This is a genomic window from Roseivirga thermotolerans, assembly GCF_014653175.1.
Taxonomy (GTDB): domain Bacteria; phylum Bacteroidota; class Bacteroidia; order Cytophagales; family Cyclobacteriaceae; genus Roseivirga; species Roseivirga thermotolerans.
Window position 1 is genome coordinate 115,344 of sequence record NZ_BNAG01000003.1, and the last position, 230,686, is coordinate 346,029.

At 43.2% G+C, this 230,686-nt stretch carries 227 protein-coding genes and 5 tRNA genes (2 of these 232 only partly in view); 136 read left to right on the forward strand and 96 right to left on the reverse strand.

The genetic code is table 11. The features are described 5' to 3' along the window. The 10 genes from murD to IE164_RS10485 all read left to right on the forward strand — a co-directional run. Positions 1-306, forward strand: partial view of a UDP-N-acetylmuramoyl-L-alanine--D-glutamate ligase gene (gene murD / locus IE164_RS10440; RefSeq protein ID WP_189630185.1) — the 3' portion only. It extends 1,032 nt beyond the left edge of the window; only the last 306 of its 1,338 coding nucleotides appear in the window; the start codon falls outside the window, past its left edge; it ends in the stop codon at positions 304-306. Positions 307-355: 49 nt separating this feature from the next. After that, positions 356-706, forward strand: coding sequence for a four helix bundle protein (locus IE164_RS10445; RefSeq protein WP_189630186.1), 351 nt, complete (start codon positions 356-358; stop codon positions 704-706). Between the two features lie 16 nt (positions 707-722). Further along, a complete protein-coding gene (locus IE164_RS10450; RefSeq protein WP_189630187.1) occupies positions 723-1,880 on the forward strand; it encodes an FtsW/RodA/SpoVE family cell cycle protein in 1,158 nt (385 codons plus the stop codon). Position 1,881: 1 nt separating this feature from the next. Further along, positions 1,882-2,994: an undecaprenyldiphospho-muramoylpentapeptide beta-N-acetylglucosaminyltransferase gene (gene murG / locus IE164_RS10455; protein ID WP_189630801.1), complete on the forward strand. Its 1,113-nt coding sequence runs from the start codon at positions 1,882-1,884 to the stop codon at positions 2,992-2,994. Continuing rightward, positions 2,991-4,364, forward strand: a complete 1,374-nt coding sequence (gene murC, locus IE164_RS10460) for a UDP-N-acetylmuramate--L-alanine ligase (RefSeq protein WP_189630188.1) — start codon at positions 2,991-2,993, stop codon at positions 4,362-4,364. Before murG ends, murC begins: the two co-directional genes overlap by 4 nt. Then, positions 4,361-5,128, forward strand: a complete 768-nt coding sequence (locus IE164_RS10465) for a cell division protein FtsQ/DivIB (RefSeq protein WP_189630189.1) — start codon at positions 4,361-4,363, stop codon at positions 5,126-5,128. The genes murC and IE164_RS10465 overlap by 4 nt, the downstream gene beginning before the upstream one ends. 8 nt (positions 5,129-5,136) lie before the next feature. Beyond that, positions 5,137-6,444: a cell division protein FtsA gene (ftsA, locus tag IE164_RS10470; protein ID WP_189630190.1), complete on the forward strand. Its 1,308-nt coding sequence runs from the start codon at positions 5,137-5,139 to the stop codon at positions 6,442-6,444. A gap of 68 nt (positions 6,445-6,512) precedes the next feature. Further along, a complete protein-coding gene (locus IE164_RS10475; protein WP_189630191.1) occupies positions 6,513-6,866 on the forward strand; it encodes a four helix bundle protein in 354 nt (117 codons plus the stop codon). A 54-nt stretch (positions 6,867-6,920) separates the two neighbouring features. Further along, positions 6,921-8,489, forward strand: a complete 1,569-nt coding sequence (ftsZ, locus tag IE164_RS10480) for a cell division protein FtsZ (RefSeq protein ID WP_189630192.1) — start codon at positions 6,921-6,923, stop codon at positions 8,487-8,489. A gap of 161 nt (positions 8,490-8,650) precedes the next feature. Beyond that, entirely contained in the window at positions 8,651-9,850 is a 1,200-nt protein-coding gene (locus IE164_RS10485) for a LamG domain-containing protein (RefSeq protein ID WP_189630193.1), read from the forward strand. 148 nt (positions 9,851-9,998) lie between these two features. Here the strand turns inward: IE164_RS10485 and IE164_RS10490 are convergent, their stop codons facing one another. Beyond that, a complete protein-coding gene (locus IE164_RS10490; RefSeq protein WP_189630194.1) occupies positions 9,999-10,526 on the reverse strand; it encodes an NADPH-dependent FMN reductase in 528 nt (175 codons plus the stop codon). Between the two features lie 236 nt (positions 10,527-10,762). Between IE164_RS10490 and IE164_RS10495 the strand changes: the two genes are divergently transcribed. Beyond that, positions 10,763-11,581 carry a purine-nucleoside phosphorylase gene (locus IE164_RS10495; protein WP_189630195.1) on the forward strand — a complete coding sequence of 273 codons (819 nt, stop codon included), beginning with the start codon at positions 10,763-10,765 and terminating at the stop codon, positions 11,579-11,581. 95 nt (positions 11,582-11,676) lie between these two features. Here the strand turns inward: IE164_RS10495 and IE164_RS10500 are convergent, their stop codons facing one another. The 10 genes from IE164_RS10500 to IE164_RS10545 form a co-directional block, all read right to left on the reverse strand. Further along, the gene (locus tag IE164_RS10500) at positions 11,677-12,597 is read right to left on the reverse strand and encodes a DUF6607 family protein (protein ID WP_189630196.1); all 921 of its coding nucleotides are present in this window, start codon (positions 12,595-12,597) and stop codon (positions 11,677-11,679) included. Next, positions 12,594-13,070 carry a DoxX family protein gene (locus IE164_RS10505; protein WP_189630197.1) on the reverse strand — a complete coding sequence of 159 codons (477 nt, stop codon included), beginning with the start codon at positions 13,068-13,070 and terminating at the stop codon, positions 12,594-12,596. The genes IE164_RS10500 and IE164_RS10505 overlap by 4 nt, the downstream gene beginning before the upstream one ends. 4 nt (positions 13,071-13,074) lie before the next feature. Beyond that, positions 13,075-14,163, reverse strand: coding sequence for an HmuY family protein (locus IE164_RS10510; protein ID WP_189630198.1), 1,089 nt, complete (start codon positions 14,161-14,163; stop codon positions 13,075-13,077). Next, on the reverse strand, positions 14,160-16,418 hold the full coding sequence (locus IE164_RS10515; RefSeq protein WP_189630199.1) for a TonB-dependent receptor plug domain-containing protein: 2,259 nt from the start codon (positions 16,416-16,418) through the stop codon (positions 14,160-14,162). The genes IE164_RS10510 and IE164_RS10515 overlap by 4 nt, the downstream gene beginning before the upstream one ends. A 320-nt stretch (positions 16,419-16,738) precedes the next feature. After that, a complete protein-coding gene (locus IE164_RS10520) occupies positions 16,739-17,362 on the reverse strand; it encodes a helix-turn-helix transcriptional regulator (protein WP_189630200.1) in 624 nt (207 codons plus the stop codon). A 162-nt stretch (positions 17,363-17,524) separates the two neighbouring features. After that, positions 17,525-19,573: a PepSY-associated TM helix domain-containing protein gene (locus IE164_RS10525; RefSeq protein ID WP_189630201.1), complete on the reverse strand. Its 2,049-nt coding sequence runs from the start codon at positions 19,571-19,573 to the stop codon at positions 17,525-17,527. Between the two features lie 13 nt (positions 19,574-19,586). Next, positions 19,587-19,862, reverse strand: a complete 276-nt coding sequence (locus IE164_RS10530; protein ID WP_189630202.1) for a hypothetical protein — start codon at positions 19,860-19,862, stop codon at positions 19,587-19,589. Beyond that, a complete protein-coding gene (locus IE164_RS10535; RefSeq protein ID WP_189630203.1) occupies positions 19,862-20,179 on the reverse strand; it encodes a hypothetical protein in 318 nt (105 codons plus the stop codon). Before IE164_RS10535 ends, IE164_RS10530 begins: the two co-directional genes overlap by 1 nt. A gap of 72 nt (positions 20,180-20,251) precedes the next feature. Then, entirely contained in the window at positions 20,252-22,660 is a 2,409-nt protein-coding gene (locus IE164_RS10540) for a TonB-dependent receptor (protein WP_189630204.1), read from the reverse strand. A 166-nt stretch (positions 22,661-22,826) separates the two neighbouring features. Continuing rightward, complete coding sequence (locus IE164_RS10545; protein ID WP_189630205.1) at positions 22,827-23,390, reverse strand: hypothetical protein; 564 nt, start codon at positions 23,388-23,390, stop codon at positions 22,827-22,829. A 221-nt stretch (positions 23,391-23,611) separates the two neighbouring features. Here IE164_RS10545 and IE164_RS10550 point away from each other — a divergent pair, with 221 nt between their 5' ends. Beyond that, on the forward strand, positions 23,612-24,301 hold the full coding sequence (locus IE164_RS10550) for an SDR family oxidoreductase (RefSeq protein WP_189630206.1): 690 nt from the start codon (positions 23,612-23,614) through the stop codon (positions 24,299-24,301). A 242-nt stretch (positions 24,302-24,543) separates the two neighbouring features. Here IE164_RS10550 and IE164_RS10555 read toward each other — a convergent pair whose 3' ends face one another. Further along, complete coding sequence (locus tag IE164_RS10555; protein WP_229838637.1) at positions 24,544-25,665, reverse strand: serine hydrolase domain-containing protein; 1,122 nt, start codon at positions 25,663-25,665, stop codon at positions 24,544-24,546. A 761-nt stretch (positions 25,666-26,426) separates the two neighbouring features. Here IE164_RS10555 and gldA point away from each other — a divergent pair. Both gldA and gldG read left to right on the forward strand, forming a co-directional pair. Continuing rightward, positions 26,427-27,329, forward strand: a complete 903-nt coding sequence (gene gldA / locus IE164_RS10560) for a gliding motility-associated ABC transporter ATP-binding subunit GldA (RefSeq protein WP_189630208.1) — start codon at positions 26,427-26,429, stop codon at positions 27,327-27,329. Further along, positions 27,326-29,737 (forward strand): gliding motility-associated ABC transporter substrate-binding protein GldG, encoded by a 2,412-nt coding sequence (gene gldG / locus IE164_RS10565; protein WP_189630209.1) that lies wholly within the window; start codon positions 27,326-27,328, stop codon positions 29,735-29,737. Before gldA ends, gldG begins: the two co-directional genes overlap by 4 nt. 85 nt (positions 29,738-29,822) lie before the next feature. Here the strand turns inward: gldG and IE164_RS10570 are convergent, their stop codons facing one another. From IE164_RS10570 to IE164_RS10585, 4 genes are read right to left on the reverse strand one after another with little or no spacing between them, the layout of a single operon-like run. After that, positions 29,823-30,140: a rhodanese-like domain-containing protein gene (locus IE164_RS10570; protein WP_189630210.1), complete on the reverse strand. Its 318-nt coding sequence runs from the start codon at positions 30,138-30,140 to the stop codon at positions 29,823-29,825. Next, positions 30,121-30,735 carry a precorrin-2 dehydrogenase/sirohydrochlorin ferrochelatase family protein gene (locus tag IE164_RS10575; RefSeq protein ID WP_189630211.1) on the reverse strand — a complete coding sequence of 205 codons (615 nt, stop codon included), beginning with the start codon at positions 30,733-30,735 and terminating at the stop codon, positions 30,121-30,123. The genes IE164_RS10570 and IE164_RS10575 overlap by 20 nt, the downstream gene beginning before the upstream one ends. 1 nt (position 30,736) lies before the next feature. Next, positions 30,737-31,495, reverse strand: coding sequence for a uroporphyrinogen-III C-methyltransferase (gene cobA, locus IE164_RS10580; RefSeq protein WP_189630212.1), 759 nt, complete (start codon positions 31,493-31,495; stop codon positions 30,737-30,739). A 1-nt stretch (position 31,496) separates the two neighbouring features. Next, positions 31,497-33,623 carry a nitrite/sulfite reductase gene (locus IE164_RS10585; RefSeq protein ID WP_189630213.1) on the reverse strand — a complete coding sequence of 709 codons (2,127 nt, stop codon included), beginning with the start codon at positions 33,621-33,623 and terminating at the stop codon, positions 31,497-31,499. A 257-nt stretch (positions 33,624-33,880) separates the two neighbouring features. On the opposite strand from IE164_RS10585, the gene dnaN reads away from it, so the two are divergent. The 4 genes from dnaN (at position 33,881) to IE164_RS10605 (ending at position 36,620) form a co-directional block, all read left to right on the forward strand. After that, positions 33,881-35,002, forward strand: a complete 1,122-nt coding sequence (gene dnaN, locus IE164_RS10590; protein WP_189630214.1) for a DNA polymerase III subunit beta — start codon at positions 33,881-33,883, stop codon at positions 35,000-35,002. A gap of 77 nt (positions 35,003-35,079) precedes the next feature. Further along, positions 35,080-35,496, forward strand: coding sequence for an RrF2 family transcriptional regulator (locus IE164_RS10595; RefSeq protein WP_189630215.1), 417 nt, complete (start codon positions 35,080-35,082; stop codon positions 35,494-35,496). 177 nt (positions 35,497-35,673) lie between these two features. Next, on the forward strand, positions 35,674-35,919 hold the full coding sequence (locus IE164_RS10600; protein ID WP_189630216.1) for a DUF2061 domain-containing protein: 246 nt from the start codon (positions 35,674-35,676) through the stop codon (positions 35,917-35,919). Continuing rightward, complete coding sequence (locus tag IE164_RS10605; RefSeq protein ID WP_189630217.1) at positions 35,916-36,620, forward strand: phosphoadenylyl-sulfate reductase; 705 nt, start codon at positions 35,916-35,918, stop codon at positions 36,618-36,620. Before IE164_RS10600 ends, IE164_RS10605 begins: the two co-directional genes overlap by 4 nt. 21 nt (positions 36,621-36,641) lie before the next feature. Here IE164_RS10605 and IE164_RS10610 read toward each other — a convergent pair whose 3' ends face one another. Next, positions 36,642-36,986 carry a DUF983 domain-containing protein gene (locus tag IE164_RS10610; RefSeq protein ID WP_189630218.1) on the reverse strand — a complete coding sequence of 115 codons (345 nt, stop codon included), beginning with the start codon at positions 36,984-36,986 and terminating at the stop codon, positions 36,642-36,644. Between the two features lie 92 nt (positions 36,987-37,078). Here IE164_RS10610 and IE164_RS10615 point away from each other — a divergent pair, with 92 nt between their 5' ends. Continuing rightward, positions 37,079-37,963: an AraC family transcriptional regulator gene (locus IE164_RS10615; RefSeq protein ID WP_189630219.1), complete on the forward strand. Its 885-nt coding sequence runs from the start codon at positions 37,079-37,081 to the stop codon at positions 37,961-37,963. Between the two features lie 2 nt (positions 37,964-37,965). On the opposite strand, the gene IE164_RS10620 is transcribed toward IE164_RS10615, so the two are convergent. The 8 genes from IE164_RS10620 to IE164_RS10655 form a co-directional block, all read right to left on the reverse strand. Beyond that, positions 37,966-38,670 (reverse strand): hypothetical protein, encoded by a 705-nt coding sequence (locus tag IE164_RS10620; RefSeq protein ID WP_189630220.1) that lies wholly within the window; start codon positions 38,668-38,670, stop codon positions 37,966-37,968. Between the two features lie 45 nt (positions 38,671-38,715). Continuing rightward, on the reverse strand, positions 38,716-39,450 hold the full coding sequence (locus tag IE164_RS10625) for a VIT1/CCC1 transporter family protein (protein WP_189630221.1): 735 nt from the start codon (positions 39,448-39,450) through the stop codon (positions 38,716-38,718). Between the two features lie 101 nt (positions 39,451-39,551). Further along, positions 39,552-40,859: a UDP-N-acetylglucosamine 1-carboxyvinyltransferase gene (gene murA / locus IE164_RS10630; protein ID WP_189630222.1), complete on the reverse strand. Its 1,308-nt coding sequence runs from the start codon at positions 40,857-40,859 to the stop codon at positions 39,552-39,554. Continuing rightward, entirely contained in the window at positions 40,860-41,504 is a 645-nt protein-coding gene (locus IE164_RS10635; RefSeq protein ID WP_189630223.1) for a DUF4290 domain-containing protein, read from the reverse strand. 59 nt (positions 41,505-41,563) lie between these two features. Then, positions 41,564-43,828: an ATP-dependent helicase gene (locus IE164_RS10640; RefSeq protein ID WP_189630224.1), complete on the reverse strand. Its 2,265-nt coding sequence runs from the start codon at positions 43,826-43,828 to the stop codon at positions 41,564-41,566. 247 nt (positions 43,829-44,075) lie between these two features. Then, positions 44,076-46,247 carry a peptidase domain-containing ABC transporter gene (locus tag IE164_RS10645; protein WP_189630225.1) on the reverse strand — a complete coding sequence of 724 codons (2,172 nt, stop codon included), beginning with the start codon at positions 46,245-46,247 and terminating at the stop codon, positions 44,076-44,078. Between the two features lie 8 nt (positions 46,248-46,255). Next, positions 46,256-47,140 carry a hypothetical protein gene (locus IE164_RS10650; protein WP_189630226.1) on the reverse strand — a complete coding sequence of 295 codons (885 nt, stop codon included), beginning with the start codon at positions 47,138-47,140 and terminating at the stop codon, positions 46,256-46,258. 1,733 nt (positions 47,141-48,873) lie between these two features. After that, the gene (locus IE164_RS10655) at positions 48,874-49,962 is read right to left on the reverse strand and encodes a glycosyltransferase family 4 protein (RefSeq protein ID WP_189630227.1); all 1,089 of its coding nucleotides are present in this window, start codon (positions 49,960-49,962) and stop codon (positions 48,874-48,876) included. A 114-nt stretch (positions 49,963-50,076) separates the two neighbouring features. On the opposite strand from IE164_RS10655, the gene IE164_RS10660 reads away from it, so the two are divergent. The 8 genes from IE164_RS10660 (at position 50,077) to IE164_RS10695 (ending at position 58,550) form a co-directional block, all read left to right on the forward strand. Then, positions 50,077-50,679, forward strand: coding sequence for a sigma-70 family RNA polymerase sigma factor (locus IE164_RS10660; RefSeq protein WP_189630228.1), 603 nt, complete (start codon positions 50,077-50,079; stop codon positions 50,677-50,679). A gap of 9 nt (positions 50,680-50,688) precedes the next feature. After that, on the forward strand, positions 50,689-50,982 hold the full coding sequence (locus IE164_RS10665; protein ID WP_189630229.1) for a hypothetical protein: 294 nt from the start codon (positions 50,689-50,691) through the stop codon (positions 50,980-50,982). Next, the gene (gene gmk / locus IE164_RS10670) at positions 50,982-51,554 is read left to right on the forward strand and encodes a guanylate kinase (RefSeq protein WP_189630230.1); all 573 of its coding nucleotides are present in this window, start codon (positions 50,982-50,984) and stop codon (positions 51,552-51,554) included. Before IE164_RS10665 ends, gmk begins: the two co-directional genes overlap by 1 nt. Positions 51,555-51,557: 3 nt before the next feature. After that, the gene (gene nadD, locus IE164_RS10675) at positions 51,558-52,133 is read left to right on the forward strand and encodes a nicotinate (nicotinamide) nucleotide adenylyltransferase (protein WP_189630231.1); all 576 of its coding nucleotides are present in this window, start codon (positions 51,558-51,560) and stop codon (positions 52,131-52,133) included. 128 nt (positions 52,134-52,261) lie between these two features. Beyond that, positions 52,262-54,859, forward strand: a complete 2,598-nt coding sequence (locus tag IE164_RS10680; protein WP_189630232.1) for a DUF5686 and carboxypeptidase regulatory-like domain-containing protein — start codon at positions 52,262-52,264, stop codon at positions 54,857-54,859. Between the two features lie 106 nt (positions 54,860-54,965). Further along, complete coding sequence (locus tag IE164_RS10685) at positions 54,966-55,619, forward strand: ExbD/TolR family protein (RefSeq protein WP_189630233.1); 654 nt, start codon at positions 54,966-54,968, stop codon at positions 55,617-55,619. 81 nt (positions 55,620-55,700) lie between these two features. Then, entirely contained in the window at positions 55,701-56,315 is a 615-nt protein-coding gene (locus IE164_RS10690; protein ID WP_189630234.1) for a thiol:disulfide interchange protein DsbA/DsbL, read from the forward strand. A 69-nt stretch (positions 56,316-56,384) separates the two neighbouring features. After that, a complete protein-coding gene (locus IE164_RS10695) occupies positions 56,385-58,550 on the forward strand; it encodes an acylase (RefSeq protein ID WP_189630235.1) in 2,166 nt (721 codons plus the stop codon). Positions 58,551-58,611: 61 nt separating this feature from the next. Here IE164_RS10695 and IE164_RS10700 read toward each other — a convergent pair whose 3' ends face one another. The 12 genes from IE164_RS10700 to IE164_RS10755 form a co-directional block, all read right to left on the reverse strand. Beyond that, positions 58,612-61,278 carry an ABC transporter permease gene (locus IE164_RS10700; RefSeq protein WP_189630236.1) on the reverse strand — a complete coding sequence of 889 codons (2,667 nt, stop codon included), beginning with the start codon at positions 61,276-61,278 and terminating at the stop codon, positions 58,612-58,614. Next, positions 61,268-61,609: a PadR family transcriptional regulator gene (locus IE164_RS10705; protein ID WP_189630237.1), complete on the reverse strand. Its 342-nt coding sequence runs from the start codon at positions 61,607-61,609 to the stop codon at positions 61,268-61,270. The genes IE164_RS10700 and IE164_RS10705 overlap by 11 nt, the downstream gene beginning before the upstream one ends. A 306-nt stretch (positions 61,610-61,915) precedes the next feature. Then, positions 61,916-64,513: an ABC transporter permease gene (locus tag IE164_RS10710; protein ID WP_189630238.1), complete on the reverse strand. Its 2,598-nt coding sequence runs from the start codon at positions 64,511-64,513 to the stop codon at positions 61,916-61,918. Next, a complete protein-coding gene (locus tag IE164_RS10715) occupies positions 64,506-67,118 on the reverse strand; it encodes an FtsX-like permease family protein (protein WP_189630239.1) in 2,613 nt (870 codons plus the stop codon). The genes IE164_RS10710 and IE164_RS10715 overlap by 8 nt, the downstream gene beginning before the upstream one ends. Further along, a complete protein-coding gene (locus IE164_RS10720) occupies positions 67,118-67,456 on the reverse strand; it encodes a PadR family transcriptional regulator (RefSeq protein ID WP_189630240.1) in 339 nt (112 codons plus the stop codon). Before IE164_RS10720 ends, IE164_RS10715 begins: the two co-directional genes overlap by 1 nt. Before the next feature lie 203 nt (positions 67,457-67,659). Then, the gene (locus tag IE164_RS10725; protein ID WP_189630241.1) at positions 67,660-70,344 is read right to left on the reverse strand and encodes an ABC transporter permease; all 2,685 of its coding nucleotides are present in this window, start codon (positions 70,342-70,344) and stop codon (positions 67,660-67,662) included. A gap of 4 nt (positions 70,345-70,348) precedes the next feature. Beyond that, positions 70,349-70,690 (reverse strand): PadR family transcriptional regulator, encoded by a 342-nt coding sequence (locus tag IE164_RS10730; protein ID WP_189630242.1) that lies wholly within the window; start codon positions 70,688-70,690, stop codon positions 70,349-70,351. A gap of 252 nt (positions 70,691-70,942) precedes the next feature. After that, positions 70,943-73,561, reverse strand: coding sequence for an ABC transporter permease (locus IE164_RS10735; protein ID WP_189630243.1), 2,619 nt, complete (start codon positions 73,559-73,561; stop codon positions 70,943-70,945). After that, the gene (locus tag IE164_RS10740; protein ID WP_189630244.1) at positions 73,558-73,890 is read right to left on the reverse strand and encodes a PadR family transcriptional regulator; all 333 of its coding nucleotides are present in this window, start codon (positions 73,888-73,890) and stop codon (positions 73,558-73,560) included. Before IE164_RS10740 ends, IE164_RS10735 begins: the two co-directional genes overlap by 4 nt. Before the next feature lie 255 nt (positions 73,891-74,145). Next, on the reverse strand, positions 74,146-74,706 hold the full coding sequence (gene frr / locus IE164_RS10745) for a ribosome recycling factor (protein WP_189630245.1): 561 nt from the start codon (positions 74,704-74,706) through the stop codon (positions 74,146-74,148). An 8-nt stretch (positions 74,707-74,714) separates the two neighbouring features. Next, positions 74,715-75,422 (reverse strand): UMP kinase, encoded by a 708-nt coding sequence (pyrH, locus tag IE164_RS10750; RefSeq protein WP_189630246.1) that lies wholly within the window; start codon positions 75,420-75,422, stop codon positions 74,715-74,717. Between the two features lie 9 nt (positions 75,423-75,431). Then, positions 75,432-75,929: an acyl-CoA carboxylase biotin carboxyl carrier protein subunit gene (locus IE164_RS10755; protein WP_189630247.1), complete on the reverse strand. Its 498-nt coding sequence runs from the start codon at positions 75,927-75,929 to the stop codon at positions 75,432-75,434. Between the two features lie 304 nt (positions 75,930-76,233). Here IE164_RS10755 and IE164_RS10760 point away from each other — a divergent pair. The 51 genes from IE164_RS10760 (at position 76,234) to IE164_RS11010 (ending at position 111,823) form a co-directional block, all read left to right on the forward strand. Next, positions 76,234-76,316 (forward strand) — tRNA-Tyr (locus tag IE164_RS10760). Positions 76,317-76,401: 85 nt separating this feature from the next. Next, positions 76,402-76,474 (forward strand) — tRNA-Gly (locus IE164_RS10765). Between the two features lie 190 nt (positions 76,475-76,664). Next, positions 76,665-76,736: transfer RNA gene (locus tag IE164_RS10770), tRNA-Thr, on the forward strand. Positions 76,737-76,815: 79 nt separating this feature from the next. After that, a complete protein-coding gene (gene tuf / locus IE164_RS10775; protein WP_189630248.1) occupies positions 76,816-78,003 on the forward strand; it encodes an elongation factor Tu in 1,188 nt (395 codons plus the stop codon). A 302-nt stretch (positions 78,004-78,305) separates the two neighbouring features. Further along, positions 78,306-78,378: transfer RNA gene (locus tag IE164_RS10780), tRNA-Trp, on the forward strand. Positions 78,379-78,399: 21 nt separating this feature from the next. Next, positions 78,400-78,594 (forward strand): preprotein translocase subunit SecE, encoded by a 195-nt coding sequence (gene secE / locus IE164_RS10785; protein WP_189630249.1) that lies wholly within the window; start codon positions 78,400-78,402, stop codon positions 78,592-78,594. Positions 78,595-78,605: 11 nt separating this feature from the next. Further along, on the forward strand, positions 78,606-79,163 hold the full coding sequence (nusG, locus tag IE164_RS10790; protein ID WP_189630250.1) for a transcription termination/antitermination protein NusG: 558 nt from the start codon (positions 78,606-78,608) through the stop codon (positions 79,161-79,163). Between the two features lies 1 nt (position 79,164). After that, entirely contained in the window at positions 79,165-79,608 is a 444-nt protein-coding gene (gene rplK / locus IE164_RS10795; protein ID WP_189630251.1) for a 50S ribosomal protein L11, read from the forward strand. An 11-nt stretch (positions 79,609-79,619) separates the two neighbouring features. Next, positions 79,620-80,318 carry a 50S ribosomal protein L1 gene (rplA, locus tag IE164_RS10800; RefSeq protein WP_189630252.1) on the forward strand — a complete coding sequence of 233 codons (699 nt, stop codon included), beginning with the start codon at positions 79,620-79,622 and terminating at the stop codon, positions 80,316-80,318. Positions 80,319-80,320: 2 nt separating this feature from the next. Continuing rightward, a complete protein-coding gene (gene rplJ, locus IE164_RS10805) occupies positions 80,321-80,854 on the forward strand; it encodes a 50S ribosomal protein L10 (RefSeq protein ID WP_189630253.1) in 534 nt (177 codons plus the stop codon). Positions 80,855-80,894: 40 nt separating this feature from the next. Continuing rightward, positions 80,895-81,278 carry a 50S ribosomal protein L7/L12 gene (gene rplL, locus IE164_RS10810; protein WP_189630254.1) on the forward strand — a complete coding sequence of 128 codons (384 nt, stop codon included), beginning with the start codon at positions 80,895-80,897 and terminating at the stop codon, positions 81,276-81,278. Between the two features lie 170 nt (positions 81,279-81,448). Next, on the forward strand, positions 81,449-85,324 hold the full coding sequence (gene rpoB, locus IE164_RS10815; protein WP_229838639.1) for a DNA-directed RNA polymerase subunit beta: 3,876 nt from the start codon (positions 81,449-81,451) through the stop codon (positions 85,322-85,324). Between the two features lie 44 nt (positions 85,325-85,368). Next, a complete protein-coding gene (gene rpoC, locus IE164_RS10820) occupies positions 85,369-89,676 on the forward strand; it encodes a DNA-directed RNA polymerase subunit beta' (RefSeq protein ID WP_189630255.1) in 4,308 nt (1,435 codons plus the stop codon). A gap of 16 nt (positions 89,677-89,692) precedes the next feature. After that, on the forward strand, positions 89,693-90,013 hold the full coding sequence (locus IE164_RS10825; RefSeq protein WP_189630256.1) for a DUF3467 domain-containing protein: 321 nt from the start codon (positions 89,693-89,695) through the stop codon (positions 90,011-90,013). Between the two features lie 190 nt (positions 90,014-90,203). After that, positions 90,204-90,584: a 30S ribosomal protein S12 gene (rpsL, locus tag IE164_RS10830; protein ID WP_068221218.1), complete on the forward strand. Its 381-nt coding sequence runs from the start codon at positions 90,204-90,206 to the stop codon at positions 90,582-90,584. A 14-nt stretch (positions 90,585-90,598) separates the two neighbouring features. Next, positions 90,599-91,066: a 30S ribosomal protein S7 gene (gene rpsG, locus IE164_RS10835; protein WP_189630257.1), complete on the forward strand. Its 468-nt coding sequence runs from the start codon at positions 90,599-90,601 to the stop codon at positions 91,064-91,066. Between the two features lie 15 nt (positions 91,067-91,081). Then, positions 91,082-93,181: an elongation factor G gene (fusA, locus tag IE164_RS10840; RefSeq protein WP_189630258.1), complete on the forward strand. Its 2,100-nt coding sequence runs from the start codon at positions 91,082-91,084 to the stop codon at positions 93,179-93,181. Positions 93,182-93,199: 18 nt separating this feature from the next. After that, positions 93,200-93,505 carry a 30S ribosomal protein S10 gene (gene rpsJ / locus IE164_RS10845; protein WP_068221223.1) on the forward strand — a complete coding sequence of 102 codons (306 nt, stop codon included), beginning with the start codon at positions 93,200-93,202 and terminating at the stop codon, positions 93,503-93,505. 211 nt (positions 93,506-93,716) lie between these two features. Next, the gene (gene rplC, locus IE164_RS10850) at positions 93,717-94,349 is read left to right on the forward strand and encodes a 50S ribosomal protein L3 (RefSeq protein WP_189630259.1); all 633 of its coding nucleotides are present in this window, start codon (positions 93,717-93,719) and stop codon (positions 94,347-94,349) included. Positions 94,350-94,353: 4 nt separating this feature from the next. Next, positions 94,354-94,980 carry a 50S ribosomal protein L4 gene (gene rplD, locus IE164_RS10855; RefSeq protein ID WP_189630260.1) on the forward strand — a complete coding sequence of 209 codons (627 nt, stop codon included), beginning with the start codon at positions 94,354-94,356 and terminating at the stop codon, positions 94,978-94,980. Between the two features lie 7 nt (positions 94,981-94,987). Beyond that, positions 94,988-95,275, forward strand: coding sequence for a 50S ribosomal protein L23 (gene rplW / locus IE164_RS10860; RefSeq protein WP_189630261.1), 288 nt, complete (start codon positions 94,988-94,990; stop codon positions 95,273-95,275). A gap of 10 nt (positions 95,276-95,285) precedes the next feature. Next, positions 95,286-96,107 carry a 50S ribosomal protein L2 gene (gene rplB, locus IE164_RS10865; protein ID WP_189630262.1) on the forward strand — a complete coding sequence of 274 codons (822 nt, stop codon included), beginning with the start codon at positions 95,286-95,288 and terminating at the stop codon, positions 96,105-96,107. A 6-nt stretch (positions 96,108-96,113) separates the two neighbouring features. Next, positions 96,114-96,389, forward strand: coding sequence for a 30S ribosomal protein S19 (rpsS, locus tag IE164_RS10870; protein ID WP_189630263.1), 276 nt, complete (start codon positions 96,114-96,116; stop codon positions 96,387-96,389). Further along, positions 96,389-96,781, forward strand: a complete 393-nt coding sequence (gene rplV / locus IE164_RS10875; RefSeq protein ID WP_189630264.1) for a 50S ribosomal protein L22 — start codon at positions 96,389-96,391, stop codon at positions 96,779-96,781. Before rpsS ends, rplV begins: the two co-directional genes overlap by 1 nt. Before the next feature lie 6 nt (positions 96,782-96,787). After that, positions 96,788-97,510 carry a 30S ribosomal protein S3 gene (gene rpsC, locus IE164_RS10880; protein ID WP_189630265.1) on the forward strand — a complete coding sequence of 241 codons (723 nt, stop codon included), beginning with the start codon at positions 96,788-96,790 and terminating at the stop codon, positions 97,508-97,510. A 23-nt stretch (positions 97,511-97,533) separates the two neighbouring features. After that, positions 97,534-97,953, forward strand: coding sequence for a 50S ribosomal protein L16 (gene rplP, locus IE164_RS10885; RefSeq protein ID WP_189630266.1), 420 nt, complete (start codon positions 97,534-97,536; stop codon positions 97,951-97,953). A 2-nt stretch (positions 97,954-97,955) separates the two neighbouring features. Continuing rightward, positions 97,956-98,150: a 50S ribosomal protein L29 gene (gene rpmC, locus IE164_RS10890; RefSeq protein ID WP_189630267.1), complete on the forward strand. Its 195-nt coding sequence runs from the start codon at positions 97,956-97,958 to the stop codon at positions 98,148-98,150. Between the two features lie 8 nt (positions 98,151-98,158). Further along, positions 98,159-98,416: a 30S ribosomal protein S17 gene (gene rpsQ, locus IE164_RS10895; RefSeq protein WP_189630268.1), complete on the forward strand. Its 258-nt coding sequence runs from the start codon at positions 98,159-98,161 to the stop codon at positions 98,414-98,416. 2 nt (positions 98,417-98,418) lie between these two features. Beyond that, positions 98,419-98,787 (forward strand): 50S ribosomal protein L14, encoded by a 369-nt coding sequence (rplN, locus tag IE164_RS10900; RefSeq protein WP_189630269.1) that lies wholly within the window; start codon positions 98,419-98,421, stop codon positions 98,785-98,787. 2 nt (positions 98,788-98,789) lie between these two features. Then, positions 98,790-99,137: a 50S ribosomal protein L24 gene (rplX, locus tag IE164_RS10905; RefSeq protein WP_189630270.1), complete on the forward strand. Its 348-nt coding sequence runs from the start codon at positions 98,790-98,792 to the stop codon at positions 99,135-99,137. Further along, positions 99,130-99,684 (forward strand): 50S ribosomal protein L5, encoded by a 555-nt coding sequence (gene rplE, locus IE164_RS10910; protein WP_189630271.1) that lies wholly within the window; start codon positions 99,130-99,132, stop codon positions 99,682-99,684. Before rplX ends, rplE begins: the two co-directional genes overlap by 8 nt. Positions 99,685-99,691: 7 nt before the next feature. Further along, positions 99,692-99,961: a 30S ribosomal protein S14 gene (gene rpsN / locus IE164_RS10915; protein WP_189630272.1), complete on the forward strand. Its 270-nt coding sequence runs from the start codon at positions 99,692-99,694 to the stop codon at positions 99,959-99,961. 139 nt (positions 99,962-100,100) lie between these two features. After that, positions 100,101-100,496, forward strand: coding sequence for a 30S ribosomal protein S8 (gene rpsH / locus IE164_RS10920; protein ID WP_189630273.1), 396 nt, complete (start codon positions 100,101-100,103; stop codon positions 100,494-100,496). 11 nt (positions 100,497-100,507) lie between these two features. Next, positions 100,508-101,059, forward strand: coding sequence for a 50S ribosomal protein L6 (gene rplF, locus IE164_RS10925; RefSeq protein ID WP_189630274.1), 552 nt, complete (start codon positions 100,508-100,510; stop codon positions 101,057-101,059). A gap of 8 nt (positions 101,060-101,067) precedes the next feature. Continuing rightward, positions 101,068-101,412: a 50S ribosomal protein L18 gene (rplR, locus tag IE164_RS10930; protein ID WP_189630275.1), complete on the forward strand. Its 345-nt coding sequence runs from the start codon at positions 101,068-101,070 to the stop codon at positions 101,410-101,412. A gap of 18 nt (positions 101,413-101,430) precedes the next feature. Next, entirely contained in the window at positions 101,431-101,934 is a 504-nt protein-coding gene (gene rpsE, locus IE164_RS10935; protein ID WP_373298996.1) for a 30S ribosomal protein S5, read from the forward strand. Between the two features lie 6 nt (positions 101,935-101,940). Next, a complete protein-coding gene (gene rpmD / locus IE164_RS10940) occupies positions 101,941-102,120 on the forward strand; it encodes a 50S ribosomal protein L30 (RefSeq protein WP_189630277.1) in 180 nt (59 codons plus the stop codon). A gap of 1 nt (position 102,121) precedes the next feature. Next, positions 102,122-102,568: a 50S ribosomal protein L15 gene (gene rplO / locus IE164_RS10945; protein WP_189630278.1), complete on the forward strand. Its 447-nt coding sequence runs from the start codon at positions 102,122-102,124 to the stop codon at positions 102,566-102,568. Between the two features lie 4 nt (positions 102,569-102,572). Beyond that, entirely contained in the window at positions 102,573-103,901 is a 1,329-nt protein-coding gene (secY, locus tag IE164_RS10950; RefSeq protein ID WP_189630279.1) for a preprotein translocase subunit SecY, read from the forward strand. A gap of 2 nt (positions 103,902-103,903) precedes the next feature. Next, on the forward strand, positions 103,904-104,677 hold the full coding sequence (gene map, locus IE164_RS10955) for a type I methionyl aminopeptidase (RefSeq protein ID WP_189630280.1): 774 nt from the start codon (positions 103,904-103,906) through the stop codon (positions 104,675-104,677). 1 nt (position 104,678) lies between these two features. Then, positions 104,679-104,897 carry a translation initiation factor IF-1 gene (gene infA / locus IE164_RS10960; RefSeq protein WP_189630281.1) on the forward strand — a complete coding sequence of 73 codons (219 nt, stop codon included), beginning with the start codon at positions 104,679-104,681 and terminating at the stop codon, positions 104,895-104,897. A gap of 6 nt (positions 104,898-104,903) precedes the next feature. Continuing rightward, positions 104,904-105,020 carry a type B 50S ribosomal protein L36 gene (ykgO, locus tag IE164_RS10965; protein WP_084375668.1) on the forward strand — a complete coding sequence of 39 codons (117 nt, stop codon included), beginning with the start codon at positions 104,904-104,906 and terminating at the stop codon, positions 105,018-105,020. A 2-nt stretch (positions 105,021-105,022) separates the two neighbouring features. Next, positions 105,023-105,400 (forward strand): 30S ribosomal protein S13, encoded by a 378-nt coding sequence (gene rpsM / locus IE164_RS10970; RefSeq protein ID WP_189630282.1) that lies wholly within the window; start codon positions 105,023-105,025, stop codon positions 105,398-105,400. Between the two features lie 36 nt (positions 105,401-105,436). Beyond that, positions 105,437-105,829 (forward strand): 30S ribosomal protein S11, encoded by a 393-nt coding sequence (gene rpsK / locus IE164_RS10975; RefSeq protein ID WP_189630283.1) that lies wholly within the window; start codon positions 105,437-105,439, stop codon positions 105,827-105,829. An 18-nt stretch (positions 105,830-105,847) separates the two neighbouring features. Then, positions 105,848-106,453, forward strand: a complete 606-nt coding sequence (gene rpsD, locus IE164_RS10980) for a 30S ribosomal protein S4 (RefSeq protein WP_189630284.1) — start codon at positions 105,848-105,850, stop codon at positions 106,451-106,453. A gap of 30 nt (positions 106,454-106,483) precedes the next feature. Then, positions 106,484-107,473, forward strand: coding sequence for a DNA-directed RNA polymerase subunit alpha (locus tag IE164_RS10985; RefSeq protein ID WP_189630285.1), 990 nt, complete (start codon positions 106,484-106,486; stop codon positions 107,471-107,473). 3 nt (positions 107,474-107,476) lie between these two features. Continuing rightward, positions 107,477-108,061 (forward strand): 50S ribosomal protein L17, encoded by a 585-nt coding sequence (gene rplQ, locus IE164_RS10990; protein WP_189630286.1) that lies wholly within the window; start codon positions 107,477-107,479, stop codon positions 108,059-108,061. A 125-nt stretch (positions 108,062-108,186) separates the two neighbouring features. Continuing rightward, on the forward strand, positions 108,187-109,299 hold the full coding sequence (gene carA / locus IE164_RS10995) for a glutamine-hydrolyzing carbamoyl-phosphate synthase small subunit (protein WP_189630287.1): 1,113 nt from the start codon (positions 108,187-108,189) through the stop codon (positions 109,297-109,299). Between the two features lie 12 nt (positions 109,300-109,311). Next, on the forward strand, positions 109,312-110,601 hold the full coding sequence (eno, locus tag IE164_RS11000; protein WP_189630288.1) for a phosphopyruvate hydratase: 1,290 nt from the start codon (positions 109,312-109,314) through the stop codon (positions 110,599-110,601). Between the two features lie 317 nt (positions 110,602-110,918). After that, entirely contained in the window at positions 110,919-111,218 is a 300-nt protein-coding gene (locus tag IE164_RS11005; protein WP_189630289.1) for an FtsB family cell division protein, read from the forward strand. 32 nt (positions 111,219-111,250) lie between these two features. Then, complete coding sequence (locus tag IE164_RS11010) at positions 111,251-111,823, forward strand: hypothetical protein (RefSeq protein ID WP_229838640.1); 573 nt, start codon at positions 111,251-111,253, stop codon at positions 111,821-111,823. A gap of 119 nt (positions 111,824-111,942) precedes the next feature. Here the strand turns inward: IE164_RS11010 and IE164_RS11015 are convergent, their stop codons facing one another. Both IE164_RS11015 and IE164_RS11020 read right to left on the reverse strand, forming a co-directional pair. Continuing rightward, on the reverse strand, positions 111,943-113,016 hold the full coding sequence (locus IE164_RS11015; RefSeq protein WP_189630290.1) for an Ldh family oxidoreductase: 1,074 nt from the start codon (positions 113,014-113,016) through the stop codon (positions 111,943-111,945). Between the two features lie 10 nt (positions 113,017-113,026). Beyond that, positions 113,027-113,965, reverse strand: coding sequence for a Ppx/GppA phosphatase family protein (locus IE164_RS11020; RefSeq protein WP_189630291.1), 939 nt, complete (start codon positions 113,963-113,965; stop codon positions 113,027-113,029). 137 nt (positions 113,966-114,102) lie between these two features. Here IE164_RS11020 and IE164_RS11025 point away from each other — a divergent pair, with 137 nt between their 5' ends. The 3 genes from IE164_RS11025 (at position 114,103) to IE164_RS11035 (ending at position 117,654) form a co-directional block, all read left to right on the forward strand. Beyond that, on the forward strand, positions 114,103-115,689 hold the full coding sequence (locus IE164_RS11025; protein WP_189630804.1) for an acyl-CoA carboxylase subunit beta: 1,587 nt from the start codon (positions 114,103-114,105) through the stop codon (positions 115,687-115,689). Between the two features lie 26 nt (positions 115,690-115,715). Beyond that, positions 115,716-116,780 (forward strand): M42 family metallopeptidase, encoded by a 1,065-nt coding sequence (locus IE164_RS11030; protein WP_189630292.1) that lies wholly within the window; start codon positions 115,716-115,718, stop codon positions 116,778-116,780. A gap of 106 nt (positions 116,781-116,886) precedes the next feature. Beyond that, positions 116,887-117,654 (forward strand): helical backbone metal receptor, encoded by a 768-nt coding sequence (locus tag IE164_RS11035; protein ID WP_189630293.1) that lies wholly within the window; start codon positions 116,887-116,889, stop codon positions 117,652-117,654. Between the two features lie 129 nt (positions 117,655-117,783). Here the strand turns inward: IE164_RS11035 and IE164_RS11040 are convergent, their stop codons facing one another. The 3 genes from IE164_RS11040 to IE164_RS11050 all read right to left on the reverse strand — a co-directional run bounded on the left by IE164_RS11040 (position 117,784) and on the right by IE164_RS11050 (position 120,884). Then, complete coding sequence (locus IE164_RS11040) at positions 117,784-118,299, reverse strand: hypothetical protein (protein WP_189630294.1); 516 nt, start codon at positions 118,297-118,299, stop codon at positions 117,784-117,786. Between the two features lie 170 nt (positions 118,300-118,469). Further along, positions 118,470-119,120, reverse strand: a complete 651-nt coding sequence (locus IE164_RS11045) for a GDSL-type esterase/lipase family protein (protein WP_189630295.1) — start codon at positions 119,118-119,120, stop codon at positions 118,470-118,472. A 12-nt stretch (positions 119,121-119,132) separates the two neighbouring features. Beyond that, positions 119,133-120,884 carry an ABC transporter ATP-binding protein gene (locus IE164_RS11050; protein ID WP_189630296.1) on the reverse strand — a complete coding sequence of 584 codons (1,752 nt, stop codon included), beginning with the start codon at positions 120,882-120,884 and terminating at the stop codon, positions 119,133-119,135. Between the two features lie 116 nt (positions 120,885-121,000). On the opposite strand from IE164_RS11050, the gene IE164_RS11055 reads away from it, so the two are divergent. Together IE164_RS11055 and IE164_RS11060 are read left to right on the forward strand one after the other, a co-directional pair. Then, positions 121,001-122,020, forward strand: coding sequence for a 6-bladed beta-propeller (locus IE164_RS11055; protein WP_189630297.1), 1,020 nt, complete (start codon positions 121,001-121,003; stop codon positions 122,018-122,020). 1 nt (position 122,021) lies between these two features. Beyond that, complete coding sequence (locus IE164_RS11060) at positions 122,022-122,558, forward strand: hypothetical protein (RefSeq protein WP_189630298.1); 537 nt, start codon at positions 122,022-122,024, stop codon at positions 122,556-122,558. A gap of 300 nt (positions 122,559-122,858) precedes the next feature. Here IE164_RS11060 and IE164_RS11065 read toward each other — a convergent pair whose 3' ends face one another. The 5 genes from IE164_RS11065 to IE164_RS11085 form a co-directional block, all read right to left on the reverse strand. After that, entirely contained in the window at positions 122,859-124,076 is a 1,218-nt protein-coding gene (locus tag IE164_RS11065) for a 3-phosphoshikimate 1-carboxyvinyltransferase (protein ID WP_189630299.1), read from the reverse strand. A gap of 5 nt (positions 124,077-124,081) precedes the next feature. After that, positions 124,082-125,107 carry a 3-dehydroquinate synthase gene (gene aroB / locus IE164_RS11070; RefSeq protein WP_189630300.1) on the reverse strand — a complete coding sequence of 342 codons (1,026 nt, stop codon included), beginning with the start codon at positions 125,105-125,107 and terminating at the stop codon, positions 124,082-124,084. After that, the gene (locus tag IE164_RS11075) at positions 125,104-126,198 is read right to left on the reverse strand and encodes a bifunctional 3-deoxy-7-phosphoheptulonate synthase/chorismate mutase type II (protein WP_189630301.1); all 1,095 of its coding nucleotides are present in this window, start codon (positions 126,196-126,198) and stop codon (positions 125,104-125,106) included. The genes aroB and IE164_RS11075 overlap by 4 nt, the downstream gene beginning before the upstream one ends. A gap of 207 nt (positions 126,199-126,405) precedes the next feature. Continuing rightward, positions 126,406-126,945: a prephenate dehydratase domain-containing protein gene (locus IE164_RS11080; RefSeq protein ID WP_189630302.1), complete on the reverse strand. Its 540-nt coding sequence runs from the start codon at positions 126,943-126,945 to the stop codon at positions 126,406-126,408. After that, complete coding sequence (locus IE164_RS11085; protein WP_189630303.1) at positions 126,938-128,038, reverse strand: chorismate mutase; 1,101 nt, start codon at positions 128,036-128,038, stop codon at positions 126,938-126,940. Before IE164_RS11085 ends, IE164_RS11080 begins: the two co-directional genes overlap by 8 nt. A 79-nt stretch (positions 128,039-128,117) precedes the next feature. Between IE164_RS11085 and IE164_RS11090 the strand changes: the two genes are divergently transcribed. Together IE164_RS11090 and lysS are read left to right on the forward strand one after the other, a co-directional pair. Beyond that, positions 128,118-129,329, forward strand: coding sequence for a proline dehydrogenase family protein (locus IE164_RS11090; RefSeq protein ID WP_189630304.1), 1,212 nt, complete (start codon positions 128,118-128,120; stop codon positions 129,327-129,329). Between the two features lie 68 nt (positions 129,330-129,397). Next, positions 129,398-131,107, forward strand: coding sequence for a lysine--tRNA ligase (lysS, locus tag IE164_RS11095; protein WP_189630305.1), 1,710 nt, complete (start codon positions 129,398-129,400; stop codon positions 131,105-131,107). Positions 131,108-131,209: 102 nt separating this feature from the next. Here the strand turns inward: lysS and IE164_RS11100 are convergent, their stop codons facing one another. Continuing rightward, positions 131,210-134,035, reverse strand: a complete 2,826-nt coding sequence (locus tag IE164_RS11100; RefSeq protein ID WP_189630306.1) for a putative LPS assembly protein LptD — start codon at positions 134,033-134,035, stop codon at positions 131,210-131,212. On the opposite strand from IE164_RS11100, the gene IE164_RS11105 reads away from it, so the two are divergent. From IE164_RS11105 to IE164_RS11120, 4 genes are all read left to right on the forward strand, one after another. Then, positions 134,028-134,831 carry an N-acetylmuramoyl-L-alanine amidase family protein gene (locus IE164_RS11105; RefSeq protein ID WP_189630307.1) on the forward strand — a complete coding sequence of 268 codons (804 nt, stop codon included), beginning with the start codon at positions 134,028-134,030 and terminating at the stop codon, positions 134,829-134,831. The two genes, IE164_RS11100 and IE164_RS11105, sit on opposite strands and share 8 nt — an antisense overlap. After that, a complete protein-coding gene (locus tag IE164_RS11110; protein ID WP_189630308.1) occupies positions 134,831-135,790 on the forward strand; it encodes an MlaD family protein in 960 nt (319 codons plus the stop codon). Before IE164_RS11105 ends, IE164_RS11110 begins: the two co-directional genes overlap by 1 nt. Positions 135,791-135,891: 101 nt before the next feature. After that, on the forward strand, positions 135,892-137,520 hold the full coding sequence (locus tag IE164_RS11115; RefSeq protein ID WP_189630309.1) for an acyl-CoA carboxylase subunit beta: 1,629 nt from the start codon (positions 135,892-135,894) through the stop codon (positions 137,518-137,520). Positions 137,521-137,522: 2 nt separating this feature from the next. Beyond that, the gene (locus IE164_RS11120) at positions 137,523-138,389 is read left to right on the forward strand and encodes a transglutaminase-like domain-containing protein (RefSeq protein WP_189630310.1); all 867 of its coding nucleotides are present in this window, start codon (positions 137,523-137,525) and stop codon (positions 138,387-138,389) included. On the opposite strand, the gene IE164_RS11125 is transcribed toward IE164_RS11120, so the two are convergent. Beyond that, a complete protein-coding gene (locus IE164_RS11125; protein WP_189630311.1) occupies positions 138,383-139,003 on the reverse strand; it encodes a 4'-phosphopantetheinyl transferase family protein in 621 nt (206 codons plus the stop codon). The genes IE164_RS11120 and IE164_RS11125 overlap by 7 nt on opposite strands. A 65-nt stretch (positions 139,004-139,068) precedes the next feature. Between IE164_RS11125 and IE164_RS11130 the strand changes: the two genes are divergently transcribed. The 6 genes from IE164_RS11130 (at position 139,069) to IE164_RS11155 (ending at position 145,941) form a co-directional block, all read left to right on the forward strand. Then, positions 139,069-139,995 carry a WD40 repeat domain-containing protein gene (locus IE164_RS11130; RefSeq protein ID WP_189630312.1) on the forward strand — a complete coding sequence of 309 codons (927 nt, stop codon included), beginning with the start codon at positions 139,069-139,071 and terminating at the stop codon, positions 139,993-139,995. Further along, a complete protein-coding gene (locus IE164_RS11135; RefSeq protein ID WP_189630313.1) occupies positions 139,992-140,831 on the forward strand; it encodes a DivIVA domain-containing protein in 840 nt (279 codons plus the stop codon). The genes IE164_RS11130 and IE164_RS11135 overlap by 4 nt, the downstream gene beginning before the upstream one ends. Positions 140,832-140,914: 83 nt before the next feature. Continuing rightward, complete coding sequence (gene folB, locus IE164_RS11140; protein ID WP_189630314.1) at positions 140,915-141,280, forward strand: dihydroneopterin aldolase; 366 nt, start codon at positions 140,915-140,917, stop codon at positions 141,278-141,280. Positions 141,281-141,682: 402 nt separating this feature from the next. After that, complete coding sequence (locus IE164_RS11145) at positions 141,683-143,566, forward strand: IGHMBP2 family helicase (RefSeq protein WP_189630315.1); 1,884 nt, start codon at positions 141,683-141,685, stop codon at positions 143,564-143,566. A gap of 706 nt (positions 143,567-144,272) precedes the next feature. Beyond that, complete coding sequence (locus IE164_RS11150; RefSeq protein WP_189630316.1) at positions 144,273-145,487, forward strand: DUF4221 family protein; 1,215 nt, start codon at positions 144,273-144,275, stop codon at positions 145,485-145,487. Continuing rightward, the gene (locus IE164_RS11155; RefSeq protein WP_189630317.1) at positions 145,480-145,941 is read left to right on the forward strand and encodes a hypothetical protein; all 462 of its coding nucleotides are present in this window, start codon (positions 145,480-145,482) and stop codon (positions 145,939-145,941) included. The genes IE164_RS11150 and IE164_RS11155 overlap by 8 nt, the downstream gene beginning before the upstream one ends. A 201-nt stretch (positions 145,942-146,142) precedes the next feature. On the opposite strand, the gene IE164_RS11160 is transcribed toward IE164_RS11155, so the two are convergent. The 6 genes from IE164_RS11160 to IE164_RS11185 all read right to left on the reverse strand — a co-directional run bounded on the left by IE164_RS11160 (position 146,143) and on the right by IE164_RS11185 (position 152,677). Continuing rightward, positions 146,143-146,991 (reverse strand): hypothetical protein, encoded by an 849-nt coding sequence (locus IE164_RS11160; protein WP_189630318.1) that lies wholly within the window; start codon positions 146,989-146,991, stop codon positions 146,143-146,145. A gap of 136 nt (positions 146,992-147,127) precedes the next feature. Then, positions 147,128-148,168 (reverse strand): 6-bladed beta-propeller, encoded by a 1,041-nt coding sequence (locus IE164_RS11165; protein WP_189630319.1) that lies wholly within the window; start codon positions 148,166-148,168, stop codon positions 147,128-147,130. A gap of 574 nt (positions 148,169-148,742) precedes the next feature. Next, positions 148,743-149,636, reverse strand: a complete 894-nt coding sequence (locus IE164_RS11170; RefSeq protein WP_189630320.1) for an NAD(P)/FAD-dependent oxidoreductase — start codon at positions 149,634-149,636, stop codon at positions 148,743-148,745. Between the two features lie 60 nt (positions 149,637-149,696). Then, a complete protein-coding gene (locus tag IE164_RS11175; RefSeq protein ID WP_189630321.1) occupies positions 149,697-150,617 on the reverse strand; it encodes an ATP-grasp domain-containing protein in 921 nt (306 codons plus the stop codon). A 16-nt stretch (positions 150,618-150,633) separates the two neighbouring features. After that, entirely contained in the window at positions 150,634-152,322 is a 1,689-nt protein-coding gene (locus IE164_RS11180; RefSeq protein WP_189630322.1) for a carbamoyltransferase family protein, read from the reverse strand. Between the two features lie 28 nt (positions 152,323-152,350). Then, entirely contained in the window at positions 152,351-152,677 is a 327-nt protein-coding gene (locus tag IE164_RS11185; RefSeq protein ID WP_189630323.1) for a HesB/IscA family protein, read from the reverse strand. A gap of 82 nt (positions 152,678-152,759) precedes the next feature. Here IE164_RS11185 and IE164_RS11190 point away from each other — a divergent pair, with 82 nt between their 5' ends. Genes IE164_RS11190 through IE164_RS11210 form a run of 5 tightly spaced genes read left to right on the forward strand, consistent with a single transcriptional unit; the run spans position 152,760 to position 155,293 of the window. Next, positions 152,760-153,281 carry a DUF7935 family protein gene (locus IE164_RS11190; RefSeq protein ID WP_189630324.1) on the forward strand — a complete coding sequence of 174 codons (522 nt, stop codon included), beginning with the start codon at positions 152,760-152,762 and terminating at the stop codon, positions 153,279-153,281. Between the two features lie 3 nt (positions 153,282-153,284). Then, on the forward strand, positions 153,285-153,704 hold the full coding sequence (locus tag IE164_RS11195; RefSeq protein ID WP_189630325.1) for a YkvA family protein: 420 nt from the start codon (positions 153,285-153,287) through the stop codon (positions 153,702-153,704). Positions 153,705-153,741: 37 nt separating this feature from the next. Beyond that, positions 153,742-154,371 (forward strand): thioredoxin family protein, encoded by a 630-nt coding sequence (locus tag IE164_RS11200; protein ID WP_189630326.1) that lies wholly within the window; start codon positions 153,742-153,744, stop codon positions 154,369-154,371. Further along, positions 154,329-154,979 (forward strand): oxidoreductase, encoded by a 651-nt coding sequence (locus tag IE164_RS11205; protein ID WP_189630327.1) that lies wholly within the window; start codon positions 154,329-154,331, stop codon positions 154,977-154,979. Before IE164_RS11200 ends, IE164_RS11205 begins: the two co-directional genes overlap by 43 nt. Before the next feature lie 32 nt (positions 154,980-155,011). Further along, positions 155,012-155,293, forward strand: a complete 282-nt coding sequence (locus tag IE164_RS11210; RefSeq protein ID WP_189630328.1) for a hypothetical protein — start codon at positions 155,012-155,014, stop codon at positions 155,291-155,293. A 139-nt stretch (positions 155,294-155,432) separates the two neighbouring features. Here IE164_RS11210 and IE164_RS11215 read toward each other — a convergent pair whose 3' ends face one another. The 6 genes from IE164_RS11215 to IE164_RS11240 all read right to left on the reverse strand — a co-directional run bounded on the left by IE164_RS11215 (position 155,433) and on the right by IE164_RS11240 (position 161,120). Further along, positions 155,433-157,253 carry a Xaa-Pro dipeptidyl-peptidase gene (locus tag IE164_RS11215; RefSeq protein ID WP_189630329.1) on the reverse strand — a complete coding sequence of 607 codons (1,821 nt, stop codon included), beginning with the start codon at positions 157,251-157,253 and terminating at the stop codon, positions 155,433-155,435. Between the two features lie 190 nt (positions 157,254-157,443). Continuing rightward, a complete protein-coding gene (locus tag IE164_RS11220) occupies positions 157,444-157,920 on the reverse strand; it encodes a YHS domain-containing (seleno)protein (protein WP_189630330.1) in 477 nt (158 codons plus the stop codon). Between the two features lie 11 nt (positions 157,921-157,931). After that, complete coding sequence (locus IE164_RS11225) at positions 157,932-158,300, reverse strand: SPW repeat domain-containing protein (RefSeq protein ID WP_189630331.1); 369 nt, start codon at positions 158,298-158,300, stop codon at positions 157,932-157,934. Between the two features lie 2 nt (positions 158,301-158,302). Beyond that, a complete protein-coding gene (locus IE164_RS11230; protein ID WP_189630332.1) occupies positions 158,303-158,662 on the reverse strand; it encodes a hypothetical protein in 360 nt (119 codons plus the stop codon). 72 nt (positions 158,663-158,734) lie between these two features. After that, positions 158,735-159,790: an AraC family transcriptional regulator gene (locus IE164_RS11235; RefSeq protein ID WP_229838642.1), complete on the reverse strand. Its 1,056-nt coding sequence runs from the start codon at positions 159,788-159,790 to the stop codon at positions 158,735-158,737. Positions 159,791-159,956: 166 nt separating this feature from the next. Further along, entirely contained in the window at positions 159,957-161,120 is a 1,164-nt protein-coding gene (locus IE164_RS11240) for a hypothetical protein (RefSeq protein WP_189630333.1), read from the reverse strand. A gap of 396 nt (positions 161,121-161,516) precedes the next feature. Here IE164_RS11240 and dtd point away from each other — a divergent pair, with 396 nt between their 5' ends. The 4 genes from dtd (at position 161,517) to IE164_RS11260 (ending at position 164,060) form a co-directional block, all read left to right on the forward strand. After that, positions 161,517-161,969: a D-aminoacyl-tRNA deacylase gene (gene dtd, locus IE164_RS11245; protein ID WP_189630334.1), complete on the forward strand. Its 453-nt coding sequence runs from the start codon at positions 161,517-161,519 to the stop codon at positions 161,967-161,969. Then, positions 161,969-162,313, forward strand: coding sequence for a nucleotide pyrophosphohydrolase (locus IE164_RS11250; RefSeq protein WP_189630335.1), 345 nt, complete (start codon positions 161,969-161,971; stop codon positions 162,311-162,313). Before dtd ends, IE164_RS11250 begins: the two co-directional genes overlap by 1 nt. 34 nt (positions 162,314-162,347) lie before the next feature. After that, on the forward strand, positions 162,348-163,205 hold the full coding sequence (locus IE164_RS11255; protein WP_189630336.1) for a DUF6263 family protein: 858 nt from the start codon (positions 162,348-162,350) through the stop codon (positions 163,203-163,205). Between the two features lie 78 nt (positions 163,206-163,283). Further along, entirely contained in the window at positions 163,284-164,060 is a 777-nt protein-coding gene (locus tag IE164_RS11260) for an aspartyl/asparaginyl beta-hydroxylase domain-containing protein (RefSeq protein ID WP_189630337.1), read from the forward strand. A gap of 402 nt (positions 164,061-164,462) precedes the next feature. Here IE164_RS11260 and IE164_RS11265 read toward each other — a convergent pair whose 3' ends face one another. Both IE164_RS11265 and gcvT read right to left on the reverse strand, forming a co-directional pair. Then, positions 164,463-165,161, reverse strand: a complete 699-nt coding sequence (locus tag IE164_RS11265) for a 2-phosphosulfolactate phosphatase (protein ID WP_189630338.1) — start codon at positions 165,159-165,161, stop codon at positions 164,463-164,465. A gap of 153 nt (positions 165,162-165,314) precedes the next feature. After that, the gene (gene gcvT / locus IE164_RS11270; protein WP_189630339.1) at positions 165,315-166,403 is read right to left on the reverse strand and encodes a glycine cleavage system aminomethyltransferase GcvT; all 1,089 of its coding nucleotides are present in this window, start codon (positions 166,401-166,403) and stop codon (positions 165,315-165,317) included. Between the two features lie 287 nt (positions 166,404-166,690). On the opposite strand from gcvT, the gene IE164_RS11275 reads away from it, so the two are divergent. Further along, entirely contained in the window at positions 166,691-169,072 is a 2,382-nt protein-coding gene (locus tag IE164_RS11275; protein WP_189630340.1) for an ABC transporter permease, read from the forward strand. Between the two features lie 178 nt (positions 169,073-169,250). Next, entirely contained in the window at positions 169,251-169,715 is a 465-nt protein-coding gene (locus IE164_RS11280; protein ID WP_189630341.1) for a nuclear transport factor 2 family protein, read from the forward strand. Between the two features lie 56 nt (positions 169,716-169,771). Here the strand turns inward: IE164_RS11280 and rnhB are convergent, their stop codons facing one another. Beyond that, positions 169,772-170,368, reverse strand: a complete 597-nt coding sequence (gene rnhB / locus IE164_RS11285) for a ribonuclease HII (protein WP_189630342.1) — start codon at positions 170,366-170,368, stop codon at positions 169,772-169,774. Positions 170,369-170,427: 59 nt separating this feature from the next. Between rnhB and IE164_RS11290 the strand changes: the two genes are divergently transcribed. Genes IE164_RS11290 through IE164_RS11300 form a run of 3 tightly spaced genes read left to right on the forward strand, consistent with a single transcriptional unit; the run spans position 170,428 to position 173,083 of the window. Continuing rightward, the gene (locus tag IE164_RS11290; RefSeq protein ID WP_189630343.1) at positions 170,428-170,976 is read left to right on the forward strand and encodes an NUDIX domain-containing protein; all 549 of its coding nucleotides are present in this window, start codon (positions 170,428-170,430) and stop codon (positions 170,974-170,976) included. Further along, on the forward strand, positions 170,976-172,325 hold the full coding sequence (locus IE164_RS11295) for an MATE family efflux transporter (RefSeq protein WP_229838643.1): 1,350 nt from the start codon (positions 170,976-170,978) through the stop codon (positions 172,323-172,325). The genes IE164_RS11290 and IE164_RS11295 overlap by 1 nt, the downstream gene beginning before the upstream one ends. A gap of 56 nt (positions 172,326-172,381) precedes the next feature. Then, positions 172,382-173,083 (forward strand): head GIN domain-containing protein, encoded by a 702-nt coding sequence (locus IE164_RS11300; protein WP_189630344.1) that lies wholly within the window; start codon positions 172,382-172,384, stop codon positions 173,081-173,083. On the opposite strand, the gene IE164_RS11305 is transcribed toward IE164_RS11300, so the two are convergent. The 14 genes from IE164_RS11305 to IE164_RS11370 form a co-directional block, all read right to left on the reverse strand. Next, positions 173,080-173,766: a lysoplasmalogenase gene (locus IE164_RS11305; RefSeq protein WP_189630345.1), complete on the reverse strand. Its 687-nt coding sequence runs from the start codon at positions 173,764-173,766 to the stop codon at positions 173,080-173,082. The genes IE164_RS11300 and IE164_RS11305 overlap by 4 nt on opposite strands. Further along, a complete protein-coding gene (locus IE164_RS11310; protein WP_189630346.1) occupies positions 173,756-174,955 on the reverse strand; it encodes an MFS transporter in 1,200 nt (399 codons plus the stop codon). The genes IE164_RS11305 and IE164_RS11310 overlap by 11 nt, the downstream gene beginning before the upstream one ends. 3 nt (positions 174,956-174,958) lie before the next feature. Then, positions 174,959-176,036 (reverse strand): peptide chain release factor 2 gene (gene prfB, locus IE164_RS11315; RefSeq protein ID WP_189630347.1). Its coding sequence is split into 2 segments (ribosomal slippage): positions 174,959-175,975 and positions 175,977-176,036, totalling 1,077 coding nucleotides; the frame shifts between segments, so codons are not numbered across the junction. A gap of 89 nt (positions 176,037-176,125) precedes the next feature. Continuing rightward, the gene (locus tag IE164_RS11320; protein ID WP_189630348.1) at positions 176,126-176,731 is read right to left on the reverse strand and encodes a Pr6Pr family membrane protein; all 606 of its coding nucleotides are present in this window, start codon (positions 176,729-176,731) and stop codon (positions 176,126-176,128) included. 58 nt (positions 176,732-176,789) lie between these two features. Beyond that, positions 176,790-177,293, reverse strand: coding sequence for a hypothetical protein (locus IE164_RS11325; protein WP_189630349.1), 504 nt, complete (start codon positions 177,291-177,293; stop codon positions 176,790-176,792). Between the two features lie 38 nt (positions 177,294-177,331). After that, a complete protein-coding gene (locus IE164_RS11330) occupies positions 177,332-178,396 on the reverse strand; it encodes a branched-chain amino acid aminotransferase (RefSeq protein WP_189630350.1) in 1,065 nt (354 codons plus the stop codon). A gap of 190 nt (positions 178,397-178,586) precedes the next feature. Then, positions 178,587-179,138 (reverse strand): cob(I)yrinic acid a,c-diamide adenosyltransferase, encoded by a 552-nt coding sequence (locus tag IE164_RS11335; RefSeq protein ID WP_189630351.1) that lies wholly within the window; start codon positions 179,136-179,138, stop codon positions 178,587-178,589. A gap of 67 nt (positions 179,139-179,205) precedes the next feature. Beyond that, positions 179,206-179,949 carry an ABC transporter ATP-binding protein gene (locus tag IE164_RS11340; protein WP_189630352.1) on the reverse strand — a complete coding sequence of 248 codons (744 nt, stop codon included), beginning with the start codon at positions 179,947-179,949 and terminating at the stop codon, positions 179,206-179,208. A 291-nt stretch (positions 179,950-180,240) separates the two neighbouring features. Further along, positions 180,241-182,796: a tetratricopeptide repeat protein gene (locus IE164_RS11345; RefSeq protein WP_189630353.1), complete on the reverse strand. Its 2,556-nt coding sequence runs from the start codon at positions 182,794-182,796 to the stop codon at positions 180,241-180,243. Positions 182,797-182,837: 41 nt separating this feature from the next. Then, positions 182,838-183,134 carry an Asp-tRNA(Asn)/Glu-tRNA(Gln) amidotransferase subunit GatC gene (gatC, locus tag IE164_RS11350; protein WP_189630354.1) on the reverse strand — a complete coding sequence of 99 codons (297 nt, stop codon included), beginning with the start codon at positions 183,132-183,134 and terminating at the stop codon, positions 182,838-182,840. Then, entirely contained in the window at positions 183,121-183,858 is a 738-nt protein-coding gene (locus IE164_RS11355; protein ID WP_189630355.1) for a lysophospholipid acyltransferase family protein, read from the reverse strand. Before IE164_RS11355 ends, gatC begins: the two co-directional genes overlap by 14 nt. 39 nt (positions 183,859-183,897) lie before the next feature. Then, positions 183,898-184,269, reverse strand: a complete 372-nt coding sequence (locus tag IE164_RS11360; protein WP_189630356.1) for a globin domain-containing protein — start codon at positions 184,267-184,269, stop codon at positions 183,898-183,900. Positions 184,270-184,343: 74 nt separating this feature from the next. Next, on the reverse strand, positions 184,344-185,582 hold the full coding sequence (locus IE164_RS11365) for a trans-sulfuration enzyme family protein (protein ID WP_189630357.1): 1,239 nt from the start codon (positions 185,580-185,582) through the stop codon (positions 184,344-184,346). Beyond that, on the reverse strand, positions 185,579-186,961 hold the full coding sequence (locus IE164_RS11370; RefSeq protein WP_373299013.1) for an NfeD family protein: 1,383 nt from the start codon (positions 186,959-186,961) through the stop codon (positions 185,579-185,581). Before IE164_RS11370 ends, IE164_RS11365 begins: the two co-directional genes overlap by 4 nt. 48 nt (positions 186,962-187,009) lie before the next feature. On the opposite strand from IE164_RS11370, the gene IE164_RS11375 reads away from it, so the two are divergent. From IE164_RS11375 to IE164_RS11385, 3 genes are read left to right on the forward strand one after another with little or no spacing between them, the layout of a single operon-like run. Further along, positions 187,010-187,780: a DUF4905 domain-containing protein gene (locus IE164_RS11375; protein WP_189630358.1), complete on the forward strand. Its 771-nt coding sequence runs from the start codon at positions 187,010-187,012 to the stop codon at positions 187,778-187,780. Then, entirely contained in the window at positions 187,767-188,663 is an 897-nt protein-coding gene (locus IE164_RS11380) for a LysM peptidoglycan-binding domain-containing protein (RefSeq protein ID WP_189630359.1), read from the forward strand. The genes IE164_RS11375 and IE164_RS11380 overlap by 14 nt, the downstream gene beginning before the upstream one ends. Next, complete coding sequence (locus IE164_RS11385) at positions 188,664-189,443, forward strand: TIGR02757 family protein (protein WP_189630360.1); 780 nt, start codon at positions 188,664-188,666, stop codon at positions 189,441-189,443. Positions 189,444-189,512: 69 nt separating this feature from the next. On the opposite strand, the gene pyrE is transcribed toward IE164_RS11385, so the two are convergent. Further along, positions 189,513-190,163 carry an orotate phosphoribosyltransferase gene (pyrE, locus tag IE164_RS11390; RefSeq protein ID WP_189630361.1) on the reverse strand — a complete coding sequence of 217 codons (651 nt, stop codon included), beginning with the start codon at positions 190,161-190,163 and terminating at the stop codon, positions 189,513-189,515. A gap of 98 nt (positions 190,164-190,261) precedes the next feature. Between pyrE and IE164_RS11395 the strand changes: the two genes are divergently transcribed. Next, positions 190,262-190,945 (forward strand): NUDIX hydrolase, encoded by a 684-nt coding sequence (locus IE164_RS11395; RefSeq protein WP_189630362.1) that lies wholly within the window; start codon positions 190,262-190,264, stop codon positions 190,943-190,945. Here the strand turns inward: IE164_RS11395 and coaD are convergent. The 4 genes from coaD to IE164_RS11415 form a co-directional block, all read right to left on the reverse strand. Continuing rightward, positions 190,933-191,388 carry a pantetheine-phosphate adenylyltransferase gene (coaD, locus tag IE164_RS11400; protein ID WP_189630363.1) on the reverse strand — a complete coding sequence of 152 codons (456 nt, stop codon included), beginning with the start codon at positions 191,386-191,388 and terminating at the stop codon, positions 190,933-190,935. The two genes, IE164_RS11395 and coaD, sit on opposite strands and share 13 nt — an antisense overlap. A 99-nt stretch (positions 191,389-191,487) precedes the next feature. Beyond that, positions 191,488-192,351, reverse strand: coding sequence for a DUF3822 family protein (locus IE164_RS11405; protein WP_189630364.1), 864 nt, complete (start codon positions 192,349-192,351; stop codon positions 191,488-191,490). A 3-nt stretch (positions 192,352-192,354) separates the two neighbouring features. Further along, positions 192,355-192,933: a hypothetical protein gene (locus IE164_RS11410; protein WP_189630365.1), complete on the reverse strand. Its 579-nt coding sequence runs from the start codon at positions 192,931-192,933 to the stop codon at positions 192,355-192,357. Between the two features lie 77 nt (positions 192,934-193,010). After that, positions 193,011-193,502 (reverse strand): NUDIX domain-containing protein, encoded by a 492-nt coding sequence (locus IE164_RS11415; RefSeq protein ID WP_189630366.1) that lies wholly within the window; start codon positions 193,500-193,502, stop codon positions 193,011-193,013. Positions 193,503-193,550: 48 nt separating this feature from the next. Here IE164_RS11415 and IE164_RS11420 point away from each other — a divergent pair, with 48 nt between their 5' ends. Then, positions 193,551-194,006 carry a PaaI family thioesterase gene (locus IE164_RS11420; RefSeq protein WP_189630367.1) on the forward strand — a complete coding sequence of 152 codons (456 nt, stop codon included), beginning with the start codon at positions 193,551-193,553 and terminating at the stop codon, positions 194,004-194,006. A 2-nt stretch (positions 194,007-194,008) separates the two neighbouring features. Next, positions 194,009-195,409 carry an ATP-dependent DNA helicase gene (locus IE164_RS11425; RefSeq protein ID WP_189630368.1) on the forward strand — a complete coding sequence of 467 codons (1,401 nt, stop codon included), beginning with the start codon at positions 194,009-194,011 and terminating at the stop codon, positions 195,407-195,409. 42 nt (positions 195,410-195,451) lie between these two features. On the opposite strand, the gene IE164_RS11430 is transcribed toward IE164_RS11425, so the two are convergent. After that, positions 195,452-195,829, reverse strand: coding sequence for a DUF423 domain-containing protein (locus tag IE164_RS11430; RefSeq protein ID WP_189630369.1), 378 nt, complete (start codon positions 195,827-195,829; stop codon positions 195,452-195,454). 32 nt (positions 195,830-195,861) lie between these two features. Further along, complete coding sequence (locus IE164_RS11435) at positions 195,862-196,536, reverse strand: YggS family pyridoxal phosphate-dependent enzyme (protein ID WP_189630370.1); 675 nt, start codon at positions 196,534-196,536, stop codon at positions 195,862-195,864. A 119-nt stretch (positions 196,537-196,655) separates the two neighbouring features. Between IE164_RS11435 and IE164_RS11440 the strand changes: the two genes are divergently transcribed. Beyond that, positions 196,656-198,197, forward strand: a complete 1,542-nt coding sequence (locus tag IE164_RS11440) for a GH3 family acyl-acid amido synthetase (RefSeq protein WP_189630371.1) — start codon at positions 196,656-196,658, stop codon at positions 198,195-198,197. Positions 198,198-198,207: 10 nt separating this feature from the next. After that, on the forward strand, positions 198,208-198,843 hold the full coding sequence (locus IE164_RS11445; RefSeq protein WP_189630372.1) for a LysE family translocator: 636 nt from the start codon (positions 198,208-198,210) through the stop codon (positions 198,841-198,843). Between the two features lie 29 nt (positions 198,844-198,872). Here the strand turns inward: IE164_RS11445 and IE164_RS11450 are convergent, their stop codons facing one another. Genes IE164_RS11450 through IE164_RS11460 form a run of 3 tightly spaced genes read right to left on the reverse strand, consistent with a single transcriptional unit; the run spans position 198,873 to position 201,679 of the window. Further along, positions 198,873-199,922 (reverse strand): vWA domain-containing protein, encoded by a 1,050-nt coding sequence (locus tag IE164_RS11450; RefSeq protein ID WP_189630373.1) that lies wholly within the window; start codon positions 199,920-199,922, stop codon positions 198,873-198,875. Then, positions 199,915-200,808, reverse strand: coding sequence for a LapA family protein (locus IE164_RS11455; protein WP_189630374.1), 894 nt, complete (start codon positions 200,806-200,808; stop codon positions 199,915-199,917). The genes IE164_RS11450 and IE164_RS11455 overlap by 8 nt, the downstream gene beginning before the upstream one ends. Next, positions 200,801-201,679 carry a DUF58 domain-containing protein gene (locus IE164_RS11460; protein WP_189630375.1) on the reverse strand — a complete coding sequence of 293 codons (879 nt, stop codon included), beginning with the start codon at positions 201,677-201,679 and terminating at the stop codon, positions 200,801-200,803. The genes IE164_RS11455 and IE164_RS11460 overlap by 8 nt, the downstream gene beginning before the upstream one ends. Positions 201,680-201,822: 143 nt before the next feature. On the opposite strand from IE164_RS11460, the gene IE164_RS11465 reads away from it, so the two are divergent. Further along, entirely contained in the window at positions 201,823-202,173 is a 351-nt protein-coding gene (locus tag IE164_RS11465) for a DUF4296 domain-containing protein (RefSeq protein ID WP_189630376.1), read from the forward strand. Then, a complete protein-coding gene (locus tag IE164_RS11470) occupies positions 202,174-204,546 on the forward strand; it encodes an endonuclease MutS2 (protein WP_189630377.1) in 2,373 nt (790 codons plus the stop codon). 26 nt (positions 204,547-204,572) lie between these two features. Here the strand turns inward: IE164_RS11470 and cdaA are convergent, their stop codons facing one another. Then, the gene (gene cdaA, locus IE164_RS11475) at positions 204,573-205,424 is read right to left on the reverse strand and encodes a diadenylate cyclase CdaA (protein WP_189630378.1); all 852 of its coding nucleotides are present in this window, start codon (positions 205,422-205,424) and stop codon (positions 204,573-204,575) included. Continuing rightward, on the reverse strand, positions 205,421-206,278 hold the full coding sequence (gene folP, locus IE164_RS11480; protein ID WP_229838645.1) for a dihydropteroate synthase: 858 nt from the start codon (positions 206,276-206,278) through the stop codon (positions 205,421-205,423). Before folP ends, cdaA begins: the two co-directional genes overlap by 4 nt. A gap of 30 nt (positions 206,279-206,308) precedes the next feature. Here folP and IE164_RS11485 point away from each other — a divergent pair, with 30 nt between their 5' ends. From IE164_RS11485 to IE164_RS11495, 3 genes are read left to right on the forward strand one after another with little or no spacing between them, the layout of a single operon-like run. Further along, complete coding sequence (locus tag IE164_RS11485) at positions 206,309-206,857, forward strand: DUF1599 domain-containing protein (RefSeq protein WP_189630379.1); 549 nt, start codon at positions 206,309-206,311, stop codon at positions 206,855-206,857. After that, positions 206,854-207,849: a DoxX family protein gene (locus IE164_RS11490; protein ID WP_189630380.1), complete on the forward strand. Its 996-nt coding sequence runs from the start codon at positions 206,854-206,856 to the stop codon at positions 207,847-207,849. Before IE164_RS11485 ends, IE164_RS11490 begins: the two co-directional genes overlap by 4 nt. Beyond that, a complete protein-coding gene (locus tag IE164_RS11495) occupies positions 207,849-208,367 on the forward strand; it encodes a shikimate kinase (RefSeq protein ID WP_189630381.1) in 519 nt (172 codons plus the stop codon). Before IE164_RS11490 ends, IE164_RS11495 begins: the two co-directional genes overlap by 1 nt. 13 nt (positions 208,368-208,380) lie before the next feature. Here IE164_RS11495 and IE164_RS11500 read toward each other — a convergent pair whose 3' ends face one another. Both IE164_RS11500 and IE164_RS11505 read right to left on the reverse strand, forming a co-directional pair. After that, entirely contained in the window at positions 208,381-209,910 is a 1,530-nt protein-coding gene (locus tag IE164_RS11500) for an OmpP1/FadL family transporter (RefSeq protein WP_189630382.1), read from the reverse strand. Positions 209,911-209,932: 22 nt separating this feature from the next. Next, entirely contained in the window at positions 209,933-211,456 is a 1,524-nt protein-coding gene (locus IE164_RS11505; protein ID WP_189630383.1) for a hypothetical protein, read from the reverse strand. A gap of 128 nt (positions 211,457-211,584) precedes the next feature. Here IE164_RS11505 and proS point away from each other — a divergent pair, with 128 nt between their 5' ends. The 3 genes from proS to floA are packed head-to-tail and all read left to right on the forward strand — an operon-like array spanning position 211,585 to position 214,601. Further along, positions 211,585-213,063, forward strand: coding sequence for a proline--tRNA ligase (proS, locus tag IE164_RS11510; protein WP_189630384.1), 1,479 nt, complete (start codon positions 211,585-211,587; stop codon positions 213,061-213,063). Positions 213,064-213,111: 48 nt separating this feature from the next. Beyond that, positions 213,112-213,588, forward strand: a complete 477-nt coding sequence (locus IE164_RS11515; RefSeq protein ID WP_189630385.1) for an NfeD family protein — start codon at positions 213,112-213,114, stop codon at positions 213,586-213,588. Further along, positions 213,588-214,601, forward strand: coding sequence for a flotillin-like protein FloA (gene floA / locus IE164_RS11520; RefSeq protein WP_189630386.1), 1,014 nt, complete (start codon positions 213,588-213,590; stop codon positions 214,599-214,601). Before IE164_RS11515 ends, floA begins: the two co-directional genes overlap by 1 nt. A 370-nt stretch (positions 214,602-214,971) precedes the next feature. Here floA and IE164_RS11525 read toward each other — a convergent pair whose 3' ends face one another. After that, positions 214,972-217,182, reverse strand: coding sequence for a WG repeat-containing protein (locus IE164_RS11525; protein ID WP_189630387.1), 2,211 nt, complete (start codon positions 217,180-217,182; stop codon positions 214,972-214,974). Between the two features lie 70 nt (positions 217,183-217,252). Next, positions 217,253-218,515 (reverse strand): glutamyl-tRNA reductase, encoded by a 1,263-nt coding sequence (gene hemA, locus IE164_RS11530; protein ID WP_189630388.1) that lies wholly within the window; start codon positions 218,513-218,515, stop codon positions 217,253-217,255. A 182-nt stretch (positions 218,516-218,697) separates the two neighbouring features. Between hemA and IE164_RS11535 the strand changes: the two genes are divergently transcribed. The 3 genes from IE164_RS11535 to IE164_RS11545 all read left to right on the forward strand — a co-directional run bounded on the left by IE164_RS11535 (position 218,698) and on the right by IE164_RS11545 (position 221,564). After that, the gene (locus IE164_RS11535; protein WP_189630389.1) at positions 218,698-219,630 is read left to right on the forward strand and encodes a ComEA family DNA-binding protein; all 933 of its coding nucleotides are present in this window, start codon (positions 218,698-218,700) and stop codon (positions 219,628-219,630) included. Beyond that, positions 219,630-221,111, forward strand: a complete 1,482-nt coding sequence (locus IE164_RS11540) for an NAD(P)H-hydrate dehydratase (RefSeq protein WP_189630390.1) — start codon at positions 219,630-219,632, stop codon at positions 221,109-221,111. The genes IE164_RS11535 and IE164_RS11540 overlap by 1 nt, the downstream gene beginning before the upstream one ends. 72 nt (positions 221,112-221,183) lie before the next feature. Beyond that, entirely contained in the window at positions 221,184-221,564 is a 381-nt protein-coding gene (locus IE164_RS11545) for a T9SS type A sorting domain-containing protein (RefSeq protein WP_189630391.1), read from the forward strand. Positions 221,565-221,637: 73 nt separating this feature from the next. Here IE164_RS11545 and asnS read toward each other — a convergent pair whose 3' ends face one another. Continuing rightward, positions 221,638-223,086: an asparagine--tRNA ligase gene (gene asnS / locus IE164_RS11550; RefSeq protein ID WP_229838646.1), complete on the reverse strand. Its 1,449-nt coding sequence runs from the start codon at positions 223,084-223,086 to the stop codon at positions 221,638-221,640. A 254-nt stretch (positions 223,087-223,340) separates the two neighbouring features. Between asnS and rpoN the strand changes: the two genes are divergently transcribed. The 3 genes from rpoN to IE164_RS11565 are packed head-to-tail and all read left to right on the forward strand — an operon-like array spanning position 223,341 to position 226,212. After that, positions 223,341-224,810 carry an RNA polymerase factor sigma-54 gene (gene rpoN, locus IE164_RS11555; protein WP_189630393.1) on the forward strand — a complete coding sequence of 490 codons (1,470 nt, stop codon included), beginning with the start codon at positions 223,341-223,343 and terminating at the stop codon, positions 224,808-224,810. A 49-nt stretch (positions 224,811-224,859) separates the two neighbouring features. Further along, on the forward strand, positions 224,860-225,429 hold the full coding sequence (locus tag IE164_RS11560) for a phosphatase PAP2 family protein (RefSeq protein ID WP_189630394.1): 570 nt from the start codon (positions 224,860-224,862) through the stop codon (positions 225,427-225,429). Between the two features lie 3 nt (positions 225,430-225,432). Further along, complete coding sequence (locus tag IE164_RS11565) at positions 225,433-226,212, forward strand: enoyl-CoA hydratase-related protein (protein ID WP_189630395.1); 780 nt, start codon at positions 225,433-225,435, stop codon at positions 226,210-226,212. A gap of 56 nt (positions 226,213-226,268) precedes the next feature. Here the strand turns inward: IE164_RS11565 and IE164_RS11570 are convergent, their stop codons facing one another. Continuing rightward, the gene (locus tag IE164_RS11570) at positions 226,269-226,976 is read right to left on the reverse strand and encodes a porin family protein (RefSeq protein ID WP_189630396.1); all 708 of its coding nucleotides are present in this window, start codon (positions 226,974-226,976) and stop codon (positions 226,269-226,271) included. A 129-nt stretch (positions 226,977-227,105) separates the two neighbouring features. Here IE164_RS11570 and IE164_RS11575 point away from each other — a divergent pair. The 5 genes from IE164_RS11575 to IE164_RS11595 all read left to right on the forward strand — a co-directional run. Continuing rightward, positions 227,106-227,182, forward strand: a tRNA-Arg gene (locus IE164_RS11575). A 242-nt stretch (positions 227,183-227,424) separates the two neighbouring features. Further along, positions 227,425-228,378 (forward strand): helix-turn-helix domain-containing protein, encoded by a 954-nt coding sequence (locus IE164_RS11580; protein ID WP_189630397.1) that lies wholly within the window; start codon positions 227,425-227,427, stop codon positions 228,376-228,378. 222 nt (positions 228,379-228,600) lie between these two features. Beyond that, on the forward strand, positions 228,601-228,936 hold the full coding sequence (locus IE164_RS11585; RefSeq protein WP_189630398.1) for an arsenosugar biosynthesis-associated peroxidase-like protein: 336 nt from the start codon (positions 228,601-228,603) through the stop codon (positions 228,934-228,936). A gap of 3 nt (positions 228,937-228,939) precedes the next feature. Beyond that, entirely contained in the window at positions 228,940-229,992 is a 1,053-nt protein-coding gene (gene arsS / locus IE164_RS11590; RefSeq protein ID WP_189630399.1) for an arsenosugar biosynthesis radical SAM (seleno)protein ArsS, read from the forward strand. Positions 229,993-230,173: 181 nt separating this feature from the next. Further along, on the forward strand, positions 230,174-230,686 hold the beginning of the coding sequence (locus IE164_RS11595) for a hypothetical protein (RefSeq protein WP_189630400.1). Its footprint extends 930 nt past the window's final position; only the first 513 of its 1,443 coding nucleotides appear in the window; the start codon lies at positions 230,174-230,176; its stop codon lies off the right edge, out of view.

Sequence of the window (230,686 nt, forward strand, 5' to 3'; positions counted from 1 at the left end):
ATTGTGTGGATTGCCGGAGGAATTGATAAGGGCAATGAATATAACCTGGTAAACCAACTGGTGCAGGACAAAGTGAAGGCGCTGATCTGCCTGGGAAAAGATAATTCCAAGCTCATTACGTCTTTCGAGAATTTGGTGCCGGTAGTAAGGTCTACTGACGATTTGATCCAGGCTGTGCGCTGGGCCAAAGAACTTGCCAAACCGGGAGACATTGTGTTGCTGTCTCCGGCTTGCTCCAGTTTCGATCTGTTCCAGAATTATGTGGACAGAGGAAACCAGTTTAAGAGTGCCGTTAGGGCACTATGATTTTGGATTTATGAATGTTGAATGACGATTGAGCTTCAGTAGACACGATATGATCAAACGCCAAAGGCAATATGTACTCAGCAGTTTGAGAATGATTGAGGAATTGCCAAATGGATATACCTATGGTGTAACTGGTCGGCAACTGACTAGATGTAGTACCTCGGTAGGGGCTAATTATCGTGCTGCCTGTAGAGCAAAATCATCAGCAGACTTCATTAACAAACTGAAGATAGTCGAAGAAGAGGCCGATGAGTGCTTATACTTCATGGATTTATTAACCGAACTAAATGGAACGAATCTTCAATTGCTAAAAGAATTGATGAAAGAAGGAGATGAGATTTTGGCCATAGTGGTGGCTTCGATCAAAACTGCTTCTGCGAACAGAAATATCAAAAATTAAAAATCAAAGATCTGAAATGAACAAGATCAAAGAATGGGCTGACAAGAATATTCAGGGTGACCCCGTCATCTGGTTGGTGGTTATTTGCCTGTCTGTTTTTGGTATTCTGGTAGTGTATAGTGCCACGGGTTCATTGGCCTATAGGGCAGGAGTAAACACCGAGAAATTTTTGATTCGCCACACCATTATGGTGGGCTTGTCATTATTTGTTATGTGGGTGGCTCATAAGATAGACTATAGGTATTATGCAAAGCTCACTCATTTTGCACTGCTACTTTCGGTGCCCCTGTTGCTTTATGCGTGGCAGTGGGGGTCTCAGGTAAACGGTGCCAATCGATGGATTGTACTTCCGTTTGTTGGGCTGCAGTTTCAGCCTTCAGATCTGGCAAAATTGGCTCTTATTGCTGCCTTGGCTACAATGTTGGCCAAACGTCAGCAAAAAATAGATGACTTTAAAGAATCTTTAATTCCAATGTTGGCCTGGTGTGGGGGCATTTGTGCCCTCATCGCCATGACCAACATTTCAACAGCCGTCATGCTGTTTGCTACCTGTATGCTACTGCTCTTCATAGGCCGTGTACCGGTAAAGTATTTGGCCATGCTTCTGGTAGTTGGTGCCTTTGCAGGCTTCGTAGCTATGAAGGTGGGGCAACGAGGCGAAACAGCTATGAACAGAGTTCGGTCGTTCCTCAATCCAACCGAAGTGCCTTATCAGGCTCAGGTGGCTAACATGGCCATTGCTACAGGCGGAATTTTAGGTAATGGGCCTGGCGAAAGTATTCAGCGAAATTTTTTACCGGAAGCATACTCAGACTTTGCCTATGCAATCATCATTGAAGAGTATGGCTTGGTTGGCGGTGTTATGGTGCTCTTTCTCTACCTGGTATTGCTGTATAGAGGCATGCGGGTAGTAGCCAATAGCGATAGGGCTTTTGGAGGCCTGCTTTCGGCAGGGCTAACTTTTGCCATAGTCATTCAGGCACTGGTAAATATTGGGGTTGTAGTGGGGCTCGGGCCGGTAACAGGCCAGACCCTTCCGCTCATAAGTATGGGAGGTACCTCCCTGCTATTCACCGGACTATCACTGGGAATTATCCTCAGCGTGAGCCGAGGTGAGCAAGAAGACTTTTCCGCCATCAGTGGCGACATGAAGAATAAATTAAGAACTGCATAACATCGAAAAGAAAGAACCATATCGATTAATTATTAGCGGTGGAGGCACCGGAGGGCATGTGTATCCGGCCATAGCCATAGCCAACGCGTTCAAAACTCGCTTTCCTGAAGCAGAGATTTTGTTCGTTGGTGCCAAGGGCAAAATGGAGATGCAAAAAGTGCCTGAAGCGGGCTATACCATTAAGGGGCTTTGGATCAGTGGGCTTCAGCGCAAGCTCACGCTCGATAATCTTTCTTTTCCCCTCAAAGTGGTCGATAGCCTGCTAAAGAGTAAGAAGATCATAAAACGGTTTAAGCCACATGCGGCAGTAGGAGTTGGAGGTTACGCCTCCGGTCCGTTGTTGAGAATGGCAGTTAAGCATAAGATTCCTGCCATTGTGCAAGAGCAAAACTCTTATGCAGGTTTAACCAATAAAATGTTGGCCAGGAAGGTACAGAAGATATGCGTGGCGTATCCGCAAATGGATCGCTTCTTTCCGGCCGAGAAGGTGGTACTCACGGGCAACCCGGTGAGAAAGGACATTACCGAACTGACCAATAAAAGGGATACTGGTCTCAGCCATTTTGGGCTGCGGGCCGATAGACCTGTATTATTGGTTTTAGGTGGCAGCTTGGGAGCAAGAACTCTAAACGACAGCATGATTCTGAATATTCAGAAGCTAATTAATGCACAAGTGCAGGTGCTTTGGCAGTGTGGTAAATTCTACCATGCAGAAATGCAGAACAAGCTATCGCAAGTGCCTCAAAACGATCTGGTGAAGCTTTTTGAATTCCTGAAAGAGATGGACCTGGCCTATGCCGTAGCCGATGTGGTGATTAGCAGAGCAGGAGCTCTCTCAGTATCGGAGTTGAGTATTGCAGGTAAGCCCACCATTTTCGTGCCTTCGCCCAATGTGGCAGAAGACCATCAAACCAAGAATGCCCAGGCCATGGTAGAAAACAAGGCTGCGGTATTGGTAAAAGACGTTGAGGCAAGAGAGGTGCTCATTGATAGAGCCATCGAACTGCTGAAAGATGAAGAGAAAAAAGCTCAGCTGAGCAAGAATATAAAGGCTATGGCCAAGCCCAATGCGGCCAATGAAATTGTAGATGAAATAGTGAAACTCATCGCATGAAGTTAGAAAAGATACATAGCGTCTATTTTGTCGGTATCGGTGGTATTGGCATGAGTGCTTTGGCCCGTTGGTTCAAGCACAACGGAAAGCGTGTGTCTGGCTACGATCGCACCTCAACGGAGTTGACCACCAGGTTAATTCAGGAAGGAATCGAGATTCACTTTGATGATAATATTGACCTGATCGATGCAGAGGTAAAGGCAAACCCCGAAGGTAGCTTGATTATCTACACTCCGGCTATACCCAAAGACCATTCAGAATTAAACTGGCTGAAGGGTAACGGATTTGAAGTGCTCAAGAGATCACAGGTGCTGGGAATCATTACCCAAAACATGCGCAGTGTGGCAGTGGCCGGAACCCACGGCAAAACCACTACTTCATCGATGGTTGTGCACCTGTTAAAAGAGTCAGGGTTCGATGTGGCCGGTTTTCTTGGAGGAATAAGTGCCAACTACGATACCAATATGATCCTCAACGAAACCAGTGAGGCCATTGCTGTGATTGAGGCCGATGAGTTCGATAGATCATTCCTCACTTTACATCCCGAATGGGCTGTAGTGACTTCGGCCGATGCTGATCACCTGGATATTTATGGCCATAAGGATGTGTTGAAAGACTCGTTTAGGGACTTTATAAAAAGAATAAAGCAAGAAGGGAAACTCTTTGTGAAAAATGAGTTGGCCACTGAGCTTGTTTCAGGTCATGAGCTTAACCATGAAGGCTATGCGCTTTCAGAGGCTTCCATTACTGCCGAAAACATTCGCTTTGAAGAGGCCTCTTTTATTTTCGATTATAAGAATGGAGAGAAAACCATTGAAGGTATACGACTCAATGTTCCCGGCTATCACAATGTGGAAAATATGCTTGCAGCCATATCTGTTAGCAGGCATTTAGGGGCTAAAGACGAATCCATTAAAAAAGCTGTAGAGAGCTATCGTGGAGTCAAACGCAGGTTTGAATTCATTATCAAGCGAGATGATCTGGTGTTCATAGACGACTATGCTCATCACCCTGTAGAGATTGCTGCTCTGCTCAAATCGGTAAAAGATCTGTTTGCAGGCAAAAAGATTACGGTTGTTTTTCAGCCACATCTTTTCAGCCGTACCAGAGACTTCGCTCAAGAGTTTTCTGAGAGTTTGTCTTTGGCCGATGAAGTGATCTTGCTGGATATATACCCTGCCAGGGAACTTCCTATGGAAGGAGTGAATTCAGGAATGCTCATAGATGGTATTTCTGCCGAAAAGAAGATGGTATCAAGTAAAGAAAGCTTGATAGATCATATAAAAGCCTGGCAACCCCAAGTGCTTTTAACTGTGGGGGCAGGCGATATAGATAAGTTAGTTCAACCCTTAAAACGTGCATTGTCATGAAAACAAAAGAGAATGTATTGAGAGTGCTGGGGATTATAGCCGGATGTGCCTTATTGGTTATTCTAGCCAGTTCGGTAGAGAAACGAGACTTTGGATATAGAGTAGAAGAAATAAATGTAGAGATAGAAAATGCCTTTGAGAACTTCTTTGTCGATGAAAGCGATGTAATGGAACTCATAATGCAAAACGAAAACGACTCCATTCTGGGAGACGGCTTTACTCCTGTGAGCTTAAAAGAAGTAGAGGAGCGAATTGAGTCACACAGTTTTGTAAAAGAGGCAGAGGTATACAGAGACCTAAAAGGCCATTTGGTAGTAAAGGCGAGGCAAAACAAACCTGTTGCCCGGCTAATGGGAACACAGGGCAAAAATGCCTACATCGCAGAAACGGGGGAGCTGTTGCCGGTATCTTCCAAATACACTGCTCGCGTACCTGTGATTACCGGACGCTACACCGAAAAACTTATGGCCATTAAGTCGGTGAAAGAAGAAGAGTATGCCCAAAAGATTTACACACTCATCAATTTCATTAACAACCACAAGTTCTGGTCTATGCAAATAGGTCAGATCGATATCAACAGTAAAGGATATGTGGTTATGTATCCCCAGGTGGGAGATCAACGATTGGAATTCGGCTATGCCGAAGACATAGAGAAGAAGTTCAAGAAGCTTGAGATTTTCTTCAAGCAAATAATGCCAACCAAAGGTTGGAACACTTACTCAAAGGTGAATGTAGAATATAAGGATCAGATAATTTGTGACTAACCAATGCCATGCAACACGACAAAATAGTAGTAGGACTCGACATCGGTACAACTAAGATTTGTGCCATAGTTGGAACCAAGAATGAATACGGAAAACTTGAGGTTCTGGGAATGGGTAAAGCCGTTTCAGACGGAGTGATCCGTGGAATAGTAACCAATATTGATAAAACCATTATTGCCATTGAAAAGGCGATTGCGGAGGCGAGTGAGCAATCGGGCATTGAAATCAATGTAGTCAATGTGGGAATAGCCGGTCAACACATTAAAAGCTCAATCCACCATGGAAGCATTACACGCGACCGGGTAGACGATGAAATTACCGTAGAAGATATCAATCGGCTCACCAACGACATTCACAAAATTGTAATGCCTCCCGGTTGCGAGATTATTCATGTTATGCCGCAAGACTACATTGTGGATTATGAAGATGGCATTAAAGATCCGGTAGGTATGTCTGGTGTAAAACTGGAAGCCGACTTCCATGTAATTACAGCACAGACCAATGCCATAAGAAATATAAACAAATGTGTTAAGCGGGCAGGGCTGGAAATCGAAAACCTCATTTTAGAGCCGTTGGCCTCCAGCATGTCGGTGTTGAGCGATGAAGAAAAAGAAGCAGGTGTTTGTTTGGTCGATATAGGAGGTGGTACTACGGATATTGCCATTTTCCATGATAGCATAATTCGCCATACCGCGGTCATTCCTTTCGGTGGCAATATTATTACAACCGACATTAAGGAGGGGCTCAAGGTAATGCAAAACCAGGCTGAGTTGTTAAAGACCAAGTTTGGCAAGGCCATAGCAGAAGAAGCCAATCCAAATGAAATTGTCTCGATTCCGGGCCTTAGAAACAGGCCTCCAAAAGAAATTTCTATTCGAAATCTGGCCCATATTATAGAAGCCAGAATGGAGGAAATAATTGAGTTGGTGCACGCAGAAATAATTACTTCGGGTTATGCCAATAAGCTGGCCGGAGGTATTGTGATAACCGGTGGCGGATCGCAACTGGCTTATGTGCAGCAACTGTTTGAATACATGACGGGCATGGATGCAAGAATTGGTTACCCCAATGAGCATTTGGGTAAATCTAAGATCGAAGCCATTAAGAGCCCAATGTATGCCACCACAGTTGGTTTGGTACTTTCAGGGTTCCGTGCCATAGATGAGCGCGAAAACCGCTACAATGAAAACAGAAACCATAGTGGAGTGAAAAAGGAAGTCAGAGGGCAAAAGAAAGGAGCAGAGTTTTTTAGCAAGCTTATTGACAAAACCAAAGGCCTTTTGATGGACGACTTTCATGATAAAGGGGAGTACTAGCTTAGAGCTAGGAGCATGAAGCGGGAAGCAAACGGCTTCCTGGAAACTGAAATTAAATCACACACAAAATGAGCTTTAGGTTTGAACGGATGAAAATTTGGATTGAAGCAATGGACTTGGGTGAAGAGATTAATGCTCTTTCATACAAATTTCCGGATAGGGAGAAGTTCAATCTTTCCAGTCAGATTACGAGAGCGATTGATTCTGTTGCCTTGAATATTTCAGAAGGATCAATTGGTCAGTCAGACTCAGAGTTCAGAAGGTTTTTAGGTTACTCTGTGAGATCAATCGCAGAGGTTGTGACTTGCCTTTACAAAGCGAGGAACAGGAATTATTTAGGGGAAGAAGAATTTAAAGTCAATTATCAGCGATGCTTCAACCTCTTGAATATGATAGTAGCATTTAGGAAAAAATTGAAATAACCGCTGTGGGCTTCAAGCTTCAAGCTTCTCGCTCCCAGCTCAAAATAAAACGACATGGCAGACTCATATATGTTTGAACTTCCAAAGCACCACAAATCAATCATAAAGGTGATTGGTGTTGGTGGTGGCGGTAGTAACGCAGTAAACCACATGTATAATCAAGGCATTAAAGATGTGGAATTTGTAGTATGTAATACCGATGCCCAGGCACTTAAAAGCAGTCCTGTACCCAACAGGCTTCAGCTTGGTGTTGGGCTCACCGAAGGGCTTGGGGCTGGCGCCAACCCTGATATTGGTAAAAATGCCGCTATTGAAAGCAAGGAAGAAATTCGCACCATGCTTTCGGACGATACCAAAATGGTATTTATAACGGCCGGAATGGGCGGTGGCACTGGTACAGGAGCTGCTCCTGTAATTGCCAAAATTGCCAGAGACATGGATCTGCTCACAGTAGGTATAGTTACTGCTCCATTTAGCTTTGAAGGCAAAAAGAAAATGGAAGCGGCCAATAAAGGTATTGCTGAGCTCAAAGAGAACTGCGATACAGTTTTGGTAATACTTAACGATAAACTTCGTGAAGTGCACGGTAACCTGCCCATCAGCAAAGCCTTTGGAGAGGCCGATAATGTGTTGACTACAGCAGCCAAAGGTATTGCAGAAATTATTACCGTACCGGGCTATGTCAATGTAGACTTCATGGATGTTCAAACCGTAATGAAAGGTGCCGGAGCAGCCGTAATGGGCTCTGCTACAGCCGATGGAGAAGGCAGAGCATTGCGCGCAGCCGAAATGGCCATATCTTCTCCATTGCTAAACAGCAAAGACATTCATGGAGCAACCAAAATTCTCCTTTCCATTATTTCCGGAGAAGAGGCAGAGTTGCAAATGGACGAACTTACTGAAATCACAGAATACATTCAGGAAAAAGCTGGCGATGATGCAGAGGTTATCTTCGGGCATGGCATTGATCCTAATCATGGCCAAAACATCAGCGTAACAGTTATTGCTACAGGTTTTGAGGCTCCGGAACTGAAGACTCAAATGAGCGAATCGAGAAAAAAAGTTATCGATCTGGAGAGCAATCGAGAGATCGATTTGAGAGATGAAGACTCTCTTTCACCTAAGCACTCGCAAACTTCCCTTTTCGATCGTTCGGCTGAAGCTCCAAAGGCGGAGCCCCAACCTGAAGCTACCGGCAAGTCGCAAGACGATGACGATGATGAAGACGCCAATCCTTCGGGCTACTCCTTCCTGGCCAGACTTGCCAGAAAGTACGAGATAGAAGAATACCCTTCAGCTCCCTATGAGGAAGAAAATGAGGTACGAAACAGGTCGTTAGATAATGATTTCTACGAAGAGCGAAACAAAAACTTTTTGGAAATGAAGCGTGCTAAACTTATGGAGCAGGCTCGTTTGCGAGAAGAACGACTAAGAGGCTCTTCTAATCATGGAATGAACAACGATGACTTTAAAGAGCGTTTGGAAATACCCGCTTACCAGCGAAGACAAGTTCGGTTGAGTGAAAACTCACCGTCATCTGAGCGTAATATTTCGAGATATAATCTCAATGATGATGACGAAATCATGGGAGACAATAAGTTTCTGCATGACAACGTGGACTAAAACCAATTTTTAACTTAATCAACGGTTAAAAGTTGAGACATGTGAATAAGACAGCCTACTGCCATGGGCTGTCTTTTTTATATTTAGCAGTAATAAAGGTAGATACCTTAGTTGGTTTCCTTTTTTCTATATTTAGCTTATTAACAATAAATGCATAAACAATGAAAAAGGTATTTGTCTTCGTTTTAATGTTTGTTTGCTCGATATCCTTTGGCCAGGTTGATCTTTGGAACGGTCTTCAACTTTACTTGCCATTTAATGGAACAGGGATAGATTTGACAGGTAATCATTCTCTAAGTGTGGCTGGAACAGCCCCTTCCTTAACCTCCGATAAGGATGGTAATCTGAATTCGGCCTTTGAATTTAATGGGCAAAGTGATTCATTCTACATTCAAGATACATCGGCTTTTGACTTTGGTAATCAGGATTTTACGATAGCGTTTTGGGTTAAGAAATTATCAACGACTAGTGCCTGGGATAATATTCAAGGTATCTCAAAATGGAATACTGGTGCTTCACCTGGTACTAATGAATGGGCTTTAGGGATTGGAGGAGGAGCTGGTAAGGATTCTAATATTCCGAGTTTCTCAATAGAAATCGGTAACACTTATTACACTGCAAAGCCTGCAATTAACGAAGTAGGTGTTGGTGTATGGAATCACCTGGTTGGTATGAGAGAGGGGACGAACATTAAATTCTATCTAAATGGTGTCTTAGAAGCAGTTACAAATGTGGGGGGAGGTGATATTAATAATGTTGGTCGTTATTTTAGAATAGCAAGAGGATTGGAAAGCACCGCAAATAGGGTAGCTAATGCTGTTTATGATGAAGTAGTTGTGTATAATCGAGCACTAAGTAATGAGGAGGTTACAGCACTTTTTACAGACGGTATTCCTGAAGAACCGACTCAGAACACTTCCTATGGTGTTTGGAAGATACAGCCAGATAGCAATATTTATTACGATAAAGGTAAGGTGAGCATAGGTATAAGTTATAGTAATGTCGAATACTCTTTGGCAGTAAAGGGAAAAATATTGTCCGAGGGTGTTAAAGTACAGTCATTAACTAATTGGCCTGATTATGTGTTTTCACCTAGCTTTTCATTAATGTCATTAGTTGAGCTTGAGGCCTTTATCAATGCAAATAAACACCTACCTGACGTTCCTTCTGCTAAAGAAGTCGAAAAGGATGGAGTAGACTTAGGTCAAATGGATGCCACCCTTCTTAAAAAGATCGAAGAGTTAACACTTTATACAATTCAGCAGGAGAAGAAGATTCAGATTCAGGAGGCAGAAAATACTGTACTAAAAGAATTGGTGAAAGAACTTACTGAAAGAATTGAGAAGTTGGAAAAGAAATAAAGGTATATGCAATAACTGAATAAGACAGCCTACTGCCATGGGCTGTCTTTTTTTATTCCCGTCACCTTCAATTTGCTTTAGTTTTTTAAGAAGAAGGCTCAAACGAACCTGTCAGTTGGTAAATGGGTTCAGCGGCATGAAAAACGAATTAGAATGTCACCAACTTCTCCGCATGCTGGTGCAAAAGGGTGTTGTATAAGTCGTTGGTGATTCTGGTGCCATCCCAGTGCTTTTCTATTCCGGCCAGCTTAGGTTTAATGGCCAAAACGTGCATACCCAGGTAGTTGAAAATGTCAGTAAGGTGTGCCATAGCCAATACACCCCCCTGAACTCCAGAAGAAACACCTATTAAAGCTCCTTTCTTATCACGAATGCCCTCTGGGTATTTTAGTCCGTCAATAAAAGCCTTTAATACACCCGGGAAAGAACCATTATACTCCGGCACCACAAATACAATTTTATCAGAAGCCTGGACTCGCTCCCTAATAGCGTTGAACTTGCTGTTTTTACCATTGTTGTCATAAAGCGCAGTGCCTACAAAGTCGCCCGGTAGTTCGGCTAAATCTACTATTTGAGTGGGGCCGCTAAACTTGCTCTTCAGTATATCTTGGTAGTAATGAGCTACTTTGCCGCTCATTGAGTTTTTTCTGTTTGTTCCTACTACTATGGTGATCATGTTAAAGGCTTTGCAGCGCAAACTTAAAGTCATTCACCAAAAATGCCGACCTCTGTTTGCATTATTTCAAAGTATGTATGTACAGCAAATTGATATTTTATGTAAAAGGTTCAATGGACAGTGTATTGATTGGCAACGGCTCGATGGAATTTTAGGAATTGTACCAGCCAATTGAAAATATCCGTTTAATTTCGACCCGGACAATCCTTCTTGTCTTTCACTGTAAATCATTAGCTATGACCTATTCAGAAAAAGTAAGGGAAACCACCACATATATACAATCCAAGACAAAAGTGAGGCCTCAGTTTGGGATTATTCTGGGTACGGGATTGGGTGCTTTGGTCAACGAGATATCAATTGTTGATGAAATTTCTTACGATAGTATTCCTCATTTTCCGGTGTCTACGGTAGAGAGCCATCAGGGTAAACTGATTTTTGGTGAGCTGGCCGGAAAAAGTGTAGTGGCTATGCAGGGGCGTTTTCATTACTACGAAGGGTACAATATGAAAGAGGTTACTTTTCCTGTTCGGGTAATGAAGATGCTGGGTATAGAGAAGCTCTTCATTTCTAATGCAGCCGGAGGTGTGAACCTGAGCTTTCAGGTAGCAGATTTAATGATTATCGAAGATCACATCGATCTCACCAAAGAAAATCCACTTACCGGGCCTAACCTCGATGAATTTGGAGGGCGCTTTCCGGATATGAGCCAACCTTATGAACGAAAGATGATTGACGAAGCTATGGAGATAGCCCGTGCAAATGGTATCCGTTGTCATGAGGGTGTTTATGCAGGGGTGAGTGGACCTAACCTGGAGACACGAGCTGAATACAGGTTCATTGCCCGTATTGGAGGCGATGCAGTGGGTATGTCTACCATTCCGGAAGTCATTGTGGCCCGACATATGGATTTGCCTGTTTTTGCCATATCGGCTATCACCGATCGCTGCGACCCTGACCATCTGGAAAAAGTAGAGATTTCGAAAATACTGGCTGCGGCAGCACAAGCCGAGAAGGGAATGACTCGAATTATCCGCGAGCTCATTGCCAGGCAATAGTTAGGGAGGGCATGTAAAAATGAGGCTACCTCAACCCACCTAAGCTCTGCGAAGTTTAGGGTATGAGATAGCCTCTCAAGTAAACCAATGATTCGCTATTGGCCCTCACTTTTGTGAGAAGATATCAGGCTTTTGACTTGGGCTCTGATTTCTTGAATATTGAATGTGTCTTGTTCCATTACCTGGTCGCCAAGCGCAAAAATCTTTTCAAAGAGCAGCCCATCGTTTTGCCTGGTGGCAATTGTGAGAACAGGGTTTTCAGCATATACCTCTTCCCACACGGCACGCACTTCTTTCCAGTAGAGTTGGTTTTTAGCCCACCATTGCCGGGCGGCTATGCACTTTTCATCAGCAACCTTTTGGTAAGTATTCCATCCTTTCTCCTGCGCTAAAAGCTTGTCGCCTTCTGCAGACCTTAAAATTTTGTCGTTGTCTTGCTCATGTATCCATCCATTGCCGGTCAATTCATGCCGGTTTACTCTCAACATCACGTTATAGTCGTTTCTTTTGCTGAACTCTCTTCGGGGCAATGGTGAGTAGCTGCTGGCTTCCCAATAGTGTCTTCCGTCCTGGTGAATCCAGGTGGCAGTTCCTTCGTAACGAGGGCTATCATCTACCTGAAATACTTTCTGAGTCCACTGGCCCTTCACTGCTTTTTTGTCTAGCACTTGTCGTTGCCAGGTGCTATTGCCCATAAAGCTGTATAGTTGGGTGTTTTCGTAGATCCAGTCTTGTCTCCAGTGCTTTACGATTTGACCGTTTCCTACAATTAGGAGGTGCTGCATGGAGATTTTATCCTTTTCATCCTCTACCAGTTCTACCCACTCGAGCGCTCCCGAGCTATAGTTGTCATGAAACTCGTAGTCCGGCAAAGGGCTAAAAGTTTCGGCAAAGTTGAAGCGAACCTCATAGCAACCGCACATGCTTTTAATCGCTTCTCTGTCTTTCTGCTTTTTGCTTTGTGCCCACAATGAGCCGCTAAGAAGGCAAAGGGCAATGATGCTTAACTTTTTCATACTTGTATAATTTTTTGGAATTGATTGTCTGTAGTTAGAAAGGCCACTTTTAGGCGTGGATAACCGTGAACGAGAAGTAGAATGTTGCCGACAAAATAGAGTCCGTGAGTAATTATCTCTCCAACATTGCCTCCCCCAAGGAATACTTCAAAAAGGAAGATGTTTAGTGTCAGAGGAATGAGCATTACCGCTCCCAGAAGTGCCAATACCTGGCTAATGAGTAGCAGACCACAGGTAATTTCGGCTACACCCAGCATGGGCCAGAAAAAGCCTGTTTGCTTGAGCCCTCCAATGTAAGCTCTGATTTTTACAACATTCTCCGGTACTTCGGTTGCCTGGGCTTTAATGGTGGTTTCTTGCGTTGTTTCCGGCTTGGGTGCAGCCGGCTTAAACTTCTGAATACCAGCATAAATAAAGAGTATGCCTAAGGCAAGCCTGATGGCAATAACCAAATAGTGAATAATGTGCTTCATAATGCTATGGGACAAGAAGTTGGTACTGAAACTGTGGGTGGCCGCGCTCACCCGAGACAGGGTCTACAAGTCTCGTGAAGCGCAGTTTGTAGTAGTTGCTCTCCGTATCTTTAATGATGTAGAACACATCTTCCTTTACTCCTGTTTGTTGGTCAGATCCCGGTTGGGCAACAACCCTCCAGCCACTACCAATGGCCGATACTTGCGATTTAAAAGAAACAGTGCTGATTTGTGCGTGCGAGAAGCCCTCATAAGTCACATCTCCTTCCGCTTGCACCTGAGCCACTTCCACTCTTCCGGCATTAGTAAGAATATAGTCTTTGTAAGCATAAGGAATTCGGGTGCTAGCGTCTATGGGAAGCAGGTTGGTAAAGACGGTAAATACCATGTCCCACTCCGTTTTGGAGGGTGCCACGGAGACTATGCCATCCTCAAAACTTACGTACACGAAATCGCTGTCGGCATTTTTCTGAATGGTCAGTTGTTCAAAGCTTTCTGCCCCAATGTTGGCATGCTGAAGTACATAGGCACTGCCGTTTCGTGTAATCTTTACTTTCTTCCATCCCCTTTGGCTACCATCGGGGTTTTTACCTCGGTTGATGATATACACCGGGTTGTCATCGGCATTGGATTTAATAGAAGCAATGGCAGTTGTGGAGAGGTCTCCCGAGGGATCGTCCATCCAGGTGGCTGCTTCAGGTAGCCATTCCGGACGTTGAGGCCCGAAAAGTGTTCCGAATATGGCATCGATATCGAGTCGCGCACCCCATCCGGTGGTGTCTTCTGCACTTACTGCTGTCAAATCTGTTTTGGCCAACTCATCGGCCAGAGCTGATGTGGAATTGTTTAATAGTACCCTGAACTCGGAACCGGTATAGAAGGCCAGATCCCAGTGGTTGCGGGCTACTGAGGTTTGGGTTTCGGTAGAAAGGTCTACAAATACCTGGTTAGGCTGATTGGGGCCTCCTACGGACGGATCCATAACGGCACTTTCGGTAGGGGGAATAGTTACAGGACCATCATCTTCGGTACAACTGAAGAGGCCTGCCGCCAAAAGGGCGGCATAAAATGGAGTTCGTTTTATCTTTATCATTTGAATTGTAGGTTATAGCTAATTTTTATGAAATAAGACCGGCCGTAGGAGAGTGCTACTGAACTGCCTCCGCTGTGGGCACCACCACCTGCTCCTGAATTACTGAGTTGCCGGATGTTAAATAAGTTTCTTGCACCCAGTAGCATTTGCCATCTTTTAGAAATGTGCTGGTTTATCGTGGCTTCAAGCCAGTGATAATCCTCTATGCCGCCAAGTTGAATGGTGTTGTTTTCGCTACCAACAAAGTATGATTGAAGCTTTCCGGTGTATTTGTAATATAGATTCAACCGGCTACCCCAGGCTTTGAAATGGTAGCTTATATGGGCGTTTAGCTCGGGAGAATAGAGGTATTGTTCCAGAGAAGGCGATAGATTTTGAAGCCGGTTGGAGCGCCCAACGTATGCTGCCCCAAGAGCTACACCGAGCTCTCGCCATGTGGCCTGTTTTTGAATATTAATACCCAGTGTTTTGAACTGGTTTATATTGATATAGGTGGCACTTGTAATGTCATTGGGTAGTTGGCCAATGCCAATCTGATCTTCAATTTGATTATAAAACAAGTTGATATCCGTTTGAACAGCTTGCTTGCCCAGGGAGTAGTGGGCCACCAGATTAAGGCCAATGTGATGTGAGGTTTCCGGTTTTAAATTGGGGTTGCCAAATATACGGTGGTTGGAGTCTACAAACTCAAAGTAAAGCTCACGTACCGAGGGAGCCCTAAAGCCCCTGCTATAAGACAGCCGAAGCTGGTTGAGTGAAGAAAGCTCATATTTTACCTGAAGAGCAGGTATAAGCTGTTGACCAAAGCCGCTATTATGAGTAAAGCGAACCCCGGGACGCAGCACAAGTTTTGGATGTATCATCCACTCCGCAGAGCTGTATACCGAATATTCCTCGATTCCCTGACGCCCCTTCGCTATGCGTCCTCCCCCTACTTTTTCGAGCGACAGTTGATAGCCCAACTGAATGGCTGTTTTTGAACCTACTGAAAGTTGAGTGCTTCCTCCGGACTCCCACACCCGATAAGTGCTCAAATCCTGATCTCCCTCTCCGGTTGTTAATCGTTCCTCTCCATTGATAAGGTTTTTAGAAAAGCGTGATTTTTGGCGTTGAAAGTCCGAGAAAGAAAGAAACAGGTTGTATTGTTTGAAAACATCCGAACGACCCTCGGCCTGTAACTGATGGGTATGGCGCTGTGAGGTATATGTTTCATCTATGGCGAAAGGCTGATTTTGCCCGTTGGGCTGAAAGTTATTCTGTGGGCGGCCAAAGTCTTCAATCAGCTCATTCAGGGCCTCACCTCTGTAATAGATACTTTTCTTAGGAGTCTCAAATTTTACGAGCAGGCTACCCAAGAGCTGGTTCTTCGGGTTCCATTCGTGAGTTCTCAATGGGGCGGAGCCTGTAAATCCCTGAAAATCGTTGTGTTGAATATGGCTTAGCAATGACCATTTCTTACTCAGTTTTTTATTTACCTGAAGTGACTGAACGTGCTTACCATTTCGTGGGCCGGCTTCGTTGCCAGCAGTTTCGGATTGCACGAAGGCGCTTACTTCGGTAGATCGCTCAAAGTCTTTTTTGGTAATTAAGTTAACCACGCCAGCCAAAGCATTAGCTCCGTAGTTTATGGCCATTGGGCCTTCCACTATTTCGAGACGTTCAATCTGTTGAAGGTTAATCTGGCTAAGGTCGGCCGCATTGCCATTGCCATTACGATTCACCAGTGGTACCCCATCAATGAGAATCTTTACATTTTGCGCGGAAATACCCTGGAGACTGACCGTAGCATTACCAATGGCCAGATCTTGTGAAATGCGCATGTTCAGTCGATTTTGTAAGGCCTGTTCCAGAGTTATGGCACCCCGGTTTTCAATTTCCTCACGGGTTATAGTGGCTACTCGAAATACGGAGTTTCGCACAGACTGAGGAGCAAATTGCCCCGTAACAATCACATCATTCAGTGCATTGATTTTAGCTTTGAGTCCGTAGGTTTTATTGGTTGCCGAACGCAAGGTGTCTGAAAGTGCCGGATAGTTTATGTGCGATGTTTGCAGGCGAACAGGGTAATTGAGAGCCGGTAAGTTTAGCCTTCCCTGGGCATCGGTAAATAGGTGTAAGGTACGCGCCTGTTCGCTTACAATAACAGTTAAATATGGAATGCCCACCTGCTCTTCTTCATCCATAAAAACCAATTGCTGGGCTTGGGCAGGAATGCAAATGGCAGCTAGTAAGATGATCCGGGCTATTTGATTCATTATTTAGAATGATTCTTAATAGTGACAAAGGTATGGTACCCATGCCTGCCGGGAAATCGCTACTTCTAGTAAAAGAAAATCACTAGTTCTAGTAGTGTAGGAAAATGATGAAGCAACAAGTCAGGGGGGAGGAAAGAGAAGGGAAAAAGGCTGAAGTGTAAAGCTGACAGCTTAGCCTCTAAACCTGGCGAATGGTTTTTAAGCCGGTTAATGATCCATTGACCGGAGGCTTTCTATTTATTTCAGACCGTTTCTTCGAAAGGACAATAGCCTGTGCAAAGGCTTTTAATACCCGATGGTATATACGAAAATAGTCGTGCTTAAATGGACACCCAGCCCTGTTTAACGGCATATACGATTAGCTCGGTAGGAGACTTCAGGCCAAGTTTTTTGAGTACATTTTTGCGGTGAGAGTTTACGGTGTGAATGCTCACATTAAGTTCTGTGGCAATTCTTTCGGAAGAAAGTCCCTTGCCTATGTAGCGAATAACCTGCATTTCCCTGTCTGACAGTTCCATGGCATTGGGAATGTCTTTTTGAGTGATGACTTCTATTATGCGTTGGCAGTAAAACTTGCCGCCACTCATTATGCTGTTTACAGCTTTGGTGAGTTCATGAGTAGAGCATTGTTTGGTTAGAAACCCTTCAATACCCAAACCAAGGTATTGCTTAATCATCAGGGCATCGTCATCATCCGATATAATCAATACACGAGTATCGGGTAACCGCAGTTTTATCCGCTCCAGGGTTTGGGGTTGTATGGTGTGCCTTCCCTTATATTCCAGGGTGAGCAATTGGGGTTCAATTCTATATACCTGATCTTCCAGGTTTTGATCGGTTTTGAGAAGATGTATGTCCTGGGCTTGTGTAACTTTTTCCACTACGGCTTTCATACCCTGCCGGGTAAGGTATTGTGGGTCGTATATGGCTACACTAAATCTCAATTCTTATTTAGACTGAATAAAAACAATGCAAAAATAATAGCTAAATCAATAGCAGGGCACCTTTTTATCAAGTTGTTTTACCTACCATCAATTCATATGGCCATAAGCAGCCTTGGTTGTGGCCAAAACCAAACAGTGGGAAGAAGTGCCCCCAAAACCCTGTTATTCTTCAGGGTTCACTATCAGTTCTTTGTTCCATTCCCGGAAGGCCTTTATCAGAAATACACTAATTACCACCATTACGGCCAGGGCTAGTATTTCCGAGAGGTTAGATGGTTCATACATCAATGCCGTGGCCAGATGATATACATTGAAGAGGCCGTGTAAAATGGCCCAGGTAAAGGCTGTCCAATAGAACCATCGTGCCCGAAGTTCCAGACACAGTACAGAAAGGAGGAAGGCCATACCTTCCAGCCCAACCCGCCATAGGTGGTGTGCCAGAGGCACTTCTCCGGTGGCGTCTTCCATCATCAGACTTTCATGGTAATAGACCCCGTAAAGTCCGTACATACCGTGTAGTATAAAGCCAATGGCGCTGGCTAGCCAGAGTATTGCAATTTTGTATTTCATGGTTTTTTCAGTTTTGGGTAGAGCGGTCAACTCGTTGATAAATTCTTCTTTCTGCATAGCCAGTAGCTCCTCGTGAGAAGGAACCAGCGGCTCTGGTTTTTTTAGTTTGCTTAGGGTAAACAGGGCGGTTGCGCTTAGCGATATCCATACCATATCTACCAGGGCTATTTCTATCTGGTTTTCGGCCAGCATTGTCCAAAACCAGTTGCCTGAAACCATTCCATTGACTAGAGGAATTAGTAAGCCCAATACGGCACCGGCAAGCAGGGAATATCGGGTGGTAAAGTGGTTGTTGCGTTTGAACCGGAAGAACAACACCACAAAAAGCCCAATCACAAAAAAGGCTAGGTAAAGAATGCTTTGACGACTGGCGTCCATTTCGCGCGGAATAAGACGGGCGACAATCATGGCGAAGGCTGTCACCGGGTAGATAGACATGCAAATGGCAATGAATACATGGCCTACTTTCCGGTTGAATAACCGTTGACTCGGAGAGATGCTTTTCTTTTCCCGGGCAGTAAGCCATATTAGCACGCCACTGATAATGACAAAGCAGGTAATTAGTGCCAAAATGAAGTATACTATTTTGAGGGTATACCCACCCCAATCGCCAAAGTGTAAGGCACGAACAACTGTTTCCACACCTTCCAGATAATTCCACTCATCAGGCAATTTTTGAGCAATGAGTTCACGGCTGGCTACATCGTATACGGCCCTACCATGGGCTACAAACTTCTTTTGGTTCATAACCATGCCGTCTACCTGAAAAATCATGTTATCGGCTCCGTAGTTGCGGATGTAAACCTGTACTGGCCTGAAACCTTCCCAACGATTTTGCACCTCTTCCATAAAACCGTTCAGGCTGCCAATGCTCTGTGCCGGGTTTCCCAGGGTATAAGCTTTCATCATCGGGCGAACCTCTTCCATCATTTGAGATTGATTGCCCTTGTACATGAGGTTTGCCGGAGCCAGTACAAAAATGCTCATGCACAAGAAGCAACTCGTGAGGGCAAACACAAATTGAAAGGGTAGACCAATGACGCCCAAAGCCGTGTGGGCATCAGTCCAAACGGTTTTGACTTTGGCTAGTGGCCTGAAAAGATAGAAGTTAGAGACGATCTTTTTCCAGTGGATAATAACACCGCTGACAATGGCAAGCAGAAAGAAGAAGGCCACAAAACCGGCCAGGTATATGCCTACATAGGGGATTTGAGAGAAAAAGTGCAGCCGGTATATAAGTTCACCAATACTATAAAAGGCATAGTAGGCCGAGAGAGTATACTCGTGCGCATCAACATAAAAGTAATATACCTGATCGTCTTTGAAGGTAATGGTGCTGTCTTGCGACTCGCTAAGCTGAAAGTAGATTTCTTGCTTGGCATCGGGTACTAAAATCCTCAAATCGCGCCCATACAAATCATAGTCGGCCACTTTTATGCTGTCTATGGCACGATCATAGTCTATATTGAGGGCTTCTTCCTGAAAAACCCTTTTGCCTTTCTCCCAAGCGGTTATTTCATCTTTTATGAGGGCAAAGGCACCACAAAAGAAAATTATGAACAAAGCAGTGCTGATGACAATGCCCGATACGGTATGTAGATGAAAAAAAACGTGGTAGTTGCGTTTGCCTGAATCTGTCATGTGTTAACTTCGGTTATAGGGTGGAGAGTAACAGCAAGGCGAGCATTATTCCCAGGTAGTAGGCCCAGGCCTTCCAGCCGTTTGTAAACAAATAAGGAACTATGAACAAGAGCATCCAAACCAGGTAAAGACTGTAAATAGAGGTAACTACTACATAAGCAGGATTACCGAGCCATATGCCCAGCACATAGTGCAGAGTGGCGGAGAGCAGGTAGCCTCCCAAAAGGCCGGCACTTAGCTTCGCAAAGCGTTGCTCTGGAGAAGAAAGGTGTTTGGAGTTGGCGGGCATTATATAAATAATTCCAGGGTTAGCGAGAGAATGAACAGCACAGCAAGCGCAGATTTACCAATTATGCGCATAGGGTATAGGGTCACCAGCAAAGAGAGCATGAGCATGCTCAACAAAAGACCATAGGCAATAGCTGCACCCCATCCGTAGCACCAAATGAGCAGGCTAAAGGCCACCAGAAATGTACACCAGCCTATCAGTTTCAGGTATCTTTGAGGCCATACGGCTGTGTTTGCCTGAAGTGCCCTCAGCCTGTTTGAGGCTAAATAAAAGCTGTACCAACCGGCAAGAATTACGAATGCACAAATGCTAATCATAGAAGAAATTAAACAGATAGTGCCGAAGCTAGCCCAAAGGCAAAACTCCGGCATATCTGGCTGACATTACTATTAAAATGAGTACTTAAAGCTGGCCAGGAATGCCCTTGGCTCCTGTGGTGTTATGGTGGTCCAACCTGAGTAGTATTGTTTATTGAACAGGTTATTCACTTTAAGGGCAATTCTAAACTTAGATACCTCGTAGAATACCGATGCATTGGCAATAGTGTATTCAGGAAGTATAAAGTTGCCCGTAGCGGCATAGTTAATGGTAGCTCGTTCGCTGGCACCATTGAAACCGGCTCCAACACCCAAACCTTTGTGTGTTCTGTAACTTGCCCAGAAGCTATACACCTTTTCAGGGCCCGCGCCCAGAGGTCTTCTGCCCGCAATGTTGGCGTTGTCTGTATTGGTGGTTTCGCTATCATTGTCGGCAAAAGTGGCTCTCAGATTTAGACCATCAATAGGGTTGGCATTTACCTCCAGCTCAAAACCACTGCTCACTACTTCTCCTTCCTGAATTCGGTTGAACGGGTCGGAAGGGTCTGTCATTACTACATCGCTAACGGTAATGTCGTAATAGCTAAGTGTGGCATTAAGCCTGTAGTCCAGAAGATTGGCTTTTACCCCAAACTCCAGTTGATTGGCCTGCTCCGGGTCGAATACCTTGAGCGACTGAGGGCCACTGTTAGGGTCGCCCACCAGGGCAGGAGCCACATTGTTAAAGCTGTTTTGGTAGTTGGCAAATATCGAAAGCTTATCGGCTACCGGCTGGTAGAGCAGTCCAAACTTTGGAGAAAGAGTGAACTGATCGTAGCCTCCGACACCTTCCAGATTTCCTTTGTCTTCAAACCGATCGAAACGAAGGCTGGCCATGGCCGAAAATCGAGGGGTAATATTTACCACATCCGAAATATAAGAGCTAAGCACCTCGCGTTTCACCGAAGTAGACCCATGTCCCTGAGCGGCAAGAGCCGCATCTACCGCTGCAGTGGTTAGTGGAAAACTACCGGTTTCTACAGCAGGAGTAAAGGGGTTGTCGGCAATGGCTTCACCATTGGGTCTCACATTGCCGTAAAAGGCATACCCTGAGCTGTTGTCTACATAGCGGGAAGCCAGGTAGTCGAGCCCAATTAGCACTCTGTGGCGCATACCGCCTAACAGAAAGTCACCGGTAAAATTCTGCTGTATGTCGAAGGTGTTAGTTTGTGCATTTTGCTTGCTAATAAAGCGGGTGAAAGTGTTGCCACCTAAAATACCGTAATCGTAGAGGTATGAATAGTAGCCGTCTGTAGTGGTATGGCTGGTAGATACCAGTGTTTGAGAGGTCCAATTGTCGGAAAGTTTGTAGTTGGCCTCTGCCCTAAAGTTGCTCGTAGGGTTAGAAAGCGTTAGGTGGTTGCTGGTAAACGACAGCTCGTTGTTGTAGCCCAACTCTTCCAAAGAACCAGCCTCACTTGGGGCAGCACGGTTTAAGAAAAGCATAGTGGGGTTGGTTTGTGTGGCTTCTGTAATTTCCCCGTAGAAGTTGAAACTCAAACGGTTGTTTACTCTGTAAGAAAGTGAGGGGGCTATAAAAAAAGTTTCGCGAAACCCGGCATCCTGAAAGCTGCCTTTGGTGAGGTATGAAGTGTTTATTCGGAAATAAACATCTTCTTCACTGTCAAGAGCTGTGTTGTAATCGAGCGTTAGCTGATTGAGTCCGAAAGAGCCAGTGGTATAGTTTACGCTACCTCCGCGGCCCACAAAGGGCTTTTTGGTTACCACATTAATAATACCACCATACGAACCTACCGAGTTGCCAAACAAGGTAGCCGAAGGGCCTTTGATCACTTCAATGCGCTCAATGTTGGCCGCATTAATGGTGCCGTTGGTTAAGCCGGGCATACCATTTACCAGCTGAGGCTGTACAGAGAAACCTCTCAGGCTGTAGTAACCTGCACCATCGCCCCCTCTTCCTGTAGACGTCCAAAGTTTGTCCACTCCCGTGGCATTTTTTAGAGCGTCTTCAAAGCTGGTTACCGTTTGCGATTCCAGCAGATCGCTGGTTATGGTGCTATATACCTGGGTGTTTTCCAGGTCTTTAAGCGGAAGTTTGGCTACATAGGCTGTTTGTTCTCTCGAGAAAGCATTTACCCGACTGCCGGTTACCACCACATCTTGAAGTATCTCATTGCCTTCGTATAGAGTAATGTCTTCCAGCAAGGTGGTTTTTTTGGGCTCAATGGTTGTGGTTATTTCCACCGTTTTAAACCCTACAAAAGAGAGGCGCACCACTGCTGTACCGGCCGGTAGGCCTGAAATATTGAATGAGCCGTCAATATCCGTTATTGCTCCTTTCTCGGTACCCACAACCATAACGGTTACTCCAATGAGCGGGTCCTGGCTGTTGTCGAGCACTTTTCCTTTGAGGTGGCCTGTTTGGGCCAAAGCGGGGGCTGCAAAAAGCAGCAAGGTCATTATCTGTAAAATTCTTTTCATCTTATTTAGACTGATTCTTAATAATGACGCAAAAGTATATCAGTCATTCGCCCGCTGCAATCACTAGTTCTAGTGAAAAACGGGGTAGTAGAAGAGAAGTGCCGTGGAGGCCAGGGGCTCAAGAGCCGATGGTCTCCAAGAGTAAGAAGGGTTAGATAAAGTGGTTTTAAGGGCGGTGAATGATTATTTCTTGCACATCGGACGAAACCGGTATGGCTTTTATTACCTTTCCCTCTGTTTGCATAAGTATGTAGTCGGTGTTTTTACCAATCAGGTTCCCCTTAAGCACCCTTTCGTCTGATTGAAAAACAACTTCTACGGTTTTCGGTGAAGATTGAAAACGCTCAAACATTCGGTCGCCATAAAATTTAGAAGCCAGATTGAGATAGGCTATGCTGGACAAAGCAATAATAAACGGCCTGTATTTTTTGAGGGCTTCTATAGACATTCCAAAATTGAATCGCTTGTAGGTTTTGGGCCATCGATCTTGCCAAAATTGATCTATCCGGAAGAAAATGAGCACTAGAATGAGGCTGCCTAAAGCAAATAGAATAAGCTCGAGGTTTTTAACCGGGGCCAGCAAAAAATCCAGTATGTCTGCGTATTCAAAAATGTTAATGGCAAAGTGGCTGTAGTATTTGTAGTCGAACATCATACCAATTACCACTATGGCCAGGTAACCAAGGGTAATGTAAGCCTGGCTGTCTAGTATAGGTTTTTTATTGCTCATAAAGAGGAAAGATAAGCATTGTGGTGTTAAGTGTTTCAACTTAAGCACTCATTCCGAAAAATCTTTGGACAACTCAAAAGGGCCTTACAATTTTCTATGGTATCATTGCTTCTAATTCGGGGATATGGAAATTGTATGGAAACTCTGAAGACTTCTGAGTATAGCACAAAATTTTTCTACCAAACTGCGAACCTTCTTATCGCTCTATTTATTTAATAAGCATGGAATTAAAAGGAAAACTAGCTATTGTAACCGGTGTCAGTAAAGGCATTGGTTTAGAAACAGTGAAAATATTGCTCAATGCCGGCATGGTAGTAGCCGGGTGGGGGCGAACCAATAACAGCATAGAAGATGAAAATTACCACTTCTTTAAAACCGATGTGGCCGACTGGGACAATGTGCAGGCTTCGTCTAAAGCCACTCGCGAAAAACTCGGCAAGGCTTCAGTTCTGGTAAACAATGCAGGTTTTGGAGTACAGGGCCTGATCCATGAAATGGATGTGAACGACTGGAAGGCAATGTTCGATGTAAATGTGCACGGGCTGTTCTATTGCACCAAGCTGGCCGTGCCGGATATGATCGCCATGGAAGAAGGGCATATTGTGAACATTTCTTCCATTGCAGGAACCAATGGAGTGGAAACCATGTCGGGCTATGTGGGTACCAAGCATGCCGTAACGGGTATAGGACATTCCATTTTTAAAGAACTACGCAACCACGGTATTAAGGTAACTACCATTTATCCGGGAAGCACCAATACTCATTTCTTCGACAAGATTGCTTTTGCCAATGCCAATGAGCATATGATGCGCCCGGAAGATATAGCGCAAACCGTTTTGGGTGCTTTGCAAACCCACCCTAACTACCATGTGGTAGATGTGGAAGTGAGGCCTTTAAAGCCGAAGGGGTAAGGTTAAGTGCCAGGTATTAGATTTTAGACTAAACCAGTAGGGCAAGGAACAGAGAGGTGGTGTTTCTTTTCCGAACTAAAAACAAACTATAGAGTAGCCCGACTGCAGAAGTGGTTGGGCATTTTTTATAGGCTTATAATCAGCCTTCCCATTCAGGAGAATCGAGTATAAGGCCGGTGAACTCTCCCCGTAGTTCTCGCGCGAGAGAAGGGCAATCGCTTATGACTAGTGCCGGTAGTTGATTATTTGTTGTCCAAAGTATCGATCAGCGCAAAACACAATTGGTCGATATGTCTCATGTTCGGATTAAAAGCGGAAACATTAGACAGTATTATTATCCCATTTTTATTTTCTAAATCTAAAGCCATGGACGAAGTATAGCCTCCTGTTCCTCCATTGTGCCAAATCAATTCCCTACCATTTTTTCTTTGGAGAATGTGCCACCCAAGCCCTATTTGCATGTTGTCATTAATTTTAAATGTGGGCGCTTGGGTTAAGGCCAGTTCTGTGTTTCTATTATCGAATTGAGCCAAAGCAAATTTTGATAAGTCTTCCGCTGTAGAAAATATTGCTCCAGCACCTGCTAAAGCACCAAAATCCCAGTTTGGAGCTTCTTTGCCGTTGGGCTTCAAGCCTTTTACGAGTTTAGATTCTATGCGCTCCCTTTCGCTTGTGGAGTTGCTCATTTTATATTTCTGGAAGATTTTCTCTTGCAATAGAGATTCATAAGGTGTATTTGTAATGAGGGCCAATTCGAACCCTAAAATTCCAGCGCCAAGATTGGAGTATTCATACTTAACACCGGGCTCTTGACCCAGTTGGATCTCAGTGGTTAGATATTCTTTCAGCTTCTCCTCATCGTAATCTTTGTAAGGATTGTCTCGGTCAGCAAGCATGAGGTTTAGATTTGAAGGTAGCCTTGGTAGTCCGGAAGTATGATTTGCCAACTCTTTGAAGGTTATTCCTTCTTCCAGTTTAATTTTAAAGTCGACATAATCCTGGATGTTACCATCTAATTCCAAGGTCTGGTTGTTGACTAAATCGGATAATAGTGTGGCCGTAAACACCTTGGTTATCGAACCAATTTCAAAGACCTCCCTAAAATTTTCAATTCGCCTAATGGTGTCATCAGTTCTTTTGACCCCAACAAAGTCAACTTCCCCGTTTTTGATAAGAGCAATCGACAACTGTGTGTTGTTTGGAAATGTCTTGGTGTTGTTAAATATTAGTTCAGATTGTTCTTGAGTAATTCCTTTTGTAGTGTTCTGAATACCGTTTATTGCGGTTGTTGTTTGCCCATTCGAACAACCTGAAACTATGACTCCAATTGTTACGGTTAAATATTTTATCATTCGGTTTTTCATAATGAATGCCTTCGTTATTATCCGCTGTATTCAATAAGAAACTATTTCCTAATATACCCAAAGTAGGGGGGGTAGGAACATCCATGAAAGTTAGTCTTTGCCTTGTGTGTTGGTGAAGAGGTGTTGAATATAAAAAAATATAAAAGCTTACACACTTTTAGCCAAACTCCGATGCTGCGAACAACCATAACGGAGAAATGACTGGCGAAAAGAGGCTAAGAAAGTCTGGTGAGCTATTATTAAAAGTGAAGGTCTGATCTGATGAACTGCCCGGTGTGCTAAAATGTGCGGTTGGCTTTTCTTGCGTACCGCACCACATACACTATGCGCCACAATAGTGGTGGATCTATTACTATAGTAGAGTTACTCATTTAGATCGCACTTGTAAGATCCAGTATACTAGCCACAAGCTGTGTCCTCACAGGGTCTTTTAACAGTCACTTGCGAAGACACTAATGGAGGCAAGGTTCAGAAATGCACTTCTTGCAACTTAAGTAAGTAACCCTATCCTGTAGCTTGCTATTTATTCCCCATAGCATACCTTATTGGGTTTCTGAAGGGGATTTTAATGAATATTGAAGATAAAAAAATCGCACAATAGTAATATTAAAAAAGAAGAATTGTGAACCACCCATTTATTTACTGATCTCTGATCTAACTTCTAGCTTGCTCTTCATAAAAACTTCTGCCTTCCACCTTCCGGCTTTCGTCTTCTCCATTATCTTTGACAATTCCAATAAAGAAAAGACGTTCATTGTCCGATGTCTGTAGAAGTTCAGCAACTCACCAAAACATATGGAGCCCAGAGGGCTGTAGATACCATCTCATTTAGGGCTGTTAAGGGGCAGATTCTTGGCTTCCTTGGCCCCAATGGAGCTGGCAAGTCTACTACCATGAAGATTGCTACCTGTTTCATTCCTCCTACTGAGGGCACCGTAAAGGTTTGTGGGCATGATGTGATGCACCAACCTGTAGAGGTGCGAAAGAAAATTGGCTATCTGGCCGAACACAATCCGCTGTACACGGATATGTATGTGCATGAATACTTGCGATTTATGGCCGCTGTGCATGGACTAAAGGGAAAGCAAGGCAGAGAAAGAGTTATGGAAATGGTGGCTCTTTGCGGACTCTCCAAAGAGCAGAACAAGCGAATAGGAACACTTTCGAAAGGCTACCGGCAACGGGTGGGGCTGGCCCAGGCATTGCTTCACGACCCCGAAGTGCTTATTCTGGACGAGCCTACTACTGGCTTAGATCCTAATCAATTGGTGGAAATCAGAAAGCTCATCAAAGAGGTGAGCCGGGACAAAACGGTAATTTTCAGTACACATATAATGCAAGAGGTAAAGGCCCTGTGCGACAGGGTGGTGATAATAAACCAGGGCAAAATTGTGGCAGACGATACGCTCCAAAACCTCATGGGCAATAAGGTGGTATTGAAAGTGGAGTTTGAAGCCCCCGTCAACATTGAAAAGCTCGCGGTGTTGGGCCAGGCAGAAAACAGAGGTGGCAATGAATATGTTATTGCTTGTGAGAAAGGTAAGGACCTTCGTTCAGTTCTGTTTAAAATGGCTAAGGACGAAGACTGGGTTATTTTAAGTATGAGTCAGGAAACCCAAGAGTTGGAAGAAATTTTTCATCGTTTAACACAGTCGAATCAATGATGTGGGCCATATACAGCAAGGAACTTCGGCAGTTTTTAAATTCACTTATCGCCTACGTAGTAATTGGTGTTTTTCTTACCGGAATAGGCTTACTCATGTGGGTTTTCCCGGAAACCAGCGTACTTAACTATGGCTTTGCCGATATGGAAAGCCTCTTTTCTTTGGGGCCGTTCGTTTTCATGTTCCTCATTCCGGCTATAACCATGCGCATGTTGGCCGAAGAAAGAAGAACAGGAACCATAGAACTATTACTCACCAAGCCGCTCACAGAGTGGCAAATTGTAATGGGGAAATACCTGGCCGCTTTTACTCTGGTAGTCTTTTCGGTATTGCCCACGCTAGTCTATTTTTATTCCGTTTATCAGCTCGGAAACCCAATAGGTAATCTGGATGTTCCCGGCATTACGGGTTCATACCTTGGGTTAATTCTTTTGGGAGGGGTGTTTACCGCCATGGGCCTGGCTGCCTCTTCGTTTACCGAAAACCAGATTGTGTCTTTTATTTTGGCTGTTTTTCTCTGCTTCTTCCTTTATACAGGTGTGAGCTCTCTGGCCGATTTATTAAAGGGAGAATGGGCTATTTATCTGGAGGAAATGAGCCTAAGTTATCATTACGATGCGTTGAGCCGGGGCCTTATAGATACTCGCAACGTGGCGTTTTTTGTGTCTACCGTTGTATTTATACTCATTGTTACCCATTGGCGACTCATTGCCAGAAAATTGAGTTATAAGCCTGTGCGTTCTCGCTTGATGAAGCGGGTGATTTTGGCCTTTGTTCTATTATTAGTTTTCAATATTCTGGCCGCTAACTTTTTTTACCGGTATGACCTCACCGAAGATAAAAGGTATACTCTGAAACCGGCAACCAAAGAGTTGCTGCGTCAGCTAGAAGCCCCAATGACCATTGAAGTTTTACTGGCCGGAGATTTGCCAAGCGGTTTTGAACGCTTTAGAAGAGCCATTAAACAAACCATAGAAGAGTTCGATGTGTACAAGCCAGGGGCTATCAACTACTTTTTTGTCGACCCTTCGGCTGCAGAAGACGCTAAAACCAGAAACGAAAACATTGCCTACCTAATGAGTCAGGGTTTTGAGCCAACCCGTGTATTCGATACGCAAGACGGTAAGCAAATCCAGAAGATTATTTTTCCTTATGTAATTGTACGCTATGACGGTCAGGCTGCCGGCATTCTTTTGTTCAAAGGCGCCAAAGGAGGCAATCCAAACGAAACCATCAATATGGCCATAGAAAACATTGAGTTTGAGCTGGCGGTGGGTATTCAACGACTGGCCAATCTCAACCGAAAAAACATAGGTATGGTGAGGGGTCATAATGAACTGGATTCTGTTCATATTGCCGGATTTATGGGTGAGATGGTGCAGTATTTCAATATAAAAGACGTGAGTCTTAACAAGCCCCTTTCACCCGATTCGATTGACGCACTAATTATTGCCCGACCTAAAACCAGCTTTAGCAAGGCCGAAAAATATGTGCTCGATCAATACGTAATGCATGGGGGTGATGTGGTGTTTCTTATGGAATCGCTGGAGGTAAATATGTCTAATGCTGCCGGTATGGGTACTTTGGCCACACCAGTCAATCATGGGTTGGAAGACCTTCTGTTTCGCTATGGCGTACGTTTGAACCAAAACTATGTGCAAGACATTCAAAACTTTGGACGCTATCCGGTAGTGATAGACGATAATAGTAATATCATTAACCTGCCATGGCCTTTTTATGCCTCGGTTACCGATTTTGCCGATCATCCCGCCAGCAAAAACCTCGATGCTGTATACCTGCGGTTTTTTAGTACCATGGATACGGTAAAAGCAGAGGGAGTGAGTAAAACACCCCTTATGTATACTTCTGAATATACCCGAATCTTGCCCGCTCCGGCTCCGGTGGCTTTTGAAGATTATGCTAATCAGCCCGATGTGCAACTCTTTAATGGAGGGCGAAAGGTAGCAGCATATTTATTGGAAGGACAGTTTACCTCACTGTTTAAAAACAGGGTGTTGCCCGATTCTATCGATCAGGCGCTCTTCAAAGACCGTAGCACAGGAGCTAAAATTGTGGTGGTATCTGATGGCGACTTTATAAGAAATGAACTGAACCTTAGAACAAGACAGCCCTACCCATTGGGCTTTAATCCTTTTGTGGAAGAGGGCGAAAAACTTAAGTATGCCAACCGAGACTTCTTATTCAATGTATTGGCCTATATGACCGATGAAGAAGGGCTGATTACTTCGAGAAATAAAGAAATAACTCTGAGGCCATTGAATAGAATTAAAGTTCAGGAAGAAAGAACCTATTGGCAAAGTCTAAACCTGGCAGGACCCTTGGTTATTTTGGTGCTTTTTGGTCTGGCAAGAGGGGTGCTTCGAAAAAGGAAGTATTCCGGATTTTGATACCCTGAGCCGGGCAATAGCCCAATAGATAGAAGTCTATTCGACTATTGCTCCTCAATCAGGCAACCTGTTGTTAAAATCAGCCTCAATACTTCTGCACGCGCTGATCGATTTCATCGGCCCAGGCCAGAATACCACCTTTTAGATTATATAGATTGGTAAAACCGTGGTTAGCCTCCAGCCAGGCAATGGCATCTCCGCTTCTTTTGCCGCTTCTGCAATGCACCACAACCTGCTTATCTTTGGCAAATTTATCAACGTTTTGAGGCACTGTGCCCAAGGGAATAAGCTCGCCTCCAATTGCTGCAATATCGGCTTCGTGTGGCTCCCGAACATCAATGAGTTGAAAATCCGTTCCATTGTCTATCAGCGACTTTAACTCCTTAACTGTTATCTCTTTCATTCTCGTTTTCTTTATGCTTAGTACCATAAACCAGGCTCGAAGTTAGCCGGTTCAACTCTTTTACTTTGTAACCGAAGTTACCCTTTAACTGATTGCGAATTTGCTTCATTCGTAGCAAAAGTTCATCAATTTCCTCAGGCAATGCATCGTCAAGCACTTCTCTTAAGCGTTTGGCTATGGTGGGCGACTGGCCGTTGGTTGAGATGGCAACCTTTAGATGGCCTTTGGTAACGATGCTGCCCAGGTAAAAATCGCACAGTTCGGGGGTGTCGGCCACATTCACCAATATACCCCTGTCTTTGGCTTCCTGCTGAATCTTACGGTTTGTCTCCGGATTTTCAGTAGCTACCAGCACCAGATGCATACCGGTTAGATCTTCGGTAAAATATTCCCGCTCCAAAAGAGTAATCTGAGGGTGCCGGGTTGCCAACTGCCGAATTTCGGACCGAATGGTTTTATCAACCAAAGTTACCCGGGCATCAGGGCTGCTTTTGAGCATAAATGAGAGCTTTTCCAGCCCAACCGAACCTCCCCCAATAATGAGGGTGTCTAGCTGATGGGCTTTTAGAAATATGGGGTAGAGGTTGTTAGACATATTAAAGTGTAGTAGCGTATTCAATTTGCCGTAGGTATGATTTCCCTAGTTTTACTACCTCGCCCACAATAATTATGGCAGGCGAAGAAATGCCATGGGCAAAAGCTTCATCTTCAATAGAATTAATGGTGGCCGTTACTATCTTTTCGCTCGGCAGCGATCCGTTCTGAATAATGGCCACCGGGGCATTGTGGCGGCCATGCTCACGAAAGGTATCGCAAATGGCGGCCAGTTTTTTGGTACCCATTAGTATGACCACCGTAGCAGTAGACTGAGCCGCCAAATGAATGTCGGGAGTAAGAAAGCCTTCTTTGGTGGTGGCCGTTACCACCCAATAGCTTTGGCTATATCCGCGCGATGTCATGGGTATTTCTTGCAAGGCCGGTACCGCGTGAGCGCTGCTAATACCCGGAATTATTTGGCAGGGTATACCAAATTGTCGGGCAAAATCCAGCTCTTCGTATCCCCGGCCAAAAATAAAAGGATCTCCACCTTTGAGTCTGACCACGTGCCCTTTGGTTTGCGCAAAGTGAACGATCAGTTCATTGATGGCCTGCTGGGTATGACTATGTTTGCCCACCCTTTTGCCTACATATATTTTTTCGCCCCCCTTTTTAACATAGCAAAGCAATGCCTTGCTGGCCAAATCGTCATACAACACCACATCGGCTTCGGCCAGAGTTTTAATGGCTTTAACGGTAATAAGCTCGGGGTCTCCCGGGCCGGCACCTACTAGCGAAAGTTTAGGAGTAATGGTCATTCTATGCTTTATAAAAATCGCTGATAACTAGTTTTTCTTTCCCTTCGCTTTGCAGTTGTTTCTGTCTGAAGGTTCTTACCTGCCGGAGAAATGAGTTTGCGGATTGGAAGTATTCATGGGCAAAGTCCTTTTCAGGTTCCTGCGATTTCATTTGCAAAACCAGAGTTTTGAAACTCTTGGCCTGGCCGAAGTCTTCCGTTTGTCCCAAGTGCTCTTCGAAACTTTCCAGTATTCCTATTTGGGTGTTGCACTTAATATCTACACTAAGAAGTAGAGCTTTAGCACCGATTACAAAGGCTGAATAGGCATTGTAAATTGCATCTGCATAGGCTTCTTCTCTAAGCCCATCGCTGGCCCAGTCCAGTCGTTCCTGCGCTTCTTCTATAATAGTTCCAATCACATCGAGCATTACACTGGCACACTCGCCAACACCAATTTCCGGAACAAACTGCTCTTGTTTTCCCCAGTCCATAAACTCGGCACTGGTTAGGTTATCAGTTTCCGCCAATGGTTTTAGCAGATGGTAGAAGTGCATTTTACCAACTCGTTGAAAGTAATCATTGAAGTATTCGCCCTCTTCAGCTTCCTTTTCATAGGCTGTGAGCAGCAAGGCCAGGGCGTTGGGGATGCGCTTGGTGGGCAGCTTTATTACTTTTTCGGCAATAAAGCCCTCTCCGGAAGGAGAAAGTCCTCCGCCTATTACCACCTGCATGGCCGGAACTACCAGCCCTTTATGTTTTATAGAGCTGCCATGGAAGCCAATGTTGGCGGCCATATGTTGCCCACAGGCGTTCATACACCCACTGATTTTAATTTTAATGTTGCGTTCATTAATGAGGTGTTCGAAGTCATTTTCCAGCATCTGTTCCAGGGTAGTGGAAAGGGCTGTGCTGTTGGTTACGGCCAAGTTGCAGGTATCGCTGCCGGGGCATGAAGTAATGTCGTGCGTACTATCAAAGCCGGCTTTGGCAAGCCCAAGAGCGGTAAGTTCCTGGAAGAAAAGGGGGAGCAGGCCGGGCTTGACATACTTAATGAGTAAACCCTGATTGGCAGTAACCCGAATGTCGTGTGCAGCATATTGTTCTACCAGGCCAGCGAGCTTGCGAGCGGTTTCGGCATTTATGTCGCCCAAAGGTACACGTACCCAAATACCCCTAAATTCGGTCTGTTTTTGCACAAAAGTGTTGGTGCGCTTCCAGTTTTCAAAGGCCGTAGGATTACTCACTTCCACCTCGCGGTGTGGAGGGTTGGGCTGTTCTACTCTACCTATAGTTTCGTCTATGGGCCAGTGGTAGCCTTTTAGGGCTTTGCGCTCTTCGTTGACCAGTTTCATGAGTTGTTCCAGCCCCATTTTTTTGAGCAGGAATTTCATGCGCGCCTTACTGCGATTAGCTCGCTCTCCATAGCGATCGAATACGCGAATAACTGCTTCAGAGAAGGGAATAATCTCAGTGGCCGGTAAAAAGCTGTGGGCCGTTTGGGCAAACATGGCTTGTGCCCCGAGGCCACCTCCCAGTACTACTTTGAATCCTTTAATTCCATCTTTAACAAGGGGTATAAAACCAATGTCGTGAAAGTAGGTCATGGCCGAGTCGGTGCTGTCTGATGCAAAAGCAATTTTCACCTTGCGACCCATGTCCTGACAAATGGGGTTTCTTAAAAAGAAATGGGTGAGGGCATGCGCATAGGGAGTTACATCAAAAGGCTCATTGGGGTTGATGCCGGCATCGGGCGAAGCGGTAACATTGCGAACGGTGTTTCCGCAGGCTTCTCGCAGAGTCACATCACTGGCCTCCAGGTCGGCCCAGAGAGCAGGGGAGTCCTTTAGCTTTACAAAATGCAGTTGAATGTCTTGTCGGGTGGTTAAGTGCAGGTTGCCGGTGGCGTACTTATCAGATACATTGGCAATGGTAATGAGCTGCCTAGGCGTAACTTTACCATAGGGTAGTTTAATACGAATCATCTGGACACCCGTTTGCCGTTGGCCATAAACTCCGCGGGTAAGTCTGTATAACTTAAACTTGTCTTCGGCAATCTCTCCTTGCTCAAACTTCTCAATTCGCTTTTGAAGCTCAATAATATCTTTTTGGGCTGCGGGGCTTATGCTTTGGTTTACGGACAGGCTCATAACTTATTAGTCTATAAAAACGATAGGAAATATTCTGCAAGTTTAAATAAAAGAATATAAAGTCTACCAAAATAATAGGGTAATATTTTTAGCTATGTGATAAGTGGTTGGGTGAATGGTGGTCTTTTAAACGACTAGTGCGAGAGATGAGGTGCTTGTTAGTCAATCGGGTTCAAAATGCTTACATTTAATGGGCGATATAGATTTTATTTTTAATTTTATCCGCTTATTAAAACCACTCAAAAAATCGATCTTCTATGAAGTTTATTGTTTCTTCAGCTGAACTTTTAAAGCGCCTGTCTAATATCAATGGCGTTATCACAACCAATCCGGTTGTTCCTATTCTAGAGAATTTCCTTTTTGAAATAAAAGATGGACTTCTGACCATCACTGCGTCAGACTTACAAACCTCTATGATCACCGAGATTGATGTAGAGGCCAAAGAAGATGGAAGCATAGCGGTGCCTGCCAGAATACTGATGGACACCCTGAAGAACCTTCCCGAACAACCGGTTACCTTCAGCATTGACCAGGAAACATACAGTGTAGAGATCAACTCAGACAATGGACGTTACAAACTGGCCGGAGAAAATGCCACGGATTTCCCTAAGGTACCGGAAGTAACCGATGCCTATTCCGTAGATATGTCGACCGATGTTTTGAGCAGTGCGATTAATAACACCATTTTTGCTACTTCCAACGATGAGTTGAGACCAGCCATGACGGGAGTATTTGTGAAGCTGGGCGATACCAACACTACTTTTGTAGCTACTGACGGCCATCGTTTGGTGCGCTATAGAAGAGTGGATGTGGCTACCGACTCCGGAATGTCTATAATTATACCCAGAAAGGCCCTTAACCTTTTGAAGTCTACATTGCCTTCAGAAAATGTGAATGTTGTATTGGAGTACAATGCGTCTAACGCCTACTTCCACTTCAACAATATTCGCATGATCTGCCGCTTGATCGATGAGCGTTTCCCGGATTATGAGAATGTGATTCCTACCGAGAATCCGATTGAAATGACCATTGAGCGCAGCGAGCTGCTAGGCTCTCTAAAGCGTATCAGCATTTACGCCAATAAAACCACCCACCAAATCAGGCTTAAGATTACCGGCAGCGAGCTTACAATTTCTGCCGAAGATTTAGACTTCTCTAATGAAGCTAAAGAAACTTTGGCCTGCGAGCATGAGGGAGAAGATATCGAAATTGGGTTCAATGCTAAGTTTTTGGTTGAAATGCTTGGCAATCTGCACTCGAAATCTATTACACTGCAAATGTCGGCCCCTAACCGTGCCGGCCTCATTATACCTACTGAAAAGGATGACAGTGAGGATATACTCATGCTGGTAATGCCTGTTATGTTGAACAACTATTAATGTTTTATATAATTATCTGAAAAGGGGAGCACAGCTCCCTTTTTTGTTTCACTCTAAAATTTTGCCGATTATTACGCATGCTCTCTAAGAAGACTCAATACGCCTTTCATGCCCTCACTTATTTGGCCGAGAATGTGGAGAAGGGCCCTGTTCTCATTTCTGAGATTTCGCAAGAGCGCAAAATATCTCTCAAGTTTCTGGAAAATATACTTCTTGAGCTGAAAAAGGCCGGAGTGCTGGGAAGTAAAAAAGGGAAAGGTGGTGGCTATTACCTCATAAAGCCCCCCGAAGAAGTAAAACTGGCTAAGGTTATTCGTATGCTCGATGGCCCCATTGCTCTATTGCCCTGCGTGAGCCTTAATTACTATGAGCGTTGCGAAAATTGCGATGAAGCCGTATGCGGGTTGAACCGCGTAATGGCCGAGGTTAGGGATAATACACTTAAGGTGTTGGAGAATAAGACCCTGGCCGATGTATTGCGCAATAAGGAATAGCAGCTCACAGAACTGTATTTTTTTCTGAAAATCTTACCGTGCTTATGAAGAATCCCCTCTTTTGACCTTCTGTTTTTACAGGAGAACGAGAGAGGTGAAAAAAAATTGAAGCAAAAGTCTACTAAAATGGTAGGGAATATATAGATTTGTCCCGTTGATAAGTTTAATGCCCGAAAGATGTTAGTAGATTCACTTGTAAAAGATAAGATTGAAGATGCCAGAAAGGTGGATAGCAATCTTAAAAGCTTACTAAAAACCATTAGCTGGAGAATAGTTGGCACTCTGGACACCATGGTGATTTCGTACATCATTACAGGTAATTTTGCTACGGCATTTTCCATTGGTTCAGTTGAAGTAGTCACCAAAATGATTCTTTATTACCTGCATGAAAGAGTTTGGGCTTCGGTAAAAGTAAGACGATGAAAGAGAGAGTAGAGGAGCTAAGTAACTTAATTGAAGGAAAAACTTTAGAAGAGTCGTTGGCTCTGGTAGCCAATGCTTTTCCCGGAAAGGTTCGCTTTTCTTCGGCTTTTGGCCAGGAAGACCAGGTTATTACGCATGCTATTTTTAAGCATTCGATTGATATTGAGGTGTTTACTCTCGATACCGGTCGGTTATTTCCTGAAACCTATGAGTTAATCGATCGTACCAGAGCCAGGTATAAGCGGCCTATTAGGGTCTACTATCCCAAGGCCGAGCAAGTGGAGGAGCTGGTAACGAAGAAAGGCATGCACAGCTTTTATGAGTCGGTAGAAAACCGTAAGGAGTGCTGCTACATTCGCAAGGTAGAGCCTCTCAAAAGAGCTCTCAGAGACACAGCTGTTTGGGTAACGGGGCTAAGGGCAGACCAATCAGACAATCGTCAGAATTTCAGCCTCATTGAGTGGGATGAACCTAATCAGGTAATCAAATTCAACCCCCTACTGCGATGGTCTTATGATGAAATGCTCGAATACCTGAAGAAACATCAGGTGCCATATAATCCTCTGCACGACAAGGGCTACATAAGTATTGGTTGTGCACCATGTACCCGGGCCATTGAGCCGGGAGAACACCCCAGGGCGGGCAGGTGGTATTGGGAGGCTTCGCAAAAGGAGTGTGGCCTGCATCAGGTGAAACAATAGGACCGGGAAGGTTATACCGGCCTACCGAAACAAGTACATCCAGATTATTCGAGCTAGCCTAAAGTTTAAAAACATAAGGGCTACCAGGAGGACAATGGCCGCATAGATGAAACCACTTAGCGGAAGGCCGGTCAGCTGCCAAAGTAAAAAGAGCCCCCCGAGTTCGGCCAGTGAAAGACCGTAGCTCATATACATGGCTCCAATAAAATAACCCGGTTCTTTTTCGAACTTATGTCCACACACCGGGCAGTTTTCGTTCATGCCGGGCGATTTCATTCGGAGTATATTTCCGTTGGAGTGGAATACAGATCCTTCTTCACAATTAGGACATTTTTGACGAAAAATACTTTTAACCGTTTTAAGCATCTGGATTTAATTTGAGGCAAAATTAAATGATTCAATAGCTCCTGCGTTCTGGTAAAAGTTTCCTTATTTTGTATAAAAGGATCATTTTTTGAGTGAAGAAATTAAATACTCTTGAGCTTCATAGGTTTGAGCAAGATTCACATCGTTTTTATTGCAACACCTTTTCTGCACATGTGCTTAAGCACCATGGTGAAATATTAGTACCGCATAAGCATGATTTTTATCTGGTGGTACTTTTCACCCAGGGTAGCGGGGTGCACGAAATCGATTTTGTGAGGTATGAAATACAGCCCGGAGCGCTTTTTGTTTTGAGTCCCGGACAATCTCACTTTTGGCAGCCTTCGGCAGATGCGGAGGGCTTAATCTTGTTTCACTCGCGCGAGTTTTACGATTTGGCCTTTGCCGATCACTCACTGGCCGATTTTTCGTTCTATAGCTCTCTCACTCGCTCTTCTATGGTGCAGTTGGTAGCGCCATTGTTGGAGGAGGTTTACCAGCTTATGAGTTTGGTGCTTCGGGAGTATTCCGGTCAAGGATTGTGGAGGCACCGTAAAATACAGATGCTTCTGGGGATACTTTACACCAATTTAGCCAGGGTGTGCAGTCCATCGGTTGATTCCGGTTGGCGAATAGGCCGTTATGCTGCGCACCTCACAGAGCTGGAGCGGTTAATTAATGTTCACTACAAAGCGCATAAATCGGCTGGTGTTTATGCCGAAATGCTAAACCTAACGGTGAGACATCTGAACAGAGTGGTTCGCGAGCAACTCAATAAAAGTACTACTGAGTTGATTATGGAAAGAGTGGTGTTAGAAGCTAAGAGGCTTCTGGTCAATTCATTGGATGTTGGGCTCACTGAAGTGGCCGAACAACTGGGCTTTGATGATTATGCCTATTTTTCAAGGATATTCAAGAAGTACACCGGGGTTAGTCCTTCTACTTTTGCACAACAGTATAAGTCGAGCTATTATCGTTAGGGTTACCTGATTTTTCGATCGATGAGCTCTTCCAGGTCTATGGCCATCTCATAAGACTCTACAAACAACTTGTTGAGCGCCTGCTCATTGGCCAGCAGATTAACAACAAGGTTTTTAAACTCTACACTTTTAATTTTCTGGTAAGAAAGTATTTTTTCTTCACCAAAATCTACTTCAGAAACCAGAAAGTCTGAGTAGTACTTTTCTTTCATGCGCACATAGTAGTCTACAATGTCTCTTAACTCCAGGTATTTGCTTTTGAGTGTGATGAGTTCACTTTTTATATCGGCATTGCGGTTGGTGTAATTGGTGTTCAGGTAAAAGTTGATGGCCTCTAGCTGCACAATGGGTTTTATGGTTTTGTTAATGTTAAAGAGATACGTACCAATATGGTCGTCTTCTAAAAGGCCTCCCGAAAAGAGAATACGTGCTAGTTCACGGGTGTCTTCCTCCAACTGCATTCTATCGGCAATGGTGCCGGCAAAGTAGTTCATGTTGGTTTCGTTTTCCCTATATACCTTTAGAATAGCAGCGGTTTCCAGTTGCAATTCTTTTTTGTCTTCATACAAAATATTGAGTTGGTAGGCTACAGTTATTCCAAAGATGATGAGCACCACCTCCATTAGGTAGGTGTAAATGTCTCTTTTCCTTAGGCGTTTGGCCGATGGTGATTTATTCAGTCTTCTGGATGTACCAATTTTAACCATTCCGTTGAATACGCATTAAGGATGGATTAAACGTAAAAAAGATGTCTAAGCTATCATTTTTTCCAGTAAATCTCCGACAAAGTAGGCAAGAACAGCGGCCGAACCGCCTAAAAATAGGGTTTCTAGTATGCTTCTCAGCCGGTTGGCTTTGGTAACGTAGCTTTTCGCAAACCCAATTCCGGCAAAGGTAACAAAAGTGAGTATGGACGAATAAAGAAAAAGGTTATCGCCAAGCGGTTGGCCCGAGTAATCAATTACATATACAATGAGGGGTATAAAGCCCATAAGTATGAATGAAATAAAAGTGACAAAGCCCATCTGAAGAGGAGACTTGGATTCTTCAGTCATTTCCAGCTCTTCTTTCATCATTACATCTACCCAGCGGTCTTTGTCTTCGGTGATTTTATCTACCACTTGCTGTAATAGCTCTCCTTCAAAACCTTTGGCCTGATATATTTCGCGAATTTCCTGACGTTCTTTTTCGGGTAGATTATCTACTTCCCAATATTCTATTTCTTTATGCTTCTGGTAATTCTCCTTTTCCGATTTGGTCGACAGGTAACTGCCAACAGACATGGCAAAACCATCGGCAATAAGATTGGCAAAGCCCAAAATAATAACTACTGAGCTTTCGAGGTGAGCTCCGGCTGCTCCGGCAACTACAGCAAACGTGGTTACAGAACCATCTATACCTCCATATATAAATTCGCCAATGTAATCTTGAAATCGGGAAAACCATTTGTTTTCTCCATGCAGTTGAGGTTCTATGTGTTTAGCCATGTCGAAAATTTTGCCGTGTCACTCCTACGAATATAACCCGAATGGTTGGCTATGCAGAAGTGGGGTGAACAAAAAAGCCTGGCTTTAACCAGGCTCGGTACTTAATCTACTCGCTCAATCTTGGCTCCTAATGCCTTGAGTCGGGTATCAATATGCTGGTATCCCCTGTCAATTTGCTCTACATTGTCTATGATGGAGCGGCCTTCTGCCGAAAGGGCGGCAATGAGCAGGGCTTGTCCCGCCCTGATATCGGGAGATGTCATTCGAATACCTTTGAGCTTTTGTTGTCTGTTTAGTCCTATGACAGTAGCGCGGTGTGGGTCGCACAGAATGATCTGAGCCCCCATGTCTATCAGCTTATCGACAAAGAATAGTCGAGACTCAAACATCTTTTGGTGAACGAGAACGGTGCCTTTGGCCTGAGTAGCTACAACTAGTACAATGCTGAGTAAATCGGGGGTTAACCCCGGCCAAATAGCATCGGCAATAGTCATTATAGAGCCATCGATAAATGTTTCAATTTCGTAGCGCTCCTGGGCGGGTATAAAAATGTCGTCACCTCTAAATTCCATCTGAATGCCCAGCCTTCTGAATGTTTCGGGGATTACCCCCAGTTCAGGTATTTGGCAGTCTTTGATGGTTATTTCTGATTGAGTCATAGCCGCCATTCCAATGAAGGAGCCAATTTCGATCATATCGGGCAACATGGTGTGTTCTGTGCCTTTCAACGACTCTACCCCTTCGATGTGGAGCAGGTTAGAGCCAATGCCTGTGATTTTTGCTCCCATTCGGTTGAGCATTTTGCTCAACTGTTGGAGGTAGGGCTCACAAGCGGCATTGTAAATAGTGGTTTTTCCTTCGGCCATAACAGCAGCCATCAGAATGTTGGCCGTACCGGTAACAGAGGCTTCATCTAAAAGCATGTAGGTGCCTTTCAGCTGGCTGGCATCGATATGGTACATGCCTGTTTCGGCTTCGTATAAGAATCTTGCCCCCAGCTTCTGGAAGCCTATGAAGTGAGTGTCGAGTCTTCTTCGGCCTATTTTGTCTCCCCCCGGCTTGGAAATTTTTCCTTTTCCGAAACGGGCCAGCAGTGGCCCCAGGATCATTATTGAGCCTCTCAATGATGAAGCTTTTTTACGGAAGTCTTCCGTTTCCAAATAGTCGATGTCTACATCTTTTGCGCAAAAACGATAGCTCTCATTGCCAAGATACTTTACCTCTACACCCAATTCGGCCAAAAGCTCTATGAGCTTGTTTACGTCACGGATGTCTGGGATTTTATGTATAGTAACAGGCTCTGCGGTTAGCAGTACGGCACATAGAATTTGTAGTGCTTCGTTTTTGGCACCCTGAGGAATAATCTCTCCGGAAAGGCGGGTGCCACCTTCAATAATGAAAGATGACATTTAGTTTCTGCGTCTTTTTTGGTTTCTTCTTCTGTTATTATTGTTGTTGTCTCGGGAGTTTTTGTTAGAGTAACGGTTTTCCTTAATGTTATTGTTGAAAAGTCCCTGCTCTTTCACCAGTTCAATGTCAATATCGAGTTGGTTGTTCGATAACTCCTTGATTTGCTTTAGGATGATCTCATCATCGATATTGTCTTTGTTCCAGGTGTTGTAGAAGGTTTTCATTAGCCTGCCAATATGTATTACGGCTGCGGCTTTTGACTCCGGGTCTTCCATGGCTATGGCCTGCTCAATCATGATTTCCACATTTCGGCCATAGTGCAGATACTTAATATTGGAGCTTTTGTAGTGTACCTTCTGAGGTTTTTTGCCAATAGCCGAAACATCGGGCATTGGGAAAGGAGCTTCTACATCCAGCTCAAAATTGGAGATGAGATAAAGGTCGTCCCACACCTTTTGGTCATAATCCTGATTACCCTTTATGTTGCTGTTGATTTGCTTCATCAGGTCAGTAAGGGTATGGGCATATGCGCTACGCTTATCTTTATCTTCAATGGTTTTAATGTGGTTGACCAGCTTTTGAATGTTGCGGCCATATTCCATGAGCTTTACTGCAGCTCTTTCGGTATTATATTCTAGTGCCATTATTAATAGTCTTGTTTCAAAATAGTAATTATTGTCGACATGCTTGTCTGATGTATTAGTTATTCTACAATTCTAAGCTTTGCAAAGGTTAGCAGGAGGGTCTTTTCTCCGAAATCTTCAAAGATTACCTTGGCTTTTTTGTTTGCTCCCTCGGTGTCTACTTTGCTTACTTTCCCGAAGCCAAACTTTGGATGCTCTACCTTCATTCCTTCGGCAAGATTGGAGGTGTCGCTTGGTCTAAAGTCGGCCGATGGTTTGTGATACTGTAAAGGCTTTTTGGCCTGTGGTTTTTTAGTAGCCATGAGATTACGGGCAAAGCTGGAAGAGAAGCCCGGAGGTTGCTCACTTCTGCCTAGTTTAGGTTCCCGGCTTCCGTACCGGGTATTCACAAAGATGTAGTTCGGGTCAACCTCTTCTATAAAGCGACTAGGTTCTGAATTGATCAGTCGTCCAAAGCGGTAACGCGAAAGAGCATATGAGAAGTATAAGTTTTCCTGAGCTCTTGTAATGGCTACATAAAACAGCCTTCGTTCCTCTTCCAGATCGGCCCGGCTGCTTAGCATCATTTGCGAAGGAAAAAGGTCTTCTTCCAGACCCACCACAAACACATTTTTAAACTCAAGCCCTTTGGAGGCATGTATGGTCATGAGCGATACAAAATCATTGTCGGTAGGGTCGTCATTGTCCTGGTCGGTTAGCAGAGCCACCTCTTGCAAGAAGGCCGCCAGACTCTTGTCTTCTACCTCGGGCGTCTCCACAAATTCCTTCATGGCATTTAGTAGCTCCTGCACGTTTTCATAACGGTTTAGACCTTCAACCGTTTTGTCGTCATAGAGCTCTTTAAGCAAACCAGAGGTTTTAGCTATGTGGTTAGCTGCTTCGTAGGCGTCTTTCGAGCTTACGTAAATCTGAAAACTCTTAACCAAAGTCACAAAATCGCGAACGGCATTGGCTACGCGTCCGGGAAGGAAGGAGTCTATATTGGTAAGCACCTCCCAAAGTGGAATATCGTGTTCAAAGGCCGCCACCACCATTTTTTCTACTGAAGTAGCCCCAATGCCTCTTTTGGGAAGATTGATAATTCTTCGGAAAGATTGTTCATCGTTGGTGTTGATGGCAAACCTGAGGTAGGCCATCAGGTCTTTAATTTCCTTACGCTGATAGAAGGAAAGCCCTCCGTATATTTTATAAGGAATCCCCGACTTTCTGAGTGCTTCTTCAATGGCCCTGGATTGGCTATTGGTTCTGTAGAGCACTGCAAAATCTTTATTTTCGTATCCGTTTTGTGTTTTTTGCTCAAAGATGGCCGAGGCTACAAAGCGCCCTTCTTCATTGTCCGATACCGATTTTATGAGTTCGATTCGGTTACCTTCTCCGTTGGCCGTCCATACCGATTTTTTTAGCTGCCCTTTGTTGCGAGCGATTAGTGAATTGGCTGCTTCTACAATGTTTTTGGTAGAGCGATAGTTTTGCTCCAGTTTAATGACCTTTAAATCGGGAAAATCTTTCTCGAAGTTCAGAATATTTTCAATGTTAGCTCCGCGGAAGGCATAAATTGATTGGGCGTCATCGCCCACCACTGCTATATTTTGACTTACGGCCGAGAGCTTTTTGGTGATGAGGTACTGGGATACGTTAGTGTCCTGAAACTCATCTACCAGCACATATTTAAAGCGATGTTGGTATTTGTTGAGTACATCGATATGATCTCTGAACAGGATATTGGTATTAAGGAGGAGGTCGTCAAAGTCCATAGCATCGGCCTTGAAACAGCGTTGGCAATAGGTTTTGTAAATACGACCCATCTCGGGTTTCTGAGCTGCGGCATCATCGGCTGCGTAGAGTGGGTTGTTAAGGTATTCTTTCCATTCTACCAGTCGGTTTTTGGCTCCGGAAATTCTGTTCAGCACCACGTTGGGTTTATAGACTTTGTCATCAAGCCCGAACTCCTTCACAATGGATCTGATTAGAGACTTGGAATCGTCCGTATCGTAAATGGTAAAGTTGCTAGGATATCCCAACCGGTCGGCTTCAGCCCTGAGAATTCTGGCGAATACTGAGTGGAAAGTGCCCATCCATAAATTGCGCGCATTCACACCGGCTACTCTCTCAATCCGTTCGCGCATTTCGCGTGCAGCTTTGTTGGTAAATGTGAGTGCAAGAATATTGAATGGGTCTACACCTTTTTCTTTGATGAGGTAAGCAATACGGTAGGTGAGTACACGAGTCTTGCCCGATCCTGCACCGGCAATAATCATGGCAGGGCCTTCGGTGTTTACTACACCTTCGTATTGGGGTTCATTAAGCGTTGAGAGGTAATCCATTCAGCACAAAAAACTTCTGTAAATTTAGACACAAAGACGGGTGTATCAGCTCTAACTTTGGTCTAAATGTCATTCCGAATTTATTTCAGAATCTATTAAAGAGACCCTGAAGCAATCCTGCCTGTCGGCAGACAGGTTCAAGGTGACGATAAGTTTAGGCCGCAAGTTAAGACTTGATTCTAATTTTCAGCAACTAATGAAGGGAAGTATTTGAAGGATTTGGTTTTGTTCTCAATCCATGTTGGGACTAGATAGCACTAACCAAGGCCAGGTTGTTTTCCTGGTAGAATTCACTGAAGAAATTATCACTTTCAAAAAGCTCTGATGGCGTGCCGCATGAGGTGATAGCATTCTCTTCCAGAATGTAGATTTTATCGGCTTTCGCTGCCGTTGTTATTCTATGGGTGACCAGAAGAATAAGCTTGTAGCTCTTCAGCCTGTCCAGAAGGTTTAAGACAAAATGCTCGGTTTTTCTGTCCAAAGCAGAAGTGGCCTCATCAAGCAACAAAATTTCGGGGTTCGACCAAAGGGCCCTGGCCAATCCAACCAACTGCTTCTGGCCACCGGAAATGTTGACACCTTCTTCCCCCAAAATAGTGGCATAGCCTTGTGGGAACTCTTTGAAGTATTGATCGAAACCGAGGGAAACCATGAAATCTTCGAGAGTTTTAATACCGGTAATGGTCTCCCCAAGAAGTATGTTGTCCAGTAAACTCCCATTGAAAATCTTTATCTCCTGAGGGACTACACCAATCTTGGACCTGACGGTTTTTGTATGAATCTCCCTGTAATCATGTCCATCGATTGAAATTTTGCCTTCTTCAGGAAAATAGAACTTCTGTAATATTTGAAGGAAGGTACTTTTTCCACCGCCACTCTCTCCTAAAAGGCAGACCAGTTCTCCTTTATTCAGTTCTAGATTGATGTTTTTAAGAAGTTGTTTTCTACCCGGGAATCTGAAGCTGAGGTTTTCTACTTGAAGTCTTTGAATATTTGACATTTCCTGAACGGTATCATTTTCATTTGTCTCAGGTTCTATCGCAGTGAATTCATACATTCTGTCGAAAGCAATTTTAGCCTCTCTAATCTGAATGTTGGCTCTTGCTACTGCTTCTATTGCAGGGAAGAGTCCGCCTGCCATAGAAAGAAGGGCAACCAATTCACCAAGCTGAAGGGTTTCCTGAATAACCAGGAATGAAGAAAAGGCCAATACACCTGTCATGGCTATTACACCAATGATTTGGGTGTAGACCCCATATTTATTGCCCACCAGGCCAAGGTCGTATACTTTGCTTTGGAAATGGCCATATATGGTCTCGGTTATTTTACTGAAAACAGACTCCTTATTCTGGTTTTTAATGACCTCGATGCCTTGAATAGTATCAACATAATTGCTCTCATTCATGGCGTAGGCCTGCATAACCTCTCTTTGACCGGTTGTAATTGGCTTGGTGTATTTCCATACCAAGAAGATATAAATGGGAACGAATGCCAGTAACAACAAGCCAACCTGCCAGGAATAGGTGAAGACGAAGGCCAAAGAGGTTATTCCCAGGAGCAATTGAATCAGAGTATCTCCTAAAACAAAGCTTATGGTTCTCTGAATTCTGTTGGTATCGTTCATTCGGGCTATTAATTCTCCGGTTTTTCTGGTGTCAAAAAAGCGTTTCGGGAGGTATAGTAGTGCTCCATAGAATTTTTGAATAATCCGATTATTGAAATCTTTCGATTGCCTTAAAATCAATAGGGTCCTTAAATATAAGACTCCGGATCTGGCGAGTAGTAAAATAGTGAGTAATGCCAGACCAAGAATTAGCCTTTCGGAGTCCTGACTTGGAATGATATCATCAATCAACTTTTGAGTGAATATAGCTGTGCTGATACCTAGAATGGAAATTACAATACCTAGAAAAGTGGCAATGCCGAGAATGGGATAATCCTCTCTAACCAAAGAAAGCAGCCATTCCTTTTTCCTGCCCTTTTGTTCCTGAACCCTTTCAAGTCTGTCGGTGGGCTTTACGAGGAGTAGGGCCCTGGATCGCCAGATTTTTGCAAGTTCTTCTTCCGTAATATATTCAATACCCTTGGCTGGGTCGCTGATCAGAAATTTTTGGTTTTCATATCCAAAGACCACTACATAGTGCTGTAGTTTACCTTCTATAATTACATGGAGTATTGCGGGGTGCTCCAGTGTCTTCAAATGTTCAATTTCTGCTTCAAATCCTTCAGCATCCAGGCCAATTTGGTTGGCTGCCTGGTAAAGGCCTAAGAGAGTTGTGCCTTCTTTGGAGGTGCCGCTAAATTCCCGAAGTTTTTCCAGGCTGACCTCGCCCTCGTAATATTTTATAAGGGTATAAAGACAAGTAACCCCACAGTCGGATTGATCTCTTTGCTTGAAGTGCTTAGGTGACCTTGCCATAACGAATTTTAATTAAGAATATCTAAGCCGAAAGAAACATTGACAAATCTCTCCTTTGGAACTAAGCCTTTGATATAATCTGCCATATCAATCCATCTATCCTCATTTATTTTTATCATGGTTTGATAGCCATTACTTGTTTTTTTAATTTCTCCCCGGATATCAATTCGCTCTGCTCCTTTTATTTCTTTAATAAGATGCCCATCTGCATCAACTGGCCCTATCAGTTCAATTCCAACGAAGAAGCCATTATCAGGGAGAATGACTTCGTATTTACTGATATCAATTTCATAGTATTTCTCATTCTCGTCAGAGACGATGAATGTTTCTCCAATTTTGCCTATTTCTTCTCCGGGATTGTTATTGTCTTTACTGGTAAGGTAAAATCTGGGGCGGATTAACAAGTCACTATATTCTATGTCCCTGCGATTAAAAAGAGGGATTCTAAGGGTGCTGACTTTGTGTCCAGAGGAGTATAGTTCCGGAGGCATATACAACACAATTTGCATGTTACGCGCTATGTTAATCGTATAGTTGGTTTTTTTGGTGAGGTTACCTATTGTGCTTTTCCGGCTTTTTTTTGTTGCGCTTTTTACCACAACTGATCCTACATCCAATTCAAGAGACTCTAGGAACAAAGTGTCGGATTGAATAGAGTCTGCATAAAAAACGGAGGGTATATAGGTTACATGCTGAATCCATATTTTTTCGAAGAGTCCTATTTCAAATTCTCCCTTTTCGTCAGTGTAAGTAAAGAAGTTGTTATCCGCCTTTACAGTTGCATAGGTTATTGGCTCTTTAGTTTTTTTATCGGCTAGCACATAACTTTTTGACTGTGCCAATAATTGAATGCTGCCTACAAAGAACAAAGTAAGAACCAATAACCTTGACATTTTCGAAATCTAATTGTCAATCAACTGTTATGCAAAAATCTACATCGAAAGTCTCTTCTGTTTTGGTCCTTATGAAGAGGGCATGATACGTCCTAGTACATTGGCGTCCGCAGTGAAATGCGTCAACCCAAATTACTTCGCCACAATCCCAATCAGTCCATCCAAAGAATTTTGATCCTTCGATTTTTTCCATTGAATTCAAATCTAACTTTCTCATTTTCTGTCTCAATTAAAGTTGATTAATTTCTCTTGCTACAATTTCACAAGGACCGGAATTGTAATCGTAAGCGTCCCGAATAAATAACGTAAAATGTTTTCGGACACAATTCGTCCAGCAAAGTCCGTTATTAACAGTGGATGTGCATGACCAGTCCGACCATCCCCAAAACTTTCCGCCTTGAAGATTCAATAATTGTTCATTTTCTAATTTTCTCATGTGGTTATAAAATTTAGTTAAAAATAATGTCAGATAAACTGAGCAACACTACGAGTAGCAAAAGACTTGAGTAATAAGATAGTATTGTGATTTTCAGGTATTTAATAAATTTGAGTTGGCCATTTTTGAACAGTCTCCATGTTAAAAGGAATATATAGCACAACTGAGTGATGGTGACAAATTTTAAGATATTAAGTAGTACGAGGGGTAAGTTTTGATTTTTGAACAACCATAGGATGGATTGAAAATCGCTGTTTTCTATGTCCATCATTTGAGGTTTCAGTATGAATATCTTGATAACGATCAAAATCAGGTAGCTCAGGGAAAATACTATATGTGCCTCTGCGGCAGACGTCATTATATATTTTATTCTTTTTTCTCCGGATGAGAAAAAAGTGCCAATCCAGATGGTTAATAGAGTGAATAATATGATCCCAGCCATGTATGGCAGAATAAATAGATAATTGAGCCATTCTGTGGATCGATCAAATTGTATTAAGTCACTTAATTCCTGGTCTGTTAGTCTACCATTAAATGACCTGAAATACATTTCATCTGAGTATAGGAAATTAAGCTCTATGAAAACGGCAAGCGCATAGATTGCAACATTTACTAAAATAAGAGAAACGAGCTTTTTTTTCATCAATCATTTGTCTTTAGAGAATTGGTTGATCTTTACTTGTGTTCGGAGGTAACTCGGAGGTTTAAGTTAGAATGTCTTACTGAAATAAAATTGCAGTGAAAAAAAATCTTCGAATTAGTCTAGTTTTATATCGTTCGGCTATGGAACAATATAATTGATGCATAAGCAAGAATAAAGTGTGGAATTAGATCAGGCTCCTGTCGATTCTTTGGTTAAAAGAGTCTTATATAGTAGCTTAATGCAGATTGTGGCTTATTTAGAACTAGCACTGAATTTAGATATTTGATTCTGATCTGGTTTCCGTGAAAACCCATAGGACCACTCTGTCTCATATTCGTAACAATATGAGCCAAGTGAGAGATCAAAGAAAATCGGGGCTCCAAGTTCTTTCATGAGCTCTATTGTATAATAAAGCTGTCTTTCACTAATCTCCAGTTTTCTGGCACATTGTTTAGGAGAACCTGTTGCCTTAAGCCTAATGAGATGATGCAGCCTTTCTATTCTTTGTATTTGTTTGAGCATAGAGATTGGTGTTTATTTTAGCCTTTATGGTATTAGTGATTTATAAATAGAAATGTCACCTTTTGGAGATAAAATTTAACAAAATTTCCTTTTAGAAATTTAGATCATTGGGCATGTAGATTTCGATTGGCTCTAATTTTCTGTCACCAAACTTTGGAAGTATTCTTCGTAGTTCGCAATAGTTCTGTCAATATTGAATTTTTGCAAAGCAGTAATCTTACCATTGGCAATTAGCGTATTTCTCAGACTTTGGTCAGATCTTACTCTTTGAATCAGCTCTGCTATTTTTTCAATGTCTCCATCTTCGAAAAGGAGGCCATTTTCTCTGTCTTCTATGAGATCGAGATTACCAGCATAGGCCGTTGCAATTACCGGCACCTTCAGTGCCATGGCTTCGAGTAACGATTGTGAGAGCCCCTCCATGGTGGAGGCCAGAATTTTGGCATCGAAAAGTTTATAGTAGGGGAGAATGTTGTCACCTTCCACATGGCCTTCGAAAAATACCTGGTGTGCTGCTCTATAACCGGCAATTATCTCTTTCATTTCTTCTGTAGCCTCTATGCCACAGAAGATCATTTTTACCGGCTGTTCCACATGAGCCAGGGCTTTAATAATCTGAATTTGGTTTTTTATGCGCGACACGCAACCCAGCACAAAGTCATTTTCACTAATTGCAAACTTACTTCTCAGAGCCTCTGTTTTGTGCATGTCAATGTGGGCGTATTTTTCTGTGGGCGTACCGTTGTGAATTACTTTAATGTTGGCTTCGTTGAAGCCAAGTTTCACAAGCTCTTCTTTCACCTGCCTACTTACCGCCACAATACCATCCGTCCAATGGTTGTACAAAAAGCGCTGAACAGGCCCTCCTAAACTGAGAGGCATTTGTCTTCTTGTATGTACTATTTTAGTGCCCAGGCCAAAGAATTTATTCGCGAAAATACTGGTGTACCGGTCATGACTCGATTGGGCGTTGATGAGCTCAATGCGGTGTTGGCGGACCACATCGCGTATTTGCTTCCAGTTATTGAGGTCGAATTTGCCTCCAAAACTCATGGGCACCCTCACTACATTGCTATCTTCAACCAGTTGCCACAACAGGCTTTCTTTTCGTATACCCAGATATACCTGATGACCTCGCTTAGCCAGCCCCCTACATAAAAAGGCAATGGAGTTTGTGGAGCCGGCCATATCGCCCTGATACGTTAGAAATAGTATTCTCAAAATGCTTCTGCTGATTCTCGGCCGTAAACTTACAACAAATAGACTTTCATGTTGTATGTTTGCGTTCAGTGCTTCGCGTTGAGGCCCTGCCGTATTATTTCTTAAATTTGGCGTATGTCTGAAGAAACCACTCAGGAGCAATCGGCCCGTAGACAGAATTATTCAGAAAAAGAGAAAACGGAGGTGTTTGATGGTGAATTCATGCCTCATGTAGACTCTATGTACAATTTTGCCTATCGCCTTACATTCGATGAAGATGATGCTAAAGATTTGGTGCAAGACACTTATTTAAAGGCATTTAGGTTCATTAATTCGTTTGAGCGAGGAACTAACGCCAAGGCGTGGTTGTTCCGCATTTTGAAGAACAGCTTCATCAACGAGTATAGAAAAAAGAGTAAGCAACCCAATAAGGTTGACTACAACGAGGTGGAGCAATACTACAACTCTGATGATGTGGATGAGAACATTACCACTGACCTGAGGGTTGAAACCGTGCAACACATGATTGGAGATGAGATCTCCGGAGCATTGAATAATATTCCGGTCGATTTTAGAACGGTAATCATATTGAGCGATTTGGAGGGCTTCACTTATGAAGAAATGTCAAAAATTCTCGATATTCCGATTGGAACAGTGAGATCCAGACTACACAGGGCTAGAAATATGCTGAAAGAGAAGCTAGCCAGTTACGCGAAAGAAATGGGATATAACAAATAGTTTGAAACAATGTCGGAATTTTCAGATTGGTTCAAGGACACGTTTAAGAAATGCTATTGCGAGCATGGCAATTTGATAGATGAGCAGCGGTTTGCGGAAATTGTTCAATTGGTATTGGACAATGAAGCAGATGATGAGTCTCGGTCTATCTTTGAGCAAAAGATTAAGTCATGTGTAAAGTCTAACTTCACTTTCGAGAAGGAGAAGAAGATAAAAGACGAAATCAAAAGAAAACTCTGCGAGCATAAGGCCGAAATGCCAATGAACCTTGTAGAAACCATTCGTAAAAGCGTAGATATCTAATGTCGTCCGGAAAGGCAATTATTTTTACTGCACCCTCCGGTTCAGGAAAAACCACTATTGTAAAGCATTTGCTGGCCAACAACCCACAGTTGGCTTTTTCTATTTCAGCTTCCACCCGTGATAAACGAGGAAGAACCGAAGAAAACGGCAAAGACTATTACTTTCTTACCAAAGAAGAATTTAAGGCCAAGATTGATGCCGATGAGTTTATTGAATGGGAAGAGGTATATACAGGCAACTACTATGGCACCCTAAAATCGGAAGTAGAAAGGCTGTGGAGCCTGGGTAAAACGGTGCTTTTTGATGTTGAAGTAAAGGGAGCCATGAATTTGAAAAAGTATTTTGGCGACAATGCGCTGGCTATTTTTGTGAAGGTACCCAGCATAGAAGAGCTCAAAAAGCGACTCACTGCCCGGGGAACAGAGTCTAGAGAGAGCCTTTCTCAACGACTCTACCGAGCCGAGTTTGAGATGACTTTCGAGAATAAATTTGATGTGACCCTCCTCAATGAAAACCTGGAAGACTCTTACCGAAAGGCTCAGAAACTGGTAGATGACTTCTTAAAACCTTAAACTGTGCGCATCGGCTTATTCTTTGGTTCTTTTAATCCCATTCATATAGGTCATTTGGTTATAGCCGATGTAATGGCCGACCAGACCGATCTTGAACAGGTGTGGTTTGTGGTCAGTCCACTCAATCCGTTTAAGAGCAGTAGCTCGCTGCTTCATGAGTTCGATCGGTTGAAGATGGTGGAGCTTGCCATTGCCGATAACTTTAAGTTCAAAGCTTCCGATGTAGAGTTTAATATGCCTCGACCCAGTTACACGGCCGATACCTTGGCATATCTTTCAGACAAATACCCCCAACACGAGTTTAAGCTCATTATTGGAGAAGACAACCTGCTCCACTTTCATAAATGGAAGAACCATGAGGCCATTCTGGAAAACTTTGGCCTGTATGTGTACCCCAGGCCTCAGGTAGATCAAAGCAAGATCAAGGTAAAACACGCCAACATTAGGTATGTCGATTCGCCAATGCTGGATATTTCGGCCACTTTTATACGCAATTCCATCAGAAAAGAACATTCCGTTCAGTATTTGTTACCACCAGCAGTGATCGATTATATCCGTTTTAAGAAGTTTTATCAGTAGGTAACGAAAATAATTTCTTCTATAAAGCATACCTTTCGCCCGTTTATTGCGTCTATCCACTAATCATTCAGGATTAAACAGAAAAAGTTTTTTGGTCTGTATTTTGCACGAGCGTCAAAAACTCAACCATGTCAAATAAATTAACACTCATACTTTTAGCGAGCCTGCTCCACACAGGTATTCTCGCTCAGGGCATCAAAGGAAATATTAAGGACAACGAGGGTAATGTATTGCCCTTCGCATCCATTTATGTGAAGCAAGCCGGAACAGGCACCAGTTCCAACATGGAAGGCGACTACGAGCTAAGGCTGCCTCGTGGAAACTATGAAGTCACTTTTCAGTTTATGGGCTTTGCCTCTCAAACCCACCAGATAGCCGTGGGGAGTGGGTTCACAACCCTCAATATTGTTTTAAAACCGCAAGTTTACGAGCTCCCTACCTTTGTGGTTTCCGGTAAGGCAGAAGACCCTTCCTATACCATCATGCGTAAAGCCATTGCCAAGGCGAGCTATCACCTCAATCAGGTAGATAGTTTTTCGGCAGAAGTGTATATGAAGGGAACAGGGCAACTTACACAAGTGCCGTGGTTTTTGAGAAAAACACTCGAAAAAGAAGGGGTAGATACCAGCCGTGTTTTCACTTCCGAATCAGTTAGCGAGATTAGATTCAAACGGCCAAATGCCTTTTCAGAAAAAGTGATTTCGGTAAGGGCCTCGGGCCAAGACTTAGACAATGCCAACCCCAATGCCTACATTAATAGCAGTTTTTATTTTCCTAAGGTGGTAGATGCCATTTCGCCACTTCACCCCAGGGCTTTTTCTTATTATAAATTTGAATATCAGGGCAGCTTTAAGGAACGCGGATACGAGATTAACAAAATTAAAGTAACGCCAAGGTCAAAAGGCGATCAGGTGTTTGAAGGCGAAATTTACATACGCGAAGACTTTTGGAATATTCACTCCCTTGACCTGAAAACTTCTCTTTATGGTTTCGAAATACGAATTCAATCCATTTATGCACCTGTTGAAGAAGAGGTATGGATGCCAGTTACTCAACAGCTCGATTTTTATGGGAAAATATTTGGTATAGGTGGCAAGTACACTTATCTGGCTTCTCTCTCCAATTATGCCATTGTTCCCAATCCTGATCTGGATGCCACTGTGGTTCTGGTGGATGAGAAAATACAGCCTGCCCCGGAAGAAATAGAGGCCATCAAGAAGAAAGAGTTAGATCAGGGGATGAAGGAGGTCTTTGAGGAGGAGAAGGAAGTGTCGCGGAAGCAGTTCCGCAAAATGATGAAGGAATATGAAAAGCAAGAGTTAGAGGCCACCAAAGAACCGGATGTAATTTCCAGCTACTCTTATAAAATTGACTCCACAGCAGCAAAAAGAGACTCCCTTTATTGGGAGAGAATACGCCCGGTTCCGCTTACCTCTAAGGAACTGGTAAGCTACCAGAAAGATGACAGCACCTACGTGGCTGAAAAAGAAAAGGCAGAGCAAGATTCGGCCAAAGTAAAGAACGGAGAGCGTTTTGAGCTGGGCAATATACTTGTGGGCGGATATTATAAATTGGGCAAACGTCTTCGATTCGATTTTGAAGGCTTTTTGCCACATACAAACTACAACACCGTAGAGGGGCTTAACTTCACGTTTACAGGCAATTTTCATTGGAGAAACGATACCACCACGCGCCTGCGTATTTACCCATTTGTGCGCTATGGATTTTCCGGTAAGGATTTATATACCAAAGTACATACTGTTTTTGGTGTTGGAGAAAGAGAGCAGCGCAGCACTTTCAGGCTCAATGGCGGTCGATACATAGAACAGTTCAATCCGGGTATAGTAAACCCGTTGATCAATTCATGGGTCACATTGGTCAATAAGGTGAATTACATGCAGCTCTACGAAAAGGACTTTGCAGAACTGAGCTGGGCAAGACGCTTTAATTACCGTCACACAGTAAGCGCTAAGGTGCAATGGGCCAGCCGATCTGATCTCGTCAATACCACTGACTACAGTTTCGTGAAGGATAATGAACGCTTTTTCAGACCCAACAAACCTGTGAATGAAGAAGTGCTTATAGGTAGTTTCAATAATGCCAGAGCTATGGATTTTGAGGTAAACTATAGAGTAAGGCCCTGGTTGAAGTTTAGAAAGTATAACGGGCGTCTGATACCCTTGACACAGAGCGCACCGGAATTCCGGCTATCATATAAAAAGGGGCTAGATGGAATATTAGATAGTGAAGTAGACTATGACCAGTTGGAATTAGGGCTTATAACCCGCTTTAACATGGGGGTTAGGGCATCTGTAGACTTAGAGGTGGAAGCCGGTAAGTTCTTAAACAACAACTCATTAGAGTTTATGGATTTTAAGCACTTTAGAGGTAACCGAATGCTTTTTGTTCCGATGGATGTGACCGGGGGATATCGGTTGCTAGACTATTACCGACACAGCACCCGCGAAGAGTACGTTTCTGTGTTATCGCACATTCGCTTTAGAAAATTATTATTCACCCATATTCCGGCATTAAGACTTACCGGGGTAAAGGAGAACCTATTTGTGAACTACCTGCATACGCCATCGTCAGACAATTACATGGAGGTAGGCTATACTATAGATAATCTTTTGCGCGTGCTTAGGGTCGAATTCATTCAGTCGTTTCAAGGTTGGAAGGCTCGCGAGTTTGGGGTAAGAATTGGAGTATCGTCCCTTTTCCAATAATCAACTAGACTAAAAGTGTTTTTTGCCTCTGGCCGTATTGTGTTAGGCAATGTTTGCTTTAAAACTAATTAATTAGTTAATTAACTATTAACTTAATTTTAAAGCCATGTCATATCAACGAAACCGCCCAGGACAAGAGGTGAGTGCCGGCTCAATGGCCGATATTGCCTTTCTTTTACTTATTTTCTTTTTGGTTACCACGCAAATTCTCAACGATAAGGGTTTGCCTATGGTGTTACCACCGAAGACATTGCCTGTCGATACTCCCATCAATGAGCGCAATATTCTTAAGATTCAGGTCAACTCGCTCGATCGGATTATGGTAGAAGACAAAGAGTTGCATGATATTTCGACTCTCAGAAATATCGTGTACGACTTTGTGCTCAACTTTGGAAGGCCCAACACCAACAAAGTAGTCGATGGCATGAGCGATGTGGAGGTATTCAATAGTCTTCCACCGGCTATGAAACAATACATCAGGCAAAACTTAGAGAGTAAAACCTCATCGGATGGGCCCAGTAAGGCCATTGTATCTATAAAGACAGACAGGGGCAGTAGCTATAGCAAATACATAGAAATAATGGATGAGGTTTTTGCCGCTTATTACCGCATATATGGAGAGCGTGTGGGGCTTAGTGCCGAAGACTACAGAAAGTTGAACAGGAACTATCCGGAGCAGCGCTATTTATACGAGAAAGGCAAGCAAGGAATAAACAAAGCCGTTTCTTTGGCCGATCCCAGTAAACAAGGGGATGGCTGATAGGTTACTCTGGCCACCTTAAAGCTCATTTTTGTCTTTATTAAGTAGCTCAATTACTTTACTTTCGCAAAAAAGAGAAAAATGAGAAAAGCAGCTTTATCCCTCCTTTTTGCCTTTGTAGCACTGGCAGTTCTGGGTCAGAACGATTTTAAAGAAGGGGTACATTACGATATTGTATCAGACAAAAAGTCAGAATCGCCCGTTGTTACCGAGTTTTTCTCTCTCTTCTGTGGCCATTGCTTTCAGTTTGAACCTTTAATTGATACACTGGTAAAGGCATTGCCCAGCAGTGTTAATTTCGAAAAGTCTCATGTAGATTATATTCCACGCGACAATAAGCCGGTGAGTTTTGGCATTGTAAAGGCGTTTATTGTGATGGGAGATTTAGGAAGGCAAAAGGAGTTGTCTGAAAAGTTTTTCACGGCTATACATCTGGGCAAAGAACCTATCGATACAGAGAGTGAAATTAGACAGATTTTTATTGAAAGCGGAGTTTCGGCCGATGAGTTCGACAGACGCTATTCCAGCCAGGAGGTAGTGCAAAGAGCTGAGAAAATGGCTGCCCTATGGGTAGACCGTCAAATATCAAGCGTTCCCACTATTGTGGTGAACGATAAGTATAAAATCAATATGTCGGCCTTGAGTAATATGGAGCAACTTATCGCTCTCACCAAACAACTGCTTAAGAAGCCTTAATCGTCCACTCACAAAATAGCCATTGCAGCTTAGCAATTCTTCATTCAATTTGAGGCAAACCTTAAATTCATGAAGAAGCTATTTTTTCTTTTGCTTATTGCTCTTGCCTTTGCTTGCGAACCGAAGACCTCGGAAGAAGTTGAACGGTGGGAAGAGCAGGCTGCCCGTGTTGAGATTATTCGTGACGACTTTGGAATTCCACACATCTATGGTAAGTCTGATGCAGATGCGGTGTTTGGAATGCTATACGCCCAATGCGAAGATGATTTTCCCAGGGTAGAACGAAATTACTATTGGGCCATTGGTCGTCTTGCTGAAGTTGAAGGTGAGCAAGCCCTATATAGCGATTTGCGTGCCCGTCTATACATGACAATCGATGAAGCCAAAGCTCACTACGAAAGCGCACCCGATTGGCTAAAGGAATTATGCCAGGCCTATGCCGATGGTATTAACTACTATTTACATACTCATCCGGAAGTAAAACCAAAAGTGCTCACCCGCTTCGAACCATGGTTCCCGATGTTTTTCTTTGAAGGGTCAATAGGTGGCGATATCGAAAGCGTGTCTACTCGCAGTATCGCTTCATTTTATGGCGAAAATGAGGCAACGGCTTTAGCCGATTGGGAAGAACCAGCCGGATTTCTCGAAGAGCCAAAGGGTTCTAATGGATTTGCCCTGGCAGGTAATCTGACCGCCTCAGGCAATGCAATGTTGCTTATTAACCCTCACACGAGCTTCTATTTTAGAGGTGAATCTCAGGTGGTTAGTGAAGAAGGGCTCAACGCCTACGGGGCCACTACCTGGGGGCAGTTTTTCATATATCAGGGGTTCAACGAAAAGAATGGTTGGATGCATACTTCTACCCGCGTAGATTTTAAAGACGATTTTTTAGAAACGGTGGAAGAGCGCAATGGCAAGCTTCAATACAAATATGGCGATGAGTGGAGAGACGTTTGGACATCTGAAGTAACCTTAAAGTACAAAGATGGAGACGAAATGAAAGAAAAGACCTTCCCTCTTTATCGTACCCATCATGGCCCTATTACCGGCAAGTCTGGCGATAAGTGGGTGGCTACCGCGCTCAATTGGGAGCCAGTGGATGCACTCATTCAGTCTTTCAACCGAACCAAGACAAACAACCATGAAGAGTTTTGGGAAATGATGAAGATCAGAAGAAATTCTTCGAACAATACGGTATATGCAGATGCAGATGGAAATATAGCCTACTATCATGGGGACTTCATTCCAAAGCGCGATCCGCAATTTGATTATTCTCGTCCGGTTGATGGTTCAGATCCAAGAACAGACTGGCAAGGAATGCATAGCCTGGATGAGATCATTACCATAGTAAATCCGGGCAATGGCTGGATTCAGAACTGTAATTCTACTCCGTTTACGGCAGCGGCAGAGTTTAGCCCTAAACAAGAAGACTATCCATACTACATGGCTCCCGATGAGGAGAATTTCAGAGGAATTCATGCCGTTCGTGTGCTTAGCCAAGCCAAAGATGTGACCCTGGACGGTCTTATTGAGCTGGCCTACGATCCGTATATTCCCGCCTTTGAGAAGGTGATTCCGGCATTGGTAGCTGCTCTGGAACGCAACTCCGCTAAGAAGCAGCAGCACATGGAGGCATATAATATTCTGAAAAACTGGGATTTTGCTACCGGCAAAGAGTCCGTGGCAATGACCCTTGCTCAGTTTTATGGCAATGCCTATTACCGAAGTGGTGAGGTGCCAAGAGAAGGTAATGGTATGGAACGTTTTGAGCACCTGGCCACCGGAGTTTCTGACTCCAAGAAGATTGAAATATTTGAAACTGCCCTGGCAGAAATTGAAAAGGATTTTGGAACCTGGAAACTCCCTTGGGGAGAGTATAATCGCTTTCAGCGATTATCGGGAGAAATAGATCTGGAGTATGACGATGACCAACCGAGCATAGCTGTTGGCTTGGCTTCCGGCCGCTGGGGGGCGTTGGCTTCTTTTGGTGCCCGGTCGTATGACACCAGAAAGATTTATGGCTCCTCGGGCAACAGCTTTGTAGCTGTGGTTGAGTTTGGAGATAAGGTGAAAGCCAAAAGTATTCTGGCCGGAGGCCAAAGCAACGATCCAAATTCACCTCACTTCTATGATCAGGCACAGCGCTATGCCGATATTAAGTTTAAAGATGTGGCCTTTTATAAAGAAGATGTGCTAAAGAGAGCAGAGGAGACGTATAGACCAGGTAAAAGGTAATTGGTTGAACAGAAAACAGAAATCGGTGAGGCATATCGTGCTGATTTCTGTTTTCTAACAACTATTCGGTACGCAGATTCTTCACCGGATTGGCAACTACAGCTCTGATAGAATGATAGCTGACCGTTAACCAGGCCACCACAAGTGCCAATGTTCCACCAATAACAAAGGAGACCCAGGTATCGAGCATTTCTATACGATAGGCAAAACTTCCGAGCCATTGCCCCATTACCCAAACAGATGCAGGAATAGCAAGAAGCAGCGAAATGGCAATGAGTTTATTAAAGTCTTTCAACAGTAGCCAAACCACCACTTGCGAACTGGCTCCCAACACTTTTCGTACTCCAATTTCCTTAATTCGGTTGCCAATCATGAAAGTGGCCAGACCAAATAAGCCAATACAGGCTATCCATATGGCAATACCAGTAAATACCATGAACATATCTCCAGAGCGTTGTTCCGCTTCATAGAGTGCCGAAAGATCGGAATCAAGAAAGCTGTAAACGAATGTTTGGTTGGGGGCTATTTCCTGCCATAGTTTTTCTACCTGGGCTACAATGGTGGCTCCTTGGTTAGTCGATGTTTTTAGGGCTATGGCTCCTATGTTTCCACCTTGAGAGCTTTCGCGGCTAAAGATGGCCATAGGGGTTATTTCTGTGTGGAGCGATTTGTAGTTATAATCGCTAATTACCCCAACTACTTCATAAGTAATGTCGCCTTGAGGGTTGTTGGCCCCTTGAACGTTTACAATACGCTGACCGATAGGGCTGTGCTCTATGCCCAGTGCTCTGGTGGCGCTTTCATTGAGAATAAGCGCCAATGTATCCTGAAAGTCTTTGGAAAAGCCTCTTCCCTTGGCCAGTTTAATGCCCATGGTTTCTATATAGTCTTCATCGAACACCGCACAATTCAGGGCTATAGATTCGTTGGTTCCTGCCGGCCTGAACGAGGCTCCGTAGTAAAAACCTGTTCCGGGCATGGCTGAGGTAAGTCCTACCTTGCTCACTCCGGGTATAGCTTCTAATTCGTTTTTAAAGGTGGTAAGGTCGGGGATGCCAAAAGCACGCGATAACACCAGAACATTTTCACGGTCGAATCCAAGGTTTCTTTTTTGCAGGTATTGCATTTGCTGGCCAACAATGAGTGTTGAACAAATGAGTACGATGGATACGAAAAACTGAAAAACAACCAGCCCGTTGCGTATCCAATATCCTTGCTGACTCTTAATGAGTTTGCCTTTGAGCACCACTACCGGTTTAAAAGAAGAGAGTACAAATGCCGGATATGTTCCGGCAAGAATGCCAAGACCAAAGCTGGCAACCAGAGCCAGCCCTATGTTTAATGGAGAGGCAAAGGTTAAAAGGCTGATTTCTTTGTCCAGATAGGTGTTGAAAGGTGGTAGTGCCAGGTAAATCAGTAGTATGCCAATGAGCATACTTACTATGCTCACCACCACAGATTCTATGATAAACTGACTTACTAGCTGTTTTTTCTCAGAGCCCAGCACTTTTCTAATGCCCACTTCTTTGGCACGTTCTGTAGAACGGGCGGTGGCCAGATTGATGAAGTTAATGGCGGCCAGTATTACAATGAAAACAGCGATGGAAAAGAATATATAGATATAGGTGATGTTTCCGTTGGGTTCGAATTCACCCTCTAAATGAGATTTTAGGTGAATGTCTTCAATGGGTTGCAGAAAGTAACGATAACCGTTGCCGCTGGCTGTATAGTCTTCAAATGAGATGCGTTGCTCTCTTTCAATTTGGCCGGCTGCATACTTTTCTACCACTTCTTTCATTTTTTGGTTAACAGTGGCAGGTGCTACTCCTTCCGACAGTTTCAGGTAGTTGTATACAGAGAAGTTAACGTAGTTTGGTTGTTGGAAGAAGGGCAGCCCTTCCAGGTTGACAAGGAAATCGAATTTGAAGTGAGTGTTTTTAGGGGTGTTTTCTACCACACCGGAAACCTCTAAGTCGCCAATATCCGTTTGCAGTATTTTACCAATGGGAGACTCCGTGCCGAAATATTTTAAGGCCATTCGCTCAGAAATAAGCACTGAGTTGGCCGTATTAAAGATATTCTGCCGATTGCCCTGTAGAAGCTTTATGCCAAAGAAATCTAAAAAATTGGCTTCTCCGGCTATAATGTCGTTTTCCAGAAAGGTTTCGTTGTTGTAAGTAACGTTGGTGCCAAATCCGGCCGGGAAAATGCGGGTAAATTCCTCAATTTCAGGAAAATCTCTCGTTGCCTGCTCGGCCATTGAGTAAGGTGTAATGGCATAGTGCGAGGTATGGTCAGGATATATTCTGTCTAAGGCAAGCCGGTAGGTTCGTTCGTAGTCAGGGTGATAGTTGTCAAAATTGGTTTCGCTATTTACATACAATAATAGAATGCCACAGACCGCAATACTAACTGCCAGGCCACCTATGTTTATGGCCGTGTAAAGTTTATTTTTCAACAAGTTGCGAAGTGCTAGTTTGGTGTTGATTTTAAACATGTCGTAAAAAATTGAGTTGTCGATGAGTTTAAGCCTTTTGAGTACAGAGGGTCTGATCATTTTAAGAACCTCTTGTTTGTAAATAACCGATGCTTTCCGTTTCCCCAGCTGTTCCACGTTGTAGTAAAACTCTTCTTCCAAATCGCCCTGCAACTCATCAAAGAGCTGCTCTTTGCAAAGCCATCGGAAGAGCCTAACGTAAAACGATGGGGGAGAAATTTTACCAGGCATATTGCAGTTCCAATCGAACATCGGGAATCTGATTCCACAGCCTGTCACGTGTTGCTTTTGCTTCTATGAGTGCTTCTTTGCCCTTATTGGTAACCTCATAATACCGCTTGGGTCTTCCGCCACGAGCTTCGTTGGTTTCCCCTTGTTTAGAGCTTAGTAAACCTTTGTCTTCCAGGCGACTAAGGGCTGTGTGCAAAGCCCCACGGCTAATCTGCCTGCCCCCCTGTTTGTTGATCTCCTGCTTTATAGTTACCCCGTAAGCGTTGTCTCCCAATACCAAAATGGTGAGCAGCGCCAATTCCTCGAATTCACCAAGATTTGTCCCTTTCATAGTATCAAGTTCTAATTTGTAGACGAATATAGTTAAATAAAGTTCTAAAATGTAGACTTGATGCTGATTAGATAATTTGAGGATTTGTTGATTAATCTAACCTGAGTTCGATGTAAGGAAGTAGTAAAATGTCCCCCTTAGGACGTCATTGCAGAATTTTCCTCTGAAAACTTTACATACGCAAAGGAAAATATCCGCAATCTCATTTAGGCTCTGTTGAGATACCGGATAAAACAGGCCTTTTTGAGAGTTTAAGGCCTGTTTTTCCGGCATAACGTTCTTTTCTTACACGGAACTCAGGTTAATCTATTCGTTTCGCAGGTTTTCGGCCGGATTGGTTAAGGCCGCTTTAGTGGCCTGCGAACCAATAGTAAGTATGGCTACGGTAAGTACCATTAAGGCTCCTCCGGCAAGCTCCCAAAACCCAATAGAAATGGTGTATTGTATGTTGTTGGCTATTGTGGTCTTAAAAATGTAAACAGCTATGGGTATACCTATGGCAGAGGCAATAACCAGTATCCAAATATAGCTTCTGGATAATAAGGCAACGAGGTGGTAAAAGCCGGCTCCTAACACTTTTCTGATGGTAAGTTCTTTAATTTTCGATTCCGCGGTATACACCGCCATTCCGAGTAGTCCAAGCAGAGAAATACCAATGGCAATAATAGCCAGCAAGCCGTAGGTTTTCATGGATGACGAAAGAGTCTGATAGGTTCTTTCAATATCCTCGCTATAGAATGAAGCCTGCAGTTCATGATGTGTATCTATTTCGGACCAGGCATCATCAATCTTCTCAAGGGTTGCGGGCAGGTCTGCCGACTTTAGTTTCAGGTTTGTAAGGTAAAGCTGATTCTCTTCAGGTTGAATAAAAGCAAAGGGCTGAATATCGTTATAGATGGTTCCGTAATGGAAGTCTTTGATAACGCCAACGACCATACGATGGTCGTTGTAGTAATAAAAGGTTTTTCCGATAATCTCCTCAGGGTTTTTAAAGCCGAATTTCTCAACAAATTGCTCGTTGACTATCATTTGTTTGGTTTTTAATTGGCTTGTTATCTCACGCCCCGCTACCAACTGATGACCAAGGGTGGAGGTATAGCTCTCTGTGACTCGCATGCTATAAACCACTACAGAATCACTTGCTTCCGGCAGTTTAGCATAATCTGAATTAGTGCTGCCTGTACTTAGTAGAAAGGCGGATCCGGAAATTGATTCGATTTCCGGAATTTGGCTAAAAGCGGCCTTTACAATTTCGTAGTCATTGCCCTGAAGCTCCACATTTAGAATGGCTTCGGTGTTATAGCCTAAATCGAAATTGAGGGCGTACTGATACTGTTTATAAGCCAGACTCACCAATACGGCAAAACCAATTGAGAGTATGAACTGAATACCAATGAGCACTTTTCTTATGTTAATGCCTCCTCCAATTTTCATGTTAGAAACGCCTTTAATTATGGTCACAGGCTTAAGCCTCGTCATGATCAGGGCAGGAGTAGTGCCAGCCAGAAAACCAATGAAAATGGCGAAGAGTACGAAGCATATGTAAGTGGTAGTGGTCAGTTCCAGTGTGGTTGTTCGCGATATGTAATAGTTAAGCGATAGAAACTCAGGCCGTATAAGTCGGAACAGAAAGAAGGCTAAAACCAATGCAAGTAATGAGACAAGTACCGATTCGGTGATAAACTGGGTGAATACCTGGCTTTTTTTTGCTCCAACCACCTTTCTTACTCCAATTTCTTTCGCTCTTTTGAGTGATCTGGCAATGGAGAGATTGGCATAATTGAAGCAGGCCGAAACTATAACGATTAAGGCCAGTATAATCATGGAGTTAACATTACTCTTGGGAACAACGGTCCACACCTGATTGTATTTACCGTCACCCGGAAAAATATCGTTTAGGCGTTCATAGGTAAGAGCTATGCTCTGTTGCTCCATTTTGGCGTTTTCTTGAGATGCTATTTGGTTCAGACTTTGCTCAAACGCACTCATATTGGCGTTTTCTTGCATTAAGACATAAGCATAGCTACTCCACATGGTGCTCCAGTTAAACAGATAGGTGGTTTGCTCATTATTGCGGAGCGAGCTTAGCGAGGCCAGAGCTTCAAAATGAAAGTGGGTGTTTTTGGGTAGCTCCTTGAGTACGGCAGTTATCGTATATTCTTTTCCGTTTCTTTCCAGTGTTTGTCCTAGCACATCCGTTGAACCATAGATTTTTTCGGCTAGGGTTTGGGTTAAAACTATTGAATATGGCTCTTTCAAAGCGCTTTTCGGGTCGCCTTGCAGTACCGGAAAACTGAAAATACGGAGAAATTCTTCATCAGTATAATACCCCTGAAAAGAATAGTTATTTTCTCCAGTTGCCAGATCGCCACTAAAGCCTTTAAACATTCCCGATACTCTCTCTACACCCGGAACCTCGGCCCTTATTCTGTCGGCAGTAAGTAAAGAAGTAGAAGCATAAGCCTGAGGTGCACTGTCCAGAAAAGTTCTTACATTATTGATGCGATAAATTCTGCCTTTGTTTTCGTGAAATTGATCGAATGAGTAAATCTCATTGACAAAGGCAATGGCGAGCAGGCCAACTGCCATGCTCATGGCTAAACCAAATATATTAATGGCTGAAAAGAGGCGGTTGCGCGATAGGTTTCTAAAGGCAACCAAAGTGTAATTCTTGAACATGGCAATGTTGTTGTTTTGAGTTTGAACCCTGAATTTTTTAGCTACTGAAGGTCGAAGCAGTTTGAGTACTTCCAGCCGGTATTGTGTGCGCGCTTTTCTTTGACCGTATTGTTGAATGTTTGAGTAAAACTTTTCCTCCAAATCACCCTGCAACTCCTCATAGAAGTCATCGTGGCAGAACCATGCCAGCAGTCGGGTGAAATATTTAGGAGGTCGGTTATTCATTTCTTAGTGATTCTGTGGGATTAACCTGACCTGTTCTCCATGATTGATGTGCTACGATACCCAAGACAATCGCCCAGGTTCCAACAACGGTGAGAAGTAAATGCGGAGTGGATATCTGAAGCTTTATGGCAATGGTGGGGAAAATCATTTCCCTAAAAACTAGGAATACAAGTGGCAGTGCAATGAGTGTGGAGATGAATAGTGTCTTAAAAGATCCGCGTGAAAGCAAAGTGATTATTGATCCAATACTTGCTCCCAATACCTTTCTTATTCCAATTTCTTTGGTTCTGCTTTGTGTAGCATAAAGAGCCATACCAAACTGACCCAGAAGAGCAATCACTACGATGGATATTCCGGTGATACTGAAGATGTTCATTATGTTAAAAAATGGCCGATAGTTATGTTCGATTTTATCTGTCACGAATTCTGTTTCTAGCGGTTTGTCACCAGCAATGCTAGACCAAAGACCTTCAAGCTTGCTTAGTACCTGGTCTGCATTGGAAAGTTGCAGTTGTATAGTGGCGTACTTAGTGAGAAGAGTGTCTTTTATGTTCCTGATCATAAGTGGAAGCCTGTTGTCTTCCAAACCATCGTAAATGTAGTTGTCTAATACACCCACGATCAGCAGCTTTTCTTCAACATCATAATGATCAATGATTACTTCAGTATTGAGTGCATCTAGGGTTGACACACCGATAGAAGCGAGGAAATTCTCATCGACTAGAATTTCGTTGTTAAGGCCTTCGGTAAAGCCTGAACCTATGATTAACTGTGGCGAATAAACCTGACTGAACCTCTCATCGGTTGTAGCATAGCGAGTTGAGAAAGTGTCCATTCTGTCCGCACTGAATCCGAATCTTCTGGACATCCCGCCAGTTCCGGGTATTATAGAGGTAAAAGAGAAGCTCTCTATTTCTGGAATTTTACTCAACTCTGCTTCAATTAGTTTCGGATCAACTTTTTTAAGCGGAAAGGCGATGAGGTCAGCAGAAGTAAACCCAAGATCTGTATTAAGTATCTGATCTCTCTGATTCAAACTAAGGACTACAAACAGAATGCAAAAGGTGGAGAAGGTGAGCTGAATGCCAACAAAGACTTTCCTTAGCGTTGAAATTCTAATTCCTTTTTTGTTGAACGACTCATTGATTGAGGCCAATGGTGAGATTTTCGAGAAATAAAGGGAAGGTAAGAATCCGGCAATAAAACCGACCAGCAAGCTGAAACACACAAACCAGGTGATGATCTCAACATTGAGCTGACTGGTAAAAAGCGCTGAAAATTCAGAGATGTACATCTCGAAAAACGGCACGAGGTATTTGTAGAAACATAATGCTAAGACAAGGGCCAGCAGTGAGAAAACCACTGTTTCAACCAGAATTTGACTAATGATTTGGCCACGTGTACTGCCGTTGATTTTACGAATTCCAATTTCTTTGGAGCGTTGAATTGCCCTGGCAATAGAAAGGTTGGTGTAGTTAAATGATGCCAGCGTAATTAAAAGTGCAATTGGTGCGATGAGAATAATGAGGGCTGTTCTAGAATAGACATGCCTGTGGTCTGCTATTAGCTCCTTGCCAAACATTATGTTTGAAACAGGCTGCAATTGCATGCTGTAGGTATTGCCATCAGCCATTGTTGAGGTCATTTCATTGCTGAGCTGTTCAAAGTGCGATTCTAACTGATCGATATTGGAATTCTGGTTCAACTTGATGTAGCTGTAATAGCTTTGATCGTAGTTTTGCCACCTTTTTAGTCTGGACTCAAATTCTTCTGGGCTCATTCTACTTCCCAGAAATTCTATATTCGAGAGGAATTCAAAGTCGAAGTGAGATTGCTTTTTAGGGGATTTGATTACGGCTCGAACAATGGCTCCAGATTTAGTTTGTTTGCCAATAGCACTTTCATCGCCAAAAACCTTCTGAGCTAGCTGGTCGGTTATAACTACTGACTGTAGATCATTGAATAGATCATAAGGATTGCCTTCGATCACTTCAAAGTTGAACATATCGAGAAATTCCCGGTCAATAGGGTAGCCGTTTATATGAATGTCCTGACCATTCACCTCAAAATACCCATACATATTGGTTAGTATGATGGAGGAAGCTTCAATTTGAGGAATAGAGTTTAAGTACCATTTCAGGGCAAAAGAGGAGGTGGCCCATTTTGTTTTGCCATGAGGGCTTTCTACCGATGTCGTGATCCTATATAATCTATCCACATCTTTGAAATCCTTGTCATACTGATATCCAGTATAGATCATGTTCACCGCAAACAAACAGATGGTGAGCGCTGCTGCCAATCCAAAAATATTGACGGCACTAAAAACTTTGTTCCGCTTCAGGTTTCTGAAAGCCAATAGAAAGTGAAACTTAAGAAGGGAAGTATGAATAAATTTTGGAAGTTTCAATTTGCGCTTTATTACCGACATTCTCACCATCTTCAAAACCTCTTTCCTGTAGATATTTTTTGCTTTTCTTTCTCCTCTGGTATTGGTGTTTTTAATGTATGACTCTTCTAAGTCGCCCTGTAGTTCTTCAAAGAGGCTGCCATGGCAGAGCCATTTGAAGATTTTCGTCCAGAATTGTGGTGTTTGATTGCGTTCCATTAGGCCTGAACTTTTTGAAGTGCCACTTTAGGAACACTGCTCCATAAATCTTCTCTTAAAGCTTTGGCTTCTTCCAAAGCACTTTTGCCAAGATTGGTTACCTGGTAGAAGCGCTTTCTGCGGCCACCTCTTTCTGCAGTTGCTCCTCCGTACTCTGAGCTGATAAACCCTTTTTCATCCAGACGGGTAAGGGCAGTGTGTAAAGCTCCACGGCTTACGCTTCGGCCTGTGCGTTTTTCAATTTCTTCCTGAATGCTCACTCCATACGCATTGTCTTCCAACACCAGAATAGTGAGAAGAACAACCTCCTGGAATTCGCCTAAATACGTGCCTTTCATTGGTTTGATTCTTAAATGAAGACTAAATGTATGAAATTTATTCCTTAAATGAAGACCAAATAATCAAAACTGACCATCATCCATTAAAAAAAGAGGAGCTCAGAAGCCGGCTTATCGTCTGTCAGGCCAATTTTCAGGCGAGTTTAGGCAGATCTTTTTTTGTGGCTTTCAGGCTCCTCTTATTTAAGCAGAAGAGGCTAAGGCTATTCGCTCCTAAGGTTTTTAACCGGGTTGCTAAATGAAGCTTTGAGTGTTTGAAATGAGATGGTCAGAAGAGCGATAGCTGCCAGTATAACTATGGGAACGATGAAGAGATTTGCCCGAATAGGTATGCTGAATGCAAAGTTCTGGAGCCATTTATGGATGGCCAAATAAGCTAGGGGTACGGCTAGTAAATTGGCTATGAGAATTAACACCATGTACCTTTTAGAAAACAGTAGGGTGATTTGAAGGCTGCCTGCACCTAATACCTTTCTTATGCCTATTTCCTTAGCTTTCTGAACTACAGTGTAGGAAGCTAGCCCGAAAAGCCCCAGACAAGCAGCAAAAATGGCAAAGCCGGCAAAAGCATTGAAGATACTGGCAAACTGCTGGTCTTGTTCATATTGGCGGTTAAAAAAGTCGTCCATAAAGAAGAACTCCAATGGGTTACCGGGAAAAGCCTCATGGTATTTTTCTTCAATTTGCTCTAAGGTAGCTTTGGTATTTTGCGAGTTGATTTTTAGTGAGAAATATCGGGTCGTAGCCGGAATGTAGTAAAAGGCACTGGCTACATAGCCTTTGTGCAACGATTTCCAGTTATGATCCTTCACAACTCCACGAATTAAGCTTGTGTCTCCACTTATAATAAGTCGTTTCTCCAGGGCCTCCTCTGCTGTGCCCAGGCCAAACACCTTGAGTGCCTCTTCACTTACAAGCACACCATTGCGGTCCATTTCATCGGGCGAGTCGTAAGCATCCGAGAAGTCTCTTCCACTAATCAGTTCCATGCCATACGTTTCCATAAAACCTTTGTCAATCCAGGTGGCATCAATACGCTTTACTGCGCTTTGTTCGGTATCCTCTCTTCTGGCATTAGTTGCAAAAGAATAGCCTGCACCCGGAATGCTCCGGGAGGAGGCGAAGCTTTCTACTGTGGCAATAGATTTCACCTGGTTTTTAAAGGCTTCAAAGTTTTCAAGGCTCACGCCCACGCGGGGTCCTTTTATAACAAGTACCTGATCCATTTGAAAACCGGTATCTCTATTTTCCATATAGCGCAATTGCTTTGAAACGGCAAAGGTTCCGGCCATGAGGAGCGTAGAAACCACAAACTGAAATACCACTAGTGCTTTTCGCACGGCAAAACGGTCTTTCTGTCCACCAGATTTTTGGCTTTTGAGTGCATTTACCGATCGGTAAGCCGAAAGAATAAAGGCAGGGTAGAGGCCTGCAAGCACAGGACCAACTACTATTAGGGTCAATAATAGGATTTGTATTACCGGGGCATTCCAGGTGAGTTCCAAAGGCAAGTCAATAACCTCGCCCATTATGGGTAACAACAGGTAGGTGATGGCCAGGCCAAGTGCAACGGCTATTAGGTTTATCCAGAACGATTCGGTAAGAAACTGAGCAATGAGCTGCGGCCTTATGGCTCCCATTGCTTTTTTGATCCCCACTTCAACACCGCGTTCGGTTGCTTTGGCTGTAGAGAGGTTGATAAAGTTGATCCATGCAATAACTAGTATGAAGAGTGCTATTACTATGAGAAAGTAAATGGTACCCATGTCTGTTTTGTTGGCCTGTTCGCCATCTTCATTATCAATACTCGATTGCAGATGAACATCCAGTATAGGTTCAAGAGATAGCACTTCCCGGGTGCCACTGCTTTCAAGCTCTTCAGCTCTATACTGATGCATGAGATTGGCTATTTTTTGTTCTGCCTGCTGCTCTGTTACCTGAGGGTTTAGTAAGGCATACACAAAAAAATTGGTCCAGCCCCAGTCGGCTCCTGGTTGGGTGTATTGGTTGCTCTGTAGTACTTTTTGCAAGGGCAGGAGTATGTCGAAATTGAGGTGCGAGTTAGCCGGAACATCTTTTAGAATGCCAGTAATAGTAAACTCTTCATTGGTGTAACCTCCATTAATTCGCAGACTCTGCCCAATGATTGCATCATGGCTAGAACCAAAATATTTATCGGCAATTTTCTGTGTAATAACCACGGCATTCGGACTGCTCAGGGCTGTGTGGGCATCGCCCTGCAACAATTCAAAGGAGAAAATGGAAAAGAATGAGGGTTCGGTGAAAAGTACTTCTTCTTCAAAAAAAGGTCTCACGCCACCTTTCTGGCCGGTTCGTTGTACAATGGCACCTCCATAGTATGGGTGAACGCGCGCTGCCTGTTCAATTTCAGGAACATCTTTGAGCAAAGCAGGGGCAAGGGCAAAGCCGCAATAGAGGCCTGTGTTGCCATATTCTCCATTCTGATAGGCCGTGGTGAGCACACGGTATATTCGATCCGATTTGCTGTGAAACCGATCGAAGCTCAACTGAAACAATACGTATTGAGTGATTATGAGGCAGGCAGCAATGCCAATGGCCAGCCCGGTTATGTTAATAAATGAATACAGTTTGTTTTTGGCCAGGTTTCTAAAGGCCAGTTTTGAATTAATGCTGAACATGGGGTTGAATGTTTGAGTTTTGACGAATGATTTTACGGCAAAGGGTTTGAGAAAACGGACCACGTCTATGCAGTACCAAAATGCCGCATAGTTTTTTCCTTTATCCTGCTGCCTGTAGTAATAATCCTCCTCAATATCGCCCTCTATTTCTTCCAGGAGTTCCGGTTTGCAGAACCACCGGAGAAACCGTTGGGCTATACGTGGAGGAGGTTGACCTTGGATAGACATATGTTTATGTAGTGAGCTTTACCTGAAGGGCCTGTTGGGGTATGGCATTCCAAAGTTCTTCGCGTTGTTCACGGGTTTCTTCGAGTGCTTTTACTCCCGATGAGGTAATGGTAAAGTACCGTTTGCGCTTACCACCTCTTATGCTGGTGGCTTCTCCAAACTCGCTACTTACGAGCCCTTTTTTTTCCAGCCGGTTCAACGCTCCATGAACCGTGCTGAGCGTTACTTTTCTTCCTGTTTTTTTTCGGATTTCATCCTTGATACTTACGCCATAAGCTTCCGGGTAGAGTACGCCAATAGTGAGTAATACAAGTTCCTGAAATTCACCTAGGTTTGTTCCTTTCATTATATAAAATTCGTATATGACGATAAAATTAATAGTTCAATAGAGTTACTTATTTAGGTCACATAGAAGTAAATAGACAATTTGAGCTAGAAGCTGTGTCTTCACAGTGCCATGTGACTGAGTATGTAAATCTATAGTTTAATTCGTAATTGACGATAATATCCTTAGACGGAGATTGAGTCAAAAAGTTTTTATGATCTGAAAAGTATTAGAAAAGAGTGCCGATGATCAATCATCGGCACCTCCGAATTTTCATTCGTTTCTTAGCGTTAGAGCCGGGTTAGAGCGGGCGGCTTTCCAGGTTTGTGATCCTATGGTTAGAAAGCCTATGCCAAAAATAATTATTACTCCCAGGCTCAATTCCAGTAGTCCAATGTTTGCCCGATTGGCCTGATCGGCTAAAATCAGTTCATCGAATAAATAGTAAGTGGCTGGTACAGCAATGGCCGTGGCCAATAGCAACAGGAGCATAAAACCTCTGGACAGTAGCGTAATAAGGCTGCCTTCGGTGGCACCCAATACTTTACGTATACTTATTTCCTTTAGTCGGGTCTCTGCAGTATACACACCCATGCCCAGTAGCCCAAGCGAAGCAATACATATGGTTAAGAAGGCCAGGAAACCTACCAGGGTATAGGTGACTGAAAACTGTTCATAGGCTCTTTCCAGACCATCTTTATAGAAATATCCTTTAAAGTCGTGCACCTCATCGAATCCGGCCCAGGCCTCTTCTATTTTCTTGCGGGTTGAAAGTAAATCGTTGCTGGAAATCTTTAAACTTAGCATTCGGGCTTCTTGTGGTTTATGTCTGAAGGCGAAGCATTCAATCTCAGAGTCCAGGGTGGCATAATGAAAGTTTTCAACCACTCCCACAATAGTTAAGCGTTCTCTGCCGAACTTCAGGCTTTCGCCTATGGCTTCTTCGGGGCTGCCCAGTTTAAAGTGCTTTATAAACTGCTCGTTCACAATCATGCTTTCTTCTACCTCTACCGAGTTTTTCTCAGGAAAATTGCTGCCGGCCAGCAACCTGTGTTTCATTAGGGGAATATAGCGATGGTCTATACTAGAGTAATAGACCGATGCAGAATCCAGACCATCGTCAGACTTTACCTGGTTGGCCCAGCGGCTTCCAATACTCAGTATATGTGATGACTTGGCAATGTCTGTAACCTCCGGAATTTGCTCAAACATGGCTTTGGTGAGTTGAGGGTCGTTGTTCTGAAGGTCAATATTCAGCACGTTTTCCGTATCGAAGCCCAGATTGAAATTCAAAGCATACTTGAATTGTCTATGAGAAATGGAGGCTGATATAATGAACATCAGCGACAAGGTAAACTGAATGACGATGAGTGCTTTGCGTAGGTTGATTTTTGAAAAAGCCTTGGGGCCTGATGCGCTTTTAAGCACCTGAATGGCCTTGAGTTTGGAGAGGAACAAAGAAGGTAGAAATCCGGCAAAGAAGCCTACCAAAAGCGCAAATGCGATAAAGTAAACCAATACAATAGGCTCGTGCTCCAACCGCAACGTACTCTGAATTTCCGGGTTGAGGTTGAGAAACATTGGCCGAATAAGAAAGAATATAAAGTAGGCCATTATGAGTGAGGCAAGCGATATAAGACAGGCCTCAACAATGAATTGAGTAAACACCTGCTTACGTTGTGCACCTACTACTTTTCTTACCCCAACTTCTTTGGCTCTCCGTAAAGAACGGGCTATAGATAGGTTGGTATAGTTGAAACCGGCAGAAAGTATTACCACAAAGGCTAGGCCTGCAAATACCCAAATAACCTCCCGGCCTATACTAGGGCCTAGTTGGTTGCTTGTGTTAGAAGGCCCCAGCATTATTTTGGTAATGGGCTGAGCCGCCAATTGAATGTTTACTTGCTTCGATTCACTGTTTTCGTCAGCGGCAATGGCGTTGAGGCGATTTTCTATGTCGGCAATGTCAGTTTGATCGTCCAGCCTGAAGTAAACATAGTTGGACCACATGTTTTGCCAGCTCAAAAAGCCTCTGTTGTCTTCGTTTTCGATTTCGAAGGTTGAGAACGAAACCAAAGATTGAAAGTCCATGTGAGAGTTGAAGGGAGGGTTTTTGACCAGTCCCGTTACCTGATATTCGTGTTCGGCCACGGTAATGGTTTTACCCATTGGGTCGGCTTCTCCAAAAAACTTGTTGGCGGTTTCTTCAGTCAGTACAATGGAGTATGGTGCTTTTAGAGCGGTGGCCGGGTCGCCACGGTATAGCTCAAAGGAGAGTACATTGAAGAAGTCTTCATCGGCCCAGAATCCGCTAATCGGTATTCTTTTATCGCCAATTAGCCCATCTCCATTAAACCCGCGACTCATAATGGTGATGGCTTTCAGGCCGGGCACTTCTTCTTTCATTCTTTTTCCAACCAGTATTGAGGTAGAGGCAAAGAGGCTGGGGTCGCTCTCTAAATAGCTGTGGGTATTGTTGATACGGAAAATCTTTTCAGCCTCGTGATGAAAGCGGTCGTAGTTTTTTACTTCTACAAACATGGTAATCATAATGAGGCAGACAGACATGCTCACAGCCAGACCAAAAATATTAATGGCCGAAAAGAGCTTGTTTCTGGCTATGCTTCGGATTGATGTTTTGAAATAATTTTTGAACATGATGAATTGAGTTAATTGATTCAGAAAATTGAGTTTTTTGACCGTGTACGGTTTAAAGAACCGTAGTGTATTGAGTGCATAAAGCCACCGGGCTTTACGGGCTCCTTTTGAACTAAGGTGCCGTTCAAAGTGCTCGTACAGATCGCCCTGAAGATCTTCCAGTAACTGAGGCTTGCAGTACCATTCTAAAAAGCGGTCGGCCCAACGTGGCGGTATGTTGTTTTTATTCTTCAAGCAATTTTAAGGTTGAAGTCGGGAATTAAGCTCCACAGCTGATCGCGCTGTTGTTTGGCTTTGGTTAAGGCCACTTTGCCGGCATGGGTTACCGTAAAGAATCGCTTTCTACGCCCACCTCTTTCTTTGGTTGGTTCGCCCAAGTGAGATTTGACATAGCCTTTTTCATCAAGACGATTAAGTACAGCGTGCACCACGCTGAGTTTGACCTTGCGCTCTGTTACTCGTTCTATCTCATCACAAATGGCCACACTGTAGGCTTCTTCCATAAGTGCGGCTATGGTAAGCAATACAATCTCTTCGAATTCGCCCAAATTGGTTCCTTTCATTTTAGTGTTTTTATTCACTAAATGTATAAAAAATGAATCAGTCCGAAATTATTTCTTATACAAATAATGAAGTTATGTTTCCGCTGGTGTTGAGAGTTACATAGTTACGTCTATTTAAGAGAGGGTAGAAGTGAGTTTAATTGAACTGTCGGATAGGTGTGTTCAGCTGTTGAAAAGAATGTGTGGGGCAATTGGGCCAGGTCATAAAAAAAGGGAAACGTTTATGTTCCCCTTTTTCAATTGCTTCGTGTATGATTACACGGTCATTATCTCTTTCTCCTTGAGGGCCAGGAGATCGTCCATCTTTTTGGTATACGTATCTGTAAGTGCCTGAACATCGTCTTCAGCAGCTTTAATGGCGTCTTCAGAAACACCTTCTTTAAGAAGCTTTTTAAGTTCATCGTTGGCTTCTTTTCTGGCGTTTCTCACGCTCACTTTACCGTCTTCGGTAACGCCTTTGGCTTGCTTGGCTAGTTGCACCCTTCTTTCTTCGGTTAGTTGCGGCACATTGATAATGATGTTTTCTCCATCATTTTGGGGGTTAAAGCCCAAATCGCTATTGATAATGGCTTTCTCAATTTCTCCTATAATAGATTTTTCCCATGGTTTAATAAATATGGTACGGGCGTCTGGAGTAGAAACTGAAGCCACCTGATTGATGGGGGTTGGTGCACCATAATAAACCACCATAAGGCCATCCAGCATACTGGGCATGGCCTTGCCTGCCCGAATCTTGGCTAGCTCTACCTTTGCATGAGATACAGCCTTTTCCATCATTTCTTTGGCAGTGTCTAAGTATATTTCTATCTCTTCCATATCAAATGTTAGCTAATGAGTGTTCCAACTTGTTCTTTTCCTTCAATGAGTTTTTGCAGGTTGCCGGGTTTGTTCATGTCAAAGACAATTATGGGTACATTATTTTCCTGACAAAGGGTAAAGGCGGTCATATCCATAATATTATAGCCTTTGCTAATAACTTCTTCGAAGCTAAGCTTTTCGAACCGAACAGCATTAGGGTCTTTTTCAGGGTCGGCAGAATATACTCCATCAACCCGTGTACCTTTTAATACTACATCGGCCTCAATTTCAATGGCTCTAAGACTCGCTGTAGAGTCTGTAGTAAAGTATGGGTTGCCTATACCCGCGCCAAAAATAACAATTCGTCCTTTTTCCAGATGCCTTACGGCTCTTCTTCTTATAAAGGGCTCACACACTGCTTCCATCTTTATACCAGACATTAGTCGGGTATACATACCATGTTTTTCTAGTGTGCTCTGAATCGCCATGGCGTTTATTACGGTGGCTAACATGCCCATGTAATCGCCTTGAACTCTGTCTATGCCTGAAGCTTCGGCCTGCACTCCTCTATATATATTGCCTCCGCCAATTACAATGGCTACTTCAACCCCCTGGTCTTTTACTTTTTTTATTTCAAGAGCATATTGCTCCAACCTTGCCGGATCTATACCATAGTTCTGCTTGCCCATTAAGGCCTCTCCACTAAGCTTCAGCAGTATTCGTTTATAAGACATTCCCTTTGTTTAAAACTTTATTAGTACTTGATTTTTTTCTACACTGTCGCCCTTTTTCACTTCTACACTTTTAATGCTTCCATCTCCGGCTGCTTTTAGTACGTTTTCCATTTTCATGGCTTCCAGAATCAGAAGCGGGTCGCCCTTTTTCACTTCCTTGCCTTCTTCTACCAAAATGTCTAATACCAGGCCGGGCATAGGAGCTTTGAGGTCGTTAACGGCCTGTACTGCTGACATGTCTATCCCCATAGACTCAAGGAGTACATCCATTTTGTCTTTGAGCTGAACGGTATATATCTGCTTGTTAATTTTGATCTCCGCAGTTTTGGTTGCCTGATCCAGTTTTAGGATTTCGGCTTTGAAGGTTTTGTGGTCTTTAATAATAAGGTGTTTGTTGTTAGTCTTCTTATGAATAGACCAGTTGATGGGCGAGCCATTAATGGTGGGCTGCTCACCATCAAATTGAATTTCAATTGGATTTCCTGAGGCAGTTTCTGTACGATACATTGAATAAGGTTTGTTCTCGGATTAATGGGATATTTCATCGGAAATTGAAACACCCTAAATCGCACAAATATAGATAACTATTTTTATTCAAGAAGGCTAAACTCTTTTGTGTTTGAGAGAAAACTCTTATGATTGCGCCCGAATTGCAAAAAGCTCGTTTGCGCTCAAATTGGGCGGTTTTTCGAGAGCCGATAAAAAGAAATATCTTTTTCAGGCAAATGTTTGATTAATATAAAAAAGGGTCTAATTTTGCATTCCCTTTCGCTGAAAGGCTTTTTTATGTCGTTCTTTTAGAGATTGATTCGGGGGGATACCAAAGCGGCCAACTGGGACGGACTGTAAATCCGTTGACTTATGTCTTCGCAGGTTCGAATCCTGCTCCCCCCACTAAGATATCTGAAGCCTTGGCGAATGATATCGGTTTCATGGCCAGGCGGACTTCTTGTTTCCTTAATAAAGTCATGAAGCACAAGCGGGTGTAGCTCAGTTGGTAGAGCGACAGCCTTCCAAGCTGTAGGTCGCGGGTTCGAGCCTCGTCACCCGCTCAGAGTGAGTACGAACTATCTTACTCCTGAGCCAATAAATATTTTGGTTTGCGGCACGGGTTGCCCCTGCCTTATGGTAGGTAGGAGTTTGAGTTTCGTCACCCGCTCAAATCTTTGGGTTCTAGGTTCAAAGTTTTGAGTTTTAATGATGCAACTTAAGACACAAGACTTAGAGCTTAAAGCTATTTAAGCCGATGTAGCTCAGGGGTAGAGTACTTCCTTGGTAAGGAAGGGGTCACGGGTTCAAATCCCGTCATTGGCTCAATTAAGAAGTTAATGACTTGCCCTGTTGGGCTTGTATTTCGAATTATATAAACATTAATATTAACTAATTTTCAAACATGGCTAAAGAAACCTTTGACCGTTCCAAGCCGCACGTTAATATTGGTACTATCGGTCACGTTGACCACGGTAAGACCACTTTAACTGCTGCGATTACTAAAGTATTGGCAGACGCTGGTCTTGCCGAAAACAGAGACTTCTCTTCTATCGACAACGCTCCTGAAGAGAAAGAAAGAGGTATTACTATCAACACCTCTCACGTTGAGTACCAAACTGCCAACCGTCACTATGCTCACGTTGACTGTCCAGGTCACGCTGACTACGTGAAGAACATGGTTACTGGTGCTGCTCAAATGGATGGTGCCATTCTAGTAGTTGCTGCTACAGATGGTCCTATGCCTCAAACTAGAGAGCATATCCTTTTGGCTCGTCAGGTAGGTGTGCCTGCTTTGGTTGTTTTCATGAACAAAGTGGACTTGGTAGATGACGAAGAGCTTCTTGAGCTTGTTGAAATGGAAGTAAGAGAACTGCTTTCTTTCTACGAATTCCCTGGTGACGATATTCCTGTAATTCAGGGTTCTGCTCTTGGTGCACTTAACGGTGAGCCTAAGTGGGTAGAGAAAGTAAACGAGCTTATGGCAGCTGTAGATGACTACATTCCGCTTCCTGAGCGTTTGACTGACAAAGACTTCTTGATGCCGGTAGAAGATGTATTCTCGATCACTGGTCGTGGTACTGTAGCTACTGGTAGAATCGAAAGAGGTGTAATCAACTCTGGTGATCCTGTTGATATTATCGGTATGGGTGCCGAAGGGTTGAAGTCTACTGTTACTGGTGTGGAAATGTTCCGTAAGATCTTGGATAGAGGTGAAGCTGGTGACAACGTAGGTCTTCTTTTGAGAGGTATCGAGAAAACTGATATCAAAAGAGGTATGATCATTTGTAAGCCTGGTTCTGTGAAGCCACACGCTCACTTCAAAGCTGAGGTTTACGTTCTTTCTAAAGAAGAAGGTGGTCGTCATACTCCATTCTTTAACAAGTACCGTCCTCAGTTCTACCTAAGAACTACTGACGTTACTGGTGAGATTAAGCTTCCTGCTGACATCGAAATGGTTATGCCAGGTGATAACGTTACTATCGAAGTAAACCTGATCAACGCGGTTGCTCTTGAAAAAGGTCTTCGATTCGCTATCAGAGAAGGTGGTAGAACTGTAGGTGCCGGTCAGGTAACTGAAATCCTTGACTAATCCATCTTTTAGAAGATAAATTATGGCAAACGCGTTTTCGATTTTTCGGAGGCGCGTTTGTTTCATTAATTTAAATTCTCTAAATTTGCAGCCCGTTTCAAGGCTCTAAGCTATTTTTTGTCCGAGAATTTCTTAATTAAGGTCGATTCTCAGGCAGATATAAGGATCAGTTTTTCAGTGTGTTATACTGATATTCTTTGTGAGAAAGCTGAAGACTTTGAAATGGCGGTAAAGGGCGCTGAAAAGCAGGGCCGAAAGAAATAAGAAAATAATTCCTGAATATCGGTTTCGGGAAAAAATCTACGGGTGTAGCTCAGTTGGTAGAGCAGTGGTCTCCAAAACCAAAGGTCGTGAGTTCGAATCTTACCACCCGTGCAAAATAAAGGAGTAAGACCAATGAGTAAATTAATGTCCTTTGTGAGTGAATCATACGATGAGATGAGGCACAAAGTAAGTTGGCCGAAGCTTTCTGAGCTTCAGAGCAGTTCAGTTTTAGTGCTTGTGGCCTCTTTGATATTCGCCCTTGTGATTGGTTTAATCGATTTGGGCTTTGACAAAATTATGGATTGGTTTTACAACCTTAACCTTTAATCACACGAGCGATGTCAGATCTCAAATGGTACATGGTTAGGGCAGTGTCGGGCCAGGAGCGCAAGGCTAAGGAATACTTGGAGAATGAAATTGAGCGAGAAAATGTCGCTGAATATATTCCTCAGGTGTTAGTTCCTTCCGAGAAGGTTTTTGAAATCAGAAACGGAAAGAAAAAGTCTCGCGATAAAAACCTGTTTCCCGGATATGTCATGATTCAGGCCGATTTGTCTAATGGTGAAGTCGTTCATATGATTAAAAATATCCCAGGTATCATAGGGTTCCTAGGTCAAGCTACTGGCACTGCTTCCAAACCGCCAGTTCCATTACGTCAAGCAGAAGTAGATCGTATCTTAGGTAAGGTTGAAGAGATTGACGAGTTTGACGAACAACTAGATACGCCATATATAGTCGGAGAGACCGTGAAAGTAATGGATGGTCCCTTTAGTGGTTTTACGGGTACTATAGAAGAGGTATTTGAAGAAAGAAGAAAGCTTAATGTAATGGTTAAGATCTTCGGACGAAATACCCCTGTTGAATTAAGTTACATGCAAGTAGAAAAACAAGATTAAGATGGCTAAGGAAATTTCTGGTTATCTGAAGTTGCAAGTCAAGGGTGGCCAAGCCAATCCTTCTCCTCCGGTGGGTCCTGCTTTGGGTTCAAAGGGACTCAATATTATGGAGTTTTGCAAGCAATTCAACGGACGTACTCAGGATAAAATGGGTCAGGTTCTTCCTGTGCTTATTACTATTTATTCTGATAAGTCTTTTGACTTTGTAATTAAAACTCCTCCAGCACCAGTAATGCTAATGGAAGCTTCTAAAGTGAAGAAAGGTTCTTCTGAACCTAACCGAAACAAAGTAGGAAGCGTTACCTGGGATCAGGTAAAAGAGATTGCTGAGGTTAAAATGCCGGATTTGAATGCTTTTACAGTAGAATCTGCCATGAGAATGGTGGCTGGTACTGCCAGAAGCATGGGTTTAAAGGTTTCAGGTAAAGCCCCTTGGGAAAACTAAAGATTTAACACATGGGAAAGTTAACTAAGAAGCAAAAAGAGGCTTTGAGTAAATATGACCCAACTAAACTATACGCATTGGCCGAAGCAGCCAACCTTGTGAAAGAGGTGAATACTGCAACTTTTGATGCCTCTGTAGATATTGATATTAGATTGGGGGTAGATCCACGTAAAGCTGACCAAATGGTAAGAGGTGTAGTGGCCCTTCCACATGGTACAGGTAAAGAGGTAAAGGTATTGGTGCTTTGTACTCCGGACAAGGAGGAAGAGGCCAAAGAAGCCGGTGCCGATTACGTTGGACTTGATGACTACATAGCAAAAATTGAAGGAGGTTGGACTGATGTTGATGTGATCATCACTATGCCAACTGTGATGGCTAAAGTAGGTCGTTTAGGTAGAGTACTCGGTCCTAGAGGTTTGATGCCAAACCCTAAGGCAGGTACAGTAACACTTGACGTGGGTAAAGCGGTTCAAGATGTAAAAGGTGGTAAAATCGACTTTAAAGTAGATAAGTACGGTATCATTCATACCAGCATTGGAAAGGTGTCATTCTCTCCTGAGAAGATTGCCGATAATGCTGCTGAAGTGATCAATACTATCTCAAAGTTGAAGCCTGCATCTTCGAAGGGAACATACTTTAAAAGTATTAACCTTTCTACTACGCAGAGCCCAGGAATTAAAGTTGATAAGAGCTCAATTGCCGGATTATAATCATGACTAGAGAAGAAAAAGCAGTAGTTATAGAAGAGTTGGTAGAGAAGTTTTCATCGAACATGAACTTCTACATTACTGACGCTTCCGGTATGTCGGTGGCTCAAACCAACTCGTTGAGAAGGCTGTGCTTCGAAAAAGGTATCGAGTACAGAGTTGTAAAGAATACTTTGATTCAAAAGGCATTGCAGCGAATGGACGCTGACTACACTCCTTTTGATGAAAAAGTGTTGAAAGGTTTTTCTGGTGTAATGTTTTCAGGTGAAGACGCTAACGCACCGGCAAAATTGATCAAAGAATTTAGAAAAAAATCGGGCGGACAATCTCCAGTATTAAAAGGCGCTTCCATCGATACAGATCTTTTTATTGGAGAAGAGAATTTAGATATGTTGAGCCAGCTTAAGTCTAAGGCTGAGCTTATTGGTGAGGTTATTACCTTACTGCAATCTCCTGCTAAGAATGTTGTTTCTGGCCTTAAAGGTGCAGGCGGCAAGCTGGCTGGTATTCTCAAGACTTTGTCTGAACGTGAAAACTAATTATTTAACCAAGATTTAAAACTTTATAACAATTAATAAAATGGCAGATTTGAAAGCATTCGCAGAACAGTTGGTGAATTTAACTGTGAAAGAAGTAAACGAATTGGCTGACATCCTTAAAGAAGAGTACGGTATTGAACCTGCAGCTGCTGCTGTAGCTGTTGCTGGCCCAGCTGCTGGTGGCGGAGACGGTGAAGGTGGTGCAGAGGAAAAATCATCTTTCGATGTAGTACTTAAATCTGCAGGTAGCGCTAAGCTAGCTGTGGTTAAACTTGTAAAAGAATTGACAGGTTTAGGATTGAAAGAAGCTAAAGAAGTAGTTGATGGTGCTCCTAAAGCAGTAAAAGAAGGAGTAGCTAAAGACGAAGCTGAAGCGCTTAAGAAGCAGCTTGAAGAGGCTGGCGCTGAAGTAGAGCTTAAGTAATTTGAACAGCCATAAGTGATTATGGCTAAGGATCAGGCCCTGGTCTCTATCCCGTAATTCGGGATTGGAACCACGGGTCTTTTCCTGTTTGTACACACTTTGGAGGCTCCGGCTTCCTTCCGCATCTTAACGGTGCAACTTGAATTATTGAAAACAAAAATTATACGGCCTTGGCTATTCTAGCAAATCAATCAGAAAGAATAAATTTCTCTTCGATTAAATCAGTATTGGATTATCCTGATTTTCTTGATGTGCAGATCAAGTCGTTCAAGGATTTCTTTCAATTAGAAACCCCTGCCGACAAGAGAACACAAGATGGGCTTTTCAAAGTATTTTCTGAAAACTTCCCAATCTCTGATTCTCGAGAAAATTTCGTATTGGAATTCATTGATTATTTGGTCGATCCTCCCAAATATTCTGTCTCAGAATGTATCGATAGAGGTCTTACCTACTCTGTGCCTTTAAAGGCAAAGCTTCGCCTTACTTGTAATGACGAAGACAACGAAGACTTTGAAACTATCGAGCAAGAAGTATTCCTGGGCAATATTCCTTACATGACCGAAAAAGGGTCGTTTGTGGTGAATGGTGCCGAGCGAGTAATCGTTTCGCAGCTTCACAGGTCTCCTGGAGTGTTCTTTGCTCAAAGCAAACACACCAACGGTACAACTTTGTATTCGGCCAGAATCATTCCTTTCAAAGGATCCTGGATTGAATTTGCAACCGATGTGAATAGCGTGATGTACGCCTACATCGACCGTAAGAAAAAATTCCCCGTAACCACTCTTTTGAGAGCCATTGGTTACGGAACAGATAAAGACATTTTAGACCTGTTTGGCCTCTCAGAAGAAGTTCCGGCCAAGAAAACAGTACTTAAGAAGGCCATTGGTCGTAAGCTGGCCGCCAGAGTATTGAGAACATGGGTAGAAGATTTTGTGGACGAAGATACCGGTGAGGTGGTTTCTATTCACAGAAACGAAGTGTTGTTAGAAAGAGACTCAGTGTTGTCTGAAGAAGACATAGACCTCATTATTGAGGCCGATGTTGAGTCAGTTATCCTTCACAGAGAGGATATCAACATTGCTGACTACACCATTATCTACAATACCCTTCAAAAAGATAATTCAAACTCAGAAAAAGAAGCAGTAGAGCAAATCTATCGTCAGTTGAGAAACACTGAGGCACCAGATGAGCAAACTGCAAGAGATATTATTCAGTCACTCTTTTTCTCTGACAAACGATATGATTTGGGTGAAGTTGGTCGATACAGAATCAACAAAAAGCTCAATCTTGAAATTGACTCTGAGAAGAGAGTATTGACTACCCAAGACATTATCTCTATTGTGAAGTACCTCATTGGTCTTATTAACTCCAGGGCAGTAGTCGATGATATCGACCACCTTTCTAACAGGAGAGTAAGAACAGTGGGTGAGCAGCTTTATGCTCAGTTCGGAGTTGGTTTGGCACGTATGGCCAGAACCATTAAAGAGCGAATGAATGTTCGAGACAACGAAGATTTTAAGCCGGTTGATTTGATCAATGCCAGAACGCTGTCTTCTGTAATCAACTCATTCTTCGGAACCAACCAGCTCTCTCAGTTCATGGATCAAACCAACCCATTGGCTGAGATTACTCACAAAAGAAGAATGTCGGCCTTAGGTCCGGGTGGTCTTTCAAGAGAAAGAGCCGGGTTTGAGGTGCGTGACGTTCACTACACCCACTACGGCCGCTTGTGTACTATTGAAACCCCTGAGGGACCTAACATTGGTTTGATCTCCTCACTCTGTGTACATGCCAAAGTAAACAGCATGGGCTTCATTGAAACACCATATAGAAAAGTGGTGGATGGTAAAGTGAATATGTCTGAGAACGTAGTTTACTTAACTGCTGAAGAGGAAGATACGCACAACATTGCTCAGGCCAACGCTCCGCTAAAAGATAACGGAGAGTTTATAAATGATAGAGTAAAGGCAAGGTTTGAAGGAGACTTCCCGGTGGTGGAGCCTAAAGAGCTCTCTTACATGGATGTGGCTCCTAACCAGATTGTGTCTGTGGCTGCCTCATTGATTCCTTTCCTAGAGCATGACGATGCCAACCGTGCATTGATGGGCTCGAACATGCAGCGCCAGGCCGTGCCATTATTGAAGCCGGAAGCTCCAATTGTGGGTACAGGTTTGGAAGCAAGAGCTGCCAGAGACTCACGTACGCTGGTAATTGCCGAAGAAGATGGAGTAGTAGATTATGTAGATGCTACAAAAATTGTGATCAAATACAACCAGACTAGCGAAGATGAGCTGGTAAACTTTGACACTGAATATAAAACTTACGATCTCATTAAGTTTAGAAGAACCAACCAGGATACCTGCATTAACCTGAAGCCTATTGTTCTCAAAGGCGATAAAGTGCAGAAAGGTCAGGTATTGTGCGAAGGTTATTCTACCGAAGGTGGCGAGCTTGCCCTTGGTAAAAACCTTAAAGTAGCTTACATGCCATGGCAGGGCTACAACTTTGAGGATGCCATTGTAATCTCTGAGCGAGTGGTAAGAGACGATGTGTTTACTTCAATCCACATCGATGAATACGAACTCGAAGTGAGAGATACCAAGAGAGGGGAAGAAGAACTCACCTCAGAGATTCCGAACGTAAGTGAGGAAGCGGTGAAAAACCTCGATGAGAATGGTATTATCAGAGTAGGTGCAGAGATCAAAGAAGGAGATATCCTCATTGGTAAAATCACTCCTAAAGGTGAGACCGATCCTACCCCTGAAGAGAAGCTTCTAAGAGCGATCTTTGGCGACAAGGCCGGTGATGTGAAAGATGCTTCACTGAAAGCTTCGCCATCATTGAGAGGAGTGGTTATCGATACCAAGCTATTCTCAAGACCTAAGAAAGACAAAGACCTGAGAGCTAAGTCTAAGAAAGAGGTTGAAGTATTGAAAGCGCAGTACAGCAAAGACCTTACTGCCGTAAGAAACCAAATGATCGAAAAGCTTGTGAAACTCCTCGATGGCAAAGTGTCGCAAGGTGTGAAACACAAGTTTGGAGACGAGATCATTTCTAAAGGAGTTAAGTTCAACAGAAACAATATTTCTCAGAACCTATTCCCGGAGAAGAACATATACAGAGACGAGAGCAACTACAGTGTTCAAGAGGAAGTAAACCTCATTTCAGACCTTAACCTGGAAGGTTGGACTGACGATGAGAAAACCAACGAACTACTGGCCAGATTGGTAAAGAACTACAACATTAAGAGAAACGAGATTGCCGGAGAATTCAAGCGTCAGCGTTTCACAATTGAAGTAGGAGATGAATTACCAACTGGTATCGTACAGCTGGCCAAAGTATACATCGCCAAGAAGCGTAAGCTCAAGGTGGGAGATAAAATGGCCGGTCGTCACGGTAACAAAGGTGTGGTTGCTAAAATCGTTAGAGAAGAAGACATGCCATTCTTGGAAGATGGAACACCAATGGATATCGTATTGAACCCGCTTGGTGTACCTTCAAGGATGAATATTGGTCAGATCTACGAAACAGTGTTGGCATGGGCCGGAGAAAAGCTAGGTAGAAAATATGCTACCCCGATTTTCGATGGTGCCAGCATGGAAGATGTAGACAACGAGTTGGCAGAGGCAGGCTTGCCTAAGGCCGGTAGGGTTTACCTATACGATGGTTTGTCCGGAGTTAGGTTCGACCAGCCGGTAACCGTAGGTGTTGCCTATATGCTTAAACTCGGTCACCTGGTAGATGATAAGATGCACGCCCGTTCAATCGGACCTTACTCACTCATTACTCAGCAACCATTGGGTGGTAAAGCCCAGTTTGGTGGTCAGCGTTTTGGAGAGATGGAGGTTTGGGCACTTGAGGCCTTTGGTGCATCTCACGTACTACAGGAAATTCTGACCGTGAAGTCTGATGATGTAATCGGTAGAGCAAAGGCTTATGAAGCCATTGTAAAAGGCGATTCGATCCCTAAGCCGAATATTCCTGAATCATTCAACGTACTGGTTCACGAATTGAGAGGTTTGGCCCTCGAAATTACATTAGACTAATGCATGTTTATTTGGCTTAGGCCGCTAATTAGAATCAAAAAGCTATGGCATTTAAAAAGAATAGAAAACTTAACAACGACTTTAACAAAGTCACGATTAGCTTGGCTTCTCCGGAATCCATACTGGAGTCTTCACATGGTGAAGTAACCCAGCCGGAGACGATTAACTACAGAACCTACAAACCAGAAATGGGAGGTTTGTTCTGCGAGAGAATCTTTGGTCCTGTGAAGGACTGGGAATGTCATTGTGGAAAATATAAGAGAATCAGATATAAAGGCATTATCTGCGACCGTTGTGGTGTTGAAGTAACGGAGAAGAAGGTGCGTAGAGAAAGAATGGGGCACATCGAATTGGTGGTTCCTGTGGCCCATATCTGGTATTTCAAGTCACTTCCTAATAAAATTGGTTACCTGCTTGGTTTGCCAACCAAAAAGCTGGATCAGATAATCTATTATGAAAGATATGTCGTAATTCAGCCGGGTATCAAAGAAGAAGAGGGCATTAGCTACATGGATTTCCTTACGGAAGACGAATACCTGGATATTCTGGATAAGCTTCCGCGCGAAAACCAAATGCTCGATGATGACGATCCACAAAAGTTCATCGCCAAAATGGGTGCCGAGGCACTCGAAATGCTTCTTTCAAGAATTCAGCTAGACGAGCTATCCTATCAGCTTCGTCATCAGGCTGCAACAGATACTTCTCAGCAAAGAAAGGCAGAAGCCCTAAAGAGACTGAGAGTAGTAGAAGCTTTCCGTGATGCCAAAACCAGAATTGAGAACCGCCCTGAGTGGATGATCATTAAGATGGTACCGGTTATTCCACCGGAGTTGAGACCATTGGTACCACTAGACGGAGGTAGATTCGCTACTTCAGATTTGAATGATCTGTACAGAAGAGTAATTATTAGAAACAACCGTTTGAAGCGTCTTATCGACATCAAAGCACCAGAGGTGATTTTGAGAAACGAAAAGCGAATGCTTCAGGAGGCAGTTGATTCACTCTTCGATAACTCAAGAAAAGTTAATGCAGTAAGATCAGATGGTAACCGTGCGCTAAAATCTTTGAGTGATATGCTTAAAGGTAAGCAAGGACGTTTCCGTCAGAACTTGTTGGGTAAAAGGGTAGACTACTCTGGCCGTTCGGTGATCGTTGTAGGTCCTGAATTGAAGCTGCATGAGTGCGGTCTTCCTAAAGATATGGCAGCCGAGCTGTTCAAGCCGTTCATTATCAGAAAACTGATTGAAAGAGGTATTGTAAAAACAGTTAAGTCGGCCAAGAAAATTGTAGACAGAAAAGACCCCGTAGTTTGGGATATCCTCGAAAACGTATTGAAAGGACATCCTGTATTGCTCAACCGTGCTCCGACATTGCACAGATTGGGTATTCAGGCGTTCCAACCCAAACTAATCGAAGGTAAGGCTATTCAGTTGCACCCATTGGTATGTACAGCATTCAACGCTGACTTTGATGGTGACCAAATGGCCGTTCACGTTCCTCTTGGGCACGATGCTGTGCTTGAAGCAAGCTTGTTAATGCTTTCTTCACACAACATACTCAACCCGGCCAACGGTGCGCCAATTACCGTTCCTTCACAAGACATGGTACTTGGCTTATACTATGTAACCAAGGGTAGAAGATCTACAGAAGATTTTAAGGTAGAAGGAGAGGGCATGAGATTCTACTCTGCAGAGGAAGTAATCATTGCCCTTAATGAAGGAAAGCTTTCTAAGCACGCTTACATTCACGTAAAAACCAAGGTTCGTGAAAACGATGAGTTGGTTGAAAAAGTGATAGAGACCGTAGCGGGTAGAGTGTTGTTCAACGAAACTGTACCGGAAGAAGTAGGTTTTGTGAATGAGCTGCTGACTAAGAAGAAGCTTCAGAAAATTATTCAGAACGTAGTAAATATCTGTGGTATAGCTAAAACCGCTCAGTTCCTGGATGATATCAAGGAGCTAGGTTTCCAAATGGCCTACAAAGGTGGTCTCTCAATGGGTCTTGATGATATCCATATTCCGGAGTCTAAAGACGAGTTGATTGCCAGTGCCAAGGAAGAAGTAGATGCCGTATGGCAAAACTACCTGATGGGTCTTATCACAGACAACGAGCGCTACAATCAGGTTATTGATATCTGGACCCGTGTAAACACGCGTTTGACCAACGGACTGATGCAGCAGATGGAAGAAGACCAGCAAGGTTTTAACTCCATCTTTATGATGATGCACTCAGGAGCAAGGGGTTCGAGAGAGCAGATTAGACAGCTCGGAGGTATGAGAGGTCTGATGGCCAAGCCACAAAAGAACCTTGCCGGTTCGGTGGGAGCCATCATCGAAAACCCAATTCTATCGAACTTTAAAGAAGGTTTGGATGTATTGGAGTACTTTATCTCTACCCACGGTGCACGTAAAGGTCTTGCCGATACCGCTTTGAAAACTGCCGATGCCGGTTACCTTACCAGACGTTTGGTTGATGTAGCCCAGGATTGTGTGGTAAACGAAGAAGACTGTGGAACACTGAGAGGACTTACTGTTTCTGCCCTCAAAGACAATGAAGACGTAGTAGAACCACTTTCTGAAAGAATTTTAGGAAGAGTTTCTGTTCATGATATTTACGATCCGATTACCGAAGAGCTGATTATAGCTTCAGGTGAAGAGTTTACTGAAAAGATTGCTGAGCAGCTCGATGAGTCGGCTATCGAAGAAGTAGAAATCAGATCAGTACTTACCTGTGAGTCTAAAAGAGGAGTTTGCTCCAAATGTTATGGTAGAAACCTATCTACTAACAAGATGGTGCAAAAAGGAGAAGCTGTTGGTGTAATTGCCGCTCAGTCAATCGGTGAACCAGGTACACAGCTTACACTAAGAACATTCCACGTGGGTGGTACTGCCTCGAACATTGCTGTAGACGCGATGATTCAGGCCAAGTTCGATGGTGTGATTCAGTTTGAAGAACTTAGATCTTTACCAACTACTGACGATGAAGGCAATAAGATCAACATCGTGATGGGTAGAACCGGTGAGATTCAAATAGTTGATCCTAAGTCCAAGAAGGTGCTTATCTCTAACCACGTGCCTTATGGTGCAGTGCTCAAAGTAAAAGAAGGAGATAAAGTAGAGAAGGGCCAGGAACTATGTAAGTGGGATCCGTACAATGCGGTAATACTTTCAGAGTTTGACGGAACCATCGAGTTCGAATCCATTGAAGAAGGAATTACCTTCAAAGAGGAGTTCGATGAGCAAACAGGACACAGAGAGAAAGTAATTACCGATACTAAAGACAAAAACAAGAACCCTGCGGTGATTGTGAAGTCTAAGAATGAAACCAAATCTTACAACATTCCGGTAGGTGCCCACCTTTCTGTAGAGATAGGAGATAAAGTAAAAGTAGGACAGCCTTTGGCTAAGATTCCTAGAACCATGGGTAAATCACGCGATATTACGGGTGGTCTTCCAAGGGTAACAGAATTGTTCGAAGCCAGAAACCCATCTAACCCGGCCGTTGTGTCTGAAATTGATGGTGTAGTAACCTACGGTGGTATTAAGAGAGGTAACCGTGAAATCTTCATTGAGTCTAAAGACGGTGTGAAGAAGAAGTACATGGTGCCGCTTTCTAAGCACATTCTTGTTCAAGACAATGACTTCGTAAGAGCAGGGTATCCATTGTCTGATGGTGCCATTACTCCAAACGATATCTTGAATATTCAAGGACCAACTGCTGTTCAGGAATATTTGGTGAACGAGATTCAGGAAGTATACCGACTGCAAGGGGTGAAAATCAACGATAAGCACATTGAGGTTATCGTGAAGCAGATGATGCAGAAGGTAGAAATAATCGATGCAGGAGATACCCAATTCCTTCCTGGTCAGGTAGTAGATAAGTTTGTTTTCATGGAAGAAAACGACTCTATTCTCGACATGAAGGTTGTGTCTGATGCCGGAGACTCAGAGAATTTCAAGCCAGGTCAAATTGTTTCTCCACGAGATTTGAGAGATGAGAACTCAAGCTTGAAGAGACGTGATATGAAGTTGGTAGAGGTAAGAGATGCGCAACCAGCGGTGTCTCAACCAAAACTACAAGGTATCACTCAAGCCTCTTTGGGTACAGATAGCTTCATTTCGGCAGCATCATTCCAGGAAACCACCAAAGTATTGAGTGAAGCCTCAATCAAAGGTAAGGCCGATACATTGAACGGATTGAAAGAAAACGTAATTGTTGGACATTTGATCCCGGCTGGTACCGGAATGAGAGAGTATGAAAACCTCATAGTAGGCAACAAAGAAGAATATGAAAAACTTCAGGCTGCCAAAGAGGCTTATCATTCAGAATCTGAAGAGAAAGTACAGTACTAATTAGCAAAGCTTAGCTATGGCAGAACAAAACGAGCAAAAACAGAACCAGCTGAATATTGAACTGACGGAAGAAGTTGCCGAAGGTCAATACGTGAACCTGGCCATGATTGCTCACTCAAACAGCGAGTTTGTGATCGATTTTATAAAGATGATGCCCGGTGTGCCAAAGGCCAAGGTGAAGTCGCGAATCGTAATTACTCCTGAACATGCCAAGCGACTGCTTTATGCACTGAAGGACAATATCGATAAGTTCGAGAATAACTTTGGACCAATAAAGCAGGCCGATGAACCGCCCAAATTCCCTATGAATTTTGGAGGTACCGTTGGCGAAGCTTAGCATTGAAACAATACAAATGAAGGGTTACTTCGGTAACCCTTTTTTTATTACATAGGACTAAAATACAAGTAGTTAAAGGCGATGAACTATTCAATTTTATTTGATAGCATCTGTTTGTTTCAAAAACTTCTTTTGCTACCTTTGCAGTCCAAAATTTGTAACTAGGAAAATAAAATCTAAAATTCTGTAAATGCCTACTATACAACAACTAGTAAGAAAGGGCCGAAAGAAATTGACTTCAAAGTCAAAATCTCCAGCTTTGGATAGCTGCCCGCAGAGAAGAGGGGTTTGTACTAGGGTGTATACAACTACTCCTAAAAAACCTAACTCAGCTATGAGAAAAGTAGCAAGGGTAAGGTTAACCAATGGAAAAGAAGTAAACGCCTACATCCCAGGTGAAGGTCATAACCTTCAGGAGCACTCAATTGTACTGATCAGAGGTGGTAGAGTAAAAGACCTTCCCGGTGTGAGATATCACATTATCCGAGGCGCATTAGATACTGCTGGTGTGAACGGTCGACTGCAAAGAAGATCGAAATACGGTGCAAAACGACCTAAAGACAAGAAATAATCAATTAACAAATAATGAGAAAAGCTAAACCAAAGAAGAGATATATTCTTCCTGACCCGAAGTTCCACGATACTTTGGTGACTAAGTTCGTGAACTACCTGATGGTGGACGGTAAGAAGAGTATTGCCTACAGCATTTTCTACGATGCTATTGCTTTAGTAGAAAAGCGTACTGGTGAGAATGGTCTTGAGACTTGGAAAAAAGCATTGAGTAACATCATGCCTTCTGTTGAAGTGAAGTCGAGAAGAGTGGGTGGTGCTACCTTTCAGGTGCCTACCGAAGTAAGACCTTCCAGAAAGACATCACTCGGTATCAAGTGGATGATTTCCTTTGCCAGAAAAAGAGGTGAAAAAACCATGATGGAGCGATTGGCTGGAGAGATCATTGCCGCTTCTAAAGGAGAAGGAGCTGCTGTGAAGAAGAAAGATGATACTCACCGTATGGCAGAAGCAAACAAAGCATTTTCACACTTTAGATTTTAATTCCTACTAACAATCATGGCAAGAGATTTAAGACTAACTCGGAACATTGGTATTGCTGCGCACATCGATGCCGGTAAGACCACTACCACCGAGCGTATTCTATATTATACCGGTGTTTCGCACAAAATTGGTGAAGTTCACGATGGTGCGGCCACTATGGACTGGATGGAGCAGGAGCAAGAAAGAGGTATTACCATTACTTCTGCCGCTACCACTGTATTCTGGAACTATAAAAACGAGCAATACCACATCAACATTATTGACACCCCCGGTCACGTAGACTTTACCGTAGAGGTAAACAGATCTTTGCGTGTATTGGACGGTCTGGTATTCTTGTTTTCTGCTGTTGACGGTGTTGAGCCTCAATCTGAGACTAACTGGAGACTAGCAGATAACTACAAAGTAGCTCGTCTTGGTTTCGTAAATAAAATGGACCGCGCTGGTGCCGACTTCCTCGCTGTGTGTAAGCAAGTAAAGGAGATGTTGGGTACTAAGGCAGTTCCTCTCCAGTTGCCCATAGGTGCTGAAGATACCTTCAAAGGAGTTGTTGACCTTGTAGAAAATAAGGCTATCGTTTGGAACGAGGAAGATATGGGTATGACCTATAACGAAATCGAGATTCCGGCCGATATGATTGATGACGTAGCCGAATACAGAGAGTACCTTTTGGAGGCTATTGCTGAGTACGATGATTCATTGATGGAGAAATTCTTTGATGATCCAGACTCAATTACCAGAGAAGAAATTATTGCTGCCTTAAGAAAAGCAACCATTAATTTGGACTTTGTGCCAATGCTATGTGGTTCAGCTTTCAAAAACAAAGGAGTTCAGTCTATGCTGAACTACGTAATGGAGCTACTTCCTTCTCCGTTGGATAGAGATAATATCATTGGTACCGATCCGGACAGTGAGGAAAAAATATCTAGAAAGCCAGATCCAAACGGTCCGTTTGCTGCTTTGGCCTTTAAAATCGCTACCGACCCATTTGTAGGTAGACTTTGCTTTGTAAGGTCTTACTCAGGAATGCTCGATTCAGGTTCATACGTGTATAACACCAGAACCAATAAAAAAGAGAGGATCTCGAGAATCTTCCAAATGCACGCCAACAAGCAAAACCCAATTGAAAGTCTTCATGCAGGAGATATTGCAGCGGTGGTTGGATTTAAAGATATCAAAACAGGTGATACACTTTGCGATGAGAAACACAAGATTGTTCTCGAGTCTATGGTGTTCCCTGAGCCTGTAATCGGTTATGCTATTGAGCCTAAGACTCAGGCCGATGTAGATAAGCTGGGTATGGCCATCGCCAAGTTGGTGGAGGAAGATCCAACTTTGACCGTAAATACAGACGAGGAAACTGGTCAAACAATTCTGAGAGGTATGGGTGAGCTTCACCTGGACATTATCATGGATCGTTTGAAGAGAGAGTTCAAAGTAGAGGTTAATCAGGGAGCACCACAGGTGGCTTATAAAGAATCGATTAACTCAAGCGTAGAACACAAAGAAGTATACAAAAAGCAAACAGGTGGTAAAGGTAAATTTGCCGATATCGTATTCGAACTCGGACCAGCCGATGACGACTGGGAAGGTACCGGTTTGCAGTTTATAAATGCTATTGTAGGTGGTGTTATTCCAAAGGAATTCATTCCGGCAGTAGAGAAGGGCTTCAAGTCGGCAATGGACAATGGTCCTTTGGCTGGCTATCCGCTAGAGCGAATGAAAGTTAGACTATTCCACGGATCATATCACGATGTGGATTCAGACGCACTTTCTTTTGAAATGGCTGCCAGGCTAGGTTTCAAAGAGGCTGCTAAAAAAGCATCTCCAAAACTGATGGAGCCAATTATGGCGGTTGATGTCGTTACGCCTGATGAGTATACTGGTTCAATAACCGGTGACTTGAACAGAAGAAGAGGTATTATGAAAGGTATGGATACCAAAGGTACTTCTACTGTGGTTAAGGCTAGCGTTCCGCTTTCAGAGTTGTTTGGCTACGTAACCGATTTGAGAACAATGTCATCTGGTAGAGCTACTGCCTCATTGACCTTCTCACATTACGATGTAGTGCCTAATAACATTGCTGAAGAGGTAATTAAAAAGTCTAAAGGTGAATAACCTGTAAATTTGTAAGAAATGACACAGAAGATCAGAATCAAACTAAAGTCATACGATCATAACCTGGTGGATAAGTCATCTGAGAAGATCGTTAGAGCTGTGAAAACTACCGGAGCTATTGTTAGCGGACCCATTCCGTTGCCAACAGTAAAGGAGAAATTTACAGTGTTGAGATCACCGCACGTGAACAAGAAGTCTCGTGAGCAGTTTCAGCTTTGCACGTATAAAAGATTGGTAGATATCTACTCATCTAGTGCAAAAACTGTAGATGCTTTGATGAAGCTTGAGCTTCCTTCAGGTGTAGACGTTGAGATTAAGGTTTAATTAGATAATAAAGAGAAATAGAAAGAGGCTGTTCTTGTAAGAATGGCCTCTTTTTTATGCACTGATAGGGGCGATTTGAGGCTAACGAATTGAATGAGAAATAATTATTTCAAATTCTATATCCACTGTTTGTAACAAAATATTTAATCCCTATCTTTGCAGTCCGTTTCTCGGAAGCGCTACATATGTAGTGCTTAAAATGAATGAAAAGATGTCTGGAATAATCGGAAAAAAAATCGGAATGACTAGCATCTATGGTGCCGATGGACAAAATGTCGCATGCACGGTTATAGAAGCTGGTCCTTGCGTTATAACGCAAGTAAAAAATGAAGACACAGACGGATATAGGGCTGTACAACTCGCTTTTGGTGAGCGTAAGGAGAAGAATACTCCTAAGGCTTTGAAAGGTCACTTTCAAAAGGCCAATACAACACCAAAGAAAGAGGTGGTTGAGTTCCGAGACTTCCGTGAAGAATTCGAAGGTCAGGTTGCCTTGGGTAATGTCATCTCTGTGGGAGATGTGTTCAAAGAAGGTGACTTTGTTGATGCTATCGGAACCTCAAAAGGTAAAGGGTTCCAGGGGGTTGTTAAAAGACACGGCTTCGGTGGTGTTGGTCAGGCAACTCACGGTCAGCACAACAGATTAAGAGCTCCGGGTTCTATTGGTGGTGCCTCTTATCCTGCAAGAGTATTTAAAGGTACTCGTATGGCAGGAAGAATGGGTAATGATAGAGTTAAGGTAATTAACCTTAAAGTGATGAAAGTAGTGCCGGAAAAGAACCTCATCGTAGTGAGTGGTTCTGTGCCAGGAGCTAAGAATTCAATCGTAGTACTAGAGAAATAAGAAAATGGAGATTGCAGTATTAAAAAATAGTGGAGAAGACACTGGAAGAAAAGTTAGTCTTTCAGACGATATCTTCGGTATTGAGCCAAACGATCACGCGATCTACCTGGATGTGAAGCAATACCTGGCTAATCAACGTCAGGGTACTCATAAATCTAAAGAAAGAGGTGAGATCTCTGGTTCTACGAAAAAAATAAAGAGACAAAAGGGAACAGGTACTGCCAGAGCTGGTAGCATTAAGTCTCCTGTGTTTAGAGGTGGGGGTAGAGTATTCGGTCCTCAACCTAGAGACTATAGTTTCAAGTTAAACAAGAAGTTAAAGGTTTTGGCCAGAAAGTCAGCATTGGCTTACAAGGCCAAAGAAAACAATGTGGTTGTTTTGGAAGACCTCTCTTTTGAGGCTCCAAAAACCAAGGAGTTTATTAAAGTGTTGAAAGGCCTTTCTGTAGCCGATAAGAAAACGCTTTTGGTGATTCCGGAGAGCAACAAGAATGTAGTGCTTTCAGGTAGAAATCTTCAGAATGCAAAAATCACTACGGCTGATTCTTTGAACACTTACGATGTGTTGAATGCTGATAGCCTTTTGATTAGCGAGAGTTCAATTGAAAAGCTTGAAAACCTTCTAAAGTAATCGAAAGATGAGTGTTTTAAAGAAGCCATTAGTTACAGAAAAAGTATCGGCCCTTAACGAAAAAGGCACCTACGGATTTATCGTAGATAAAGATGCCAACAAGGTTGAGATCAAGAAGGCTGTAGAAGATATGTACGGTGTAACGGTAGAGTCTGTGAATACCATGAACTATCAGGGTAAAAACAAATCACGCTACACTAAATCCAGAATTATTGCTGGTAGAGCTAGTTCATTTAAGAAAGCAATTGTAACTGTTGCTGAGGGAGAGGTAATCGATTTTTACAGCGGCATTTAATTGAAGTAAAATGGGTGTAAAGAAATTAAGACCAATGACCCCAGGCACAAGAGGCCGTATAGCACCAGACTTTGTAGATGTGACTACAGCGTCACCCGAGAAGTCTTTGCTTACGACTCTTAAGAAATCTGGAGGTAGAAATAATACCGGAAAAATGACCATGCGCTACATTGGTGGTGGTCATAAAAAGAAAATCAGAATTATCGATTTCAAAAGAGAGAAGTTTGATGTTCCGGCAACAGTAAAAAGCATCGAGTATGATCCTACTCGCTCTGCTAGAATTGCATTGCTTTACTATGCAGATGGTGAGAAAAGATACATCATCGCTCCTGAAGGATTGAAAGTAGGACAGCAGGTTGTCTCAGGTGAGTCAGTAGCTCCCGAAGTAGGTAACGCTCTGCCGCTTTCTAAAATTCCTCTGGGTACCATTGTACACAATGTAGAGTTCAAGCCTGGTAAAGGTGCCGGAATGGCAAGAAGTGCCGGGTCTTATGTTCAGTTGGTGGCAAGAGATGGTAAATACGCTACGCTCAAAATGCCTTCAGGTGAAATGAGAAACATACTTTCTTCATGTATGGCCACAATTGGTGCTGTAGGCAACTCTGAGCACATGAACGTGAGGTTAGGTAAAGCTGGTAGAAAAAGATGGTTGGGTAGAAGACCAAGAGTAAGAGGTGTTGTGATGAACCCGGTAGATCACCCAATGGGTGGTGGTGAAGGTAGAGCCTCTGGAGGTCACCCAAGATCTAGAAATGGCCTTTATGCCAAGGGTCAGAAAACCAGAACCCCTAAGAAGTATTCAAACAGATTGATCATCGGTAAAAAGAAATAATCTAGCATGGCACGTTCATTAAAAAAAGGACCATATATAGATTTTAGATTGGCTAAAAAAGTTGAAGCCATGGAAGAATCTGGAAAAAAGTCGGTGATAAAGACTTGGTCCAGAAGGTCTATGATTTCTCCTGACTTCATTGGTCATACATTTGCGGTTCATAACGGAAATAAATTCATTCCAGTATTTGTAACCGAAAACATGGTAGGCCACAAATTCGGTGAATTCGCACCTACCAGAAACTTTAGAGGTCACATTGCTAAAAAAGACAAGAAGAGATAATGGAAGCAGTTGCAAAACTAAATAATGTTCCTACTTCTCCTCGTAAGATGAGAATGGTCGCAGACCTGATCAGAGGCGAGCGTGTGAACAAGGCATTGAACATATTAAAGTACGAGCCTAAAGAAGGTGCTGCCAGACTCGAAAAGTTGTTGCTTTCAGCAATCTCTAACTGGCAATCGAAAAACGAGGATGCCAGACTCGAAGATGCGGATCTGTATATCAAAGAGATTCGTGTAGACGGTGGGAGAATCCTCAAAAGATTGAGACCTGCACCACAGGGTAGAGCGCACAGAATTAGAAAAAGATCAAATCATGTAACTATTGTTGTTGCGGCTAAAAACGCAACCGAGGTTACCGCTGAGGAAGTAGTAAATAACGAAACTGATAATTAATAACAGATGGGACAGAAAGTTAACCCTGTTGGTTTCAGATTAGGAATTGTTCGTGGCTGGGACTCTAGCTGGTACGGTGGAAAAGACTTCTCTGATAAACTGGTCGAAGATCAGGAAATCAGAAAATATATTGATGCCCGAATTCCTAAAGGTGGTATTTCAAAGGTTGTTATTGAAAGAACCATCAAGAGAATCACTATCACCGTTCATACCGCCAGACCAGGCGTTGTGATTGGTAAAGGAGGGCAAGAAGTTGATCGAATTAAGGAAGAGCTTAAAAAGCTTACCGGAAAAGATGTGCAGATCAACATTTTCGAAATCAAAAGACCTGAGCTCGATGCCAAATTGGTAGGAGAGTCTGTAGCTCAACAGTTGCAGGCCAGAATTTCCTACAGAAGAGCCATGAAGCAAGCCATTGCCTCGGCCATTAGAGTAGGAGCTCAAGGAATTAAAATTAAGTGTTCTGGTAGACTCGGAGGTGCTGAAATGGCACGTACTGAGATGTACAAAGAAGGAAGAATTCCTTTGCATACACTTAGAGCCGACATCGATTATGCCATCTCTGAAGCCGATACTGTGTACGGTAAAATCGGTATCAAAGTGTGGATCTTTAAAGGTGAAGTTTACGGTAAGAGAGATCTTTCTCCAAACGTAGGCATCTCTAACCAAATGGGTGGCGGTGAAAGAAGATCTGCAGGTAGAAGAGCTAACCGCGGTAAAAAGAAGTAACCCAACTGTAAAACGGAGAGAAGATGTTACAGCCAAAAAGAACCAAGTTTAGAAAAATGCAGAAAGGCCGCGTTAAAGGCGTGGCCGGACGTGGACATACATTGTCTTTCGGAACATTCGGTATCAAATCGCTTGAACCCGGTTGGATTACAAGCCGTCAGATTGAGGCCGCTCGTATTGCTATGACAAGAGCAATGAAAAGAGAAGGTCAGGTTTGGATCAGAATTTTCCCTGATAAGCCAATTACCAGCAAACCTGCAGAGGTACGTATGGGTAAAGGTAAAGGTGCTCCAGAATACTGGGTGGCCGTTGTTAAGCCGGGTACAGTGCTTTTCGAAGCAGCCGGTGTTGATATAAATTTGGCGAAAGAAGCTTTGAGACTTGCTGCTCAGAAGTTGCCTCTTTCTACAAAGTTTGTTGTACGTAGAGATTACGTGGGATAATTATGAAAAATTCAGAAATCAAAGCACTCTCTGTAGAAGAGCTGAAGGAGAAAATAAATACAGAGTCTAGCAACTTGCAAAAATTACACTTTGCACACGCTATCTCTCCAATTGAAAACCCGATGAAGATCAGACATTCAAGACGTCTGCTCGCCAGGTTAAAAACAGAGTTAAGGGCTAAGGAACTTGCTAATTAATTAGGAGCATGGAGACCAGAAATCTTAGAAAAGAAAGAATCGGTGTGGTAACTAGCAATAAAATGGAAAAGACCATTACTGTTGCAGTTCAGAGAAAAGAGAAGCACCCGATCTATGGTAAGTTTGTGAAGAAAACTACCAAATTTGCGGCTCATGACGAAAAGAACGAATGCGGAATAGGTGACACTGTTCGTATTATGGAGACTCGTCCGCTGAGCAAAAGAAAGCGTTGGAGACTAGTTGAAATTATTGAAAGAGCCAAGTAATCATGATTAGACAAGAATCAAGACTAAACGTAGCCGATAACAGTGGTGCTAAAGAAGTACTCTGTATTCGTGTACTTGGCGGTACTAAGAAAAAGTACGCCACAGTAGGTGATAAGATTGTGGTCTCTGTGAAATCTGCTCACTCTTCTAGCAGCCTTAAAAAAGGTACAGTGTCTAAAGCGGTTATCGTTAGGACCAAGAAAGAAGTGAGAAGAAAAGACGGATCTTACATTCGTTTCGAAGATAATGCTGCCGTATTGTTGAACAACAACGATGAGCCAAGAGGTACTCGTATGTTCGGCCCGGTAGCTAGAGAATTGCGCGAAAAGCAATTCATGAAGATCGTTTCATTGGCTCCTGAAGTATTGTAATCATGAAAAAGAATCAAACTGTAGTGAAAAAGCTTCATGTGAGAAAAGGCGATACTGTAAAAGTTATTTCCGGTAATAGCAAAAGCAAAACCGGTAAAGTACTTGAGGTATTTCCCGATAAGAATAGAGCTATCGTAGAAGGCGTAAATATTGTCTCCAAGCACATTAAGCCTTCAGCTTCTAATCCAAATGGTGGTATAGAAAAAACCGAGGCTCCCATCCATATCTCAAACCTTATGGTTGTAGATCCTTCTTCTGGAGAAGCTACCAGAGTAGGTAGAAAACTGGATGAAAATGGAAAACTAGTTAGATACGCTAAAAAATCTGGGGAGGTAATTAAAAATGGCTAGTCCGAGATTAAAAGAAAAATACAATCAGGAAATTGTTCCTGCATTGAAAGAGAAGTTTCAGTACTCCAGCATTATGCAGGTACCTAAGGTTACAAAAGTGGTTGTGAACAAAGGTATTGGTGCTGCAGTAGCCGACAAGAAACTTGTAGATGTTGGAGTAGAAGAACTCACAACCATCACCGGTCAAAAAGCGGTACCCACCATTGCTAAAAACTCTATCTCTAACTTTAAGTTGAGAGAGGGAATGCCAATTGGTGCTATGGTTACCCTGAGAGGTGATAAAATGTATGAGTTCATCGATAGACTTGTGAACATTGCTCTTCCTCGAGTGAGAGACTTTAGAGGAGTGAAAGATAAGGGCTTTGATGGTAGAGGAAACTACACCCTTGGTGTAAAAGAGCAAATCATCTTCCCTGAAATATCTATCGATAAGGTGAACAAAATTACTGGTATGGACATTACGTTCGTTACCACTGCAAATACTGACGAAGAAAGTTTCGAGTTGCTGAAGGCGTTGGGTATGCCTTTCGCTACCGGTAAAAAATAAGACAAATATGGCTAGAGAAGCAGTAAAAGCTAGAGAAAGAAAAAGAGAAAGACTCGTAGCCCGCTATGCTGAAAAAAGAGCTAAGCTTAAGGCAGAAGGTGACTACGAAGGTCTGGACAAATTGCCAAGAAATGCCTCTCCGGTAAGATTACACAACCGTTGTAAGCTTACAGGAAGACCTAAAGGATACATGAGAAAATTCGGTATCTCAAGGGTAACCTTCAGAGAGATGGCTTCTGCAGGTAAGATTCCTGGAGTTACAAAAGCAAGCTGGTAAACTTTCTTTTTATTACAAGAAAATATCAATACCTTTGCAGGCCGGTTTCGGCCGGAAGGTATTTAACATTTTATAAAGGGCATGCCTGGGTGATATCGCCAGGGTGCACACGCTCAAAAACAGCGTAAAACATTAAAAAATGACTGATCCAATAGCAGATTATTTAACGCGTTTGAGAAACGCGATAAAAGCAAAGCACAGAGTGATCGAGATTCCTGCCTCTAAGGTGAAGAAGGAAATCACTAAAGTGCTTCATGAAAAAGGCTACATCTTGAATTATAAGTTCGAAGATGATGGTGTTCAGGGTAAGATTAAAATTGCCTTGAAATACAATTCACGTACTAAAGAGCCGGCTATTCTGAAGCTTCAAAGAATCAGTAAGCCAGGTTTGAGAAAGTATGCAGGTGCTGAAGAGCTTCCAAGAGTGTTGAACGGACTTGGAATTGCTATCATTTCTACTTCCAGAGGTATTATGACCGATAAGGAAGCCAGAACTCAGCATATTGGTGGGGAAATATTGTGTCACGTATACTAGAATATAGATAGATGTCACGAATTGGTAATAAACCGATCACTCTTCCTTCTGGCGTATCTGTAGACGTAGCTGCCGGTGCGGTTACTGTTAAAGGACCAAAGGGTGAGTTGACTCAGGAGATTGATCCTGATTTCAAAGTAACTGTTGAAGATGGTGTTATGAGCATTGTTCGTCCTACGGATCAAAAAAGACACAAGTCTTTGCATGGTTTGTACAGAGCTTTGCTAAACAACATGGTTGTGGGAGTTAATCAGGGTTATACTAAAGAGCTCGAGTTGGTGGGTGTAGGTTACAAAGCTGCAGTTGCTAACAATGTGTTGGAGCTAAACCTGGGATATTCGCATAACATATATATGCAGGTGCCAGACGAAGTTAAGGCCGAGGCTAAAATGGATAAGGGGAAAAACCCTATCGTAACTTTGTCTAGTACAGATAAAGAATTAATTGGACAAGTAGCTGCTCAGATCAGATCGCTTAGAAAAACTGAACCTTACAAAGGAAAAGGTATCAAGTTCGTTGGTGAGAAGATTAGAAGAAAGGCTGGTAAAACTGCTTCTAAATAAAGGGTATCATGGCTATTAGTAAGAGTAGACTTAGAATCAAAAGAGGAATCAGAAAGAAGATTTCCGGAACGGCAGCTAGGCCTAGAGTTTCTGTATTCAAGAGTAATACAAAAATATATGCTCAGATTATAGACGATGAGCAAGGACACACCTTAGTGTCTGCTTCTTCAGCAGAGCTTGGAGCAAAAGAAAATACCACTGTAGAAGTGGCCAGAGAAGTTGGTAAAAAATTGGCCGAAAAGGCCACAGCCAACGGCATCAGTTCAGTGGTTTTTGATAGAAACGGATATGTCTACCACGGTAAAGTGAAGGCTTTGGCCGATGGTGCAAGAGAAGGTGGTCTTAAATTTTAAAAAGAGATGACACAAAAAATGAACAGAGTTAAAGCTAGTGACATCGACTTGAAAGAAAAAGTTGTTGCCATTAAGCGTGTAGCCAAAGTAGTAAAAGGTGGTAGAAGGTTCAGTTTCTCTGCAATTGTTGTGGTAGGTGACGGAAACGGTGTTGTAGGTTACGGATTGGGAAAAGCCAATGAAGTAACAGACGCTATCACCAAAGGTATAGATGACGCTAAGAAGAATTTGGTAGAAGTACCCGTACTGAAAGGTACAGTACCGCACGAGGCACTTGGTAAGTTTGGAGGAGGTTTTGTATTAGTGAAGCCGGCTTCTGAAGGTACTGGTGTGATTGCGGGTGGTGCTATGCGTGCCGTATTCGAATCAGCAGGTATTCACAACGTATTGGCCAAGTCCAAGGGCTCTTCCAACCCACACAACGTGGTAAAAGCAACCTTCGATGCGTTGCTAAAAATGAGAGATCCTTATACTATTGCTGAACAAAGAGGTGTAGAATTAGAGAAAGTTTTTAACGGGTAATTTACTATGGCGAAGGTTATTATTACGCAAACAAGAAGTACCATCGACAGACCTGAAAAACAAAAAAGAACTATTCAGGCACTCGGTTTAGGTAAAATCAACCGTTCAGTTGAGGTAGAACTTACTCCTCAAATTGCCGGTATGATCGATAAAGTAAATCACCTTGTATCTGTAAAGGAAGCATAAGATGAAACTGAATACATTAAAACCTGCAGAAGGTTCTACAAAATCAAATAAAAGGGTAGGTAGAGGCCAGGGATCCGGTAGAGGTGGAACCTCTACAAGAGGACACAAAGGTGCCAAATCAAGATCAGGTTATTCAAGAAAGGCCGGTTTTGAAGGTGGTCAGATGCCTCTTCAGAGAAGAGTGCCTAAGTTCGGTTTCAATAGCCCTAACAGAACAGAGTATAAAGCCATCAACCTTGATACTATTCAGCAGTTGGTAGACCAGTCTGGTGAGTCAGTGATCAATCTGGAAGTACTAGCCTCTCATGGCTTGGCTGCTAAGAATGACCTCATCAAGGTGTTGGGCAGAGGAGAGCTTAAGTCAAAAGTAGAAGTGACAGCACATAAATTCTCTGCTACTGCTGAGGCAGCTATTGAGAAAGTAGGAGGTACTGTTACAAAGCTTTAATTCAATGAAGAAATTCATCACCACCATAAAGAATATTTTTTCCATTGAGGAACTAAGAAATAGAATCCTAGCCACGCTAGGATTCCTCGTCATTTTCAGACTAGGGTCTTTTGTTGTACTACCTGGTGTAGATCCCAACTTATTGACCGATGCTGATGGTGGTATTTTTGGTATCCTCAACGCATTGTTAGGAGGTTCTTTTAGCAGAGCTTCCATTTTTGGATTAGGTATTATGCCTTACATCTCAGCATCTATTGTGATTCAGCTGATGACTGTGGCCGTGCCTAGCTTCCAGAAAATGCAAAAAGAGGGAGAATCAGGAAGAAAGAAGCTCACACAAATTACGCGGGTACTAACTATACTGGTTACTCTTGCTCAAAGTGTGGGATACATTAAGGTGACCATACTCAACGAAAACGCGTTGGCTCCCGGTGTAGATCCTACTTTCTTTATGATTACGGCCATGATTCTACTCACTTCAGGAACGATGTTCTGTATGTGGTTAGGTGAGAAGATCACTGATAAGGGAATTGGAAACGGAATTTCAATGCTTATCATGATCGGAATTATCTCAAGCTTGCCTGCAGCGGCCATCAATGAGTTCTTTGTAACCAATGGTTTGAGCAGAGCAATCTTTACAGTAGTAGAAATATTAGTGTTGTTCGGAGTAGTAATTGTAACGGTAGCATTGGTACAAGCCACGCGTAGAATTCCGGTACAATACGCCAAGCAAGTAGTAGGAGGCAAGGTATATGGCGGTCAGCGTCAGTTCATTCCTCTGAAAGTTAATGCGGCAGGTGTTATGCCAATCATTTTTGCTCAGGCACTAATGATTCTTCCTACACTAATAGGTCAGATATGGGCAGAGAATAATGACTTTGCCGCTCGAATGACCACCATGTTCTCGAATATTTACGGTTGGCAGTACAATGTGGTGTTTGCCATATTAATCATTGCCTTCACTTTCTTCTACACGGCCATTACCGTGAACCCGTCTAGCATGGCTGACGATTTGAAGAGAAACGGAGGCTTTATTCCTGGTATTAAGCCGGGCAAACCAACCTCCGAATTTATAGGTGGAGTATTAGATAAAATTACCCTTCCTGGCTCTGTGTTCTTAGCCATTATTGCGGTGCTTCCTGTGTTTGCCCGTAATGCAGGAGTTGGCGATGCATTCGCCCAGTTCTATGGTGGAACCTCATTGCTCATTATGGTAGGTGTAATACTCGATACGCTACAGCAGATTGAGAGCTACCTGCTCATGAGACATTATGAAGGCATGATGAAGTCGGGCAAGATGAGAGGAAGATCTCAGAATGTAGCGGTGGCGTAAATATGATCTTTTACAAGACCGAAGAAGAGATTCAAAAAATACGTGAGAGTGCAGACATACTTGCCAGAGCTCACGGAGAAATAGCCAAGCTTATAAAGCCGGGCGTAAAAACCAAAGATCTCGATAAAGTTGCAGAAGAGTTTATCGCAGATCATGGGGCAACAGGTTCCTTTAAAGGTTACAATGGTTTCCCCGCCACGCTTTGTATATCCGTGAACGAAGTGGTTGTTCATGGGTTTCCGAGCGAGTATGAATTGAAAGACGGTGATATAATCTCTGTAGATTGTGGAGTCTTCTACCAAGGTTTTCATAGCGATTCCGCTTATACTTACCCCGTAGGAGACATTTCCCCAGAGACTTTATCACTTCTAAAGGCAACGAAAGAGTCGTTGTATGTAGGTATTGAAGAAGCCAGGTTTGGTAACCGTATAGGAGACTTAGCCTATGCCATCCAGAAGTATGTAGAAGACAGAGGTTACTCTGTGGTTCGCGAGTTGGTAGGACATGGCTTAGGCAGAAGCTTACATGAAGGGCCTGAGGTGCCCAATTATGGTAAGCGCGGTAGAGGACCAAAACTAAACGAAGGTTTGGTTATTGCCATTGAACCAATGGTAAACTTGGGGGCTCGACAAATTGTGCAAGAGAGCGATGGATGGACGATCAGAACAAGAGATCGTAAGCCATCAGCCCATTTTGAACATACCGTGGCCATCTTCAAAGATCGTACTGAAATATTGACAAGTCATCAATATATAGAAGAAGTAGTAAAGTTTTAACATGGCTAAACAAGGATCTATTGAGCAAGACGGAACGATCGTAGAGGCACTGCCTAACGCTACGTTTCGTGTTGAGCTGGAAAATGGACATGTGGTGTTGGCTCACATCTCAGGAAAAATGAGAATGCACTACATTAAGATTTTACCGGGCGACAGAGTAAAACTGGAGATGTCGCCTTATGATTTAACAAAAGGAAGAATTACTTACAGGTATAAATAACGAAACATGAAAGTAAAAGCGTCTATCAAGAAGCGTAGTGCCGATTGTAAGATAATCCGCAGAAACGGAAAGTTGTACGTGATTAACAAGAAGAATCCTAGATTCAAACAAAGACAAGGGTAATTATGGCAAGGATTGCAGGAGTAGATATTCCAGATCACAAGAGAGCCGAAATTGGTTTAACCTATATTTTCGGTATTGGTCGTAGCTCAGCCAACTACATATTGGCAAAGGCAGGTATTGATGTAAATACTAAAATTGGCGACCTGGACGATGACCAACAGAAAGACATCAGAACCATCATCAGTGAAGAGTTCAAAATAGAAGGTGTTCTTAAGTCAGAGGTTCAAATGAACATCAAGCGATTGATGGACATTGGCTGTTACAGAGGTTTGAGACACAGAAAAGGACTTCCTGTTCGTGGTCAGCATACCAAAAACAACGCCAGAACCAGAAAAGGAAAGAGAAAGACGGTTGCTAACAAGAAAAAGGCAACTAAGTAATAGGTAAGTTTTTAATGCCGAAAAAGATATTTGAAGATGGCTCAAAAAAGAAAAGATAAAGCTAAGAAAAGAGTAGTGCAGGTTGATGCTCTTGGGCAGGCGCACATCAAGGCGTCTTTCAACAACATCATCATCTCTTTGACCAATCAGCAAGGACAGGTTATTTCTTGGGCTTCTGCCGGAAAAATGGGCTTTAAGGGTTCTAAAAAGAACACTCCTTATGCTGCTCAGATGGCCGCTCAAAACTGTGCGCAGGCTGCGTACGACCTTGGTTTAAGAAAAGTTGAGGTTTTTGTGAAAGGTCCTGGTGCAGGTCGTGAATCTGCAATCAGAACTATCCAGAATGTTGGAATTGAAGTAACTGTTATTAGAGACGTTACTCCGCTTCCGCACAACGGATGCCGTCCACCTAAAAGAAGAAGAGTTTAATTAAGAATTTAAGAAGTAATGGCAAGATATAAAGGACCAAAGGCTAAAATCGCGAGAAGGTTTAACGATCCTATTTTCGGTCATAGCAAAGCATTACAAAAGAAAGCTTATCCTCCCGGCCAGCACGGTCGTGGTAGAAGAAGAAAGCAGTCTGAATACGCTATCCAGTTAATGGAGAAGCAAAAAGCCAAGTATACTTACGGGGTGCTTGAAAAGCAGTTTGCTAACTTGTTCGACAAAGCTTCAAGAAAATCTGGAGTTACCGGTGAAATCTTACTTCAATTATTGGAAGCAAGATTGGATAACCTGGTGTTCAGATTAGGAATTGCACCTACAAGAAGGGCTGCAAGACAGTTGGTGTCTCACAAACACATTACCGTAAACGGTGAGATTGTGAACATTCCTTCATACCATGTATTGCCTGGCGATGTAGTTGCAGTTAGAGAGAAGTCTAAGTCATTGGAGCTTATCTCTGATAGCGTAGCAGCTAACACTGCTCAGAGATACCCATGGTTAGAGTTCAATAAGTCGGAATTGGCTGGTAAAATGATTAATGTTCCTACAAGAGAAGATATTCCTGAGAACATTAAAGAGCAGCTAATTGTCGAGCTTTACTCTAAGTAATCTATTTTAGAACATTAAAACATTACATATATGTCAATACTTGCATTTCAAATCCCGGAGAAAGTGGTGATGGAAAAGGCTGACGATTTTCACGGTCAGTTTATCTTCAAACCCCTTGAAAAAGGCTACGGGGTTACTATTGGTAATGCACTGAGAAGAATATTGCTTTCTTCTCTGGAGGGCTATGCCATCACAGGAATTAAAATTCCTGGTGTATTGCACGAGTTCTCTACCATTGAAGGTGTTGTAGAAGATGTTTCTGAAATTATTTTGAACCTCAAGAAAGTAAGGTTTAAGAAAATCTCAGACACTGTAGATAACAAGATCAATGTGGTTATCGAAGGGCAGGATAAATTCAATGCGGGTGATATTGGGAAATTCACCAGTGCGTTCGAAATCCTTAACCCCGAAGATGTGGTTTGTCACTTTGATCCATCAGTGAAGTTCGAAATTGAACTAACCATTGAAAAAGGCAGAGGATACCTCCCTGCCGAAGAAAATAAGCCAAGCGAGCAAGTATTCGGTTATATCCCAATCGATGCCATTTTTACGCCAATCAAAAACGTAAAGTATAGCGTTGAAAACACCAGGGTAGAGCAGAAGACTGACTACGAAATGCTCATCTTGGATATTAAAACCGATGGTTCTATCCACCCTGAGAATGCATTGAAGGGTGCCGCTCACATACTTATTCAGCACTTCATGCTGTTCTCAGATCAGAATATGATTCTGGAAACTGGTGCATTGGATGAGCCTGAGCAGGTAGATGAAGAAATGCTTCATATGCGCAAGCTATTGAAGACTTCTCTGAACGATCTCGACCTTTCAGTAAGAGCATACAACTGCTTGAAAGCAGCCGATGTACGCACTTTGGGAGATTTGGTAAGATTAGAGATTTCTGATATGATGAAGTTCAGAAACTTTGGTAAGAAATCTTTGGCAGAGCTAGAGCAACTAGTTGCTGAGAAGAACTTGACCTTCGGTATGGATTTGTCGAAATATAAATTGGACGAGGAATAACAGATGAGACACGGGAAGAAATTTAATCATTTAGGTAGAACAGCGGCTCACAGAAAAGCAATGCTGTCTAACATGGCTTCTTCTTTGATTCTTCACAAGAGAATCACAACCACAGTAGCCAAGGCTAAAGCTTTGAGAAAATATGTGGAGCCTTTGATCACCAGAGCTAAGAACGATACCACTCACTCAAGAAGAATGGTGTTCTCTTACCTTCAGGACAAAGAGTCTGTTACCACGTTGTTCAATGAAGTAGCCGAAAAAGTAGCAACCAGACCAGGTGGTTACACAAGAATTATCAAAACAGGCAACCGTCTGGGTGATAATGCGGATATGTGTATCATAGAGTTGGTTGACTTCAACGAGCTATTGCTTGGTGAAACCAAGGAAGAAAAGAAAACTACCCGAAGAAGCAGAAGAGGCGGTAAAAAATCGGGCGAAGCCAAGGAAGCAACAGCTACCGAAGCCAAAGCCGAAAAGAAAGCCGCTAAGGAGGAGAAGAAAGAAGAAGCACCTGCAGAGCCTAAGGCGGAAGCTGCTGCCGAACCGGAAGCTCCTGCTGCTGATGAGGAAAAGAAAAGCGAAGAGTAATTGTATAAATTACCAGATATTGAAAAGGGATTGGACGAAAGTTCAATCCCTTTTTTATTAGGTTTTGCTCCCTAACAAATACACATTATTTTTGCACGATGCGTCAAACGCAAGCCAATCAAGATATGTCTCAAAATTCATTCGATCAATCACAAAAAAAAGCGGTTTTACTCCTGGCAGACGGTTCTCGTTTCGAAGGTGTAGCCATAGGTAAAATTGGAACAGCAGGCGGAGAAATCTGCTTCAACACCGGAATGACCGGGTATCAGGAGATCTACACAGACCCTTCCTATTACGGCCAGATTGTAGTGAACACTACCTCTCATATAGGCAATTACGGTGTGGAAGACAGCGAACAAGAGTCTGACAGTCCGAAAATCAGAGGATTGGTAGTAAATACCTTCTCTCAGGATTTTAGCCGCCCTACCGGTACCGACTCGTTGCAGAACTACCTCGACAAAAACAACATTGTAGGTATTTCTGAGCTGGATACTCGTTTGCTGGTAAGGCACATACGAAGTAAAGGAGCCATGAATGCCATCATATCTTCAGAAGATCTTTCTGACGAAGAATTGGCCGCTAAACTGGCTGAGGTGCCCAATATGGAAGGTCTTGAGCTTTCCTCTTTTGTATCTACCAAAGAACCTTACTTTGTCGGTGAAGAGTCTGCGCCTTACCGTGTGGCCGTGCTAGACCTTGGGGTTAAAACCAGCATACTCAAGCACCTGGCCAGTAGAGGTACTTATCTGAAAGTGTTCCCCGCCAAAACAAGTTTTCAGGAAATGGAGCAGTGGAATCCTCATGGATACTTCCTGTCCAATGGTCCTGGCGATCCTTCGGCAATGGATTATGCCATTGAAACCGCGAAGAAAATTATGGCTGCCGACAAGCCACTATTTGGAATATGCCTGGGGCATCAGATCATCTCTTTGGCGTGCGGAGTGTCCACTTTTAAAATGCACAATGGTCACAGAGGGCTTAACCATCCGGTAAAGAACCTGGTGTCGGGCAAGAGCGAAGTGACCTCTCAGAACCATGGTTTTGCCGTGAGTCGAGAAGAGGTTGAGAAGTCAGGTATACTCGAGCTTACACACATTAACCTCAATGACAATACATGCGCTGGTATTCAGGTTAAGGGTAAGAAAACGTTTTCCGTACAATATCACCCAGAGTCTTCTCCGGGCCCTCACGATTCACGTTATTTGTTCGATCAATTTATCAACCTATTCAAATCATAACAAGGAATCAATATGAGCTTAATAGAAAGCGTACACGCCAGACAAATTTTAGACTCAAGAGGTAACCCAACCATTGAGGTCGATGTAGTGACCGAAAATGGTGTCATGGGTCGCGCGGCAGTTCCTTCAGGAGCTTCTACCGGAGCCCACGAAGCCGTGGAGTTAAGAGATGGCGATAAATCAAAATATCTGGGCAAAGGGGTGACCAAAGCTGTACAGAATGTAAATGACGTACTGGCTGCAGAAATCATTGGCTTTTCAGTATTCGAGCAAAACCTGATCGATAAGATTATGTTGGAAGCCGATGGTACTCCAAACAAAGGTAACCTGGGCGCGAATGCTATTTTGGGTGTTTCACTAGCCGTAGCCAAAGCAGCAGCAGCAGAGCTTGGTCTTCCGCTTTACAGATACGTAGGAGGGGTAAGTGCCAACACGCTTCCCGTGCCTATGATGAACATCATTAATGGAGGTTCGCATGCTGATAACTCCATAGACTTTCAGGAGTTTATGATTATGCCTGTAGGAGCTGCTAACTTCTCAGAAGCTATTCGTATGGGGGCTGAGGTGTTCCATCACCTTAAAAAAGTACTTTCTGACAAGGGGCTTGCTACCAACGTAGGCGATGAAGGAGGTTTTGCTCCTAACCTTGGGTCTGACGATGAGGCTCTTGAGGTAATTTCTCAGGCGGTTGAAAATGCAGGCTACAAAGTGGGTGAAGATATTGTATATGCCTTGGATGTGGCCTCATCAGAGTTTTATCTGGAAGATGAAAAGGTATATTACTTCAAGGACTCTACAGGTAAAAAGCTAAGCCCCGTAGAAATGGCCGACTATTTGGCAAGTCTTTGCGCCAAATATCCTATTGTTTCTATAGAAGACGGCATGTTCGAAGACGATTGGGAGGGCTGGAAGGCACTTACCGAGAAGATAGGCGATAAAGTACAGTTGGTGGGTGACGATCTGTTTGTGACCAATGTGAGCCGTCTTCAAAAGGGTATTGATAACGGAATAGCAAATTCAATACTCATTAAAGTTAATCAGATAGGTACGCTCACCGAAACCATAGCAGCTGTGAACCTTGCCAAAACAAATGGCTATACGGCCGTTATGTCTCACCGTTCCGGAGAAACTGAAGACAATACCATTGCCGATTTGGCCGTGGCACTGAACACAGGGCAGATCAAAACCGGTTCGGCCTCTCGTTCGGATAGAATGGCAAAATACAACCAGTTGATTCGAATTGAAGAAGAGCTGGGCGAAGTGGGTAAATTCCCTGGTAAGGGTTTTAGAAAGGCTTATTAGTACCTGGGTACAGAGTATCTGGTACATAGACTTTAGATATAAATAGAGCATCTCATTTGAGGTGCTTTTTTTATGTCCTCCTCTTGTGAGCAATTTTCTGGCAGATGCTGTTTCCGCTAACTTTGCCCCAAGGGTGTTTGCATGCACATTCCTCCGTGGAGAAGAAGGTTAGGAGGGTTGGACTTTTGAATCGAAGCAAATTGTTCTAATCTCCATAGCTTGCCCAGGAATAGCAAGTTGGCAGCCCTGAAGCTATCTGGGCTGCAGGATTTCAAAACTCATTGACTTTCAACTCAAAACTTCCGTATCTTTAACCTATGAATCCTTTCACCAGAATTCCGAAAGTTTTGAAGAACTACTACGTACTTTTCGGTCTGTTCTTCGTTTTTTGGATGATTTTCATCGATTCGAACGATGTATTATCCCAGTTTAGAATGGCCAGCAGGCTAAATGAACTGAAGGCTGAAAAAGAATACTACCTGCAGAAAAAGCAAGAAGTACTCAAAGACAGGGAGGAGCTGAGCACAAACAAAGAGCTGCTCGAAAAATTTGCCCGCGAAAAATACATGATGCGGAAACAGAGTGAAGACCTCTACGTTATAGTAACAGAAGATTAAACGAAGTCCTCAGCCGAGGACTTTTTTAGTATATGAAAAAACTGTTTTATTCCATCGTATTGCTAAGCCTCTCGAGCAGCCTTCTGGGGCAGGTTTACTTTGAGGAGGAAGAAGCCGACTCGCTTCAATTCAAAGATCGGTTATTCTTTGGTGGTAACTTTTCAGCTAACCTTGGTTTTGGCGGAGGGTCATCGTTTGTAGATATCTCTCCACTTGTTGGCTATATGGTTAATACTGATTTTTCGGTGGGGGTAGGAGCTACTTATCTCTATGTTTCCAGAGAGTTTATTATTCTGCCCGGCAATGATCGGTTCAGAGTTTCGAATAGTGTGTATGGGGGAAGGGCATTCCTCAGGCACACGGTTATTGAAAATTACTTTGCTCATGGTGAGGTAGAAACCCTCAATACGGAGGTGCCTCTTAACGATGGCTCTAACCGCACCACCAGAGAGTGGGTGCCGGGGGTGTTTATTGGGGGCGGAACTTTTCAACCCATTTTTGCCAGAGGAGGAGTAAATATTACAGTGCTCTATAATTTGGCTTACGATTCCATTCGGTCACCCTATGGTAGTGCGTGGGTTTTTCGATTTGGTGTTACTTTTTAAGCCAGGGGCTAAGGAGGTTTCTCTTTCTTAAATTGTAGTGAGATATATCTAAACAGGGTTTCGGGCAACAGACCTTCTTCCGATTCACTCATTGGTTCCAAGGCTCCATATAAGGTTGGCTAAAATTCTACCTCGAATCTCATTCCCAGAGCTCTCAAATCTTTTTCTACAGGCTCCAGAAGAGGAATGCCTTTTTTGCTTCTTTCTTTTTCAAAAGCTCTCTCAGGGTCTCCGGGTATAAGCACCTGCTGATTCGATTCTATGGGTGCAGAGCCTCTGAACCGTCTGATCCATTGATCCATGTGTTGCTTAAACTCACTAGCAGGCCTGAAAGCATCTATTCGCATGGCGCCAAAAAAATGGCCTAACCCTTCGCCCACCGGGTCTGACACCGGGTCTATGAAACTTACAAATGGTGGAGCCCATGGGCCGTAGTTGGCCCCCGAGAGTACAGCGGAAAAAATATCGACAATGGAACCCAGAATATAACCCTTATGGCTTCCGTTCTGTCTGTCTCCTCCAAGAGGGCGCAAGGCTCCGCCTTCCTTTACCCCATAGGCATTGGTAGTGGTGTTTCCCTCCTTGTCCTGAATCCATCCATTGGGAGCGGGTTCTCCCTTGCGTTGCAGAATTTCCAGCTTGCCATTGGCGGCAGTAGTGGTGGCAAAGTCACCTACAAAAGGAGGCTCCTCATCGGCCGGAATGGCCACTGCTATGGGGTTAGTGCCCAATAGTCTTTCCTTAGAAAAAGTAGGAGCTACCAGCGGGCTGGCATTGGTCATAGACATGCCTATCATATCATGGGCTAGAGCCTGCATGGCATGGTAACCCGCAATGCCATAGTGGTTGGAGTTTCTCACGGCCACCCAGCCGGTTCCGGCCTTTTCAGCTTTTTCAATAGCCACCAGCATAGCAAACGGAGCTACCACCAACCCGAGACCGCCATCGCCATCGACCACCGCAGTGCTGGGGCTTTCATGAACCACTCGAATGTTGGGCTTTGCGTTAATACGTTTCTTCTCCCACAGTCGTACATAACCGCTAAGCCGGGCCACGCCATGAGAATCTACGCCTCGCATATCGGCCGAAAGAAGAGTGTCGGCAGCGGTGGTGGCGTGTGACTCCGAACAGCCCATAGCCAGAAATATTTTCTTGGAAAACGTGTGGAGTTGGTCGTACGAGTAGTGATTCATGTTGCGTTAATTATTGCTTTTCCGCAATAGGTTTATGTTCCATGGAGTACAGTACCCCTTCCTTAAGAGCATATGTACAGGCCGTAATGTGGTCAGTAGGAATAAGATCAGAAACAAAAGAAATAAGGCAGCTGGCTACAACGATCATGTCTACACGCATAGAAACCATACCCGGAATGGCCAGGCGAGCCGCCTTGTCTTTGATTAGAAGCTCCCTATGCGTATCCCTATAAGCCTTTATGGGTAGCTTAAATACCGTAGGGTGTACCGGACGATCCTGATTACTTTCCTTAAAGTAAATTTCGGTGAGTGTATCAAAGGTACCCGAACAGCCAATCAGGCCGGTAGGCCGATATTCAGCAATAGCCTTCTTCAGATCTGAGAGCTCGGAATCCAGCCAGGCAAACATCTCGGTAACAGCCTTAGGGGGCATAGGGTCTTTTTTATGAAACTTATCGAGCAAGCGTTGTGCTCCAATTTCAAAACTCCTTTTCCAGAGTATCTTATCTTCGTTGCCAATAATAAACTCCACACTGCCACCGCCAATGTCCATCACTAGTTCATAATTCTTGCCCACGGCTCCGGCAGCTCTCACCCCTTCAAAGATCAGTTCCGCTTCTTTATCGCCATCAATAATCTGGATTTCGATTTGAGTAGATTCGTAGATCCTGTCTAAGAGTTCTTGACCATTACGCGCATTTCGAATGGCGCTGGTAGCCACCCCTATTACATCGGTTACCTCAAACTGGTTGAGTACTGTTTTGAAAACCTCCAACGTATGAACGGCTCTCTTCATGGCATCTTTTGCAATGAGGCCTTTGCTAATGCCATTTTTACCAATTTTTACGGCAATTTTCTCCTTGTAGAGTGTTTTGAGCACTCCTGCCTCAAGTTCTACAATGAACAAATGGAAGGTATTGGTTCCTAAATCTATGACAGCTTTCCTCATACCCTACTCCGCGAAAAGTTGGCCGAATATAGGATTTATTCACTAAAAATAGAGAGCCACTATGGACAAATACCTTTCTCAAAATTCATAATTCCATGTATGTCTCTATCTTTGGCTACCAAATTACAGAACTACCTATGGCAGATAAGAAAGCAGAAAAAGCACCGCTCAAAGTTTTGACAAAAGCAGAGAAATATGCTTTGCTAGAAGAGAAGAATGCCAAGGCTCTTTTGGGCGGAGGAAAGAAAAGAATTGAGGCTCAACATGCCAGAAAGAAACTAACCGCCAGAGAGCGAATTGCCCTCCTTTTAGACGAAGGTTCATTTGAGGAAATCGGCAAGTTTGTAGAACACAGGGCAACCGATTTTGGCCTGGATAAGCAAAAGTTTTTGGGCGATGGTGTAGTAACAGGCTACGGTACTGTAAATGGCCGACTGGTATACGTTTATTCTCAGGATTTCACCGTTTTTGGAGGCTCACTATCCGAAACACATGCTGAGAAGATCTGTAAGATTATGGATTTGGCCATGAAGAATGGAGCTCCAATTATTGGGCTGAATGATAGTGGTGGGGCACGAATTCAGGAAGGAGTAGTTTCGTTGGGTGGCTATGCCGATATTTTCTACCGCAACACACGGGCTTCAGGACTAATACCTCAGATATCCGCCATTATGGGGCCATGTGCCGGTGGGGCGGTGTATTCTCCGGCCATTACCGATTTCATATTCATGGTAGAAAACACCTCATATATGTTTGTTACGGGCCCCAATGTGGTAAAAACGGTTACTCAGGAAGATGTGACGGCCGAAGAGCTTGGTGGAGCCAGTACCCACAGCTCCAAAAGTGGAGTTACTCATTTTGCATCGGCCAACGAGGTACAGTGCATTAATGATATCAAGCGATTGCTTTCATATATTCCTCAAAACTGTGAAGAAGATGCCCCCGTTTATGAGTACTTGCCTGAAAATGAGGTGCGCAAAGGGTTGAACAATGTCATTCCGGACAATCCCAATCAGCCATACGACATGCACGAGGTGATTGAGCAATTGGTTGATGAAGACTCTTTCTTCGAAGTACATAAGAACTATGCCGAAAACATAATTGTGGGTTTTGCCCGTTTGGGAGGAAGAAGTATTGGTATAGTGGGTAACCAGCCTGCTGCTTTGGCCGGAGTACTCGATATTGCTTCTTCTACCAAAGGAGCTCGGTTTGTGCGTTTTTGTGACTGTTTTAACATTCCCCTGCTTGTGCTGGAAGATGTGCCCGGATTTTTACCCGGAACCGATCAGGAATGGAACGGTATTATTACCAATGGAGCTAAACTACTTTATGCTTTTGCAGAAGCTACCGTGCCTAGAATTACTGTAATTACCCGAAAAGCGTATGGCGGAGCCTATGATGTAATGAACTCCAAACACATTGGTGCCGACATGAACTATGCTTGGCCAATGGCCGAGATTGCGGTAATGGGAGCCAAGGGAGCTGCAGAAATCATCTTTAAAAAGGAGATAGCTGAAGCTGAAGACCCGGAGGCAAAGCTGCAAGAAAAGGTAGATGAGTATACCGCTAAATTTGCCAACCCTTACGGAGCAGCTCGCAGAGGCTTTATCGATGAAGTTATTGTTCCGGAGCAAACCAGAGCTAAGCTGATAAAAGCCTTTAAAATGCTCGAAAATAAAGTGGATACACTGCCTAAAAAGAAGCATGGCAACATTCCGCTTTAACTTAAAAGAACAGAACAGAGAAGGAGATGAATAGAGAAGAATTTCTAATAAAGTACTTGAACAATGCTTCGCCCACCGGTTTTGAGACCAGTGGCCAGCAAATTTGGCTCGACTACATTAAGCCATACACAGATACTTACTTTACAGACAACTACGGTACAGCGGTGGGAGTAATTAACCCCGAAGCTGAATACAAGGTGGTTATAGAAGCTCATGCAGATGAGATTAGTTGGTTTGTCAATTACATTTCGGACGATGGCTATATCTATGTGATTCGCAATGGTGGCAGCGACCATCAAATTGCTCCTTCCAAGCGTGTAAACCTTCATACGGAAAAGGGAGTAGTGAAGGGCGTTTTTGGCTGGCCAGCTATACACGTGCGCGAAAAAGAGAATGAAAATGCCCCCACACTTAAGAATATTTTCATCGATGTGGGTGCTTCTTCGAAACAAGAAGTACTCGATATGGGCATTCACGTGGGCACAGTAGCTACTTTCGATGATGAGCTGTTTAAACTCAATGGAAAATACTGGTGTGGCCGAGCGCTCGACAACCGAATTGGAGGCTATATGATTGCCCAGGTGGCTAGAAAGTTAAAGGAGCAAGGCAATAAACTTCCGTTTGGTTTGTATATAGTAAATGCCGTGCAAGAGGAAATTGGTTTAAGAGGAGCCGAAATGATTGCCGCACGAATTAAGCCCCATGTAGCCATTTGTACCGATGTTTGTCATGATACACAGTCGCCCATGTATGAGAAGAAATATCAGGGCGATCAAAAATGTGGCAATGGTCCGGTGTTAACTTATGGTCCGGCCGTGCAGAATAACCTGCTAAACATGCTTATTGGTGTGGCCGAATCCAGAAACATTCCTTATCAAAGAAGTGCGTCTTCTAGGTCTACCGGAACGGATACCGATGCTTTTGCTTATAGCAACGAAGGGGTGCCGGCTGCTTTAATTTCGCTGCCTTTAAAATACATGCACACCACTGTTGAAACAGCTCATGAGCAAGATATTGAACAGGTGATAGAACTAATGTATCAGTTTTTGATTCAGTTGGAAAACGGTCACGATTTCAGGTATCTCAAGTAGGATCAAAGTAGTGTTCCGGTTATTTACTTTTAGGAGTGAACATCCGGAACCTGACCCATTCACAACCATCGTTAAATATTAAGCCATTGGGCGCAGCAATTGTTCTATGAAGTTTACCGACCAAATGGGGCGATCGGTAGAGTTGCCCGATATACCCAAACGTATTGTTTCTTTGGTGCCTTCTCAAACCGAACTTCTTCACGACCTGGGGTTGAATAAGGAGGTGGTTGGGATTACCAAGTTTTGTATTCATCCTGCTCATTGGCGAAAAGAGAAAGTCATAGTAGGAGGTACAAAACAAGTTCATTTCAATAGAATCGAAGAGCTGGCACCAGACCTGATTATTGGGAATAAAGAAGAAAACGAAGAGAGTTTTATTAATGAGCTGGCCACCAGATACCCTGTTTGGATGAGTGACATTGCTTCGCTCAATGAGGCGCTGGATATGATGGAGGCTATTGGCCAATTAACTGGTCGGGAAAAGGAGGCTGAGGCACTGGTAGTAGATGTACTTAGTGCTTTTGCACCCCTGCAGGAGCAGTCGCTAAAGAAGCAAAGGGCAGTTTACCTCATCTGGAAAGATCCGTACATGGCGGTCGGTAAAAATACTTTTGTTGATGAAATGCTGTCGATGGCAGGGTTCGAAAATCTGGTGAAAGAGACTCGCTACCCCGAGCTGAGGTTAGAAGATATTAAAGCGCTCGACCCGGAAGTTATTCTATTGAGTTCAGAGCCATACCCTTTCCAAAAAAAGCACATGTCTGAAATTAGAAATGAGTTGCCTGGCGTTGAGATGAGGTTGGTAGATGGAGAGATGTTTAGCTGGTATGGCAGCCGATTGCTAAAAGCTCCGGCCTATTTTCAGGCGTTGTAATGGATTTTCTTCCTGTGGCTTACCTAAAAATTGGATACGGATGGCCTAAATAGCGTATGGGATGTAAGGTAAAAGTGGGGATGAGAATAAAGAGAAGGGGAGCTCCCAGCAAGCCCCCCTGTCTTAACGTTACCTAAACACTGCAAATGCGTTGCACATTTTAGTGTCGTAACACTCCCATATCTGTTCCTTTATAAACTTTACCTTGTTAGAGGTTTCTTCACCCAGGCTAAAATGGTGCGAACCCTTCCATTTCTTTTTCTTCCACTTGCGTTTGTTTTCTGCATAGTAGAAGTAGGTCTTTTCGTCAGAAACTCCCATGCGTCTTTTTTCTCCTGCGGCTAGGGTAACCATGTCAGAAGTTTCCCAATCTCCATTATAGCTTTTATACCGAATGGCTACTTCAATGGCTTCGGTAGAGCGATTTTCAAAATAGATGTGATACTCTTTCTTTCGGACGGTGGCCGAAGAATCTTTCAAAGCAGGGCCGGGTAGGGGCAACTCTACTTTAAGCTTAGAATCGAAGGGTGATTCTAAAGCTATTGGGGACAACTGGGCCACATGGCTCTCGCGATTATCTAAAATCGAAAGCAAGGTGGTAAGTCCCGTCCCCAGCAATAGCGCGTAGACGGTTAGTGTTTTCATACGTTTAGGTGAAACGGTGATTAAAGATGAAAACTTTATATGAAATATTCAACATATATTCATAAAAAGTTTTGTTGGTGCATTTGCAGGCGGGCGCAGTTGTTAGTCAAAAAAGCCCTTCAGGATATTTAAAGGGCTTTTTTGTGGGGTTTGTATGCGAAAGAAAATTTTTAGGGATTCACCAAAAGTGGACCAATTACTTTAATCCAGAGGTCGTAGCCCTTCTTATTCATGTGAAGGCCATCGTCTAGAAAGATGTTTTCTTTAAGCGATCCATCTTCCTTTAGCATAGGACTCCATACATCGGCAAAGCGAACTCTGGGGCTAAGGTTTGCCATATGCTTTAAGGCTTCATTTAGTTTTTCGTAAGCTGGCTTTAGGTGCCATCGTGCTATGCTCGGTTTGGCTGAGATGATTACTATGCTTTCAATTCCCTCATTGAGTAACTGTTGGGTAAGAGAGCTAATGTCGGCCAACACCTCCAACTCTGATTTTCCTGAATTCAAGTCATTGTCTCCCTCATAAATAAATACTTGTCTGGGTTTGAATTGAGAAATGAGTAAATCCTTGTAGTAAATAAGGTCGGAGGTTTCAGAGCCACCAAAGCCGGTATTAATAACGTTGTGTTCAGGAAAGTAAGATTTAAAGTCTACCCAAAGCCTGATGCTGGAACTGCCGGTAAACACTATTCTGTTTTTGGCAGGGTATTTTTCTGCTGCATTCTCAAACTTTCTTACTTCTTCGGCAAAACGGTTTGGGTCCTGTGCTTTGAGGCTTCCATAAGTCAGGCTAAGTAGAAGTAGTGATATTAGGTATTTCATATTTATTGTGCTTTAAATTCGGGCTTGGTAAGTATATAATTGGAAGTACCGCCCTTCTTTTGCAATCAATTCATCATGTGTGCCGCTTTCGGCTATTTCTCCTTTTTCGATAACCAATATTTTATCGGCTCTCTTAATGGTGCTTAGCCGGTGGGCAATTACAAAAGTGGTGCGCCCTTTCATAAGCTCGTTGAGGCTTTGTTGAATATAAGATTCACTCTCGGTGTCAAGGTTGGAGGTGGCTTCGTCTAAAATGAGAATTCTCGGGTTGGCCAAAATGGCCCTGGCAATGGCTAGTCGTTGGCGTTGGCCTCCTGATAGCTTCACCCCTCTTTCTCCAATCACTGTATCGAGGCCTTTCTCAAACCTATCTGTGAATTCCTTGACATAGGCCGCTTCCACAGCCTCCTGTAGCTGTTGTTCCGTGGCATTGGGGCGAGGGAAAAGTATGTTTTCGCGGATGGTTCCTTCAAAGAGGAAATCGTCTTGTAGTACTACACCCAATTGCTCGCGAAAACTGCTGAGCTTCACCGTAGAAAGATCAGTGCCGTCTACCGTAACACGTCCTTCTCTAGGGTTGAGGAAAGTAGCTGCCAGACCTGCTATGGTAGACTTGCCTGAGCCGGACGAACCCACCAGTGCGGTAACAGAACCTGCTGGCGCATCGAACGATATGTTTTTGATTACATCGTCATCTCCATCGTAAGCAAAAGAAACGTTTTCGAACCGAATATCTCCATGTATTGGGCCCAACGCCACGGTTCGGGTTTGATCATCTTCTTCTGACGGAGTTTGCATTATTTCTTCAGTACGATCGAGCCCGGCAAATGCTTCGGTAATCTGACTACCAATGTTCGACATTTGGAGAACCGGAGCAACAACCACGGCCAAATAGGCAATAAAGGCTACCAGTTCACCGGAGGTCATACTTCCATTGATAATGTAGTATCCTCCTAGTCCTAGTATACTGGTTGAGGCAACGCCAGCCAAGAGGAATGTGGCAGAGCTTGATACGAATGCTGTAGCCGTCAGGGTTTTTTTGACTACTTCGTATAGCGATATGACCCCTTTTTCAAATATTTTAATTTCCTGTTGTTCTGCTCCGAAACCTTTAATAACTCTTACTCCATTTAAAGTTTCAGTCAACCTACCTGTAACTTCTGCATTGAGCTTTCCTCTTTTTCTGAATTCAGGTCGCAAAATGCCAAATGCTTTCATGGCAATCACGCCAAATAAGACTATAGGGATCACTATTAGAGCAGTCAATCGAGCATTCATATTGATCAGTATTACTAATACAGCAACAGCCGTTATTGATCCACCTATTAACTGAACAAACCCTGTTCCTACCAGATTTCTGACACCTTCCACATCAGTCATAATTCTAGAGACCAGGGCTCCTGACTTTTGGCTATCGAAAAAGTTTATCGGAAGTGATAGAATTTTCTTCTGAACCTGCACTCTGAGGTTGGCTATCAGTTTTTGGGCTTGAACGCTCAAAATTCTGGTAAGCATAAAGGATGTAACTGCCTGAACAACAATTGCAAGAACTACAAAAACAACTATCCTCTTTAATTCTGAAACATCACCTGCAACCACAACATCATCTATTAAATACTGTGTGGCTTTTGGAGGAACTAAGGTTGCGGCACTTCGTAGTAAGATGAGTACCAGGCCGAATAACAACATGCCCCTTTTGGGCCATATAATTCTGCGAAATACTTCGCCTATCGAGATGTTTTCGAGTTTTTTCTTCTTAGTCATGCACTAAAAGTATTGAAAGAATAACTTCGGTGTAAGTTATGTTATTGTTAATATTTAGACCCTGGTTTGAGTATTTAAAAAAAATAAATTTTATATTTTCGTAGTAAAGTAAAACAATGAGAAAAAAAGAAGTTGTAAAAATATTAGGACTTGCTTTTGTTGTATTTTTTGCAACCTGCTGCAATAGTGAATCAAGAAAAACTAGGTTGGAGTATATTAGTTTGTCTGTTGAGGCTAGGTATAATCAATTTAATGATACAACGTTTGTTACTGATGGTATAACAGAGATTGCTGCTAAGGATGGCCGAATTTTCATAAACGATGCCAAGCTCAACAAGTCGTTGATTTTGAACAATAAGTTCGAAGTTCAAAATTACATCGAGAGAGGATACGGTCCTGAAGAAATTTTGGGGGCAAATTTCGTTCAATTTGAAAACGAAAGTTTGTTCGTTTTCGATAATCATAAGTTACAAGTTTCACAATTCGATTTGAAGGGGAGATTCCAAAGAAAAATGAGGCCAAAGGACACATTAATAATGTTGTACGATAGAAAGCCAGCAATATTTCCTTCAGGTGAAATTTTTGCTCCAAGTTTACGCTCAGATAAGCCAATAGTTCATTTTGATAAGAAAATGGATATTGTAAAGACTTTTGGTACAGTTCAAGAATTTGAGAATTATTCCCATCATCGATCTATCAATAGTCAAAATATTCTCGCTCTAAAAGATGGGAAAGTGGCTTCAGTTTGGTCATCTAGACCTTTTGTACAGCTTTTTAGTTCTAAAGGGGAAGTTCTTGATAGTTTAGATTTGAGTGAATTTTTGGGTTTTAGGTCAAGAGTATACGATGAACTTTTAAAACAAAATCCGAGACGAAAATATACTTTGCAATTTGATTACTATAGAGATATTACATCGTTTGAGGACACCATATATTTATTGTTCATAGGAAACAATAAGGCGCTAGCTTCTAACGAAATAATAGTTATAAATGCAAAGGGAGATAAGCTGACTTTTGATAGGGTTCTTAAACTTGATGTGCCAAATTCCTTTTTCTACGAAATCGCTGTAGATGAGAATATCCTGTATGCTTTTGAGAAAGCTGGTGCAGAATTAATGAAGTTTCAAATTGACTGATATGAAAGATTTGATTAAGGCAATTTTATGTTGCGTGCTAATTACTTTAACAAATTGCTGTCAGACTAATTCATCAGAAAAATTGAGTCAAAGTGAAGTGCAATTTGATAGAATAACTGATCGGGCAGAGAACTATAGAAAAAGACTGAAAGGTGAAAAGTTTTTACTTACACCAAACAAGAATGGATGGAGTACAAATACAATGATTTTGGTGTATAACTCTTTAGACTGCAACACCTGTATTTTTAAAGCAGTTAAGATGATGGATGAAGTCTTTTTTAATATACCCGATTCTGAAATTTTTTATTATAATATCTACGAAGGAGAGTATACTGATAATTTTAAACCTCTTTTGGAAAATAGTAAATACGCAAATCTTCATTCATATCATAAAATCGATCAAAGTTACAATGGCTTTATGACACCCTTCATGATCAATTTGAATGAAGAGGGTGAGATTAAAGATGCATTTTTTCCATTAGCAGGAATTGAACAGAGTGAGGACTCTGCAAATTTTATAAATACATTTAAACAATAAATTATGAGAAAATTAAAAGAAAAATTACGCTATCGGTCTTTTCCTTAGTCATGATTTTCTTCGGCTTTAGCTCTTTCGGACAAGGACCAGGGAAATGTATAGCCGATGATCCAGGAGAATGTGTAAGAAATTGTGAAAACGGTCTGGCTTGTTGTGTAGGAACAAGCCCTCATTGCTCAGGGGGCTGGAGTACAGAACAGCAGTCATTTTGGATTGATTGTGGTAACGGCAAGGAGTATTGTTCAACCGAACCATATTAAAGGCAACAAAAGAGGAACTCTGTTCCTCTTTTTTAATCATTTATTTTTCTAACCTTATTTTGTCCACATGCTCCCAAAAACCAGGGTATGATTTATTCACTACCGAGGGGTTGTGAATGATTATTGGCTGCCGGGTCATTATGGGGGCAAAGGCCATAGCCATGCGATGGTCGTCATAGGTTTCAATGGCTATAATCTCTTCACTTGGCTGATACTTCGATTTCACCTCCCAGAAGCCTTCTTCAACTTCTTTGAGTTTAATTTTAAATTTTTTGAGCTCTTTTTTGAGGGCTTTAATTCGATCTGTTTCTTTGATTCGGAGGCTTTCCAGGCCGGTCATGCGGCAGTGGATTCCTTTTATGCCACAAACTACAGCAACCGTTTGTGCAAGATCCGGACAATCAGAGAAATCGAACTCCAACTCTTCCTGATGCGGAATTTTCTCCAACACCACCCCATCATCTTCGAAAGTGCTCATTACACCTAACTGGTTCATAATCCGCACAATGGCTATGTCGCCCTGCAGCGACTTCTGCCGTAGGCCCAGTAGCTTTATTTTAGCCTCATCGGCCAGGGCGACAAAGCTATACCAGTAGCTAGCCCCAGACCAGTCAGACTCTACCATATAAGGGTATTCTCCGTAGCTCTGTGGAGCAATTTCTATGGTGTTGTTGGTCCAGTTAGACTGTACGCCAAAGAGACGCATCATGTCCAATGTCATCTGAATGTAAGGACGGCTGCCAATTTTGCCTTTCAGTTCCAGACTAAGCCCTTGGGGCAATGCGGGAGCTATCATCAACAAGGCCGATATAAACTGACTACTCACATCGCCTCTAATACTCAATCGATTTGTTTTCTGATGCTCCAGTGGCTTTATGCGCAAAGGAGGAAAACCTTCTTCGTTGAGGTACTTAATTTTGGCACCGAGTTGTTTGAGCGATTTGGCCAATATATGAATGGGCCTTTGCTGCATACGTTCGGTGCCCGTAAGTATTTTGGGCTGTTCTCCCAATATAGAATAGGCTGTTAGAAAACGCATGGTGGTGCCTGCATCAAGCACATCGAGCGTTGTTTCTTCTGAGCTCAGTAAGCGAAGCATCGTTTGCGTATCTCTGGCATTCGACAGGTTTCTGATTACCGAACGGTTGCCCGAAATGGCGTTGATTATAAGGGCCCGATTGCTCTCACTTTTAGAAGCCTCAAGAGGTATATCAACTGATTTTAATTTGGGGCTATGTGGTAGTTTTTTGGTGTCCAAGGAGTTTAGGTTTTGGAGTAGTAAAACAATGAGTCCATTACATCTTTTTCGTCTACGGCAATATCGTAACCTGCCCGGCCTATTTCGTAGAGTAATGAGTGATTGAGGAAGTTGTTGATATTCTTTTTGTCGTGGTACATCAGTTCAATGATGCTTGTAAAATGTCTTTTTTCTATTCTTAGTTCCGGATAAATACCTTTTAAGGTTTGAGAAATAGTTTTGACAGCACTATCCGATAAACCCAATAATTTACCGGAGAGGTAGCTTTCGCATATCATTCCTATAGCAATAGCTTCGCCATGGAGTAGCCTGTTTTCTGTGTGCAGGTAGTAGCTTTCAATGGCATGCCCTATGGTGTGGCCAAAGTTCAAGATTTTGCGAAGACCTCTCTCTTTGGGGTCTTCTTTTACTACCGCATCCTTAATATGAATACTGTGAGCAATTACAGCATTCCAATTCTCTTGCTTAAGCCCTTTTGAACTCACCTTTTCAAAATAGTCGGCATCGGCTATTAAACCATGCTTTACCACCTCGGCAAAACCGGATCTAAGTTCGCGTTCGGGCAAAGTTTCCAGAAAAATCGGGTCAATGAATACATGCAGTGGATCCTGAAAAAAGCCCAGGTGGTTTTTAAAACCATGAAAATCGATACCCAGTTTACCACCTATGTTGGCATCTACAGTAGCCAGCAGGGTAGTGGGAATGTTGATAAAGTCGATCCCTCTTTTATAAGCTACGGCACAAAAACCACCCATATCGCCAATTACTCCGCCCCCCAGATTAACCAGCAGGGCCTTGCGGTCGAACTGGTGCCTGGTGAGCTCTTTCCATATGTGCTCGCAGGTTTGCAGATTTTTATTTATCTCGCCCGATGCTACCTCAATAAGTTGATGCTCGGGCAATAATGATTTAATTTTTGGGTAGCAATGAGCCCTTGTGTTTTCATCTACCAAAACAGCAATCTGCGAATGTTTGCTTTGGTTGAAAAACGAGGGTAGGCTTAAACTGATATCATCGATTTGTATACTCATATTTTTACAGAAGTCTTCACTTCTTTGAGCTGTGCTTCCTGCATTTTAACTGATTCTTCATGAATGGCAAATAATAAACTTTTCATGAATTTTTCGGTCATGTTTTTCTTCATGCCTGTTCTTATTCTGGACTCCATTACTTCCTGCCACCTTCCGGGCTGATATACCGCCAGGTTATGATCTCTTTTGTAATCACCCACTTGCTTTATTATCTGAAACCTATCGGCCAGTAACTCTATGATCTGACCATCGAGAAGGTCTATTTTTTGCCGAAGTTGCTCCAGTTCAGTAATAGCCTCGGGATGTTTATCAATGGATTCTCGGAAGTTCAGGTTTTCATAAATGATCTTCAGCATTTCAGGCGTCACCTGCTGCTTGGCATCGCTCCAGGCCTTATCCGGGTCGTGATGAGTTTCTATCATTAGTCCATCCAATCCAAAATTGATGGCTCGCTGGCTCACCGATGCTATAATTTCTCTGGTGCCACAAATATGACTTGGGTCGCAAACCACCGAAATGCCCGGCATCATGCGCTTTAAGTGAATGGGCATGCTCCATTCAGGTTTGTTTCGGTAACGCTTTTCGTAGGGGTCGGAGAAGCCGCGATGTATGGCCGCTAGTTTTTTAATGCCCACCTTGTTGAGCCTTTCAAACGCACCCAGCCAAAGCTGCAAGTCGGGGTTAATGGGGTTTTTAACCATTACTGGAATATCTACTCCTTTTAGAGAGTCGCATATTTCTTGCACAGAAAATGGGTTTACCGTGGTTCTGGCACCAATCCATAACACGTCTACCCCACCTTTAAGGGCGGCTTCTACATGAGCGGTGTTGGCCACCTCTACCGTAACCGGCACATTGAGTATGTCTTTGGCAATGTTCAGCCACTCCAGGGCATCGGTGCCTATACCCTCAAAAGAACCGGGTCTGGTTCTGGGCTTCCAAACGCCTGCCCTAAACATTTCCACAGGGCTTCCTTTTAGTCCGCGGGCAATAGCCTCAATTTGTTCGGGGCTTTCTGCGCTGCAAGGTCCGGCTATCAATGTGTGCTCCGATAGCCCCAACCCCCAGTCTTTGATATCTACAATTTCCATGACTTTTTAAAAATAAAAAGCCCGGTTCGTGTGAACCGGGCCTATGTGATAAGTTAATTTTTTCTTAATAAGCTGCGGTTCACCTCACCTTTTCGATAAAGTAAAAAAAGTAAAAGTAAGCCGCGAACAATGTTTTCATGGCCTAAACATATTCATCTTAGTTTTCTAAAGAAAACATTATTTGAAAAAAAATCGGAAAACGATTGTCTAGGCCCTGATCAAACCAAAAGTGGTGGTGTTATGCTTTTCATCCTGAATGCCCTCGGCAATAATAAGTAAGCCCTTAGACTCTAAAGCCTCTTTTGAGCTAATAACGGCTGCCTGAGAGTCGCGGCTATTCTTAAGTTCGTCTATGGCTCCGGCCGTACTCGAGCTGGCAATGAACTTTATATGACTGTATTTAGAAAAGAAATGTGTAGTTTCTTTAATGGCCATGGGGTGCGAAAAAACCTTGCGAATGCTCTTTATCGTGTTTGGTTTTAGACTCCCCAAACACAGATTTACAGGCAGCTCAAATTCCTCTATCAATTGAAGCCCTCTTTGGCGTATGGTTTCGAGATTATTGCCCACCTGACCGGAGTGTGAGTTTCTGAGGGCAACGAGAGCCTGTTTTATTTGACCATCTTTCAATGCCTTAAAGATGGTTTCAAAGTTTTGAAAATAGGCAAAACTAAGGTGAGGCAGGAAGCGCTTTCTTGCCAGATCGTGAAAGGTATTTTCCGGACCCAGTAGTCCCAAGTCAGTCATTAGGTAAATTTAGGTTTTGTTCTTTTTTGTTGAACACCTCAGTCTGTGTTTTCACTGACTGTTGGTGTAATAATCTTAACACTTCTACTACAAACTGGCGATCAAGGTTTAGCTGATCGGCCCATTCTTGTCTCGACTGAAAAATTTCTTTCCAGCGGCTAAGTTGAAAAATGGCTACGTTATTTTCTTTTTTAAACTCACCAATTTTTTCAACCAGGTTCATGCGCAGATTCAAAGCCTCCAGCAGTTCCCGGTCGGCCTGATCTATTTGTTCTCGAATGAGCTCCAGTTGGTTAATGATGTTTTCTTTAGTAAACACATCGTCTCGTAGCAACAAACCATTGATAAGGTCAGGAAGGTTGGCTGTGGCAATTTGCTGGGCGGCATCACTCCAGGCCGCATCAGGTTTGCAGTGCGACTCAATCATTAGCCCGTCATAGTTGAGGTCTAGCGCTCGTTGGGCAATTTCAGCAACCAGTCCACGATCGCCCGCAATGTGACTGGGGTCACACAAGAGTGGTAACTCCGGAAACTCACTCTTCAGATCTAGAGGTATTTGCCACATGGGCACATTTCTGTATTTGTTTTTCTGGTAGCTATGAAAGCCCCGGTGTATGGCTCCTAGCTTACTTACTCCGGCTTTGGAGAAGCGCTCTAGCGCTCCTTTCCAGAGCGACAGTTCCGCATGAATGGGGTTCTTTATAAAAACGGGTAGTTCCGAACCCTTAAACGACTCGGCAAGTTCTGCCACATTAAAAGGGTTTACGGTGGTTCGGGCACCAATCCAAACCAAGTCTACTTCATACTGGTGAGCCAGCTCAACATGTTCGGGAGTAGCTACTTCCATGGCAAATTTAAAAGGAGTCTCCTTTCTAAGGGCTTGTACCCATTGCAATGCGCGTTCGCCATGTCCTTCAAAATTCCCTGGGCGAGTCCTGGGTTTCCAAATACCACCCCGAACAAAGTCTACCTTATCAATAATAGGGAGAACACTGTTTCTCAGTTGCTCCTCCGTTTCTACACTGCAAGGGCCTGAAATAAGCAAAGGTTTATTGTATTGAGGGTACCAGTCTTTAAGTTCGCGCACAACCATTCTATTCCTGTTTTACAGAGCCTTAACAAATGTAGAAAGGTATTGGTTTGTTGTTATATTTGCCGACCGAAAATCGCCTATGGAACTAAAGAAGTTTGTTGATTTTGATGAGCTGGAAGTGGCTTTTCGTGCTAAAACTGATGAAGCTCTCAAAAAACGTCATTTCATTTTTTCTACCATGCAATGGCCATGGTTGGTAAAATTGGGTACAAGCCTTACCAAGTTTGCACTAGCCACCGGGCTTCCTGTAAAGAAGCTCATAAAATCTACCATCTTCGATATTTTTTGCGGAGGCGAAACGCTTGATGGCTGCCAAAGATCCTCCAACGAACTGGCAGCTTTTGGAATAGGGGCCATCTTCGACTACTCAGTAGAAGGAGAAAAGTCTGAAGAGGGATTCGACCAGACAACCAATGAGATACTTCGCACCATAGAGAGGGCAGGGGAAATGGAATATATCCGTTTTTCGGCCTTTAAAGTAACGGGGTTGGCTTCTTTCGATCTGCTCGAAAAAATTCATGCCGGAGAAAAACTTACTCAGGAAGAGGAGGCTGCTTACGCCCGTGTCTTTGATAGGGTAGACAGAATTTGCCGTCTGGCCTATGAAAAGGATGTTTCTGTATTGATTGATGCCGAAGAAACCTGGATTCAGAAGCCAATTGATGAGATATCTCAGAAAATGATGAGTATCTACAACCGCGAAAAAGCACTCATCTATTATACTTTTCAGATGTACTGCCATAGCATGCTCGATAACCTAAAAAGTATGCACAGGCAGGCCGTTGATAGCGGCTACCGGTTGGGGGCCAAATTGGTTCGCGGAGCCTACATGGAGAAAGAACGCGATCGGGCTGAAGAGTTGGGCTATAAAGATCCTATTCAACCCAACAAAGAAGCAACCGACAGGGATTTTGATCTGGCGGTAAGGTATTGCGTAGAAAATATCCACCAGATCGGTCTTTTCTGTGGTACCCACAACGAAATTTCTAACTACAAACTCACTCTTGTTATGGACGAGTTTGGCTTGCAAAAGAATGACCACCGTATATACTTTAGTCAGCTATATGGCATGAGCGATCATATTTCGTTCAACTTGGCCGATGCAGGTTATAATGTAATAAAGTATGTGCCGTACGGTCCTTTAAAAGCAACTATTCCATACCTTATTAGAAGAGCCAATGAAAACACCTCGGTGAAAGGGCAAAGCGGAAGAGAGCTTAGCTTGCTTAGAAAGGAGATGAGCCGAAGAAAATTATTTAAGAAACAACTAGGCCATCAGGATAAATTTTAGTTCTTCCTGAGTCTGTTCGTATTATCCTGTTGAATCATTAACTTTGCGCTCCAAAATTTTGAAGCGTCATGCAAGCACTAAGCGAACAGGAGATACAAAGAAGACAAGAAAGGGAGGAACTAGAGCAACTAGGCATTAATCCTTATCCATCAGAAACATTCGAGGTTACTGCCTATACCAAAGAGATAAAGCAGAATTTCGAAAAAAATCCTGAGCAGTACAAAGAGGTAAGCCTTGCCGGACGCATTATGAGCCGAAGAATTATGGGTTCAGCATCTTTTGCTGAACTGCAAGATTCTGAGGGCAGAATTCAAGTGTATCTGAGGAGAGATGACCTTTGCCCGGGAGACGATAAAACACTCTATAATACCGTATTTAAAAAGGTATTGGGCATAGGAGATTTTATAGGCATTAAGGGCTACGCTTTTAAAACCCAGGTGGGAGAAATTTCAGTACACGTTACTGAGCTCAAGGTTTTGGCCAAATCGTTGAAGCCACTTCCATTGCCAAAAACAGATGCCGAAGGCAAAGTGCATGATGCCTTTACCGATCCTGAACAACGTTACCGTCAGCGGTATGTTGATTTGGTGGTAAACCCGCACGTAAAAAAGACCTTCGTACAGCGCACGCAATTGGTAAATTCTATGCGCAACTTCCTGACCGATAGAGGGTATCTGGAAGTAGAAACCCCCATTCTTCAGCCCCTGTATGGTGGAGCTGCCGCCAGACCGTTCAAAACCCATCACAATACGCTCGATATGACTCTTTATTTGAGGATAGCCAATGAGCTATACTTAAAGAGGCTTATAGTAGGAGGTTTCGATGGTGTATTTGAGTTCTCTAAAGACTTTAGAAACGAAGGGATGTCGCGTTTCCACAACCCCGAATTTACCCAGGTAGAGCTTTATGTAGCTTATAAAGACTACAATTGGATGATGGATTTGGTGGAGGAAATGATTGAAAAGGTGGCGCTGGACCTTCATGGAACCACCGAGGTGCAGGTAGGAGAGCATAAGATCAACTTCCAGAGGCCATGGAAGAGGTTTACCATGTTTGAGGCTATAGAACACTTTACTGGGGTTGATATTTCTCAAATGAACGAAGATGAATTGAGAAAGACGGCCAAGGAACTAAAGGTTGAGGTGGACGATACCATGGGCAAAGGAAAACTCATCGATGAGATTTTTGGTGAACACTGCGAACCAAAGCTCATTCAGCCAACTTTTATTACCGACTATCCGGTAGAAATGTCTCCTTTGGCCAAGAAGCACAGAACCAAAGAAGGACTGGTAGAGCGTTTTGAGGCTATTTGTAACGGAAAGGAAATTTGCAATGCATTCTCTGAATTGAACGACCCGATAGACCAGAGAAAGCGCTTTGAAGAGCAGCTGGAGCTTGGCAAGCGTGGAGACGATGAGGCCATGGTTTTAGATGAAGACTTCTTGCGCGCACTGGAGTATGGAATGCCACCAACGGCCGGCTTGGGAGTAGGCATTGATAGACTTTCCATGATTATGACCAACTCCAACTCCATACAAGATGTATTGTTCTTCCCTCAGATGAAACCTGAAAAGAAGGTGTCTGTGGAGTTGAGCGAAGACGCAAAAGGAGTACTGGATGCTCTGAAGGCTGCGGGTGTTACCGATCTTAATGTATTTAAAGAGAGTACCGGGCTTTCTAACAAGAAATGGGATAAAGCCATAAAAGAATTGACCCGCAATGGGTTGGCCAAAGTGCAAAAGACTAACGATACACTTACAGTAGAGCCGGTAGCCTAATCGCTACAACAATTCTAAAGATCCTCTTAAAGTACCGGACCAAATAAGGTCGCAGTCTTTGAGAGGATTTTTTTACCGCAGTCCTTTAAAAGAAATCTAGCATTAGAAAGAGGAGAATCCACCTCGGTTGTTTTCAAACTGGCTTCTTCTGCGGCTTATTTTCAGGTCTTTCAGTACGGAAGACTTAATCTGAATATCGATAGTATAAGAAGTAAAGGCACCAAATGGAATCCAGTTGCCTCGCATTTCCCAACAACCTAAGTCTCTATACAAACCAATAGAAGTGGTGGTGAATTCTTTTTCGAAGAAATCGTAGCCGGTATTATATGTGATTTGCCATTTTGGAGTAAGAGCCACCTGTCCATGAGCCTTTACCGACTGACGTGTTACCTGGTTGGTGGGTGTCCAGCGATAACTGTAGTCATAGCTCAACCGAATGTTCCAGGGAATTTCCACATCCACATAGGCATTTGGGTCATAAAAATATTCACCCATTTGGGCTGCCAGTGCACCACCGCCATCGTTTAACGAGCCATATTCGTTCTCATTATTGTTGCCAAAGCCATCACCCCCGAAATCTCCAACACCAATACTCTCGCCACCAAAGCGTCCACCACCTCCCATAGGGGCCGAAGCTCTCGAATTAAGGTTAGTGGAAAGGGAGAATCGGGCACTTGTGATTCTGCCCAGCCCCTGGCCGGATCGAATGGCCAGTACATCAACAGGCCGTAAAGTGGTTACACCTTCAGAGGTTTCGGGCAAATAGGCATAAGGATCGAGCGTTGCCCCCATGTTGATGTTTAGTTTTCTATCGAAAAGGGTGGTTCTGGCAGTGATTTGAATGGGGGATAGCCTGAATGAATCGGCTAAGAAGTTATAAGAACCCTGTAAATTAAGGCTTTCCAGTAAGGCTACTTTCTCCGACTTGGCTGTGTCGCTCTTTACTTTCATTTCAAATTTATTATTGAGCGAAAAACCTAAGGCAGCAGACTCTCCCAGACTTGGTGTACCAAAGCGGAAACCATCGTATTTAGAAAGCAATCGGAATCTTCCCCCTCCGGTGGTGTCGGTTTGTACGAGCTGATAATAGCCATACTTTGGATCACTAAAATCAGGCCTGTAGCTAAAAGAAACTGAAGGAGTCATGATATGGCGGATGGCTTCAACCCTGCGACTTCTCTTAAAATTGAACATGCCATAAAGCTGGGTGGTCATTCCAATACCGGCCGAATAAGTCATCGATCTGGAAAAACCATTGATGGTGTCTATTCTCACAGCATTCTGGTCTTCGAGAAATTCATATTGCAGTTCTTCCAGATACCAGAGTTCTTCTATTTGAAAAGAAGGCGAAAAGTTAAGGTAGGTTAGTGCCGAAAAGGAGGTGGAAACATCGATGTTGTGTCGGGCACCGTTCTTTGCATTGTCCAGTAGTTCTCCTAAAGTGTCAAAACCAACGGCAATGGTGTCGTTTGCCTCAGCTTTGTTGGCAATTTGAAAACCCGCACTTCCGGGTCTTACAATGTTTGTGATTTGGTTCGATGCATTAAATCGCCAGCCAAAGTTGAACCTTTTTAAAAGGTCAATGTCTGAATTTTGCAAAGGGTATACCCGGTTCATGTTCAGCGACATTTCCGGTAGTGAAATGTCTATGATCCCAGTCTGTACGTTTTGGTTGTGGCGGGCACTAAAGGAATAGCTAAATGGTGAGCGAGGTATTACCCCACTATACTGCACATTCGACCTAAACTCCGACCGTATATTGTTCTGAAGGTTAACGGTACCCAGGTTGTTCTGATTGTAGGTGCTTGTTCCTGCGTTTACACTGGCCGAAAAACGCCCGTTGCGCCCTCTGGAGTCGGGTCGGTGAGACCAAGAAACCCAAAAGTCTTTAGAGTCCAAGGCATCTACTTCATAGTCGGGTGTAATGTTGCGATTATAGGTAAGGTCAAACTGCCCACTGAATTTATAGCGTTGCTTATATACCGATCGGATACGAGTAGCCCAGCTTCCTTTGGAGTAATAATCGGCTGTAACTGCGGTATGAATATTATCGTTCCAGGCAAAGTAATAGCCTCCTTCTTTTAGAAAAAGCCCTCTTCTTCGTTCATCTCCATATTTAGGAAACAGAATGCCAGAGGTAGATTCTTGCGTGTCCGGGAAATAACCAAAGGGAAGCCCCAGGGGAGTGGGTATGTCGCCTACATACAATAGAAAAGGGCCCGTTATCACATTTTTACCCGGGTTAATTTTAATTTTTGAAGACTTAATGTAGGTGCCTGCATCAGGGTCGTCCAGACAGGGTATAAATTTGCCGTCCTTTATGTATGCACTCTGATCGGCATTTCTTTTCACTACACTGCCGCGCAAATGGCCATCTTGCTGTTTGGTGGCCACACCTTTAATTATGGCCTTTTGTGTTTCAAAATTGTAGCGAATCTCTTCGGTATCAAAAATATCAGGGCCATCCTGAAAAATTGGTCTGCCCACCCAGTTGCCCAGCGAGTCCTGAATACCGGTGGCCATTAGCTCGTTCTTGTTTTTATCTATAGTTATTCTTTCTGCAACCAGCTTTATATTACCATATTCAATTTTAGCGTTTCCGTAGAGGTAGGTTTGGTTGGTAAGCAGTTTGGTGATGATGGAGTCTTCAGCGTAGTATTTAATGGTGGTTTGAATCCCTCCAACCACAACCTGTAGCGAATCGGAAATACCCGGTACGGTGTCGTTTTTAACCGGTTGTTCGGCTTCGGCACGATTTTGTCTACTTTCTTGTCCGGCTCTTATAAACTGAGCCTTCAAAGAAGAAGTACAGAGAATGGCTAAAACAATGAAGAATATTTTCCCGTTTGAAAACACGCTGAATTTCGGTTTTTCCGAATTTTTAAGATTTTTGCGTAAAGTTATCTCAATCAGCCGTTTCATGCGCATCGAAGTGAAATTTTATCTGATTCCTTTAGTTCTTTTAACACTTCTGGTGGTATGCCCGACTGTTTCGCCCGCACAAACGGCCAAAAAGAAGTATAAGGTAGTTTTAGACCCCGGACATGGTGGGAAAGACTCCGGTACAAGAGGTTCCAAACTTTTGGAAAAGGATGTGGTTTTGGCCGTTACTCTTAAAGTGGGAGAATATCTTGAAAAATATACCGATGACATTGAGGTGATTTTTACCCGCAAAAAAGATGAGTACAGTCACCCCAAAGTTCGTGCCACGCTAGCCAACAATATGGAGGCCGACTTGTTTGTGTCTATACATGCGAACGCCATGCCTGCCGGCAACTCTCATGTTTATGGTACTGAAACCTACGTGATGGGAACCAAAAACGAAGGAAGAAACTTTGAAGTAGCAAAGCGTGAGAACTCTGTAATTCTTCTGGAAGAAGACTATAAAGAGCTTTATCAGGGTTTCGACCCCAATGCTCCGGAGGTAAATATTATGTTCGAAATTATGCAGGAAGCATTTCAGGAAAACAGCATTTTGTTAGCGCAAAACATTGAGGAGCAGTTTTCTAAGCGTGCGGGCAGACACAGCAGAGGGGTAAAGCAATCGAGTCTTTGGGTACTTTGGAACACAGCAATGCCAAGTGTTTTAATAGAAATAGGTTATCTTACCAACCCGAAAGAAGAGCGAGAGCTTTCTACCCCTGAGGTTCAGGAGTATATTGCTTCGGCCATTTTCAGGGCTATTCGCGACTATTTCGAGTATCAGAAAACGTTAGATAACTAGTGGCTAAAGGTAAAGAATTCAAAGTTGGTCTTTTTGTAGTGCTCATGGCAGCATCGCTCTACATTGGGTTTAATTACCTTAGAGGGCTCGATGTCTTTTCTCCGCTTACCACATACTATGTGAAATATCCCAATGTAAGTGGGCTCAACAAGGGTGACAGGGTTATTCTCAATGGCCTTGATGTAGGAAGCGTAATAGAGAGGCGTTTTTCTAACGAACAGTACAATGAAATTTTAGTAACGCTGGCTATAGATAAAACCATTAAGCTCACCGATAGTACCCTGGCCAGATTAGCTAAGCCTGATTTTCTTGGAGGAATTGAAGTGCAGTTGGTATTGAATTCCGGAGGTACTCGGATACTGGAAAAAGGCGACACGCTGATCGGAGAAATTGATGGAGGTATTACAGAACTACTTACTCAGGAAGGCCTCTCGGCAGCCAATCAACTCACCGCCTTGGTGAATAGAATAAACAATGTGTTGGAGCCATTTGCTGAAAAAACGGATGCCATTGCGGCAGCCATAGATAATTTTAAGAAACTTTCAGATGGGCTGGTTGTTACCAACGAGTTGGCCCAGACCTCAATGAAACAGTTCAACCTTAGGCTGGAATATGTAACAGATTCGCTCGTGGCGGCCATGGGAGGTGTAAAGCCTCTAATGGACGAATACAAAAAGCTGGGCGAAAAGCTCAATGCGGTTGATGTGGAGAGCAGGCTGGAACGAATCGATTCGGTGCTTTATTCTACGCAGAGCTTCCTTGCCCGACTCAACTCTGATGATGGTACACTTGGCAAGCTGCTTACCAACGACTCCCTGTACAATACCCTGAATCGGACCATGGCCGATTTAGATAGTCTGATGATCGACCTGAGGTACAATCCTAAGCGTTATATGCACTTCTCTATTTTTGGCAGAAAGAACCGTCCGCCAGCCGATAGTAGGAAATCAAACAGGTAGTGCAAAAACAGTAGCTCCAATTTCAAGTTTGAAATCTGAGGGTGCAGGTCTATTTTTAGCCTGTAAACCGTAATAGAAATTGAGCAACTCACTTAAAGGAAATGGATTTAGAATTCAATAAAAATGACGACAGCATGCGTCAGCTGCTTTTTCAGTTAAATACCAAACTGAAGAAAGTTAAACTTGGCGGAGGAGAGAAAAAGATAAAAGCACAGCACGATAAAGGAAAGCTTACTGCCCGAGAGCGTATCGACTACCTTGTTGACGATTCTGATGATTTTATTGAAATAGGAGCTTTTGCCGGAGACGGCATGTATACCGAAGTTGGCGGATGCCCCTCAGGTGGAGTGGTCACAGGAATAGGAAGGGTTAGTGGACGTCAATGTGTTATTGTGGCCAATGATGCCACTGTAAAAGCAGGAGCCTGGTTTCCAATAACTGCCAAAAAGAATCTGAGGGCTCAGGAGGTAGCCATGGAAAACCGGTTGCCCATTATTTATCTGGTCGATAGTGCAGGTGTTTTTCTTCCCATGCAAGATGAAATTTTCCCCGATAAAGAACACTTTGGCAGGCAATTTAGAAACAACGCCCGGATGTCTTCTATGGGAATTATTCAGGTAGCTGCCATTATGGGAAGTTGCGTGGCCGGAGGAGCCTATTTGCCCATTATGAGCGATGAGGCAGCTATTGTAGATAAAACAGGCTCCATATTCCTGGCAGGCTCTTATCTGGTAAAGGCCGCCATTGGCGAAGATATTGATAATGAAACTCTCGGAGGAGCAACCACCCAAAGTGAGATTTCGGGAGTAACCGATAACAAGTTTCCTAATGATGAGGCCTGTTTGGACTACATAAAATCCATTTTCGATAAAATTGGGGAATTTGAAAAGGTCGGTTTCGACAGAAAGGAACCCCGACTGCCGGAGAAAGATCCCAATGAACTCTATGGAATAATGCCTCAAGACAGGGTGAAGCCATACGATGTGCGCGAAATTATAACTCGTCTGGTAGATGGCTCGGAGTTCGATGAATACAAAGAGAAGTATGGCCAAACCATAGTATGTGGCTATGCCCGAGTTGATGGTTGGGCTGTTGGAATTGTAGCCAATCAGCGGGTTGTGGTTAAGTCGAGAAAAGGCGAAATGCAAATGGGAGGAGTGATTTACTCTGACTCTGCCGATAAGGCCGCTCGATTTATAATGAATTGCAACCAGCGGAAAATTCCTTTGGTGTTCCTGCAGGATGTAAGCGGATTTATGGTAGGCAGCCGTGCCGAACACGGTGGTATTATCAAAGATGGCGCTAAAATGGTCAATGCAATGGCTAATTCGGTAGTACCTAAGTTCACCATTATTACAGGCAATTCATTTGGAGCAGGCAACTATGCCATGTGTGGCAAAGCCTATGATCCACGCCTCATTTATGCCTGGCCGACCGCACAAATAGCGGTAATGAGTGGAGCTTCTGCGGCCAAAACCTTGCTTCAGATAAAAGTATCTACACTAAAAGCCCAAGGTAAAGAGATAAGTGAGGAGGAAGAAAAGAAACTACTCGATGAAATAAAGGCTAGCTATGATGAGCAAATGAGCCCATATTACGCTGCCGCCCGTTTGTGGGTAGACGGTATTATTGACCCCAAAGACACCCGAAAAATTATATCTAAAGGAATAGAAGCTGCTAATCATGCCCCCATTAAAGAAGCATTTAATGTAGGAGTGATTCAGACATAAGTATGGAAGAGACAAATCATTTAAATAATAGTGAGCTCAAGGCATTGGTGTCATTGTTAGACGATGACGATGTGGAGGTGGTTCAGCATGTAGAGAATAGAATCATGGCCTTGGGAACCTACATTATTCCTTACCTGGAGTTTGAATGGGAAAATAGCTTTAACCCGGTGGTGCAAAAGCGCATAGAAGAGTTGGTGCACAACCTGCAGTTTGAGTTAACAAAAGAAAAGCTCTATGCCTGGAAGGTTCAGGGAAACCACGACTTATTGGAAGGCATGTGGCTGATAAATACCTATCAGTACCCCGATCTGGAATTAGAGCAACTCAGTAAAGAAGTAGAACAAATTTATTATGACGCCTGGTTAGAGTTTAAGACGGATTTACACCCTGTAGATCAGGTAAAGCTGCTCAACTCGGTAATGTTCAATAAGCTGAAGTTTGGAGCAAACACTAAGAACTTTCATTCGCCAGGAAACTCCATGCTCAATGTGGTATTGCAAACCCGAAAAGGTAATCCAATATCGCTTTGCATAATCTATATGTTGGTTGCTCAAAAGCTAAAAATGCCAATTTATGGAGTCAATCTGCCCAATTTGTTTGTAATGACTTTCAAGCAAGGCGATGTGCAGTTCTACATCAATGCCTTTAACAGAGGCTTGGTGTTTTCTAAAAAAGAAATTGATGAGTACATCACTAACCTGAGGTTGCCTCCGAACGAAAAATTCTATGAGCCTTGCACTAATCTGGACATTATTGCCAGAGTGTTACGCAATCTCATGAATGCTCATGAAAAACTGGGTAATAATGACAAGGTCAATGAAGTGCAGCAGATGCTCTCCATTATAGAAGCCAGCAAAGAAAATCAGTAAGCAATAACCGTGGTTAAGGGAGTGTCTGCCGGCAGAAAAAGCTTGTATAGAGATACTCCCTCATCTCTCTCAATAATTTTTCCTTCACCGTAGGGCCTGTCCAGGTTCTTAGTGATGAGTTGTTCTGCAAAGATTAACTGAGTTCGGCCGTGCAATTTGTACAAAGCCTCTTTGGCACTCCATACCCGGGTTAGGCGATTAATATCTCCATCTACCCATTTGCGTTCGCTGGAATGAACAAACTTATGAGCGATTTTGAGCACCTGCTCACGCTCATGTTCAATATCAATACCTATGGGGCCATTGAGGTTTATAGCTGCGGCAGCATAACCCTTAGCGTGCGAAATAGATAGCCCTATGCTCTCGTCTACCAAATGAGGTTTGCCAAACTTATCCTTATAAATCTCGAAATCGCCAAACGGCTCTAGTAGAACCCGCAACGCACAGCGTGCGGCCAGCGATTCGATTCTGCGCGATTCTACTTTTATACTGTTTAGCTCCTCATCCTGAATGGTCAGGTTCAAAAACTCCTGCAGAGTGTCGGCCTCCTCTTCAATTTGCCAAATGGCAAAATGAACACTTTCTTCTACTTCACCTTTTTTAATAATAGGCATCTGCTTTCTAAGTTTTTGGTTGGCGGCTGCTTAGCTTTGCAACGGATAATTCAAAGGCCAAAGATATGTCTAAAATTCAAGTCGCTAAAGTAAATACTCTTGCTGCCCATCAGGATTGTGTTTACGCCTTAGCACCAGGGCCCCAACCACATGTGTTCTTTTCTTCGGGTGGCGATGGTGTAGTAGCCCAGTGGGACCTTACCAACCTCGAACAGGCAAAGATGGTAGCTAAAGTGCCCAATTCTGTATATGCCCTTTGTTATTATTCCCAACGCAATGCACTCATTGTAGGCCAAAACTTCGATGGCATTCATATTATCGATCTTACCGAAAAGAAAGAGAAGGGGTCAATTAAATTGGGTAATGCGGCTATTTTCGATATAAAGGTAATGAACGATCATATTTTCTGTGCATTGGGCAACGGAGAGGTTCATGTGCTGGATATTGCCACACTTCAAACCTTACGGGTTATTAAAGCTTCCGACAAAAGTGCCAGATGTATCGCCATTAGTCCGAAAAACAATGAGTTGGCAGTTGGGTTTAGCGATAATTATATTCGAATTTATAACCTGCAGACATTCAGTAAGAAAAAAGAGTTTGAAGCTCATAAAATTTCGGTTTTTACCGTACAATATTCACCCGATGAGCGTTACTTAATCAGTGGTAGCAGAGATGCCCACCTGAAGATTTGGGAGGTGAACCAAAGCTATGAGCTCAAACAAGCCATAGTGGCTCATATGTATGCAATTAACCACCTGGTTTTTAGTGCTGATGGCAAACATTTTGTAACTTGTAGCATGGATAAGTCGATAAAGGTCTGGGATGCCGCGACTTACCAACTCCTTAAAGTAATCGATAAGGCAAGGCACGCAGGGCATGGCACCTCAGTCAACAAAGTGCTTTGGTCAAACTTCAACAACCTATTGGTATCGGCAAGTGACGATCGGAGTATATCCGTTTGGAGTATTAATTTTAATCTTTCTGAGGAATGAATATTACACCATTAGAAATTAGACAAAAGGAGTTCGAAAAGAACTTTAGAGGTTATGACAAAGACGAAGTCAAAGCCTTTTTGAATTCGCTTTCCCTGGAGTGGGAGAAGCTCAACGACCTGAATAAGGAGTTGAAATTTAAGTTGGAAGCAGCGCAAGAAGAAGTGAAAAAACTACGTGAAGTAGAAAACTCGCTTTTCAAAACGTTGAAAACAGCAGAAGATACCGGGGCCAATATGATTGAGCAAGCCACAAGGACTGCCGAGCTGCACATGCGCGAGACAGAGATGAAGGCCGATGCCCTGATGAGTGAGGCTAAATCCAGAGCCAAGTCGATTATCGAAGATGCTGAAGATAAGGCGCGTATGATTGTGGACGATATGGAAGATGAGATTCGTCAGTTAGAGCAGGTGTTCAGAAGCTTGGATGCCAACAAATCGTCTTTAATGAGCGATTTGAAAATGCTGGCTGAAGATATTCTTTCAAAACTCAGCCGACACGAAGATTTTCCGGCCGACATTAAACCCCACCTCAAAAAAGCAAAGGAGTTAGCAAGGGAGGTCAATGACAATGTGGCTCCCGTAGATGTGAATAAAATCATCGCCCACAACGAGAAAAAAGAAGCAGAGGCCAGCATTGATGAAATGGTGGAAGATTCTGACGATGAGGAAACCATTGCTATGGTAGAGGCCATTGATGAGGCCCCGGAAGCCGAAACTCAAAAAGAGGAAAAGGTGGAAGAAGAGCCCAAAGCCAAAACACCTAAAGAAGAACAAATGGTTGAAGAAACCACTGAGAAGAAAGAGAAAGGTTCTTTTTTCGATCAGTTTGATTGATTCAATTAGCTCACTTCATAGCATAGATGGTGTATTCACTGTCGAATGAGTGAGGATATTCATTCCAATATTTAAACGAATCGATGAACAAAGATATCGTTGCACTGGAAGGCATGGAGTTCTATGCCTTTCATGGTTTTTATGAAGAGGAGAGAGAAAAAGGCAATTATTTTGTGGTGGATGTTGCCCTCACTACTTCTTTCGAAAAGGCCGCTGAAACCGATGAACTTTCCGGTACCGTCAACTACGAAGAACTGCATGCGCTAGTGAAAGCCGAAATGGAAATCCCAACCAAGCTATTGGAGCGCGTGGCCGGCAGAATTATTGAAAAATGCTTCGAGCAGTTTCCAACAGCTTCAGAAGTGAAGGTGTCTGTAGCCAAGAAAAATCCGCCTATTGATGCTAAAATTGAGCAATCCAAGATAACGATGATCCGGGCACGTAAATAGTCCGTGATTTTGTCATTCCCGTCCCGAAAAAAATCGGGAAGAATCCCCAAACCCTTTTCAAAACAATTGAGACTCCCGATCAGGTCGGTGATGATGATCCAATTGAAATTTGGGGTTTGTTCAACCTAAAAAGGTTTTTGTCCCGACTTGACGGAGATATCTATCCCGCTTAATCATGACTTTCATAATTAAGTTTTAGGGTTACTCATTTAGATCGCATTTGTTAGATCCAGTATACTAGCCACAAGCTGTGTCCTCACAACGTGATTTAACAGCCATTTGTGAGGGCACAAACGGAGGCAAGGTTCAGAAATATACTTCTTGCGACTTAAATAAGTAACCCTATTAAGTTTTGAACAGCATTTTTAAAAACAATCCGCCATCTTGCGGCCTTTCTAAGAAATGACTCCAGCTCAGGCCGAAATATCCAAGCTTATTGATCTTCTGAAAATAGAGAAGGACGAAGACTATGCTCAGTATCAACAAAAGATGCTGAACACTTCTCTTGAAGAAAGAAGAAGACAAGGGGTTACCTGGTATCCGGTGGTAAAGGCCAATCATTTCATAAGTACCGGTGAGCGCTGGACCGTTGAATTGGAACGTACTTCACACCTAGAGCAAAATCACGCCTTTCAGTCGGGAGCGGTGGTCAGTTTGTTTCTAGGGCAAGATGAAAGGGATAGCACTACTCAAGGGGTTATCAGCTTTATTCGGGATAACAAAATGAGGATTGTCATTAACGATGACGATTTGCCCGATTGGATTGGCGATGGAAAGCTGGGAGTGAACCTGCTCTTCGATGAAGGCAGCTACCGCGAAATGCACAAAGCACTTATGGAAGTGCTGAAGGCAGAAAACGGACGGCTGGCTGAGTTGCGAGAGATAGTTTACGGGGCTAACCGGCCGGCCTTTAAAAGCGGATATGATTTTCAGTCAGTCAACCTTAATGAAAGTCAGAATCAGGCACTCACTAAGGTTTTTAATGCCAGAGATGTGGCGATAATTCACGGCCCACCAGGCACAGGCAAAACCACCACCCTTGTCAATGCCATTAAAGAAGTGGTAAAAACCGAGCGACAGGTGCTGGTTTGTGCCCAAAGCAACGCGGCAGTAGACCTGCTGGTTGAAAAGCTAGATGTACTTGGAATAGAAGTGCTGCGGCTCGGCCACCCGGCTCGCCTTACTCCGGAGGTAATCGAAAATAGTCTGGATGTCAAAATAGCTAACCATGCTTATTTTAAGGAGCTTCGCGAGATAAGAAAGCGCTCGGAGGAGTATCGGAGAATGGCCGGCAAGTATAAAAGAAACTTCGGCCATGAGGAGCGTATGCAGCGCAATCTGCTTAGGAAAGAAGCTAAAATGCTCAAAGAAGATGCCGATAGAATTGAGCAGCACATTACCGAAGATCTCATGGATAGGGCGCAAGTCATAGCCTGTACTTTGGTCGGTTCAACCCATTCGCTGGTCAATGATCGTGTCTTCAAAACCGTTTTTATAGATGAGGCTTCCCAAGCGCTTGAGCCTGCGGCATGGATTGCCATTCGCAAGGCCTATCGTGTAGTAATGGCAGGAGATCACCAGCAGCTACCGCCCACCGTCAAGTCGATAAAGGCAGCAAAGGAGGGACTAGAGAACACTCTGTTTGAGAAGGCAATAGGATTACCTGAAGCTACTGTTATGCTGCAAACGCAGTATCGAATGCACCCGGATATTATGAGGTTTTCCAGCGATTACTTCTATGAAGGAAAACTCAAAACGGCCAGTGAGGTACTGGAGCGCACCTATGCAATGGAGTTGGAGCACTTTGTGTTTATAGATACTGCCGGAGCAGGATTCACCGAAAAGGTGAAAAAGCAGACCCTTAGTACATACAATGAAGAAGAGGCCGCTTTGTTGGTCAAACATTTAGGTGACAACATCTTACCGGATACTTCCATTGGCATCATTGCTCCATACAAAGCCCAGGTAGAGGTTTTGCATGACTTAATAAAGGACAACCCTGCTTTTGATGAGGTACGGGAGAACATTACCATCAATTCAGTCGATGCGTTTCAGGGGCAGGAGAGAGATATCATCTATATCAGCTTAACCCGGTCTAATGATAAAAGTGAAATTGGGTTTCTCAAAGAGTACCGAAGAATGAATGTGGCCATGACTCGTGCCAGAAATCAGTTGGTGATTATTGGTGATTCAGGAACTCTTGGTAAAGACAACTTCTACAATGCGGTACTGGACTACGCCCAGAAAACGGGAGGATATAAAAGCGCTTTTGAGTTTTTGTATTGATTGCTTTTACGTTGGAAACGCGATATCCATAAGTCCTCGTTACAAACGAAGACTAGTTAGTGAGTAAAGGCCACACCAATAATGGCCGGTACCAAAAGATGATTACAATCCTAAAAGGACGCTGAGCTTGCGTAAGACTCAAAGTAAGTACGAATTTCAAGCTAACGAATATCTATAGAAATAGCATTCTTATCATGCGATTGAAATAATTAATGTTGAATTATTTGACTATAAAAAAAAATAATTAGGTGAATTAAAAAAAACAACATACCTTTCGTTACTTTCAATTCCGGAAGAAGAAAGAAGGAAGTTCATCCTGCCGTTTGGTGCCCGAACAAAAGCACACAATACTGATTACCAGAATTCGAATTCTCTTAATCCTTACCGTGTTTGCTACTGCTCTGAGGAGCAACAAAATGGGGGTTACCGAAAACCCTGGAGAGAGTAAGGTTGATTTTACATAATCAGAATGAAAAAATCATAACTTTTATCGTATTAATTGGCTTCTTCCTAGTTCCTAATCTTTCAAATGCAGACTGCACCTTAACAACTGCAGAGGGCACAGATGGAAGGTGTTTTTTGAGTGGAGGAGAATACAAGTGTAAAGCCAGAGAAGAAGATAAGCACTGTTTCGTTCCCACTGGAGAAGTAGAGGAAGAGGCCGGGCAATAATTCAGTAGTCCCGATATAACGCAAGTCAATTCGAATGAAGGGCATAGAAGCCCTTCATTATTATTTAATAGTCACGAAAACTTTCATGAAGAACCAATTACTTATAGCAACAATATCTTTGTTTTTCCTTATCTGCTGTGATAACAAGAACACAGAGGAACTGACTTATATCGGTGATGACAATATTGAAGTTCAGGTTGTAGGAACTAAAAGTTTCCCTCTGGATTCCATAACAAGCTCAACTTCACTCATAGAGTACTTTGAAGTTGAGAATAACGGTTATTTGGGACTATTAAATACCAATTCGAATTCCATTTACATATATGACTATGATAGTGAATCCATTTTAAAAATATTATCATTCCCTATTCAGGGTCCGAACTCTGTTGGCAGAATTGAAGGCTTTCATTTTCACAATTTTGATAGTCTATTTATTCATTCTCAAAATTCTCTTAGACTTTACCTGAGTGATACTACTAAAACTATTAAAAGAAGATATGACCTTAGTAATTCAAAAGGACTCGTGCCTTCAAGCTCCTTCTCAAATGATATGCCTATGTTCTTATACAAGAACAATTATTATATCAATGCATGGGGTCATCAAAAAGAATACTACAATAACACAGAATACCCTAACAGCTTATTACTAAAGTTAGACTTAGAGACAGGAAATACGGAAAGAATCTTATCCTATCCTAGTACTTATGTGGGTACGGGGGTTTGGGGTATCCAATTTCACTTTATGTGGAATGCTTATGATTCGAAAACTGGTGAGATCTCGCTAAGTTTTCCAATAGATAGGAACCTTTACTTTTTCAATCAGGCTGGTGAACTGAGTAATTTTAATGCTAGCTCAAATCAAATTGATAAAATTCGGCCACTATCCGAAAAAGATAGGTACCTGCCAAGCGATCCTTTTCAGGAGCTAAAAGTCTTCCAAACACAAAGCACCTATTACAGTGTTTATTACGACCCGTATAACAAACTATGGCTCAGGTTTATTAATGTGAAGATGAATGAAGATGATTTTGACTCCAAGCACCCAATTAGAAGTAGAAATCAAAACTTGAACGTTGTTATGCTCGACTCTACTAAAAGTAGAATTGGTGAAGTGAAATTGAGTCGTGATTTTAAGTACTTCTCTAATCCAACATTTATAAATGAAAAAGGTGTTCACATCAACGTGGGCAAGTTTTCGATTGAAGATTCATTACATTTTGACATTATTAAATTCATTAAAAATGACTAAAAAGGTAAGCATATATCTAATTGTAACATTTTCAATTTGCCTTCTTATTTCTTGCTCCAATTCATCAAACCGGAATGTCATTCAATCTTTAGATGACATGGGCATTATTCTCGAACCAAATATTTCAAGAGTGTTTTTGATTCCTAATGCTGGTTGCCCGGGATGTACCACCTCGGCAGAAAGTTTTATGGTGCTGAATTTAGAGTCACCCGAAGTTATTTACATTCTAACGAACTTTACTTCCGTCAAAAACATTACATCAAAATTGGGAAAAGATGTAATTGAATCTTTTAATGTGCATTTAGATACTGAAAATATCTTCTATACCAATGGTGTCATCACCCCATATCCAATAATTTATCATATAGAAGGAGGTAGAATTACTAAATCCGACACGGTTAGTCCATATTCACCTAATAGCATTGCATCACTCGAGTTACACATAAATGAATAAGACGAAGATATTTGAAACCCCGCCTTTTCATTAATTTTCAGGCTAGGCTACAAAAAAGGGAAGGCCACAAGCGCTTTTGAGTTTTTGTATTGAAACCTAGGGCCTGAGCTAGAAACGCAATAGTCACTAGTCCTTATTGCAGATTAGGGCTATATAGGTGCTTTTGAGTTTATTGAGGGCCAAAATATTCTTAACTGGTTCTCACTTCTTTTTGGGTTTTAAAACCTCATTCTCCCTCAGAAACTGAGACTTATGGTATTCTTCTGGGAGAACGTCCAGATATCCGATAAAGTAACCTAAGTCATACCATGTTTGTGAGATACTTTTTGAACCATCTCTGGCCTTTTGAGGCTTTGGTATCCCGTCTTTTAATAAAAAAGCCTCAAACCTATTCTTTCTTTTGTTTTCAAACTCCACAATACAGGCTAGTGTTTCTGTGTGTATATCAAAGTACCAATAGGCATAACTTGGTTTAGTTCCTAAATGTACATTCAACGAACTTAAACTTGAATCATACTCTTTAAGAGAAAGGTGAAAGAACCTGTCTGAATTACTTATCTGAATAATAAGGATGTCATTTTTAAGATCGTAAGCCATGTTGTTAGAATGCGTTTTGTTTTCTGAGGACTTGTTAATAAAGTGACCCATGGAGAAGTATCTGGTTGAGTCAAACTTGTGTTTAATTCTGACGTCATTCTCAGTTTCTTCTAACAGAAATTCTTTTTGTTTATGGTGAAGGTATACCCATTTCTTTCGGTTCGGTAGCTCAAAATCGGGCGTTCTGGACTCAATAACTTTAAGTGCACTATCTGAGATTTCGATTTTGTGGCTTTGGTTTCGGGTATTCAGTATTAAAAGAGATTCTTCAATAAGGAGGTAGTTTTGAACTTTAGTGTTGAAAGATAAGATGTGAATAGTTTCTCCTGAGTTTGCTACTAGTCGGATTGATTTTTCGATGACAATCAACTGGCGATCGTTTTTCAGGTTTATTTTGTGAGGGTCATTCACCAATAAGAGGCCAATAACAAGACTTAAATAAATATGGATCATTTGAATGTGTTTTCTTTTAGAAGTTCTGTGATGTGTTCTTTTTCATGCGGGACATTAGCTAATGGTATATGACAACTTATATCCTGTGTTTTCGGCTCTTTTGTACTGGGGAAAAAGAGTACAAATTTTAAATGGCTTAATTTTCCTTACTCGATATGTGATACTTGACTATTGACCCATTGGAAGAATTGAACCCTATTAAGTATTTAAGATCAGCAGTGATGGAAAAGCAGTTGAAGGCAAAATATCCTTCAAAAAATATCTTTCTTGTCACTGTAATTTTATTGTTTTTATCCAGAATGGCCTCAATAATAAAGTTCTTCTTTACGCCATTCTTTGAACCTAAGGGAGGCAAAGAAAAAAAGATGTGGTTGTCAACAATATCAATGTCATAGAATGTGGTTTGAGCGTATGCGGTATTTGCAGTGCTGGCATTTATCTTTCCTTCTATATCAAGTCCAGCCAGCCAATCTTGAACCACCGGAATATGGTCTAAAGAGTTTTCGCCAAGTAGAATTCCTTGATCATCATAGATGTCCACATTCAATCGGTTCAACAGATTAGCAGTAACTATTTTTTGTTCAATTACTCGGACGTGCATATCGGGAAATCCATCTTCCTTAATCAAGGGTTTGCCAAAATCTCTCTTGCTATTGGTTATAGAGTACTTTGTAAATGGTAATTCATGCTGGCCAATGACTTTGCCAATTATATCAGAGCCTAACACATCAAAGTCTCCGGAGTTAAGCTTAATGTTTATGGTTTTCAGTAGATCGCCATTCAATGAATAGTTCAATAGTTTGCCGCCCCAAAGATCCTGCACAAATAAGGTTGAATCGGCCATTGCAATATTTTTTATACCCTTTATTTCGTTTGGTCCGGATCCAGCCTCACCGATTGTCCTTAAGAATTGAAAGTTACTGTCGAGGACAAACACTCGGTTTGAGTTTTTGTCGCTAAAAAACATGAATTCATCATGCAGTTCAATATCCCCTATTTGACCGAAGAGTATTGAGTCGTTTAGCTCGTAGAGTTCCGTAATCAGCTTAGCCTCTGTTATTGGAATTGGTTTTTCTTCAGAACATGAAACGAAAGGAGTCCATAACAACAATAAGAGAAACTTATAGTACATCTGTTTTATCCATTCCGAGGTATCTTGAGTTTTAAATGTTAACATATTGATTCTTTTTGTAAATGAAACAAGCCCCTCATATACAGAGCCGACTGGGCTGCAGCTCACCTTTCAATCCCCGGTCAAATGCCTTATGCTATACCATTCGGCCGGACTACATTCAGTTTTTTGTGGAACATATTTGACATAGGGTTCACATATTGCTCTATCTCACGCAAATGAAGAAGTGATAAATGGAGTTAAGGTCATCATATAAAAGGAAGGTGTAACAAACCCTGACAGACAAGTTGCTTAGTAAAGCATTCCATCAGCAGAGAATTGCTGGCACTTACATTAGTGTACCTTAATTAAGCCGCCTAAACCAATTAACTCTAGTGTCACTCAAGGACTTTGTAAGTACTATTGATTTAACACGTTAGTCTAATTTATCTGTTTTTTTAGGAAAAACTAAGAGAAGCGGTTCTAAAATAATAGAAGTTGATGTATGGTCTTCATCTATAGGTGATGCTTTATTACTAAAATATTTCTTGAGTAAAGACAACTTCTACAATGCGGTACTGGACTACGCCCAGAAAACGGGAGGCTATAAAAGCGCTTTTGAGTTTTTGTATTAATGTTTCTAGAAGCTCTCCTGAATCAAATCGAAATTAATAACAGCACCTGCCACAGTGCCAGAAGATACGGCTACCGATACGGCTCTCATGTTAGAAGCATCGCCACATGCATAAACGCCTGGTACGGAGGTCATTTGCTTTTGATCTACTTTGATTAGACCCTGTTCCGTAATTTCACAGCCCAGACTTGTCGCAATATTGGTGCCTTGTTCAAAATGCGGACTATGGTAGAGTGCATTGATTTGGTGTGTATTGCCGTCTTTTAGAACTACTGCTGAGATTTGGCCATTCTCTTGCTCTATTCGTTCAATTTCTGTTTCTACAAGAGCGATGTTGTTTCTTTTTACTGCGGTTAGCTGCTCAGTAGGCAAATCGATTTTACCATTGGTAAAAATGGTGAGTTCCTGGGTTAGATTTGAGATGAGTTGTGCATAGTGAAAAGCTTTGTCGCCATTGGCTAGTATACCTGTCGGTTGCCCATGAAACTCATAACCGTGGCAGTATGGACAATGGATGACCGATTTTCCCCAGCATTCGGCAACTCCGGGAATATCGGGTAGAATGTCTTTAATGCCAGCAGCTAGTACAAGCCTCTTGCTGGTAAAAGAGCCTTTGTCTGTTTCTACAGTGAAACCCTCAGGTGCTTTTTCGGCACTCAATGCCAAGCCGTCCAAAAACTCTACGGTTTTGTATTGTTGAACTTGCTCCTTCGCAATTGCACTGATTTCAGCAGGTTTTCGACCATCATGTGTAAGGAAATTTTGGGAGTGCGGAGTAAAGCGATTGCATGGCTTTCTGCTATCAACCACCAGCACTTTTCTCAACGATCGGCCTAAGGCCAAAGCTGCTGAAAGGCCGGCATAACTGCCTCCAATAATAATAACCTCAAATCTTTGCATCCTTTAGCTTTTAGACAAAGGTAGTAGCTTAAATTATAATTGCAACATTGTTGCAATTAGTTATTTCGCTTGGTATGCTTGAACCTTTTTGCTGATCGCTTCAACCAAAACCTCTACCGCTGCCGGCTTCAGTCTAAACCATAGCTCCGGTTCAATAAGCTCCATTTCAATAACAGCCAATTCATTATTGTTATCACGGATAATGTCTACTCTGGCATAGTAGGGTTGTGGATCGCAGGCGGCCACTGCTTTTTCGGCAAAGGCAATTTCTTCCAAAGTAGGTTGATATTCATGTACCGTTCCGCCAAAATCGTCCTGGACTCGGAAGTCACCGGGTTTAGCAATTTTTAGTACGGCATGGGTAAACTGGCCTCCCATTACCATTAGCGATACTTCACCCTTTTCCACCACATTCTTCTGAAAGGGCTGAAGCATCATGGCTTCTTGCTGAATCAGCTTTTGAAAAATGGGCTCGTATTCATGAATGTTGGAGAGGTCGATTCTGTAAGTGTGCCTTGCTGCTCCGGAGATACAGGGTTTCAGTATGCAATCTGTCCACTCTTTCTGAGCAAAGAGAGCAGCCAGGTTGGTCACCACTCCAATTTCCACATAGTGAGTTTCAGGAATGTTTATACCCTTAACCTGAAGATCCTTGAGGTAGTGCTTATCCATATTCCACTGAATCAATTGGTATGGATTGATCATTTCGGTGGCTTCACTCACTTTTTTGAGCCAGCCTTTCCATTCTTCGTACCGATCGAAATAGTCCCAGGTGGTGCGGAAAAGTACTGCTTTAGTAGAGTACCAATCGAAGTCTGGGTCGCTCCAGCTTTTTCTTGTCACTTTAAAGCCCTTGCTTTGCAGTGCTTCTACCACAAGACCATCTTCCTTAAGAATATTTTGTACGTACCAGCCGGGATTTTCTGGGGCCACATAGCGGTTGTCTGTCAATACCACTATGTCGAATGATTTCTCTTTCAAGGCATAAATTTAGATGCTAATAAACGAAAGATTGTTTAGAAATAAGGTGGTTTTCAATGACCAATGCATCCATTGCTGAATTCAAAAACAAGTCAATCGCTTCTTCAGGTTTTTCAACCATAGGCTGTCCTTTTTTGTTGAATGAAGTGTTGAGTACAGCACCTACACCGGTATGTTTTTTTAAGGTTTTCAAGAGCTTATAAAACCTTGGGTTCCATTCTTTTTCTACGGTTTGAGTTCTTGAGCTACCATCGACATGAATAACAGCTGCCAATTGATTTATGGCGGAGTCGATCGGTCTATCGACTAAAACCATATAAGGACTGTTTAATTTGTCCTGAAACAGATTGTGAAGCTCTTCGGGAAGTATGGATGGGGCAAAAGGGCGAAAGTCTTCTCGAAATTTGATATGACTATTGATATGATCTTGCATGCTCCGGTTTGAAGGATTGGCGAGTATGGATCTTCGCCCTAGTGCTCTTGGGCCAAATTCACAGCCCCCTTGAAACCAGCCCACTGTCTTATTATCGGCTATAAGACGAGCGGTTTGTTCGAGCAGATTTTCTTCGTCCAATTCCTTTATGGAGCAATTCTTTAAGGTGTTAATTGTTTCTTTTGAAGCTGAGAACGAGTAAGAGCTGCCGAAGCAGGTACTTCCATCATGAATTTGCCTTTTCCCCTTTACTATTTCCAGCCAACCATAGAAAGCGCAACCAAGGGCAATACCATTGTCTGCAGCAGCAGGTTCAATATATAGTTGATTTACCACTCCTTTTCTGATTAGCCGACTGTTGGCCACTGCATTGAGCGCAACTCCTCCTGTGTAGGCCAGAGGGGTTGCAGTTTCACCTTTTAAACGCGACTCAAGAATATATTCTACGGCTCTTTCTACCTCCCTTTGAGCCCAAAAGGCCATGTTGGCATAGTGCTGCCTGTTCTGTTTAAAACCTTCCCAATGATGAGCGGGTGTTGTAAGTGGTTGGTCCCATTGCGGAGAGAGAAAAACTCTACCTTTTTCAAAGTAGAAGGCCTCATGCTGAATTTCGGGTTTACCTAAGGGCGCAAGCCCCATAAGCTTGCCTACATCATCCATGTTTCCGAAGCAATAGTGGCTAATAGCGGAGTAGAAACCGCCAATGGAATGATTGGTGGTTGGCAACCAGGGAGACTTCTGGGTGTTCAGGGGACTGAAATCTTTGAACAACGTATGAAGCTTTGTTCCATCATAGTGGTAATAACTGTCTTTCTCGCAAATTAGCCCGTCACTAAAGTTTAGGTTGAGTTCTTTCAGATCAGGTAGGTTTTCATCGTTGCATTGGTCGTATGGACTCCCGCAACCATCAATGACTAAAACATTGAATTTTTTGTACGGACAAGTGCCTATGACGCTATACGCATGGGCCAAATGATGCGAAATGGAGACAAACTTCTCGTCTGGATAATTCTTGAAAACCCGAGGGCCTTTAAACTCATTTTTGGAGGGGATCACAAAATTTTCGCATTGAACGACCAAATCTATTTCATCAAGGCCAATTCCGGCTGCTTTCAGGCAGTATTCAGTGGTGAGGCTGTCATTTCCTCCGTCATGTTTAATTCTGCTTAATCTTTCTTTTTCTATACCTACTAATACGCGGCCATTCTTAAGTAGAACAGATGAACCATTGTGAGAAAGCCCTGTGCCTAAAACGTAGATATCTTTTTTCAACGAATTGTGTGTGAAAACTAAGTTAGTATTAAGGGGTATTTGGAGAGTTAAAAGTAAAGCCTCTGGCATCGCTACCTTCGTAGAAATCTACCTCAAGGCCAATAAGGTACATGGTTTGTTTCTTCTCTACGTGAATTTCAATGCCCTCAACCTGGTAGCTTATGTCACCCTCTTTGGGTTTATCGAAGCCAAGCATGTAGCCAAGACCGGCACAGCCCATGCCACCCTTTACGCCAATGCGCAACCCGTAGCCCTGGGGTATGCTTTTGTTTTCCATAATGCTTTTTACCTCAGCTATCGCTTTCTCGGTTAGTTTAACCGGTTGCAAGGCAGGAATTGTAGAATTTTTCTCCATTTCGGGCGTAAACTTAATACCTGCATTAAGATTCTCACTATTTTAAAATCTAAATTGAGCCCAAAAGTTTCAGGCCTTAGATATGGACTATATAACTGAGTTAATAAAGATTCTGGTTCCGGCAGCATTGGTTATGTATGCTATGTATTTAGTGACACGCAATTTTTTACAAAAACAATTCGAAAAGCAGTTGCTCGAAGTGAAGTCAAAAACGGTTGAAACGGTACTTCCGTTGCGTCTTCAGGCCTATGAACGGCTGGCACTACTTCTGGAACGTATATCGCCCAATAACATGCTGCTTAGATTAAGCGACCCTTCTATATCGGCTTTTGAGTTTCAGCAATTATTGCAAAAAGAAATTAGAGAAGAGGTAAATCACAACCTTTCGCAACAGGTATATGTGAGCGATGATGCCTGGAAAAAGGTAAAGGGCTCCATCAATGATATTGTTGCTGCCATACAAAAGGCGGGTGAAACCATGACCGAAAAAAACAATGCCATTGATTTGGCGGAAGCTATTTTTGATCTTATGATAAAAGAGAACCGAGACCCGGTGGCAGAGAGTCTTTCATTTATAAAAGCTGAAGCAAGACAATTGATGTAGACTATGAGCAGAACGGAACCCAACGAAAAAGAAAAAAAGGTTTTCGACCGATTTAAACAAAAGGCAGTTGAAATTGTGGGCAATTCTGAGGCTCTGAAAAAAACGCTTTTGAGGGTTCAGAAGAAACTGGATGCACTGGAAGATGATGAAACCCTGAAAGGCAAAGTAGTGGCCTACGTTCACCTGATTGTACGAATGCTTTCCAACTCGGTGAATGGGCATTACCCTCATATACCCTGGCAAACTCTTGTAATGATAGTGGCCGGATTGCTTTATTTTGTGGCTCCTCTCGATGCCCTGCCCGATTTTATCCCCATTGTTGGCCTTATAGACGATGCTACCATATTGGTATGGTTAGGCAAATCTTTTAAAGATGATTTGGAGAAGTATAAAGAATGGGAAAAGTTGAACTTATCTCGTTAGTCTCGGTGTTGCAACATCGAACATTTGTTTGAATCCAATGAAATTATCTGCCGACCTGATCGACTCAGCCTATAGTTATGCTGCCTACCGCAAGTTAATAGACCAGTTGCTGCTCGAGGGAAAAACAACAGGAGCCAACCAGTCTGAGTCAATGATAAGTTATGCCATTCTAAGCCAAAAGCGCATGCAAAAGTGGGAGAAGATTGGCAAACTCCTACCGGCTCTGGAAGCCATGGTTAGCCGTATAGATGTGCCCATGACCTGGTTGGTGATTACTGAAGGGTGGTGTGGCGATGCAGGACAACTGTTGCCGTTTGTGCATAAAATGGCCCAACTAAACCCACAAATTAATTTACGACTGATTTTAAGAGACGAGAACCCCGAGGTTATGAATAATTTTCTGACCAACGGGGCGCGTTCTATTCCCATAATAATCGGGCTTTCTGCCGATGGGGAAGTGCTGGGGCACTGGGGCCCCAGGCCTGATCTGATACAACGCGAATTTTTAGAGAACAAACAAACCCAGGCTAAATCGGGCAAGGAGTTTACGGAATACATGCATCTGTGGTATGCCAAAGACAAAGGGGTCACCTTTCAGAATGAATTTTTGGCTATTTTAGATGTATGGATTCAAAAACTGCAATCATTGCCGGTGCAAGCGGGCTGATTGGAAGGTCGTTAACTCAAAACCTTTTACAAAGCAAAAGCTATGGTCAGGTCATTGCTTTGGTCCGCAAGCCATTAGGTATCCGGCACGAGAAGCTCAAGGAGCTGACTGTAGATTTCGACAAGCTTTCTGAAATGACGGATTTCCCCAAGGGGGATGATGTTTTTTGTTGCCTGGGCACGACCATGAAAAAAGCCGGTTCCAAAGAAGCTTTCTACAAAGTTGACTTTACATATGGCTATGAATTGGCCAAGGCGGCATTAAATGCTGGAGCCGATAGATTTTTTCTCGTCTCAGCAATGGGATCAAACAAGAACAGCCGCTTTTTCTATAATCGGGTGAAGGGGGAGCTGGAAGATAAAGTCTCCTTCCTGAACTACCGGACCATATACATCTTCAAACCTTCGCTGATTAGAGGGGTAAGGGAAGAAAGAAGGCCGGGTGAAAAGTTTGCTCAGTTCATCACCAAGTTTATTCCTTTTATTGGCCCGTGGAAAAAATACCGGCCTATTCATGCAGACAAAATTGTAGATGCTATGATGAAAGTAGCTCGTCAGGAAGACAAAGGCTGCTACTTCTACGAGTCTGAAATTATGCGGAAGATGTGATCAATTTGATGATTTGAGAATGGGTTGATTTGATGAAGAATATTAGCTTTTGGAAGCTTTGGTTGTTATCGAGCGCTGTTCTGGCCATTGTTATTTACTTCCTCACGGCTATAAACCCTATGGACTTGAATCAATCCAGTGATGTACAGCTTCACGATACCTATTTTGTTACACGAAACTGGTCTTTCTTGTTGATTTGGACTCTTCTGTTTTTAATAGTGAATGGAACTATAGCCCTTCTCTATAAACTCCTTCGCAACTTCATTACTTTACCCGCTATTTTCCTATTAGCGGCCTTCTCATTCAGGTTTTAAACGAGGGTATCTGAGAACTGCATTTTCAATATAAAAAAGCTGATAAAAAGTTGGCCCTAAATGCATTGCCCTTGAAACTGGAAGAACCATTCCCCCTTTTTCGAAAAAGGGGATTAGAACACCCATAACTCAATTTTACTTACTTCATTACGCTATTTACAGCCTTCTTTCCACCAACTATTGGCAAAGTCAGGCTGGTACCATTTAAGTCAATAGTGAGCTGAGTGCCGGGCTGTGGGTGAAGGGTAAATTCCTGGTCACTGGAGAAGATCATCAAGCCAATTTGTTGGCCGGCAGGAATAATCTGGTCGTCCGGTTGCAGATCGAAAGAGACTGTGTAGAATTTGCCAGGCTCAAGTGGTTCGCTCCGGGTAAGTGATTTATAGTTCTGCGGATCCGCCCAACCCCTGGTGATGATGTTATCATAAATTCTGGCATCGTCAGCAGCATTCCAGGGCAGCGAAACAAGCCAAACCGAAAGGTTTGCAGCAGGCTTACTACTGGCCAGTTCAATGGTTACCCGGGCTACTCCCGAAATATGCAGAGGTTCGGTTAGCTTTGGTGTTACATACAACAGGCGGTGTTCAGACTCATCGGCTTGAGCAAGTTGAGCTCCGGAAAAGTTAACATTGTCCGTTAGAGTTTCCCGCCCTTTAGATTGCGCCTTGGAGGTAGATAGTGAACCATGAACCTTACCACCGGCTTTCAGGTAAAAGGTTACGTCCGAGGCCTGCGGGTTAGGGTAGTCGGCATAAGGTGTAGGTTCCTGTGGGCTATCTCCTTCGCGTACAATTTGCGCCTTAGGGTCGTTTTCAACCCCATTATCAATTCCATGAAGGTATTTGGTGAACCATCTGTTCATCATGCTTATTGGTGGAGGCCCTCCATGACCTGCCTGATGGTAGTATATCTGCACCGGAAGCCCCATTTTCTTTGCTTCCATGGCAATGCGATAGCTATGTTCCGGCATAACGTTCCAGTCGTTGAAGCCATGTGACATCAGCAGAGCTGCCTTCATGGGTTTCATGTCATTCAGGTAGTCTCTTCCGGCCCAAAAGTCGTTGTAGTCGCCCGTAATTCTGTCCAGGTTATTCGCCATTTCTGTGTCGCGCACTGTTCTGTTGTTGTAGGCTCTTTTGGCCTCATCACCACTGTGAATAAAGTCGTAGAGAACATCTATATCTTCACCCAGATAACCGCCCGGGCTTCTCACCAAACCGTTCGAGCGGTAATAGTTGTAGTAAGAAGTATTCGGAGCAATCGGAATAATGGCCTTGAGAGCATCTACCCCGGTGGTGGCCGCAGCCAGGGGAAGTGTGCCATTATAAGAGGTTCCTGTCATTCCTACTTTTCCAGTCGACCAGTAGGCCTTTACTTTTTCCTGTCCATCGCGTGTTTTATAACCATTGTCTTTTCCCGATAACCATTCGATTACTGCTTTTGGGGCTAGCGATTCGTTGTCTCCTCCAACCGTGGGGGCACCATCGGAAAGACCGGTACCGGGAGAGGAGGAGTGCACAACAATGTAGCCTCTTGGCACCCAGGTTCTGATTTGAGAATTGGATATGATGGGTCTTTCACCTCTCCGCTGCACCTCTACATGCGTTCTTGGCGGTGGTGTGGCACCTAATTCATGCTCAACATTCCAGAAAAGCCCTTTGGCCAATCCGGCAGTTCCGGCATAGTATGGGCTGGTTTCGTAAACTACCGGTAGTTTTAATCCTTCTGTTTCGGTTTGTTTCGGACGGGTAACAGCCACGTGCATTCTATCCGGCTTGCCGTCTCCATCCGTGTCAAACTCTGTTTCTACCCACAAGTCTTCTCTAATCCATTCTTCCGGATTGCTGAAAGCTTCTACAATTTGAGCTTCTCCATTTTTGAAGACAGGTTTGGTATTTTGTGCTAGCGTACAAAGGCTTGTAGACACCAATAACACGGCAACGGAAAGGTATTTTTTCATAGGTAATTGCTTAAGGCAGGCTTAAGTTATAAAATAATAGGTCTCCGGCAGATCGAATTTTTATTAACCTGATAGTGGCAGCATGGAAAAAAGAAAGAGGCTGTGTCGGAAGCTCGCCTTTAGCCAATGGTTGGGCTAAGAAGGAAACTCCTGAGACAGCCTCTTCCCAGAAACAAGTCAACCCCAATAATTAATTGTAGGTTTTCTTTAGCTTGGCCCAATTGTCATCGGCCTTCTTCATCAACCCTGCGTGGTTGTTTTCTTTCAACCAAAGCTGCTGGGCATCTAGCTCAAGGTTATAAAGAAACAAGAAGTACTTTCCGTCTTTTACAATGAACTTATTTGGGTCGGGTCTGAACTTTGCGCCTGCATATACACCAAAGGCACAGTAGCCTCCATACTGAGGTAAATACTTCTCAGGATTTCTGTCGAATTTTTGTTTTTGCTCGGCAGAAGTAAAGTAGTAAACCACTTTGTCGTGTTCAGACTTGTATTCTTTAAGTCCTCTTTGAGCAAGGCCCAAATCCAAGTAAGAAACGGGCGAGTAGCCTTGCAACGCAATGTTGCTGTTGTCAATGTTGTAGGCCTGTTTGTCTTGAGCCAAAGCTACCTGGCTCAGAAAAGTTAGCGCAAGCGCCAACATGCTTATTTTTCTGATTGTTTTCATGGTATAATTATTTAATCTGTTAATGAAGGTTCGCAATTGTCGCTAAGAGCGACTACCAGAAATACTACCACCGCATTGGCTATGTAGTAGTACATGTCTATTCCCGTAAAGTGGAATAGAAAGGGAGCAGCAGCAAAAGTGGTGGCGGCCATTAAGTCTATGAGCAAATGACCGTTATAAGGAATGGTGTGAAGAATGCTAAACTTATAAGTAGTGTTTAGACTTACGATAATCACAGCCACTCCGGTGACCACAGAGAGCCATTTGGCCATGGGTGAACTTTCTCCAAGCCCCAACAGAAACGGACTGCTAATAAGCGCCACTGCGGCCGAGTAGTCTATGATGCCGTGAACGGTTGGAGAAATAAACCTGAATTTCATGGCTAGGCTATTTTAGCATCGAAATAGGTCTCTTCAACTACTTCTCCGCTATCGTTCCACACTCTTCTAATAATCTCGTGCCATAGAATGCGCGAGTTGTCTTTCATGTCGAAGTCGAAGGTAAACTCCGAGGCCGAAGCGTTGCCATCTACCAATGTTCTGTGATGGGTAATGCCGTTTACCTGGGCAATGGCTCCGGTAAAGCCTTCCATCTTTTCTACCATCTGATCGCGAGAGGCGGTCTTTACTCCACCATAATCAGAAGTGTTGGCGTTGGCCGAGAAGAACTGCTTCACGGCATTCACGATATCGCCTTGCGATACCATTGCATCCATTTTTTGTACTTGTTCTTTTATGTTCATGTGAATTGTTTTTTGATGAATCACATGACAAATTTGGCCTATCGAGTTGGGCCAATGCTTACAAAAAATGGCCTATTGATTGGACTTTTTACTTTGCAGGTATTTGGTGGGGCTCAGGCCGGTGTAGTGTTTAAAGAAATTACTAAAGTGACCGGGCTCTTCGAAACCCAGCGAAAAGGCTACTTCCTGAATAGATTGGTGTTGCAGAAGCATTCGCTTGGCCGAGAGAATAATTTGTTGCCGTATGAGCTGCCCAATACTCACATTGAGTTGTTGACGAACTTTAGTGGAAAGGGCTTTTACCGATAAATGCAGTTTATCGGCATAAAAGCCTACCTCCCTTTGAGTGGTATGAAACTCATGCAGTAGTTCAAAGAGATGAGTGGCAAAATCATCGGTGCGGTCTATGCCGGTGTCTCTAACGAAATCCGATGGAGTTTTTTGAGTTTGTTGCTTAAAGAACCGGTTAAAATAGGCAGGGTCTGAAAAACCATGGTCGTAGGCAATTTCTTTAATGCTCTTATTACTGAAGACCAGGTCTTTTTTGCTTTCAGTGAGGCGCTTATTTTTTAATAGGCCTTTTATGGTTACACCAACCTTTTCATTGACCAGCCTATGAGGGTTGAGTCCGGACGATTCAAACAATAGTTTGAAGTCGGCATTCTGAAGTTGCTCCCTATACTTCTCGTCAATAAATTCTTTAATGTCGAAAATCAGATGGTACTCTTCGGGTTTGGCGTTAAAGGGGTTTTGCCAAAACCACTGCCTTGCCGATACATCTATAATATCTTTGGGCGCCCCAAAAACAGACTCGTTCAGGTATTTCTGGCACTCTAGGCAATCCTCAAAATTGATATACCCCAAGCTCACCATATGCTTAAAAAGCACTCGAACCTGCTTGTCTTTAAATAGAGCTTCATCTGGGAAGTCTATGCGCCTTACAGTAAAATCATCGCCCAAAAACTTTATGTATTGGCCTTTTTCCAGGAAGATGATTTTATCGTCCCAATCGAAGTAGTTTTTGAAATCTACCTGCAACCCTCCACTACCCTCAAGTATATGCAATAGACAATGAGTGTTTATGAACATCACTTCATTGACTTTCGGTTTAAATTTATTCACCAGCATGGGCATAAATTTGGGTTGCTCACAAAGTTCTTTCCTTTGAGTTAAGCACAAAAGGCAATGCCGCCAAAGAGTCGGCTAACTTGCTTTTATCACTATTGAATAATATAGTGAGATTGGTGGGTTGTTGCAATTGGTTGGTAGGTAGTGGTTTATATTAACGAGGCGTTTAAGTCGTTTTTTTGGTTTGTAGCAGTAGAAATGCGGCAAAAATAAACCCGAGAAACAGTAATACCCGTTCTTTGTTTGCAAACTCAGGGTACCAGCTCTCCCAAGCTTCCCATTGCCAGGCAGGGTCCGGAATATGCTTCCAGATAAAGGTGAGTGGAAAAGAAAACAAGGCTAACAAAAGAAGCTTCGCTTTGTTGGTTTCTTGTAACTCGAACATCACCCAGGGGGCCAAAAAGGGAAAGCCCAGAAAAACAATTCGTGTCATGTCTCCACCGGCCAGCAGACCAAAGGCCAGGTACAGGGCACTGTACATGAGCAGTAGGTTTCGGGTGTTGTCGTATCGATAGGTTTTTCTATAACGGTTAATGGCCAGCCATATGGCCGGGCCAAAGGCCATGGAAATGGCAGCCAGCCACCTAAGCAGATCAAAAGGATTTAAAACAGCCTCTCGCGCATGATAGGCCAGGGTGATGAATGCGCCTCTACCTGCTTCTTGCGGAGGAAAGTTAAAATTGACTATAGATTGAGTTGCAATGGCCAAAAGAACAGAAGCGGCAATAAATGGTAAGTCGTAGTAACCCTCATCCGTTTTTCTGTTGTGCCAGGCTCCATAAACTAGAAGCAAAACAGGCAAGGCCAAGAACGATTCTTTTTGCAAAGTGGCCAGCGGAGCCAGCCACAAAAGGTGAATGAATTTTCGCTTTAAGACAAGCCAAAGGAATAAAGCCTGAAAGGCATAAGTAGGTAAATCGACTGTTATGGGGTCGAAGGCATTGAGCCGTATCATACCCGTCCAATGAAAAATCAGCCATAAAAAGCCCGCCCAAAACCATCTTAGCTCAAAGCCTAAGCTTCGCCATAAATGAAACATAACCACCACTGCCAATAAGCTAAAAACCAGATTGAGCCATTGAAATCCGGGTAGAATATCATAGCTCCAAAGCGAAGCTAGAAACGGCACCAACAGGCGTTGATGAAATGGGTGGGGTACATTATAGTCTTCTCTGTAGCCTTCAAAATAATCGTATATGTTGCGGTAATCATTTCCATCGAACTGCGGAGCGAAGTCATAACTCAACGGTGGCTGCGCCTGCTGGTAAAAGAAAAATGCTCCGGTAGTAAGAGCCAGAAAAATGAAAAGCCAATAGCCTTTAATGCGCATAGGGTGAAAATACCAAAACAATCACGTCCGGCCGGAAAAATAGTCCATATATTTTCCAATAGACTCTTATATCCGGCCTGCTTGCCGGCAAAGCCAGGCACCTCAAGTTGGGTGTGAGGTTCCGGATATTTTTTTAGGGTTACTTATTTAGATCGCATTTGTTAGATCCAGTATACTAGCCACAAGCTGTGTCCTCACAGCGACTTTTAACAGCCATTTGTGAGGACACAAATGGAGGCAAGGTTCAGAAATATACTTCTTGCGACTTCAGTAAGTAACCCTATATTTTTTTCTCTCAAAAAAGTTGAGAGAAAAATTACGGAATGATGGCTTTGTCTTTTTGAATTATTTATCCCCCGCCTTCGATTTTAGAAGGCTAAATCCTTTTTTTGAAACATGATAGCAGTAGTACAACGAGTTTCGGAATCGTCAGTAGCCATAGGTGGAGAATTAAAATCGGCCATTGGTCAAGGGGTGATGATTCTGTTGGGTATTGAGGAGGCCGACAGTCAGGAAGATGTAGAATGGCTAAGTCGAAAAATTGCCAATATGCGCATTTTCGATGATGAAAATGGGGTGATGAACAAGAGCCTGATTGACAGTGGAGGAGAAGCTCTGGTAATAAGTCAGTTTACACTACATGCCAGCACCAAAAAAGGCAACAGGCCTTCATACATTAAAGCAGCAAAACCCGACATCGCTATTCCGCTTTATGAAGCCTTTAAGACACAATTGGCAATTGACTTAGGAAAAGAAGTGGCTTCGGGTGAGTTTGGAGCCGATATGAAAGTATCTTTGATTAACGATGGTCCGGTAACCATTATCATAGACACAAAAGACAAAAAATAATGAGTACAGAAATAAAGGGAATTTCTGCCCTGCAGGAAGAAGTAGATCACTGGATAAAAACAGTGGGAGTAAGGTACTTCAATGAATTGACCAACATGGCTCAGCTCAGTGAAGAAGTAGGTGAGGTAGCCCGAATTATTGCCAGAAGATATGGGGAACAGTCAGAAAAAGAGTCAGACAAAGCCAAAGATTTGGGCGAAGAACTAGCCGATGTGCTTTTTGTGGTGGTTTGTCTGGCCAATCAAACCGGAACCGATCTGCAGGCTGCATGGGAGCGCAGAATGGCCAAAAAGACCGCGCGCGACAAAGACCGGCACAAGAATAATGAAAAACTAAAATCCTAACTATTATCAGTTATATTCGCGCAAACTCTAAATCATGAAAACGATACTTACCTGGGCATTGCTTGCCTGCATATTCACTCAATTACCTGCTCAAAACATTTCTAAATACACCTTAAAGAAAGGCGATAAGTTCAGTATTGAAATGAGCCTCAATCAAGACATTACCCAACAGGTTATGGGACAGTCTACTGAGATGGAGCAGGTTCAGCAAACCAAAGACTTTTTTGAAGTACTGGCCGTGGAAAATGGTGAATATCGCATCAAAACCACCGCTCTCAAGCGTTCATTTGCCATCAATGCCGATATGATGCAAATGGAAATGTCTTCTGAAAACGAGGGCGAACAGAATTTGCCGTTTAGGTTAATGGTGGATAAATCTTATGAATTTACTATGACGGCTCAGGGCAAGGTAACAGCTGTTTATGGTCTGGAAGAGCTTGTCAACGGATTGAAGTCAGATTTGCAAGGCACGATATACGGTAGCGAAGTAGGGCAGATTATTTCTGTGTACGATAAAGAAACCATCTTGAGTTCACTCAATCAGCAGTTCAATATATACCCTGAAGGCAACAGCCAGACATGGCAAAAGACAAACAAACTGGTAGTGAACAATGCCCCAATCGAAACAGCTACAACCTATAGCTATGAAAATGCTAATACCATTTTGGCAAATGCCAAGGTGAACCTCGATGGAAACATTGAACAAATGGGTATGGTAATGAAAACCAAACTCTCGGGTACACAGGAAAATAAATATGTGATTAGCACGAGTAATGGATTGCCCGAAACGGTGACTATTAAACAAAGTGTAACCGGTGATGTAGAAGCTCAGGGTATGGTAATTCCTATGACGGTGGTTACCAACTCAACATTTAAAGTGACGATGCAATAATTTTTCTGCTTCAGGAAACTTTGCATTGGTTAGTAATCGTTAGACACGCATCAATCAAACAAATGAATAACACTGGTCATGTTAGTTCTTGAAATCATAGGAGTTGTAATTGCCGCGTTCATTGTTCTGAATGTGATTCTCTACTTTGTGGAGCCTAGCCTTATAGCCATTACCTTTTCATTGGTACTTAGGCTTTTCTATAGAAATCCGCCTATGGTAGATTTGGAAAAGCATTTTAAAGACCACCAACTGCTTAAAGACAACTGGAAGGTAATTCAGGCCGAACTATTGGAAATACTAAGGAATGAGCAGAACATTCCGAAATTTCATGAGGTAGACAAAATTCAGCGTTTTATCAACGATGGGGACAAATCGCCCTGGAGAGTTTTTATGTTTAAGGCTTACGATAACTGGCAGGAGTCTAACTGTGCCAAAGCCCCTAAAACAACGGAGTTGCTCAAGCAGATTCCGGGCATTACCACGGCCATGTTTTCAATCTTAGGGCCTCAAAAGCATATTCCCCCACATAATGGTTTTTATAAAGGAGTGTACCGCTATCACCTCGGACTAATTATTCCCAAAGAAGGGGAGTGTTATATAGTGAATGGTGGCCAGCGCTACGACTGGAAGGAAGGTGAAGATGTGCTCTTTGACGACACTTTTAAACATGCGGTGTGGAATAAAACAGATGAAACCCGTGTGGTGCTTTTCTGCGATGTTTTCCGCACCGATTTACCTAAAATGTTCCAGCCCATGAACCGGTGGGTATATGGCCTCAGAGAAAAAAGCCAACGCCTGAAGAAGGTGCTTAAAAATGCAGAGGTTCAGGTAGATTTGAAGCCGCAGGCCGGGTAGGCCGGTTAAGAGTTATCAGTTAACGGGGAATCAGGGATTGGTTCGATTCGTCATTTGTGAGGCATCATTTATCGCTAGTAAGGATCCTTGATTTGGCAATCCGGTTGTTTTGAGCACAGTTTATCTTAATATGGCTTACTATTTTATTAGAGTTACAGATTGGTCCCTGTTTTGATATTTTGCCACCATTTGTGTCTTCACAAATGGCTCTTATAAGGTGCTTTGAAGACACAGCTTGTAGCTGGAGTTGTCTAATGTTTTTAGGTGATCTAACTAAGTAATCCTATACTTTATTACGATTACACTGCTATGCAGTAATCTTAACTAGCTATGATAGTATAGATAGAGTGGGAATCAATAGGCTAACTTTATGAATGGAATACTCTACCCTTCTGCAACGAATTAAACCACCAACTCCCCATTCTTGAGTTTCGGCACAACATCAAACTCGTTGCAGCGCGAGCAGTATTCTATGTCTTTCATGATACCGAATTTTGTAAGGCGTTTGGCATGGTTGCTTCGGCTAATGAAATAGTAGGGGTCTTTGCCCATTGATTGAAAAAGGTAAAAAGCAGCCGTGGCCGCGTCAGAATCGAACTCGGCTTGCTTCTTAAGTCCATCTAAAACAGCTCCGGCAAAAAGGCTGTCTTCCAGGTTATACTTACCCTTCCATCCGGCACAGAAAAGCAATATATCTCGTTTGGTTTTGGAGAGATGGTTAACTACTGCCTTAAGGTTTAAAAATGCGCCAATAATTACTTCGGGAGCTTCTTTAGATAAGTCCAGTGCGCGAGTGCCATTGGTAGTGGTGGTCGCAACCTTCTTTCCCTTTAGCCCCTTTTCCATATAATCGAATGGTGAATTGCCCAGCTGAAACTGGGGCAGCTTTTGCCCGTTTCGCTCTCCGGCCATTACATAACCTTGAGCACCAAGAGCTTCACACTCTTCAACGGTAGCTACCGGGGTAATGCTTGCCACACCCGTACCCAGTCCGGCTACCATGCACGAGGTCGCCCTGAGAATGTCAATAACTACAACGGTTTTGTCAGTAACGTCAAACTGATGGATCAATTCCGGAGTGTAGCAAACGTCTATGTTCATTAATGGAAGGGTAATTTATTTGTTAATTCTTAGTTGGTAACTATCAATGGTGTGGGTCTCACTCTGAATTCGTTTCTGAATCTCAGGGGTAGAGGCCCTGAAATAAATTCAGGATGGTTCACTTGCTGGTTGTTCACCACCCTTTAATTTCCTTTACTTCTGCACAAAAGGAAGTTTTACTACTTCCGCTTTTAATCTTCTATTGCGTACAGCAACATGAATTTCGGTACCTGCTTTGCTAAATTCTTTCTTCACATAGCCCAAGCCGATGCCAATACCCAGAGTAGGCGACATGCTTCCCGAGGTTACCTCACCGATAACGTTTTCTTCGGCATCCATTAGCTCATAATGACTTCTGGGAATTCCTTTGTCAATCATTTTAAAGGCAATAAGCCTGGTGGGAACACCTTCCTCTTTTTGCTTTTGAATAGCCTCTGAGTTAGTGAACTCCTTGGTAAACTTGGTTACCCAACCCAAACCGGCAGCAATAGGAGAGGTCTCGTCTGTAATGTCGTTTCCGTAGAGGCAGTAACCCATTTCCAGACGCAGGGTATCTCTGGCTCCTAAACCAATGGGTTTAATATCAAATTCGGCTCCGGCTTCAAAAATCTGCTTCCAAACCGATTCTGCATGGTCGTTGTGTACATATATCTCAAAACCACCGGCACCGGTATAGCCTGTTGCCGAAATTATAACATACTCAACTCCTGCCATTGGCCCTACCACAAAGTTGTAGAACTTAATGGAAGATAAATCTACAGAAGTTAGCTTCTGAAGTGTGGCAACAGCCTTTGGACCTTGCACAGCAAAAAGTGAATGAGAATCTGAAACGTTTCTCATGCTTACTCCTTTGTGGTTGAACCGGCTAATCCACTCCCAATCTTTTTCAATGTTTGAGGCATTGACTACGAGCATGTATTTTTGCTCATTGAAGCGATACACCAGTAAGTCGTCCACTATTCCCCCTTTGTCATTGGGTAAGTAAGAATACTGGGCCTGCCCGTCAACTAGTTTAGATGCATCGTTGCTGGTTACTCGTTGAATTAAATCAAGTGCATCAGGTCCTTCTAAAACAAATTCTCCCATGTGTGAAACATCGAATACTCCCACACCATTTCTAACGGTGTTGTGTTCCTCAATGTCTGAGGTGTACCGCACGGGCATGTTGTAACCGGCAAAGGGAACCATTTTAGCCCCAAGACTTTCGTGAAGGTCGTTTAATGCTACTTTTTTTAATTCCATTTCTATCTCGTTTTGCTCGACAAAAGTAAGCATTGAGGTATAAAAAAAAGGCTTTGGTTAAATTAATTCTCAGGCTGTTTTCGGGTTCAGGCAACCCATAAATGATTTTGTGCATCTATTTGGTTATAAACCAAATATGCCAACGCTTCTAATTAGTTGAGAGGAGCTTGTCAGCTACCTGTCTTTAATACTGAATGCTTGCCGGAGCAGCGAATTAAAGAGAGCTCAAGGCTGTTTTTCGGCTTGATTAGAAGTAGAATTTCAAACCAAAACAAAGGTCAAAACTCATGTTTAAAAATTTTTTAAAAGTAACGGTAAGAAGCCTGCTCAAAAGCAAGGTTTTCGTGTTCATTAACATTATTGGTCTCGGTTTGGCGCTAGCCTGTTGTATTGTAGCTTTTCTGAACTACGAGTTTGCACTCAATTTTGATAAACAGCACAAGAACTATGACCAGCTCTACCAGGTATCGGTGTACATCGATCAGAATGGAGCCCGCCAGCCTTTTGGTCAAGCTCCCCTACCATTGGGGCCTTTACTCAAATCGGAAGTGCCGGGAGTAGAACGGGTGAGCCGGTTCGAACGATCGGGGGTTACAATTAAACGCGAAAGCAATGTATTCAATCGCACAATGGCTTTTGTAGATGATGATTTTTTGGAAATGTTCACCTTTCCCATGCTGCATGGCGATGTGGCCAGTTACAAAGAGCTTTCCAGTGTGCTAATCTCTAACCGAACAGCCATTTCTTTGTTTGGCAAAGAAAATGCCGTTGGAGAAACCATTGAGTTGGTGCTTTCAGAGCGACCCAACATACTCCTTACTGTGGGGGGAGTGTTTGAAGAACCGGGCCTGCAGAGTTCATTGCAGTTTCAGCTCATTACAGATTTCGAAAACTTTCACCGCAACTTCAATGTAGACAAAGACGATTGGTCCATCTTTGTAGATGGCCTTTTCATTCAAACCGCAGATCCGCAGGTAGCTCAGGCCTTGCCGGGCATGATTCAAAAGTATGCGCCATTACAAGCCGAGGTAAAAAAGGATTTCCCAATTAATTCTTTCTGGGTGCAAGCCATGGCCGATGTAGCTTTTAACCAAAGAGATGTTGATGGCACCACTTTGGGTAACGAAACCCTACATCCTGCTCATATCACTGCCCCCAACATTATGGCCTTGCTCATATTGCTGTTGGCTTGCTTCAACTTTACCAACACGGCCATAGCCATGTCTAACAAACGCCTGAAAGAAATTGGTATTCGCAAAACAGTGGGGGGCTCGCGCGGTCAACTGGTGTTTCAATTTTTAGGCGAAAACCTGGTGTTGTGTTTTCTGGCTCTGGGATTAGCCCTTTTATTCTCGTTGTGGCTAGTACCCAAATACAGCGACATGTGGCCCAATGTCAATGTAGTGCTCACCCTTTGGAACAATCCGGGAATGATTATTTTCCTCTGCTCTACTTTAGTTCTTACAGCGGTATTGGCCGGAGGGTACCCTGCCATATTTGTGAGTAGATACAAGCCAGTTGCCATTTTGCGCGGAACGCTCAAAGTAAGCTCATCAAGCTTGCTCTCAAAGGTGTTGTTAGGCATCCAAATGCTTATTTCTGTGCTTTCATTGGTATTAGGCTTTGCCTTCGTTCAAAACTCAAATTTTCAGGAGAATCTTGATCTGGGTTACGAAAAAGAAGGCGTTTTAATGGTGCAGTTAAATAGTGCCAATGAAGCCGAGCGATTCAAAACAGCAATAGTCAGCAATCCATCCATCGATGAAGTGGCCCTAACCAGCGGCCATGTGGGGTGGAGATCATATCAAACCAAATTAAAGGCGGAGAGCTCTGAGGTGCAGGCAACCATATTAGATGTGGGGCTCAATTATGTTGAAACTATCGGCCTACAGGTATTAGACGGCAGGAGCTTCGATGCAGCCAATAAGGAGGCCGATAAGGCCCGAAGCGTTGTGGTTAACGAAAGAATGGCGGCTCGTATGGGTTGGGAGAATCCCGTAGGACAGCGAGTAACTATGAACGACTCATTGCAATATACCGTGGTAGGACTTGTAAAGGACTTCTACGTGTTTGGTCTCTGGGTGCCCATAAACCCCGTAATGCTCAGGCTACGCAATGAAAGCGACCTGAACATGGTGATTGTGAGAGTGAGCGATGAGGAAATGAGGGCTACGCGCGATTTTCTGGAGTCTACCTGGGCAGAAGTAGTGCCCGACAGACCAACCTCCATTTATACCCACGATATAAACGTTTTGGGTGAAGCGCGCGATGTAAACAAGAATATTGTGCAGATGTTCATATTCCTGGCTGTAATAGCCGTGGTACTTTCTGCCATAGGTCTGTTCACTCTGGTATCTATAAACATTCAAAGCAGAACCAAGGAAATTGGTATTCGAAAGGTGTTAGGAGCTTCAATAGCGAAAATCACCACACTTATTAATCGTCCGTTTCTCATTATTGTAGGCGTAGCCTCAATACTAGGAGGAGGGCTGGGTATTTTTCTAGCCGGTCTTCTAATGGGCACAATCTGGACTTATCATGTAACTCCAAACTTCATTAGTGCGCTGGTTCCTATTGTTATCATACTGTTAGTGACCCTCATTTCTATCTCCGGTAAAGTGATTAACGCAGCCAAAAGAAACCCGGTAGAGTCGCTCCGCTACGAATAGCAAGAATTGCACAAATAGCACGTCATTCCTCTTTAGAGGCGTTTCTTTATAGTTTTAGCTCAAAAAACGATGGAGATCACTGACCTATCGGGGAATGACGTTCCGTTTTGACTCAAGCCTTTGTAACCCACGGCTTCGTGAATGAGTTAGGAAGTTTATAAACCAAAAGCTCTCCATTATGAAAAGAATACTGATCCTTAGCACGTCACTTATGCTCGTGGCACTGCTAACCCTATCTTTTACCCACAAAAATGCTATTGAAGCAAAGGCAGAAGAGGAAGTAAAACAGCTGATCTTGAAGGCCTATATCAACGGGGCATTTAATGAGCTGAATGCAGATGCGATGCGAAAGGGGTTTCATGAAGATTTTGCTATTTACTCTCCCAAAGGTGAGTCCATAAGTAAATACCCTATTGCAGTTTGGGCCGATGGGGTTGAAAAAAGAAAGGCCAACAACTACGACCCTGGCGACCCCAAAAACAAGTGGGATCATAAGTTTGCCTTAGTAGATGTTACGGGCCATGCTGCACAGGTAAAGGTAGAGTTGTTCAACCAGGGGAAACATGTGTATACAGACTATTTGAGTTTGCTCAAATTTGATAGCGGCTGGCGAATTGTGGCCAAGGTATATCAACAGCATTGAGCCGGTTTCTTTGGTGTTTAAAGTTTTCTCTTCGCTCTGTCGGGCTGAACAATTCGCTAGAACAGTTCCAGCTGCTCGGGCAATAGCCTGAATGATTTACGATGGTAGGGTGTTATGCCCAGCGTTCTGATGGCTTCGCGGTGCTTAGTGGTGGGGTAGCCTGCATTGGTTTCCCATCCGTAACCGGGATATTGCTCAGCCAGTTGGGTCATAATTCTGTCGCGATGTGTTTTGGCCAGTATGGATGCAGCAGCTATACTCATGTATTTGCCATCTCCTTTTACTATGCACTCATGGGCAATGCCGGGATAGGGCTTAAACCGATTACCATCAATAAGCAACAATTCAGGAGTAATACTTAGGTCTTTTATGGCCAAGTGCATGGCCAGGTAGCTGGCGTTTAGTATGTTAATCTCATCGATTTTAGAGTGACTTACCTCTTGCACAGAGTAGGCCAGCGCATCGTGCTTAATCACTTCTTCCAGTTCATTCAACTGCTTTTTATTCAGTTTTTTCGAATCGTTTAAAAGCTGATGCTTGTAGTCTGTTGGCAGAATTACTGCCGCTGCTACCACCGGCCCGGCCAAAGGTCCCCTGCCGGCTTCATCGCAACCTGCCTCAACAATACCCTCTTTGTAGTATGCCTTTAACATTGTGGTTTAAACTTAACAATAGCCCTCAACAACTTGAAAGCTTTCTCTATTTTTGGGCCATGAGCAAAGAGAAAAGTCCCTGGAAGACCCTTGGCGAAAAGTTGATTTATGAAAACCAATGGATAAGGCTCAATGAGTATCAGGTAATTAACCCTTCCGGAAAGCCGGGTATATATGGTAAGGTATCGTTCAAAGGGAGGGCTGTGGGAGTTATTCCTGTAGACGGTGAAGGCAATACCTGGTTGGTGGGCCAATACAGATATACGCTCAGCGAATACAGTTGGGAGATTCCTATGGGTGCGGTGCCCTTTACCGAAAGCTATGAGGAAGGTGCTTTGCGCGAGCTAAAAGAGGAGACCGGACTCATTGCTCAAAAGCTGGAATTTCTGTGCAAAATCCACACCTCCAATTCTGTAACCGATGAGTTGGGTATGGTTTTCGTGGCAACGGAACTTTCACAAGGTGAAACTCAGTTTGACGAGACGGAAGATATAGCTATCAAGAAGCTTCCTGTAAAAGAGGCTATAGAATGGGTAATGGATGGTCGTATTACCGATAGTCTGAGTGTGGGTGGGCTACTCAAGTATGCCCGAATAAAAAATATCTAGTGGCGCAATTATTATCCTATAAAGATCATTTTAACAAAACGGTTTTGTTGGCCTATCCGGTTATGCTCAGTCAGTTGGGGCATATTATGGTAGGTATTGTTGATAGTATAATGGTGGGGCAGCTTGGGCCTAAAGAGTTGGCTGCTTCTTCGTTTGCCAGTAATTTTCTGGCGGTGTTTATGATGTTCGGTATTGGTGTTTCGTATGGTATAACCCCCATGGTGGCTCAGGCCGATGGTAAAAAGGACAACGACCTGATTACTCGCTTGCTAAGACACGGAATTATTTTGTGTCTGGTATTAGGCCTGCTAATGGTAATGCTCATGTATTCACTTACCGCAGTTTTTCCTTATATGGGACAACCGGCAGAAGTAATTGATTTAGGGACTCCCTACTTTTTCATAATTGCCTCCTCTCTTTTTCCGCTTATTGTTTTTCAGGGGTTCCGTCAGTTTTCTGAAGGGATGTCTATCACCAAGCCCACTATGTACATTACCATTTTGGCCAACGGCTTAAATGTGTTGCTTAATTACCTGCTCATTTTTGGTAAGTGGGGCTTCCCGGAGTTAGGGCTCAATGGAGCCGGCTGGTCTACGCTAGTTTCCAGAGTGCTAATGGCCATTGCCATGCTGGTATTTGTGAGACGCTATCATCGTTTCAAGGCTTTTAGAGCCGGGTTTGTATTGAACAGGTTTAAGGCGGACTTCTTTAAGCCCATGCTAAAAATCGGTATTCCTACGGGAGGGCAGTTCATCTTTGAGGTAGGGGCTTTTGCTATGGCGGCCGTAATGATGGGCTGGTTGGGCACAGTTCCTCTGGCTTCCCACCAAATTGCCATTAGCCTGGTGGCCATTAGTTATATGATGGCCTCCGGCATATCGGCAGCTTCAACTGTTAGGGTGGGTAACCAATTGGGGAAAGGAGATTTTCCGAATTTGAGAAGGGCAGGAAATACCAGCTTCATTATGGCTTTGGTTTTTATGGCGGCCTGTTCACTGGTTTACATTCTGTTTAACGGTTTTTTTCCAAAGCTCTATGTAGATGATGCCGAAGTGGTGGGTATAGCCAGCTCGCTGATTGTAATTGCCGGTCTCTTCCAGTTGTCAGATGGAGTTCAGGTGGTTGGTTTGGGCTGCTTGCGGGGTATGTCAGATGTGCGGGTACCTACCTGGATTACCTTACTTTCTTATTGGGGGCTGGCTATACCAAGCAGTTATGTGTTTGGATTTGTACTCGATTTGGGCCCTCAGGGCGTTTGGTATGGTTTGTTAATTGGCCTTACCGTGGCCGCAGTTGCTTTGTACACCAGATTTAATAGATTGGCTACAAAAAAGATATTGGCCCAATAGATGGCATGCAACCTTGGCCGTTTCATTAGGTCTATACTTTGTAAAATATGTCGATTATGAGAAGAACAATTTTTGTTGTGTTGCTGAGCTTTGTGGTTCTATCAGCCTGGTCTCAGCAAAAAGAAACCAGAAATGTGGGAGACTTCAACGGCATTGCCATGAATATTTCCGGCAAAGTATATGTAACGCAAGGCAATAAGAATGAGGTGATTGTGGAGGCTGATGGTGAGACACTCGAAGAAGTGATTACCGAAGTGCGAGGCAATAGACTGAGTATTTCAAGCCGATCAAGAAGAAGTTGGTTTAGCTGGGGCGACCGAGGCACTGGTAGGGTGAATGTATACATTACCGTTCGCGATCTTAGAGAGGTGGTTGTTAGCGGAGCAGGAGATGTTATAGGGCAAAGACTTATAAAAACTGACGATTTGAGATTGTCCATTTCCGGTTCGGGAGATATAGAGCTGGAAGTAGATGCTAAAACAATACAGTCTAAGATTTCCGGTTCCGGGAACATAGACCTTAAAGGGTCGGCCCAAGAAGCATCACTAGGCATAAGCGGCTCAGGTAAGTACTATGCAGAAAGTCTAAAGGCCGATGACTACAACATAACCATCACCGGGTCTGGGAGGGCATCAGTTGCAGTTTTTGGCGAACTGGAGGTAAGAATTTCCGGCAGTGGTAGTGTGTACTATTCGGGTCAACCCACTGGAGTGAACACTAGTGTTTCAGGTTCTGGCAGAGTTAGGCGAAATAATTAATTCGCTCCTGGATTTTTCACTTTTAGAATAAACTCGCGATAACCTTCAATCAGCAGAAATTGTGCGGTTAAATAGGTGGCCATTATAGCCGGGGTACCCCAGGAGGCTTGTGCTACAAACCGATTGTAGGCAAGAATGCTGTCGCTAAATACAAAAAATAGAGCCCCAGCCATTATAAGCCAAAAACTACCGGAATCCGTCCTCTTCCATCGTTTTCTGGCCGTGATTGCCATTAGGCAAATAATAACTGTATAGAGCAAAGCAGGCGCATACATATTTCCTAGTCCTGGCTTAACTACTGAAAACATGGCCAAACCATACAGCATAAAGGGAATGTCTTGCCATTGCGGTTTAAAACCTTTTTCCAAAACCGTTACTGCGCTCATGTTCACAAGAAGATAGACTACATGAGCCAACAAAAAGCTTAGTAAACCGGCCAGAAAAAACCAGGCATTGTTTCCGCTAAAAATAAGAAGGGTGTCTCCCAAAAATGAAAAAACCAGAGCTGCCATGATGTATCCATTCAGAGGGCTTTTGGGAGTGGTTCTAACAAAGTATAAAAACAGAGAAGGAATGAGTAAAGGTTTAGTGATCTGCCCTACGAGAGTCCAGTCGGCTAATAACGCGGCCAAATGAAAGACGCTGAGCAAAAAAAAGGGCGTAGCTTTTGGGTTAAACCTCATCGGAAGGGTTGTTAAACAGTTTTTCTCCCCAAGATAAGCCGAAGTTTAAAAATAAGAAGCCCAAAAGAGAGAGTATGGCACAAGCCAGAAAGGCTTCTCGTAAATTTTCAATCACATTACCATAGATGAGTCCGGCCGCAAAAGCTCCTAATCCAATACCTATTTCCAGGGCTATATACATGGTAGCAATGCCGCGTCCGCGGGCTTTGTCATGGCTTAGATCTATGGTCCAGGCATAAATGGTGGGCGTGTTTAAGCCAACGGCAATACCAAAAGCAATTGAACTGGCCAGTAGCATGGGTTTGGTATGTGTAAAAGCCACCATAATATCGGCCAGAGCTATTGCTATAGTGGCCCACTTAAGCACATAAACCCTTCCCTTTTTATCTGAAATTTTACCGGCCAGAATACGAATGAGAAGGGAAGAGAAAACGAAATAGCGGAAAAATATACCCTTGCTTTCCTGATCGAAACCAACACTAATCGCCAGGTCGGGCATTAGCGTTAGGGCTGCGCCAAAAGAGAAGGAGGTGAGCAAGAACAATATCGAAGGATTAATTACCCTTGGTTCGAATACATCGGTTTTTTTAATCCTGAGCAATGCCAAACGAAAGGGCTGCTTTTCGGGAAGCGTTTCTTTCATGCCTACCAGAATGAGTACCGAAAGAATGGCCAAAACAGATGAGGTATAGAACATGGTGTCCAGACCAAACCATGCAGTTATTTTCGGGCCGTAACTAGGGCCTGCTGCCATGCCCAGACTACCAAACAGCCCTGAATAGCCCATGGCTTCTCCACGCCTGTGGTTGGGTACAATATCGGCAATATAGGCCGAGGTGCCGGTAGGTTTAAAGCCGGTAGAAAATCCATGCAGAAAGCGCAGCAGCATGAATGCCCAAACACTACTCAACAATGGATAAAGAAAGCCGACCACAAAACACACGGCTGCTCCAAAAATCATAACCGGTATTCGCCCGACAGTGTCTGACAGTTTTCCACTAAATGGGCGCGATAATCCGGCTGTAACCGTAAATAGAGCAATCACCAACCCTTTTAGTTCGCCACCGCCAAGCGTGGTGAGGTAGTCGTACAGGTCGGGCACAATCATGTTGAAGCTCGAAAAAAAGAGAAACGAGCTAAGGCAGAGCAAAATGAACTGCAGGGAAAAAATGCTGTTTTGCTCTGTCATGCTTTACTGCTGCATCAAGTAGGCTTTAATGAAGTCGTCTAGTTCTCCATCCAGTACATTTTGCACATCAGTACGCTCTACTCCGGTTCGGTTGTCTTTCACCAATTTGTAGGGGTGTAATACGTAGTTTCTAATTTGCGAACCAAAGTCTACCCTTTTCTTTTCACCCTCCAGTTTGTCGCGTTCGGCATTGCGCTTTTCCATCTCCAGCTGATATAGCCTTGACTTTAGCAATGCCAAAGCCCGCTCTTTATTGTCTAGCTGAGAGCGTGTTTCGGTGTTTTCAATAACTATGCCTGTGGGGGCATGTTTCAGACGCACACCAGTTTCAACTTTGTTCACGTTTTGCCCACCGGCACCACCCGAACGAAAAGTATCCCAGGTAATATCTGCCGGGTTTATTTCTATCTCAATGGAATCGTCTATGACAGGATAAGCAAACACTGAAGCGAAAGAAGTATGTCTTCGTCCGCCAGAGTCGAAAGGAGAAATACGAACCAAACGGTGCACTCCCGATTCTGACTTCAGTTGGCCATAGGCGAATTCGCCTTCAAACTCCAGGGTACATGATTTGAGACCGGCTACCTCGCCCGGCTGGTAGTTAACCTGCTTTACCTTCATGCCATGCCGTTCTCCCCACATAATGTACATGCGCATGAGTATCTCCGCCCAGTCATTACTTTCCGTGCCACCGGCTCCGGGGTTTATTTCTATAATGGCGTTAAGTTGATCCTCTTCGCCACTAAGCATTTTTTTAAATTCAACCTCTTCCAGTACGTCTAGAGCTGTTTGATAAGCGGCTTCCACTTCGGCCTCTTCTCCTTCGCCCATTTCGTAAAATTCGTACAAGGTGTCCAGGTCATCTACAGCTTCTTTAGCTTTTTCGAAGCTTTCTGTCCATACCTTTTTTGCTCGAATGGTTTTAAGAATTTTCTCAGCCTCTTTGGGGTCGTTCCAGAAGTCTGGTTGGGCTGTCACCAGTTCTTCCTCTTCTATTTCTTTTTTCTTGACATCGTAGTCAAAGATACCTCCTCAAGGCCGTGATACGCGCCTTCAAGTCTTTCAACTGATCTGTGTTCATGAATAATTTTTTTGGAGCTGCAAAAGTGGTGAAACCGTTGGGGTTTTACAAGGAGTATGGAGCTAAGAAAGTATTAAGTGTTACTCTTCTTAGGGTAGAATTTTTCTCAACCCCTTAAAAGCAAGGAACAACGCTATGAAAAGGAGGAAAAGAACGGTAATGTTTTGTAGTGTGAGGGTCCAACCCAGGTTGGCTACATCAAGAAAGGGGTATGGATAAAAGTCCGATAGTTTACCCCTGCAGAGAATGTAAACTAAATAGATGCCCGGATAGGCCAATAGTTTGGGTAGATGGTTCCATTCAAAGGCCGTGCGAGTGGAGTAAAGCGCCCAGTAGAGGAATACTAGTATGGGGATTGCTGTATGGAGTAACTCATCTACTACCATTTGCAAACCTGTAGGCTCCCAAACATGGCGCAGTGCTATTTGGTACACGAGTCCCACCACAAAGATGTAGACGGTTACAAAAGTGAGTGATTCGGTGTGCGATAAAAAGCCTGGCATTTTTTTGCGGTTGAGGCTTAGTATGCCGAAGTAAAGGGCTACGAGCGTGTTGGTAAGAATAGTGAAGAAGCTGAAAAAACGGATAATCATTTCCGTAAGGCTTGTGGTGCGGTTTTCCAGCATCAAGTAGAACTGAGTAGCAACAGAAAAAAGAGCTAGTAAAGCAATTAGCGTGTGAAGTGTTTTTCTCATAGCAGGTAGCAGAAAATGGGAGTAGGCATTGGCCTGCAGCTACACTCAACACCAACTTCTAGCGCAAAACCAGATAGGCCTCAAACTTCTCCTTGGTTAAATCTACGCGTTTTCTCCTAAAAATCTTAAGCCCGTAGCCTGCTGCAACAAACGCACCGCTGGTTATGGTGGTGCCTTTGTCGAATGAAAAGTCGTTACCATCGATAATGGTATGATTAAACAGATCGAGAGCCAACAGGCCGTAACCGATGGTGGGGAGTAGGGCTTCGCCTTGCCGTAAAATCTGGGGGCGATTGGTAAAAGCGTTCTGAATGTCTATTTCCTCCAGCTGACTAATGAGAACAATGTTGTTCTCCAGCACAATGGTACTGTCTACAAAATCAGTTATCACGTCTTTGAAAAACTGATCCATTCCTTGCTGTCGATATACAAAAGTGTCGCCCACCCGGTATTCGTATCTTCGGGTAGAGCCCTTTTTTCTTACTAACAGATATTCCTGAGCCTCTAGGGCTGAAAATGAAAAAAGCAGCAAAAGAAAGTAAATTATTTTTCTGACTTTCATCTTGCTGCTAAGTAAGGCAAAAACTTCGTTAAAGCGAGTTAAATCTTATATATCCAACCGTGTTTATCGGCTATTTCGCCAGAACGTATACCGCTTAGTTGTTTAAGTATTTTTCTGGAGAAGAAGGAATCATCTGCAGCAGGCAGGTCATAAACTTCATCTTCGTAGCCTATGGTAGCAATAGGGGCTATGGTGGCGGCCGTACCCACTCCAAAAGCTTCTTTGAGGCGTCCTTCTTTAGCAGCCGCAACTACCTCAGCCACTGCCACTGGTCTTTCTTCTACTTTCACTCCCCATTCTCTTGCTATGGTAAGTACAGAGTCGCGGGTTATTCCTTTAAGTATTGTTCCTGAGGTTGGAGCAGTAATAAGCACATCATCAATCATAAACATGACATTCATGGTGCCGGACTCTTCAATGTACTGATGGGTTTTTCCATCGGTCCAGATGAGTTGGTCGAAGCCCATTTTTTGAGCCAAACGAGCAGGGTACAGACTGGCCGCGTAGTTGCCTCCGGCTTTGGCAAATCCTGTTCCACCTTCGAACGCTCTGGAAAATTTAGTTTCAATTTTTACTCGTACCGGTTTGGTGTAATACGATCCGACCGGGCCGGTAATGATCATAAATCTGAAATTCTCAGATGGTCTGATACCAATGTATTCGTCCATACCAAAGACAAATGGTCTTACATACAGGGCTGTGCCGGGGGCAGAAGGAACCCACGAAGCATCAATTTTGAGTAGTTCGTTAAGGGCTTCCATAAATAAGCCTTCGGGCACTGCAGGAATACACATTCGTTCTGCAGAAATGTTCAGTCGCTTGGCGTTAGCTTCCGGCCTGAATACTACTACTTCGCCATCTTTGTTGCGGTAGGCTTTCAGCCCTTCGAAAATGGTAATACCATAATGCAAGGCAGAATTGGCAGGAGAAAGCGAAATGTTTTGATAGGGGACTATCCGTAAATCTTGCCATTGGCCATCCTTATAATCGGCCAGAAACATATGGTCTGAATAGAGTCTACCAAAGGGTATATTGTTTTCATCGAGCTCATTAATTCGCGATTGAGTGGTTTTCTCTATTCTGATGGCAGACGTTTCTATCATGATTAAAGGGTTATAGGTAGTGTACAAATTTAACTAAAAACAGGCTTGGTGCAAACCGTGTCGTTTATGTAAGATTCTCTAATTCAGTAAGTTATATTTCTGTTTATCAGAATATAATATGCTGAACGACTGGTGTTTCGGTCAAATATTCCGCAATTAAATCTTTTTGCCTAATAAATTTTGGGGCAATTTATTTCTTACGGGGCTCCCACTTCACTTCTTCGGCATTCAATTCCTGAGCCATAAGCCGGCCTAGCACAAAGAGGTAGTCAGAAAGGCGGTTGAGGTACTTAATTACCAGAGGAGAAACCTTTTCCTGATCATTTAAAGCTATGCATATGCGTTCAGCCCTTCGGCAAACACAGCGGGCGAGGTGGGCAAAGGATACCGACTGATGACCTCCGGGGAGTACAAAGCTGGTTAGCGCAGGCAGTTGCTCATCCATTCGATCCATCTCTGTTTCTAGCAGGTCTATATCGCTTTCGAACAAGTCGGGTTTAACTACTTTGTCTTTGCCGGGTTCGGTAGCCAGGTCGGCACCAAGAGTAAAAAGCCTGTCTTGAATGGTTTTGAGAATGTCTTTTCTATTTTGATTCACCGGCTGATCGCGGAGGAGGCCTATATAGCTATTTAGTTCATCGACTGTGCCATATGCCTCAATGCGTATGTGTGCCTTTGAAACACGAGCACCACCCAATAATGAGGTGGTGCCTGTATCTCCGGTTTTGGTATATATCTTCATGCAACTGTTCTGTTTCGAGGGGCTTAAGTTACAGATTTAGCCTCAAAAACAGCCGGTTGAACCCCTGTTAATGTTCTTCCTGATTGGCCATTTGTGCCTTCAGAATATTCACTTTGGTAGGGTTATGGTTTACTTCATCTTTTTCAATGAGGCCGTCTCTCAACCTTACAATTCGGTGGGAATACTGGGCAATATCGTCTTCGTGAGTTACCATAATAATGGTATTGCCTTTTTCGTGTAGCTGGGCAAACAGATCCATAATGTCGTAAGACGTTTTGGTATCAAGGTTACCGGTTGGCTCATCGGCCAAAATAATAGACGGGTCGTTTACCAGTGCTCTGGCAATGGCTACACGTTGCCTCTGACCACCCGATAGCTCATTGGGTTTGTGATGAGCACGGGTATCGAGACCAACTCCGGCTAAAGCAGCCATGGCTTTCTCCTCTCTTTCCGCCTTGCTATATCCGGCATAAATAAGCGGAAGGGCCACATTTTCCAACGAAGTAGCTCTTGGTAAAAGGTTAAAGGTTTGAAATACGAAACCAATTTCTTTGTTTCTGATCTCTGCCAATTCGTTTTCAGTCATATCAGATACATCTTGTCCATTGAGAATGTACTGACCTCCTGAAGGGGTATCCAGGCAGCCAATCATGTTCATAAGGGTAGATTTACCGGAACCGGAAGGCCCCATAAAGGCTACGTATTCACCTTGCATGATTTCTATGCTAACCGACTTGAGTGCTCGGATGGTCTCGCTGCCCATCTGGTATATCTTGGAGATGTCAGATGTCTTGATTACAGTTTTGCTCATATTCGTTGGACGTATCTAAATGCCGAAAAGTTTAATACAATACTTGTTTATTATGTAAATGGTTTAAACCCTGTGTTACCGATGTTTATTGTGTTTGGGGTATCGCCAATGGGAAAAGTGCTTGTGTATGGCTGAAAACCTATTTTTCACTTTCCCTCTAAACAAAAGAATCAAAAGATATTGGAGCACTGAAAAGACTTTCCGTGAACGGAAGAGGTACAGGATTACAGGCTCATGTCTGGCATGAGTTATAGAAGCCCCCGTCTATTGGTGTAGTGGTTCGGAAGCTTTTTACTGGTTTAAAGTGGGTGCGTTTCGTTCGAGTAGCCGCTCGAACTCCTTACGAATGGTCTCAAGTTTTTCCTGACTCACCAGGGTCTCGAGCTTTTCAAAACTTGTTTCGGCAAAAGTTCTAAAACGGTTTTTTGCGCACAGGAAAATGTATACCTCGTGAAACTCAGCTGAGTTGGGATTAACCTTCAGGTTGTCTACCATAAGACTGTATAGCTTTTCTGCTTCGGCTCCTTCATTTTCTAACAAGTCAAAAGTCTGAAGCGTGGAGTGAGTGTCGAAGGCGTTTTTGCCGGCCAAATGTATGAGGCTATCGATATACTCTTGGTCAGTCAACTGAGCTTTGTTGTTTACTAGTGCTTTGAGTTCTTTACTAAAATCGGCTGCCCGATCGTAGTTTTTAACTGTTTTAAGATCTTCCATAAAGTCTAGAAGACCTTGTTCATTATAACCTCTTTTGCGAGCATTGTTAATACACTCAACGGTGAGGTTGGCCTGTCCCTGATCATAGGCCCAAATGGCCTTTACATAGTAAGGGAAGGCGGCTGCTCCGTAGTCGGAAGCGATCACTTCATCGATACTTAAGAAAGCTTTGGTCACTTCCCCCGCATGGTAGTAGGCAAAGCTGAGAGCGGTTTGCAAAAATGTATTGTAGGCCAGGTTTTTGGGACTGCTTTGATAGTAGGTGATGGTTTCAATGAGTTTTTGGGCATCGGGTCTTTTTTGTGCCAGAGCGGCATTATATAAGTAAAAGAGAGTTTCGCGGCTCAGAAGGGTGTCGGGGTGAAGCTCATGGTCGAAGGGGAAGTATTGGTTTTGAGCGTTGGCCAGAGCCTGCCTATTTATTTTGAGGTGTAGGTCCTCAATATACTCATACTGAATGGTGGTGTCGAAATCAACTAGAGCCGCTACATCATAATTCAAGGCCGAAAGATTGGCTTCGCCCACCATGGCAGCATTTTGCCGGGTTGAGCTAAAGTACTTATAGGCCGAGTCATAGTTTTGATATTCGTAATGAGCCATGCCCAAATTGTTCCTTGCCTCAGGGCTTTGTTCAATTTCAGGTGAATACATGAGTGAACTAAGGCTGCGGTAGAGATCGCTGTTTTGAGCATAATAATTACCCAGGGCTACTCGGGCTTTGGCATTGGGCCGACCTCTCACAATAGCCGAATAGTGCTGGGGTATTTCTTCTTTCTCCAATGCTGAGGTAGCCAATTGAGCCAGCGCATAGTTGGAACGGTAGTTATAGAAGTCGAAGAAAACACTTTGACGGTAGTATTGAGTAGCCAAAAGCTTGTTGTCTATTTTTTCAGCCAGGCAGGCCAACATGGCATATTGCCCCGCTTTGGCCTGATAGTATGGCCGATATTCTAAATAAAGGAAACCGCCTACTACTAGTATTATACTGAACAACCGAACGGTTAGCATGGGAGTACGCGGACCTTGAAAGAACATGTGCCACACTTGTATGTTTTGTAGCAGTGGAGGAATAAAGTTGATTAAAGCATAGATGAAGAACGCTGCACCAAAAGCTAAATGGCTAATAATGATTACCCATTCCAGCGCGTTCTGCAGGGAATCTATGGCATTAATTTTAGCATAGGCCATAAGTCCCAGGGTAAGTGCGCAAGCCAGCGGGTAAAGCCATTTTTTAAGGACAATGATATCTCCTCCTACATTAATCGTTGCGATCTTTTGATCGAAACATAAGTAACCGGAAACCATGGAGGCCAGGAGCAGGGTGAGTGGTTCAACTAAGTAAAGAGAGAACCTGATATCTTCATTTTTTTGAGCGAAAAGAAGGCCTGTGAGGCCAAGGTATATGAGTCCTACGATGCCAAAGTGCATAAGCCCATTTTTACCTTTGGGAGCCCCTTGGGTGGTGAGTTTAAATAGGCTAAACAGGTTGTCGCCTGCTATAAATACAATAAAAAGAGCTGCCCATAATAGTGGACCCGTTATACCGAATGATAACATAACAACACCGGGGTATTGCATATTGGGCAGCCAATGAATGAGTGCCAGAAAGGTACCATAGAAAAGGGTCATTGAAAGCGTTCTTGTGAGAACACTGGATTGTCTTTTAAAAGCATGAAAAAAGTAGCTTAGCAGCAGATAACCTCCAATTAGCCCATAGGTTAGGTATGGGTGCGCCACTCCTAGTTCTTCTAGTCTTAATTGTATGAAAGCAAAAATGAGTAATCCGGAAAAAACAAAATAGCTGAAGCGGTTGAGGTAAGTAGATGCCACAGAGCCTACAATGAGCAATATCATAAAAATGGCTAGTAGGGCATACTGAGGCCATAATAGATACTGCATTTCCCCGGTAGTGAATTTTTGCCAGCTTATAATCTGGTCGGCCACAACCCCGGAAGGTTTGCTGTTCAGTTGAAAGTATTCTAACAAGAAGGGGCGAGTTTTGAGAGTCGACTCTACTTGCCAGGGCAGCACAAGATTATCGCCAACCCACCAGGCATATCCAACCCATAGAAGGGCAAGTATAGCCAGAGTTATGCATAGTGTCTTTAGTAGGTTAAATGCGGTGGTATTCAAGGTACAATGGTTGTTTGATGAACAGTCAACGCCAAATAAGACTAATCATTTCGTTTCATAACCTGTGGAACTATAAAGAACTTGCCGTCCTGTTGCGGGGCATTTTTCAATGCTTGTTGCCTGTCAATGGTTGCTTCGGCTTTATCCGCTCTGAGCACATTAACTTCCCCGGTCATATGGGTGAGCGGCTCAACGCCCTTCGTGTTTACCTCGCGAAGCTTTTCTACCCAGTTCAATATTTCTCCCATGTCTTTTAACAGTTGATCTTCTTCTTCAGGCCTAATGTTCAGCCGGGCAAGATGAGCCACTTTCTGTAGGGTTTCCTTATCTACTTTCATAACTGTTGAGCGTATCTTCTATGACTTTCCGGACTTCTTTTTTTAGCTTTTCCACGGCTTCATCGCCAGTGCCTTCAGGCCAAATGGGTTTGTGTACAACCATTTCGATACGGCCTGGGTGCATGGTTAGAGGCGACTTGTCTGGCAAAAGTAGGTGATTATAGGGAATGCTGACGGGAACAATGGGGATTTGTTCGTTCACTGCAATACGAAAGCTACCTTCTTTAAAAGTAACAGTGTGTGGAGGGTTTTTGGTGAGTATGCCACCTTCAGGAAAAAAAACCACACTAAACCCTCTTCTTATTTCTTCCTGAGCTTTTAGCCAGCTTTTGTGTCTGCTTTTTAGGCTGGCTCTATCTACTAAAATGTGAAGCCTGCTATACATGAAGCCCCAAACCGGCACTTTTTTTAGCGAGGCCTTGCCAATGAATTTAAATTTATGGTTGATGAGTCCTAAGCTTGGAATATCGAGGAAAGAGGTGTGGTTGGCACAGAAGATGTACCGCTGCGATGCTTTCGGTTTCGCTCTATATATAACCCGTGTACGATTGAGAAATAGAAAAAAGAAGAATAACCGAGCCCACACATGATTGATAAAAGGTGCTATGCCTTCAAGCGGGCGAATAAAAATGGCCAAAAGAAAAAATGGTAGAAGCACCAAAAAAATAAGCGCAAATACCAAAAGGCCATAGAAAGAATATAACCTAAGGAGTACTCTTCTCATAAAGTGGCGAAGATAGGGAAAATGATTTTGGATTGGTTTTCATTTGTTTATCATATGCAAAGCCGCCTGATATACATAGTCCCAAAATGCATCTTTGTCTTTTTCTGCAAAAGTGGCTTTTTCAAGAGCGGCATGCATGTGTTTGAGCCAATGGGTGGCTTCTTCTTTACCAATTTGCCATTGAAAGTGTCTACGCCTGAGCATGGGATGGCCGCGTTCATCGGTATAGGTTTGTCTTCCACCTAAAGCCTGTATAAGGAATAGCTTGAGTCGGTTTTTGGCAGGGAGTAAGTCTTCGGGATACATCGGGCGGATCAGTTCATCCTTTTCAATTCCATTGTAGAAATCATCTACCAACCGGAGTATGTTTTCTTCGCCTATGCGTTCGTAAAGGGTTTGTTGTTCGGGCATATTGTTCGGGAGATTCCTGACATTTTTCTTCCTCCTCAAAAATGGGAAGAAAAATTCTGGAATAACGTTGAGAGTTAGGTAGTTCTTAAAGCTTGATCGAAGTCTTTCACTAAATCATCAATATTTTCAATGCCAACAGAAACTCTGATTAATGAAGGAGTGATGCCATTTTTCAAGCGGTCGGCTTCATCCATGTTGGAGCTACTCATAGTGTACGGGTGAGAAACCAACGTTTCCGTACTGCCCAACGAAATAGCCAGGTGAGCCAATTCCAACGCGTTGAGAAACCTAAAGGCTTCCGCTTCTCCACCATGTACTTCAAAGGCAATCATAGCACCACCGGAGTTGTTTTGTCTTTTGAAGAGCGCATATTGTGGATCGCTCTCAGGCATAAGTCCCAGGTAGTATGTAGCCTTTACTTTGGGGTGAGCTGCAAGGTATTCGGCCAATTTATGAGCATTACGCGCCTGTTTTTCCATTCTCAGGCCAATGGTTTCCATGCTTCTGGAGAGTAACCATGAGGTAAATGGTGAGGCGGTATTTCCCAGAATGGCTCTTTTCTGTTTCACCAGCTTCATTAGCTTTTCACTACCACTGGCTGCTCCTGCTATAATGTCGCTATGGCCTCCAATGTATTTGGTGGCCGAGTAAAGGTTAATGTCTGCACCATGCGCAAGTGGTTGCTGAAACAGGGGGCCCATGTAAGTGTTGTCTACTGCAATTACAGCATTAGGGGCCAGTCTATCCCGAAGCTTTCGCACCATTTCAATATCTACCAGTGTGAGTGTAGGGTTAGCAGGGGTTTCAAGGTAAATCATCTTTAGTTTATCCCTTTTGGGGTGGTTGGCAAGTAGTTGCTCAACTTCTTTTTGGGTGGCGCCTCGCTCCATTTCAGCCCACTCAATACCCATCTGCACCGCATGTTTTTTTATAAAGGTATCCGTTCCGCCATAGAGGGGAGAAGACATCACAATTAAATCACCGGCCTGGCAAAAGCTAAGAATAGTAGTGGAAATGGCTGCCATACCACTTTCAAAAAAGGCAGCATCTTCTGCTCCATCCAGTTGAGCCAACCGATACTCGGCAGTTATGGCATTAGGGTGATTGAGGCGAGTATAAATAAGACTCGCATTTCGTTCTTCCAGAGGGATGTCTCCGGAAGCATTCATAAAGAATGCTTTGCCTTCTTCCGCGGTGTTGAACTTAAAGGTGGATGTCTGATAGATGGGGGGCTTTATGGAATTATAGGCCGAAGAAGGGTCGTGCCCTCCTGAAATAGCCCTACTCTCTGCAGAATATTTTTCGTGTTTCATTTTTTCTTAGTTCTTACCTGCAACGATGTGCCTTGCTGGCTAACCACCTCAATGGGTTGTCCGGCTTCAATATACTCTCCACGGGTGTATGCATCGTACAACTCATCGTTTATTTCTACTCGGCCACTTGGTCTTAGAATAGTAGCTGCTACTCCTTCTTTACCCACCAGGTCTTCATTATAAAAAGTGGCAGTATATCCCTCATCCTTGCGCTGAGTGGTGGTAAGTGCTATTCGCTGAAACATACTGGTTTGGGTGAGTCGATAGCCCATTATAATGAGTAGAACCACCGAGCCAAACACACCTAAGCCAACGGTGGCAGCAGCTTTGGTTATTTCTTTGGTGGGTACATAATCGAAGTTAAAGTTATCGTTGCCCAACATCATGAAAATAAGCGACCCTACCGTACAAATTATGCCGGCAATGCCGGCTACTCCAAAACCTGGAATGACAAAGACCTCCAGAGCAATGAGGGCCAGTCCTACAAAAAACACAGCTATTTCCCAGTTGGCCGCCAGACCATTGAGGTAGTATGGCACAAGGTACAGAACGAGTGCAACTCCCGCAGCAGCAAGAGGAAAGCCTACTCCAGGGGTTTGTAATTCAAAGAATATTCCTCCGGTAATTACAAGAATAAGTAAACCGCTTACCACTGGATTGAGAAAGAAGGCAATGATTCTTTCAGTTCGGGGAAGTGTATATCGAATCAGTTGATAGTCTACAATTTCGTTCTTCTCTAAAATATCCTGGATACTCGCTACCTCGGCTTCGCAATACCCGTGTTTTAGGGCCTCAGAAGTAGTAAAGGTGATTACTTTCCCTTCTTCAGTTATACCCTCTATCACCACCCGGTCGTCTACCATGCCCTCGGCAATGAGCGGATCGCGCCCATTTTTTTCTGCTGTTGATCGCATTATTCCCCGCATATACGACTGGTATTTATCGGGTGCGGCCATGCCATCGGTGCCATTAACCACCGTAGCAGCTCCAATATTTGCACCGGGAACCATGTATATGCTATCGCAAGCAATAGAAATAAGTGCTCCGGCACTAGCTGCATCGTTATTTATAAATACCCAAACCGGTTTTTCATAATCTAAAATTCTTGTGCGAATGTCGTTCGCATCAATAACCGCTCCGCCATAGGTGTCCATTTCAATAATAATGAGGTCGGCCTCCTGTTCAGTGGCCTGAGTAAGGGCAAGGTCTACATAACGGTTCATGCGTGGGTCAATATCTCCCTTAACCTCCATAAGGAATACCTTTATAGTTCCTTCCTGGTACTTAGCCTGTTCACTCGCCCAGCCGGTAAAAAACAGTAATACGACACTTAAGCCTATTATTGATCGGGTAATGTATCTGATGCCTTTGTTCCCCACTTTATTCACTTATTTTTGTTCAAATTACAAAGAAAGCCAGTGTCTTCGGTGCTAAACCTTAAATTTTCACAACCGTTTGAATCGCCCGTTTGGGAGGTGAAATGTCATGATGATAAGCTGCTGATTAATACACGCAACCATGAGAATTTTCATTCTGCTTTTGCCTTGGTAGATCTTAAAAAAAAGGAGCTGTTGTGGCAAGGCCTGGAGTTTGAAGATCCTTGGTGGGTTAGTGCTTACCATCTGTACAACAATGTGGTTGTTTTTCAAAAGTTTGAAGATACCCAAAACATTGAATCTCGATCGGTGTTTGGGTTTGACCTCCAAAAGCAGGAGGTAGTTTGGAGTTTGGAAAATGTGAAATTGTTAGGCGCGCAAAATCGCTTACTGTATTTGACAATGCCGGAAGCTGAAGAGAAGTTGAGCTTTGATGTGCTTAAAGGTGACTGGACAGAGGCACAGAAGGTTGATAGAGAAGTGCCGCTGGAACAATATCCTGTTCATTATGAGGTCGATAATCCTTACTTTGAAACATTGGCCAGGTTTTTGGATTTGAAGGCCGGGCTAGAATTAAAAGGCAGTTGTGACTATCTGGAAGCGAGTGGAACGATTTTTATAGCCGCCAATCATGTGATGGATGAATTAAAAGCGTTAACTCTGTGTGTCTTCGATGAGAGCGGCAACCTTTTGCTTCGTGAATCGCTAGATAGTGGAGTGAAAGGGCTGGTCTCCGGGGCTTTTTTTATAGTTCAAGACGCACTTATATTTGTTACCGGAAAGAACGAGTTGAAGATTTACAGCATTGATGAGAAAAATTAGTTACACGATTGTATTTGGTATAGTATGCATGGGTGCCTTATTTGCGCAGACCGATTCCTTAGGTATTGAGCGTCAGGGCGATAAGGTGTTTGTAATTCATAAAGTACAGGCTCAGCAAACCTTGTATAGTCTTTCGCGCAGGTACAAAACAACCGTATCCGAAATTAATAAGGCAAATCCTGTTTTGGCCAACGGCCTGCAAATAGGGCAAACCCTCAAGATTCCCTATGGAGGAGAAGTAATATCGCCCGATGCGGAGGTGACCAAACAGACCAAAGAGGTTACTCATACGGTTAAAGCCGGAGAAACGCTTTTTGCCATTGCCAGAAAGTATGAGGTGCAGGTTTCAGATATTAAAAACTGGAATAAACTTCCCTCTAATGCAATAGACTTGGGTCAAAAGCTCATTATTAAGAAAGATGTGCTGGTACCTGTTGAAAAAGATACACCGATGGTAGAAACCACTTCTCAGGCCGAAACCAAACGTATCAATACGCCCGATTCAGTGAAAACCTCTGAGGTTCCGTTCAACAGTGCAGCCTCACTACCAACCACCAAAGTGCAACCAAAAGAAGAGCAACCCGAGGAGGTAAATTATCCGGGTACACCCTTTCAGCAATTCCAGAAGGAAGGATTGGCGGAGGTGATTGATGAAAGCGAACCGTCTAATAAGTTTTTTGCCCTGCACCGAACTGCAAGAAAAGGCACGGTAATAAAAGTGAAAAACCTGATGAACGATCTTACGGTGTACGTTCGTGTAATCGGAACCATTCCTGAAACCTCAGAGAATGAAGACATCATCATTAAGCTTAACCAAAGGGCCTATGATCACCTGAAAGCGGTTGATAAGCGCTTTAGGGTGCAGATTACTTACGTACAGTAGATGCATACGGAAGCTTCGGCTCTCAGAGATTTCCTCGATGCCAAGGTTGAAGAATACAACCAGCCTGGATTTATTGAAAATGACCCGATAGTAATACCACACGCCTATAGTTTGCTACAGGATATTGAAATTGCTGGTTTTTGGGCATCTATATTGGCCTGGGGGCAGCGTGTTACTATTATAAATAAGTGCAAAGAGCTGTTTGCTCTTATGGATAATGCACCGTACCAGTTTGTGCTCCATCATTCTGAAGCAGACCTGAAAACATTGCTTCGGTTTAAACACCGCACCTTCAATACTACAGATACGCTCTATTTTGTGGCCTTTTTTAAACATTACTATCAACATCATAATAGTTTGGAAGATGCTTTCCTAATGGGGTTACAAGAGAATGATGCTGATGTAGGAAACGCCCTGACTCATTTTCACGATTTGTTTTTCAGTTTACCGGATGCTCCGCAACGTACCCGAAAACACATTGCTACACCGGCTAGAAAATCGGCTTGTAAACGGATAAATATGTTTCTCAGGTGGATGGTGAGAAGAGATAATAAGGGAGTAGACTTTGGCCTCTGGAGGCGCATAAACCCATCTCAGTTGGTTTGCCCCTGCGATTTACATGTGGAACGAGTGGCCCGAAAGTTAGGTCTAATTACCCGAAAGCCAACAGACTGGCGAATGGCTCTTGAACTCACCAGCAACCTTAAGACATTCGATGCACAAGACCCTGTGAAGTATGACTTTGCACTGTTTGGCCTGGGAATAGAAGAAAAGTTTTAGTGTGGATAGGGTTAACCACAACAAAGGCTATTGGCCCGGACTTTAAAATTTAGCCATACACTGCCGATTTTATTGTCTCCAAAGAGCAGGAGCTTTTCTCCATTCCTCCAGAGAAGCCAAATGTTCCTTATTAATGTAGCCCATTTCAATGGCCTGTTCTAGCATTATACTATAGTTGCTCAGGCAGTGAAGCGTGATGTTGGCTTTCTGAAAATTTTCTTCGGCTAAAGGAAAACCATAAGTGAAAATGGCTAACATGCCCAGTACTTCGTAACCGGCCGATCTTAGTGCCTCAGCAGCTTTCAGTGAGCTGCCTCCGGTAGAAACAAGGTCTTCTACCACCACCACTTTTTTGCCCGGATCTACTTTGCCTTCAATAAGGTTTTCCATACCATGGCCCTTGGGTTTGGACCGCACATAAATAAACGGTACTTCTAACAAATCGGCCAACAAAGCTCCCTGCGGAATACCGGCAGTAGCCACTCCGGCCACGGCTTCTACTTCCGGAAAATATTGCCGGGCAGCATCAGCTAGTTTTTCTTTAATAAAAGTTCTGGTAGCCGGGTAAGAAAGCGACATACGGTTGTCGCAATAGATGGGAGACTTCCAGCCGGAGCTCCAGGTAAAGGGATTTTCTATATTTAACTTAATGGCCTCAATAGCCAGTAGGTCTGAAGCAATTTTTAAGGCCGTGGTTCTGTCAGCTTGTAGATTTTGCATGCCGCGAAGTTAGTAGATTTTTTTTCTGAAATTGACAGGAAGTTCATTCACCTTGTTAGCGAATTTTTTTTCATATTGACCCCGAATCTACTCAATCCATGAGGATCTATATTAAAGACAAACCTCTCAGAATTAAAAAGCCGGATGAAGTGGGTGATCTGGCGCAGTTTAACGGTATTGTCGAAGATGATGATCTGCTGATCAACGAAAAGTTGTTCAAAGGTAATCTGCTCATTCGAAATGCTACCCATAGTACCATTAAGTCGGTTCTCTTTATAATGCACAATAAGAAGCTCAAGAATTTGTCTTCTATTACTGTGCTCACAGAGAACTATGACGAGGCAATTGACTATATCAAGAGTAAGTTTAAAATACTGAAAGCCGGAGGGGGAGTGGTATACCGCGATGGTAGTATTTTGCTCATTCACCGACTGGGGAAGTGGGACTTACCTAAAGGTAAAATTGAGAAGGGCGAGTCTTTTGTTGAGGGAGCCAAGCGTGAGGTGCAGGAGGAGTGTAATATTAAGGTAAGAGTGAACCAGAAAATATGCACTACTTGGCATACATATACCAAGGGAGATAAAAGCATTCTTAAAAAGACCGTTTGGTATCTGATGGACTGCCTCGATGATTCCAAAATGAAACCTCAGCTGGAAGAAGATATAGATGAAGTACGTTGGATGAGCGAGAACGAGCTGAATGTAGCCCTCTACAACACCTACATGTCAATAGCTCATGTCTACAATAAGTTTAAAAAACTTAAAAAGACTCAGAGTGTATAAGGAAGGTATTTTTGAACATCTCCACCGTAGCGATGCACCTCGCGAATAATCGATGAATTGACAGCCGCCAACTCCGGTGAGGTGATTAGAAAAATGCTTTCTAGCTCGGTATTGAGATAGCGGTTTACCTGAGAAATGCTATTCTCATACTCAAAGTCAGTAGTGTTGCGTAACCCCCTAAGTATTACACTGGCGCCAATTTTAGAAGCCAAAGAGGCCGTGAGTTCGTTGTATACAACCACCGATACCTGAGGCACATGAGCAAAGGTTTCTTTGATCTTTTCTTCCATGTAGGAGATATCGAAGTAGCGGTTCTGCTTTTGGCTGTTGTAGCCTATGCCAATCACAATTTCGTCTACAATTTTAAGGCCTCTCAATACAATGTCTTCATGGCCTTTGGTAAATGGGTCGAACGAACCCGGGAAAATCGCTATTCGCTTCATTTTTTATGGCTTTGGATTGGTCTTTAAACCGTATTCCCGAAAATAACTGAATTTTATGGAATGCCTCCTTACCACTAACGATCAATTGGTAGCGGATAATTATAAGTTGGCCAGCACTTCAAAATACTCCTGATCTTCCAACTCATTGAATATGGGGTGCATAAGCACTCCTTCCGGGCGTTTGCCTAACTCAATGTGACGAAAGTATTTCTTTAGTATGGGCATGTTAAGGTCTACTTTTTCCTTAATTCCATGAAGTATGATGGGGGTAGACTGGCCTTCGGCACTAAACTGCTGCAGGGTCAGAAGAATGAGCTTGGTCAGGTGTTTGGCATCAGTAAACCGAAACTGATTGTATATGGCCAGTCTTTGTAGGTTGTAGCCCACAACTTGCACATCGCTGTTGTTTAGTGTAAGGTAAAGGCTGGCCGGAGCTTTACTCTTTATTTGCTTTTGCAGCCCTTTGAGGTAAGCTACAGACTGGTGGTTAAAATAAAGCGAAAGCTTGGGGTATTTTTCTTTAAACCACTGCTTTAGTTCTGTGAGATAGCCAAAAGCCACGGCCGCACCCACATCGTCCAATACCTTAAAGTGGTATTCGTCTTTATTGGGGTCCGTTACCTCATTGAGTTGAACATAGTCTTTGCACAAACTCCGGTCGAAAACAGGAACCGGAACCAGTGCAAACTGTCGGTTTCTCACAAACACCTGAATCTCTTTCCAAAAGCCAGCAGCAATCAGAATATGATCGTCATAAATGGTATTGAGATTTTCAATTAGGCTTTTGGCCGGGTTTAGCTCTCGGTTTTCAAAGAGCAATAGTTGTTTCTTTTTTACATCGAATACAGTGATTTGGCAATCAATATCCGACACAAAAAAAGAAAGGCGGTATTGACTTATTTTGTCAATATCCAGCCTTTCGTCTTTTATTGATATTATTTGAGAAGTCTCGGCTGCTCGCACAGTTTAGTTCCAGTTACCAGCAGTAGTGATATCAGTTTTAGAACCGAATCGTAGAGGTCTTCTCTTTTCGATTTCATGATCTTCAGTTCTTGTTCTGTCGAACGGATAAGTATCTACAACCTCAATGTAGTCTACACTCACTCCATTTCTTACAGAGTCTTTTGCATACAAAGAGAAGTATTTGCCGGGTGCATGAGGCAACTCAGGCAAAGTTCTTGGGTCAAAACCTGGTCGGAACAAAGAGTCTTTTACCGGTACAGCACCAATGGTGTCGTAGATAAACTCAGACTTCTCGGCACCGTAGGCAAGCATAGTGATCTTCTCAGTTCTCTGAATCAGATAGATTTTTCCGGTATCAACATATGCGATCAGTTTCTCCCAGGTGTCTGCGTAGTCACCATATGTTGCATGGTAGGCAGTCTGAGCGTCTCTGATTTTTTCAAGCTTGGTTTTCACCATGTTTTCTATTCTTTCAATCTCTTTTGCTTCGAGAATGGTGGTATTAATGCTGTCATAGAGCAAATACCCAACGCCTAAGGCGATGATGAAGAATAGAATCGTGAGTACTTTAGTTAGGTTCATCTTGGAGGTTGAATTTTCGTAAAATTAACTAATTTATTAGGTAATCTATAGTTCTGCGACCGCTATTTTATGGATAATTAATGAAATTTGAAATAACCTTTTAGATTAATCAATTCATTCAGGCTCTTTACGTTTTGCAATACATAGTGCAAACTACTCATTTCCGTTTCTTGTACTTTCTTAAGATCGTAAAATCCTATTTGCGTAAGCAGTTGAGCATCAACATCCATCTCAGGGTCGGTGCCTAAAATAGGAGTACCGGAACAAATTTCTACTTCAAAAAAGAGTTCTATGCCATGCAGGGGAGGATCTAAATATTCATGAACAAAAAGAAATTTTTTTATGGCAATGGTACAGCCTGTTTCTTCTTTGAACTCCCGAATGAGTGCTTGTTCGGCTGTTTCTCCATAGTTCATTCCACCTCCGGGAGGAGCCCACAGCCCATTGGCTACCCCTAAAGCCCTGTGGTGTACTAGCAGCAGTCGGTTGTTTTCAATACATATGCCACACACCCTTACCCTTAATTTTTGCCCGTATTGCAATTCAATTTGATCCTGAATTTTGCCCATGGTTCTTCGTGGCTAAGGCCTTACCAATATATTTGTGGAAAATAGATTATGGTAAAGGTATTCAATCAGAACTATAAAGCACGAATTAAGAAGTTTTTGGAGCGGCAGCACTTTATGAAGCTGGTGGGCTTCGATCTGAACGTGATCGATGAAGGAAGAACCGAAGGATGGTTGGAGCTTAGAGAAGAGCACCAGCAACAAACGGGTTTAGTACATGGCGGGGTAACAGCTACTGTAGCCGACATAGTAGCGGGATTTTCGGCCTACACGGTGGTTGCTGAAGATCAGCATGTGGTAACAGGAGAAATAAAAATATCGTATTTCGCTCCCGGCCGGGGGCAAAAGCTTTATGCCAAAGGCTGGGTGGTGAAACAGGGTAAAAAAATGAACTTCTGTGAAGCTGAAGTTTGGTGTATAGATGGTGAAAAAAGAACTCTCATTGCCAAAGCCACTACCACCATGGTGACTTTGTTTTCTGAAGATGTAGCGAAAAGAAAATCATAAGATTGGCCAGGCCTTCGGAAATACTGCTGCAAAAATTTCCCTTCCAGCCAACAGAAGGCCAGAAGAGGCTTTTTAGCTTGTTTGATGACTTTTTACTCAACAAGCGACTCCACAAACCTGTGTTGGTTCTTAAAGGCTATGCAGGAACCGGCAAAACAACAGTGGTAAGTGCTATTGTTCAGACGCTTCCTTTTTTTCAGTTTAAATATGTGTTAATGGCACCCACCGGCCGAGCGGCCAAAGTCATGTCGGGTTATAGCAAACGAACGGCTTTTACAATTCACAAAAAGGTTTTTCAGCAAACCGCAGAACCCGGTGGAGGGCTGGAGTTTAAAAGACAGTCCAACTATCACAAAAACACCGTGTTCATAGTCGATGAGGCCTCTATGATCTCAGATAGTGCCGAGTACGGACAAAAGGGCTTGCTCACCGACCTTATGGACTATGTGTTTTCACAAGAGGGAAATCGCTTATTGCTTATTGGAGACACAGCACAGTTGCCTCCGGTCGGTAATTTGGAAAGTCCGGCTTTAGAAAAGCCTTACTTGCAGCATCATTTCAAAGCTGAAGTTCAGAGTTTGGAGCTTACAGAGGTTATGCGTCAGGATGAGGACTCGGGCATTCTTTACAATGCTACCCATTTACGCAGTGAATTGCCGAAGGAGAGTTTTAGGCTGAAGCTTACTACGGGACGTTTTAAGGATATTTTTAAAATGACAGGAGAGCGGTTGGAAGATGGCTTGCGCTATGCCTACGATAAGTATGGGGTAGAAAATACAGCCATCATATGCCGAAGCAATAAAAATGCTGTTCAATACAATCAGTATATACGAAGGGCCATACAGTATAGGGAAGATGAACTGGAGGCCGGAGATATTCTTATGATTGTGAGAAACAACTATCATTTTTTACCGGAGAATGCACCGGCCGGTTTTTTAGCCAATGGCGATTTTGTAGAGGTATTGAAGATAAAGCGTTTCGAAGAATTGTATGGCTTGCGCTTTGCCGAACTATCGCTTCGCCTGCTCGATTACCCCGACCAGGAGCCGTTTGAGGCAAAGGTGATTTTAGACACACTCTATTCGCCTGAGGCTTCTTTGAACGATAAGGCGTATAAGAATCTCTATGAACAGGTGGCGGAAGACTATGCAGACCTAAGCACCAAACGGGAGCGCGCCAAAGCCCTTAAGAGCGATCCTTACCTGAATGCACTGCAAGTGAAATTTGCCTATGCCCTCACTTGTCATAAATCGCAGGGAGGGCAGTGGGAAGCGGTTTTTGTAGATCAGGGTTACCTAACCGAAGAAATGGTTAATCAGGAGTATATACGCTGGCTCTATACGGCCGTGACCCGGGCTACTAAAGAGCTTTATTTGGTCAATTTTCACCCCAGATTCTTTTAGCCGCAGGCCAAAAGCGCAGACTAGCCGGGAGTCTAATAGTACCTACAAAGCCTTATTGGCACCAATCAGAAGGAATATCCATCCTGCAATAAAGGCCAATCCACCAATGGGAGTAATAGCCCCGAGCCAGGTAATGTTGGTCAAGCTAAGGGTATAGAGAGAGCCGCTAAAGACCAGAATACCCGCTACAAAAGCCCAGGAGGCGTAGCTAAAATAAGGGGTGTTGGTGTGTAGCATTATGAGACCAACAAGCAGTAGGGCCAAGGTATGATAGAATTGATATTTAACGGCAGTTTCGTAGGTTTCAATTCGTCCGTTGGCAGTGAGGGTAGCCTCAAGTCCATGAGCTCCAAATGCTTCCAGGCCAACACTCAAGGCTCCGAGTACACCGGCTAATATTATTACTGTTTTTGCGGTCATTTCACTTCTTGTTTTATCCTATAAAAGGTCGGTTAATGATAATTTCGTTCACCAAATATGGCACTACCCACACGAACCATGGTACTGCCTTCTTCCAACGCAATCTTATAATCTCCCGTCATGCCCATAGAAAGTTCTTTCATTTGTACTTTCTCCGAACGGAAGGCTTCTGCTACTTCATCGAATAAATTTTTGAGGTAGCGGAATTCGCTTCTCACCTGTTCCTGATTTTCTGTATTGGTGGCCATGCCCATAAACCCAACTATGCGTATATTCTCCATTTCTGCCAGGTCTGGAGACTTTAGCAGATCAAAGAGTTCGTCTTTATCGAGTCCGAACTTTGTTTCTTCACTGGCAATAAAAATCTGAAGCAGGCAGTCGATTACCCGATCGTGCTTCTGTGCTTGTTTGTTAATTTCCCTGAGCAGGCGCAGGCTGTCCACTCCATGAATCAGGTGAACAAAAGGGGCAATGTATTTGACTTTGTTTCTTTGCAGGTGGCCAATCATGTGCCATCGAATGTCTTTAGGCAGTGCTTCATACTTGGCCGTTAGCTCCTGAACCTTATTTTCTCCTAAATCTCTTTGTCCGCATTCGTAGGCCTGTAACAAATCGCTGTTGGGCTTAGTCTTACTCACGGCAATAAGCCTTGCCTTAAACGGAGCTAGTTCCTTATTAAAATGTGCAATATTTTCTGCAATACTCATTAGGATGCTTTTTAATGTGGAGTTTAGATTTCTATTATATTTGATTGCCCGAATGGGGCGCAATTTAGCATAAAAACAGCTGCTTGAGGCTTACTGTTCAATAAACCGAAATAAGATATATGCCAATAATTGGATCGATTTTAAAGAAGGGGATAAAACTGCGCGAGACACTCGAACAAGACTACACTTCTCCCTATGATCTGCAAAAGAAAGAGTTATCTAAACTACTCATAAGCGCCAGGAATACGGCATTTGGAAGAGAATATAATTTTGTTGGCATTCTTGAACAATTCAGAAGCTTTGGCCAACACGACTTCTACGAGAGATTTAAAGAGAATATTCCTATTCACGATTATGATTCGATGAATGATAATTGGTGGTATAGAGTGCGCGAGGGAGAACCGGACGTAAGCTGGCCCGGCAAAACCAAATATTTTGCCCTGAGTTCAGGCACATCAGGAGCTTCTTCGAAGTTTATTCCGGTAACCAAAGACATGATCCGGCAAATTCGCAAGACCGGCACAAGGCATATTTATACACTTTCTAAGTATGATTTACCCGATAAGTTCTTTCAGTCGGGCATGCTCATGCTGGGAGGAAGTACTTCGCTCAATTTTTCAGGAAATTTCTACTATGGCGATCTAAGTGGTATTACTACCGGTCAGCTTCCTCTTTGGATCCAGGGATTTTCCAGGCCGAGTCCAAAAATTAAGAAACACAAAGATTGGGAAACCAAGCTTGAAGAGATTGTGGAGAATGCTCACAAATGGAATATTGGTATGATGGCGGGGGTGCCTGCCTGGATGACCATTTTGCTGGAGCGAATTATAGAGAAAAATAAGCTCAATAATATTCATGATATATGGCCCAATCTTGAGGCTTTCGTACATGGAGGTGTGGCGTTTGAGCCCTACAGAAAAGGTTTTGACAAACTGCTAGGTAGGCCAATTCACTACATTGATACTTACCTGGCTTCAGAAGGCTTTATTGCGTTTCAGGATTCACCCGGAAAGCGCTCCATGAGGCTTATGCTCAATGGCGGTATTTTTCTGGAGTTTGTGCCGTTTAACGAGCAGAACTTTGACGATGAGGGACAAATAAAACCCGGGGCTCAGGCACTCATGGTAGATCAGGTAGAGGAAGATAAGGAATATGCTCTCCTTATTTCGACAGTTTCCGGTGCTTGGCGCTACTTAATAGGCGATACCGTGAAGATTGTGGATAAGCATGCTTCGGAAATTATTATTACGGGCAGAACAAAGCATTTCCTGAGTCTTTGTGGCGAACATCTTTCGGTAGATAACATGAACAGAGCGGTGCAAATGGCCGCTCAGGATTTTGACATAGTTGTTAAGGAGTTTACAGTGGCCGGTTTACCGGACGGAAGCCTCTTTGCCCATCATTGGTACGTTGGTGTAGATGGTACGGTAGATGAGGAAGCTCTACGACTGAAAATTGATGAATACCTTAAACAACTGAACGATGACTATGCAGTAGAGCGCAAACACGCTCTCAAGAATATTTATCTGAAAGTACTGCCCAATGAGGTCTTTTATGGGTGGATGAAATCGATTGGAAAAGAAGGAGGACAAACTAAGTTTCCTCGTGTACTTAAAAGGGAAAAACTCGAAAGCTGGCTTGCTTATCTGAAGCAAGCTTAAGCACTGGTCTATGGATATTGTTGTTAATGGATTGCTTTTTGGCCTGTTACTTTCTGTACTAATAGGTCCGGTATTTTTTGCACTCATACAAAACTCTATTGAGAAGGGGTTTTCTTCGGGGCTTTTTATGGCCATGGGTATTGCCCTTAGCGATAGCTTTTATATTGTGGTTACATACCTGGGGGTATCGCAACTGGTAGATAATGCCTCTTTCAATATTTGGTTAGGAGGAATTGGCGGGAGCATTATGTTGGTGTTTGGTACAATTTACCTACTTAAACCTGTGCCCCAGAAAGGACTCAGGCAAAAGCATCAGGAGTCTACCAAATGGTTTCAGCAAATATTAAAGGGGTTTTTCCTCAACGGGATTAACCCCTTCGTGTTATTTTTCTGGCTGGGCATTATTAGCAAGGTTACACTGGACTTTAAGTATACCAATGGTGAGGCGATCTCCTTTTTTATTGTACTCATAGCCACTGTGTTTATGGCCGATGTGGCCAAGTCTTATTTTGCCACCAAACTAAGTCAAATAGTAACGCCAAGGTTTATGAAGATAATGAACCGGGTGGTGGGGTTGGCTTTGTTACTCTTCAGTGTAAAGCTTTTTAATTTTGTGCTCGAGCAAAAAGGCATGGCCTTGTTTTAATTTCATAACTGTAGCCAGGGCAGGGAGTTTTAGTCTTCCAGTATGTTGCTCACAAAAGTGCTTTTAGAAGCTAAAAAGAGTAAGAAAAACAGAAGGCCCCACTTCACGTAAATGGGGTAAAAGTCGGTGGTGTTCTTATAGCGCGTCTCTTTAATTTCTGCCTTTTCGTATTGGTCAATAAGCTCAAAAACATTAGCCAGAGCTTCATTGTCAGAAACCCGATAGAACTGCCCGGAACCAATTTTGGCAATTTCTCTAAGAGTAGTCTCGTCTAGGGTGTTTTCTACATAGTTGGTTCTTCCAAAGAAGTCTTTACCATAAGGTACTTTGCCTTCTTTACCTATGCCAATGGTGTATATTTTAATGTCATAAGCTGCGGCCAACTCTGCGGCCGTTATAGGATCAATGTTTCCGGCCGTGTTGTCACCGTCCGAAAGAAGTATCATTACTTTGCTGGCTGCTTCCGACTCGCGCATGCGGTTGGTGCCCACTGCTATGGCACTGCCAATGGCTGTGCCTCGGTTTTCTATTTTATTAAAGTCAATCTCCTCATCGATAAACTTATAGAGCAGTTCATAGTCTGTAGTTAGCGGTGAAAGCGAGTAGGCATCGCCCGAAAAGATGACTAAGCCTATTCGATCCTGGCTTCTGCCCGAAATAAAATCACGTGCCGTACGCTTAGCGGCTTCCAGTCGGTTAGGTTTAAAATCTTCAATTTGCATAGACTCCGAAATGTCTATGACCAGGGCAATGTCAATTCCCTCAGACCATTGTTCTACCAGTTCATTGGTGCGTTGCGGTCGGGCCAGGGCAATCAACAGCATCAGCAGTGTCAGCGCCATAAGTGCGTTGGGTATAAATCGCAGATAGCTGGTCCAGTGTTTCTGAATCTCTTTTTTGGGAAGAGCTACGGGAAGTTTTTGTTTTACCCGGGTGCCTATCAGCCACTTAAGCAAGAAAAGCAGTAGCACCACAGGAATGGTGTAAAACACAAAGAAGAACTCCCAGTCGAACGACTTAAAGGCTGATGGAGTGAACCATTCTAGCGAAAACCACTTGTAAACCGACTCGTCAAGCATTCTTAATTTCTTCCGTTATGTGGTTGTACCTGTCAATCGAATAATCTTTAAGAAATTCGAAATCGTTTTGCAAAGCACTTACTGCAATAGGGCTGTAAATGTTTCTGTCTATAGACTTGAGTGTTTCTTCCAGCGAAGAATTCTGCTGAATTTTTACTATTTCTTTTGTCGTTAACTTAGTAAAGGGCACTTGCTCCAGCGATTCCATGTAGGTTTTCCAAAATTTAAGTAACGACTCAATTTTGGTCTTGTCTGTTTCTGAAGAAATGGCCTCAATCTCTCGGTCAAATTCAGCCTGAAATTTCTCAAGCTTCTTTTTAAGGCGGTATAGCCTAATTCGTTTTCTTATCTCCTTGCCCCAAACAATGAGAACTACCAGGCAAATCAGGCCCAGCAAAACTAGTCCTATAGTCCAGTAGGGGTAGTTAAACTGTAAAGACACCGGCTGAAAAGCATTGGTTTCGGCCAGGTTTACACTGTCGGGCATTTGGGTTACCACCTGGTTCAATACTATGGAATCTTTGGCGCTATAAACCGGTATACTGTCTTTGCCGGTAAATACAAACACGGGAAGGGCCAAAAACTGAACCGTATCAATTTCAAAAGTGGCCAGGTAATACACCGCACTATCAATACTGTTTATGGTATCGGATCGGGTGTCGAAGTAGGCTTTGTCTAACAGCTCAAAGGGAGCAAAATTGAAGAGTGAATCGGGGAAAATAACCGGTCGGTTCTTTCTGTCTTTATAGCTGAGCGAATAAGCCACCGACTCCCCGATTTTAACACTGTCTTTGAGAAAATAGCCTATGGGCTTGGTTTCCTGTGCCTGAGCCAAGGACCATGCCAACGAAAAGAAAATCAGAAATACTGCTACCCTTCTAGTCACGTTTCATCGTTTTGTTTCTGATCTTGAATAGCTTTATGAGTTGAGGAACGTAGTTGTCTTTGGTGTTTATTTCCAGATAATTGATCTGATTCTTTCTGCAGAATCTTTCCAGCTCCCCTTTGTTTACGGTATATGTTTTCTCCAGTTTTTTTCGGAAGTCTTTAGAAGAGGTGTTTACCCAAACCGTTTTTTTGCTCTCCTGGTCATACACAGGTACTATACCCAGGTTGGGTAATTGTGTTTCCCGATCGTCTTTGAGATGAAGAACCACCAGATCGTGCCTGTTGGCCAAAAGTCTGAGGCTTTGTTCATAGCCTTCGTCAATAAAATCGGAGATGAGCAAAATAACGCTCTTCTTATGAATGATTTCCAGAGCCTTTTTAATGGCCATGTCTATGTTGGTACGAGACGACCTGGGCTTACTGTTATACAATTCATGAATTATGGCATAGCCGTGTTTAATTCCCTTGCCCGACTTCACAAACTTTTCTTTCTGATCCGAAAAGCTCAGAAGTCCAACTCTGTTTTGTTGTTTTACCGCAGCTAGAGTTAATACACCGGTAATTTCCTTGCCCACATCTACCTTTTGAGCACCCGGGGTTCCAATTTCCTGTGAGGCACTAACATCGAGCAGAAAAAAAACAGTTTGTTCTTTTTCTTCCTTGAAGGTTTTTACAAAGGTGCCATGACCTTTGGCCGAAACGTTCCAATCGATGGTTCGGGTGTCATCACCATACTGGTATTCGCGCACACCATCAAACTCAAGACCAGAACCCTTAAAGATGGAGTGAAAATCGCCCTGCATCCTTGAGTTAATGGCTTTCCTGATTTGTATTTCGTACTTCCTAAGCTTGGAAATGATGTGCTCCATAATGAAGGCCTAAAAATATGATTTATTTGATTCCAGCCGCTTTTTGAATGTCTTAATTTTGGTTAATTGCAAGCCGGCTACCAACATAACTCTTACCTTTGCAAGTCGTTGTAATAACGAGGCGAAAATAAACGGCTTCATACATGGCAAAAAAGCTTTTTTTACTGGCGGTTACATTCTTACTGGTGGCCTGCAAAAAAGAGGAGACCATACCCAGCGGTATCTTAACTAAAGAGCAGATGGTTGATCTAATGATTGACATTCGCATGGCAGAGGGCAAGGTAGGCACAATTTCGCTGAGTGCAGACTCGGCCGAGGTGCTTTATAAAGCCCTTGAGAAAAGAGTGTTGAATGCACATGGGTTAGACTCTGCCAGTTATGTAAAAAGCTATAATTTCTATTTAACAAGGCCCGAACTATTTCTCGAGGTGACAGATATTGTACTCGACAGTTTGAAGGCCCGAAACTCCAAACAATACAGTAGTAACTATTAAATGCTATACCCTTCTAATCTTGAGCTTAAATTAGGTTTCGATAAAATCAGAGAAAGCCTTAAAGAGGCCTGTGAAAGCAACCTGGGGAAAAGTTTTGTCGACAAAATCCGTTTTTCATCCGATAAGAACAGTATTGACAAATGGCTCAGCCAAACCGATGAGTTTGTGCAGATCATTGAATCGAAAGAGCTGTTTCCTAACTCCAACTACATCGATATTTCTCCGCTTTTCGGTAAAATAAGGGTAGATAACTCCTACCTGCTAGAGGAGGAGTTGTTCGATGTTATTTTGAGCCTAAAGACCTTAAACAAGTGTCTGGATTTTTTTCAGCAAAAGAGAGAATCTTACCCACATTTGGTAGAACTCACTTACCCTATTCTGTTCGATGAAGATTTGCTCTGGTCGCTGGCCAGAGTCTTTGACGAACGGGGTAAGCTCAAAGACAATGCCTCCGACAGGCTCTATGAAATACGGAAGGGTATACTTTCAGAAAAGCAGCGGTTGCGCAATGTGCTCGACAGCATTATTACACGAACCAAAAAGGAAGGTTATACTCCGGAAGATGTATCGGTAACTATTCGGAATGGGCGAATGGTAATCCCTGTTTTGGCCGAATACAAAAGGAGAGTAAAAGGGTTTATTCATGGAGAATCGGCCACAGGACAAACGGTTTACCTGGAGCCTACAGAAGTATTTGCCATTAACAACGAAGTGCAAGAACTGGAGTATGCCGAGCAGCGCGAAGTGGTGCGCATACTCATGGAATTGACCAGCTACCTGCGTCCGGAGATTGAAAATCTGCGGCAGTACATGCTGTTTCTTGGTCTCATAGATTTTATCAGAGCCAAGGCTCGCTTTGCGATAAAGATAGATGCTCGTAAACCACAGTGGTCAGAAAAAAGGGAGTTTAACTGGCAGGTGGCTCAGCACCCTTTACTTCTTTTAAAACATAAAGAACTGGGCAAAGCAGTAGTGCCTCTCAATATTTATATGGAACCACAAAAACGCATCTTAATAATTTCAGGGCCCAACGCAGGAGGAAAAAGTGTGTGTCTGAAAACCGTTGGCCTTTTGCAGTATATGCTGCAGTGTGGGTTGTTGGTTTCGGTACACGAAAGCTCTCGCTTTACTCTGTTCAAAGATCTGTTTATTGATATTGGCGATGAACAAAGCATTGAAAACGATCTAAGTACCTATAGTTCGCACCTCATAAGCATGAAACATTTGCTGGGACATGTAAACAAACAGAGTCTTTTTCTGATCGATGAATTTGGAACAGGTACAGAACCCCAGTATGGAGCAGCCATTGCCGAAGCCATTCTTATGGAGTTAAAGGCAAGCAAAGGCATGGGTGTAATTACCACTCATTATGGGAATTTAAAGGAGTATGCCGATAAGAACGAGGGGTTGGTGAATGGTGCCATGAAGTATGACCTCAAGAATTTGCAACCTCTATACGAACTTGAGATTGGTAAGCCGGGCAGCTCTTTTGCTTTAGAAATTGCCGGTAAAATAGGCTTACCCAACCAAACCATTGAAAACGCCAAAAAGCGAATAGGTATTAAGCAGGTGTCTTTTGACCAAATGCTGGGGCAACTTCAAATTCAACAACGCGAACTGGAGCTTTCGGAGAAAAAGGTGAAAACCAGAGAAAAAGAACTGGATGAGCTTACGGCACAATATGCGCAGCTAAAGGAGCATATTGAACGACAGGAAAAGAAAATACTCAATGAGGCTAAGCAGAAAGCCAATGCCATTGTAAAAGAAGCCAATAAGGAGGTTGAGCGGGTTATTCGCGAAATTCAGGAGAAAAAGGCTGAAAAAGCAGCCGTTAAAAAGCAACGCGAAAAGCTGGAAAAACTAAAGCAGGAAACCACTGTTGAACAAGAGTACGAATTGGCCAGAGCCCAAAGCGAAGCCATTGCCATTGGAGACTATGTGAAGCTCAAGGGTCAGGATACCATTGGACAGGTGGTGAATATAAAAGGCAAAGATGCAGAACTGAGCATAGGAGAACTCACTTCGTTCGTAAGACTTAACAGGCTCGAAAAGGTGACCAGAAAAGCCTATAAGCAGCAAGGGCAGTCTGGTGGCTTTTCCGGTTATGACTATGCCTCTAAACAGGCGGAGTTTAATAGTAAAATAGACCTGAGAGGAATGCGTGCCGAAGAGGTTATTCCTTTGCTGTCTTCCTGGCTAGATGAGGCCATTTTATTAGGAATAAGAGACCTGCAAATAGTACATGGTAAGGGAAATGGCGTGTTAAGGCAAGTAACCCGAGACCATTTAAAGAACTATAAAGAAGTCGCTTCGGTAAAAGACGAACATGCCGACAGAGGAGGGGCAGGTGTTACGCTGGTTACACTCAAGTAAGTAAAAACAGCGCGTATGGTGAAAGCTTATGAGGCTACCTCCAGATTATCTTCTTGTTCAGGTTTAGACTTGCTTTTTGCGTTTTCCTTATCTGACAGATAAGCCAGAATTCTTTTTCTGATTTCCGGTATAGAAAGGTTCGAGTCTATGTAGCCATTTCTGATGATAGATATTTGCCCTGTTTCTTCAGAAACAGCCAGTATTAAGGAATCGGTAGCTTCTGACATTCCCAGGGCAGCTCTATGGCGCATACCAAAGTTTGCAGGCAAGTCGCGTTCACTCACAGGAAGAATACATCGTGCAGCCAGAATTTTTCCTTCATAAATAATAATGGCACCATCGTGAAGCGGACTGTGCTTATTGAATATGGAAATGAGTAACCTTTTGGAGAGCACCGCATCAAGCCGGTCGCCACTATCGGCATAAAACTTAAGCTCTGAGTTTCGGGAAAAGACCATGAGCGCACCGGTGTTGGTAGAAGAAAGGCTCTTGGCGGCTTCAATAATGGGGGTAATATTAAACGGTTCTCTAGCTTCTTTTCTCTTCCAGATCATAACCGTTTGTATAAGGCCGTCTTTTCTAAAGGTAGTTTTACCCAGTACGATCAAAAACTTTCTAATTTCTTGCGAAAAGATAATGATGGCTGCTAACACACCCACGCCCATAAATTGACCTAAAATACCGGCCAATAGCTCCATTTCTGCAGCCCTCACCACCAAGTAGGCCAGGTAAAGAACCAAAAAGCCTATGAGCACTCTTACGGCTACACTACCCTTCAATAGTTTGTATACCTGATAAAGCAACACGCTCACCAGTAGGATATCCAATATGTCTATCCACCGTATGTCAAGAAATCCTATTTTAAAAGCGAATATCAAGGGTTTAGTGCTTTATAAAGGTCAATGGTTTGTTTGGCTTCTTTTACATCGTGCACCCTCAGTATAGAAGCTCCCTGCTGCAGAGCGGCCATGTGCAAAGCCGTGGTGCCGTTGAGAGCTTCTTCAGGTGAAATGCTTAGTTTTTTATAAATCATCGATTTGCGCGATATCCCTACCAAAAGAGGTAGGCCAAGTCTTTTAAGATAACCTAAATTTCGCAGTAATTCATAGTTCTGTTCCATGCTTTTGGCAAAGCCAAAGCCGGGGTCTACCACAATATCGGCAACTCCCAGTTGCTGTAGTTGTTCCACAGCTATTCTTAGTTCCTTGCCAATATCGATCAGGAGATTATCATACACATTCTTTGAGTTCATGGTTTGAGGAGTGCCTCGCATGTGCATTAGTATATAGGGCACCTTCAGGTTTGCTACTTCTTGCCACATGTCCTCATCGAGTGAGCCTCCGCTTACATCGTTAACAATGTGAGCCCCTGCACATACAGCCTGCCGAGCTACAACCGAGCGAAAGGTGTCTACCGAAAGAAGTGCTTCGGGAAACTTAGTCGCAATCAGGTTTAGAGCTGTGGTAACACGTTTTATTTCCTCTTGTGGTAATACCTCTGCCGCACCGGGGCGTGTAGAATAACCTCCTATATCCAGAATTAATGCCCCTTCGGTGAGCATTTGTTCAGCCTTTTTGAGAATGGCCGTTTCCTGGCTCACCCGGCTGTCCGAATAAAAAGAATCTGGGGTAACATTAATGATCCCCATTACCTGAGGCTCTTCCAAACTCACCAGATTTCCATTGATGTTCAATGTGGATTTAACCTCAAATAACTTATCTTTCGCGCTCAAGAATTCTGTCGACTTTAAATAATCAGCACCTTGGAGGAACAAACGGTAGGCGAATATAAAGAAGTTATTAAGGCCTGTAAAGACATATTTTTGAAGAAGGCCAAAGACTATGGAACGGCATGGAGAATATTACGGCTTTCTTCTATAACTGATCAGATTTTTATCAAGGCGCAGCGCATTCGCTCGGTTCAAATGAAAGGCCAGCAATTGGTTGAAGATGACCTGGAGGGTGATTTCATTGGCATCATTAACTATTGTGTGATTGCACTCATGCAAATGAACCTGACCGATAAAGATCCGTTGGAAATGGAGGTTGAGGTGCTGGAAAAACTGTATGACAAGTACGTGGAGGAAACTCTGGCCCTCCTAATGAATAAAAACCATGATTATGGTGAGGCTTGGCGCGATATGCGGGTCAGCTCAATGACAGACATAATTCTTATGAAGTTGTTGCGTGTAAAGCAGATAGAAGATAATCAGGGTAAAACCATTATCTCTGAAGGTATCGATGCCAATTATATGGATATGATCAACTATTCTGTATTTTGTCTGATACTAATGGGATTCGTAAAATCATGAAAATACTTAACTCAATTGCCCGCTATTTAGTGGGAGGGCTTTTTATCTTTTCTGGCCTTATTAAAGTAAACGACCCTGTGGGTACTCAAATAAAGCTGGAAGAGTATTTCACAGTTTTTGCAGTAGACATAGCTCCCTTCTTCGATTCGCTAAAGCCCCTGGCTTTATTTTTTAGTATACTGCTTTCTACTCTTGAGGTGGTTCTGGGTATAGCCATTCTCATAAAGTATCGGGAGAAACTAGTTACTTCTTTACTGTTGGGAATGATTGTGTTCTTTACGTTTCTTACCTTCTACAGTGCCTATTTTAATAAAGTGACCGATTGCGGTTGTTTTGGTGATGCTATTAAGCTTACTCCGTGGCAGTCGTTCATTAAAGATATTATTTTGTTGGTGTTTATTGTTGTGCTATTCATCAACCGCAAGGTTAACAACAATTCCAATCCTTCCGGCAAACGTCATTTAGTGATTGGGCTGTCCACGGTGTTCTGTCTTACGGTGGCCTATTTATCTATTAACCACCTTCCGTTTATCGATTTTAGAGCTTACAAAGCAGGCACTGTGATTCCAGAGGCTATGATGCCCCCTGCGGATGACCCCAACCAGGTGCCAAAAATTACGAATTATGCCCTTTGGGGAGACGAGGACGATTTTACCATGGAGTCGCTGTCGGGTAAGAAACTGTTGGTGGTGGTGCACGATGTAGAGCATACGGAGCGCAGAGCCTATTCCATGTTGAATAGTCTGATCAGCTCAATTGAAACCGAAGTTGGCGTTGCGGCCGTTACAGCATCGGCAGGGCCAGAGTTTGAGAGCCTGCGCCACGATGTTCAGTTGGCAGTTCCATATTATTACTCCGATAAAACGTTGTTGAAAACAATGATTCGCTCCAACCCCGGATTAGTGCTGTTAAAAGATGGAGAGGTCATTAAAAAGTGGCACTATAACGATATTCCCTCAGCAACCGAATTGCTCAATATCCTGAATAAGTAATGAAGACTATTCCTGGAAATATCTTTTTGGTAGGCTTGGCAGGCTCGGGTAAAACCACTTTGGGTAGCCAGCTTGCAGAGCGATTAAATAAAACCTTTGTAGACCTTGACCATGCCATTGTTTCAAGAATTGGCATGAGCATTCCCGAGTATTTTGAGCGGCAGGGCGAAGGCAATTTTAGACTGCAGGAAAAGGAGGCTCTTCATGAGATATGCGCCACGCAAGAGAATTTTGTAATGGCCACAGGGGGAGGTGCTCCTTGCTATCACTTCAATATAGACACCATGAATGAACACGGCACCACTGTGTATTTAGATGTGAGCCCCGGTGACTTAGCCCTAAGAATACTGGAAGAGGGGGGCGAAAAACGACCAATCTTTAAGAGTTACGATCAGCAGGATTTAATTCAGGAAATAAGAGCGCTTAAAGAAACCCGCGAAAGCTTTTACAATCAGGCGAAAATAAAAATTCGAGATAATCAGATCACGGTAGAAATGATTATCTCGAACCTTCATTAAAGTGAGTGGTTCACTAAAAATTCAACCCAAAAGTGAGGCTCCCTTTGGTGAGCTTACTTTCTGTTATAGTCGTTGGTCCACTGCCATCAACAAAGGTGTATGAAGTAAATGAGTCTTTGAAATTGGTCTGGGAGATGGCCAGATCTACAAAGTACCTTCCCATATTTACACCAAAGCCTCCACTAACCGTTGTTCGGGAGCGATCAAGGCCATCGAACGATTCTTTAAACGGATCGCCCATAGAGGCATACCCCATTCTGAAACGGAATATGTTATACCTGTACTCACCTCCAAGCCTGATATTAGTGGTGGCCTGATAAATATTGTTGATGGTGCCATTGTCACTCTCCGAGTCAAAGTCAATTGAAGATATATGGGCATTGGAATAGTTTAGACGCTCCACATCGGCCGTTATAAATCCGCTCTTGCCAATGAAGAACGCCACACCCAAATTCAGTTTTGAAGGTGTACGCAATCTATAATCAGAAAAGAAAATATTAGTAGCACTTTGTAATGAGTTCAATACGGTGTCTTCCTGAATAATTCTGTTCCCATTGTCGTCAGTGAAGTTGGCTACATCATAGTTATTGTATTCCGAGCGGTAAATCGCATCGCTTTCTTCACTGAAACTATACCAGGTTGGAGAAGTATATGATGCGCCCAATCGTACCAAGTCTGATGGTCTGAAAATTACTCCCAGGTTCACGTTGAGCCCTGAACCAGTCACATCCAGTCGTTCATCTACCTGAAAGCTGGATAATGCAGGGTCGTTAAAGTTTTCCGTAAAAACCCGGTGCGAAGAATAATCGGAAGAAACAAAGCCGAAACCAGCTCCTAGGTACAGTTGGTCATTAAAATTACCTCCAAAAGAAACGTTAATCTGATCGGTGCTTCCTCTTCTGAGAATGCGTTCGTTCTGGCGCGGAAAGCCTTGAACAAAAGATACATAAACATCTTCGGCATCGGGCAGCGGATTGATCAGGTAATGATCATACCCAACCTGTTCAATACCTCCCAGCTCTTCAGGGAAAAAACCATCTGCCCTGTCGAGCATGGCGTCAATTATTGAGCTGTTGTTGTTTTGACCCGAATAGGAAAGGAGTTGGTTGAAATTATTCGTACGGTTATAAGTTACAGCCAGCGTACCTCCACGCCATGCCCCCGGCTCCAGATCGCCTTTATTAAAGTTTATCGCTAGTCCAAAATTGGCGATCTCCAGCTTGGTGTCTTCATTCAATACATTGTTGCCAAGAAAATCATTGTTAAACTTTTTAAAGTTCAGGCTCGGAGTCAGGACAAACTGTGACCGGTTGAAAAAACCCAGGCCGGCCGGGTTAATGGCCGAAGCCCCCAAGTCGCCCCCAAGTACAGACCCTGCTCCGCCAATGCCTTGAAAACGTGAGGTGCCAAAGGGCAATGTTTGCGAAAACCTTAGTGCATCTTGGTAATAGCCAAAGCTTCCCGGTTCAATTTGAGCTTGACCATTTTGGTTCAGGCAAACCACTGCCAGACCAACTATAAATAGCTGATATATTCTTTTCATATTTTAAGTTTTTGATTTACTGTTAGTTGCCTCGTCCCGAACGGCTTGAACCCGATGACGATCTCGAAGAGCCGCTGCTTGAACCGGATGATCGGCTGCCAGTGCTCGACCCACTACTGCGAACTGACCCTCCGGAAGATCTGGAAGAACTGCTTCCACTACTTCTAACACCAACTCCGCTACTGCTACGGCCAGAAGAACTACCTCTGCTAAATGTACCGGAGCTAGAACGACTTCTCGATGAAGAACGGTCGAAGGAAATTCTGCTTCGTGTATTGGCCGAACTGCCAGACTGTCTTCCGTAGGTTGGTACGCGATAGTTGGCAGAAGACCTGCTAGAACTTATTCTTCTATCGTCATATGTTCTGTTCGATACGGCTGTTCTGGCTGAACGAGAAGCACTGGTTCTGTAAGCCGAACTACTTACTCTGGTGTTGTTATCGAAGCGGTAAGCATCTGTACGCACTCTACGGCTACTTCTTTCCAGAGCAGCGTCTACACTAGAGCGGCTCGATCTGACACCCGTAGTGTTACTAGAGCTACTTGATACACGTCCGCTTGAAACGGAAGATCGTGACCCTCTTGGGTTATCTATAGCCGCAAGGCTCGACCGGGTTCTTGTGCCATTGTTGGCATCGGCCCTTACACTGGATACTGATGTAGAGCGTAATCTTCCACCCCTTGTATAGTCATTTCTTCTTTGGTAGTAGTCGTTATCAACAATTATAACGTTGTTTCTTCTCCAATACCAGTAGTCGTTTCTCCAGCCCCAACGAGGGTATCCGCCCCAAGCCACGGTGTTGTAGAATCCAAAATCCCAAAACGGATCGTAACTCCAGTAAGAAACGAATCTTCTCGACCAGAAGGGTCTGTAGCCCACCGACCAGAAGTAAGGATCATAAAACTCGCCATAGAAAGGATGTCCCCAGGGAAGGCCAGACACATAGTAAGGACTATTGAAAGCTCCCCAACCAAGGCCCGCACCAAAACCATAGTTTATGTTGAAATTGACCGTTGGATTTCTTCTGGTAGTTATGCTCTGATTGCTTGCATAACTATCCATAGCCCGGGTGTTACCCAGATAGTATTGCTCATACCAGGCATTTCTAAATTGAAAGTCGGCTCTGATGATATCGTTGAAAGTAACCGCATCCATGTCTTCCCAGTCAAGTGGAAGGTCATAATTCTTCAGTAGGTTATTATTATAGTCCCAAACAAAATCATCATAGTTTAGCTCAGAGGCTTTGGATACCCGTGGTTCCAATTCTTCAAAATAAACCACCTCTTTGGGTTCACCATTGTTGTATTTCTCAATGAGCGAAGCATCTACTTTATCGTCTGAGCTTTTCTCCAGAGTAATTACATCTTCACCCAGGTCAGCCTGGCTTTCCGGGTTTAATACAACCTTCTTAGGTTGGGTTCTATCGGCCGATGTAAAGTATACATCGTCATATTCACCTTGTTGAACAGGAAGTGAGGCACAGCCGGCAAAAACGGCTAGTGTCAGTAAGGTTGATGTAATCTTAAAATAACTGGAGTTTTTCATGGCTATCCTTTCTGGTTTAAACTTAACGTCTAATTCTCTTATTTGGTCGAGAAAATACCTGAAAATTCTATCTTTGTCCGATATTTTCCAGCCTGTAAAAGAGCAAGTATCATACCAACTATCAAGAAATGAGCAAAGGTTTACCTAAACGCAGCGAAGACTATTCCCTATGGTACAACGAATTGGTGAAGAAGGCCGATCTGGCTGAAAACTCACCGGTTAGAGGATGTATGGTTATTAAGCCCTATGGGTTTAGTATTTGGGAGAAAATGCAAGCGGAAATCGACCGCATGTTTAAAGAAACAGGGCATACTAACGCCTATTTCCCCTTGTTTATTCCCAAGTCCTATTTAAGTAAGGAAGCCGACCATGTGGAGGGATTTGCTAAGGAATGTGCTGTGGTAACCCATTACCGACTTAAGAACGATGAGAACGGAAACGGTGTGGTAGTAGATCCGGAAGCGAAACTAGAAGAAGAGCTAATTGTGAGGCCTACCTCCGAAACAGTCATTTGGAGTACTTATAAAAACTGGATTCAGTCTTACAGGGACCTACCAATTTTGGTCAACCAATGGGCCAATGTGGTTCGTTGGGAGATGCGAACAAGGCTTTTTTTGCGTACCGCTGAGTTTCTTTGGCAGGAAGGACATACGGCACATGCGACCAAACAAGAGGCTATTGATGAGTCTGTACAAATGATGAATGTCTATGCTCAGTTTGCCGAGGAGTTTATGGCGTTGCCAGTAGTAAAAGGAGTGAAGTCTGAAGCTGAGCGATTTGCCGGTGCCATTGAGACCTATTGTATAGAGGCCTTAATGCAAGACGGGAAAGCGTTGCAGGCTGGTACTTCGCACTTCTTAGGTCAGAACTTTGCCAAAGCATTTGATGTAAAGTTTGCCACTAAAGAGGGGGGGCTGGAATACGTATGGGGAACGTCTTGGGGGGTAAGTACACGCCTGATGGGAGCGCTTATTATGGCTCATTCAGACGATCAGGGCTTGGTGTTGCCTCCAAAATTGGCCCCTATTCAGGTGGTGATTGTTCCTATTTACAAAGGCGATGACCAATTGGCTCAAATCAGCGAAAAAGTGGCTGAAATTCAGTCTAAACTAAGAGCAAAGGGCATTAGTGTAAAGTTTGACAGCCGGGATACTCACAAGCCAGGGTTTAAATTTGCAGAGTGGGAGCTTAAAGGGGTGCCTGTTCGGTTGGCTATAGGCCCTCGCGATTTGGAAAACAATACACTGGAAATAGCCAGAAGAGATACCGGGGAGAAACAGTCTTTCGATCTTTCTGAAGACATTGCCCTTAAGGTTGAAAGCCTGCTTGAGGATATACAAAAGAATATTTACCAAAAGGCGATCAATTTCCGGGAAAGCCATACTACAGAGGTGAACTCGTATGATGAGTTTAAAGAAGTACTGGAAGGCAAGGGAGGCTTTGTCTCTGCGCATTGGGACGGAACTGCCGAAACGGAAGAAAAGATTAAGGAAGAAAACAAAGCCACAATCCGATGCATTCCTTTGGATCAAAAGCAGGAGGAGGGAGCTTGTATCTACTCCGGAAAACCCTCTAAGGGAAGAGTACTTTTTGCGAAGGCTTACTAAAGCCCGTTTCATTTTATATGTATATTGGTGTGATTTAGTTAAACACCCATGGGCGACTGGCTTTCGGTACTTTTATTAATACTTGTTGGACTAGTTCTAATTTACTTAGAGCTGTTGTTTGTGCCAGGCACCACTATACTCGGACTTATTGGCTTAGGCCTATGCGTAACGGGGATTTATCTCAGTTATACCAGTCTTGGAAGCAGTACCGGTAATTGGGTGTTGGCAGGTACCCTAATGCTTTCTATTGTCGGTCTTGTTTTTAGTTTTAGATCTAAGTCTTGGCATAGATTTTCGCTCAAAACCGCCAACAACAGTAAAGTGAATGAAGACTATTATTCAGGTCTCCAAATTGAGATGCGTGGAATAGCACTCTCCGATTTAAAACCAATTGGTAAAGGAGAATTTAATCATAAAACCTATGAGGTAAGGTCTAGCGGGGAGCACATAGCTTCCGGATCGAGCATTAAGATTACCAAAGTAGAGGGCAACAAAATTATAGTAGAAACAATAACCACTAGTTAATGGAAAATTATACTGTACTCATAGCCGTAATAGGCGGTATTATATTACTCTTCGTGTTCTTGTACTTTGTGCCAGTAAATCTGTGGATTACTGCACAATTCTCGAATGTAAGGGTTGGTCTGCTAGAGCTCGTATTTATGCGGATCAGGAAGGTTCCGCCTAGAATTGTGGTGGAATCCATGATTACTGCAACAAAAGCCGGGCTCGAAGTTAGTACAGCTGATTTGGAAACCCACTACTTGGCGGGAGGTAATGTCCCTTCTGTCATCAAGGCCTTGATTTCTGCAGATAAGGCCAATATAAGCCTTACTTTTAAACAAGCGACAGCCATTGATTTGGCCGGAAGAGATGTATTCGAAGCGGTACAGATTTCTGTAAACCCTAAAGTAATTACTACACCTAAAGTTGCGGCTGTTGCGGCTGATGGTATTCAGTTGATAGCCATTGCCAGGGTAACCGTAAGAGCCAACATCCAACAATTGGTTGGAGGTGCTGGAGAAGATACTATTTTGGCCAGGGTAGGTGAAGGGATTGTGACATCCATTGGTTCTGCAGGAACCCATAAAGAAGTGTTAGAAAATCCTGATAAGATTTCGAAGCTGGTGCTACAAAGAGGTTTAGATGCCGGAACGGCTTTTGAAATTCTTTCCATCGATATAGCCGATGTGGATGTTGGAGCCAATATTGGAGCGCAACTACAAACCGATCAGGCACAGGCCGATTTAAAAGTTGCCGAAGCCAAGGCCGAAGAAAGAAGGGCTATGGCCGTTGCCAACGAACAAGAGATGAAAGCCAAGTCTCAAGAGGCGCGAGCTAAGGTAATCGAAGCGGAAGCTGAAATTCCAAAGGCCATCGCTGAGGCATTCAGATCAGGAAATCTTGGAGTAATGGACTACTACAAGTTTGAAAACATAAAAGCCGATACCGATATGAGAGAATCCATAGCTAACCCTTCTCAAAAATCGGGAGGTGCCGGAAAGCGAAGAAGCGATGGGGGAAGTTCCAAAAGCTAGTCTAAAAGCCGGTACAAAGAAAACATAAGGAAGTGTCTCAAACGTTAGCTGAGTGCAACCCCTAGCCAGACTGCCGATAAGTAGGGGTATCTGAATTTCAAAATTAGGAGGCCCTGGCTTCAAGGTTTCTGACTGAATGGTGAATAGAGGTTACTTATTCAGGTTCTATTGAAGTAAACCAACTTGCGTCAGAGGTTGTGTTTTCATAGCACCTGATAAGGAGCGTTGGTGAAAATACAATAGTCCATCCGATTTGAGCAGGGAACCTTGTGACGAGTTTTAAGACTTTTGAGATGACCTCTTTTCTTTTGAGGCTATTCCTTTTAATGGTGGGGCGGTAGCTCAATGCTCCGTGCGGTGAGAAGAGTGTCTAGTTAAGCTTGTATTTCTTGGTTTCGCTACCTTTAAAGCCTAAGAAAAGTTCTCCATACTGTTTTATGGATTTGTAAATGGTGGGTAGTATATCATTGCCTGATTTATGTATGACTCCATATAGTCCCTGTCTCTCCACCAGAAAATAGCCATTAGACAACGGTACAATACTATCGAATGATGGGTTTTTGATGATCTGACCATCACCAGAGGCTAGCCCGATTTTTGAATCGGCATACAATAAAAAGTAGTCTTCAATTCTTTCGATCAGGTCATAGTTCAGCGAAACTACCGCTTGGCCATTAATGTCTATGATTCCCCAACGGCTTGCACTTTCAACAATGGAAAGGCCATTTCTGAAGGCCTCCACTTGGTCAAAATTTGGTTGGATAATGAGGGTTTCGTCTTCATTTACAAAACCCCATTTCCCAATGAGTTTCACAGAAAATAAGCCTTCACTGTATTGACCCACCTCTTCGTAGCGGTTGGCTATGGTAAGTTGTGCTCGCGTATTAATGAAACCCCATTGCGCATTTTTCCGAATTGGAATAAAATCGTTGAGTTGCTTTCCCAAGGAATCAATGGAAGTGTCCAGCGCAAAAGCCTCTTGGTCAGTAGGTTTAAAAAAGAAACGCTTACCGTCCCTTTCCAGCAGCAAGGTGTTGGGGTCTATGGAAATTACCTTTTGGTAGTGGTGTTCCAAAAGAGGAGTTCCATTGAATTGGTATAACCTATAGGTGCCATCGGGACTCATTTTTACAATAGCTCCGGAAGAGTAATTGAAATCAGACTGGTCTCTGTATATAGGTTTTCCATACCAGTCAGCCAGTCCCCATTCAGTTCCTTGTTTATAGTAAACGTACTGCTGGTCTATAAATCTTAAACTGTCATAATAGGGAGTCATTATCCATAAACCCTTACTGTTAATCATTCCATAATTACCATTATAGTAAGCAATGGCTCTGTCGCTTGTAAACTCAGAGAGGTAATCGTACAGGAAGGGAGTTGTTTCTTTACCGTTTGAGCCTAGAAGGCCTATTTTATCATTCCTTTGGGCTTGAAAGTAGCCATTGTTCAAAGAAACGATGGATTGGTAGTTGAATAAATTGATTTTTTTACCCCTATAGTCAAAAACAGACCAGTTGTATCCATCGGCCTGGCTTATTTTCCCGAAAAATACTTCATCATAAAGCTGCACTTCCTCAAACGAATCACGGAATAATGACTTACCATTGACGTCATAAACATTTAGACGATTGTCATTTTTGTTTCTGGTAACATAGCCGTGCCTTCCGGCTTTTATTAATTCTTGATCATCACTAAAACTGAGATAATTGGCTGCCAGATCGAGTAGGCCTACATCGTTATGAGACTTAGACACAAAGTGCCCATTGCTTAGCACCTCAATCGTGTTGAAAAAGTGCGATCTCGTAAAGCCCTCTGAGGAATACTCGTCCCACTGAGGGTAGGTGGAGGCTACAATATGATTGTCCTCTATGTCGATTCGCGAGTAATCCATTGGCACTACGGCCTCAAGGTTATTATTGAGTAATCCAAAATGATTATATCTGGAGACTTTAAAATAGTTGGTTCCGAGAACCTCTATTCTATTGTAGTCGAAATGAGTGAGCCTTTTACCTTTATCATTAAAAATAGCCGTGAGACCATCCTTGCTTGAAACGGCCAGAAATTGATTGATAGGGGTGATTTGTATGTGTTCTATTGGTATGATGACGCTTCCTCTTTCACTGATATAGCCCGTTAGGTATTGTCCACCTTTTTTCTGAGTAGCTATCAGACCTTCGTGAGCGGGTGTAAGCTTGCTATATTCCGTAGGAACAATCATTTTCCCACGACTATCAATTACTCCATACTCCCTTAAAATGCTGTGCTGAGCTTTTTGTGAAACTATAATATGACCCTTGGGGGTTGGGAAAAGGTCTTGGTAGAGATGCTGTGTTACTTTAGAACCATCTGTATTGATAAGAGCCCACTTTTCGTTTTTTCTTGCCCCAAGCACTCCATCAATTACCTGAAAGGTATGGTTTGACCAGCCAAGCGCTTCGTAGGTAGGGGGAATTATTACCGCTTGTGTAGCCGACTCCTTGAGGCCCACTTTTCCGTTTTCGGTAAAGGGCTCATACTGATTGGCTGCGGCTTGCCATGGGCCAAAAAAAAGAATTAAGAAAACGAAGCCTCGAAAAACCATAGAAGTGATCTACCAACCCGAAAGCTGAGAAAAAAAGCTTTTATAGTAAAGGCTTATGCAGTAAAAGGAACTATTGTTTTACCGGATCTTTTTCCAGGTTGAAAAGGTCGTTGAGGACATCAATGAGCGTTTCTGCCTCTCCACGCTGACAAGCGGCCTTTAATTGCAGTACAGGAAGCTTCATAATCTTGTTTGTAATGCTCTTAGAAAACTTATCGGCAAAGGCTTCTACTTCCGGGCTGGCGTTCTTAAGGTGCTTTTTGAGTTCTTCCTGACGGATGTCTTCAAGCGCTTTTTTAAGTTTATGTATGGTGGGTGAAACCTCCATTTCGCGAGACCAATCCAGAAATTCGGTCATAGATTGGGCTATAATAGCTTCTACCTGGGGTATGGCATCTATTCTTTTTTGTACCGCCTGAGAAGTCTTGTCGTTGATTTCATCAATATTGTACAGACTCACCCCCTTAATGGATTCCACGGCCGGTGAAATGGAGCGAGGTATACTCAAATCGATAAAGTATTTCAGGCCATTCTCAGGCAATACTTCCAGGTCGTTAAGGTCTATAAAATCTTTTATGGGCAGGCTTGAAACAACAATGTCATACTCGGCCAGTTTGTTCTTTATGCCTTCAAACTCCGTTTTGCCAAAGCCACATTGCAGGGCAACTTCATTGAGTTTATCAGTGCTGCGGTTGGTAAGAGTAATTTCAAATGCGGAACCCATTAGGTTTTTCGCCAGGTCTTCGCCAATCTCGCCTAAACCAATTACGAGGATTTTAGCATCTACAAATCCTTGAGCAAGGGTTTTTATAAGCTCAGCGGTTGCGTAAGAAACACTGGCAGCACCATCCCTAAAGGCTGTTTCTTGTACTACTCGTTTATTAGCAAAAAATATGGTGTGCAGTAACCGGTGCAGGTATGGCCCGGCTGTATTGGCATCGGCCGCCATTTGGTAGGCTCTTTTTATCTGATTGATGATCTGAAGGTCGCCTACAACCTGGGCTTCCAAGCCAAGAGAAACCCTAAATAAATATTGAGCAGCATCTTCCGATTTGTCAATACTATCGAAGTATTGAGCGTATTGAGAGGAGTTGGTTAACCCTTTTTTCGCGCACAGAAAACCGATCAGTTCGTTCGAAAGGTTATGAGAGTGGCTGTAGTAAATCTCAGTGCGGTTGCAGGTAGATAGCACCATAAGGTCGCTCACCTCAGCAACTTGAACGAACTCTTCCAAAAACTCTTTGGCTAGAGCATCATCTATCGAGAGCACTTCACGTATTTCTACCGGTGCTTTTTTATACGATAAACTAAGAACTTTAAAACCCTCTCTCATTCTAATTTGCGCCTACCTCTTCTAATACGCTGTGCAAAAATAAACCCTACTCTCCCGTTAAAAAAGTGATCAATATCAGTGTTTGCTATTTAGAATCATTCTACTTAACAAAGTACTGGTATTATAATATTCCTAAATTAAGAATTTTTTATCTTAAAGCACGCAATTAAATAAACGCCAGCATGATCAATCGTGCTAAACAACTCTTTTTCAGGCTTATAAGTTTCAGTAAAACAGAGGCAAAAGGAACAGTGGTTTTGTTTGTCCTGATAGGTTGTTGCCTTGTTGCTCCAAGGGTCTATATCCGCTTTTCAGGCAGGACTTATGATAATCAGGCTGATCGTTTAAAGCTAGATAGTCTTTTAACTCAGATTGAGGCTTTTCGGGATACCATGGTTAAACCAGAGGTAGAACTGAAAAAATTTGATCCCAACCAAGCCTCTGTAGATGACTTGGTGGCCGTGGGTATTCCTCGCTTTTTGGCTCAACGTATTGAGCGATACAGAAATGGAGGAGGGTTCTTCAGAGTAAGAGATGACCTTTCAAAGATTTATGACTTCCCCGATTCGCTTTTTTTGGTGTTAGAACCATTTATTGATTTACCCAGACAACCAATTGGAATACAGAAGAAGGCTGTCGTTAGGAAGTCAGAGAGCCAAAAGAGAAACGAAAGCGCCCGATGGGTGGAGCAGGTAAGTCGGTTTGAAGAGCCGGGGCTTATGATTGATATCAATAAGGCTGATTCGGCTGATTTTCAACAACTACATGGCATTGGCCCGGGTTATGCTGGTCGCATGATAAAGTTCAGAGAAGCATTGGGAGGGTTTCATTCCGTGGAGCAACTGGCTGATTTATATGGTATGAGCGACAGTCTCTATCTACAAATCAGAAGCTTTTTGCATGTAGCCGACTCGGTAACGCTTAAAGCGGTTCCTATTAATATAGCCACCTTCAAACAACTTAACAGTCATCCTTACATAAGCTATGAACTGACTAAAGAAATATTGATGACCAAGAGCAAATATGGTAAATTCAAAACTCCGGAAGACTTGAGAAGGCTTAGTTTGCTAGACTCTTCTACCCGGATGAAGCTAATACCATATATTAAGTTCTAATGCTCAAAATTCTAAGTGCCAGCCAAATTCGACAGGCAGACGCCTATACTATAAAGCATGAGCCAATTACTTCATGGGCCTTAATGGAAAGGGCTTCTCAGGCCTTTGTCGATGAATTCTGTACACATGTTTCGATGGAGCAGACCATTACCGTAGTGGCAGGTATGGGAAATAATGGTGGTGACGGATTGGCTATTGCCCGCCTTTTACGAAACAAAGGATATCAGGTGAAGCCTGTGTTGCTTCAATGGCAAGGTAAGCTTAGTGAAGATTGTGAGAAAACCCTGACTAAGTTGAGTGATGTGGTGCAGGTAGTTTCTCCGGAAGACTTCAGTGCTCCCAAAACGGATGTGCTTATTGATGCTATATTCGGCTCCGGTCTCAACCGGCCCGTTACTGGCGGTTTGGCTAAGGTAATAGAACAGCTTAACCGGAGTTCGGCCATGCGTATCTCGGTAGACATTCCTTCCGGTTTGTTTGCTGATGAAGTAAATGGCGAAGGTGAGATAGTGAGGGCAGATATGACCATCACTTTCCAATGCCCCAAGCTTAGTATGCTTCTGCCTGAAAGTGGAATCTACGCGGGAGAGTTGAAAATAGTAGATATAGGGCTACACAGGGCTTTTGTTGAGCAGTTAGGAGGTCATTACCACTACATCACAAAAGCAGTGGAAAAGCTTTTTCCTCAACGGTATAAATTTCAGCATAAAGGAAACTTTGGTCATGTGCAGGTGTTTGCCGGTAGTTTAGGGAAAATAGGGGCTGCCTATTTGTGCGCCAAGGGAGCCATGCGAGCCGGGGCGGGTCTTCTAACTTTGCATGTGCCACAATGCGCAATGGCAATACTTCAGACCAGTTTACCCGAAGCCATGCTCACTCTGGATGATGACTATGCGCACATTAGTTCGTCAGGAATTCTTGATAAGACCAACGTGGTTTGCTTTGGCCCGGGGGTAGGTACACACATCGCTACGGTAGAGGCTTTGAGGGGATTGCTGGAGTCATATTCAGGGCCACTGGTAATTGATGCTGACGGTTTAAATATACTTTCAGAACATAGTGAGCTAGCAGATATGCTTCCTGTCAATACCATAATTACTCCTCATGTGGGTGAGTTTCACCGGTTGTTCGGAGAACACTCGCATGGTTTGGGCCGTATAGAGACGGCCAGGCAACAGGCCATGAGGAGAGAATGGATTATAGTACTAAAGGGAGCCCACACAGCAATTGTTGCGCCAAACGGTAATGTTTATTTTAACTCCACCGGTAATCCGGGAATGGCTACAGCAGGTAGTGGCGATGTGCTGGCCGGAGTAATCAGTGGTTTACTCGCACAGGGCCTCAGCCCACTAGAGGCGGCTCAGCTGGCTGTTTACTGGCATGGTAAGGCCGGAGATGAGGCGGCAAAAAATGTAGGAAAACTGTCATTGATGGCATCAGATTTGCTAGAATTCTTACCGACATCGAATCTTAACGTTTAGAACATGTGATTTATTGAAAAAAAACTTACATTTATCTAAACCTTAAACACTTAATAAGGGTCTAACTAAATAATGAGGGTCTTCAACCATCACATATCGCTTTTCAAATGGCTGCTTACGTTGGCGCTGGTGCTGCTTGCATATTCTGCTTCTGCACAGTCTAAGGCTTTGGCTGGAGCAACCTCAACCAACCCCAACGAAAAGGTGAAAGTTGGAATTTTCCCTAATCCAACATCCGATTTTCTGAACATTGATCTTACCAAGCTAGATTTGGAGAAGCCTCAATTCGAGATTCGAAGCATCATAGGAAGTAAAATGACTGCGGTAGTAGAGGATAATGGACCTAAAAAGTACAAGGTTGATGTGCAGTCTTTTCCCAGAGGGTATTATTTGGTGATTGTACGAGACGATCGGTCAAAATTTCAACAAACGGTTCGATTCAGCAAGAAATAGTTGCTTTGATAAAAAATATAAAAGCACGCTAACGTTCGGTTGGCGTGCTTTTCTTTTTTGAAGTAAGTAAGGCTTAAAATTCTGCGTTGCCCGGAGTGCGCGGGAAAGGAATTACATCTCTAATATTACCCATGCCCGTTACAAAGATCATCAGTCGTTCAAAGCCCAGGCCAAAGCCACTGTGGGGTACAGTTCCGAACCTTCTGGTATCGAGGTACCAGTCCATTTCCTCGTGCGGAATCCCCATTTCCGTCATTCGTGCACTAAGTATATCCAGTCGTTCTTCACGCTGTGAACCTCCAACAATTTCGCCTATGCCCGGAAAGAGTATGTCCATGGCGGCTACCGTTTTGTTATCGTCATTCATACGCATATAAAAGGCTTTAATTTCCTTTGGGTAATCCGAAAGAATAACCGGCTTCTGAAAATGCTTCTCTACAAGGTAGCGTTCATGTTCAGACTGGAGGTCGGTGCCCCAACCTTCAATGGGGTATTGAAATTTCTTCTTTTTATTGGGGTTAGAGTTTCTGAGTATATCAATTGCTTCGGTATAAGAAACTCTTTCAAATTTATTCTCTACAACAAACCGCAGTTTGTCGGTAAGGCTCATGGCACTTCGCTCGTTAGCAGGTTTGTTTTTCTCTTCATCAAGAAGCCTTTTTTCCAGAAAGGCCAGGTCGTCTGCACAATGATCAAGGGCGTACTGAACCAGATACTTCAAAAATTCTTCGGCCAGATTCATGTTATCTTCCAGGTCATAGAAGGCCATTTCAGGCTCAATCATCCAGAATTCGGCCAAGTGTCGAGTGGTGTTCGAATTTTCGGCTCTAAATGTAGGGCCAAAGGTGTAGATTTCACCAAGGGCCAATGCTCCCAATTCGCCTTCTAATTGTCCAGAAACAGTAAGATTGGTTTCTTTACCAAAGAAGTCTTCGCTAAAATCTACAGAGCCATCTTCTTTTAATGGAGGGTTTTTGGCATCAAGCGTGGTTACGCGAAACATTTCCCCGGCACCTTCAGCATCGCTGCCCGTAATAATAGGGGTGTGCATGTAGTTAAACCCTTTGTTGTTGAAGAATTGATGCACAGCAAAAGACATGGCATGGCGCATGCGCAGGATAGCGCTAAATGTGTTGGTTCTTGGTCTTAGGTGAGCTATTTCGCGCAAAAACTCAAACGAGTGTTTCTTTGGTTGCAAGGGGTATTTCTCAGGGTCGGCTGCGCCAAGCACCTCTATAGTTTTGGCGTGTATTTCTACAGCTTGGCCAGACCCCTGGCTTTCTACCAGTTGCCCGGTAACAGCCAGGCTAGCTCCGGTGGTTACAAGTTTTAGCACGTTTTCCGGTATGGTATTCGGATCGGCCACTACCTGGATATTGTTAATGGTTGAACCATCGTTTAAAGCAATAAAGTTTACGTGTTTATTGCCTCTTTTGGTACGTACCCAACCTTTAACATGCACGTCCATTCCAGTGGAGGTGCTTTTTAGTAGTGCGGAAATCTTAGTTCTCCTCATTTTCATAGTTCCGAATTGTGCTATTCAAAAAGAAGTGCAAAGCAATCATTTTTTAAGGGGATTCACAACTTATTCATGGCCAAATACATGAGGAGACAGAGGGCTAAAAAGACCTATGCTTTTGCATAGTTTTATAGCCTGGGGTGCTGCAATGCCCGATTTTTAAAAATTGCATGATTTTTGTTAAAAAGTGTTGCTTGTGTCTTCAATCTAAACGTCTTTCCTTTATCTTTGAGTGAAAGGTCAGAAAAAATTACCGCATGCAAAAACTCAGTTTAAGTCAGTCCTTAAGCCAAAAGCTCTCACCGCAGCAAATTCAGTTTATAAAACTGTTGCAGGTGCCAACTGCCGAGTTGGATGCTCGAATTGAAGAAGAGTTGGAGTTAAACCCGGCTTTGGAAGAGGGGAGAGAAGAACCTGAAAACTTGCAGGAGAGTGAGGATTTTGACGATAATTTTGACGACAACTCATCGGATGAGCTGAATGTAGAAGACTATTTGGCAGATGATGATTATTCCGGATATAAAATGCAAGGCGATGGCAACTACAATGACGATGAAGATCGGGAAATGCCAATTGCTATGCAGGCCAGTCTCAATGATCAGTTAGAGGCGCAGCTAGGATTTCTTGGGCTTGATGAGCGGCAGGAGAGAATCGGTAAACAATTGCTGGGAAGTATTGAATCTGACGGATACATACGTAGAGAGCTAGAGGCTATTGTAAATGACCTTGCCTTTTCTCAGAATATTGAAACTGATGTGGAAGAGCTGGAAGAGTTGCTTTTGGAAATTCAAAAGTTTGACCCGCCAGGAATTGGAGCCAGAAATCTACAGGAGTGCTTGCTTATTCAGTTGGACAGAAAGAAAGAGGACAACGAGGGAGATGAGGAAATGGAAAGGGTGCTTGAGGTGGCCTATAACATTGTTTCGCTTTGTTTCGATGAATTTACCAAGAAGCACTACGACAAAATAATTAAGAAGCTCAATCTTGAAGATGAAGAACTCTTTAAAGAGGCTATATCTTCTATTACACGCCTAAATCCAAAACCAGGTGGGGTTTCCGGTGGATTGGTAAAAACTCAGTACCTCATTCCGGACTTTTTACTTACCAATAATAATGGCAAGCTCGATCTTACACTAAATTCCAGAAATGCTCCTGAGCTTAAGGTGAGCCGCTCATACAGCGAGATGTTTAGTGCCTATGACAAGAGCGATAAGAAGGATAAGAAACTCAAAGAAACGGTAACCTTTGTGAAGCAGAAGTTAGATGCTGCCAAGTGGTTTATAGATGCCATAAAGCAAAGACAGAATACACTGCTAAGAACCATGGAGGCCATTGTTAAGTATCAGTACGAGTTTTTTCTGGAGGGAGATGAGACCAAGTTGAGGCCTATGATTCTGAAAGATATTGCCAACGAAATTCAGATGGATATTTCTACCGTTTCCAGGGTGGCCAACTCTAAATCCGTACAAACAGACTTCGGTATATTTCCTCTGAAATACTTCTTTAGCGAAGGTATTTCTACCATGAGTGGTGAAGACGTAAGTAGCAGAGAGGTTAAGACCATATTGGCAGAGCTTATTGATAAAGAAAATAAGAGAAAGCCTCTTTCAGATGATAAACTAGAAAAGGCGTTGAAGGCCAAAGGCTATAATATTGCCAGACGTACGGTGGCCAAATACCGAGAACAATTAAACATTCCTGTAGCCCGACTAAGAAAAGAACTCTGATTTGAATTTTGCGGCCAAGCTTATAACCTATCTGATTCAACCACTACTAATGCCTTCAGTGGTTTTTTATACCATACTTTTTCACTTAAGAGATAGTAGTAATCTCACCAATAATGGCAAACTAACTGTCGTAGGGCTGGTGTTTATCACCACTTTTGTAATTCCGGCTCTCACAGTGGTAATGTTCAAAATCACTAAGGTTATAAAGGACTTACACATGAAAAATAGAAGAGACAGACTAATGCCATTCTTGTTTATTTCTATTTTCTACCTCATTGTAACTTTTATGATAGAAGGGCAAGGCTGGATGACTCCATTGCTGAATCTGGCATTCTTAGCCATAACGGTGGTAGTGGTGGCTACCAATGGAATTACCTTTCGTTGGAAAATTAGTGCTCATGCTGCCGGAGTTTTTGGTTGGCTGGGGTTTGTTTTGGCGCTTCAGAGAGCCTATCCAAGTACGCATGAACTCTTTCCGGTGCTCTTGGTTAGTCTCTTGCTTTGTGGCCTGGTATCTTGGGCTCGTTTATATTTGAATGCTCACACACCCAGAGAAGTTTTGGCCGGAGCAATGCTGGGCTTTGGGGTGTGTTTTGGTTCCATATCCTTATTTCTGTAGACTATGTACGAATTTATTAAATACACAATTGCCAATGGTGTGGCCACCATAACGTTGAACAGGCCGGAAGTGTACAACGCACTGAATAACGAGATTACCTTTGAGTTACAAGACGCCCTAAAAAGCGCTAAGAAAAATGATGAGGTAAGGGTTCTGGTGTTAACCGGTGAGGGGAAGGCTTTCTGTAGTGGGCAAGACCTGAAAGCCTCATCGAAAGAGCCAAACAGGTCTTTTTCAGATTCACTGCATAAGCGCTATAACCCCATTATACAGGCCATTCGCAATATGCCCAAGCCGGTAATTTGTAGGTTAAATGGTGTGGCGGCCGGTGCCGGTTGTTCGTTTGCTTTAGCATGTGATCTGATTGTGGCGGCCGAAAGTGCCAAGCTTATAGAAGTATTTGTGAATATCGGTTTGGTACTAGACTCAGGCTCGTCTTACTTTCTTCCTCGGTTGGTAGGTTCGGCCAAAGCCTTTGAGTTGGCCACTATGGGTACACGTGTTGGAGCAAAAGAGGCCGAAGCCATGGGGCTAATTAATAAATGTGTTGCCGATGATGAGCTGGACAGTGCGGTGAAAACCTACACCGACTATTATGCAGCTGCCCCCACAAAGGCCATTGGTCTTATGAAGGCTATGCTTAACAAATCGCAAAACGCTACACTTTCAGAAATGCTGGAGTACGAAGCATATATGCAAGACATTGCAGGAGCCTCGCACGATTATACGGAAGGCGTTCAGGCTTTCCTGGAAAAAAGAAAGCCCAACTTTCTGGGCAAGTAAAAAATTGTTTTAGAAGAACCCGAGGCACCCGCACTAACCTGTGGGTGCCTTTTTTATTAGAAACCTGTCAGAGAAACTCCAAAGGTGAAGTTTCGGGTATTTTCTCCTCCGGCAGGTGCTACATCAAACTTATCGGACAGCTCATAATAGCCAAAGAGGCTAAAGCCACCAAAGCCTACTCTTCCCTGAACACCGTATCTAAAACGAGTTAGACCATAGTCAGCTCTGTTCTTTACCATGTGGTTTTCACCGGTGGTATCTTCCCACTTGTATTTGGTAAATGAAGAATACAACATGCCCACTTTGCCACCAAGTGCAGCTCTAAAGCCTCTTGAGTATTGGTTTTTGCGCTTATAGAATCGTATTTCTAGTGGAATGTCTACGTAGTTGGCAGCGAATTTAGATTTACCAAATTCGAATACATTGCTTAGTTGATTAGTCAATTGGGCAGGGGCCACCACCAGGTTGCCCGTATTGTCGAGTGAACTGGTCAATGTATAGTTATCTTTTAAAGAAAATTTTTCGAGGCCTAAACCTAGTCCGGGAGTAAAAGTGAATTTACTGTTGCCTATGGGAAGATCGTAATAGTAAGTGATGTTTACCGTTTTTGACTCAAAATTATTAAGTCTCAGATTGTCAGGCGCATCGGTCCAATTGTTTACCCCAACATCAATAATCAATGCTCCGGGAAGGTCTGGTCTTTGTGCCTTGGCAACATTTCCCAACATGAACAAAACAACGATGGCTAACGCAAATTTTTTCATAGAATGTCTCGATTTGAGCGGTGGCAAAGTTAGTATTTTTTAAAAGTTATAATAGTGCTCTTTTGCAAAGAAAAAGAATTACATACCTTTGCAGCCTATTTTAACGGACTTTAACCAAAGTCATTGTACGGCCTCGTAGCTTAACTGAATAGAGCACCTGATTACGGCTCAGGAGGTTCCAGGTTTGAATCCTGGCGAGGTCACCAAAAAGCCCCCAACTTTTGGGGGCTTTTTTTATGGCCGCATCATCCTGTTTTTTTACTCCCAATTCCACCTAATTGTCTTCTAAGTGTGTCTGAGCCATGTCACAGAAGAAATACGCTTGGTTAGGTGTTGTGCCTGATTTCTGTCAGAGAATATACCATCGGCTCTATTTATGTTACCACTTACATAAATAGATTGAGTGATAATTTGCTCAAGTGTTACATTCAGGTTAAAGGTCAAAAAAATGATAGCATATAAAGGTCAACACACCATCCACAAGATGGGTGGTCAGATTTATTGGAAGTCGGATAATGGAGAAATGGAAGGAATCAATAATGGTTTTGCCCTTTTTAGCTCCAGCAATCTGTATGGCGAAAACCAGAAAACGAGGTTTTCTGTGCGGTTTGGAATAAGCGGCACACAGGAGTATCTCATTGAAGATAAGCTGCTCCAGGTCAATCAGCAGCAGTTTTTGGTAATGAATGCGGGTACCAATTACACGGTTAGAGCCCAGAACAATGAGGATGTCACTATGTTGGCGTTCTGTTTCAACGAGTCTTTTGTCAAAGACTTTGTGAACTTTCATATGAACAGTGAAGATGAGTTGATAAGCCAAAACGGTATCTACGACTTAGTAGGTTCTGTGCCCGAATTTCCGTTGCACACTTTTTTTGTAGATGAAGAGGTGCGGCCCGTAATTCGCGATATTATTCACGCCAAACTTTATCTTTCAATCGATGAAATAGACGATTACTCAATCTTCAATCGAATTCTGGAAATGGTCTTTGCCGACTGTTCTTCTCAACTCACCCACTTTGAAAATCAGAATATTGTAAAGCAGTCGACTAAAGTAGAGTTGTACAAGCGGCTTTCTATTGCCAGAGACTACATTCAGGCTCATTATTGCGAAGAAATAAACCTCAATGAGCTATCGAGAGTAGCTTGTCTTAGTCCTTATCATTTTCACAGAGCATTTAAGAAGACTTTTGGAATAACCCCTAAAAAGTTTGTGACCGCATTGCGCATGGAGCGTTCCAAATGGTTGCTTCGTCATAGAGAAAGCAATGTACAAGCTATTTGCAATGACGTAGGTTTTAAAGATGTAAGCTCTTTTACCCGACTATTTGCCAGTTACACAGGCTTAACCCCCTCGGCTTACCGCAATCAGCAGGTGAGTGCCTATGCTATTTCTGCCTGATACTGAACATAAGCTTCCTTTTGTGGTTTTGTATGTCAGCCGACAGAAGCTTTAAATCCCGGTGTATTCCGGGATTCATTCTTTCTATCATTTGTTTCTTCGAGGCATTCTGTTTCATTTGGAGTGCCAAAGCGGCTTAAATCTGCATGGCCGATTAACTTCGTATGTGCAAGAAGCCAAGCTTAGGTACAGTCCATTTTCAGAATGTTTACTTATTAACCTATGTCAAAGACCTATTATAATTCAGAAGACCTCAAAAAGTTTGGAGACATCACCGAGTTTCAGAAAGAAATGGGAGACAAGTTCTTCGATTGGTACGGAGCTGTGTTTAAGCCCGGGGCTCTTTCAGCTCGCGAAAAATCCCTTATTGCTCTGGCAGTATCGCACGCCATTCAGTGTCCATACTGTATAGATGCTTATACCGATGCCAGTATGAAAAAAGGAGCCGATGAAGAGCAAATGATGGAAGCTGTACATGTAGCCGCAGCCATTAGGGGCGGAGCATCATTGGTGCATGGTGTACAAATGATGAATAAAATGAAAGAAAAATTAATGTAATCTATGTCTTTAGCCACTCTCAAAAGAACAAATCACTGGTTGTCTTCTCCGCAAGAGCAGATAAAAATATTAAGCGATCATCAGAAAATTGGTATCCCCAGTTTTGAGCAAAAGCTGAACGAATCGGGGGTTCATAGTCTTAGGCCTACGGGTATAGATGTGTTTCAGGTCAATGTGGGTAAAATGTGTAACCAGGTATGTAAACATTGCCATGTAGATGCCGGACCTGACCGAAAGGAGATTATGACCCGCCAAACCATGCAGCAGATTATCGATGCGCTTGATGGTATGCCGGTTAAAACAGTGGATCTTACCGGTGGTGCCCCGGAAATGAATCCTGACTTCAGGTGGTTTGTAGAGCAGTTTTCTGAGAGAAATATAGAGATAATTGTACGGTGTAACCTAACCATTATATTGGCCAATCCTAAGTACCATGATTTACCGGAGTTTTTCAGGCGACACAAAGTGAATGTAGTTTCTTCTTTGCCCTCTTTTACCGCAAGAAGAACTGATGCACAGCGAGGCGATGGGGTTTTTAATAAGAGTATTGAGGCTCTGAAGATGCTAAATGCCGTAGGTTACGGAAAAGAGAATACCGGTCTTAAACTAGATCTGGTCTATAATCCTTCAGGAGCCTATCTGCCGGACGATCAGGCGGTGTTGGAGCAGGAATATAAACATAAGCTAAAAGACGGTTTTGGTATTGAATTCAACCAACTATATGCCATAACTAATCTGCCGGTGAGTCGGTTTTTGGATTACCTGCTCAACTCAGGCAATTACGAAGAGTATATGAGTGAGCTGGCCAATGCTTTTAACCCGGTTGCAGCAGAAGGAGTAATGTGCCGAAACATGATTTCCATTGGCTGGGATGGCTATTTATATGACTGCGATTTTAATCAAATGCTTGAATTAAAGTTGAACCATGGTGCACCAAATCATATTAGCGACTTTGACTGGCAGAAAGTACTCAACAGAGAAATAATTATTAATCAACATTGCTTTGGGTGTACGGCCGGAGCAGGGTCCAGTTGCGGAGGAAGCACCACCGCCTAATGTCCATGTGGTGGCCCGGTGAGGTTGGGGAGGAGCGGTTGAAGAAAGGTTGACTAGCTGTGCTTTCATAGTTGTCGATCGATCCGGAAGGCTTTATCACCACTTGTTCAAGGAGTTTTAAGTTCGCTTCCCTTGAAACACACCTATTTTTCTTATTTTCATCGGTTAATAACAACCGAAAATGAGAACTATTGAAGGCAACGAAAAGACCAAAGAAGGAAAACTTAGGCGATGGGTGGCCAATCTGCAATTGGAAAGCTGGCAGTTGGAGCTGCTCATAACGGGTTTTTCTATTTTCTTGCTGGCTAGCGGCTACGATGAATACCAGCGGTTCAAAGAAGCTTTGTACTTCGATAAGTTGGTAAAGATGAACGACAGTACTGTGATTTTCACGGCTGCCGGTCGGTTTGTGCTCAGTTCCATTCCTTTTCTTATTCGCTTTTTTCTCATTAGTCTCTTACTGCATCTGCTGCTTAGAGGGTTCTGGATTGGTATTGTGGGCCTGAGTTCGGTTAACAATGCCATAGACTTTGAAAAGCTCAACCTCAAAGGGCCCTTTCGTAAGTACTTGCCCGCCAGGGTGAGAACCTTAGACGACCTCATTTTCTTTATCGATCAGATATCCAGTGTCATTTTTGCCTATACCTACCTGTTGGTCTTTTCTGTGCTATCGGTGGCCTTAGTAGGAGCCTTT

What these genes read in the sequence shown, in the direction of transcription:
- IE164_RS10445 (WP_189630186.1), top strand. Translation starts at nt 356, where the DNA reads ATGATCAAACGCCAAAGGCAATATGTACTCAGCAGTTTGAGAATGATT.
- IE164_RS10450 (WP_189630187.1), top strand. Translation starts at nt 723, where the DNA reads ATGAACAAGATCAAAGAATGGGCTGACAAGAATATTCAGGGTGACCCC.
- murC (WP_189630188.1), top strand. Translation starts at nt 2,991, where the DNA reads ATGAAGTTAGAAAAGATACATAGCGTCTATTTTGTCGGTATCGGTGGT.
- IE164_RS10465 (WP_189630189.1), top strand. Translation starts at nt 4,361, where the DNA reads ATGAAAACAAAAGAGAATGTATTGAGAGTGCTGGGGATTATAGCCGGA.
- ftsA (WP_189630190.1), top strand. Translation starts at nt 5,137, where the DNA reads ATGCAACACGACAAAATAGTAGTAGGACTCGACATCGGTACAACTAAG.
- IE164_RS10475 (WP_189630191.1), top strand. Translation starts at nt 6,513, where the DNA reads ATGAGCTTTAGGTTTGAACGGATGAAAATTTGGATTGAAGCAATGGAC.
- ftsZ (WP_189630192.1), top strand. Translation starts at nt 6,921, where the DNA reads ATGGCAGACTCATATATGTTTGAACTTCCAAAGCACCACAAATCAATC.
- IE164_RS10485 (WP_189630193.1), top strand. Translation starts at nt 8,651, where the DNA reads ATGAAAAAGGTATTTGTCTTCGTTTTAATGTTTGTTTGCTCGATATCC.
- IE164_RS10490 (WP_189630194.1), bottom strand. Translation starts at nt 10,526, where the DNA reads ATGATCACCATAGTAGTAGGAACAAACAGAAAAAACTCAATGAGCGGC.
- IE164_RS10495 (WP_189630195.1), top strand. Translation starts at nt 10,763, where the DNA reads ATGACCTATTCAGAAAAAGTAAGGGAAACCACCACATATATACAATCC.
- IE164_RS10500 (WP_189630196.1), bottom strand. Translation starts at nt 12,597, where the DNA reads ATGAAAAAGTTAAGCATCATTGCCCTTTGCCTTCTTAGCGGCTCATTG.
- IE164_RS10505 (WP_189630197.1), bottom strand. Translation starts at nt 13,070, where the DNA reads ATGAAGCACATTATTCACTATTTGGTTATTGCCATCAGGCTTGCCTTA.
- IE164_RS10510 (WP_189630198.1), bottom strand. Translation starts at nt 14,163, where the DNA reads ATGATAAAGATAAAACGAACTCCATTTTATGCCGCCCTTTTGGCGGCA.
- IE164_RS10515 (WP_189630199.1), bottom strand. Translation starts at nt 16,418, where the DNA reads ATGAATCAAATAGCCCGGATCATCTTACTAGCTGCCATTTGCATTCCT.
- IE164_RS10525 (WP_189630201.1), bottom strand. Translation starts at nt 19,573, where the DNA reads ATGACAGATTCAGGCAAACGCAACTACCACGTTTTTTTTCATCTACAT.
- IE164_RS10530 (WP_189630202.1), bottom strand. Translation starts at nt 19,862, where the DNA reads ATGCCCGCCAACTCCAAACACCTTTCTTCTCCAGAGCAACGCTTTGCG.
- IE164_RS10535 (WP_189630203.1), bottom strand. Translation starts at nt 20,179, where the DNA reads ATGATTAGCATTTGTGCATTCGTAATTCTTGCCGGTTGGTACAGCTTT.
- IE164_RS10540 (WP_189630204.1), bottom strand. Translation starts at nt 22,660, where the DNA reads ATGAAAAGAATTTTACAGATAATGACCTTGCTGCTTTTTGCAGCCCCC.
- IE164_RS10545 (WP_189630205.1), bottom strand. Translation starts at nt 23,390, where the DNA reads ATGAGCAATAAAAAACCTATACTAGACAGCCAGGCTTACATTACCCTT.
- IE164_RS10550 (WP_189630206.1), top strand. Translation starts at nt 23,612, where the DNA reads ATGGAATTAAAAGGAAAACTAGCTATTGTAACCGGTGTCAGTAAAGGC.
- IE164_RS10555 (WP_229838637.1), bottom strand. Translation starts at nt 25,665, where the DNA reads ATGAAAAACCGAATGATAAAATATTTAACCGTAACAATTGGAGTCATA.
- gldA (WP_189630208.1), top strand. Translation starts at nt 26,427, where the DNA reads ATGTCTGTAGAAGTTCAGCAACTCACCAAAACATATGGAGCCCAGAGG.
- gldG (WP_189630209.1), top strand. Translation starts at nt 27,326, where the DNA reads ATGATGTGGGCCATATACAGCAAGGAACTTCGGCAGTTTTTAAATTCA.
- IE164_RS10570 (WP_189630210.1), bottom strand. Translation starts at nt 30,140, where the DNA reads ATGAAAGAGATAACAGTTAAGGAGTTAAAGTCGCTGATAGACAATGGA.
- IE164_RS10575 (WP_189630211.1), bottom strand. Translation starts at nt 30,735, where the DNA reads ATGTCTAACAACCTCTACCCCATATTTCTAAAAGCCCATCAGCTAGAC.
- cobA (WP_189630212.1), bottom strand. Translation starts at nt 31,495, where the DNA reads ATGACCATTACTCCTAAACTTTCGCTAGTAGGTGCCGGCCCGGGAGAC.
- IE164_RS10585 (WP_189630213.1), bottom strand. Translation starts at nt 33,623, where the DNA reads ATGAGCCTGTCCGTAAACCAAAGCATAAGCCCCGCAGCCCAAAAAGAT.
- dnaN (WP_189630214.1), top strand. Translation starts at nt 33,881, where the DNA reads ATGAAGTTTATTGTTTCTTCAGCTGAACTTTTAAAGCGCCTGTCTAAT.
- IE164_RS10595 (WP_189630215.1), top strand. Translation starts at nt 35,080, where the DNA reads ATGCTCTCTAAGAAGACTCAATACGCCTTTCATGCCCTCACTTATTTG.
- IE164_RS10600 (WP_189630216.1), top strand. Translation starts at nt 35,674, where the DNA reads ATGTTAGTAGATTCACTTGTAAAAGATAAGATTGAAGATGCCAGAAAG.
- IE164_RS10605 (WP_189630217.1), top strand. Translation starts at nt 35,916, where the DNA reads ATGAAAGAGAGAGTAGAGGAGCTAAGTAACTTAATTGAAGGAAAAACT.
- IE164_RS10610 (WP_189630218.1), bottom strand. Translation starts at nt 36,986, where the DNA reads ATGCTTAAAACGGTTAAAAGTATTTTTCGTCAAAAATGTCCTAATTGT.
- IE164_RS10620 (WP_189630220.1), bottom strand. Translation starts at nt 38,670, where the DNA reads ATGGTTAAAATTGGTACATCCAGAAGACTGAATAAATCACCATCGGCC.
- IE164_RS10625 (WP_189630221.1), bottom strand. Translation starts at nt 39,450, where the DNA reads ATGGCTAAACACATAGAACCTCAACTGCATGGAGAAAACAAATGGTTT.
- murA (WP_189630222.1), bottom strand. Translation starts at nt 40,859, where the DNA reads ATGTCATCTTTCATTATTGAAGGTGGCACCCGCCTTTCCGGAGAGATT.
- IE164_RS10635 (WP_189630223.1), bottom strand. Translation starts at nt 41,504, where the DNA reads ATGGCACTAGAATATAATACCGAAAGAGCTGCAGTAAAGCTCATGGAA.
- IE164_RS10640 (WP_189630224.1), bottom strand. Translation starts at nt 43,828, where the DNA reads ATGGATTACCTCTCAACGCTTAATGAACCCCAATACGAAGGTGTAGTA.
- IE164_RS10645 (WP_189630225.1), bottom strand. Translation starts at nt 46,247, where the DNA reads ATGGCAAGGTCACCTAAGCACTTCAAGCAAAGAGATCAATCCGACTGT.
- IE164_RS10650 (WP_189630226.1), bottom strand. Translation starts at nt 47,140, where the DNA reads ATGTCAAGGTTATTGGTTCTTACTTTGTTCTTTGTAGGCAGCATTCAA.
- IE164_RS10660 (WP_189630228.1), top strand. Translation starts at nt 50,077, where the DNA reads ATGTCTGAAGAAACCACTCAGGAGCAATCGGCCCGTAGACAGAATTAT.
- IE164_RS10665 (WP_189630229.1), top strand. Translation starts at nt 50,689, where the DNA reads ATGTCGGAATTTTCAGATTGGTTCAAGGACACGTTTAAGAAATGCTAT.
- gmk (WP_189630230.1), top strand. Translation starts at nt 50,982, where the DNA reads ATGTCGTCCGGAAAGGCAATTATTTTTACTGCACCCTCCGGTTCAGGA.
- IE164_RS10680 (WP_189630232.1), top strand. Translation starts at nt 52,262, where the DNA reads ATGTCAAATAAATTAACACTCATACTTTTAGCGAGCCTGCTCCACACA.
- IE164_RS10685 (WP_189630233.1), top strand. Translation starts at nt 54,966, where the DNA reads ATGTCATATCAACGAAACCGCCCAGGACAAGAGGTGAGTGCCGGCTCA.
- IE164_RS10690 (WP_189630234.1), top strand. Translation starts at nt 55,701, where the DNA reads ATGAGAAAAGCAGCTTTATCCCTCCTTTTTGCCTTTGTAGCACTGGCA.
- IE164_RS10695 (WP_189630235.1), top strand. Translation starts at nt 56,385, where the DNA reads ATGAAGAAGCTATTTTTTCTTTTGCTTATTGCTCTTGCCTTTGCTTGC.
- IE164_RS10700 (WP_189630236.1), bottom strand. Translation starts at nt 61,278, where the DNA reads ATGCCTGGTAAAATTTCTCCCCCATCGTTTTACGTTAGGCTCTTCCGA.
- IE164_RS10705 (WP_189630237.1), bottom strand. Translation starts at nt 61,609, where the DNA reads ATGAAAGGGACAAATCTTGGTGAATTCGAGGAATTGGCGCTGCTCACC.
- IE164_RS10710 (WP_189630238.1), bottom strand. Translation starts at nt 64,513, where the DNA reads ATGAATAACCGACCTCCTAAATATTTCACCCGACTGCTGGCATGGTTC.
- IE164_RS10715 (WP_189630239.1), bottom strand. Translation starts at nt 67,118, where the DNA reads ATGGAACGCAATCAAACACCACAATTCTGGACGAAAATCTTCAAATGG.
- IE164_RS10720 (WP_189630240.1), bottom strand. Translation starts at nt 67,456, where the DNA reads ATGAAAGGCACGTATTTAGGCGAATTCCAGGAGGTTGTTCTTCTCACT.
- IE164_RS10725 (WP_189630241.1), bottom strand. Translation starts at nt 70,344, where the DNA reads ATGTCTATCCAAGGTCAACCTCCTCCACGTATAGCCCAACGGTTTCTC.
- IE164_RS10730 (WP_189630242.1), bottom strand. Translation starts at nt 70,690, where the DNA reads ATGAAAGGAACAAACCTAGGTGAATTTCAGGAACTTGTATTACTCACT.
- IE164_RS10740 (WP_189630244.1), bottom strand. Translation starts at nt 73,890, where the DNA reads ATGAAAGGAACCAATTTGGGCGAATTCGAAGAGATTGTATTGCTTACC.
- frr (WP_189630245.1), bottom strand. Translation starts at nt 74,706, where the DNA reads ATGGAAGAGATAGAAATATACTTAGACACTGCCAAAGAAATGATGGAA.
- pyrH (WP_189630246.1), bottom strand. Translation starts at nt 75,422, where the DNA reads ATGTCTTATAAACGAATACTGCTGAAGCTTAGTGGAGAGGCCTTAATG.
- IE164_RS10755 (WP_189630247.1), bottom strand. Translation starts at nt 75,929, where the DNA reads ATGTATCGTACAGAAACTGCCTCAGGAAATCCAATTGAAATTCAATTT.
- tuf (WP_189630248.1), top strand. Translation starts at nt 76,816, where the DNA reads ATGGCTAAAGAAACCTTTGACCGTTCCAAGCCGCACGTTAATATTGGT.
- secE (WP_189630249.1), top strand. Translation starts at nt 78,400, where the DNA reads ATGAGTAAATTAATGTCCTTTGTGAGTGAATCATACGATGAGATGAGG.
- nusG (WP_189630250.1), top strand. Translation starts at nt 78,606, where the DNA reads ATGTCAGATCTCAAATGGTACATGGTTAGGGCAGTGTCGGGCCAGGAG.
- rplK (WP_189630251.1), top strand. Translation starts at nt 79,165, where the DNA reads ATGGCTAAGGAAATTTCTGGTTATCTGAAGTTGCAAGTCAAGGGTGGC.
- rplA (WP_189630252.1), top strand. Translation starts at nt 79,620, where the DNA reads ATGGGAAAGTTAACTAAGAAGCAAAAAGAGGCTTTGAGTAAATATGAC.
- rplJ (WP_189630253.1), top strand. Translation starts at nt 80,321, where the DNA reads ATGACTAGAGAAGAAAAAGCAGTAGTTATAGAAGAGTTGGTAGAGAAG.
- rplL (WP_189630254.1), top strand. Translation starts at nt 80,895, where the DNA reads ATGGCAGATTTGAAAGCATTCGCAGAACAGTTGGTGAATTTAACTGTG.
- rpoC (WP_189630255.1), top strand. Translation starts at nt 85,369, where the DNA reads ATGGCATTTAAAAAGAATAGAAAACTTAACAACGACTTTAACAAAGTC.
- IE164_RS10825 (WP_189630256.1), top strand. Translation starts at nt 89,693, where the DNA reads ATGGCAGAACAAAACGAGCAAAAACAGAACCAGCTGAATATTGAACTG.
- rpsL (WP_068221218.1), top strand. Translation starts at nt 90,204, where the DNA reads ATGCCTACTATACAACAACTAGTAAGAAAGGGCCGAAAGAAATTGACT.
- rpsG (WP_189630257.1), top strand. Translation starts at nt 90,599, where the DNA reads ATGAGAAAAGCTAAACCAAAGAAGAGATATATTCTTCCTGACCCGAAG.
- fusA (WP_189630258.1), top strand. Translation starts at nt 91,082, where the DNA reads ATGGCAAGAGATTTAAGACTAACTCGGAACATTGGTATTGCTGCGCAC.
- rpsJ (WP_068221223.1), top strand. Translation starts at nt 93,200, where the DNA reads ATGACACAGAAGATCAGAATCAAACTAAAGTCATACGATCATAACCTG.
- rplC (WP_189630259.1), top strand. Translation starts at nt 93,717, where the DNA reads ATGTCTGGAATAATCGGAAAAAAAATCGGAATGACTAGCATCTATGGT.
- rplD (WP_189630260.1), top strand. Translation starts at nt 94,354, where the DNA reads ATGGAGATTGCAGTATTAAAAAATAGTGGAGAAGACACTGGAAGAAAA.
- rplW (WP_189630261.1), top strand. Translation starts at nt 94,988, where the DNA reads ATGAGTGTTTTAAAGAAGCCATTAGTTACAGAAAAAGTATCGGCCCTT.
- rplB (WP_189630262.1), top strand. Translation starts at nt 95,286, where the DNA reads ATGGGTGTAAAGAAATTAAGACCAATGACCCCAGGCACAAGAGGCCGT.
- rpsS (WP_189630263.1), top strand. Translation starts at nt 96,114, where the DNA reads ATGGCACGTTCATTAAAAAAAGGACCATATATAGATTTTAGATTGGCT.
- rplV (WP_189630264.1), top strand. Translation starts at nt 96,389, where the DNA reads ATGGAAGCAGTTGCAAAACTAAATAATGTTCCTACTTCTCCTCGTAAG.
- rpsC (WP_189630265.1), top strand. Translation starts at nt 96,788, where the DNA reads ATGGGACAGAAAGTTAACCCTGTTGGTTTCAGATTAGGAATTGTTCGT.
- rplP (WP_189630266.1), top strand. Translation starts at nt 97,534, where the DNA reads ATGTTACAGCCAAAAAGAACCAAGTTTAGAAAAATGCAGAAAGGCCGC.
- rpmC (WP_189630267.1), top strand. Translation starts at nt 97,956, where the DNA reads ATGAAAAATTCAGAAATCAAAGCACTCTCTGTAGAAGAGCTGAAGGAG.
- rpsQ (WP_189630268.1), top strand. Translation starts at nt 98,159, where the DNA reads ATGGAGACCAGAAATCTTAGAAAAGAAAGAATCGGTGTGGTAACTAGC.
- rplN (WP_189630269.1), top strand. Translation starts at nt 98,419, where the DNA reads ATGATTAGACAAGAATCAAGACTAAACGTAGCCGATAACAGTGGTGCT.
- rplX (WP_189630270.1), top strand. Translation starts at nt 98,790, where the DNA reads ATGAAAAAGAATCAAACTGTAGTGAAAAAGCTTCATGTGAGAAAAGGC.
- rplE (WP_189630271.1), top strand. Translation starts at nt 99,130, where the DNA reads ATGGCTAGTCCGAGATTAAAAGAAAAATACAATCAGGAAATTGTTCCT.
- rpsN (WP_189630272.1), top strand. Translation starts at nt 99,692, where the DNA reads ATGGCTAGAGAAGCAGTAAAAGCTAGAGAAAGAAAAAGAGAAAGACTC.
- rpsH (WP_189630273.1), top strand. Translation starts at nt 100,101, where the DNA reads ATGACTGATCCAATAGCAGATTATTTAACGCGTTTGAGAAACGCGATA.
- rplF (WP_189630274.1), top strand. Translation starts at nt 100,508, where the DNA reads ATGTCACGAATTGGTAATAAACCGATCACTCTTCCTTCTGGCGTATCT.
- rplR (WP_189630275.1), top strand. Translation starts at nt 101,068, where the DNA reads ATGGCTATTAGTAAGAGTAGACTTAGAATCAAAAGAGGAATCAGAAAG.
- rpsE (WP_373298996.1), top strand. Translation starts at nt 101,431, where the DNA reads ATGAACAGAGTTAAAGCTAGTGACATCGACTTGAAAGAAAAAGTTGTT.
- rpmD (WP_189630277.1), top strand. Translation starts at nt 101,941, where the DNA reads ATGGCGAAGGTTATTATTACGCAAACAAGAAGTACCATCGACAGACCT.
- rplO (WP_189630278.1), top strand. Translation starts at nt 102,122, where the DNA reads ATGAAACTGAATACATTAAAACCTGCAGAAGGTTCTACAAAATCAAAT.
- secY (WP_189630279.1), top strand. Translation starts at nt 102,573, where the DNA reads ATGAAGAAATTCATCACCACCATAAAGAATATTTTTTCCATTGAGGAA.
- map (WP_189630280.1), top strand. Translation starts at nt 103,904, where the DNA reads ATGATCTTTTACAAGACCGAAGAAGAGATTCAAAAAATACGTGAGAGT.
- infA (WP_189630281.1), top strand. Translation starts at nt 104,679, where the DNA reads ATGGCTAAACAAGGATCTATTGAGCAAGACGGAACGATCGTAGAGGCA.
- ykgO (WP_084375668.1), top strand. Translation starts at nt 104,904, where the DNA reads ATGAAAGTAAAAGCGTCTATCAAGAAGCGTAGTGCCGATTGTAAGATA.
- rpsM (WP_189630282.1), top strand. Translation starts at nt 105,023, where the DNA reads ATGGCAAGGATTGCAGGAGTAGATATTCCAGATCACAAGAGAGCCGAA.
- rpsK (WP_189630283.1), top strand. Translation starts at nt 105,437, where the DNA reads ATGGCTCAAAAAAGAAAAGATAAAGCTAAGAAAAGAGTAGTGCAGGTT.
- rpsD (WP_189630284.1), top strand. Translation starts at nt 105,848, where the DNA reads ATGGCAAGATATAAAGGACCAAAGGCTAAAATCGCGAGAAGGTTTAAC.
- IE164_RS10985 (WP_189630285.1), top strand. Translation starts at nt 106,484, where the DNA reads ATGTCAATACTTGCATTTCAAATCCCGGAGAAAGTGGTGATGGAAAAG.
- rplQ (WP_189630286.1), top strand. Translation starts at nt 107,477, where the DNA reads ATGAGACACGGGAAGAAATTTAATCATTTAGGTAGAACAGCGGCTCAC.
- carA (WP_189630287.1), top strand. Translation starts at nt 108,187, where the DNA reads ATGTCTCAAAATTCATTCGATCAATCACAAAAAAAAGCGGTTTTACTC.
- eno (WP_189630288.1), top strand. Translation starts at nt 109,312, where the DNA reads ATGAGCTTAATAGAAAGCGTACACGCCAGACAAATTTTAGACTCAAGA.
- IE164_RS11005 (WP_189630289.1), top strand. Translation starts at nt 110,919, where the DNA reads ATGAATCCTTTCACCAGAATTCCGAAAGTTTTGAAGAACTACTACGTA.
- IE164_RS11010 (WP_229838640.1), top strand. Translation starts at nt 111,251, where the DNA reads ATGAAAAAACTGTTTTATTCCATCGTATTGCTAAGCCTCTCGAGCAGC.
- IE164_RS11015 (WP_189630290.1), bottom strand. Translation starts at nt 113,016, where the DNA reads ATGAATCACTACTCGTACGACCAACTCCACACGTTTTCCAAGAAAATA.
- IE164_RS11020 (WP_189630291.1), bottom strand. Translation starts at nt 113,965, where the DNA reads ATGAGGAAAGCTGTCATAGATTTAGGAACCAATACCTTCCATTTGTTC.
- IE164_RS11025 (WP_189630804.1), top strand. Translation starts at nt 114,103, where the DNA reads ATGGCAGATAAGAAAGCAGAAAAAGCACCGCTCAAAGTTTTGACAAAA.
- IE164_RS11030 (WP_189630292.1), top strand. Translation starts at nt 115,716, where the DNA reads ATGAATAGAGAAGAATTTCTAATAAAGTACTTGAACAATGCTTCGCCC.
- IE164_RS11035 (WP_189630293.1), top strand. Translation starts at nt 116,887, where the DNA reads ATGAAGTTTACCGACCAAATGGGGCGATCGGTAGAGTTGCCCGATATA.
- IE164_RS11040 (WP_189630294.1), bottom strand. Translation starts at nt 118,299, where the DNA reads ATGAAAACACTAACCGTCTACGCGCTATTGCTGGGGACGGGACTTACC.
- IE164_RS11045 (WP_189630295.1), bottom strand. Translation starts at nt 119,120, where the DNA reads ATGAAATACCTAATATCACTACTTCTACTTAGCCTGACTTATGGAAGC.
- IE164_RS11050 (WP_189630296.1), bottom strand. Translation starts at nt 120,884, where the DNA reads ATGACTAAGAAGAAAAAACTCGAAAACATCTCGATAGGCGAAGTATTT.
- IE164_RS11055 (WP_189630297.1), top strand. Translation starts at nt 121,001, where the DNA reads ATGAGAAAAAAAGAAGTTGTAAAAATATTAGGACTTGCTTTTGTTGTA.
- IE164_RS11060 (WP_189630298.1), top strand. Translation starts at nt 122,022, where the DNA reads ATGAAAGATTTGATTAAGGCAATTTTATGTTGCGTGCTAATTACTTTA.
- aroB (WP_189630300.1), bottom strand. Translation starts at nt 125,107, where the DNA reads ATGAGTATACAAATCGATGATATCAGTTTAAGCCTACCCTCGTTTTTC.
- IE164_RS11075 (WP_189630301.1), bottom strand. Translation starts at nt 126,198, where the DNA reads ATGGAAATTGTAGATATCAAAGACTGGGGGTTGGGGCTATCGGAGCAC.
- IE164_RS11080 (WP_189630302.1), bottom strand. Translation starts at nt 126,945, where the DNA reads ATGACTGACTTGGGACTACTGGGTCCGGAAAATACCTTTCACGATCTG.
- IE164_RS11085 (WP_189630303.1), bottom strand. Translation starts at nt 128,038, where the DNA reads ATGGTTGTGCGCGAACTTAAAGACTGGTACCCTCAATACAATAAACCT.
- IE164_RS11090 (WP_189630304.1), top strand. Translation starts at nt 128,118, where the DNA reads ATGGAACTAAAGAAGTTTGTTGATTTTGATGAGCTGGAAGTGGCTTTT.
- lysS (WP_189630305.1), top strand. Translation starts at nt 129,398, where the DNA reads ATGCAAGCACTAAGCGAACAGGAGATACAAAGAAGACAAGAAAGGGAG.
- IE164_RS11105 (WP_189630307.1), top strand. Translation starts at nt 134,028, where the DNA reads ATGCGCATCGAAGTGAAATTTTATCTGATTCCTTTAGTTCTTTTAACA.
- IE164_RS11100 (WP_189630306.1), bottom strand. Translation starts at nt 134,035, where the DNA reads ATGCGCATGAAACGGCTGATTGAGATAACTTTACGCAAAAATCTTAAA.
- IE164_RS11115 (WP_189630309.1), top strand. Translation starts at nt 135,892, where the DNA reads ATGGATTTAGAATTCAATAAAAATGACGACAGCATGCGTCAGCTGCTT.
- IE164_RS11120 (WP_189630310.1), top strand. Translation starts at nt 137,523, where the DNA reads ATGGAAGAGACAAATCATTTAAATAATAGTGAGCTCAAGGCATTGGTG.
- IE164_RS11125 (WP_189630311.1), bottom strand. Translation starts at nt 139,003, where the DNA reads ATGCCTATTATTAAAAAAGGTGAAGTAGAAGAAAGTGTTCATTTTGCC.
- IE164_RS11130 (WP_189630312.1), top strand. Translation starts at nt 139,069, where the DNA reads ATGTCTAAAATTCAAGTCGCTAAAGTAAATACTCTTGCTGCCCATCAG.
- IE164_RS11135 (WP_189630313.1), top strand. Translation starts at nt 139,992, where the DNA reads ATGAATATTACACCATTAGAAATTAGACAAAAGGAGTTCGAAAAGAAC.
- folB (WP_189630314.1), top strand. Translation starts at nt 140,915, where the DNA reads ATGAACAAAGATATCGTTGCACTGGAAGGCATGGAGTTCTATGCCTTT.
- IE164_RS11145 (WP_189630315.1), top strand. Translation starts at nt 141,683, where the DNA reads ATGACTCCAGCTCAGGCCGAAATATCCAAGCTTATTGATCTTCTGAAA.
- IE164_RS11150 (WP_189630316.1), top strand. Translation starts at nt 144,273, where the DNA reads ATGAAGGGCATAGAAGCCCTTCATTATTATTTAATAGTCACGAAAACT.
- IE164_RS11155 (WP_189630317.1), top strand. Translation starts at nt 145,480, where the DNA reads ATGACTAAAAAGGTAAGCATATATCTAATTGTAACATTTTCAATTTGC.
- IE164_RS11160 (WP_189630318.1), bottom strand. Translation starts at nt 146,991, where the DNA reads ATGATCCATATTTATTTAAGTCTTGTTATTGGCCTCTTATTGGTGAAT.
- IE164_RS11165 (WP_189630319.1), bottom strand. Translation starts at nt 148,168, where the DNA reads ATGTTAACATTTAAAACTCAAGATACCTCGGAATGGATAAAACAGATG.
- IE164_RS11170 (WP_189630320.1), bottom strand. Translation starts at nt 149,636, where the DNA reads ATGCAAAGATTTGAGGTTATTATTATTGGAGGCAGTTATGCCGGCCTT.
- IE164_RS11185 (WP_189630323.1), bottom strand. Translation starts at nt 152,677, where the DNA reads ATGGAGAAAAATTCTACAATTCCTGCCTTGCAACCGGTTAAACTAACC.
- IE164_RS11190 (WP_189630324.1), top strand. Translation starts at nt 152,760, where the DNA reads ATGGACTATATAACTGAGTTAATAAAGATTCTGGTTCCGGCAGCATTG.
- IE164_RS11195 (WP_189630325.1), top strand. Translation starts at nt 153,285, where the DNA reads ATGAGCAGAACGGAACCCAACGAAAAAGAAAAAAAGGTTTTCGACCGA.
- IE164_RS11200 (WP_189630326.1), top strand. Translation starts at nt 153,742, where the DNA reads ATGAAATTATCTGCCGACCTGATCGACTCAGCCTATAGTTATGCTGCC.
- IE164_RS11205 (WP_189630327.1), top strand. Translation starts at nt 154,329, where the DNA reads ATGGATTCAAAAACTGCAATCATTGCCGGTGCAAGCGGGCTGATTGGA.
- IE164_RS11210 (WP_189630328.1), top strand. Translation starts at nt 155,012, where the DNA reads ATGAAGAATATTAGCTTTTGGAAGCTTTGGTTGTTATCGAGCGCTGTT.
- IE164_RS11215 (WP_189630329.1), bottom strand. Translation starts at nt 157,253, where the DNA reads ATGAAAAAATACCTTTCCGTTGCCGTGTTATTGGTGTCTACAAGCCTT.
- IE164_RS11220 (WP_189630330.1), bottom strand. Translation starts at nt 157,920, where the DNA reads ATGAAAACAATCAGAAAAATAAGCATGTTGGCGCTTGCGCTAACTTTT.
- IE164_RS11225 (WP_189630331.1), bottom strand. Translation starts at nt 158,300, where the DNA reads ATGAAATTCAGGTTTATTTCTCCAACCGTTCACGGCATCATAGACTAC.
- IE164_RS11230 (WP_189630332.1), bottom strand. Translation starts at nt 158,662, where the DNA reads ATGAACATAAAAGAACAAGTACAAAAAATGGATGCAATGGTATCGCAA.
- IE164_RS11235 (WP_229838642.1), bottom strand. Translation starts at nt 159,790, where the DNA reads ATGCTGGTGAATAAATTTAAACCGAAAGTCAATGAAGTGATGTTCATA.
- IE164_RS11240 (WP_189630333.1), bottom strand. Translation starts at nt 161,120, where the DNA reads ATGCGCATTAAAGGCTATTGGCTTTTCATTTTTCTGGCTCTTACTACC.
- dtd (WP_189630334.1), top strand. Translation starts at nt 161,517, where the DNA reads ATGATAGCAGTAGTACAACGAGTTTCGGAATCGTCAGTAGCCATAGGT.
- IE164_RS11250 (WP_189630335.1), top strand. Translation starts at nt 161,969, where the DNA reads ATGAGTACAGAAATAAAGGGAATTTCTGCCCTGCAGGAAGAAGTAGAT.
- IE164_RS11255 (WP_189630336.1), top strand. Translation starts at nt 162,348, where the DNA reads ATGAAAACGATACTTACCTGGGCATTGCTTGCCTGCATATTCACTCAA.
- IE164_RS11260 (WP_189630337.1), top strand. Translation starts at nt 163,284, where the DNA reads ATGTTAGTTCTTGAAATCATAGGAGTTGTAATTGCCGCGTTCATTGTT.
- IE164_RS11265 (WP_189630338.1), bottom strand. Translation starts at nt 165,161, where the DNA reads ATGAACATAGACGTTTGCTACACTCCGGAATTGATCCATCAGTTTGAC.
- gcvT (WP_189630339.1), bottom strand. Translation starts at nt 166,403, where the DNA reads ATGGAATTAAAAAAAGTAGCATTAAACGACCTTCACGAAAGTCTTGGG.
- IE164_RS11275 (WP_189630340.1), top strand. Translation starts at nt 166,691, where the DNA reads ATGTTTAAAAATTTTTTAAAAGTAACGGTAAGAAGCCTGCTCAAAAGC.
- IE164_RS11280 (WP_189630341.1), top strand. Translation starts at nt 169,251, where the DNA reads ATGAAAAGAATACTGATCCTTAGCACGTCACTTATGCTCGTGGCACTG.
- rnhB (WP_189630342.1), bottom strand. Translation starts at nt 170,368, where the DNA reads ATGTTAAAGGCATACTACAAAGAGGGTATTGTTGAGGCAGGTTGCGAT.
- IE164_RS11290 (WP_189630343.1), top strand. Translation starts at nt 170,428, where the DNA reads ATGAGCAAAGAGAAAAGTCCCTGGAAGACCCTTGGCGAAAAGTTGATT.
- IE164_RS11300 (WP_189630344.1), top strand. Translation starts at nt 172,382, where the DNA reads ATGAGAAGAACAATTTTTGTTGTGTTGCTGAGCTTTGTGGTTCTATCA.
- IE164_RS11305 (WP_189630345.1), bottom strand. Translation starts at nt 173,766, where the DNA reads ATGAGGTTTAACCCAAAAGCTACGCCCTTTTTTTTGCTCAGCGTCTTT.
- IE164_RS11310 (WP_189630346.1), bottom strand. Translation starts at nt 174,955, where the DNA reads ATGACAGAGCAAAACAGCATTTTTTCCCTGCAGTTCATTTTGCTCTGC.
- IE164_RS11320 (WP_189630348.1), bottom strand. Translation starts at nt 176,731, where the DNA reads ATGAGAAAAACACTTCACACGCTAATTGCTTTACTAGCTCTTTTTTCT.
- IE164_RS11325 (WP_189630349.1), bottom strand. Translation starts at nt 177,293, where the DNA reads ATGAAAGTCAGAAAAATAATTTACTTTCTTTTGCTGCTTTTTTCATTT.
- IE164_RS11330 (WP_189630350.1), bottom strand. Translation starts at nt 178,396, where the DNA reads ATGATAGAAACGTCTGCCATCAGAATAGAGAAAACCACTCAATCGCGA.
- IE164_RS11335 (WP_189630351.1), bottom strand. Translation starts at nt 179,138, where the DNA reads ATGAAGATATATACCAAAACCGGAGATACAGGCACCACCTCATTATTG.
- IE164_RS11340 (WP_189630352.1), bottom strand. Translation starts at nt 179,949, where the DNA reads ATGAGCAAAACTGTAATCAAGACATCTGACATCTCCAAGATATACCAG.
- gatC (WP_189630354.1), bottom strand. Translation starts at nt 183,134, where the DNA reads ATGAAAGTAGATAAGGAAACCCTACAGAAAGTGGCTCATCTTGCCCGG.
- IE164_RS11355 (WP_189630355.1), bottom strand. Translation starts at nt 183,858, where the DNA reads ATGAGAAGAGTACTCCTTAGGTTATATTCTTTCTATGGCCTTTTGGTA.
- IE164_RS11360 (WP_189630356.1), bottom strand. Translation starts at nt 184,269, where the DNA reads ATGCCCGAACAACAAACCCTTTACGAACGCATAGGCGAAGAAAACATA.
- IE164_RS11365 (WP_189630357.1), bottom strand. Translation starts at nt 185,582, where the DNA reads ATGAAACACGAAAAATATTCTGCAGAGAGTAGGGCTATTTCAGGAGGG.
- IE164_RS11380 (WP_189630359.1), top strand. Translation starts at nt 187,767, where the DNA reads ATGAGAAAAATTAGTTACACGATTGTATTTGGTATAGTATGCATGGGT.
- IE164_RS11385 (WP_189630360.1), top strand. Translation starts at nt 188,664, where the DNA reads ATGCATACGGAAGCTTCGGCTCTCAGAGATTTCCTCGATGCCAAGGTT.
- pyrE (WP_189630361.1), bottom strand. Translation starts at nt 190,163, where the DNA reads ATGCAAAATCTACAAGCTGACAGAACCACGGCCTTAAAAATTGCTTCA.
- IE164_RS11395 (WP_189630362.1), top strand. Translation starts at nt 190,262, where the DNA reads ATGAGGATCTATATTAAAGACAAACCTCTCAGAATTAAAAAGCCGGAT.
- coaD (WP_189630363.1), bottom strand. Translation starts at nt 191,388, where the DNA reads ATGAAGCGAATAGCGATTTTCCCGGGTTCGTTCGACCCATTTACCAAA.
- IE164_RS11410 (WP_189630365.1), bottom strand. Translation starts at nt 192,933, where the DNA reads ATGAACCTAACTAAAGTACTCACGATTCTATTCTTCATCATCGCCTTA.
- IE164_RS11415 (WP_189630366.1), bottom strand. Translation starts at nt 193,502, where the DNA reads ATGGGCAAAATTCAGGATCAAATTGAATTGCAATACGGGCAAAAATTA.
- IE164_RS11420 (WP_189630367.1), top strand. Translation starts at nt 193,551, where the DNA reads ATGGTAAAGGTATTCAATCAGAACTATAAAGCACGAATTAAGAAGTTT.
- IE164_RS11430 (WP_189630369.1), bottom strand. Translation starts at nt 195,829, where the DNA reads ATGACCGCAAAAACAGTAATAATATTAGCCGGTGTACTCGGAGCCTTG.
- IE164_RS11435 (WP_189630370.1), bottom strand. Translation starts at nt 196,536, where the DNA reads ATGAGTATTGCAGAAAATATTGCACATTTTAATAAGGAACTAGCTCCG.
- IE164_RS11440 (WP_189630371.1), top strand. Translation starts at nt 196,656, where the DNA reads ATGCCAATAATTGGATCGATTTTAAAGAAGGGGATAAAACTGCGCGAG.
- IE164_RS11445 (WP_189630372.1), top strand. Translation starts at nt 198,208, where the DNA reads ATGGATATTGTTGTTAATGGATTGCTTTTTGGCCTGTTACTTTCTGTA.
- IE164_RS11450 (WP_189630373.1), bottom strand. Translation starts at nt 199,922, where the DNA reads ATGCTTGACGAGTCGGTTTACAAGTGGTTTTCGCTAGAATGGTTCACT.
- IE164_RS11460 (WP_189630375.1), bottom strand. Translation starts at nt 201,679, where the DNA reads ATGGAGCACATCATTTCCAAGCTTAGGAAGTACGAAATACAAATCAGG.
- IE164_RS11465 (WP_189630376.1), top strand. Translation starts at nt 201,823, where the DNA reads ATGGCAAAAAAGCTTTTTTTACTGGCGGTTACATTCTTACTGGTGGCC.
- IE164_RS11470 (WP_189630377.1), top strand. Translation starts at nt 202,174, where the DNA reads ATGCTATACCCTTCTAATCTTGAGCTTAAATTAGGTTTCGATAAAATC.
- IE164_RS11490 (WP_189630380.1), top strand. Translation starts at nt 206,854, where the DNA reads ATGAAAATACTTAACTCAATTGCCCGCTATTTAGTGGGAGGGCTTTTT.
- IE164_RS11495 (WP_189630381.1), top strand. Translation starts at nt 207,849, where the DNA reads ATGAAGACTATTCCTGGAAATATCTTTTTGGTAGGCTTGGCAGGCTCG.
- IE164_RS11500 (WP_189630382.1), bottom strand. Translation starts at nt 209,910, where the DNA reads ATGAAAAGAATATATCAGCTATTTATAGTTGGTCTGGCAGTGGTTTGC.
- IE164_RS11505 (WP_189630383.1), bottom strand. Translation starts at nt 211,456, where the DNA reads ATGAAAAACTCCAGTTATTTTAAGATTACATCAACCTTACTGACACTA.
- proS (WP_189630384.1), top strand. Translation starts at nt 211,585, where the DNA reads ATGAGCAAAGGTTTACCTAAACGCAGCGAAGACTATTCCCTATGGTAC.
- IE164_RS11515 (WP_189630385.1), top strand. Translation starts at nt 213,112, where the DNA reads ATGGGCGACTGGCTTTCGGTACTTTTATTAATACTTGTTGGACTAGTT.
- floA (WP_189630386.1), top strand. Translation starts at nt 213,588, where the DNA reads ATGGAAAATTATACTGTACTCATAGCCGTAATAGGCGGTATTATATTA.
- IE164_RS11525 (WP_189630387.1), bottom strand. Translation starts at nt 217,182, where the DNA reads ATGGTTTTTCGAGGCTTCGTTTTCTTAATTCTTTTTTTTGGCCCATGG.
- hemA (WP_189630388.1), bottom strand. Translation starts at nt 218,515, where the DNA reads ATGAGAGAGGGTTTTAAAGTTCTTAGTTTATCGTATAAAAAAGCACCG.
- IE164_RS11535 (WP_189630389.1), top strand. Translation starts at nt 218,698, where the DNA reads ATGATCAATCGTGCTAAACAACTCTTTTTCAGGCTTATAAGTTTCAGT.
- IE164_RS11540 (WP_189630390.1), top strand. Translation starts at nt 219,630, where the DNA reads ATGCTCAAAATTCTAAGTGCCAGCCAAATTCGACAGGCAGACGCCTAT.
- IE164_RS11545 (WP_189630391.1), top strand. Translation starts at nt 221,184, where the DNA reads ATGAGGGTCTTCAACCATCACATATCGCTTTTCAAATGGCTGCTTACG.
- asnS (WP_229838646.1), bottom strand. Translation starts at nt 223,086, where the DNA reads ATGAAAATGAGGAGAACTAAGATTTCCGCACTACTAAAAAGCACCTCC.
- rpoN (WP_189630393.1), top strand. Translation starts at nt 223,341, where the DNA reads ATGCAAAAACTCAGTTTAAGTCAGTCCTTAAGCCAAAAGCTCTCACCG.
- IE164_RS11560 (WP_189630394.1), top strand. Translation starts at nt 224,860, where the DNA reads ATGCCTTCAGTGGTTTTTTATACCATACTTTTTCACTTAAGAGATAGT.
- IE164_RS11565 (WP_189630395.1), top strand. Translation starts at nt 225,433, where the DNA reads ATGTACGAATTTATTAAATACACAATTGCCAATGGTGTGGCCACCATA.
- IE164_RS11570 (WP_189630396.1), bottom strand. Translation starts at nt 226,976, where the DNA reads ATGAAAAAATTTGCGTTAGCCATCGTTGTTTTGTTCATGTTGGGAAAT.
- IE164_RS11580 (WP_189630397.1), top strand. Translation starts at nt 227,425, where the DNA reads ATGATAGCATATAAAGGTCAACACACCATCCACAAGATGGGTGGTCAG.
- IE164_RS11585 (WP_189630398.1), top strand. Translation starts at nt 228,601, where the DNA reads ATGTCAAAGACCTATTATAATTCAGAAGACCTCAAAAAGTTTGGAGAC.
- arsS (WP_189630399.1), top strand. Translation starts at nt 228,940, where the DNA reads ATGTCTTTAGCCACTCTCAAAAGAACAAATCACTGGTTGTCTTCTCCG.